The following is a 230,686-nucleotide window of genomic DNA, read 5'->3' as shown; positions in this document are numbered from 1 at the left end:
GAATGGTCCAGCCTGCTATGAACTGATTTGCCGGATCGCGACGGCCGGTGCTCGTTTCAGCGGTGCCGCGCAGAAACAGCGCGCCGGCAAGCTCCTGGACCGCATAGTTGTAGTAGTCGCGAACCTGCGTCTGGCGGTCCTCGAAGGCCCGTTCGCCAGCCGTACGCTGGCCGAGGAACAGAAACGCATACGCGTATCGCGCTGTCTTGAGCCACGAATCGAATTGCGCATCGGTCCAGGGCGTGCCGGCACGCGGCGTTTGTCCGAGCGCCATCTGGAGCGATAACTCGGCGAGGCAGGCAAGGCGCTGTTCGGTACTGAGTCCGCCGACGGTTGCCATCGTATCGATACACGCTTGCGGCGCGCTCTGGCACGAACTTTCGTCCAGGGCCGCAACCCGCAACGTGGCCTGCGTTGCCGCGCTCAACTGGCCGGTCGAGAGAATATCTCCGCGACGCATGGCAAAGTACTGCTGCGGGCCTAGCGAGTTCACGCGCACCATCGCGCAGCCGCATAGCAGCGCGGCAGCGAGGAGAGCCGACACCTTGGCCAACACACGGGCCAACGGCGGGCAACGCGACATGCGTGATGGGTAAGGGCGCGTCATGAAGGATCCAGGCCATTCGCGCGGTCGCGCTCAAGCGTGTGGCGAAATGGGGGACGGCGCAGCGCGGTGGCCGGCAGACCGATGTATACCAGCCTGATCTGGATTGCGTCCGCACGGTGATCCGCGGCCGACGCCTATGCGCTCTCCCGGGTTGACTCGCGCCGCCGGCATCAACAGACTCTAGTCACCATCGATCCACACGGGAGCGAACTTGGCCAACCCGGATCTTGTTGAAAGCGGGCCGAAGGGCGCGCATGTCGTCGCCGCGCAGGCGAGCCCGTGCGACGAGCTCGTGATCCGCACGCAGCCCATCTCAGTCGACTGTCCGTGCCGGCGCAAGCGTCTCGCGCTCGCGGCGACGATCCTGGGGTCGAGCATGGCGTTCATCGACGGCTCGGTCGTCAACGTCGCACTGCCGTCCATCCAGAGCGAACTCGGTGCGAGCGTCGCGGCGATGCAATGGGTCGTCAATGCATATTTGCTGTTTCTCGGCTCCCTCGTGCTGGTCGGCGGCTCGATGGGGGACAAGCTTGGCCGCCGCACGGTGTTCATCGCGGGCATCGCGCTGTTTACGCTGGCGTCGGCGGCTTGCGGCCTCGCGCCGAATGCGGCTGCGCTGATCGCCGCGCGCGCGGTTCAAGGCATCGGCGCGGCGCTGCTCGTCCCCAGCAGCCTCGCGATTATCGGCGCGGTGTTCGACGACGCAGCGCGTGGGCGGGCGATCGGCACCTGGGCGGGTGTCGGCGCGATCACATCGGCGGTGGGGCCCGTGGCGGGCGGCTGGCTCGTCGATGCCTTTTCCTGGCGCGCGATCTTCTTCCTGAACGTCCCGCTCGCCGCGCTAACGATCGCGCTCGCCGTTTCATCAGTGCCCAACAGCCACAGGTCCGAGGCGCCCGGGCCGCTCGACTGGCCCGGCGCGCTGGCCGCGGCCGGGGGACTCGCCAGTCTGACTTTCGGGTTGACCCAGGCGTCGGCGCGCGGCTTCCAGCATCCGTTCGTAATGGTCGCAATCGGCGCCGGCGTGCTCGTGCTCGCCGCATTCGTGATGATCGAAGCGCGCAGCGCCAACCCCATGATGCCGCTCGATGTGTTCCGTTCGCGCGACTTCACCGGCGCGAACCTCGTCACATTGCTGCTTTACTTCGGGCTCGGCGGCGCATTCTTCTTCCTGCCGTTCACGCTGATCCGCGCGCATGGATTTACCGCGACAGAAGCGGGCGCGGCGCTGTTGCCGGTGCCCGTCATCATCGGTTTGCTGTCACGCTTCACCGGTGGCCTGACGAGCCGCTTTGGCTCGCGCGCGCTGTTGACCGTCGGCCCGGGTGTCGCCGGGCTCGGGTTCACGCTATTGGCGTTGCCGTTCGTGCGCGGCGGTTACTGGAGCGGATTCTTCCCTGCGCTCGCGGTGCTTGGCCTCGGCATGACGATCACCGTCGCGCCGCTCACCACGACCGTGATGGGCTCGGTGTCGAGCGAGCGCACCGGTGTCGCGTCCGGCATCAACAATGCCGTTGCGCGCGTGGCGAGCCTGCTGGCGGTGGCGGTGCTCGGCATCGTGTTCGTATGGTCGCATCACGCAGCGCTGTCCGCGCGCCTCGACGCGTTGCACGTGCCGATGGACGCACGCCAAACGGGACAACTGCTCGAGCCGGACGGGCAAGGTGGGCTCGCCTCGGACGGCGCCGGCCCGCCGCACGCAACGCTGGTGGCGCGAGCGGAAGCGGGCGCGATGATCGACGCGCTGCGTGCCGTCGCCCTTGTGTGCGCCGCGTGCGCGTTCGCCGGAGCGGGTATTGCGGCGGCAGCCATACAGCCGCGTAAATGAGCTGCAAACGTTTGCACTCCGTCGAATTTTCGAAAATGACTTTGGTATGAATGGTCGGCGAATCGAGGTGGTTTTATAAATGCGCGGCGCAATTGTTAAATAAATATAAAGGCAACCGAATTCATGTTTTGTATTGTGGTGCCGCGTTAAATAAGCGACCCATTTCTTAGGCGCAAACGTTTTCGTTTTTGATGTGTCGCGCCCGGGTGACAAATTGAGCGTCGCGGGTAAATTAAATAATAAACACGGCGGGAATAATACGTATAATCCGCCGCGCGTCAGTTGATCTACAGTCCTTCCAGAATCACCCAATGGATCGCCTGCGCTTAACGCCGGTCACTGCCCGAATGGTGGTCATGGCCGCTTCTACAAATTGTCGAGCCTGTGCTCCCCCTTTTCGGGCGCATGAATAGATGGTGAATTCCATGCCAGCACCGCAATGGCGTCCGTTCCTGTCGTTTCTCACGCAAGAGCTGACGCAGAACCTGACGCCCAGGTTTTTGACCCAGCTTATGCGCGCCGCGGGCGGGCAATTCGCGCATCAATATGCGCTGGGCGAGGCGACCACCGTGGCTGCGATGCGGGACGCCATGAATCAGGTATGGGGCGAGCTGGACTGGGGCCTGGTCGAGATACGCGAGGCACAGGACTGGCTCGTGCTCACGCATTACCAGGCGCCGCTCAAGGCCGTATTCGGCGCGGAGAACGTGGCGTGGGCCGGGGCGTTCCTCGAAGGGGCCTACGAAGCATGGATGTATCAGATGGGTGCCGATGCGCAACTGCGCATGACCACGGCTGGCCCGGCGGATGCGTCGGGAACGATGGTTTTCCTGTTCGGTAAGTAGAGGTTGACAGGTCGACAGGTCAACGAAATAAACAAAACGTGCTGCGCGCATAACGCGCCTTGATGGACAGCACAACGAATACTACGGGGTCGGGGCATGAGCGGTGCATCGGACATTGCGAATCTTTTCGAGGTAGCGGACGCAAGCCCATCGCAGTACCAGGAAGTGGAAAGGGCGGAGCAGATGCACGGCCTGCGTGGGCGCTGGTCCACGATGAACGCGGCGGAGCAGGACCCCGTCGCGCCCGCGCCTGTCGCGTCGGCGCAGGGCGACGCCGCTGATCCGGCCGACGTCCCCGTTACGACTGATACGCCCGACACGTTCGATGCGCCCGACGCGTCACCCGACGCGATTTGTGCCACGCCTGTTGCCGCGTCCGAGCCTCCCCCGGATGAGCCGGCCGCACTCGTGGAGCCCGTCGTTCAACCCGCGCCCGAGCCTGTCGTCGCGGTGCAACCGGCTGCCGCGCTGAGCAGTGTGTTTGCGCGTCTCATGGAACGCAACGAGCCTCGCGGCGATGTTGCGCAGCGTGGCGCGCCATGATCTTCAAGCGGAAATCGATGCGGACGCAGCGACAAGCGGCCGGTGCGGGTCAAAGCGACGACGCAGGAGCGTGGGACGACGCATTGCTGCAAGCGGGTGCGTCGCTGCTCGCGTCGCGCTGGTCGCGTGTGCTCGTGATACTGGCGGCCGTGCTCTTGTTCACGTCCGCCATGACGGTCCATCTGGCGGTCTCGAAGCAGTGGTTGTTCGCAATCCTGTGCATGGGCGTCGCGATCGCGCTGAGCCGCATGCGCGGCCGCGTCCTCACCGTGTCGCTGGTGGCGTTGTCGGTATTCATGTCGCTGCGCTATCTGTACTGGCGCGTGACGCAGACCCTGTCCTTCACCAACTCGCTGGACCGGACCTTCGGCTATCTGCTGTTGTTCGCCGAAGGCTACGCGGTGCTCATGCTGTTGTGCAGCTACTTCCAGACGCTCTGGCCGCTGCATCGCCGCCCCGCGCCGCTGCCGGCCGATACGTCGGCGTGGCCCACGGTCGACGTCTACATCCCGACCTACAACGAGCCGCTCGAAGTGGTGCGGCAGTCGGTGCTGGCCGCGACGCTGCTCGACTGGCCGGCCGACAAGCTGCGCGTGTACCTGCTCGACGACGGCCGTCGCGACGAGTTCCGGGCGTTCTGCGAGCAGGCGGGCGTGGACTATCTGACGCGTCCCGACAATACGCACGCCAAGGCGGGCAATCTCAACGCGGCGCTGGCGAAGACCCACGGCGAGTACATCGCCGTGTTCGACTGCGATCACGTCACTACGCGCTCGTTTCTGCAGGTCTGCATGGGCTGGTTCCTGAAGGATCCGAAGATGGCCATGGTGCAGACGCCGCACGTGTTCTATTCGCCCGATCCGTTCGAGCGCAACCTCGAAACCTACCGCAAGGTGCCCAACGAGGGCGACCTGTTCTATGGCGTGCTGCAAAACGGCAACGATCTCTGGAATGCCGCGTTTTTCTGCGGTTCCTGCGCGGTGTTGCGGCGCTCCGCGCTCAATGAGGTGGGCGGCGTGGCGACCGAGAGCGTCACGGAGGACGCGCTGACCGCGCTCAAGATGAGCATGAAGGGATACAACACCGGCTATCTCGCCATTCCGCAGGCGGCGGGACTCGCGACCGAGAGCCTGGGGCGCCACATCGGTCAGCGCATTCGCTGGGCGCGCGGCATGGCGGAGATCTTCCGCCAGTTCAACCCGCTGTTGATTTCGGGGCTGACGCTGCCGCAACGGCTGTGCTACCTCAGCGCGATGATGCACTTCTTCTTCGGGCTGCCGCGCATCGTGTTCCTGATCACGCCGATGGCCTATCTGTTCTTCGGCGCGCACGTCTTTCATGCGTCGGCGCTGATGGTGCTCGCCTATGCCGTGCCGCATCTCGTGATTTCGAGCATCGGCGCTTCGCGCATTCAAGGGCGCTTCCGCCATTCGTTCTGGAGCGAGGTCTACGAAACGGTGCTGGCGTGGTACGTGATTCTGCCCGCGCTCCAGGCCGTGCTGTTTCCCGGCACTAGAGGCTTCAACGTGACGTCCAAGGGCGGAGTGATCCGGCAGTCCTTCCTCGATTGGGCGATGGCGCGGCCGTACATCGTCCTGTTGCTCATCAACCTCGCCGGCTTCGCGGTGGGGGTGGCCGGTCTGATCCGCAGTCCCGGCTGGCCCGAGGCAATGAGCATTTTGTTCAACCTGGTCTGGGTGATCTACAACGTCATGAACCTGAGCGCGGCGGCAGGCGTGGCGTCCGAGTCGAGACAGCTGCGCCTCATGCCGCGCGTGCAGATCGAGTTGCCGGCCGCGATTCGTCTGGCCAACGGGTGTCGCGTCGTCTGCCAGACCAGCGACTATTCGCACGGCGGCCTCGGACTCGTGCTGCCCGAGGACGCGCCGCTGCCGCAGCGTGGCGAACGCGTCGTGGTCTCGGTGTTCCGCGACGACTACGAGGGCAAGTTCCCCGCCGAGGTCCAGGTGTGCCGCGGCCGCACCGTGGGCGTGAGTTTCCCGGCCCTGACGATCGATCAGGAACGCGACCTGATGCGCGTGACGTTCTCGCGCGCCGACAGCTGGATTGCTTCCTGGGGCCGTTATCGTCGCGACCGGCCGTTGCGCAGCCTGGTCGAGGTGCTCGGTGTCGGCGTGCGCGGCCTGAAAGAGTTGTTCCGGCATTTGCTGATGGGTTCACGCGAGCGTCTCGCGCGCTCGACCGAGGCGCAGGCGGCCGAGTTGGGATCGAAGCAATCGTGAATCCCGTCCATCTGTTGCCTTTGCGCGCCCTGGCGTGCACGCGCCGGTCGGCGCCGCGGCTGGCTTCGGTGCTCGCCGTGCTCGCGTTAGGCGCCCACGTTGCGCTGGCCGCGAGTGCGGCCAGCGCGGCGGCCGCATTGGCGCCGTCGTTTGCATCGCAGGCCGTGGCGGCCGAAGCGCCTGCATCGGCGCAGCCGCAGACCGCCACCGACTCCGGCGATACCTATACCTACCGCATCCCGCTGCTTCGGCAAAACGCTGCGCAAGGGCTGACGCTGCTCGGCGAGGACGCCTATGGCGGCATGGACTTCGGTTTGCGCCGTGACGAGCGCGTGGTCGGCGCGCGGCTCGTGCTCGACTACCGTTATTCGCCTACGTTGCTCCCCGCGCTCTCGCATCTCAATGTGCTGCTCAACAGCGTGGTGGGAGCGACGATTGCGTTGCCGGAACCCGCGCCGCGCACGTCGACGCAGGTGAGCGTGGATTTGCCGGTGTCGCTGCTGACCGACTTCAATCACCTCAACCTCGAGTTGATTGCCTATAGCAAAGCCAGCGATAAAGGCAACGATCCGCTGAGTCCCGACCTGTGGCTGAAAGCCGGCCCGAATAGCGCGCTCGAACTGACCGTGGCGCCGGCGGCGGTCTCCAGCGACCTGTCGCAACTGCCCGCGCCGTTCGTCGACGCGCGCGACGTGCGCCGCGTGACTTTGCCCGTCGTGCTGCCGCGCGCGCCAGGCGCGCGTCGCCTCGAATCCGCGGGCATCGTGGCCTCGTGGCTGGGCGCGCAGGCGGGCTATCGCGGCTCGCACTTCGTCGCGAGTCTCGGCGCGCTGCCCGCACATGGCCATGCCGTCGTACTGGCGCTGCGCGACGAGTTGCCGGCCCTGGGCCTGGCCTCGCTCGCCGTCGACGCCCCGACGCTGGCGATCGTGCCCAACCCCAACGACCCCAACGGTCGGCTGCTGCTGGTCGCGGGCCGCGATGAGCCGCAACTGCGCACGGCGGCGCTGGCGCTGGTGCTGGGCGCGAAGACGCTGGCGGGGCCGCAGGTCCGCATCGACGCTCCGGTATCGGCCGCGCCGCGCAAGCCTTTTGACGCGCCGAACTGGTTGCCGGGCGACCGCCCGGTCGAACTGGGCGAACTGTTGCCGGCGGACCGGTTCACGATCCAGGGCTTCCGGCCCGGCGCGATCGACGTGGACCTGCGCCTGCCACCGGGGCTGTTCGGTTTCAACAACAGCGGCGCGGTGCTGAACTTGCGTTATCGCTATACGGCGCGCCCCGAGTCGACGCATTCGGCGCTGAATGTGCTGGCGGGCAACACGCCGATCGCGGCGTTGCCGCTGCCAGGAGATGCACCGGACGGCCATGCCGTGATCCGGATTCCGACGTATCTACTGCCGCCGTTGACGACGCTGCAATTCGACTATCGCTACGAGGCGGTCAAGACGAAGGACCACTGGCAGGACGTGCCCGGCGGCCCGCTGCTGAGCGCCATCGATCCAACCTCGACGATCGACATTTCGCAGTTGCCGCGTTACACGGCCATGCCCGATCTGGGCGCGTTCGCCAGCGCGGGCTTTCCGTTCACGCGCCTCGCCGATCTGTCCGAAACCGCCGTGATCCTGCCAACGCAACCGGCCGCGGACGACTACTCAGCCTATCTGACGCTGATGGGCAGCATGGGGCAGGCCACCGGTTATCCGGTGCTGGGCGTGACAGTGGGCGATCCGGCCCAGGTCGAATCGCTGCAGCAAAAGGACTTGCTCGTGCTCGCTTCGGGCGACAACCAGCCTTTGCTCAAGGCATGGCGCAGCGACTTGCCGCGCGGGTTCTTCGCTCCGGCTCCGCCGTCGGGCACCGGGCTCGCCGGTTGGTGGGACAAGCTGACCGGCGGCGAGGCGCAAGCCAGGCGTGAGGCGGACATCGCCGCGCTCTATCGTAGCGACGACCACGACGGCATGGTGGCCGGGTTCGAGTCGCCGCTCGCGCATGGCCGCAGTGTGGTGGTCGTATCGGGCAATACGCCGGGCGGCCTAAGCGCAGTTGCGGACGCGCTGCAAGCCCGCCGCTACCGCATCGACGACACGATCGGCGGCAGCCTCGTGGTCGTGAACGACGGCATCCTCACCACGCTGAACAAGGACCAGAGCTATTTCATCGGCTCCCTGCCGCTTCGGCTCGCCATCGAGTGGTTCTTCGCGAGTCACATCGTGCTGCTGCTCGCGGCGACGCTCGTCAGCGTCGTGCTTATCGGCTTGCTCGGCGGCGTGCTGCTGCATCGGCGCGCCCTGAGCCGCCTGAACCTGGACATCCCCCAGACATCGCAAAGTGAAGAAGGACGACGAGGTTCTCATGTTTAAAAGACGGCCTGCTATTTCCCGGGCACGCCTCGCGCGTTGCATGTCCGTACAGCCGGTATTGCGGGCGTTGCCCGCGCTGCTGCTCGGTTGTGCCTTCGTCTCGACGGCGCATGCCCAGGCCGCGGCGAGCGCCAATGCCGCCAACAACGCGCAGGCGCAGCCCGCTGCGGCTGCTGCGGCGTCGTCGACGACCGTGACCTGGTCGTTGCGGCAACTGGGTGCGCAATACGCGCTCAACCTGCGCGGCGTCGACGGCAGCAATACGCTGCCGGTCGGCGTGCGCGACGATCAGGTCGTGAGCGGCGCGCGCCTGAATCTGCGCTATGCCTATTCGCCGGCGCTGCTGCCCGATCTCTCGCACATCAACGTGCTGGTCAATGACCAGGTGGCGGCCTCGATCGCGGTGCCAAAGGAAGCGGCCGGCGCGAGCCTGCAGCGTACGATCGCGCTGCCGGCGTATCTGTTCACCTCGAACAGCAAGTTGCGCCTGCAACTGATCGGCCACTACACCACGCAGTGCGAGGACCCGCTGCATTCGAGCCTGTGGGCCAATATCAGCAACGAAAGCACGCTGAGCATCGATACGCAACCGCTGCCGCAGGCCAACGATCTGGCGCGCCTGCCCAAGCCGTTCTTCGACGGCCAGGACATCCGCCGGCTGAGCCTGCCGGTCGTGTTCCCGGGCAATCCCGATACGGCCGCGCTCGAGGCCGCAGGCGCGGTGTCGTCGTGGTTCGGCGCGCTGGCAAGCTTCCGCGGCGCGGACTTCCCGGTGTCGCTCTCCGCCGTGCCCGCTCAGGGCAACGCGGTCGTCATCGTGGAAGGCGCGCAGCAGGCCGCGCTCGCGGGTGCGCCGTTGCAAGGTCCGACGCTCGCCATCGTCAGCAACCCGAACGATCCGAACGGCAAGCTGCTGCTCGTCATGGGCCGCGACGGCAAGGAACTCAAGCAGGCGGCCGACGCGCTGGTCACGGGCAGCCAGACGCTGGCGGGCCCGAGCGCGCTGATCACGCATTTCGCCGATCTCGCACCGCGCAAGCCCTACGACGCGCCGCGCTGGCTGCGCACCGACCGCCCCGTGTCGTTCGGTGAGCTGATCGACACCAAACAGTTGAGTGTGTCGGGCTACAGCCCGGACCTCATCCGCATCAATACGCGCGTGCCGCCCGACCTGTTCGGCTGGCATGCGCAGAACGTGCCGATCGACCTGCATTACCGCTACACGCCGCAGCCTTACATGGTCAATTCGTCGCTGCTGTTCAGCGTCAGCGATCAGTTCATGAAGTCGATTCCGCTGCTGCCGCTCGAGCGCCTCGAAGGCGGCGACAAGCTTCGCGCCGAAGTGCTGCCCGACAGCAGCCTGCCGCGTCAGGCGAAACTGGAAGTGCCGCTGGAGTCGCTCCTGCAGCCGAACACGCAGCTGCAGTTCCGCTACATGTACGACTACATCAAGCAGGGCGAGTGCCGCGACATCATCATCGACAACGTGCGCGGCGCGATCGATCCCGAATCGACGATCGATCTGTCGAGGTATCCGCACTACATCGCGATGCCGAACCTGGCCGCGTTCGCCCAGGCGGGCTTCCCGTTCACGCGCATGGCTGACCTGTCAGACACGGACGTCGTGCTCGGCGCCAATGCTGGGCCGCAGGAGTACAGCACGTATCTGGCCGTGATGGGCCGCATGGGCGACTCGACCGGCTATCCGGCGCGCGGCGTCACGGTGCTGCGCGGCCAGCGCATCGACGCCATGCCCGCGGCGAAGGATCTGCTCGTGATCGCCTCGGGCGCCGACCAGGCCTGGCTCAAGGACTGGGCGGGCTACATGCCCGCGGCGTACGACCACGGCGCGCAGTTCTCGCTCTCGGATCTGCCGGGCCGCGTGCGCGGCTGGTTCCACGCCAATCCGCGTCTGGACGCCGCTCCCGGTCGCCTCTCGCTCGCCTGGACGGGGCCGGGCGTGAGCGCCGTGCTCGCGGGCTTCGAGTCGCCGAAGGAAAAGGGCCGCAGCGTGGTCATGCTGGTGAGCAATCAATCCGACGGCCTGAAGGATGCGGTCGCGGCGTTGCTGGGCGTGCCGAACTACGACAAGCAGCCCATCCAGGGCAGCCTCGTATCGATCCGCGGCAACGAAGTCGATGCGCTCGTGGGCGAGCACACGTACTACGTTGGGCATCTGGGCCTGTGGCGCGGCCTCGACTGGTGGCTGGCTTCGTTCGGCTTGTCGCTGGCCTCGCTGCTGAAGGCGCTCGGCGTCGTCGTGCTCGCGCTGCTGGCGGCAGGCGGGTTCGTGGCCTTGCGGCGCCGTCAGGCGCGGCGCGATGCCGAAGCCGAGGCACGGCTGCGCGCAAAGCAGCACGCACAATAATAATCAGGAAGCCTTCATGTTAGTCAGCCGCAGCCAGGCCTGTGTTCTGGGTTTGTTGCTTACCTCAGTCAGCCACCCCGCATGGGCGCAGGACGCCAGTTCCAGAATGCTGCTCGAGCAGGGCCGCTACTGGCAGGCGCATGACAAGCCCGATCTGGCCGCGCAGTCCTGGTCGAAGCTGCTGTTGACCGATCCGAAACAGCCCGAAGGCCTCTATGGCATGGGTTCGATCGCCGTGAGCAAGAAGCAGTTTGCGGTCGCCAACGACTATCTGACGAGGTTGCGCGCCGCGGCGCCCGACAGCCGGTACGTGCCGCTGCTCGAGCAGGACCTGCGTCTCGCCGTGGAGCCCAACAAGTCGACGTTCGCCAAGGCGCGCCAGATGGCGCAGGACGCCGTCAACCAGAACGATCCGAAAGCGCTGGCGGCCGCGATCGCGCAATACGACAAGGCATTGGGCGGCAAGGCTCCGCAGGGCAATGTGGCGCGCGAGTACTACACCTTCCTCGGCTATACGGACGGCGGCGTGGACCCGGCCATTCAGGGCTTGACGCGCCTGAACGCCGAGACGCCCGATCCGTATACCCAGTTGGCGCTGGCCCAGCATCAGGTGCGAGACGAACGCTATCGTGCCGCGGGCGTCGCCTTGCTGGAAAAGCTGGCCGCGCGCCCGGACATTGGCGGCGCGGCGACGGAAGCCTGGCGCTCCGTGCTGACCTGGGTCACGCCCACGCCGAAGAACAAGTCGTGGTTCGAGGACTACCTGAAGCTGCATCCCGATGACGATGAAATCCGCCATCAGATGCTCTCGCCGCGCGCGGCAGGCGCGCCTGCCGCACCGGTCATGGACCCGCGTCTGACGCGCGGCTTCGCGGCATTCAAGGCGGGCGACATCACGACCGCCGAACAGTCCTTCACCGATGTGCTGCGCGACAAACCCAACGACACCGACGCGCTCGGCGGCCTGGGTCTGGTGCGCATGCAACAGGGCGATCTGGCGCAGGCGCAGACGCTGCTCGCGCGCGCCGTCGCGCGTCCGGGCGCCGGAGCGAACTGGAACAAGGCGCTCGCTTCGGCACGCTACTGGCTGCTCGTGAATCAGGCCGAAGGCGCGCAGAGCGTGGGCGACTACGCCGCCGCGCGCAGCAAGCTCGACCAGGCGCTGCGCATGGACCCGGCCGAGCCGGGCGGGCGCAATGCGTCGGCCCGGCTGTATGCGGCGCAGGGCGATCTGACCCGCGCCGAAAAGGTCTACCGCGAAGTGCTGGCGGCGCACCCGAACAACCGCGAGGCGGTGAGCGGGCTCGTCGATATCCTCGCTGCAACGGGGCGCGCCGACGAGGCCCAGAAGTGGGTCGACGGCATGTCGCCCGAGCAGCAGGCCGGCATCGGCGGCCTCGATCGTTTGCGCGCCGCCGTGGCCGCTGGCCGCGCCGATGCCGCCGAGCAGCGCGGTGATCTGGACGCCGCGCGACGTATTCTCGAAGACGCGCAGCGCCGCGATTCCGCCAATCCGTGGATCCGTCTCGAACTGGCGCGCTACGAACTGCGGCAGGGCCATGCCGACGAGGCGAGGGAACTCGTCGACGGCCTGCTCGCTTCGAACCCCGACAATCCCGACGCCCTCTACGCGAGTGCGCTGCTCGCCATGCAGATGGGCGACTGGACGCGCGCGCAGGACACGATGGCGCGCATTCCCACCGCCGCGCGTACGCCGAACATGGTCGCGACGGCGCAGCAGATCGATTTCCAGGCGGTGGCGGCGCAAGCCTCGCAACTGGCCCGCGACGGCAATCTGGACGATGCGCGCAACATGCTGGCGCGGCTCGAAGCGTCGGCGGGCAAGGACCCGGCGCGGGTGAGCGCGCTGGCGCAGGCCTATGTCGACGCGGGCAATCTGCCGCGCGCCATGGCCTTGATGCACGGGCTGACGCCGGGCGGCCTGAAGGGCAGCGGTCCCGATGTGCAACTGGCCTACGCGGGCCTCCTGCTCAAGACCGGCCAGAACGTTCAGGCCCAGGACGTGATGCGCGGTTTGCAGGGCGAGACGCTGACCGCGGACCAGCGCCGGCAACTGGACGATCTGAATTACCTCTACGCCGTGCGTCTGGCCGAGCAGCAACGTCAGCAAGGCGATCTTGCGCAGGCCTACGACACGCTCGCGCCGGTTCTCGCGAAGCGGCCCAACGACAGCCTGGCCAACGCCGCGCTCGCGCGCATGTATGCGGCCGACGGCCAGTACGCCAAGGCGCTGTCGCTCTACCGGAAGGCGCTCGCGAACGACCCCGATAATCCCGGTCTGGAGCTGGGCGTGGCGATGACGGCAGTGCAGGCCGGCAACGGCGACGTGGCGGACGCGGCCCTGAAACAGGCCATCGCGAAGGCGCCGAACGATCCGGACGTGCTGGCGGGCGCTGCACGCATCTACGCCATAGAGGGCAAGACCCGCGAGGCGCAGTCGCTGCTCGTTACTGCCATCGCCGCCAAGGAAAAGCGGCTCGGCGTGCAGGCGCAAGGCGTCCATGTCGCGGGCAATCCGTTCGTGCACGACGACGATCGCCGCCGCATTGCCGCTCGCGACATGCGCCAGCCGGCTGCGACTGCGTTTGCGGCGCAGGGCACGGCGGGCGCTGCGTCCGATGGCGTGCTCGCGAACGACGCGGGAACGGCTTCGGGCGTCGCGTCTGCCACGACGTCGAAGGGGGCGCGTGCATCCGCGCTGCCTTCCGTGGCCGGCACGCCGCTCGGCGAGCAGGCGCCGCAGGACGCGGTGGCTACGAGCGCGCCTCAGGAGGGCGCCATCTCGCTCGACGACATGCGCAACGAACTCGACGATATCCGCTCGGAGCGCTCGCCGGAAATCCGCGGCGGGCTGTTCGTCTCCTCGAACAACAGCGCAGCCGGGACGTCGCAACTGACGGATGTGCAGCAGCCGCTCGAAGCCTTGCTGCCGGTCGGCAACGGCAAGCTGTCGCTGCGCGTGACGCCGGTGGAACTCGAGGGCGGCACGCTCGGCACCGATGTCTACAGCAGCAGCCAGTTTGGCGGCGGCCCGAAAGCAGCGGAGGACCAGAAAAGCGGCAAGGTCGCCGCGCCCGGTGCGCAGAGCGCCCATGGCGTGGGTCTCGGCGTGGGCTACGAGACGCGCAAGTGGGCATTCGACATCGGCACGACGCCTCTGGGTTTCCAGTACACCAACGTGGTCGGCGGCGTGTCGTACAGGAGCGCCATCGATGCGAAGGCGGGCAGCTGGTTCAATGCGGGCGTATCGCGCCGCGCCGTGACCGACAGCATCACGTCGTTCGCCGGTTCGACCGATGCGCGCTCGGGCCTGCGCTGGGGCGGCGTGACCGCGACGGGGCTGCACGGCGCGATCGGCCTCGACAACCAGGACTTCGGCTTCTACGGCTACGGGGCCGTGAAGTACCTGGACGGCTTTAGCGTCCAGTCCAACGAGGGCGCCGAGGTCGGCGCGGGCGCATACTGGTACCTGCTGCGCAGCGCCAACAACATGCTGACCATCGGCATGAACCTGAGCGGCGAGTTCTACCGCCACGACCAGAACAACTTCACCTACGGCAACGGCGGCTATTTCAGTCCGCAGCGCTTCTATGCATTCACCGTGCCCATCACGTGGGCGCAGCGCTCGGATCGCTGGACCTACAAGCTGCAGGGTTCGGCAGGTCTGCAGTACTACCACGAGGCCGGCGCGCCGTACTTCCCGACTGACAGCACGCTGCAGGCGGCCGCCGCCTCTGCGGCGACGTCGACGACAGGCGACGGCGCGGTCCATCCCGCGCAGTCGAAGACCGGCGTCGGCTACAACCTGCTGGCCGCAGCCGAATACCGCTTCAGCAATCACCTCACGGGCGGCGCGTCGGTGGGCGCCAACAACGCGTCCAGCTACCGCCAGTGGGTGGCTGGGCTGTATCTGCGCTTTAGCTTCGCACCGCAGACGAAGTCGCTGGATATGCCGGTCATGCCTTACCAGTCGCATTACAACGATCAGTAGCCGGGTCGATCGGAGATCGACCGTTTTTCAGGAGTCTTAAGTTCATGCTTGCTTCCGTACTTGCAGGTCTCAGCATTCTCATGATTGGCGACAGCCATCTGAGCGAGCCGGGTTATCTCATCGACACGTTGCAGGACCAACTGATCGCCGCCGGCGCGCAGGTGCACACCTACGGCGTGTGCGGCAGCGTGCCGGGCGACTGGCTGAAGTCGGTGCCGGGCACTTGCGGCGGCGCCACGCGCAACGGCAAGGCGCCGCTCGTCGTCGATCACAACGCGAAAACGCAGCCGATCGATCAACTGGTTGCGGCGAACAAGGCCAACCTCGTCATCATCGTCGAAGGCGACACCATCGGCGGCTACGGCAAGGACGATTTCCCCAAGAGCTGGGTGTGGCAGCAGGTCACCGCGCTCACGCAAGACCTGGCCGCCAGCAAGACGGCGTGCGTCTGGGTCGGGCCGGCGTGGGGTTCGGAAGGCGGCAAGTACCAGAAGAGCTTTGCGCGCGTGAAGCAGCTCTCGTCGTTCCTCGCCACCAACGTCGCACCGTGCCAGTACATCGACTCGCTCACGTTTTCGAAGCCGGGCGAATGGGCCACGGTCGACGGCCAGCATTTGACGACGACCGGCTACAAGTACTGGGGCGCCGACATCATGAAGGCGCTCGTCAAGCTGCCGGTCGTCCAGCAAAAGTAAGGCGCCGCCGCCGCTTCGTCACATCGAGAGTCTGAGAAAAACAATGAAAAAAGTCCTTTCCCAGCCGTTGCGCTTCGTTGTTCGCGGCCTTGCGCTATCCGGCTTCGCGCTGGCCGCGCAGCTGCTCGCGCCATTCGCCATTGAACCGGCCATGGCCGCCGATATCCCGCTGTATCCGTCCGGTCCCGCGGAGGATTCGTCGTTCGTGCGTTTCGTCGATGGCGGATCGCATCCCGTGGACGTGAGCTCGGCAGGTTCGAAAGCACGCCTGACACTCGATGCCGAGAACCCGGCCAGCCGCTTCTTTCCGATCGCCGCGGGCAAGCCCGTGGCCGGCACGCTGACGGCCGGCGGCGCGCATCAGGACGTCAGCGCGACCGTGAAGCCCGGCGAGTTCGTCAGCATCGTCGCGCTCGACGGCGCGCAGAAGGGCGCGCGTTCGCAGGTCGTGACGGTCCGCGAAAAGCCGGACGACTTCAACGCGCTGAAAGCCTCGGTGGGCTTTTACAACCTCGATGCGCACTGCGCGACGCCCACGCTGAAGGTGCCGGGCCACGACATCGTGCTGCTCGACGGCGTGGCCGCGGGGCAGAGCAAGCGCCGCCAGGTCAACCCGGTCGCGCTGTCGGTGCAACTCGCCTGCGGCGGCCAACCCGTGGGCCAGCCGCTGAATCTGGGCACGCTCGTGGCGGGACAGCGTTATACGGTGTTCCTCGTGCCGGCTGGTGCGCAGTCGCGCATCTTCTTCGCGAACGACGCGGTGAGCCGCTGATCGCATGGTTTTCGCGTCCCTCGAATTCCTGACGCTGTTTCTGCCGGCCTTCCTGGCGATCTATGTCGTGTCGCCGGCCCGCTGGCGCAACGGCGTGCTGCTCTTTTGCAGCTGGTTCTTCTATGCCTGGTGGAGCCCGGTCTTTCTGCTGCTGTTCATCGCGCTGACGTTCTGCGGCTGGTTCGGCGGCGTGGTCATCGACCGGGCGCCGAGCCCGCGTGCGCGCGGCGGCTGGCTCGCGGTCTTCATCGCCGTGAACGTCGCGATCCTCTGCTGGTACAAGTACGCCAACATCGTGGTCGATAGCCTCGACAACGTGCTGGCGGCAGGCCATGCGGGGCCGATTCCGTGGCAGCACGTCGTGTTGCCCATCGGGCTGTCCTTCATCGTGCTGCAATCGATCTCCTACTTGATCGATGTGCAGCGCGGCACAGTCCCGGCCGACCGCAGCGTGATCCGCTATGGGGCCTATCAGGGAATGTTCGTACACCTGATCGCCGGGCCGATCATCCGCTATGCATGGGTCAAGCGCGAGCTGGCGTCGCGCACGGTCGACTGGGACGCTTTCGCGGCCGGCGCGCGGCGGCTCATGGTGGGCATGAGCATGAAGGTGCTGGTGGCCGACACGCTGTCGCCCATCGTCGATGAGGTGTTCGCCATGCATGCCCCCACGCTGGCGGACGCGTGGCTCGGTTGCGGCTTCTACACGCTGCAGCTGTTCTTCGATTTCGCGGGCTATAGCGCCATGGCCATCGGGTTGGGGCAGATGCTGGGCTTTCGCTTCCCCGAGAACTTCGACCATCCGTACCTGGCCAGCAGCATTCAGGACTTCTGGCGTCGCTGGCACCTGTCGCTGTCGAGCTGGATTCGCGACTACTTGTACATCCCGCTGGGCGGCAACCGCGACGGCGAGTGGCAAACCTGTCGCAACCTGTTGCTGACCATGGCCATCGCGGGCCTGTGGCACGGCGGCGATAGCTGGAACTTCCTGCTGTGGGGCATCGCTCACGGCGTGGCGCTCACGGTGGCGCGCCTCTGGCGGCGCATCGGCATGCCCGCTGTGCCGCTGTGGCTGTCTCACGTGCTGACGCTCGTTTTCGTGATGCTCGCGTGGACGCTGTTCCGCGCGGTCGGTTTTCATGCGGCGCTCGCCATGTACCGCGGCCAGTTCGGCCTGAACGGAATCGGCTTGAGCGACGCCACCATCGTACTGCTGCGGCCCGTGCATGTGTTGGCCGCCGCGCTCGGCATCGTCTGTGTGCTGCTGCCGATCTGGCAATCGCGCTGGGCGCGCCTCGCGGACACGGCGCCGGGCCGGCTGTCGCAGGCCGTGTGGCCGCTCGCTGGCTTTCTGCTCTCGTTCGGGTTGATCGTCGCGCGCGGCGCGGTGCCTTTCCTTTACTTCCAGTTCTGACGCCATGGAAGATCCCAAGCCGCTACCGCAACTACCCGCTACGCGCGCCGGCAAGGTCGTTGCCGTCATCCTGATGGGCTTCCTGTTCGCGGGCCTGTTCTTCAATCTCCGGTTCGCGTCGACGACGGCATCGCTGTTGCCTCACGCCGTCACGCGTGCGGGCATGCTGGACGGCACGGTGTCGAAGGAGCTCGCAAGCCGCATGGCCGACACGCCGATCGCTGCCGACGCCGCGCGCACGCAGCGCGCGCTGGGCTGGCTGACGCTGGGCGATCTGGGCCCGCGCGTGCGGCAGGGCTGTCCCGGGTGGCTGTTTCTGCGCGACGAACTGACCGTGTACCCCGACGGCGACCGCCATCTCGCGGCGCGCGCCGAAACGGTCGCCGCCGTGCAGCGCGAACTGGCGCGCCACGGCATTGCGTTGCTCGTCGCCGTGGTGCCCGACAAGTCGCGCATCGAACCGCAGCATCTATGCGGCCTGTATCGGCCGGCATCGCTGAATGCGCGTCTGGGCGCCTGGACAGCGCGTCTCGCAGCCGTTGGCGTGCCCGTGGTGGACCTGGGCCCGGCGCTGCGCGGCGTGCCGGGCGACGCGTTTTTCCGGACTGACACGCACTGGACCCAGGACGGCGCGGGCGCCGCGGCGCGCGCGGTGGCGCAGCACATTCGGGCGCTGGACGAGCCGCCGGGTTCGAGCGTGTCGAGCCAGCCCGGCTACCGCGTGGCCGACACGCCGCCGGCCCGGCGGCCAGGCGACCTGGTGCGGCTGGCCGGCCTCGATGCATTGCCGGTGTCCTGGCAGCCGCGAGCGGAGATCGTGACGGGCCGGGCTTACCTTCACGTGGCCCAGGCGGCTACGTCGGCCGACGACCTGTTCGGCGACGGCGATCTGCCGGGCATCGCGGTCATCGGCACCTCATATTCGACGACGTCCGATTTCGTGCCGCAACTGGCGCTGGCATCGGGCCAGGGCGTGGGGAATTTCGCGCGCGAAGGCGGCAAGTTCGGCGGCTCGGCGCGCGCGTATTTCGCGAGCGCCGCGTATGCCCAGACGCCTCCCAAACTGGTTGTGTGGGAACTGGACGAACGGGATCTACAGGCGCCGCTCGAAGCGGAAGACGACGTGATTGTGCCGAAAGCCGGTCCGGTTGGCACGATGGCTTCGCGTTGAGGCCTTCGGTCCGGGTAGTCGATCCAGCGCGCGTTCGACGATCAGGCCTTCAGCAGCTCGGTCGCGAAAGAATTCGCATGCGCTACGGCCTCTTGCGCGTTCGGAAACACGCCGAGCTGCTCCCAGCGCTCCTCGACCGCGTAGGTGCCTTTTATCGCGAGCGCCCTCTGCACGCGTAATTGCGCTGCGTAAGCGCCGTCCTCCAGGGGGCGAGCCGTCGCGATGATCCTGTGCGGAGGGCTGGATCGTTCCGGCTGAACCAACTGGGCAGCACCGCCGGGTATGCCGACATCCTTCAACTCGTTCCGGGTTTTGCAGTCCGGGCAGTAGAAACACCACCCGTCGTCCTCATGACTGGATCTGACCTGACCGCGAGCCAGTACGGCACGACATTCAACGTTTTCGCAGATGAACGGCATCGCAGTCTCCGGAGTTGTCTGAAAGCAGCCTAGCACGTCCTCCGTCGGTCAACCATTGGCGATGTTGCCGGGCCGGCGTCAAGGAAAACCCTCAAGCGCGGGCCCGGCGGCGGAACGGTTCTTTCGCTGCGCCTACGCGACCTTGCGAGGCAGATCCACCTGTCCCGAGGCGCCCGCGCTCAGCTCGGCGCGATCCGACTCGGGCACTTCGCCCGCGCGCCGATGGATGTCGTGCGTGACAAAGCCTTGCTCGCGGCTCGGTATCGCGAACCAGTCCGGATGCGCAAACGACGCGCGAATGTCTTCGACGCCGCTCGACCAGTGCTCTTGCATGGTGTCGGCGCTGAATTCGTAGTCCTTGTAATGCCCTTCGTAAGGCTTGTTCTTGTAGATCAAATGGACTACGTTGATCGACGAACCATCGGCGACCTTCTCGGCGAGCCGGAACAGGGGATCGTTGCGGCGCGCCTCGGCGGGCACGTGCTCGAGGAGTTCCTTGATAAAGCGCGCGTGCTTTTGCCGATCGGCAAGCATGTTGGTGATGGCGCGCGTGCGGCTCGAATATTGAATGTCCTTGGCTCGTTCGGCCACGTCCAGGAAATCGGCGGGTACGTTGCCGCTCGCGCTCCATAGATCGACCTGAAAAACGAGCGTGTCCTTGTGGTCCGCGTCACGCAGCACCTCCGTGAGCGGCGTGTTCGACACGAGGCCGCCGTCCCAGTAATACTCGCCGTCGATTTCCACGGCCGGAAAGCCCGGCGGCAGCGCGCCCGATGCCATGAAGTGCTCCGGCTCGAGCCGCATTTTGGCGTTGTCGAAATAGACGAGATTGCCGCTGCGCACGTTCACGGCGCCCACCGAAACGCGGATCGGGCCGTCGTTGATACGGTCGAAATCGGCGAAGCGTTGCAGTGTCGACTTCAGCGCGGCGGTGTCGTAGTAGCTCACCGCACTCGGCGTCGCCTTCTGCCAGCCTGCGACGGGCAGCGGACGGCGCGGCGCAAAAAAGCCAGGCTGGCCTTCGGTGAGCGCGCGACCGGCGGCCCACATGCTGGCCCAACGGCGCGAAAAATCCTGGTGGCTGAACATCGGCATGGCGAGCGCGCCGAGGTTGCCGAACCAGTCGAGCGGATGGCAAATCGACTCCCAGAAACCACGCAGCGCTTCGACGCGCTGCGCAGGCTCGTTGCCCGCAATGATCGCCGTGTTGAGCGCGCCGATCGACACGCCCGCAATGCGATGCGGTTCGACGCCGCTCTGCGCGAGCCCTTCGAACACGCCGGCCTGATAGGACCCGAGCGCGCCGCCGCCCTGCAAAACAAGGGCGATTTCGTCGTAGCGCGGCAGCTCAAACGGCTTGCGCTCCGTGCGGGCGGTGAGATTGCTGCTGCGCATACGTTCTCCCTTTGTTCGTTGGTGGCTTAGTGCATCGACCAGCCGTGCGTGACGAGCACCGATTGCCCCGTCAGCGCTTGCGACCCGAAGCCCGCGAGGAACGCGACCGTGTTGGCCACGTCGTCGAGGGAGGTGAACTCTCCGTCCACGGTGTCCTTGAGCATTACGTTCTTGACGACGTCGGCTTCCGCGATACCGAGCGCCCTGGCCTGCTCGGGAATCTGCTTGTCGACGAGCGGCGTACGCACGAAACCCGGGCACACGACGTTGGCGCGCACGCCGCGCGGACCGCCTTCCTTCGCCACGACGCGGGCGAGGCCGAGCAAACCGTGCTTCGCCGTGACATAAGCCGCCTTGAGCTTCGACGCCTCGTGCGAATGCACCGATCCCATGTAGACGATCGAGCCGCCCTTGCCGCTGCCGTACATATGCTTGAGCGCGGCCTTGGTGGTGAGGAACGCGCCGTCGAGATGGATTGCGAGCATCTTCTTCCAGTCGGCAAACGGAAACTCCTCCACCGGGCTGATGATCTGGATGCCCGCGTTCGACACCAGCACGTCGATGCCGCCGAAGGCTTTCGCCGCTTCGTCGATCCCTGCATTCACCGCTTCCTCGTTGGTGACATCCATCGCCACGGCGAGGGCCTTGCCGCCCGCGGCCACGATGCTGTCCGCCACCTTTGCGGCGTTCGCAAGATTGAGGTCGGCGATCACGACCGCCGCACCCTGGCTCGCGAACGTACGCGCACAATGTTCGCCAATGCCGCTCGCGGCGCCCGTGATGACTGCAACCTTATCTTTCAAAGACATACGTATTCCTTACTAAAAAGCGATAGATAAACAGATCAAGCGAGTTCGGCTTCGGGTTCGCCCAGGGCGGCGTCGTGGCTCGATGTCGTGGCGAGATAGTCGAAGGCGACTTCGCCGATATCGAGCGTGAGGTCCGCGATGACGTGACGGGCACCCACGACGCGACGCACCGGCAGATCGGCGACGGGCGCGAGCGCGTGCGGATGCAGTTCGATCGCGGCCGGGCCGCTCCATGCGCCGCGCACTGTCACGTCGCGCAGATAGAAGCGCACCAGCTCGCAGATGCGCGCCGTGCCGTCCACATGCGGAATGATCTTGAGAAGATAGTTGGGCGTATCGGCGAGCTTGCGGCGCTCGTCTTCGCTGTTGAGCACGTGATGCTTGTAGCCCATCGTGCCGGTCGCGATGCGCTGCGTACCGTAATCGAGCGTGCCGAGCAGCGTGTCGTTGCCGTCGACGGCGAGCACGGGGCGCGCGAGCTTCTTCGGGAAGCCCCAGATTTCACGGCCGCCGGCAATCGGGCCTTCGTCGTCGAGATACATCGAATGCGTGTAATTCGCGAGGCGGCCTTGCGGGTCGCGTACGGAGATTACCTGTCCGCTTTCGGTGTAGTCGCCAAATCCCGACGAGTCGGGCATGCGGATGAATTCGTAATGCACGAGATTGTTTTCCGGCTTCAGCGGCTCCGGCACGATGGCGCGCAGCGCATCGGGATCGGTCTCGTACGTGATGATGAAATATTCGCGATTGACGAAGCGAAACGGCGGTCGCGGATACGCGGGGTTGTGCATGGGCATCGCGAATGCATCGCGGCGGATTCTTGCCAGATCCATACTGTTCTCCAGGCTAGGCTTCGTGAAAACGTCGCGACAGATATTAGAGGGAAAACATGACACGATCGGATTTATGGCGATAAAACACTGTTTCAGTTTCGTTAAATAAAAAGGAAATTGAAAGTTTATTGGCCATCCCAGCGTCATTTTTGTGTGATGGGTTCAGCCTCGCATATGCCGATTTTGGCAGCCTAATCATGGCATTACGTCCATTGCACAGAAAACATCTGATGATTGTTGCTCAAAACGGGAAATAGATTAATGCGTGGATTGGGAGCGCAGGCGAGCCGCTTTGCGCAGTGAGGGAATGCTTCGCCTCGGTAAAGACGTGGTTCGTTGTGATTGCAACGGAGTACGAAGGATATAGGCTGCCTTGAGAAAGCCGGCGCGATACCTGATCGTCGCACGTCGAACACCATGTTATGTGACATTCTCCTGTGGTCCGCTGGCGTAACATGCCTCGCTTCCAGCGGGGAAGCGGGCGGGGCAGGCTGTGACCGGCTAGAATGGATTGGCACGACTAAGCACACGACGTGCTTCCTGCTTCGTTAGCCAGCGAGCATACCGGCGAGATGCGATGAGCATATTCAGGTTTCAATCGGCGACGGAATCGGCATTCCTCAAACGTTCGCATGCGCCCAGCGCGGTTCGCGCATGGCTGGTCGATATGCTGTGCTGGCCCGCCCGCTTCGCGGATCCGCAGGTCGAACGAGAATTTACCGAGGAGTACGGCCGGCGCTTTGCCGACTTTCGCCGTGCGGCGCTGGTGCTCGGAACCCTGATCTGGGTGTGCTTCGGCTTTTGGGAAATCAGTCTCGCGCAGACGAGTACGGCGTTCCGGCCGTACTTCCCGGAGGTTTTCGCGTTCCGTTGCGCCGGTGCGATTGGCGCGACCGTCGGCATCGTTCTGGCCTTCAGGCTCGAATTTCATCGGGACAAGGTTGCACACTGGATCCTGCTGTCGGGCCTGGCGTTCATGTGCTTTTGCCTGTTGATGCAAACGGTCCTTGCCCCGCGCCCGTTCAATTTCACCCATTTTTTTGTCGGTTTTTATTTAATTCTCTTTTATCTGTTTGGCTTTCTTCGCTTGCGGGCCAAGGCGACACTCATGCTCAGCGCGTGCGTGATTGCCGTGATCGTGATGGCACAGCTGCTCACTCAGGCGGTCGAGCCGGACAACTTCGCCGCGGGCATGTTCTATCTGTTGAACGTCGCCGTGCTGGGGCACAGCGTCAACGTGAATGCCGAGCGGCATGTGCGCGACCGGTATGTTGCTGTCCAGGCGCTAGCCCAGAGCAACGATGCGCTGCAAAGCGCCAACGCAGAGCTTGCGCAAAAGCACCATGACCTCGAGCGCGCACGGCGCGACCAGCAGACCAAGTCGGAAGCCCTGATCGCCTTGCGCGAGCAGCAGCGCGAAGCCGCAGAGCAGGCGAGCCGGGCGAAGTCGCGCTTTCTGGCCGCGGCCGCGCACGACCTGCGCCAGCCCATGCATGCGCTGAACCTGTTTCTTGCGGCTGCAGACGAAGCGCTGGAGGCGCGCGACATCGAAGCGTCGGGCAAGCTGATCGGCGAGGCGCGCAAGGCGTCGGTATTGACGGCGCGTCTTTTCAACGCGGTGCTCGATCTGTCGAAGCTCGAGTCGGGTCACGTCGACCCGACCTATACGAGCGTCGACCTGAGCCGCGTGACCGAGGATGCGGTCGAGCAGCTCGCGTCGTTCGCTGCAAGCCGCGGCGTCGTGCTGCGCTATGCCAGAGCGCTGCAAAAGCCCGCATGGGTACGCACCGACGCCGACTGGATTCCCCGCGTGCTGAGCAACCTCATTGCGAACGGCATCAAATATTCGGATCCCTCGAAAGCGGGTCGCTCCACGGTGCTCGTCGGTTTGGTACGTATGCCTAATTATGTGCGGATCGACGTGCTCGATAACGGCATAGGCATCGCGTCGGAACATTGGGACGCGATTTTCCAGCCGTTCGTCCAGCTCGGCAACCCGGAGCGGGACCGCGAGAAAGGGCTCGGGCTCGGTTTGTCGATCGTGAATGCGGTGGTGTCCCTGCTCGAGGGGCATCGTCTCGAACTCAAGTCGATCGAGGGGCACGGGTCGCGCTTCTCGGTGCGCATACCGGTAGCGGATCAATTTGCACACGAGGATGCCGCGATATCGTCCGCCGATGCGGCCTTGTCGCCGTCACCGTCGTCGCTGCGCGGTCTCTACGTGTTGCTGGTCGAGGACGACAGCCTCGTGCGCGCCTCGATGGAGGCGTTGTTTGCACGCTGGGGAGTGCTGTCCGATTCGGTTCGGTCCGCTGCCGAACTCGGCGAACTGTTGCAGACGATCGAGCGCGTGCCGGACCTGGTGATCAGCGACTACCGGCTGCCGGAGAATGCGACCGCACACGACGTCATCCGTCTGCTGGGCGAGCACGTTGCGCGGCCCGTGCCGTGCCTCGTGGTGACGGGGGAAGCCATGGCAAGCACGCAGGGCGTGTTGCCCGAGCGCTGCGTCCTCAGCAAGCCACTGGCTCCCGACCTGCTGATCGCGCGCATGCTCGAATTGACGGAGGCGTCGGGCCGGGCGACCTAGACCGCCGGGGCGTGCGCGACGGTGGGAATCTCGATGCCGCGGCGTGCCATTTCGACGATCAGGAAAGTTCGCCGCGATACGTTGAAGCGGCTCAGCAGATCGCTGATGTACTCCTTCGCGGTGTTCTCCGAGATGTTCATTTTTCGCGCGATGGCCTTGTTCGACATGCCCTGCAGCAGAAAACCCAGGGTTTGCGCGAGGCGCGGCGGCAAGTTCAGCGAGTCGATCGGAATGGCCTTGCTCGGCCCCGGCGACTGCGGGGTATGGCCGCCCTTGCCGAGTACGCTGTTGGGCAGGTAGACCCGTCCGTTCAGGATCGTCTGCAGGGCTTCCCGGAACACCGCACCGCCTTCCTCGCTGGCCTTCGAGATGAAGCCGCCGGCGCCATTCTTGATGCAGTCCAGCACGGTTTCGCGGTCGTCCTGCGCGGACAGCATGACCACATGCGCCGCGCGCTCGTTCTCCTGCAGCCAGCGCAACAAATCAAGCCCGGTGTGATTGTTCCCGATCTGGTAGTCGAGAAAGACCAGGTCGTAAGCCTTGTTCTGCAGCCGTTCGACAGCGGCGTCGTACGAGCCGGCCTCGTCGATGTCGAGCGTCGGTTCCGAAGTCAGGATCAGGCTCTTCATCGCAATACGCGTCAAGCCCTCGTCTTCGACGAGTAGTACGTGCCGGAAATACAGGTTGTCCATCGAGCGCCTCTCTAGTGGGGATCACTGTACCCGTATTCCTTCAGGTTGCGATCCCCCCAAAGCGGGGGACGCTTGTAGGGCCGCCTTCTGGAGGCGTTTTTCCCCCGGCATGGCCGGTTTTGCCGGAACCCCGGTACGCGCACGATGGAGTCGCTGCAGTTCGGACGATGAGGGACACCATCATGCATACGCCGCATCCCGACTTCAAAAGCCTGCTGAACATTTTCCGCTTCGCGTCGGATGACGAAACGCGCGCACGCCCTTGCAAGCCGGAGCCCGAACCGGCAACGCAGCCGGACGCGACGATCCTGGCCGAGCTGCTTCGGGCAAGGGCGCTCATGGTCCGCATCGAGTCGAGCGGCGTGACTTTCCCGGACCAGATCTACGACGTCTTCGTGCAGGCCTTGGCCGCCTATGACCAGAAGTGCTGGACGGAGCAGATCGACCGGACCTTCTGCATTACGTTGAGCCTGCTGGAGTCCGTCGCACGCCACCGGCGTGGCTCAAAAGCGGCCCGCGCCGTGTGCACCGATGCGACCCTGGTTAATCACGAGAATCCGGGCCCGACAGCCATCATCAGCGAGCGCCGGAACATGCTCGATGGTAAATGGTGAGCGATCGCCGACGAGGAGACCGTGCGATGCAAGACAACTCCATTCGGTGCGACGCGCTCGACGAGCAGCGCCTGCAAACCCGGCTTGCGCAGGAACGCGAAAGCCAGGCCGGGGGCAAGCGGGCCGGGCGCGAGAAAACGATTCAGATAAAGACAGAGACAGAAAGGCGTCCTCAGAGTCCCTACAGTGTCCACACTCTCGACACCGCAATTGCTCACCTCGAAAGCGCGATCAGCGCGGACAAGGCGATGGCGATATTCAGTGCGAGCTATTGGCACTCCCGCGTGATCGAGCTCCGTTCGACACCTGGGATCCTGCACATTCAGGAGCGTCGGCTGCAGTGTTTGCTGGATCGGTTTACGGCCAGAGCCGTGGGGCAAGAAATAGACTGAGTCATGCCTGAATCCGGGGGAACAGAGGAGATCTAACAAGTTCGGGAAGCGTGAGAGACCACCAAACGATCAGCGATAAAGACGCTGTTGATATGCACTATCCGCCGCGCGCTACTGCCACCGGACACGGCAACGGCGGCTTTCTCTTCGAGAGCGCAACGGGATGGCCGCTAAAGCAGGCCCATTGCCGATGCCTTGAGTGTCGCCGCCGCGCGGGTCGAGCATTCGAACTTGCGAAACACGCTCTCGACATGCGTGCGCACTGTGCTCGGACTCAGCGCCAGTTCTCGCGCGGCTTCCTTGTTGCTCGCACCGCGCGAGATGGCACGCAACACGTCGATTTCGCGCGGCGTTAGCGGCGCGCGCTGCGGCGTGTGGCTCGCGGGGCGCCTGACGGCGACCGCGCCTTCGGCCAGTAGCGCATCGACCGCTTCGCCGCTCAGCCGGCCGCTCGTGACCTCGTCGCGCAATTGTTGCGCGGCTGCGTCGTCGGAAAGCCTGGCTCGCCACGGACGCGCCGAGCGCAACGCGACCCACGCCACCGACGCAGCCAGCACGCGTGCCTCGAGCGTCATGGCCTCGCCGCGCGCGCCGCGAAAATAACCCGAGCCGTCCAGCCGCTCGTACGCATACGATGCTAGGTCGGCCGCATCACCGAGCGCGCCGGCCTGCCTGCCTGCGCGCGACGTCCAGTAAGGCACGAGGCGCACTTTCTCCCAGGCGCTTGCGGGCAAACGCGCGCTCAGATTCCAGATGCCGTTGGGCACCGCCGCCCGCCCGATCCCATGAATCAATCCTGCGCGATAGACGCGTTCGTGCGCGGCTTTGTCTGTCGTGAGACGTTCGCAACACCGGGCGGCCGTCGCCGCGACCGCGCGCGAGAAGCCGGTCATCCAGGGCAGCTTGAGGTCGATGACGTCGGCGATCAACTCCGCCGACGTTGCCTGCTGCATAGGCGATGTCGTTAGCGCAGCGTCGAGATCGGCGGGTGACGTACGTTCCAGTTCCGCGAGCCAAATGGGCGCACCGCGCTGCGCGGTTTCTACGAGCCGCAGCGGATAGCGCGTGTCGGCGCGTTGCGCGATGAGACCAAGCGCCTGCTCGACGCCATACGTGCGACTGAGAATCTCCAGGTCTCCGGCAAGCGCGACGATGAACACGGGCATCGGCACAGCTTCGCGTGCAAGATGCGCGGGGAGACCGCCGCCGTCCCACATTTCGAAGATATGACGCAACGCCGTTTCGGTTGCGAGGGGGAGGCCCAGCATGCGCGCCACCTCGCCCGCCACTTCGCAGTGGGCCTGCGCGAGCGGCGTGAGCACCGCGGCGGCACCGCCACGCGACTCAAGTGGCGCGAGCCAGTCTGTGCTGCCGTCAAGCATCGAGACGCGGCTTTGGATGTCGTCGCCGAAAACGTCGGCGAAGCCCGCCGCGTTTGCCGTGCATCCCGACCAGCGCAACAGCGAGGTCTCCCGCACGGTATCGATCGTCGACGCGTCGAGCCGGGCGGCTCGCGCGAGGCGCGCCGCGAGCCATGCGGTGCGCGGCGAATGATCGGTGGGCTGGCCCATGCTCAGATCGCCGATGAAGGCGAGGGCTTTCACGGCATCGAACACGCGCAGCGGAAAAAGGCGAGCTTTGTCGTCGGTCATCGGCATGGAGGCAGGGCGCACGTCAGGCGTTCGATCACTATACGTCACAACGCCGTTCGATCCCGCGAGGGTCGGTCATTCGACCGATGCCCCACAGGCGACGCGAGTGCGATCCTTTGCACCATTGTCACGAACTGTTCAGGAGCTGCAATGGCTGATCGACACGCAGATATCACGCTCACTCGCGAAGAGAGCTGGCTCAAGCAGTATTACTTTGTGCGGACCGCGTTTTCCGCTGCCTGGGTGGCACTGGCTTTCTCGCTCGGGCAGCATTCGCCAGCCAGAATCGCTGCACTGCTTGTCGTCTATCCGGCATGGGATGCCCTGGCCAACTACCTCGACATGTTGCGCAGCGGAGGGGCGGATGAAAACCGTACACAAGTCGTCAACGTCGGCATTAGCATCATGACGACGGTCGCCGTGATCGTGGCGTTGAAGCTGGGCGCGCATGGGGTGCTGGGCGTGTTTGGCGTGTGGGCCATCCTGTCCGGGTTGCTTCAGCTCGGTACCGCCGTGCGTCGCTGGAAGCGCTTCGGTGCGCAATGGGCGATGATACTGAGCGGTGCTCAATCGGCATTGGCAGGGGTGTTCTTCATCGTGCAGGGCGGCATGCCTCTGGCCTCGGCGATCGAGAAAGTGGCGGGCTATGCAGCGGTCGGCGCCGTCTACTTTCTGATCTCTGCCTTGTGGCTTTCGGCTGGCCAACTGCGAAGCAAGATGGCGAGAACGTCTTGATGTCCCGGCGCAGTTGACGTGTCGCCTGACTAGATCATCGGCGCGTTCGCCTGCAGACAGGCACACAATCGCTGCACAACCGGGGCAACCAGTGTCTGCGTAAGGCCGGGGAGCGACCGGCTCGCAAGGGATTTCGAGGCGCCACTGCGCAGCTCCGCTTCGATCAGGAAGTCCGGCCGGTGCTACAGCGTGCAAATGGCGATTGCGGGCGCGCCGAGCCGACGCCGGACGCGGTTGAAGCAAGCAACGCGGCTAGAGATCCAGCGTCACGCCGCCCGCTGCCGGATGCCCGACACAGATCAGCGCGTACCCCGGCTCGGCGTCGAACTCCGGCGGTTGCTCGTATTCCACGCTGCCATCGAGGACGCGCGTGGCGCAGGTCCCGCACATGCCGGAGCGGCAGCTGGACACCGCGTCGGCGCCGCAGCGCTCGGCGGTATCGAGCAGCGAACCATGCGGCGGCTGCCATTGCACCGTTTTCGCCGTGCGGGCGAATGTCACCGGTCGGGCTGTCGTTGCGTCGCTCGCAACGGGAGCGTGGTCCGGCACACGCTTCAGGCTGGATGGCCCGAACGACTCGAAGCGGATCCGCTCGTCCGCGATATTCAGCGCGCGCAGGCCGTCGTATAGATCGCGCATGAACGCTTCGGGGCCACACAGATAGAAGTCGTAGTCGTCGAACGGCAGGAAGCGACGCAATGCATCGAGGTTCACTCGGCCCGCGAGCCGGTCGTCATCGGGCGAATCGTGCTGCGCGGCGCTGTCGTACAGATGCACCGAGACGTTCGGATGCGCGCGTCCGATCTCTCGCAGCGCAGTTGCGAACGGCCTTTCGTGCTCGCCGCGCGTTCCGTGGAACACGTGGATACGCCTTTGCGGCGCGAGCGTGAGTGCCGCGTCGAGCATCGCCAGCATCGGCGTGATGCCAATGCCCGCCGCCGCCAGCACGATCGCGCGCGGGCTGCCTGCATCGAGCTTGAACGAGCCGCGCGGCGCCAGGGCGTCGATCAGCGAGCCGATGCGTGCGTGATCATGCAGCCAGCGCGACACCGCGCCGTCGCGCTTCACGCTGATCCGGTAGCGCGCCGGACGTGCGGCGTCGTGTGCTGCGCAGAGCGTATAGGTGCGCATGAGCGGCTTGTCCGATCCAGGCATCGTGATGCGCAGCGGAAGGTACTGCCCGGCTTCGAACGGCGCGAGTGGCTCGCTGTCCACCGGTTCGAAATGGAACGAGCGAATCGTCGGGGATTCGTCGCGCCACTCGGCCACACGCAGCGTGCGCCAAGGGCGCGTGTCGGTTTTCTTCGGGGCCTCCGCTGGCGAGGCTTCCGTCGAAGCCTGCGCGAACTGCGGCGCATAGTCGACCGCCGACCATCGCAACGGCAAGGCTTCCCGCACGCGGCGCACTTCTGCCACATGCAAGCGCATCAGCCGCTGTGCCAGCGCGAATTGCGCGATTTCGGGGCCGTCCCAGATCACCTCGGCGCGTACGGCCAGATACAACAGATCCCCGCGCGCAAAGTCGACGAACAGCAACCCCGCGCGCGGATCGCGCAGCAGGTTGCCGATCGTGTTGAAAAACTTGTTGCCGCTGAAGTCGGGCGCGGTCAGCGTGCGCGCGTCGTCGATCCGCACGAAGCCCGGCATGCCGCCGCGATGCGACACGTCGGCGCCGCCCGCCGCTCCCGCTGCCTCGTCGAGATTGGCGGTGGCGATGAAAAATACGTCGGCGCGCGCGATCAGCGCACGGTCTTCCTCCGAGAGCGCCTGCGCACGTTCGACTGTGGCGTGCGCCGGCGCATTGCCGACGAATGCCGGCTCACGTCCATTGATGTACTTCGCGCAATTGCCGAAACTTTGTTCGACGGCGAGCGTCACTACGCGGCCATCGACCGCTTCGATCACGCCATTTACGCGGTTGCGCCGCCGCGTATGTGGCTGGATGCCGAGCCCGCCGATACGCGCGCCCGGCACCCAGCTTCCTTCGAGCGGATCGCCCGGCAGCGCGCCGCCGTCGATGCGCAGCGTGCGGTTGTCCGGCGTCGACACGAAGCCCGCCGTGTTCGCACGCAGCGTCGCCCACGGCTGACCGGTTGCATCGACCCCGCCGAACACCATGAACGGCAGCATCGCGAAGAACGCGCGATGTTGGTCCGGCATGTAATCGCGGGTGCCGCGCGAGCCGTTTTCGAGTGCGACGTCGGCCACGCCCGCGCGCAATTGGGCCTCGCGCTCGCCGTCGTGAAACGGCCCGGCGGCGCGGTGCGGATTCAGTTCGGGCAGAGCATTCATGGCGGCCTCGGGTTGGCGGTGCACAGGTACCGTTCAGGCGGCGAGCAGACCCGCTTTCGTCGATGGCATCGGCACAAAGCCGGGCAACGCGGCCACGCGTTCGAGCCATGCGCGCAGATGCGCATACGGCTCCAGCGACACGCCGCCTTCTGGGGCATGCGCGATGTAGGTATGCGCGGCAATATCGGCGATCGTCACGTGATCGCCCGCGGCGAACGGCTTGTGCGCGAGTTCGGCATCGAGCAGCGGCAGCAGCGTCTGCGCGATTTGCTGGGCACGCCCCAGGTCGAGATCGCGCTTGAATACGTGGACGAGGCGCGCGGCGCACGGCCCGAACGCGATCGGACCGGCTGCGAGCGACAACCAGCGTTGCACGGCGGCCGCGCCGAGCGGGTCGTCCGGCAGCCACGACGGATCGCCGTAGCGCTTCGCCAGATAGACGAGAATCGCGTTCGAATCGAACAGCACCGTCTCCCCATCGACGATGGTCGGCACCTGGCCGAAGGGATTGAGCTTCAGATACGCGGGCTGGCGGTGTTCGCCCGCGGCGAGATCCACCGGCACGATCTCGAACGGCAGGTCCAGCATGGACAGGAACAGCCGGACGCGGTGTCCGTGGCCGGATAGCAGCATGGTGTACAAGCGGATCGGCGTGGCGGGACGCATGGCGGGCATCGCATTCTCCATAACGAAAGCGCCTCGGGATGAAGCGTCAGTGTGCGTTCAGATTAGGCAATGACGGCGCGCGCGAGAAGACTGCTAAGCTTGCATTCATTTTCTATCGAAAGTGGACAATCGCCCATGACCGATGTACGCGACGTGAATCTGAACCGGCTGGCGGTGTTCGTCGCCGTGGTCGAAGCGGGCTCGCTGACCGCCGCGGCTGAGCGGCTGGGCATCGCCAAGACGATGGTCAGCGCGCATATGCAGCGCCTCGAACGCGAAATTGGCGCGAGCCTGATCACGCGCACCACGCGGCAGCTCTCCGTGACCGATGCGGGCCGTGCGTTTTACGACGCCAGCTGCCGCATCCTGCAGATGACGGAAGAGGCGCTGGCGGCCGTCTCGGACGAGGCCACGCCCGCACGCGGCGCGCTGCGGGTGAGCGCGCCTGTCGACTACGGCGCGCAGATCGTCGCGCCCGCGCTCGTCGATCTGCGAGCTGTCTATCCGGAACTCGACATCGAACTGGTTTGCGCCGATCACTACGTCGACCTGATCGGCGAGGGGATCGACCTCGCGGTGCGGCTCGGCAATCTGCCCGACTCGAACTACCGCACAGTGAAACTCGGCAGCTACGTGCGCTGGCTGGTCGCGAGCCCGGCGTTCGTTGCGCGGCACGGCATGCCGAGGTCGCTGAATGCATTGGCGTGCCTGCCGCATATCGCGATGAGCGTGCTGCGGCATCCTTCGACGCTCGAGTTGACGCGCGATGCCGGGCGTCTCGCGACGGGCCGGGTGAGGCACGACAAAGCCGTGCGCCGCGTGCGCTGCGTGAATGCGCTGATCGTAAACACGGCGACGTCCGCGCGCGCGGCGGTCCTCGCGGGTGGCGGCTTTGCCGCGCTGACCGATTTCTCGACCCGCGCGGATCTCGCGTCCGGCGCGCTCGTGCGCTTGCTGCCCGAATGGTCCGGCGCGCCGTTGAGCGTGCAGGCCGTGTTCGCACCGACGAGCTACCCGTCGGGCAAGGTGCGGGCGGTCATCGAGGCGCTCAAGGCAAGGATCGCGAATAGTGCCGCGTAAGTGTGCCTGTGCACGCTTGCGTGCATGACGTTGGACATGCGCCGCGCGATCAGTCTGGAGGCAAAAAACCATCCTCGACGAAAAACCGCCGGCGAGCTTCTTCGTCCGATGGCGTCTCCGGTCCGAGCCCCGGAAGATCGGGCGCGCGATCGGGCTCCATGGCGAAACAAGGCAGGATGCGGGCGCGGCGCTCGTCGGCGGTCGCGCCGCGTTCGTACAGCAACTGGGTGAGCCAGTCCAGTACGCGGTGCAGGGCGCCGTAATAGCGGTCGTGCTCGAAGGCATACGCGTGCGCGGCGGCTTCCCAGTCGTCGTTTGCGAGCAGACGGTCGAGCAGCACCCTGACGTCGCGCAGCGTCAGCGAAAGCCCGCATCCCCATGACGGGTCGCTGGCCGCCGCCGCGTCGCCGATCAGCACCACGCTGCCGATGCAGGGATGTTCGACCCAGAGGTCGGCGCCGGGATACGCCGCGAGCGGGCCAACGACGCTCGCGCGTTCGAACCAGTCGCGCGGCACGCCCGTGTCGACGCAGGCGTCGAGGAACTCGCGGATATGCCCGCTGCCGCTGATGGGGTGTGCGCGCTGCCCGACCCAAGAGACGAAGTACGACCTGAACCGCTGCTGCCCGATCGGAAAAATCAATGCGGCCTGTCCCAACGCCGGGCACTGGAAGTGGTGGACCGAATCCTCCGGCGTATCGAGCCCTTCGTAGAGCACCCCCGCCACGACCAGCCGCCCGGGATCCTGGTTGAGCGTGAAGCCGGCTATCCTGCGCACCGTCGACCTGCGTCCGTCGGCGCCCACCACGAGCCGAGCCTTCACCCGATGGGTGCCGCCATCCGTGCGGATCTCGACTACCGGCGGTTTGCCAGGCGCATCGCCCCCATCGACGCGCACGACCTCAGCGCCGCGCAGCACGATGGCTCCCGATGACTCGGCCGCGTCGAGCAGCGTGCGCTGCATCGACGGATGATAGAAGTCCAGACACGGGGTGTGCCCGGGAGTGGTATCCGCGAGGTTGCGGGATTCGGCTGGCACCAGTCCGCTGTATCGCCGCCAGAACGGGACCATGTGCGCGCCGTCGTCACAGAGCAGCCGATCGATGCCGAGCGCGCGGGCTTCGACGACACCCCAGGGCATCATGCCCTCGCCCCGCACGCGGTCCCTGAACGCCGTCTCGCGTTCGACGATGAGCGTGCGCACGCCGGCGCCTGCGAGTGCACGGCCAAGCGTTGCGCCGCCAAGACCACCGCCCGCGATCACGATGTCGTAGCTGCCCTGAGTCATATGAAAACCTCCGTGCCATGTCGGCGAGGCGAGGCGAACCCGGACGTCAGCAAACCGACGGCGCATGAGGCGCGTGAGCGTGCGAGTCGCAAGGCGTGCGGATAGCGCTATTATGCGACGCGCATAGGATGCGAGGCATCTGGATGACGAGGCCGAGCGTCGGCAGGTTGCCTCAATTCACGCCGGTGGCATAGCGGCGGCAATGTTCGAGATAGCCGGCTTCGTGGCTGCTCGCCAGTTGCACGATGCTTGTCCAGAGCCACAGGGGCGCATCGATCGTCTTCGAGCGAGCGCGCCGGAGTTCGGTGAGCCAGCTGCGCCGTGTCGGCGGGTCCATCTGGCGTGCGTGCGCGCTGCCTACCACCGCCGCGAGATAGAACGCGACCTTACGCGCCTCGCTTTCTTCGAGTTCGTCGATTTCGAGCTTGAGATCCTGCGGCAGCAATTCGCGAATCACCACGGCGCGATCGAGCAGGCGGGACGCCCGCATGCGCTCGCCGAGAAAGGGCGAGAGATGGCGCGCGCCTTCCACCACTCGCTCGGCGTTGTCGCGCGGCATCGATGCGTCTTCGTAACGCGGTGCAGCGGCTTTCACGCCCTCCTTGATGTCCATGAGGCACAGATCGTCGCCATCGATCACCCCGCCGTCGACATCGAGCAGGACTGCATAGCGAAGTCTGCCTAGCGAGCTGCAGCCCTTGACCCAATACGCCGCGTCGATCACCTCGACCTTGCCGGCATCGTTGCGGCCGCGCAGGCCCGTGGGCAGACTCGCGATGGCTTCGTCGCGAAAGAGCGTGTCGATTGCCTTGCGCTCGTTGGGCGTGAGCGGCCAAAAACGCTTGCCAAGCGGAATCGTGGGTTCGAGATCCTCAATGCGCTCTTCGGCCAGATGCTGCCATGAACGTCGTACGGCCGCTTTCATCGCAAGATGCACGGGTTCGGGGCGCCCGGACTTCTGGACCTTTGCGCCCTTTGGCCCGAACGCAGATTCGTAGCCCGCTGCGAGGGCTTCCATCATGTGCACGATGGTGAGACCGGAAAGCGAAGAGCCGCGTGCCGCGGTCGCAAGCGAGAGGCCGAGGCGGATGAGGTCGTGCGCTGGGTTGCCGATCACGGTCTGATCGAGGTCGCGGATATGGACTTCGACCTCGCCTTCCTGATTCGCGACGGGGCCGAGATTGCCGGTATGGCAATCGCCGCAGATCCAGATCGCCGGGCCGCGCGGCAGCGAGCCGCCGTTCGTCTCGACGATCCATTCATAGAATTGGGCCGTATTGCCGCGCACGTAAGCATGAGGCGAGCGCGCCATTTTCAGGCGGCGCTGCGCAGTCAGGATGGCCGCCCGCTCGCGGGGCTTGGGCAGCGTCTTCGAGGGCCCTGCGCCTTTCGAAACTTTCGGCTTTGTCCCTTTCGGCGGTTTGCGGCTTTTTTTCTCGCTGGACATATTCGTTATCCCCCATTTTGCATGCGCTGAATTGCGTCGCCGCCGGTGTCAGCGTTCGGGGGGCGAGAGCAAGCCGTGTGCCGCCTGCGTCGTGCCAGTGTCGTGCCGGCCGAAAGATCGATGTGCTGTTTGCCGTCACGAACGCGGCGGGACACGAAACCACGTCACCGCCACCACCAGCAGGAATCCCGCATAGGCTGTCGCGAACACCCAGCCGGGCAAGTCGTAATACAGCAAGGCGCCGACCCAGCGCTGGATGAAGCCCTGCGGCCCGGCGTGCCCGGTACGCAGCCAGTCCTCGAGCACGGTGAGCGGACACGGGATGTCGAGGACCGCAAGAAGGGCGACGACGCCTATCGCAAGCAGATGCGTGAGCCGGAACGCGCGGTTGCGCACCCAGGCGCGCCCGAGCCAGGCGCCCGCCCAGATAGCGAGCAATCCGCCGACGATGAAGAGCACGACCAGCGCGTGTAGTACGAGAACGGTATTGGCCAGCCAGTTCATGACGATGCTCGCAGTTGCCCTCGCACTGCGTTCTGGCTTCGATGATACGGCTTCAAAGGTCGATGGCTCGGGGGAGGGTTCCCGCGCTTGGCGTCGACGCGGCTGCCGTAAAAGGCGAGTCGAAAGCCGCGTTTTCGATCTCAGGCATCACGAGGTCGTTGTCACGCCTGTTCTGTTCGGTCCAGATCTGACTATCGGGAAACCAGAACGCGTTTGCGCGTGGCGGCACGACGAGCGTCACTCGCAGCGACGGATTGAAGATCTTCGACCACGCGGAGAGATACGAGGGCGTCTTGATCAAATGGCCGCAGTTTGCGAGTAGCAGGCTCGCGACGAGTGCTTCGCGTCCGATTGCGAGTCCGGGATGTCCGCTGAAGTGCACGGGCTTGTCGCCGCTCGCGAGCAGCGTGGCAGGCGCGACGTTGACGGGCACGGCGAAGCCCCACTTCCGGAAGAAGTCGAGGAAGGGCTGCTCGTCGCTGGAGACGAAGATGTTCGTGAGTCGGTGATCGTCCGCGAGGGTTGACTCGACCTGGCGGCAAAACGCACTCCACTCGATCGTGTGAGCCTCGAACTTTTTATCCGTGCCGCGAAAATGGACGCCCAGCGTCGACGCGCCGATATCGAGCCGCTCGCAGATGCGCGCGACTTCCGCGCGGATCGATTCGCCTGGCCGGTAGTTCGACAGGAATAGCGTACTCGCCCGCTCAAGCCGTAGGCCGGCTTCGTAACGGCGAAAGCCCAGATCGCCGAGATCGCGCACGATCGACGTTCGCAAACCAGCCGTTACGGCGTCTGGCAGGGCAGAACTTCTGAGGCTTTCGAAGTACTCGGCAAGCCAGTCGATTTTGCCTTCCGGGTCGCCATAGATGCCGCCGCGCGCCGAGATAACGGGCGTCAGATGCTTCTCGTCGCAGTACAGGAGGATGCACAGGACGATCTGCATGACGGAAAAAAAGCCCGAATTGGCGCGGATCTCTACGACGAAGTAGCCGCGGTTGAGGCGCTGCTTCGCATGCAGTGACAGGCGGCCTGGCGTATTGAGCGCGTTCTTGAAGTCTTCGCTGCGCCGTACCTGTCTTGCGAACTCGATGAAGTTTCTGAACATGCCATGTCCCTTCGACCCGGCGAACGGAGAATACCTTTCGGGCAGAGCGCCGCCGCTTCCTGTTCGCAGGCGAGCGGGGCGCTCGTGGTAGATTCCGTCGACGGATTCGTAATTGACTGCGTTAGCAACGATTGGGGATCAGACGTATGTTTTTGACGATTGCGTGCTCGTCGCGCGCGCTTGGGTTGGCTTGTCATTCGGCATCCTAAGCGTTGAAGCATTCTAGGATGTCATGTTTACGCCTTGATTAACCTGAGGATTAAATGACATCCCCAATGCCAGTCACTCACTCGCGCGACTAGCGAAACGGCCTGAGTTGCGAATCCGGCACGTCGATGCGCAGGTTTTCCATCAGCACCGTTTCGATCGGCTCGTGTGACTCGCCCTCGCTCACGACCTTGATGGGCAAACCATGGCTCAAGTCGAACCATAACTCATAACGGAACACGTCGCTCACGAAGTGTTCGGGCCGGACCGTCACGATCACATGCGCCGCCTCGTGCGTGCCGATCGTCTCGGCGCCGACGACCTGCGTGTCCCCATGTTCCTGCAGCGCACGGACATTGACTAGCAGTGCGCCGAGATCGGACTCGTCGACGCGATGACCCTGGGGGCTCTGAATCATGTGATTGTCGGGAGCCAGCGTGAGCTGCGGAAACGTGTCGATACCGAACGGCCAGAGCTTGACCTTGCCCGATTCCGGATTGAAGGTGAGCGTCGCGCCGCCGTGCGGCCGGATGAAGTCCATCCGAACGAAGCCGGGCTTTCGGTAGCCATAGAGGACCTCGACCGTTTCCGCTCCCGCCGATGTCGATTTCAATGTGACCTCGTAATTTGCGAGCGCATCGAAGCGCGCCTGTGCGACGGCCACGAAATCCCGGTCTGTGAGCGTCATTGGCCCCTCCTATACTCGAAGGTGGAAGATGGGTCATTCTGGAGCACGGCTTCGCACCGCGCAATGCACAGTAGCCGTATCGCAAACAAGGAGGAAGCGAGCGATGGCGGAATTCCGTCTGACCACCTTGTGGTGCATCGAGGCGCCGGTGCAGCCGGTATGGGACGCGATCCACGATGCGACGAACTGGCCGAGGTGGTGGAAGAACGTCGAAGCGGTACGCGAGTTGCGTGCCGGCGAGACCGACGGGCTGGGCGCGGTGCATCGTTATACGTGGAAAGGCGTGCTGCCATATCGCGTGATCATCGACGTGCGCGTCACGCGCGTCGCGCCGCTCGTCGCCCTCGAGGGCGAGGCCAGCGGCGCGCTGGAGGGCGTGGGGCGCTGGCATTTCGCGGCCGACGGCGGCCGCACGGTGGTGCGCTACGATTGGCAGGTCAGGACGGCCAGTGCGTGGATGAGCGCGCTCGCATTCGCGCCCCTCGCGCGGTTGATATTCCGCTGGAATCACGATTCGATCATGCGCGAAGGCGGCCTGGCGCTTGCGCGCCTGCTCGAAGCACGGTTGATCGACCCAAGCGGGAAACCACGATAAGTGCAACAATCGAATTCGTCAGTGCGCTTGCACACGCTTTCTGCAAGATTTCTGCGAGACGGAGGTGTTATGAACATTGCCCACCGCTTACTTGCTGTGCATGGGAGGCAACATGACTGAGATCGACAAGGAGCCGGTCGTCGCAGTGCTGAACAAGATCCTCGAATCCGAGCTGGCGGGCGTTGTGCGGTACACGCACTACTCGTTCCTGGTGTTCGGCTTCAACCGCATTCCGATCGTCTCCTGGCTGCGGCAGCAGGCGGACGAGTCGCTCCTGCATGCGCAGCAGGCTGGCGAATGGATCACGACGCTCGGGGCATATCCGTCGCTCGCCATCGGTCCGCTGCTCGATTCCCATACCTTCGATATCGGGGCCATCCTGCGCGAATCGCTCGAGGCCGAACAGATCGCGCTCGGCCTCTACCGCGAACTGCTTGCGCGCGTGGAAAACCGCTCGGTTGCGCTCGAGGAGTACGCGCGCCAGATGATTCAGGTCGAGGAACTGCACGCGGGCGAGGTCGACAAGATGCTGCGCCGTCCCGGCACGACCGCGACGTCGCCGCAGCAGGACATGGGGCCCGCCTGACAGGCGCTGCGTTAGGCTCGACATGATGCTGACGCTCGCCAACGTATCGAAGCACTATGACGGCACCACGCCGCGCAACGTGCTGCGCGCCGTGAACCTCGAATTGCGCTCGGGTGAATGCGTCGCGATCATGGGCGAATCGGGCGCCGGAAAATCGACACTGCTCAATCTCGCGGCCGGTCTCGACCGGCCGGACGCGGGACAGATCGTCTTCGACGGAAACGACCTCGGCACCCTCGATGACGACGCGGCCACCCTGCAGCGTCGCCGGAAGATGGGCTTCGTGTTCCAGGCTTTCCATGTGCTGCCGAACCTCTCGGCGGCGCAGAACATCGCGCTGCCGCTGCTCCTGAACGGCATGCGGGCGAAAGATGTGCCGGTGCGCGTGTCGTCGGTGTTGCACGCAGTCGGGCTCGGCGGCCGCGAGCGCGCGCTGCCGCGTGAATTGTCGGGCGGCGAGTTGCAGCGGGTGGCGATCGCGCGCGCGCTCGTGCATCAGCCGCGTCTCGTGCTGGCCGACGAGCCCACCGGCAATCTCGATCACGACACGGCGATGCGCATCCTCGCGCTGCTGCGCGAACTGGCGCAAAAGAACGGCGCGGGCGTGCTGCTCGCGACGCATTCGGTCGCCGTGGCGGCTGCCGCCGACCGCGTGCTGCGGCTCACCCCCGCCGGGCTCGAGCCGTACTCGCCCGGCGCAGGCGGCGCGTAGGCGATGCGCTGGTTCGGTGCCGTGGGTTCATCGCGCGACGCTGCCGCATCGCATTGCCGAGGCGATCGCATGCCTGCTGGCGGCGTCGGCGCGGCGCTCATCGCCGGTGAAATGCGCGCGCATCCGCTGCGCACGCTGATCGGCATTCTCGCGATTGCCGCGGGCGTCGCGATGGGCTACGCCGTGCAGTTGATCAATCGTGCGGCGCTCAATGAGCTGTCGGCCACCGTCAACTCGTTGATGGGCAACGCCGATATCGAATTGCGCGGCCCGCGCGCGGGCTTCGACGAAGCGCTGTATCCGCGCATTGCGCGCTTGCCCGAGGTCGCCGCGGCCAGCCCGGTGGTGGAGGTCGATGCGCGCGTGGCGGGCCGCGACGAGTCGCTGAAACTTCTCGGCGTCGATGTGTTTCGCGCAGGGTATGTCACGCCGAATCTCGTCGGACGCGTGGATCTGGCCGATCGTACGCATGGCACGCATGGTACGAACGGTACGAAGGCCGCCACGCTCGATCTGCTCGACCCCGACACCGTTTTTCTATCGCCAGCCGCGCTGAGCTGGCTCGCGCTCAAGCCCGGCGATTCGCTCACGGTGCAGGTCGGTCTCGGTTCGGTCGCGCTACGTGTCGCGGGCGTGCTGCCCGCATCGGGGGATGCGGTGCGCGTCGGCGTGATGGACATCGGCGCCGCGCAATGGCGCTTGCAGCGCCTCGGCACGCTCGAGCGCATCGACATCAAGCTCAAGCCGGGCGTCGATGCCGAAGTGTTCGCGCATTCGCTCGCGCCGCACTTGCCCGCTGGTGTCGCCGCCTTGACACCGGGTGACAACGCCCAGCGCACCTCGATGCTCTCGCGTGCGTATCGCGCGAATCTCAACGTGCTCGCGCTCGTGGCGCTGTTCACCGGGGCATTCCTCGTCTTCACGATGCAGGCCCTGGCCGTACTGCGGCGTCGTGCGCAGTTTGCGCTGTTGCGCGCGATCGGCGTGACACAGCGTGGCGTGCTGTGGCTCGTCGTCTCGGAGAGCGCCATTCTCGGCGTGCTCGGCGCGGCGGCGGGTCTGGCCATCGGCTTCGCGCTCGCGGCGGCCGTGCTCCGCTATGCGGGCGGCGATCTGGGCGGCGGCTATTTCGAAGGGGTGCAGCCGCGCGTGCATTTCGACGCGCTGCCCGCGGCGATCTTCTTTGCGTTGGGAATGGCCGCGTCGGTGCTCGGCAGTCTCGCGCCGGCACTCGAAGCCGCGAGGGCGCGGCCCGCGCGGGCGCTGAAGGCGGGTGACGAGGAAGCGCCGGCCGCCCGGCTGCGTACCAAACGCACGGTCTCGGCGGCGCTGCTCGCGATCGCCGCCGGGCTCTTAACCACGCTATTGCCGCCCGTGGCGGGCTTGCCGGTGTTCGGCTATCTGTCTATCGCGCTATTGCTGCTGGGCGGCGTGCTGGCGATGCCGGCGCTCGCGCGCGCCGTGTTCGCCGTGCTGCCGCGCTCGAATCATGTCTTGCCACAGCTCGTGCTGGCACAGCTCGCCAATGCCCCCGGCCGCGCGACGATTGGGCTCGCGGGCATCGTCACGAGCTTCAGCCTGATGACGGCGATGGCGATCATGGTGTCGAGCTTTCGCGTCGCCGTCGACGACTGGCTGCAGTTGCTGCTGCCCGCGCCGCTCTATCTGCGCGCTTCGCCGGGTGGCGACAGCGCATTCCTTTCACCGGGCGATCAGGCAGTCATCGCAGCTACGCCCGGCATTGCGCGCGCCGAGTTTCTGCGCGCGACGCAAATCTCGCTCGCCGCTCGCCTGCCGCCCGTGAGCCTGCTCGCGCGGCCCATCGATGCGCGTAACCCCGCCGCGCGCCTGCCGCTGACGACGGCGCCTCGCGTACCGCAAGCCGGCGAGCCGCCGCCGGTGTGGATCAGCGAGGCGGCCGCCGATCTGTATGGGATGCACACGGGCCAGCGCATCACGCTGCCGCTGGCGGGACAGCGTTTGCCGTTCACGGTGGACGGCATCTGGCGCGACTATGCACGCCAGTTCGGCGCCATCGTGATCGACGCGAACGACTATCGCCGGCTGACTCGCGATACGCGCGTAACCGATGCCGCCTTGTGGCTCGACCCGGGCGTGGCGCCGTCGCAGGCGATCGCACGCTTGCGCGAGAGCGTACACGGCGGGCAGCGCCTCGAGTTCGCGCAGCCCGGCGAGATCCGCGCGGCGAGCCTGCGGATCTTCGACCGCAGCTTCGCCGTGACGTATCTGCTGGAAGCGGTGGCGGTGATCATCGGTCTGTTCGGCGTCGGCGCCAGCTTCGGGTCGCAAGCGCTCGCCCGCACGCGCGAGTTCGGCATGCTGCGGCATATCGGCGTGACGCGTCGCCAGATCGCGCTCATGCTCGCGATGGAGGGTGCGCTCGTTGCCCTGCTCGGCGTGCTTGCCGGCTTGACGCTGGGCCTGAGTCTCGCGATGGTGCTCGTGCATGTCGTCAACCCGCAGTCGTTTCACTGGACGATGAGTGTGCATATGCCGTGGGGGCTGCTGGCCGCGCTGGCTTCGGCGGTCGTCGTGGCCGCCGCGCTCACGGCGCTCGTGAGTTCGCGCGCCGCGATGTCGGTGAATGCGGTGCGCGCCGTGCGCGACGACTGGTGACGCGATGAGACGGCGCACGTTCCTCTTGTCGCCGCTAGCCGCGCTGTTGCCAGGCGCTGCGTGGGCGCGCATGCCGGACTATCCGGCGGTGATGAGCGGACAGCCGCTCGTGTTCCCGCGCGACTATGGCGCGCATTCGAGCTATCGCACCGAATGGTGGTACGTGACCGGCTGGCTGCAAACGGACGCCAACGCGGCTGCCGACGCATCGCTGGGCTTCGAAGCGACGTTCTTCCGCACGCGCCCCGCGCTCGACGACGCGAATCCGAGCCGCTTCGCACCGACTCAACTGCTGTTTGCCAATGTGGCACTCAGCGATCCGCATGCGGGCAGCCTGCAGCACGACCAGCGCATTGCACGCCGCGGCTTCGGTCTCGCCGATGCGAGCGAGACGGACACGGCGGTACATATCGAAGACTGGTCGCTCGAGCGCAACGCGGACGGCCGCTACCGCCTGAGCGTCGTCACGCCCGGCTTTGCGTTCGCCTTCACGTTGGCGCCGACGCAGCCGATGCTCGTCAACGGCGCAGGCGGGTATAGCCGCAAAGGTCCGCTGCCGGACGAAGCGAGCTACTACTACAGCGTACCGTGGCTGCAAGTCGACGGTGTGCTCAAACGCGGTGATGATTCGGACAGGAACGCCGCGCACGTGCGAGGGCAGGCGTGGCTCGATCACGAATGGTCGTCGGCGCCGCTCGCCCAGGATGCGGTCGGCTGGGACTGGATCGGCATCAACTTCGATGACGGCGGCGCGCTGATGGCCTTGCAGATTCGCGACAAGGCCGGCCGCAAGTTCTGGGCAGGCGGCACGCTGCGCGCCGCCGATGGCAGCACACATACGCTGGCACCCGACAGCATTCGCTTCACGCCGCTGCGCCAGTGGCGTTCGCCGCATACCGGCGCACAGTATCCGGTGGCGATGCGTGTCGACGCGCAGAATATGCATCTGACGCTGGTGCCGCTCATGGACGACCAGGAGTTCGACAGCCGCGCGACCACCGGCGCGGTGTACTGGGAGGGCGCGGTGACGGCGTTTCCCGCGGACGCGGCGAGCACAGGCACCGCAAACACCGCCGCGAAACCCGCAGGAAAACCGCTAGGACGCGGCTATCTCGAACTCACCGGCTATGTTCAGCGGCTCCAGCTTTAGCGCGATCAACAGCGATCAACCCAGCTCGAACGACGTCACCCCGAACACGCGATCGATCGCAATTGCGGGCGCGGTTTTCGTGTACATGCGGGCGGTTTCGAACACGCTCGTCATACCGTGCCGCTCTGCCAGCGCGACGGCCGCAGGGTTCGTTTCCGGCACGTCGAGCACGATGACTTCGCCGTGCATGCTCGCCGCCAGCGCGCGAAAGAGGCCCGTGGCAACGTCCGCATCGTTGGCGAAGAGCGGGCCGATCTTGCAGCCCGCCTCGCAGCGGCGCACGACGCCGTATCCGGCGACACGGCCCGCGTCGACGGTAGCGAGCGCAACGGCATCCGGCTGCGCGATCCAGGCGCGGAGGAAACGCTCGCGCGCCGCGGGAAAACAGGTGCGATCGTAGGCAAGCAAATGCTCCATCGGCACGTCCGCGGCTGGCGCCACGCACGCGCACCCGATGCCGCTCACGTGCCCCTGATAGCGAATGTTGCGGTACGCGAGCCGGAACCCGGACTTCCCGTAGTTCGCCTGTTGGGCGACGACGCCATCGAGACCGATGTTACGGTCTCCCAGGTAACGCATGCCGTGCTGCCAGACCCGCGAGCCAAAGCCCTTGCCGCGAAATCCGGGTTTCACGATGTAGAGACCGATGAAGCCAAGGCTGTCGTCGTAGGCGACGGCGCAGAGGCACGCGACCGGCTCGCCGCGCCAGACGCCGACGAAGAAACCGTCCGGGTCCGCTTCCCTGAAACAGCGGGGGTCGTGCCACCCGGGGTTCCAGCCCTCTGCAGCCGCCCATTGGACCGACAGGGCCACCTCGTCGGCCGACATGGTGCGTACGATGAAGTCGCCGGTTTGATCCATGACGTTCATCCAATGCGCAACGTCGTGTCGATGCGCGTGCCGCGCTTGATGAAGAGCGTGACAGGCGTCTTTTCGCAAATTTCGGCAAGGCGCGCGCGCTGCGCTTCTTCAAGCGGTCCGCCGACTGCGACGCCGCGCCGGATGTACTGAGTCCCGTCGTGATCCGCATGCAGGCTGACCTCGACGGCGATCGCGGCGGCTGGCCAGGTCTTGCGCTGCATGTACATGCGCAGCGTGGCGGCCGTGCACGCGGCAAGCCCCGACAGCACGAACGCGAATGGCGCGGGGCTGCGATCCTCGCCGCCTTCGTGCGGGCCTTCGTCGCCCGTCAGAGGGTGGCGGCCAGCTTCGATGGCGACGACGTAGTTGGGCGCGTCGGCGGCGAGGCTGGCAGTAGCGGTAGCGAGCGGCATGGACGACTCCTCAAAGTGGCGCGATCGTGCGCGCAAGATCATTGGCGAAGCGGCGGCGCGTAGCTTACTCGATCGGCTTCCATGGCCAGCCCGTCCTCGCCGCAGGTGACTGTGACGTTCCGCCGTTCTCGTCGTCACGATCGTTCTCCCGTGTCGAGGCGTGGACCGTGTCGTCGAGTTCGAGTCCGAACCAGCTGACCTTCTGCCTGACATAGGCGGCGTACGATGCCCAACCTTGCGGATCGTCCGGGAAGAGTTCGCGCTGCACCGTCGAGGCCAGCCCGATGCGATTGAGTTCGGTCTCGAGAAGCGCCCTGGGCCAGCTCGCGTAGGCGCTTGCGGCCCGTTCAAGAAACTCTCTCGCACCCATACGAGGCGACATGTGCTGCAGAAAGGGCAACGCCTGCAAGGAAGGCTCGCGCGACGCAAGATGCGCAACGGGCGAAAAGGGTTGAGTCGCGCCGACGTTGCGCATCGCTTCGAGAACATCTCCAAGGTGCAGCAACAGTTCGCGTCGGTCGAATCGGTCGTCCACGATACGTTCCAGGTCATATTCCCCGGCGGCCGCGTGCCGGGGAAAGGGTTATGAGGGTAACACCGGTGCGTTTGTGCAAGCCATCGGCTTGGCCGCACGGAAAGTTTACCGGCTCATCGTGCACAGAACGTTTCGAGTTGTACAGGGAGCAGCGAGCCTGTCCCTCAAAGAGGTCGGGCTCCCGGCCGATGAATCTCGACTGTGCCCCCGGGCAGGTCAGTGCTTGTGCACCTTTTCGAGTCCATCAGCGGGTTGCACCGCGTGCTGACCGTCTTTTTCGCTTTCGACCTCGTAATATGGGTCGTCCTTCGACGCGGCGACAGTGTGGCCTTCCAGTTCCGTATCCCTGATGATCCGGCGGACGACCGTGCCTGTCGTCATGCCTTCGGCGGTGTTCCACGTGACGCGATCGCCTGTTTTCAGTCGATGGGACATGATTGTGCGCTCCGGTAGTTGAACCCCCTCCGGAGCCGCATTCGCCGTTCCTGCGGCGGGGTCCGGGCGAGCTATCGCGACGGATGAAAAAAAACGCCAACCCATATGGGTTGGCGTTTTGCCTTGGGGCTGACGAGTATCAGAACTGATTCATCGTGTTGTCTTTACCCGCCGCTTTCAGCGCTGCTTCGCCGCTGAAATACTCCTTGTGGTCGTCGCCGATATCCGAGCCGGACATGTTCTGATGCTTGACGCAGGCGATGCCCTGACGGATTTCCTTGCGCTGCACGCCAGCCACATAACCGAGCATGCCCTGGTCGCCGAAGTACTCGCGGGCCAGGTTGTCGGTCGACAGTGCAGCGGTGTGGTACGTCGGCAGCGTGATCAGGTGATGGAAGATACCGGCGTCGCGCGACGCGTCGGCCTGGAAGGTGCGGATTTTTTCGTCGGCGGCCTTCGCCAGTTCGGTCTCGTCGTACTCCACGCTCATCAGTTGGGCGCGGTCGTAGGCCGACACATCCTTGCCTTCGGCCTTCATCGCGTCGTACGCCTGCTGGCGGAAATTCAGCGTCCAGTTGAACGACGGGCTGTTGTTGTACACGAGCTTGGCGTTCGGGATGACCTTGCGAATCTCGTTGACCATGCCGGCGATCTGGGCGATATGCGGCTTTTCGGTTTCGATCCACAGCAGGTCGGCACCGTTTTGCAGCGAGGTGATGCAATCGAGGACGCAGCGTGCTTCGCCCGTACCCGCGCGGAACTGGAACAGGTTGCTCGGCAAGCGCTTCGGACGCAGCAGCTTGCCGTCGCGCTTGATGACGACGTCACCGTTGCCCAGTGCGTCGGCCGAAATTTCGTCGCAATCGAGGAAGGAATTGTATTGGTCGCCCAGGTCGCCCGGCGTGCTGGTCACGGCGATCTGCTTGGTCAGGCCGGCGCCCAGCGAGTCGGTACGGCACACGATGACGCCGTCGTCTACGCCCAGTTCCAGGAAGGCGTAGCGGATGGCGCGGACCTTGGCCAGGAAGTCCTCGTGCGGCACGGTGACCTTGCCGTCCTGGTGGCCGCACTGCTTCTCGTCGGACACCTGGTTTTCGATCTGGATGCAGCATGCGCCGGCTTCGATGAACTGCTTGGCCAGCAGGTAGGTGGCTTCCGCGTTGCCGAAACCCGCGTCGATGTCGGCGATGATCGGCACGACGTGAGTGACGTGGTTGTCGATCTTCTCCTGGATGGCGGCCTTGGCAGCACCTTCCGCGGCGTCCAGCTGGCGGAACAGGCCGCCCAGTTCACGGGCGTCGGCCTGGCGCAGGAAGGTGTACAGCTCGCGGATCAGCGCGCTGACGGAGGTCTTCTCGTGCATCGACTGGTCCGGCAGCGGGCCGAATTCTGAGCGCAGCGCGGCCACCATCCAGCCCGACAGGTAAAGGTAGCGGCGCTCGGTGCTGTTGAAATGCTTCTTAATGGAGATCATCTTCTGCTGGCCAATGAAGCCGTGCCAGCAGCCCAGCGACTGCGTGTACTTCGACGGATCGGCATCGTAAGCGGCCATGTCGGCGCGCATGATCTTCGCCGTGTACTTCGCGATGTCGAGGCCCGTCTTGAACTTGTTCTGGGCCCGCATGCGCGCGGCAGATTCGGGATTGATGGCATTCCAGGCACTGCCCTGTTTCTCCTTCAAACCAGCCACTGCCTTGATGTCGTCTTGATATTGAGCCATGTGTATCTCCTGAGTCTCCGAAGAGCAAAGCGCGATTGAATGAATGCTTCAGCGTGCCGCTGCGTAGGTCGAAGCGAACTGCATGACTCAATTGTAGGGGGTTCCTGATGCGTCGCAGCAAAGTCTTATATAAGACATATGAGTTATTTACTCGTTATTTATCAACGAGCTAGCGAACAATTTTTGCGCTGTAGAACATGTTTTCATAAAGCGGAATGGCGCCGGCGTCGAGAGTTCAAGCTGCATTTCACGATGTGAAGTGCGCTTTCGGTTGCCGGGGAGGCGAGGGCGGATGGCGCGAGCAACGATGGGTGGGAGGGCTTTGTCGACGTCCGTTCTGACGAACAGACATCTCAACGCGCGTCAATGCTTCAGATAGCGATGCGCCAAGGCTTCGTACAGTGGCGGCGCAAACAGCTTCGAGACCTGGCTCGACACGAGCGCGGTGGCCATCAAGGAAATCACGAGCGCGTGGCCGTCGATCATTTCGATGACGATGACGAATGCCGTGATAGGGCTCTGTGTGACGGCGGCTAGATAGCCGACCATGCCGAGCGCGATCAGCATGGGCAACTGCATCTGCCCGAACACCATGTGCAGTGCATTGCCGATGCCGGCGCCGATCGCCAGCGAAGGCGCAAAGAGGCCGCCCGGCGTACCCGGCAGATATGAGCCCACCATCGAGGCCATTTTCAGCACGGGATAGGCGACGCCGAGCTGCGAATGGCCCTCGAGCATGCCGCGCGCCTCCGCATAGCCACTGCCGAACAGGTGGCCGCCGCTCGCCACGCCAATCACGGCGATGAACAAACCGCACAGCGCGCCGAACGCGACGGGCCGCTCTTTTCGAAGAGCGAACAAGCGGGCGGGCATCCATCGTTCGGTGTTGAGCAGCAGCCAGCAGAACACGCCGCCCGCGAGGCCGGTGATCACGCCGACGAGAATGACTGCGACCGCGAGCAGATCGGGAAAATGGCCGCCGATGGCGATGGTGCCGAAATACACATAATTGCCTTGCAGCGCGAGTGAGACGACGCCCGCAAAGATGATGGCTGTGATGATCACGCCGCTGGTTTTCGCCTCGAAGCTGCGCGTGAGCTCCTCGATGGCGAAGACCACGCCCGCGAGCGGCGCATTGAACGCGGCGGAAAGGCCCGCGGCGGCGCCCGCGAGCGCGAGCTTGTATTCGAGGCCGACGCCGTACATGCTGCGCAGCCGCGCCGGGTAGAAGCGCCGCAGGCTGTACATCAGCGCGGCGCCCACGTGGATGGTCGGCCCTTCGCGGCCAATCGTGAATCCGCCGAGGATCGCGAGGAACGACAGGGCGATCTTGCCGATCAGGATGCGCAGCGTGAGCAGGCGCGGGCCGAACTCGCGCACGTCGTGCAGCGTTGCGATGACCTGCGGGATGCCGCTGCCCTCGGAACCCGGAAACCAGCGGCGCGTGGCCCAGACGCTGAACGCGGCGATCGCCGGCGTGATGACAAGCGGCAGCCACCAGTTATGCGCGGTCATCTGCACAAAGACGTCGAAGCCGAAGTCGACGAGCCGCGCGTACATGACCGCGACGAGGCCCGTCGCGATGGCGCCGACCCAGAACACGCCGAAATAGCGCCAGCGCCGATGGCTTCGCACAATCGTGCGCCGATCAATGATGTTCAAAAATCGCATGGGTGGCCGCAGAGAATGGCATTTAAGGCACATTGTGACATAAATAGCCCTTTCCACCGCGCCAGTCCAGCAGACCGGCTCCGGGATGGGCTAGCTGGCGGCCTCGTCGAACACCCAGCCGAACGCGCCATAGACCGCCTTGTGCTCGGCCGCGAGTTCGAGCAGGAACATTTCGCCTTTGGGCGTGAGATGGACCTGCACCTGGCGACGGTCGGCGGGATCGGGTTTGCGCGTCACGAGTCCGGCCGACTCGCAGCGCGAGACGAGCGCCGCGGTGCCGTTCGGCGCCGCCTGCAACCGCTCCGCGAGTTCGCCGACGGTCGCCCAGCGGCGGTCGGGAAAGCCGCATACGTGCAGCAACAACTGGTACTGGAGCGTCGTGATGCCCGCGGCGTTGGCGATCTCTTCGGAAGCCCGCAGAAACTTGCGCAGGTCGTACCGGAACGCCGACATCGCTTCGAGTTCGCGCTTGCCTGGCGGGGCGCTCCTGGTTGATTTGCCTGAGTTCATATGCTGTTCCTGATGCGTTGCCGGTCGTGCAGGATGCCGCGCCGGGCAAGCGGGTTGCGGCGGGCAGGGGATGGCGGGGCGGACCGGCTGTCGGGAGGTTACCACGCACTGGCGCGCGTGCGCTCGATCAGCGCGAGCACCTCCGGCGGCCCCGTGACCTACATCGTCTTCATGGCCGCTGCTTCCGGTCCGCTCAGATAGTGGTCGCGGAATCGTTCGTCTACCCGCTCCCACATCAGCGCCGAAAATAACAGCGCTGCCTTGAGCGGCCGATGGTTGATGACGACCGCATCCGTTTCGCCATTCTGGTTCAGATGCGCGACGACCACGGTTTCGATCGGTTCTCCCTGGATCTGCGATCGGTAGGACTCCATGTAGAGGCTATCGCCGATTTTTCCCTTGTAACTGTGATGCTGGAATTCATAGAGAGAAACGGCATGCCTGATAACGGCGAGGATATCTGCGCGGCCGTCTATCGGACGCTTCAGGACGGTCGCTTCCAGCGTTGCATTTTCTGCCAGTCTCGCCAGCCAGAGCGGCGGCGCGTTTTCGGGCGCCAATACAGGCGCAGTGTCGTTGAATTTCATGTCGGACGTTCCTTGGGTTTCAGGCAGGCGCCGGGAGTCGCGCCCCAGCGCCGTACAAAACGGCTCGCGCGTTATTGCTGGCGCAGCGGCCGCAAGCCCGCTCGCACCTCTTGCGCAAACAGTTGCGGCTGTTCCCACGCCGCAAAGTGGCCGCCCTTGTCGGGCCGGTTGTAGTAGATGAGATCGTGATAGGCGCGCTCGGTCCAACTGCGCGGCGCCTGATAATTCTCGCGTGGGAACACGCTTACTGCCGCCGGCACCGATACGTCGGCGGCCGCGGTAAAGTTGAAATGCGACTCCCAATAGAAGCGCGCGGCAGAGATTCCCGTGTTCGTAAGCCAATAGAGCGTGATGTCGTCGAGTACGTCGTCGCGCGTCATCGCGCCCGCCGATTCTCCGTTGACGTCGCGCCCGTACACGGCCGAGGTGAGCGCCGCAGCCGGCTGGATATAGCCGTCGCCGTGATCGAGGAGCCAGCTGGCCAGCGCGATCGGCGAATCCGAGAGCCCATAGAGCGTTTGCGGGCGCGTGCCCTGTTCGAGTGCGTAGGCGCGTCGCGATTTGGCTGCGCTCGCGAGCTGCTCGTAGGCGTGCTTTTCGTCGTCGCCGAGATTGTCTGGCGGCGGCGAGCCGGCTTGCAGCGCCTTGACGATTTCGGGCGGAACCGTCGCCGGAAAATTCACATGAATGCCGAGCAGTTCCGGGGGCGCCTGCTTGGCCATCACGTTGGCGACGATGCCGCCAAGGTCGCCGCCTTGCGCCGCGAACTTCTCGTAGCCAAGGCGCTTCATCAGCACGACCCACGCACGTGCAGTCCGCTCGGGACCCCAGCCCACCCCGGTCGGCCTGGCCGAGAAGCCATAGCCCGGCAGCGATGGAATCACCAGGTGAAACGCGTCGGAAGCGCTCGCGCCGTAAGCAGTGGGATTGGTCAGCGGGTCGATGATCTTGAACTGTTCGATGATCGAGCCCGGCCAGCCGTGCGTGACGATGAGCGGCATGGCGTTCTCATGCTTCGAGCGCACATGAATGAAGTGGATATCGAGTCCGTCGATCTCGGTCATGTAGTTCGGCAGCGAGTTCAGTTTCGCTTCGCAGCGGCGCCAGTCATAGTCGGTCGACCAGTGGCGTGCGACCTCCTGCATCATGGCGAGCGGCACACCCTGCGAATCGTCGTTCACGGTCTCCTTGTCGGGCCAGCGCGTGGCCTTGATGCGGCGTCGCAGATCGACGAGCTGCGCTTCGGGCACATGCACGCGCAGCGGGCGAATCGCGGTCTTGTCGCCGTTCGGCGCGGTCTCGACTTGCGCGATGTCTTGCAGGGTTTGCGAGAACGCCAGCTGGCTCAGCGAGGCTGCCGCCACGGCGGCCGCGGTCGCGCCCATGAAGCGGCGGCGCGACGGCGACGGGATGAGAAAATCGTCAGACATAGGTACTCCGTTTTTCTGGTATTGAAGGCAGAGCTCACGTGGATGCTTCGCAATACCAGGCGTAGTCATGCTGGCGCGCGTGGGCGCTGCAGTTGCGCATCGCTCGCCAACGGGATTCGAGCCGGATGTCCCGGCACGCAAATGTGCGTCGCATCAAGCCGATGCCGCGCCGCTCGCAAACGCCGCGGCATGGCGCGTCACGAATTCGCGCATGCCGATCGGCGCCTGACCCGTGAGCCTGCGCAGGTCGTCGGTCATGCGGTCGTAGCGGCCTTGCGCGTGCAGTTCGGCCATGACCGCGAGATGCTTGACGACGTGCGCGGAAAGCCCGAGATCGCCCAGCTTCGCAGCCCATGCCTCGACGGGCACCTCGCGGTAGCGAATCGTGCGGCCCAGCACCTCGGAGAAGAGGCGCGCATAGTGCTCCATATCGCCGGATTCGAGACCCGTGAGGTGATAAACCTGGCCGATATGCGGCGCCGGATTGTCGAGGATCTCCGCAACGGCACGCGCCACGTCGAGCGACGAAATCGGCGAGGTCCGTCCTTTGCCGAGCGGCAGCACGAGTTCGTCGTGCTTGCGCACGCCTTCTGCTGCAAGAAGCAGGAAGAAGCTCTCCAGAAACACCGTGGGCCGCACTGTGACGACGGGCAGGCCCGACCAGGCGAGCGCCTGCTCGGCGAGCCAGTGCTGCTTCTGCTGCACGCTGTCGGTGGTTTCGGTGATGCTCATCTGCGAGACGGTCATCTGCGACATGTTCACGAACGCTTCGACGCCGTGGTGGCGTGCAACGGCCGCGGTGTTGATCGTCGCTTCGAGGTAAGCGGGCGACACTGACATGCCGAAGTAGAGGCGCGAGACGCCTTCCATGGCCCGGTGCATCGAATCGAGATCGGTCAGATCGCCGAGCACGACCTGTGCGCCGAGACGGCGCAGTTCGTCGGCGCGTGCATCCTCGCGGCGCACCAGCGCGCGCACGCGATGGCCCTTCGCAAGCAGGTTTTCGGTGATGCTGCGGCCGACGGCGCCGATCGCGCCTGCCGCGCCCGCGACGAGAATCGGACGGTCATGCTGGGTTTGAGTGGTCATTTCGCTTACCTGTTTCGTCATACTAAAGAGTGTATATACACATTTAAGGAGTGGCAGCAGCCGGAGCGGATGCAGTCCGCGCTCAGGCAACGATCGTACGTGGCTCCTCGCCTTCGTTTGCGTTCGCCGCAGCGGCGTGCTGCAAACGTTCGTGAACGTTCGCAGTCGGCGTGCGGTCGATCTGCAGGCTGAGCAGTTCAGGCCGGTTGTAGTGGCCGGCTGCGTCCATCAGCATCTTGCGACGGTCGATCAGCGAGAAGTCGAGGTCGGCGATGACTTCGCCTTCGCCCTCACGCAGCGGTTCGCCGATCAGCGAGCCGTCCGGCGCGACGATCGTGGTGAAGCAGCCGCCCGAGATCGGCCCGATCGCGCAGCCCGTGTCCTTCATGATCTGCGCCTGCTGGTCGGCGTCGAGCCACGCGGTCGCGTTCACGACGAAGGCGCCGGATTCGAGCGCGTGCTGGCGGATATTGATCTCCATGCGTTGCGCGAAGCCTTCGCCGAACGCCGAGCCCGGATACATGGCCGAATGGATCTGTTCGCCGTCCGCAATCATTGCATAGCGCGCGAGCGGGTTGTTGTGCTCGAAGCAGGCGAGCTGGCCAATGCGACCCACCTTGCTGTCCACGGCGCGCAGGCCCGAGCCGTCGCCCTGGCCCCAGATCATGCGCTCGAAATGCGTGGGGGTGATCTTGCGGCGGCGCTGGATCAGCGTGCCGTCGGCGTCGAAGAGCAGTTGCGTGTTGTAGATGGTGCCGCCGTCGCGCTCGTTCACGCCAATGGAGACCACCATGGCCGCCTGGCGTGCGGCCTCGCCGATCGCATCCGTGGCGGCCGAGGGCACCGTCACGGACTGTTCGAGCAGGCGCAGATGCTCGGTGCCCGCGAGCAACTGCATGGGCGTTTGCACCGCGGAAAAATACGGGTAATACGGCACGACGGTTTCCGGGAATGTGGCGAACTGCACGCCCTTGCGGCCGAGTTCGAGAATCTTCTGCACGACCTTGGCAACCGTGGCCTCGCGGCTGTAGAGCACGGGGCTGATCTGGACGGCGGCGGCTTTGACGACTTTCATTGCAGGCTCCTGGTGGTGTTGCATATGCAACATTGACGATGAAAAGAGATTAGACGGTGGCAGACGGCAGATCCGCCGCGATGTTCATGAGCGCGCTCGCGCCTTCCAGGCCGAGCACGCTGGCCGCGCGCTGTTGCGCGGTGGACCACGCCGGCCCGGCGGTGTGAAGCAGCGCGCGGCCCGCTTGCGTGACCGAGAGCGCACGGCTGCGGCCGTCGCTACCAGGCTCGCCATCGGCGACCCAACCGTGTGCGATGAGCGGCTGCAGGTTGCGCGTGAGCGTCGTGCGGTCGTGATGGTTCTTGCGCCCGAGCGCTGCGCGGCTCAAGGGGCCGTACTCCGCGACGAGCACCAGCAACGAAAGCTGGGATGAACTGATGCCGAGCGGGCGCAGCGCCTCGTCGTAAAGAGCGGTGAGCACGCGTGCGATCTGCCGGGTGCGGGTCAGCAGGCAGTGGCGGACGATCTGCGCGCTCACGCTGGCCGATGCTTCAGTGCTGTGCGGAACGGTTTCGATGCAGGACATGCTTCGCGACTCCAGGGTTCGTGCGGGGCGGTTTGCCCGGTTGACGTATTGAAGCGTGCCGATGTATCCCGCACGTGTCGGGCGGCCCGGCTTTGTGTATGTGCATGTTTCCACGCGGCGGCCAGATACATCGCGATACAAAACCGCTGCGGGGTCGACAGGAACGGCGCGCAGCGATTTTTGCGGACTTTGTATCGTCGTGTATCCATCGCGCCATGGGACAAGGAGGATTGCAAAAACCGGGGTTCACGGAAACGAGCGGGATACGTTGTGGGTTTCAAATACGTCCATGCCAGTCGGCGGTGTCGCAAAGCAGAGTTCGAGGCGACTGGATGCACGTGCCACGCAACCGTGGTCTGACCCAATTCTTTGCTTGCAGGTGGATCTCATGAAACTCATCAAGTCGCTGGTCGTTGCCGCTCTCGTCGTCGTTCCGGTTGTTTCCTTCGCTCAATCCAGCGAGCCGCTCACGCGTGCGCAAGTTCGCGCGGAACTCGTCCAGCTCGAGAAGGCGGGCTACAACCCCACTGCCGACTATGCGAACTATCCCCAGGAAATTCAGGCGGCCGAGGCACGCGTGAGCGCGCAGAACGGCGCGGTGGCTTCGGGATTTGGCGGAGTGGTGGACGCCTCGTCGGCGGCAGGCCCCGGCGCGGCTACGGTGTCGTCCCGGCAGGACACTCCCGGACTGGGTCCGATCTACGCGCATTAACGATGTTTGTCGTGTGCGCGGCCCTAAGGGCCGTCGCAATTGAGAGGCTCTTCGCTTGCGAAGAGCCTTTCGCCGTCACTCGTCAGCGTGCCGCATCGATGCCGCGTCGAGCGCTGCTGCGAGCGTGGTGCGCGCTTTTTCGCGGCGTCGGCGCGCGAGACGCATCGCGCCCACGCCGCGCTCGGCCTCGCCTTCCAGCAGCGCGTGAATGTCGGGCAATGTCCAGATGCTGCCGCGGCTACCCCACGTGCCGTCCGCAATCTCGGTCGGGAAGACCCACACGCGCGGCGCCACGTCTTCGAGCGGACGGTTCTCGGCGCGCGCCACGGCTTCGGTCACGGCTCTGACGAGCGCCTTGCGGGATGTATCGGTGTACTGACCTTCCGGCGCCGAAGGAACGATGCGGTAGCGCGGCAGCGCCGAGCGTTCTCCGCCGACATAGACCGCGGCCGGCCGATGCAGATGGAGCACGGTTACGCTCTGGGCAATCCGGTTGCCGGGATCGTAGCCTTCCGCGTGGATCAGGATGTTGGTGAGTTCCTTGATGAGGCCGGCTTCTGCTTCGGGTGTCAGGGCATCTTCGGGCCACAAAGCGTCGATCATGGGCATGGCGCTACTCCTTCAATCAAGTGTTGGGATGGGGCAATCATGCGGCTTTACGGGTTAGCGAGGAAGTGGCAAGATCGCCATTATTGAAGGCATATCGGACACGCCAATGATCACAATCCGCATCTGGGTTTACGACGGGATTCTGGCCTCCGGCGTAGCCGGCCCCATCGACGTTTTCAACGCCGCCAATCAGCTTGGGGCGCGCTTGGGCCATGATGCGCGGCGTTTCGCGTGGCGTGTCGAATCCCTCGACGGGCAACCGGTGAGGGCGGCGTCGGGCCAGAGCATCGCGGTAGACGGCAAGATCGACGGACGCAAAGGCGCGCACGCCATCCTGCTCACGGCGCCGTTTTTCTCCGACATGGACGCCTTCATCGGCCGCCGCGAGCAGATCGAAAAACTCTCGAGGGCGCTGCGCTGCCAGCACAAGGCCGGCGCCGTGCTGGCGGCCTACTGCACAGGCAACTATCTGCTTGCCGAAGCGGGGCTGCTGGACGGACGGGTCGCCACCACGCACTGGGCGAAGGCGGCTGATTTCGCGCGACGTTATCCGGCCGTCGAACTGCGGGCGCGCGAGGTCCTGACCGGGCAGGACCGCATAATTTCCAGCGGCGCGGTCACGTCATATCTCAATCTCGCGATACGGCTCGTGGAAATGCTTGCCGACGAAAAGCTCGCCGCCGTGACGGCAAGATCCTTGCTGATCGATGTCAATCGTATCGATCAGGCATCCTATGCGACGCTGGTCGACGAGCACGGGCACACAGATCCCCTCATCGCCCGGGCGCAGCAGCGCATGGAGGCGACGATTACTGAAGGGTTCCGGTTAAGTGAGCTTGCCACGTGGCTCGCCGTGAGCGAACGGACGCTGAACCGCCGCTTCAAGCAGGCCACGGGCCTCGCGCCACTCGAATATCTGCAGAATCTTCGCATCGAAGTGGCGAAACAGTTGCTGGAATCCCGGCCTATCGCACTCGAAAACCTCAGCGACCGCGTCGGTTACGCAGATCCTGGTTCGTTTCGCGTGCTGTTCAAGCGCAAAACGGGTCTCTCGCCGCGCGAGTATCAGTTGCGTTTCTCGCGCCCGTCCCGCTAAAGGCGCCGGCGCATCTCATTGGATAGGTCAGAGCTGATCGACATCGAAGGTCGTCTGTCGACGCGCGTCACCACGACTCCGGTTCGGCGACCACGCATCGGTTTTTGCCTCGCCGTTTCGCTTCGTAGAGTGCGCGGTCGGCGAGTCGAAACGTTTCGGGTACACCGATCAGCTCCGAGATGCTCGAGACCCCGATACTGACCGTGACCCTGTGTCCGGATATTCGCGCCGCCGCCACGGTGCCGCAGATCTCACGTGCGAGGGTGTCTGCGCTTTGCTGGTTGCCCGAAAAGATCACGCCGAATTCCTCGCCGCCAAGGCGGCCGCAAAAGTTCGGGCTGGCGCTTTCTTCGATGGCTCGCGCCACGGCGGCCAGGACATCGTCGCCGGCGTCGTGCCCCGCGGTGTCGTTGATCTGCTTGAAATCGTCGACATCGATGAGCAATAGCCAGAATTCCTCACTGGACCGGCGGTCCTGACATTCATTGACCTCCAGCATGAAGCTACGGCGATTTGCAATCCCGGTGAGCGTGTCCCTGAATGCGAGTCGTGCCAGTTCGCGCTGCACCAGAAATGTCTTTTTCCGCTCCTGTCTGAAGAGAAGATTGAGCAGGAGGCCGAGCGCAAGGGCGGCGAGTGCAAAAAGCAATATCCAGTTGCGATCCGGTGAGGACATCAGCGCGCCCACCTCGCCGTGGGAGATGATCACCCAGACAGTCAGTGCGCTTGCGAGATAGTTGAAATACCCCGAGATCACCGGGGCCATGCCCACGTTGATCGCCACGCCGATGGGAAGCACCCAGAACGCGGGACTGCCGGTGCCGGGCAAATTGGAGTGAAACGCCAGGGCCACGAACGCCGCGCATGCAAACCGGCCCAGCGCATCCGTTCGCAGTCCCCGTGAGGCGTATGTCATACCCATCGCCAGGAGGATGCCGCTGGCGGCTACCAGCGTGCCTGTCACATCGAAGTGCGCACGAGGATTCGCGAATGCCCGGGACATGAGCCACGACACGAGCCCGAAGAACTGGACCGCCACAGCGAGATGGCGCGAGTTCTGCGCCGCACTCTCGAGGAATAGACGCAGTTCTGAGGCGTCCCGAAAACTGCGTCGTTTCTCGAGAAATCGGCTTCTTCCCGTGTACGGCATGCCAGCGACCACCACCATTCAGGAACATTTGGATTCGCCCCCGGTATAACGACACGGCCGGAATTTCCTTTAGCTGGCGTGACCCCCTCTCGAGCAAACCGCGGAGCGGCAATTGCTCGGAGCCGCCGATGGAAGCCTAGCCAAAGCGGGCATCAAGCCATTGCCTTGCCCAGTTCTCCGCATAGGCGATCGCATCCTCGCGCGCGTCGAATCCGGCGAGATCGCCGCTGGAATGGACTTCGCACTCGCTCCCATCGATACGGCTGGTGCTGATGCGCGCGTGCGCCATGAATTCCCCGTCCGCCCGGCGTGGCGTTGGGTCGATGCGAAAACGGTCTGGATCGGTACGCATAGTTCTCTCCCTGAATCCCAGCGAGGGGTCCGCAAGCCGCCCGAGACTTCGGCCGGCAGCATTCGTGGTCTGCGATGGAGGGGAGCGGCGCGATCCCTGAGACGTGGTAGCAGGAGGAGCGGCGGGATCGGTCGCAGTCGACGGATGTTTTCATACTACGCCCCCGCCTTCATTTGTACAGCGATAGTTTCGACTGGCGTCCTCGCGCGCTCCGGAACCGTGTGCGCTTCGAGCGCAGGTCATTGCGTTGCGGATCGTGGGTCGGCAACGTCGATCTTCAACGCGGCTGCGTCAGGTGCTGGCAAGCCCCTGCCGGCGTCAGCGGCAAATTTGCGCGAAGCCTATACTGGGCTGGTCGCGGTGCCAGCCTTGCCATTCGTTGCGGCCGATTGCGGCGAATCCGGAGGGGCATCATGAACGACCCATCGGCCGAGGAACTCGAGCTTCTGACCGCAGACCTTCACCTTGTGGAAGCTCGACGGAGGCTGGCGGCGCTCACGGTGCGCGTCCAGCGACAGCGGGATTGCGGCACCCCCAGCGTGGCGGGAGAAGAACTGCTTTGCGTCATGCTCGACATCATGCAGACCATGACGCTGCATCGCGAACTGCTCAGACGCGAGGTCGCGCAACAGCGCAGGCTCTCATCCGAAAGGCGCGGACGGTAGCCGGCAGGCTAAGCGGTCAATCCTGCGTCAGTGCCGGCAGGCATGCGGGCATGCGTCATGAATCGGCGATGTGCCCAGACCGGGCAGGAAGCATGTCGAGGCGAAGCAGCGCGTAGAATGACCGGCCGCATTTCGATGCAGGCATGTCCGAAAGCTGTGCTTTTCGGAGCGCTGCGCTTCGGCTAATTCGCTGCAGCGGGAAAAATCCAAACGGTTACATTTGATCCCCAATTCGCGTACACGGTTGATATAGCGCGCAACGGTCGAGTGCGCGTTAGCAAACCTGATCTAGTGGCGCGCGCCCGGCATCCCAACCTGTGGGATGTCTCCCTGCAGAGATGCCGATGTTTCATTGCGGGCGCAATCATTGTTGACAGAAATAGAGGGAAACCCGCGATTCGTTCACGAGATGGTCTTTTCGCTCTTTTTCGAATGTCGGTGATCGATCGAGAATCGACGTTAAATAACAAAATAATTTTTAAAGAAGAATAAGCCACTCAAATCGGAAAAAATGTTGCACAACGAAATAAGTTACTGGATTTTTCGCTTGCGGCTTAAACAAAAGCGACTATCATCAGGTCAATCGATTTCCGAGCCGAATCTCCCAACATTAGCGGAGACTTTCTCGGTATGAGGGAAGGAGATGGCTGACACATCAATTCCGGTCGATCTGCTTCACTGGATTCTGGCAACACTTTCCATCGTTGCGCTGCTTGTCTTTCTCGTGCCGCTTCGCTGGCGCGCGCCTGAGGCTGGCCCGGGTGCAATGTTCGTGGCGGGTTTGATTGCCTTTTTCGCCTTCCGCACTCCACTTGGGACATTGACTGTCGCAAGTGCGAAGGGCGTATGGGACGCCATATTCATCCTGTATGTCATGTGGCCGGCATTGCTGCTCTATCAGATCACCAAACAGGCTGGCGGATACGACGCCCTCCGGCATGGAATTTCCCGCTTTAGCCGGAATGAGTTGTTCGTCATTCTCGGGCTCGGTTGGGTATTTTCATCGTTTCTGCAGGGCATCGCGGGCTTCGGCGCGCCGATTGCCGTGGTTGCGCCGCTATTGCTCGCCATTGGCGTCAGGCCGGTTTATGCCGCCGCCATTTCGATCATTGCTCACGCATGGGCGCGGTTCTTCGGCACGCTTGGCGTCGGCTGGCTGGCGACCTTGCAGGTGGCGGATGTGCAGGACGTGACGCGAGCCGCGTTCGAATCCTCGCTACTCCTGCTGATTCCCACCTACTTTGGCGGCCTGCTGATCGTCTGGCTGTACGGACGCTGGCCCGCAGTGCGTCACGCATGGCCGCTCGTCCTGATTCTGGGCACCATCCTCGGCTTCGGCCAGCTGATATTTGCGTTCCTGAGTCCGGAACTCTCCACCTTTCTCGCAGCAGCCATTGCGATGATCGCGCTGTACCCGCTCTCTCGCTGGCGCCGTTTCAGCGACCCGGTTCCGCAAGCCGATGTGCCGGAGCGGCCGGCAATGGACGAAACGGCGGTCCGTACCGAGTCGGAGGCGAGCGAGCCGGTGATGAGCATCGGCATGGCTTTTCTGCCGTATGTCGTGCTCACGGTCGTCACGCTGGGTATTTTGCTGATCGATCCGCTGAATAGCGCCTTGCGGCAATTCCGTATCGGCCTGCCGTTTCCCGAGGTGACCACAGGGTTCGGCGTGATGAATGCGGCGGTCACGCGTTATGCGCCGTTCGCACCGTTCACCCATCCTGGAACGATGCTGCTGATATCGGCCATCATCGTGTGGATCGTATATCGCGCGAATGGCTACTACGGGGCCTGGCAGTCGCGTCATGGCAAGGAGAACCTCGGGCGCTCGCTCATCGTGGATGGCGTGCCCGCGTCGCTGCCGGTCATTGCGTTCCTCGTGACGAGCCGGGTTCTCGATCACAGCGGACAGACCATGGTGCTCGCGCACGGTATTGCCGACGCGTCGCCCCCGCTCGTCTACGCGGGCATTGCCAGTGTGATTGGCGCGCTTGGCGCGTTCATGACGTCGAGCAGCACCGCATCGAATGTCCTGTTCGGCGGCTTGCAGAGCGACGTGGCGCATTTGCATTCGCTGCCCGTGGAGGCGATCGTGGCGGCGCAGGCCGCCGGCAGCGCCTACGGGAATGCGATCGGCCCCGCGAATATCGTGCTGGGAACCAGCATCACCGGTATCAAGGGGCAGGAAGGCGCGGTCATGAAACTCGCCATCCCGTGGACGATCATCGTGGCCATTCTCACCGGGATAGGCACGATTGTTCTCGTCATGCTCGCGTGAGGTCATCGGCATGGACAAGCTCGTTGCAGAAACGGTGGCGCTGATCCTGATGTTCCTGGCCTTTCCGCTCACCAGCAGGGGCGCGACCACCGGTAACACGCTGCTGCTGAGCCTCGGCCTGCTATGCGTGATTGCCGGCGGAGCGCTGCCGATCATCACGCGGTTCATGGATCACTCCAAAGACAAGGTCAGGGACGCGGGCGTCGAGTTCGACGATCGGGCCTCCTGATCGACTCGTCGCTTTCGCGCGTTGGAGCGTGTCGCTTTGCCGGATCAACATCACGGGAGCGCATTCATCATGAGTCATCCAAACGGCCCTCGCACCGGTCGGCCGCCCACCCGCGCACCGCAAGGGATGGTGTCGACTCCTCACTATCTCGCGAGCCAGGCGGGCGTCGCCATGCTTCAACGCGGCGGAACGGCAGTCGATGCCGCGATTGCCGCGAACGCCGTGCTGTGCGTCGCCTACCCGCACATGGCGGGATTGGGCGGCGACGGATTCTGGCTGATCGCCGACGGCAAGAGCGAGCAGGTCTACGCCATCAATGCGAGCGGACCCGCTGCGCAGCAAGCCACGCTGGCCCGCTATCGGGGCAGCGCCGGCGCCGACGAAATCGCGGCGCGCGGGCCACAGGCCGTGCTCACCGTGCCGGGCGCGATTGACGGCTGGCGTCTTGCCCACGAGCGCTTTGGGCGGTTGACATGGGCGGACCTGTTCGGGCCGGCGATCGGCTACGCTCGCGACGGCGTGCCGGTGAGCCGCTCGCTCGCGGACTGGACGGCGCAGGACGTGCCGATCCTCACGAAATATCCCGAAACCGCGGCGATCTTCATGCCGGGCGGCCGCGTGCCGGCCGACGGCGAACGGCTCGTGCAGGGTGCGCTTGCACGCTCGCTGCAGCATCTCGCCGATCACGGCGCGCGGGCGGGATTTTACGAAGGCGATCTCGCTGCGCGCATTTGCGGCGCGATCGGTCAGGCGGGCTCACCGCTGCAGGCAGACGACTTCGCCGCGTACCACGCGCAATGGGTGACGCCGATCAGCACGACGTACCGGGGCAACACGGTGTACGAACTGCCGCCGAACACGCAAGGCTTCACGCCGCTGCAAATCCTGAACCTGATCGAGGGCTACGACGTCACCGCGTGGGGCGACGGCACGGCAGACTACTATCACTACCTCGCCGAAGCGGTGAAGATCGCGTTTGCCGACCGCGAAGAGTGGCTTACCGACCCGAGCTTCGTCGCGATACCGGTGGACGAGCTCATCTCCAAGGCGTACTGCGACGAGCGCCGCAAACTGCTGGACCCCGAACGTGCGCTCGACATCGCAACGGTGCCCGCGGGCATTGCCTATCAGCATCCGCACGAGCGCCGCGCGCCGGACGGCGACACCTGCTACTTCTGCGCCTCGGACAAGGACGGGATGGTCGTCTCGCTGATCCAGTCGATTTATCACGACTTCGGCAGCGCGGTGATGGGTGGCGACACCGGCATCATCATGCAGAATCGCGGCGCGTTCTTCTCGCTGGACGAGCATCATCCGAACAGCCTGCAGCCGGGCAAGCGAACGTTCCATACGTTGATCCCGGCGCTGATGTCGCGCGACGGCAAGCCTTGCCTCGCATTCGGTTCGATGGGCGGCGAAGGGCAGCCGCAGACGCAGGCGGCGCTCGTCACGAGGATCGTGGACTTCGGCTACGACGTGCAGCAGGCCATCGAGGCGCCGCGCTGGCTGATGGGCCGTACCTGGGGCACCAAAACGCGCAACATGTCGCTCGAAGGACGCATTTCCGACGAAGTCGTGCGCGAACTGAAACGCCGGGGTCAGCCGGTGCAGATGGTCACGCACTGGAACGACAACATGGGACATGCCCACGCGATCCGGATCGATCACGAACAGGGCTTCTATGAAGGCGGCGCCGATCCGCGCGGGGATGGCGCGGCGCTGGGCTACTAGCTTTCGCGGCTGCTGACGGCGGACTAGCGCACTGGTGAAGTCGCACGAAGGTCGAACACATGAATCCGATGATCGTTACCTCGCTCATCCTCGTCGTAACGATGGTGCTGTTCATCTGGAACAAGCTGCCGGCGGCGGTGGTCGCCGTCATGTCGCTGCTCGCCCTCTACCTCACCGGCGTGCTGACGATGCACGAGGCGTTGGGCGGATTCGGCGATCCGCTCATCGTCTTCATCGCCGCGCTGCTCGGCGTCGGGATCGGCCTCGAGACGACCGGCGTGGGCACATGGGCGGGCCAGTGGCTCATTCGTCATGCCGGCCAGAGCCAGAAGCGGCTCATCGCTTCGCTGCTGATCCTGTCCGCCATCTCGACGGCGCTGATCGGCATGAACGGCGCCGTTGTCGCGATGTTGCCGATCGCGGTCATCGTCTGCGTGCGCACGCGGCTCGAGCCTTCCCAACTGATGATGCCGGTGTCGATTGCGTGCCTGACCGGCGCCAAGCTCACACTGCTAGGCAGTCCTGTGAATGTCATCGCCGCGAGCGCGGCCGATGCGGCAGGCGGCGCGCCGATTCGCTTCTTCGAATGGTCGATTGTCGGCCTGCCGCTTTTCGCGGGCAGCCTCGTCATCATTCTGGTGCTGGGGCCGCTCTTGCTGCCCAAACGCAGTTCGGGGTCGCTGCCTGCCGATTTCAGCCAGCATGCGCATACGCTTGTCGAGCAGTACCGCATGGCCGACGACGTGTGCCGCCTGCGCGTGCGCGCCGGCTCGCCGTTCATCGGCAAGACGGTGGGCGACGTCGATCTGTCGCAATACCCGGGCCTCAGCGTCCTCGGGCTCACGGACGAAGAGGATGCGGAACTGGGCGGGCAAGCCGCCCTCGAGGGGCAGCACCTTCTGGTGCGGGGCGACGCGCAGGTTGTCGCCCGGCTGGCAAACGACCTGCACCTCGCCATTCGCGAGCCGTACGCGGAATCGCAGGCAGTGACCAATGCGCTGTTCAACCGTACGTCAGGCCTTGCGGAAGTGGTGATCCCGCAGCGCTCCGCGTTGATCGGTCAAACCGTGTTTGCGGGCATGGCGACGCACGAAGGCGACCTGATGGTTCTCGCCGTCCAGCGGGGTGGCGAAGACGTACCTGGACCGTCCACGAATCTGCTTGCCGGCGACCATCTGCTGTTTCGTGGCACATGGGAGGCGCTGGACAAGCACTTCTCCGACCCGCAGATCCTCATGGTCGATGCGCCGCAGGCCGTGCGGCGCCAGACCGTCGCGCTCAGTCGCGGCGCTCGCGAGGCGCTCATCATCCTCGCCGTGCTGGTCGTGCTGCTGGCGACCAATGTCGTGCCGGCCGCCGTGGCCACGCTGATCTGCGTGACGGCGATGGTGCTGACACGCGTGATCAAGCTCAGCCAGCTGTATTCCATCGACTGGAACACCTGCGTGCTAGTCGGCGCGCTGATCCCGCTCGCCACTGCGATGTCGAAGACCGGGCTCGCGTATCTGCTTGGCGACTACGTGATCCAGATCGTCGGCTCGGGCGGTCCACGCGCCGTGATGGCGGGGCTCTTCGTCGTCGCGGCGGTGCTGACCCAGGTCATCTCCAACAACTCTTCCGCGCTCGTGACCGTGCCGATTGCGGTTGCCACAGCGCGGGAACTCGGGGTGTCCGCGACGCCGTTCCTGATCGCGGTCGCGCTGGGCGCGGGCGCAGCCCACCTCACGCCAATGAGCACGCCGGTGAACATCGTCACGTACGGGCCGGGCGCCTACGCGTTCGGCGACTACTGGAAGATCGGTGCGCTGATCGTGCTGTGGTCGATGGCGGTTGTCGTGTTCATCGCGCCGTTGTACTGGCGCTTCTAGTCAGGCCTGGCTTGCGCGCTATTCGGCGTCCGCCTTCATTTCGCGCAGATGCTTGTAGACCGTCGCGCGCCCCATGCCCAGCACCTTCGCCACATAGTTGGCGGAACTCTTGCCCTTGAACGCGCCTTCGGCGTGCAGCGCCTCGACAAGTTCGCGCCGGTGTTCGCGCGTGAGCGAGTTGAGCGCGATCTGCCGCTCGCGCAGCCAGCCGTGCAGAAACGTGTTGATGCGCTCCTGCCAGTCATCCCTGAATAGCTCCTCGGGCTGCGCGATCACGCCTGCGCCGCGCAAGAAGAGGTTGAGCGTGGCCTGCATGTCGTCGAACGCGGCGATGTTGAAGTTGATGCACATGACACCCGCCGCGTGCCCTTCGTCGTCGAACAGCGCCGTGCTCACGCAACGCATGCGCCGGCCGTCCCAGTTCACCTTCTCGTAGGGCCCGAGCAGCTTGTTGCGCGTGGTTTCCTCGACGTCTTCGAGCGCGGAGTCGTCGCCGACCTCGCGCTTCGAGAGATTGTTCGAGAGATACGCCACGGTCTGGTCCGAGAGGTCGTGAATCACGACCTCCGCGAACGGAAAGAACAGCGTGGTGATGCTGTCCGCCACGTGCGCGTAGCGCGCGAGCAGCAGGTCGCGCGCGGTCTTCGGGCTGGCGGTCTTCTTCACGCGGGTTTTCTCGTCTTCTCGTTTCGGCATCGGACTGGGACCGGGTTGCGGCAGAAAGGACATCGATGATACTGCGATCAGTTGGCGCCGCGCAGCAGCGGGCATCAACGTGCGCTTTGCAGATGCGTATACAGCGCGTTCGCGACGGCGATGTCTTCGAGGCCAAGGCCGATCGAGCGGAAGAACGCGTGGCGCGCGTACGCCGGTCGCGGGCAGGTGTCGTTGACGAGTTCCGCGAGATCGCCCGCGATCGCATCGGGCGACCAGCCGTGCTCGCGCGCGGCCAGCACCATTTCGCCCGCGCTTTGCGGCGTGGTGTGGCGATAGTCGCAGTACACGTCGAGCGAGGGCAGCGCGGCCGGATCGATTTCATGCGCGAGTGCGACGTTCGTGCTGATCGAGGTGATGAGCGCGGGTTTCGTGAGCGTGTCCAGCGCGAGCACGGGCTTGCCCGACGAGGTGCACAGCATCACCACGTCGGCGTCGTGCACGCAGGCTTCGGGCGTCTGCGCCACGCTTGTGCGCGCATCCAGCTCACGCAGTTCGGCCTGGCGTTGTGCGTCGCCGGCGAGCTTCGGCGAAAACACGCGAATGCTCTCCCACGCGCGAAGCGGCGCAACGTGACGAAGATGCGCCAGCGCGACCGCGCCCGAGCCGATCACGGCCAGGCGCTTAGCCTCGCGCGGCGCGAGCTGTTCGACGGCGAGCGCCGTAGTGCCCGCCGTGCGCTCGGTGGTGAGCAGCGCCGAGTCGCACCACATGAGCGGCTGGCCGGTTTTCATCGACATGAGCGCGGTCCAGGCGGTGATGACGGGCGGCTGGCCTTCGGCGCCCACGATGTACGGCGAGAGCTTCGCGCCGAATACGCCTGCTTCGGCGAGCACGCCGAGATAGGTGATGAAGTCGCCGGCCTGCTTCGGGAACAGCGTCAGGGTTTGCGGCGGCTGCACGGCGTCGCCGCGGCCGAGCGAGGCGAACAGGCGCGCGAGTTCGCCTCGCACGTCGAGGCTGGGCAGCGCGGCGCGCACCTGGGCGGCGTCGACGACGAGCGGCGCGGCAAAGGCTTGGGACATCTCGTTCATGTAGGGGCTCCGGAGTCGCAGTGTAGACATTTTTGTCCATTCTAGACTTTATTTTTATTTTTCGTCTATATTCCTCCTGCGGCCGCGGCCATCGTGAAAGGGCGCCGCACGAAGCGCAGCACACTTGAACAGACACTTATTACGAATTGGGTGACGACGATGAACAGGAAAATGATTCGCTTTGCGGCTGCGGCCAGCCTTGCGTGCCTGGCGGGCATGACGGCGGGCGCGGCGCACGCGCAGGACCCGAAAACGCTGCGCTTCGGCGTGGAAGCCGCCTATCCGCCGTTCGAGAGCAAGACGCCAGCGGGCGATCTGCAAGGCTTCGACATTGATATCGGCAACGCGGTGTGCCAGAAACTGCAGATGAAGTGCGTGTGGGTGGAGAACAGCTTCGACGGCCTGATCGCCGCGCTCGAGGCGCGCAAGTTCGACGTCATCAATTCGGCCATGAACATCACCGAGAAGCGGCGTCAGCAGATCGCCTTCACGCCCGCCATCTACGTGATGCCGATCCAGATGGTCGCGAAGCGCGGTTCGGGCCTGCAGCCCACGCCCGCGAGCCTGAAGGGCAAGTCGGTTGGCGTGCTGCAAGGCTCGACGCAGGAAGACTATGTGCGCAAGCATTGGGGCACGCAGGGCGTGAACGTCGTCACCTACGAGAACCAGGACCAGATTTTCGCGGACCTCGCGGCCGGGCGCCTGGACGGCGCGGTGCAGGAAGTGCAGACCGCCACGGACGGCTTCCTCTCGAAACCGCAGGGCAAGGGCTTCGAATTTGCGGGCGCGCCGCTCAAGGACCCTGCTACGCTCGGCGAAGGCACGGGCTTCGGCATGCGCAAGGACGATGCGGCGCTCAAGGCGAAGGTGGTCGCCGCGATCGATTCGCTGCGCCAGGACGGTACGCTCACGAAGCTGTCGATGAAGTATTTCGGCCGCGATATTGTCGCGAAGTGATGTCGATGACTTCGGACTCCAGAGCAGATTCATGAGTCAGAGCGCGATCGTTCTCGGGGCGGGCATCGTGGGCGTGAGCGTCGCGCTGCATCTGCAGGCGCGCGGCGTGCAGGTCACGCTCGTCGACCGGCGCGGGCCCGGCGAGGAAACGAGCCATGGCAACGCGGGGTTGATCGAGTCGTCGTCGGTGGTGCCTTATGGCTTTCCGCGCGACTGGCGCACGCTGCTGCGGCTCGTGCGCAACGACTCGACCGTGCTGCGCTACGACGTGCGCTCCTTGCCCGCCTACGCGCGCTGGCTCGCGTCGTTCTGGCGCGAGTCGCCGCCGGCGCGCCTCGCGCACGCTGCGCGCGACATGCTGCCGCTCATCGAGCGCAGCGTGGCCGAGCACGACGCGCTGATTGAGCGTGCGGGCTTGCGCGACATCGTGCGGCCCATCGGCTGGCTCGAAGCGTGGCGCTCGCCCGCCGGCTTCGCGCGCGAAATGCGCACGGCACAGGCTGTGGCCGACGCACACGGCCTGCATGTGCAGATGTTCGACGCGCCGGGCCTGCGCGCGCTGGAGCCTTCACTCAACGCGGGCTATGCGGGCGCGATTCACTGGATCGATCCCGCGAGCGTGGCGGATCCCGGCGCACTGACGAAGGGTTATGCGCAACTGTTCCTGCGTGAAGGCGGTGCATTTGCACAGGGCGATGCGCGCACGCTGATGCCCGAAGGCAAGGGCTGGCGAGTGCAGACCGACGAAGGACCGGTGAGCGCCGAGCTTGCGGTCGTGGCGCTCGGCCCATGGTCGGATCTCGTGACGCAGCCACTCGGCTACCGCGTGCCGCTCATGGTCAAGCGCGGCTATCACATGCACTACGCAAGCGAGGCGCGCGCTCCGCTCGTGCGTCCGGTGGTGGATATCGAAGGCGGATATGTGGTCGCGCCGATGCGTCGCGGCCTGCGTCTGACTACGGGCGTAGAGCTTGCCACGCGCGAGCGTCCGCCCAACTATGCGCAGCTTGACGCGGCCGAGCGCGAGGCGCGTCCCGTGTTCGGCCTCGGCACGCGGCTGGACGAAATGCCCTGGATGGGCTTGCGCCCGTGCACGCCCGACATGCGCCCGCTGCTCGGACCTGCGCCGCGCCATGCGGGGCTCTGGTTCGCGTTCGGTCACAATCATCACGGACTCACGCTAGGGCCAGTCACGGCGCGCCTCGTTGCCGAGCAGATCGTCGGCGAAACGCCGTTCATCGATCCCACGCCGTATCTGCCCGCGCGATTTGGCTGAGGCTCGTGCGTCGGAAGAACGCGGCGACCGCGCGTCGCCGCGCTCGAACCGAAGGCTGCCGACGTCTTCGGGTCCTGGCTCGACCTTCGCGTTATGTGCGTCTGCGCACCACGGAGTTTTCCCAATATATGGAAAATCCGCTTGCGTTCCATCGCGGAACTTCTAGACTGACAACTTGCGATTCGAGCCGCGCCCCCCTAACTAGCCGCACTGCACGGAGTGCTCATGCGACTGACCATCCTGATCAATGGTTCTGACCCGGCAGTCAATCACGAATTCGCCCTTGTGTGGATCGATCTCGACCAGAAACGCTGGTCGCGCGAGTCACATGAAGGGGTCAACCTGCCTTCGTGGGGCGACGTACGCGCTGGCGGCGACGAGACGGTTTTATGCGCTCCGCAAACCGATGCGCCTCTTTGCATCATGCGCGGCCTGAGCCTGGACGAACGGCAGGAAGTTCACTCCGGGCATGGTGATGTGCGCTGGTCGGACAACGGCGCAAGCAAAGAAACTGCATGGCAGTGGCGGTTGCAGGCTGTTGACCGTAAATCGGTGCGCGCCGCGAATTCGCTGTTTGCCTGCTAGTCGTTCATAAGACGGCTGTGTGAGCCGTCGCCGATGCCGTGCGCCATTACTCCTTCAATGTCGCGAGTAGCCGGTCGATTTCGTCGAACTGGCTTTTCGACAATTGATGGCTTTGCATGATTTCCTGCAGGCGCTTTCGCCAATAAGCCGGCGGCAAACGCGACTCGTTCAGGTCCTCTGCAGACAATCGCTGAATCACGGATTTGATGTGCAGGATATCGCTATGAGCGACTTGCGACGACCAGGCGCTCAACTTTCTCGGTTGGCCGCCGCCGTCCAAACCCCTTTGTGACACTGTTCCCATCTTTTTTTGCCGTCGGAATATGGCGTCGCGCATACATGCCCCGAGCGCACCACCGGCCCTGCGGCCTCCTGTTGTCATTTACCTGGGAAGGCACGCCCCGAATCAGGCGTCCTGAATGCCGAATGGATATTTTGTTCGGCCAGGCCGAACGTCGTTCGGCGCGTTATTTATGGTAGTTTCCAGCTTGATGACTGTCAATATTGGCAGCGCTAAGCTGGCTGAAATGCCAGGCCGCCCGCGAGCGGATAAAAAACGAAATACAAATGACACAAACAGACCAAACCCTGGGGGAGCGCAACGCGCTTCGCAGCGTCAGCCGCGCGCTCGACGTCCTGGAGACGCTGGGAGGCAGCGATAACGAGGGGCTCACCGTCGCCGAGATTGCGACGGCGATCGGCGTGTCGAAGAGCACGGCGTTCGAGTTATTGCAGACCTTGCTCGCCCGTCATTACGTGACGGATGTACGCCTCGGCGGCTCACGTCGCTATCGGCTCGGCTTTGCGCTCGTGCATCTCGGCGACCGGGCGGCGGCGGACGTCGGCATATCCCAGCTCGCGATGCCGGTTCTGCGCGAGCTCACCGACACCACCGGTCTGACGTCCCGGCTTGCGGTGCTAGACGACAACGGCTACGCCATCGCAATCAACCGCGTCGAGGCGCCCGGCATCGTGCGGATTGCGTCCGCCCTCGGACAACGCGAGCTCCCGCATTGCTCGGCGCTCGGCAAATCCCTGCTCGCGTTATTGCCGCCGGCGCGCGTCGTCAAGCTGCTGGCGCATACCGGCATGCCGCGCCGCACCGAATACACCCGCCTGACACCCGCGGAGCTGATGAAGGATCTGATCCTCGTCGCCGAGCGCGGCTACGCATTCGACGACGAAGAAGACAACCTGGGCGTGGTTTGCGTCGGCGCGGCAATTACGAACCGCGACGGCGAAGGCGTGGCTGCGATCAGCGTGACGACGCTCAAGAACGGGCTGGATGACGACGACCTGCACGCGCTGGGGCGCACGCTGCGCAACCATGCAGAGCGCATCAGCCGGATGCTCGGCGCGCGGATTGGCGCGTAGCGCGGCGAGCTGGCGCGCATCTTCCTGGCGGATCACCGGTGCCCCCGCGACGGGGCGAGGACCTCATGCTGACCACCTTTTTCGATCTGTTCGATCTGCACGACGCGAACAGCTATCTGCCCGATCTGCTCAAAGGGGCGCTCACGAGCATCGAGCTGACCTTCAGCATCCTGGCGCTCAGCCTGCCGTTCGGCCTGCTGCTCGCCATCGCCAGAATCAGCCGCGCGCGGCTTCCTAGAGCCATTGCCTCGGTGTATATCGAGGTCATTCGCGGCACGCCCGCGCTGCTGCAACTGTTCTACATCTACTTCGTGCTGCCTTCGTTCGGGATACGCTTCGCTCCGTTCACTGCAGGTGTCATCGGGCTGTCGATCAATTATTCAGCGTATCTCGCCGAGGTGTATCGCGCGGGCATCGAAGCCGTGCCGAAGAGCCAGACGCAAGCCGCGAAGGCGCTTGGCATGTCCGGCCGCCAGACGATGCACCTGATCGTGCTTCCCCAGGCGATCCGTATCGTCGTGCCGCCGCTCGGCAACTATGCGATTTCGCTCTTCAAGGACACCTCGCTCGTGTCGATCGTGACGGTCAAGGAGCTGATGTTCACCGGCCAGATCATCTCGTCGACGAACTTCCAGTACGTCACGATCTTCACGCTGGTCGGCGCGCTTTATCTGGCGTTTTCCTGGCCGAGCGCCCTGGTCGTGCACTGGCTAGAACGCAAGATGGGCACCACGCGGCCCGCGAACGCCGCAGTGCGGGCGCGATGACCGGCGCGCTCGCGCGACAGGCTGCAAGGCGAATGACGGGATCGATTCGACACATATGGATAACTAACTGATTCGGGGCGTTTCATGCGCAAGACTACGCTGGCATTTGCATCGATATTGATGGGTGTTGCAACGTTGCTGTCCAATGCCCATGTGGCTGATAGCGGCGCAATCAGCGATGTGCGCTTCGATGGCGGAGACGGCTCGTACGCGCGCGCAATCAGGAACGGCGTCACGCTCGTGATCGCCGCCGATCCGCCGTCGACCTACCGGGATGAAAAAACGCACACGCTCGACGGCGCGGATGTGCGCATCTTCCGCGAAATCACGAAGCGGCTCAAGATCACGAAGGTCACGTGGGACATCGTGCCGTTCGATGCGATGATTCCGGCACTCCTCGCCGGCCGTGCCGACGTGATCGTCGACAACCTGCACGAGAACGAGCAGCGGCTGCGCGTGGTGGCATTTACGAGCCCCGCATACTGGTACGGATCGGGCATCGCGGTGCAGCGTGGCAATCCGTCGAAGATTCATGGATGGGACGACTTTGCCGGGCATACCGTCGGCACGGTGCGCGGGAGCATCAATCAGCAGTTGCTCGAAGGGCGCAAGGACCTCAAGGACCTCAAGCTCTATACGAGCAACGAGGCGGAGTTCTCCGATCTGATCGCGGGGCGAATCGACGTTGCAATGGAAGACGACATCAAGATCGGGCAGTTCCTGAAACAGCATCCCACTGCCGCAATGCAAATGGTGGCGGACTACAGGCCGCTGCCGCAGGAGTACGGATACGCGCGCTACGCGTTGCGCAAGGGCGACGTCGATCTGAACAACGCGGTGTCGCGAACGCTCGACGAACTTCGCGCCGACGGAACGCTGGGATCGATCATCAGGCAGTTCGGCTATACCGACCGCAATCTCTGGTATTTCCCGGTGAAGAACTGATTTCGTCGCGTGCCAGCTGCCTGTCTGTTTCAGGCAGCAAATGCGCGGTCGCAGATCTCGACGCGGTTACGGCCGAGATGCTTGGCGTGATAGAGCGCCGTGTCGGCATCGCGCGCCAGTTGCTGGATCGTCGCTTCGGCAGCGGCGAGGCAGGCCACGCCGATGCTGCATGTGTATCGAATCACGGGCGCGGTGAAGCCGGGCTCAGCGATTCGCGTGCGGACCACTTCGGCCAGTTCGTGAGCCTGTTGCAGGGAGAGTGCGGGCAGCAACACGGCGAACTCTTCGCCTCCCCATCGCGCGAGACAGGCTGACGCCGGTATTGCCGCACTGGCGCGTTCCGCGAAGTCGATCAGGACGTTGTCTCCCATATCGTGCCCATGCTCGTCGTTGACCCGCTTGAAGTGGTCGAGGTCGATCAGGAGCATGGAGAGCACGGCCCCGTTGCGCTTGGCCAGTTCACGTTCCTCTTCGAATGCGAGCGCGAGCGCGCGGCGGTTCAGCAAACCCGTCAGCGGATCGCGGTATGACTGCCGCTCGAGCTGGATGCGTAAGCGCTCCATGGCAATCAGCAGAAGACCCACTGTTACGAGCAGGGAAAACGCTGCGCCCGCGGTGAGATAGAGCGTCTGCATCCATTGCGGATGGAAGAGATCGGGCAGGCCCCTCGTCGCAAGCGCGACGGAGATGCAGCGTGTGCCCGCAACTGCGCATTCGGCAAGAAGCAGTGCGCCAACGGCAAGCGCCGTGCGGCTGGGTCGACCCAGCCGCAGCATCACCACGCCGTGCGTGCCGTAGAGCACCGCGAGCACCCCGGTGATCACGATCGTGCGGCCCGCAACCGATGGATGGACCAGCCACTGCCAGATCATGCCGGCCGCCGCAATAAAGACGAGCAGCGAGACGAAGCGCCAGCTCGGGCGGCACCCATAGAGGAGCTGCGTGCCGACGAGTCCGAGTCCCGCGCCAAAAACGATTCCGCAGTTCGCGACCAGGATCGAAAGCCAGTCCGGCACGCTGCCACGAAACGCGAGGAGGAGTACCGATACGCTGACCACCAGCGCACCCGATGCCCAATGACGGACGCCGCGTATGTTCTGAGGAAAGCTTCGGGCCAGCGAGAATAACGCGATTGCCATGAGTCCCGGCATGACCGAAGACATCAGTATGACTGTGCGCAGATCGAAGAGCGGCATGCAGGTTCGGCGAGAGTAGGCACTGCGCCTATATAACATATCGATGTCGTCGAGCGCGATGCCGGAGTTGAGGCGTGATCGATAACACACTTAAGCGTTGAATGAATTCGCGGGCAACGCCCGCCATGTGCTTGCCGGAAATCCATCGGCTTCCATTGTTACGCTCTTCAGAATTTCCGTATCTTGCCGTTACCGCATTGATGACATGCCGTGTTGCGCGTTGTTGAAGTTGCCGATTCCGGGAACGGGTGCGTAGATGGCGTTGTACCAGCACACATTCTCTTTGACAGCATGAGAAACCCTGGAATGGACGCAGAAAGCGAGTACGGCGAGCCGCTCAGCAACCTGCCTATGCCGGTCATCCGTTACGACGCGCAGGGCCAACGGCGCTACATGAATAGCGCGGCCGTGGCAATGATGAGGGCCGCGTCCGAAAGCGCCTGCGCGACGTATGCAGAAGCCTGCATGTTTTCACCCCAGGCACTGCAGCAGTACCTCGATACCATTCGCGACGTCGCGATCACTGGCGTTGCGCGCGAGCGGGAACTCACGTTCGACGGCCTGCCGCAGACACATGGCGAACATTACCTCGTGCAGTTCGTAAGCCATCCGACGCCAGACGCGGCTCCTGCAGTGCTTGCGATTTATTTCAACGTCACGGCGCGCAAACGTGCAGAGGCAAAGCTCCGTGAACGCGAGTCGTTTCTCGAATCGTTGCTCGATACCATGCCCATTCCCGTCTTTTCGAAAGACAGGGAAGGGCGGTACCTTCATCTCAACCGGGCGTTCGAAGAATTTCTAGGCGTCCCCAAGGAGCGATTCATCGGCAAGACCGTCTTTGAGACGAGTCCTTCCGAGCTGGCGCAAACCTATTTCGCCATGGATGAAGAGCTGTTCGCGAAGGGCGGCATCCAGCGCTATGAATTCAGGGTCCAGAACGCAATGAAAGCCGTGCGCGACGTGGAATTCAGCAAGGCGGTTTTCCATGACGATGAAGGCCGCCAGGCCGGCTTGATCGGCGCGATTCTCGACATCACCGAACGTAAGCGGGCGGAGTCTGAGCAGCAGGCCCAATACGAGAGGATCCTTCAACTCAACGGACGCCTCGAAGACAAGGCGCGTCAACTGTCCGACGCGCGCGCACAGTTGATGACGGTGCTCCATACCATCCCCGATATGGTATGGCTAAAGGACACCGCTGGGATCTTCCTGCTTTGCAATTACAGCTTCGAGCAATTTGTCGGCAAGCCGAAAGCTGAAATTCTCGGCAGAACCGACTACGACATTTTCGATGCCGAGCTGGCGGACTACTTCCGGGAACGCGACAAGGCGGCAATCGATGCACTGCATGTTTGCGTGAACGACGATTGGGTGGTCGCTCCGTCGACCCGTGATCGGACATTGCTCGAAACTCGACGCCTGCCGGTGTTCGATGCAGGGCGGACGGTGGCGGGCGTCCTCGGCGTGGCACGCGACATGAGTGAACGACGCCGTTTCGAAGAAAAATTGGCCCGCCGGGAACGCGAATTTCGAACCCTCGTTGAAAACTCGCCCGATACGGTCGCCCGTTACGGACGGGATTGCCGACGCCTCTATGTCAATCCCACTTTCGCCGCGCTCGCCAATGGAGGGGCGCAAGCGCTGCTCGGCAGGACGCCGGCCGAATATCCAGGCGGGCCAGGTTCCGTCCTCTATGAGCAGCAGCTCAGGGAAGTATTCGCGACGGCAAGCGACCGGGAATTCGAATTGGTCTGGGGGCCTGACGAGAACAAGCAACTGTGCCAGTTGATCCGGTTGACAGCGGAGCTGGGCGCGGACGGCAAGGTGGAAACGGTCCTTGCCGTAGGCCGGGATATCTCGGAACTGCATGCTTCCCGAGGAAAGATCCATCGGATGGCGTATTTCGATGCGTTGACCGGGCTGCCGAATCGCGTCCTGTTCAACGAGCAATTGCGTGTGGCAACCTCGAACAGCACGCACGGCGACTATACGGCCGTCATGATGATCGATATGGACCGCTTCAAGGGTGTCAACGACACGATGGGTCATGCGGTCGGTGATGAGTTGCTGCGTGAGGCCGCGCACCGGCTGGTTGCCTGCGTGCGTGTCGGGGACACGGTTGCCCGCTTTGGTGGTGACGAGTTCGCCGTTCTGCTGCCCGGGATTGCCGATCGCGGCATCCTCGAGGAGATCTCCGCGAGGATCATCCGGCGGCTCGACGAGCCTTTCCTGCTCGACGCAAGAGAAGTGTTCATATCGTGCAGCGTCGGGATCGCGCTGCATCCGCTCGACAGCACCGACGCGAAAGACTTGTTGAGATACGCGGACTCCGCGATGTACCTTGCGAAGCGCTCAGGGCGCCGCGGCTTTCGCTTTTACACGAAGGACCTGACCGTCGAGGCCACAGCACGTCTTTCGCTCGAGTCGGAGTTGCGGCGCGCAGTCGATTTGGGCGAGTTCGAGTTGTATTACCAGCCTCAGGTTACGCTTCGCGGCGCGGAAGTCATCGGTTCGGAGGCCTTGTTGAGATGGAATCGCCCCGGAGAAGGCTTCATTCGCCCGGATCAGTTCGTGCCGCTCGCGGAGGAAACCGGCCTTATCGTCGATCTCGGGCGGTGGGTGCTTCGCGAGGCTTGCCGCGCGGCCGTCGAATGGAATACCGGGCGTGCCGCGCGCCACAGGGTGTCGATCAATCTTTCCGCGCGACAGTTTCAGTCGCGCGACCTCGCACTGACGGTCAAGGAAGTCCTCGATAAAACCGGCTGTCGACCGGAGTGGCTGGAGTTCGAGATTACGGAAAGCTTGCTGCTGGAAGAGGACGACTCGGTCCTGGGCGCGCTTCTCGAATTTGAAAGCATGGGTCTATCGATTGCGATCGACGATTTCGGCACCGGCTATTCCGCACTCAGCTATTTGACCCGGTTCCCCATCGATACGCTAAAGATCGATCGCACGTTCGTGCAGCGAGTCACGACTGACCGGCGTCATGCCGAACTCGTGAAGGCGATCCTTTCCATCGCACGTTGCCTCGGGCAGCGGGTCGTTGCAGAAGGCGTCGAAACCATGGAGCAGGCCGCGTTTCTCGATGCGCATGGTTGCGAGATTGCGCAGGGTTTCCTCTACAGCGTGCCGCTGCCAAAGCGTGCCATTGCATCGCTTCCCCGTTTTCTCGATCCGAGCGCTGCGTGCGACGTCAATCCGTAAGGGCGTGCCCGGCCCGACGAAATAAATTCCTTCCCGCTGTAACCAGGATACGCAACCGAGCGAATTAAGAGCCAGTCCTGCCGTCCTGGAGACCGATCATGTCCGTTCGGCTCGTTGCTATTGCGTTCTGTTTTCTCGTCGCGCCCGTCGTGGCGTCAGCCAGGCCGGTCGTGGTCGAGCTGTTCACCTCGGAAGGGTGCTCCTCGTGTCCCCCAGCGGATGCCTACCTGTCTGAGCTATCGCGTGAGCGTAGGGAGGTGCTTCCCCTCGCGTTTCATGTGACGTACTGGGACGGCCTGGGCTGGCGCGACCCTTACTCGCTGGAAGCCGCCACGCAGCGCCAGGCCGAGTACAGCGCCCGTTTTGGTGAGAGCGCCTACACGCCCGAAATGGTGATCGACGGCCAGAAGGGACTGGTGGGTTCGAATCGACGTGCAGCCGAGGCGGCAATCGCGATCGCGCAGAAAGCGGACGAGGCAGGGGTGGAGGTGAGTGGTGTGCGCCACGGCGAGACGTTATCAGTCATAGTGGGGCGCGGCACCGGCCATGGTCGGATCTTGCTGGTTGGCTATGACACCGGACACGTTACTGAGGTCGGGCGAGGCGAAAACACGGGACGTACGCTCAGGGAGTCCAATGTCGTTCGCTCTATACAGGCTGTCGGCGAATGGACCGGCGCTCCGTTGAAGCTGGAGCCTGCGCCGCCGGCCGGTGAACAGGCGGCAATACTGATCCAGGCGACGGATGGTGCAATCATCGGCGCGGCTCGAGTTATTAACCGCGCGCCTTGAGCTGCCACGGATGGCGTTGTCAGGTTCCTCCGTTGTCCTTAATAAGGTGTGCTTCAAGGAGTGCGCAGTGCAGTGGCAGTTCCCCTAACGAAGTCGTGTCTACCAGGCAAGGAGTTCGTCATGTCATTTGTCACGTACGCTTCATCGTTTCCTTTGCGGGCCATCGCGTTCGCTGCGGCGCTGGGATTCGCTTCAGGCAGCTTTGCGCAAACCGCTTCCGAGGTCGATCCGCCCGGGGCTGTTTACGTCATGTCGAATCAGCCTTCCGGAAACTCGGTACTCGTCTATGCTCGAGCCGCAAACGGAACACTGACCTACGCGGCCACCTATCAAACCGGTGGAAAAGGAGCGGGCACGGGCGCCGATCCGCTAGGCTCGCAGGGCGCGCTGACGTTGGACTCGGGCTTTCTGCTTGCCGTGAATGCCGGCAGTAATGACGTTTCGCTCTTCGCAATCGACGGTAGCAAACTGACGTTGCTCGACAGAAAGCCGTCGGGCGGTCAGATGCCCGTCAGCGTGACGGTCAAGGGGCCTATCGCGTATGTGCTCAATGCCGCCGGCACGCCGAACATTAGCGGCTACTTTGTCGATGCATTCGGCAAGCGCCTCGTTGCTTTACCCGGCTCACAGCGGCCACTTGCCGGCGGAACCTCCGCCCAGCCGGCGCAAGTGAAGTTCGCACCGGAAGGCAATGAATTGCTGGTGACCGAAAAGGGCACGCAGCTCATTGACACGTATTCCGTCGGCTTTACCGGCTACGCCTCGACACCGACCCCCCATGCCTCAAACGGCGTCACGCCGTTCGGCTTTTCCATCACGACACGCGGTTATGCAATCGTCTCGGAAGCCGGGTCCGGTTCGGTTTCCTCATACGAAGTCGAAGACGGCAAACATCTTGAATCGATTAGCGCCGCGGTCCCGCTGGGCCAGTCCGCTCCTTGCTGGCTCGTCACAACCGGCGACGGACGTTTTGCCTATACCGCCAATGCCGGTAGCGGCACGATCAGCAGTCTGCGCATTGCCGCGGACGGGAAGATAAGCCTGCTCAATCCAGCTGCGGGCACGCTCAGCGCGCCGCTCGACATGGCGCTCAGCAGTCGCAGCAAATTCCTCTATGTGCGGGAGGGCAACGGCGCCGTAACCGGGTTTCGCGTGAGGCCCGACGGCACGCTCGAACCGATCGGCTCAGTGACCGGCGTACCGCCTGGAGCACAGGGCATCGCAGCGCGCTAGGCGTGCGGGAGTCACGTCTGATCAAAGAGACGTTGTAGAGGAGGTTTTCGAAATCCTCGCATTCGCTTGATTCTCTATGCAACTGGTTGCATTATCGACTTCGCCGTCATACAACCAGTTGCATGAACATGACCAATCGCTATCCCCATCTTCTGCGCCCGCTCGATTTGGGCTTTACGACCTTGAAGAACCGCGTGCTGATGGGCTCCATGCACGTCGGTCTGGAGGAAGCGCCGAACGGCTTCGAACGTATGGCCGCGTTCTATGCGGAGCGCGCGCGTGGCGAGGTTGGGTTGATCGTGACCGGCGGCATAGCGCCGAACGAACGCGCGCGCCCCATGCATGGCGGCGCGATGTTGACCACAGAGGAGGAAGCCGAGCGGCACCGTACGATAACGCGCGCCGTCCACGCGGAAGGCGGCAAGATCGCCATGCAGATCCTGCATTTCGGCCGCTATTCGTATCAGCCGATGCTGGTCGCGCCCAGTGCGCTGCAAGCCCCCATCAATCCGTTCACCCCTCACGAGCTGAGTGACGACGAGGTTGAAGAAACCATCGACGATTTCGTCCGCTGCGCAGCCCTCGCACAACATGCCGGCTATGACGGCGTGGAAATCATGGGCTCCGAGGGCTATCTCATCAACGAGTTCATCGCGATGCGTACCAATCATCGCACTGATCGTTGGGGCGGCAGTTACGAGAACCGCATACGTTTCGCGGTCGAGATAGTGCGCCGCGTGCGAGAGCGCGTCGGCCGCGATTTCATCATCATCTACCGGCTTTCGATGCTCGATCTGGTCGAGGGCGGCTCGACGCTCGAGGAAGTCATCGAGCTCGCACAGGCTGTCGAGCAGGCGGGCGCCACCATCATCAATACAGGCATCGGCTGGCACGAGGCGCGGATTCCCACCATCGCCACCAAGGTGCCGCGCGGCGCCTGGGCTTGGGTCACGCAGCAACTGATGGGGAAGGTCTCGGTGCCGCTCGTCGCCACCAATCGCATCAACACGCCCGAGCTCGCCGAACAGCTGCTCGCCGACGGCGCGTGCGACATGGTCTCGATGGCCCGTCCGTTTCTCGCCGATGCCGAATTCGTGCGCAAGGCTCGCGAGGGCCGTGCCGACGAGATCAATACCTGCATCGGCTGCAATCAGGCTTGTCTCGACCATACGTTCGCTGGCAAGGTCACGTCCTGCCTCGTGAATCCGCGCGCCTGTCACGAGACGGAACTCGTCATCCAGCCTGCCGCGCAGCCAAAGCGCGTGGCGATCGTGGGCGCGGGTCCGGCCGGTCTCGCCTGCGCGGTGACGGCGGCCAGCCGCGGGCATGCCGTTACGCTCTTCGAGGCCGGCACTGAGATCGGCGGCCAGTTCAACATCGCCAAAAAGGTACCGGGCAAGGAAGAGTTCAATGAAACGCTGCGCTACTTCGGCCGCCAGATCGAATTGACGGGTGTCGAGCTTCGCCTGCGCACGCGCGCGAGCGCCGAAGCGCTGATACAGGAGGGCTTCGATGAGGTGGTCGTGGCGACCGGCGTACTGCCGCGCGAGCTGCGCATCGAAGGCGCCAGCCATCCCAAGGTACTGGGCTATCTGGACGTGCTGCGCGACGGCAAGGCGGTGGGATCTCACGTGGCCATCGTGGGGGCCGGCGGAATCGGCTTCGACGTGGCCGAATACCTCGTGCACGAAGGCGAATCCGCGAGTCTCGATCCGCAAAAATTCTTCGCCGAATGGGGCGTCGATACGAACTATGCCGAACGCGGCGGATTGCGTCGGGCAGTGGTGGGTCCGGCGGCTCGCAGTGTGCATCTGCTGCAGCGCAGACGCTCGAAGATTGGCGAAAACCTCGGCAAGACGACGGGGTGGATTCACCGAACGGCCTTGAAGGCTCGCGGTGTCGGCATGACCTCCTCGGTGCAATACCAGCGCGTCGACGACGATGGGCTGCACGTGAGCATCGACGGTGTGCCGCAAACCCTCGCCGTCGACAACGTCGTGGTTTGCGCCGGGCAGGAGCCGCTGCGCGAACTGGCCGACCAGGTGCTGGCCGCCGGCCGCAAGGTGCACGTGATCGGCGGTGCCGCCGAGGCCGCCGAACTCGACGCCAAGCGAGCCATCCACGAGGGCACCACGCTCGCAGCCTCGTTATGAGCGTGCTGCGTTTCCCCCCGACCTGAGAACGGAGCAGATATGACCGACGCCATACTCAACCTGCCTCCCGCTGTCGCGCGGTCCCTCGCGATCTGGCATGAGCTCGTGGACAGCAAGGATCTCAGCCGGCTGGAGTCCATTGTGCATCCCGAGGCCGTATTTCGTTCGCCGATGGCGTTCAAGCCCTATGGTCCCGCGCCCGCCTTGCTGATGGCGCTGCGTACGGTGATCACCATTTTCGGGAACTTTACCTACCATCGGCAGTTCGTCAGTGCCGACGGCCTGAACGTCGTGCTCGAGTTCAGCGCGACCGTGCAGGACAAGCAGCTCAAAGGCATCGACATGATCCGCTTCGATGAGACGGGTCTCATCGTCCAATTCGAAGTGATGATCCGGCCATTCAACGCATTGCAGGTATTGGGTGCAGAGATGGGCGCGCGTCTGGCCGATGTTCTTCCCGCGTATAAAACCGGGTCGTAAACGCCTGGACTCCCGATTGCGGGACGCGGCACGAATGTCTGGAAGCATTGACACGGCCACCTCTATCAGAATCGTCGTTTCGTCGAGCACCCCATGAACGATCAGTACTTTCGCGTCAGTACCGAAGCAGGTATCGCGCATCTTCAATTGAACCGTCCCGACCGGCTCAATGTGATGGACCTCGCGTTTTATACGGGCCTGCGCGAAATCGTGCAGGCGCTCGATTCGACTGGCGAGGTCCGCGTGCTCGTCATCAGTTCGACGGGCAAGCACTTTTCGGCCGGCATGGATTTCGAGGTCTTCGCCAACATCGCGAACGACTTCGACACCCGCAGCCCGCGCAAACGCCTCGGTTTTCAGCGCGCCCTGACAGGTCTCATGGACTGCTTCGACGTGCTCGACAAGGCACGCTTCCCCGTCATCTGCGCGGTGCAGGGCGGGTGCATCGGGGGCGGGCTCGATCTCGCCGTTGCCTGCGACATTCGCGTGTGCACGGCGGACGCATTCTTCTGCCTGCAGGAAACGCAGATCGGCATGGTGGCCGATCTGGGCGTGCTGCAACGCCTGCCCAAGCTCATTGCGGCGGGTGTGGCGCGCCAGATGGCGTACACCAGCGAACGTTTGAGTGCCGAACGGGCGCTCGCCGTGGGGCTCGTCAATGCCGTGCTGCCCGACGCCGATGCGCTCAAGCACCATGCGATGGAATTGGCGCGCAGCATCGCATCGAAATCGCCGTTGGCCGTGGCAGGGAGCAAGACGGCGATGAACTTCGCCCGCGACCACGCAACCGCGGAGTCGCTGCAACACATGGCGCTGCTTCAGAGCGCCATATTCGATACCTCGGACCTGTCCGAAGCCATTGCAGGCTGGCAGGCCAGGCGTGATCCACGCTTCGAAGCCTTGCCGCCGTTGCCTGACTTTCAGAGCCAGGCTGAGCGCCCGGCGAGCGCTGATTTACACACGTCTGCCCATACAGATGGGATTCAGGAAAAATGCGGGATGTCCTGGTCAATCGAATCCACCGTGGGCGATCTGCTGGAAAGCGATGCGGCCAAAGCCGTCGTCGAGAGGCACCTCCCAGGCATTTCCTCGCATCCGCAGATCGGCATGGCGCGCGGCATGTCGCTGACGACGGCGGCGAAGTTCACGAATGGCCTCATCTCGCAGGACGCGCTCGAGAAGATCGACGCGGACCTCAAAGCGCTGGACTGACGCGCGCCCCGCGGAGCGTGGCGCAACAAGGTCGTCGCAAGACGCGTGCAACTTCGTCCGTCACGTAGAACTCGCGCGGGTTGGGTTCGAACCGCGATACGACGATCGCAGTGCCCGAAACGGGTGCGCCGCGACGCATATTAGTGCGCGTTGTTACCAGTGCAGGGCAAGGAAACGCCTTCCACGCCACGAAGCTGTGCCTGGCTTCATTGGCACGCTTCTCGCTTTAAGGAGTGGGCAAGGAGCCGGCGCAGCATCCGGTTCAAGACAATCTGGAAATGGACAGCTAGGGTTCCGGCCTGCTTCTCGCAGGTGCTGGTCCGAGAGCTGGCGACCTCAGGCGAGGTTACACGGCGGGATAAAAGCCCGGGAGAGAACGCGATGTTTGCGCTGCTCCCTGCCGTTGTTAACCGTCCCTTTCGAGGTCTACCTCATGCGCAAGCTCGTTCGCTGTCTTGGCATCGCCGCCGTCTCCCTCGCCACCTTCGCTTCAAGTGCCGCGTTCGCCGCGGGCCGCAGCGACTTCAAGGTTTGCTGGACCATCTATGCGGGCTGGATGCCGTGGGGCCAGGCAAAAACCCAGGGCATCATCTCCAAGTGGGCCACGAAGTACGGCATCAAGATCGATGTCGTCCAGCTGAACGACTACGTCGAATCCATCAATCAGTACACGGCTGGCAAGTTCGACGGCTGCGCGATGACCAACATGGATGCGCTCACCATCCCGGCTTCGGGCGGCGTCGATTCGACTGCCCTGATCGTGAGCGATTACTCGAACGGCAACGACGGCGTGCTCATGAAGGGCAAGGGCAAGCAGATCGCCGACCTGAAAGGCCAGCAGGTCAATCTCGTGCAGTTCTCGGTCTCTCACTACCTGCTCGCGCGCGCTTTGGAAAGCGCCCATATGAGCGAGCGCGATCTCAAGGTTGTCAACACGTCCGACGCCGATATCTCAGGCGCATTCGCGACCCCGACTGTTCACAACGCGGTGACGTGGAACCCCATGCTCGCCGATCTGAAAGCGCAGCCGAACGTCACCGAAGTCTTCGATTCGAGCAAGATTCCCGGCGAAATCATGGACATGATGGTCGTCAACACGAAGACGCTGCAAGAGAATCCGGCGCTCGGCAAGGCACTGACGGGCGCATGGTTCGAGATGGTCGCGCTGATGCACAGCAATTCGGCGGCGAGCACCAGCGCGCTGACGTCGATGGCCAAGGCCTCCGGTACCGACCTTGCGAACTTCAAGGGGCAGCTGTCGACCACCGCGCTTTTCTACACGCCTCAGGCTGCAGTCGCTTTCGTCACGAGCCCGGACATGCCGAAGATCATGTCGCGCGTCGCGAAGTTCTCCTTTGACCACGGTCTGCTCGGCCAGGATGCAAAAAGTGCGGATTCCGTGGGTATGGCGTTCGACAAGAGCGTGATCGTCGGCGACAAGAACAACGTCAAGCTGCGTTTCGACCCGAGCTACGTCGAGATGGCGGCCGCGGGCAAGCTCTGAAACTGATTTCGAGGCAACAACCAGGCGGTCACCATGCGACTCATCAATCGACATCCGAGCCGGATCGGCAGCATGATGCTGCTCCTGCTGCCGTTCGTCGTGCTCTTTGCCGTGTATTTCACGGGATCTGCGCAGCGGCTCAAGCTCAATCCCGATGACAAGCTGCTTCCGAGCGCGGCGCAAATGAGCGATGCCGTGAAGACGGTCGCATTCACCGAAGACAAGCGCACGGGTGAATATCTGTTGTGGGACGACACCCTGTCGAGCTTGCGGCGACTGGGTATCGGTCTCGTCGTGAGTGCGGTGATCGCACTGGTGGCCGCCATCGCGACCGGCTCGTTTCCGCTCGTCAGTGCAACGCTTTCGCCATTCATCACCGTCGTTTCGATGGTGCCTCCGCTGGCGGTACTGCCGATCCTTTTCATCGTCTTCGGGCTCGATGAGCTATCGAAGGTCGTGCTCATTGTTTTCGGCATCACACCCATGATCATTCGGGACCTGCATGCCCGTGCCCGCGATATCCCCGACGAGCTGTGGGTCAAGGCCCAGACGTTGGGGGCCACGAGCTGGACGGTGATTCTGCGGCTGGTTTTGCCCCGACTTCTGCCGCGCCTGCTGGTGGCGATGCGTCTGTCGCTCGGCGCTGCATGGCTCTTTCTCATCGCCGCTGAAGCGATCGCATCGACGGACGGTCTGGGCTACCGCATCTTCCTCGTGCGCCGCTACCTCTCCATGGATCTGATTCTTCCGTACGTCGCCTGGATCACGCTGCTCGCGTGGCTCACCGATGAGCTGCTTCGCCGCATCACGCAGTGGTCGTTCCCGTGGTACGGCGGAGGTGGGCGATGATCGAAGTCCGCAATGTCTGGAAAGAGTACGGCGACCAGGTGGTTCTGGAGCGGTTGAATCTGACGATCCAGGAGGGCGAGTTCTGTTCCATGGTCGGCGCTTCCGGCTGCGGAAAGTCGACGTTTCTGCGATTGCTGCTGGGTCAGGAGCAGGTGACGCGCGGCGAGATCCTGCTGGACGGTCAACCGCTGCCCGGCGAACCGGATGCCCATCGTGGCGTGGTTTTCCAACGCTACTCGGTGTTCGAGCACCTTAGCGTATTGCGCAATGTGATGCTGGGACTGGAACTTCCGAAAGCGAAGCTCACGGGCAGACTCTTCGGAGCGCAGCGGCGCGCCGCGCGAGACGAGGCTGCGGCCATGCTCGAGCGGGTGGGACTCGGTGCGGCCTTGAACAAGTATCCGCAGCAACTCTCCGGCGGTATGCAACAACGCCTCGCCATTGCGCAGGCCTTGATGATGAAGCCGCGCGTCCTGCTGCTCGACGAGCCGTTTGGCGCACTCGACCCCGGTATCCGCAAGGACATGCACGCGCTGCTCGCGGACCTGTGGCGCGAAGCGAAGTTGACCATTTTCATGGTTACGCATGACCTCAAAGAGGGCTTCACGTTGGGAAGCCGTGTGCTGGTTTTCGACAAGGTACGCGTGGACCCTCAGGCGCCGGGCGCCTACGGAGCCCGTATCACCTACAACATTCCACTCGACCGCAGCCGCGAATCGGTGTCCGCGGTGCATCTGGCGCGCGCGGCGGTTCAAGGCGCGTACAACTTCGAAGTGGTCTCATGAAGGGAACTCGAACATGAAGTTATTGCTTGAAGAAACCATACCGGGCGGCGGCCATACCTCGCTCATCGTGAAGCGCGGACAATCGTTGCGCCTGACCGACCTGCACGGCGGCGCCAATGTCAGCGTCATGATGGTCAATGCATCGGAGAAGAGCGAGCGGCTGAACCTCCCGGATTCGCTGAAGTGCCAACACACTGCAAAGCTCACGACGGGTCACTGCCTGTACTCCGATATGGGGCGTGTTCTCGCTGCCATCGTCGACGACACGTGCGGGTGGCACGACAGCATCGGCGGCGTTTCGAACGCCGTGGAGGTCACGGCGCGGTATGGGGCTGGCCGCTATCAGGAACTGCGCAACGCGTTTTACCGGAATGGCACGGACAACTTGCTCGTCGAGATGGGCAAGTGGGGCCTCGAGATCTCAGACCTGCTGATGACGCTCAATCTTTTCAGCCGCGTCGATGTCAATAGCATTGGAGAACTGAATTTTGTGAGCAACAACTCGAAGGCCGGCGACTACGTTGAACTGTGTGCGCCAATGAACACGCTTGTCGTGCTCACCGCGATTCAGCACCCGCTCGACCCGCACCCTGAATATGCGCCCAAGGCGGTGAAACTCGAACTGAGCGAGGCGCAGCCCGGCGTGGCCGAAGTGTGCCGTACCGCATGTGAGGAAAACGTGCGCGGCTTTATCAACACAGAGCGATTCTTTCTTTGAGCGGAGGCCACTTCATGATGAGCACCCTTGTCGTCAGCGACAAAGAGCCCGAGAGCGCGGTGTACCGCGAGACAGTGGCGGCGGGTGAGCCCTGGCTTCACGAAGTGAAGGCGGGCCAGACCTTGCGCATCGTCGATCTGGAGGGCAACCAGGCGGTCGATACGCTGTTCTACAGTCTCGCCGACCCGCGCGAGCGCTTCGACCCGCAACGCACCTTGCGTCGGCAGAAGAGGCTCTACCTGACAGCTGGCTCCGTGTTGTACTCGAATCTCGGGAATCCCATGCTGAGCGTCGTTGCGGATACCTGTGGACGCCACGATACGCTCGGGGGCGCCTGCGCACAGGAGAGCAATACCGTGCGCTATGCGCTGGGAAAGCGCTATATGCACAGCTGCCGCGACAACTTCCTGCGCGCTTGCGCCCACGACGGCCGCCTCTCGAAGCAGGACATTGGCGCGAACGTCAACTTCTTCATGAACGTGCCAGTGACGGCGGAAGGGGCGCTCAGCTTCGAAGACGGCATTTCCGCACCGGGGAAGTACGTCGAACTGCGTGCCGAGATGGACGTCATTGTGCTGATTTCCAACTGCCCTCAGTTGAACAATCCGTGCAACGCCTATAACCCGACGCCAGCGGAACTGCTGATATGGGACTGAAGCGTGTGCGCAACTGGATCTCGTTCGTCATGCTCGTGCGCGCGGGACGTCATTTCACGCTCACCAGCGAAGCGCTGACTCAGGCAGGTCGCTGACCGCGAATACGGCCGTGGACGACCGCGGCTCGCATCTCCCACGGCGGGACGGCCCGCCTCTGAATCAAGTTTCCTTCCATGTTCGAGAAAGTTCTTATCGCCAATCGTGGCGCTATCGCGTGCCGGATTCTCAGAACGCTGCGCGAACTCGATGTCACCGGAGTCTCCGTTTTTGCGGAGGCGGATAGAGCGAGCCGTCATGTGAGCGAGGCGCCCATCGCGCACTGTCTGGGCGATGGGCCCGCGGCAATGACCTATCTCGACACGAAAAAAATCCTGGAGATCGCTCGCCGCGAGGGCGTGCAGGCGATTCATCCGGGGTATGGATTCCTCTCCGAGAACGCCGCCTTTGGCGAGGCTTGCGAAGCGGCAGGGATTGCGTTCATCGGGCCCACGCCGGCTCAGTTGCGTGCCTTTGGCCTGAAGCACACGGCGCGTGAAATCGCCGAGAGGGAAGGCGTGCCGATGCTCCGGGGCACCGGCCTGCTCGCTGACCTGACGGCGGGGCTGGAAGCGGCGGAAGTCATCGGTTATCCGGTGATGTTGAAGAGCACGGCCGGCGGCGGCGGTATCGGCATGCGTGTGTGCTGGAACGCGGCCGAACTCAGTGCGCATTTCGATGCCGTGAAGCGACTCGGCGAAAACAATTTCAGCGACTCAGGCGTTTTCCTCGAAAAGTACATCGAGCGGGCGCGACATCTCGAAGTGCAGGTCTTCGGGGACGGCAACGGCGACGCCATCGCACTCGGCGTGCGCGATTGCTCCGTGCAGCGGCGCAACCAGAAAGTGCTCGAGGAAACGCCCGCGCCGTGCTTGCCGGACGGGATTTCCGACGCGCTCTGTGCGGCTGCCGTGAAGCTGGCGAAGGCGGTGGACTATCGCTCCGCCGGCACCGTCGAGTTCGTATACGACAGCGCTGCCGAGCAGTTCTACTTCCTCGAAGTCAACACGCGTCTGCAGGTGGAGCACGGTGTAACCGAACAGGTGTGGGGTGTCGACCTCGTGCGCTGGATGATCGAGTTGGCGGCGGGCACGCTCGAGCCGTTGCAGGAACTCGCGGCGAACCTGACGCCGCGCGGCCATGCGATTCAGGCGCGGCTCTATGCGGAAGACCCTGGCCGTGACTTCAAGCCGAGCCCCGGCCTGTTGACCGACGTTGCGTTCCCGCAAGCCGATGGTCGCGCGCTACGCGTCGACACGTGGATCGAAGCCGGCTGCGAAGTGCCGCCGTACTTCGACCCGATGCTCGCCAAAGTGATCGCCTGGTCGCCGACTCGCGACGAGGCGCGCAGCGCGCTCAAGGACGCGCTCGAAAACACGCGCATTTACGGCGTGGAGACGAACCGCGACTATCTGCGTCAGATTCTGGACGACAAGCCGTTTGCATCGGGCGAGCCATGGACCCGGTGCCTCGAGGGACTTAAGTATCAGGCCAGTACGGTCGAAGTCGTCAGCGGCGGTACGCAGACGACGGTACAGGATTTCCCCGGCCGACTGGGATACTGGGCGGTCGGCATTCCGCCTTCCGGGCCGATGGATGACCGCGCCATGCGGCTGGGCAACCGCCTGCTTGGCAACGCCCCAGATGCCGCCGCGCTCGAAATCACGATGAGCGGCCCGACGCTGCGTTTCAATACCGACGCGGTCGTCGCCATCACGGGGGCAGAAATTCCCGTGTTGCTCGACGATGTCGAGCAGCCGTTGAATACGAGCCTCTTTGTCCCGGCAGGCTCGACGTTGTCGCTCGGCACCATTCGCGGCGCCGGCGCACGCTCGTATCTGTGCATACGCGGCGGTTTGGACGTCGGCGTGTATCTCGGCAGCCGAAGCACCTTCACGCTCGGTCAGTTCGGCGGTCATGGCGGGCGCGCACTCCGCGCGGGCGACGTGCTTCACCTCTATGCGCTCGCGAACCCACAGGCTGGCAAGACGCTGAATGCGGTGCCGAAGCTCGAAGACGTGCGGAACATCCGCGTGATCTATGGTCCGCATGGCGCGCCCGAATACTTCAGCTCCCGCTACATCGAACGCTTCCTCGACACCGACTGGGAAGTTCACTTCAACTCGAGCCGTACCGGTGTGCGCCTGATCGGGCCGAAGCCGGAATGGGCGCGCGAAGACGGCGGCGAGGCCGGGCTGCACCCGTCGAACATTCACGATAATCCGTATGCGGTCGGCGCCGTCGATTTCACCGGCGACATGCCGGTGATTCTCGGCCCCGATGGGCCGAGTCTCGGCGGCTTCGTCTGTCCCGTGACCATCGTCGAGGCCGACCTCTGGCACATCGGGCAATTGAAGGCGGGCGACAAGATCCGCTTTGTTCCGGTGGAAGTGGAAGAGGCGCGTGAAGCCGCGCGCCAACGCGCCCGCGAACTGGAAAGTCTGGAGGTCGAGTCGAACGCGCCGACCCGCAGACGGTCGTCACTGACCTCACCCATCGTGCTCGACACGGGTTCGGGCGGCGAGCGGCTCGTTGCGCGCGTGTCCGGCGACACGCATCTGCTGCTCGAAATTGGACCTGCCGAGCTGGACCTCGTCTCGCGTTTTCGTGGGCACGCGCTCATGCAGTCTCTCGAGGCCATGGCGCTTGCCGGCGTTATCGATCTGACACCGGGTATCCGCTCTCTCCAGATTCACTATCGACCGGAGCAACTGGCGCTCGCGCATCTGCTGGATGTCGTACGCGAGGCGTGGGAGCAGGTCTTGCTGAAGAGGGATCTGCGTGTGCCGTCGCGAGTCGTGCACATTCCGCTTTCGTGGGACGACCCGGCGTGCCAGCTCGCGATTGAAAAATACATGACCACGGTACGCAAAGACGCGCCGTGGTGCCCGAGCAACCTGGAGTTCATTCGCCGGATCAACGACCTCGAATCCATCGATGCCGTAAAAGAGATCGTCTTCGACGCAAGCTATCTCGTGATGGGCCTCGGTGACGTCTACCTGGGTGCGCCCGTTGCGACACCGCTCGACCCACGTCACCGCCTCGTGACGACCAAATACAACCCCGCCCGTACGTGGACCGCGGAGAACTCGGTCGGCATCGGCGGCGCGTATCTGTGCGTGTACGGCATGGAAGGGCCCGGCGGCTATCAATTCGTCGGCCGCACGCTGCAGATGTGGAATCGCTACCGCAAGGTCGCGGATTTCGCCGGTCAGCACTATTTGCTGCGTTTTTTTGATCAGATTCGCTTCTACGAAGTGTCAGCCGACGAACTGCTTCGCATCCGCGCCGATTTTCCGCTTGGGCGTTATCCGTTGAAGATCGAAGAGTCGGAGCTGTCGCTGCCGGATTATCAAGCGTTTCTCGAGAGCGAAGCGCTCAGCATCGGCAAGTTCCGTTCGCGACAGCAGGCTGCATTCCAGGCCGAGCGCGAGCGTTGGCGCGAAGCGGGCGCCCCGCAAGAGGCAATCGAGGCACCGGACGCGGAGGACGCACAACTGGCTGCTCTGAAGGACGGCCAGGTCGCCGTGGACTGTGAGATCGCGGGCAGCCTCTGGCAGGTGAAGGTGAAGACGGGAGACGTCGTTGCGGCCGGCGACGTATTGCTCATCGTCGAGTCGATGAAGATGGAGATCTCGGTGTTTGCCTCATGTGCGGGGACAGTCGGCGAGATTTACGTGGCTCCTGGCTCGCCCGTACGCGCAGGGCAGCGAGTCGCAGTCATTGAACGCCACTAAGTACAAGGACAGAAAACCATGCCGACATTCGATCTGCGACTTTCCACGCTCCGTAGTGCGTATCGTGACGGGCGCCTCACGCCGCGCAAGCTCGTGGCGGAACTGCTCGGAAAAGCGAACGCGCTGAACCCCGAGTTCAATCTCTTCATTCATATTCTGACCGAGAGCGAAGTCGCGCCGTATCTCGACTGGCTCGAGCAGCAGGACTTCGCGCGTCTGCCGTTGTACGGTGTGCCCTTCGCAATCAAGGACAATATTGACCTTGCAGGAGTCCAAACGACCGCCGCGTGCCCCGATTTTGCGTACACCCCGGCGGAGTCCGCGACGCTCGTCAGCCAACTGATTTCGCTTGGCGCCATCCCGATCGGGAAGACCAATCTCGACCAGTTCGCTACGGGTCTGAATGGCACACGTTCGCCATACGGCAAATGCCGAAACAGTGTGCATCCTGACTACCCGTCGGGCGGTTCCAGTGCGGGTTCATCGCTTGCCGTCGCATTGGGCGTGGCGAGTTTCGCGCTTGGTACGGACACGGCGGGATCTGGCCGCGTGCCTGCCGCCCTGAACAATCTCATCGGACTGAAGCCGACGAGGGGCATCCTGTCGACGGCGGGTGTCGTCCCGGCGTGCCGCACGCTCGATTGCGTGACGTACTTCACGGCCACGGCTGGCGAGGCCAGTGAGCTGCTCTCATTGACCGCGCAAACCGATGCTCGCGATGCATACAGTCGCAAAAATCCGCAGTGGAATTCGGCAAGCGCGTTCGGCAAGCCCAAGTCGTTCCGGTTCGGGGTTCCGGGGCGCCTTGAATTCGCGGGATGCGATGAGAGCCCGGAACTGTTCGCAAGGGCGCGTACGCGTCTGGAAGCAGCAGGCGGCGAGGCAGTGGAGATTGATTTCGAGCCGTTTGTCGAGGCCGCAAAGCTCCTTTACCAGGGCCCGTGGGTTGCCGAGCGCTACAGCGTGGTCGGCGAGTTGATGTCGGCGACGCCAGACGCTGTGCTTCCCGTCATTCGGGATGTGCTGGCCAGGGCGCCGGGTGCGACCGCGGTCGAACTGTTTCGCGCGCAGTATCGCCTGCAGGCGTTGAAGGCACCCTGCGATGCGGTGGTCAATTCGTTGGACTTCGTGCTGACGCCGACTTATCCGCGCCCTGTGACGCTGGCTGAACTGGAAGAGGACCCGATTGGGCCGAACTCATTGCTCGGCTACTACACGAACTTCATGAATCTGCTGGATTACGCGGCTGTCGCCACGCCAACAGCTTTCATGAAGAACGGACTCCCGTGGGGTGTAACAGTCTTCGGGCGCGCGTTCACCGACCAGTATCTGCTGGGTGTTGCCGATGTGTTGCAGACGGCGAGTGGCATCGAAAGTGTCGGCGGAAGCCGCCCGGAGCCTTCCGCGCGGCGAGTCACGGCCAACGACCGGATTCGCATCGCGGTGTGCGGTGCTCACATGCAGGGGCTGCCGCTGAACAAGGACCTCGTTGCGCGAGGCGCGCGACGGATGCAGGTAACGCATACGGCGGCCCATTATCGTCTGGCCGCGCTGCCCGCTTCTACGGATGGCACGAGGCGCCCGGGATTGTGGCGAGTTGCCGGGAACGGCTCGAAGGTTGCGCTCGAAGTCTGGGAAATGCCGAGCGTCGAACTGGGCTCGTTCATTGCAACCGTACCGTCTCCGCTGGTGCTGGGGAAAGTCGAATTGTCGGACGGCTCGTGGGTGACCGGCTTCTTGTGCGAACCCTATGGCGTGCAGTCGGGAACCGATATATCTGAATATGGAGGCTGGCGAGCGTGGCTCGCCAGCGAGCGCCGGCCCGACTGACCGTGCGAGTTGGAACGGAATACCTGGGACGACGAAATCTCTCGTCTTCCGGTACGCTCGCAAACCGGACGATTGCAGCGATGCTCGCCGGCTTGGCATGCGTTGCAATCGTCATTGCCGTTCCATGGGGCATGGTTGCCTTCGAACGGTGGCGACGCGATCTACCGACAGCTCGCAGGGTCACCGGCGACTTGATTGATCGACGCCGGGTCTGAGGGCAGAGGGCGCCGCTATTTGAACTTGACGAGATCCTTGAAGATCAGCTGAGCCCAGCTATTCCCCCTGGCCTGGACAAGCGAGCCGCCATCCTTGAGCGGTCCTAACGCAATCGGCGCGAAACCGAGCTGTTCGGCCAAAGCTGCGACCGGTGTCACCGCATTTTCGTCATCGCTCGACAGAAATACGACGCGGCTGCCGCCATTCACGCTCGGGTCGGCGGCCAGAGCGGCAGCGGGCAGATGGTTAAAGCCCTTTACGAACCTGGCACCGGCAAACGCTTTGGCGACAACTGCGGACGACGGCAGACCTCCCAGGTCTGCGACGGGAACGCCGAAAGCATTTGTCGCGTCGATGATCGTCTTGCCCTGCCAGGTGGTGAGTTGCTTCGCGACTTCGCGATGTTCCCAAAACGGAACTGCCAGGAAGATCGTGTCGGACGCGATTGCGTCCTTCAGCGTCCTGGGGAGCACCGTGGGGCCGATCGCTCGTGCCTGCTGCATTAACGCATCGGGAGGGCGCCGGCTGGCGACGGTCACGTCGATGCTCTTTCTTGCAAACGCTCGGGCGAGCGCCTGCCCTACGGCGCCGAAGCCAATAATCGAATAGCTCATGCGAACTCTCCATTCAGGGGGGCGTTTTGATCAACCACGGACCCAGCCCCTTTGCACGCTTTTCTGCGCGGTTTCAGATGGCCGACAAGCCACCGTCGACAGACAACTCGACCCCATTCACGAAGCTCGAATCGTCTGAAGCAAGAAACAGAGCCACCGTCGCAATTTCATCTGGACGCCCCATCTTTCCCCGCGGGATCACGGATTCGAACATCCGCTTCGCCTCCTCGTCGAGAATCTGGTCCTGCATCGGTGTGGCGATCGGCCCCGGGCTCAGTACGTTCACCCGGATATTCCTGCCCTTCAGCTCGTTGAGCCAAGTGCGTGCGAATGAACGCAACGCCGCCTTGCTCGCCGCATACACACCGTAACCGGGAAAACCTTTTACCGAGGCAACTGACCCGGTCATGAAGATCGATCCGCCATCGTTGAATAGCGGCAACGCTTTCTGAACCGTAAACAGCGTGCCGCGCGCATTGAGGTCGAAGATCGCGTCGTAGTGCTTCTCGGTAATCTCGCCCAATGGGACGGCTTCGCCCCAGCCTGCGCTCGCGTACAGGATGTCGATCTTGCCCTTTTCCCGCTTGACTGTATCGAACAAGCGGTCGAGGTCGTCGAGGTTGGCCGCGTCGCCGCGTACGCCGGTCACGTTGCGGCCAATCAGCTTGACGGCTTCGTCCAGCGTCTCCTGCCTCCGGCCCGTGATGAAAACATAGGCGCCTTCGTCAACGAATCGCCTCGCGCTCGCCAGCGCCATGCCGCTCGATCCACCGGTGATGACTGCAACCTTACCGTCTAGCTTTGCCATGACTTCTCCTTTCGAGGTGTCGGACAGCGTCTCTGTTCCTGTTTGCACAAAAACGCGGTATCTTGTGGATCACTGATCCAGATCCTGATTCCCAAGATACGGATCACTGATCCACTTGTCAAGAAAACTATGCGGGCCGACGCCAGAAAAAATTACGACCATCTACTAACAGTCGCGCGCGACGTCGTCAGCGAGCATGGCGCCGAAGCGTCCATGCGCGATATCGCCCGCCGGGCCGACGTCGGGTTGGCAACGCTGTTTCGTCATTTCCCCACTCGTGAAGCAATTTTCGAAGCGTTGCTGCGCGAGAATCTGGACGCACTGACGCAGAAGGCAGTGGAACTCGAAACGTCGAATCCCCCTGACGATGCGCTCGTGTCGTGGTTTCGCGAAGGGGTGGCATTCGTTCAGAGCTATAGCGGCGTCGTTGCCTTGATGGCGAGTGCTCACGCGACCCCGGACTCTGCGCTTTACGCTTCATGCGCAGCGGTGCACTCTGCGGGCGAGCGACTATTGCTCCGCGCTCAGGCCGAGGGAACAGCGCGCGTCGATATGAACGGGGACGACCTGTTCGCCCTGATGTCGGCGCTCGGCTGGCTCGGCGACCAACCCTCATTCGCGCCACGGGCCGATCATCTCTTTCACGTAATCGCGAGCGCCATCCTGACTGTCGGGAAGAGCAACGATGTCAAGAAGGCAAGGCGTTGAAGCAGATCGGTGATCGGATGCCTCGGGCCGGGAAGTCGCACATTTGCGGTTAATAACGTAACCACGACCACTTCGCGCCTGAATGGGCCGGCGGAAAAGTTGCCAATAAAGGCAGTGATTGCCCGGCTAGTGCGCCGTGTGCCCGTGACGGTTACGGTCAGTCGAAGTCATGCAGCAGGAGCGCCGGGATGCGTTGGGGCCGGCGTCCTCGGCTTGATCGTTGTCGCAGGGTCCGCGATTGCACTCAGGTCGAATGCGGGCGTGTCATATCGCGCCCCGTCGCGCGGCCCAGCATCCATTTTCTCCATGCGGAACATAAAAATGTTCGACATCGAAGGCGCGTTAAGAACAACGACGCGATCTATCAAGTGGGCAATGAAGCGAAGTCGTCGCGGAAAAAACGTATCCCATTGAACGTTTGGAATCAGGAAGAAGTCGATTTTCGATACTGGAAGATCGAGCTTTTCGATTGCTTTTAGCACTTTCGTGGCGTTGCAAAGCCGGTAATAGGCGGGGTAATTATTTGCCTGTGGAGCGATTGACCGACGGTAGAGATACTTTATGCCGAGTGTCTGCATAATCCGCACAATGACGGTGAACGGGTGCCGCGCGTTAGGTGACATTGACCAATACACGCCGCCAGGTTTGAGCACCTCGATCGTTTTGGCGAGAAACGAAGTCTCGTCGACGACATGTTCAACAACGTTATAGGAATAGGCGAGATCGTACGTATTCGACGGCACGGGGATCTCCTCCATCGCACAGGTCCACCGCTTCCTGATCAGCGGATGGGGTTGAACAGCGGGGAACGGGTCGACGCCATCAACTTCCCCAAGGACATGCTCGATCCTGCTGATGGTCGGATTGGTGCCGTGACCGCATCCGATGTCGAGAACGTGGCAGGATATTCCCGGCTCCGCGGCGAGACGGGTGGCATAGTATTCCTGAAAAAATGATCGATTAGCGTCATAGTGTTCGAATTTTCGATTGCAATCAACGTAGTGATATGAAATCGTAATGTCGCTCATTTCGACCTCTGAATTGGCTTGATGGGATTTAAATCACGATCTCAACAATAGGACACATGCGCGGAACCGTCAGCGATATTTATTTATTTTCGAGTGCGTTTTGGAAATGTAAAAAACGGCGATGTCAACGTTCGGAAACCGTGGATGGAAAACAGATTAGCTGGTTTGCGAAGGTCTATATTTCGCTGGTAACCCAACGTTCAGATGTCCGTGCAACGGTGAAATCGTTGACCGTTGGCGGCGCCCACGACCGAGCGCGTCTCGCGGTAGGCGAACTCAATACGGACCTGCATGCAACGTCGTCGCGACACCGTTGCGACTGCCAGCCGATTGAGCGCATGATGGGTGAACGCGGCTTGTGGTGTGCTCGTACTGCAGGTAAAGCAACGCCTGGCGCGGCGGTGATACCCGGAGCAGTGATGAAACGCACGGCGACGGCACAAGGAGCTGGCGATGAAATTCTATGCGCGTGAGTATGAAGGTCGGCTGGAAGTGTTTAGCTTCGACGGTGTTTATAGAATTCGCATCGCTCAGTTGTGCGGCGCGGCAAAAACAGCGTTCGCCGATACCGTCCAGTTGTGGATAGGTGACGGCGTACCAGCAGACGAAGCCGTTGCCCGAGAGGCCGAGTCGTTGGCTCGATTAATTAACGAATACTAGAAAATGACAAGTCGCGGTGGCAGCGGCACCGGCTTGAGTTTATGCACACCTAATCCATTGCTTACCACTCCGATGGCAAACGATGTTCAGAGGTCTCCGCGCACCTCACCGGTTCCCAGCGCGCTTCGCTGCCGGTTGACCTCCGCCCACAGCTCGTCGCTGTCGTCGTTGCGCAGCAGGACCACCCAGTCCAGTTGATTGCCCGCCACGCCGAAGTAATCCAGGAGTTCGCCGCGAACGGCATCGACGAACCGCGCGTATTCCGGAGTTGCCCGGGCCTGCGCGTGCAGGGCGTCGTAGGCCGCATCGTCCGCGCCGCCGCCGTGCTCGTCGATGTAACGCGAGATCCACTGGTCCCGTTCGCGGTCGTAGTCGGCCTCGGCGCGCATCGCCTGCACAGCCGTGTAGAAATCCAGTTGGGCAAACGCGGCGATCGCCGCCGTTGTTGCCTCGTCGAATGTCGTTGTCATCCCATATCTCTTGTTGACGGTGGCACATCATCTCACGGGCCGCACCCGGGCATCTTTGGGCGCCCCATCTGTGGTCGGCAAAGAAAGCTCACCTGGCGAGAGGTGCAATGCGGTCAACGTCCAGATCCGAAAGTCCAGATGCTTGTCGTTACCACCGACAACGACCTGAGTGCCCGTACTTGAAATAATCGGAAACACGTAGATTTTTCCCAGCCCGCGATCGCTAAAGTCAATACTTGCCCTTAGTCCGAACGGCGTCACGCGCACTAGTGCCGCGTCAGTCATATCGAGGCCCGGCTCCGCGGGCCGAACGTCGTGCCTTTGTCACACGCCTTCGACAAGAACGGCGCGATAGCGCGCGCCCTTGAACCGGTGCTGCGCGACTTCCTGATACGCCGGGCTGTCGTACCACGCACGTGCGGCCGCAGTCGACGGAAACTCCACTATCACGACGCCCTCTGGCGCTTCGCCCTCCAGAACCTGTTGAGGTCCGTAGGCGGCGAGAACCTTGACCGGATGACCTTTGAAGGTCTCGCCCACCTTGCTCTGGTAGATGTCGAGCTCACTCTGATCCTGCGTGCTTTCCTTCGTAAAGACAATATAAGTCGCCATCGCGTTGCTCCTCAGGTTGTGTGAAGGTCCGCACGATCATGCCATGAAACTGCATTGGGCCTCGGTACGCAGGGGCGGTGCGGATGTCGCCCCGTCATTGGGCAAGAGAACCCTCCCGATCCTCGCAAACAGAGGTTCGCGAGGCGATCCTGCAGGCGGCGTTCCCCACCCGACTGAAGGCATCGCCATGGCTGGTTAAACGTACAGTCTCGCAAGCCCCGGGGGGAAAGGTTAGACTCATCAGTCCGATGTCTACGCGGAGCAAACCATGGTCACGAGGACGGTCCGCCGTGCGTTGTCTGGCTTGACTTCCGCGTTCACGCCAATGCCAAGAGCAGGGCAACGGGCCGCGCGCACCTTGAAATCCGCGCAGCAACATGCCGATGAAGCCTGGAAACGTACGATGCAAGGAGGCGGTATCGTCTCGCATCGGAAAATTACAAAGCCGTGAGTTGCGGAACATAGAGGCCGTTCGAGGCGATGACCGTCGCCGCGACGCCCGGGAGGAATGGAGCCACGTCCATCTATCTCGGGTCGCTTCTTTTGGGGCGGCTGAGCACAACGACTGGATTGGCCATGTCGACAATAGCTGATGGCGGGAGGCGATCAGCTTCCTGCGCGCGCCCGACCAATAGATGACATCCCGCTCCGTCCCGCCCAAGGGTGAACGCTTCTACGTCCTCGATGCGAAGAACAGGCCTGTCGAGGTGTTCGACCGCAGCGAGTGGTCGCGCTGGATGGCGGAGAACGAATTGGTCTTTCGCCGTACATTGCTCGAAGAGTCCGGCGTGACGGTCACGACGCGCTTTCGCGGCGTGGCCGACGCGGGGGCTGCGGAACCCGCGCTCTTCGTGACGCGAGTCGCCGGAATGGAAGTGCACCATGACAACGAGAGCTATGGCGCTAGCACGCTCGAAGCGGCGCTCACGCGGCACGAACGCATCGTTCGGAAAATCCTGAAGAGTCTGACCGGTCGGTGACCGGTGCACCCATTCACGGCTGTCTGCCGCGAACGATCACAGGCTGGCGAGGCGTCCGTTCGCGGTTCAATCCCGCGTCAACCGGAAGTCGGGCCCCATCTCAACTTCTGCCAGCAGACTCCACCTTCGAACACCGCCGCCGGCGGCAGCCACATACAGCACCTGGCATCGGGGGATATCAGTCCGCTTTCGAAACCCTTTCGATCATCGGAAAGCTTCGGGATTCCGGCATTCGGCTGGCATTTGCGGCAAGGCGTGGGCCCCTTGGGAAATCCGTTCGCGGGTCGCGTGAACATGTTGTGGCATGATTTCAAGCTCTGCATTTGCCGTTTCGTTCGTATTCCGCTGAAACAGGGTGGATCGATGATCGATGACGTCAACCCCGGTTTCCGTCGCAGCCGCTCGCACTGGCATTCGCGCAGTGCGTCTCGCCGCCATGCAGCCTGCGAGACGCTCACGCGTGCTGCATGGGTCTCTCTCCTGATCGCCTTGTCCGGCTGCACGGTCGGCCCGGATTACCGTACGCCCGCGCCGCCCGCTACCGGCACGTACACGTCCACGCCGCTACCCGACCAAACGGCCACTGCGCCGGGCGCATCGGGTGTTCCGCAACAGTTCGTGGCCGGCCTGGACATTCCCGCCCAGTGGTGGACGCTCTATCATTGCGAGCCGCTCGACGCGCTGATCCGCGAGGCACTCGCCAACAGCCCCAACGTTGCCGCGGCGCAAGCGGCGCTCAGGCAGGCCGGAGAAAATCTTCGTGCGCAAATGGGCACTACGCTCTATCCGTCCGTCGATGCGAAGGCCAATGCGACGCGCGAGAAGTTCAACGGCGTCACGTTCGGGGAGCCGCAGCTAACGGAACTGCTGAACCTCTACAACGCATCGGTGAATGTGTCGTACAACCTCGATGTGTTCGGCGGCGGAAGGCGCGAGCTCGAGTCGTTGCGCTCGCAGGTCGATTACCAGGGTTTTCAGTTGCAAGCGGCGTATCTCGCGTTGTCCGCGAATATCGTGACGGCGGCCATCAAGGAAGCCTCGCTGCGGGAGCAGATCGAAGCGACGGCGCGAATCGCCGACGACGAAGACGCGCAACTCGGCATCATGCGCCAGCAGCTCGAACTGGGTGGCGTGAGCCGCCCAGCGGTACTTACGCAAGAAACGCTGGTGGCGCAGACGCGCGCGACATTGCCGCCGTTGCATCAGTCGCTCGACCAGACGCGTCACCAGCTCGCAGTCCTTGCGGGCAAGCCGCCGAGCGATGCGGATGTGCCCGAGTTCAGGATGTCGATGTTCACGCTGCCGCAAGCGTTGCCCGTCAGCGTGCCGTCTTCGCTCGTGCGGCAGCGTCCCGACATTCTCGCCGCCGATGCCACGCTGCATCAGGCGAGCGCCCAGGTCGGCGTGGCGACGGCGAACCTGTATCCGCAGCTCACGCTCTCCGCGAGTTACGGCCCGCAGGCGCTGACGCCAGCGGGCCTTCTTAAGTACGCCGACATGATCTGGAGCATCGGCGCAGGCATCACGCAGCCGATCTTTCACGGCGGCCAGTTGAGCGCGCAAAAGCGCGCGGCAGAAGCGGCATTCGACGAGGCCAACGCGCAATACCGTCAAACGGTGCTGCTCGCATTCCAGAACGTGGCCGATACGTTGCGCGCGCTCGAGCACGATGCAACCGGCCTGAGCGCGCAGACGCAAGCATGGCGTGCAGCCAGCGATTCGCTCGACCTGACGCGCGGCCAGTTTCGCATCGGCGGCGTCAGCTATCTGGCGCTGCTCGATGCACAGCGTCAATACCAGCAGACCGTCGTGAATCTCGCGCAGGCGCAGGCCGCGCGCTATGCGGACACGGCGGCGCTGTTTCAGGCGCTCGGCGGCGGCTGGTGGAACGACACGGCGACGAGCCAGGCAGCCCAGCCGACCCCGCCCATGCCGAAATGAATCCTTTCGCAGTGACCGTCCCTGCCAGGACATGACGATGACGACGAAAAAGCCGATGGCAAAGCGGATGATCATCATGCTGATCTGCGTGGGCATACTGCTCGGCGCGCTGGTCGGCTTCAATCTGTTCAGGGCGCACATGATCAAGAAGTTCATGGCAAGCAACGCTGCGCCGCCCGCCACCGTCACGGCCGCTATCGCGAGCTATCAAACATGGCAGCCGCAGCTTGCCGCTGTGGGCAGCCTGCGCGCGGTGCGCGGCGTGGACGTGACGACGGAAGTGGCCGGGCTCGTGCGCGAGATCGCGTTCAACTCGGGCCAGGAGGTGAAGACAGGCCAGGTGCTAGTGCGCCTGAACGACGATTCGGACCGCGCGCAACTCGCGTCGCTGCAGGCAGCGGCGGACCTTGCGCAAACGGTCTACAAGCGCGACAAGGCGCAGTTCGATATTCAGGCGATTGCCAGGGCGCAGCTCGATGCCGACGCCGCCGACCTCAAGAGCAAACGAGCCCAGGTCGATCAACAGGCCGCCCTCGTCGTAAAGAAGACGATTCGCGCGCCGTTCGCGGGACGCGTCGGCATCACGACGGTCAATCCCGGCCAGTACCTCAATCCGGGCGACGCCATCGTCACGCTGCAAGCCATCGACCCGATCTACGCCGACTTCTTTCTGCCGCAGCAGCAACTCGGCCAATTGCAGGTGGGCCAGACCATCGTCGTCGATACGGATGCGTTCGGCAACCGCACGTTCGACGGCAAGATTCGCTCGATCAATCCGCGCGTGGACAGCAGCACGCGCAACGTCCAGATCGAGGCGACAGTCGACAATCGCGAGCGCAAGCTGCTGCCTGGCATGTATGCGAACGTGAAGATTGATGCGGGCGGCGCGCAGCGCTATCTGACCTTGCCGCAAACGGCGATTACCTATAACCCGTATGGCGCGACCGTGTTCATCGTGAAGCCCGGCGAACATAAGAATGCACAAGGCAAGATGGTGCCCGTCGCGCAACAGGTGTTTGTCACCCCGGGGCCGACGCGCGGCGACCAGGTCGCGATTCTCAAGGGCATCAGCGAAGGCACGCAGGTCGTGACGAGCGGGCAGCTGAAACTGAAAAACGGCACGCCCCTCGTGATCGACAACCGCGTGCTGCCTTCGAATAGCCCGAACCCGACGCCTCAGGAACAATAGAAGAGCGCGCGATGAAATTCACCGACATCTTCATTGAACGGCCTGTCCTCGCATCGGTGGTGAGTCTGCTGATACTCGTGCTCGGCTTGCGCTCGCTTGCGGCGCTGAAGGTCAGCGAGTATCCGCAAACCGAAAACGGCGTGGTGACGATCACCACCGCGTACTATGGCGCGAGCGCCGACACGATGGCCGGCTTCATCACGCAACCGCTCGAAGCCGCGATCGCACAGGCACAGGGTATCGACTACATGTCGTCGACGAGCACCACGGGTGTCTCGACGATCACCGCGACGCTGCGGCTCAATTACGATTCCAACCGCGCGCTCACGGAGATCAACACGCAGATCGCATCGGTGCGCAACCAGTTGCCGCCGCAGGCGCAACAGCCCGTGCTGACCGTGCAAGTGGGTCAAACCACCGACGCGATGTACATGGGCTTTTACAGCGACGTGCTGCCGAGCAACAACGTCACGGATTATCTGCTGCGTGTCGTGAAGCCGAAGCTCGATTCGGTCCAGGGCGTGCAGACGGCGGAAGTGCTCGGCGGCCGTCAGTTCGCGCTGCGCGCATGGCTCGACTCGAGCAGGCTCGCCGCGCACAACGTGACCGCCGCCGACGTCTTCACGGCGCTCGGCAACAACAACTATCTGGCGACGCTTGGCACGACTAAAGGCCAGATGATAAGCGTCGATCTGAATGCGGGCACAGACCTGCATTCCGTCGAGGACTTCAAGAAACTCGTCGTCACGCAGAAGAACGGCGCGATCGTGCGCCTCGAAGATGTCGCGAACGTCGTGCTCGGCGCGGACAATTACGACTTCAACGTCGCGTTCAGCGGCAAACGGTCGGTGTTCATCGGCATCAAGGTGGCGCCCGATGCGAACGTGCTCGACGTCGCGAAGCGCGTGAAAGCGATTTTCCCGGAACTGCAGCGGCAGTTCCCGACGGGCATGACGGGCGACATCGTCTACGATGCGACCGACTTCATCAACACGGCGATCGCAGAAGTGGTGAAGACGCTCGTCGAGGCGCTGTTGATCGTGACGGTCGTGATCTTCCTTTTCCTTGGCAGCTTGCGCGCGGTGATCGTGCCCGTGATCGCGATGCCGCTCTCGCTGATCGGCACGTTCTTCGTGATGCAGGTGCTCGGCTATTCAATCAATCTGCTGACACTGCTTGCGCTCGTGCTCGCCATCGGCCTCGTGGTCGACGATGCGATCATCGTGGTCGAGAACGTCGACCGGCACATGAAGGAGGAGGGCAGGCGGCCTTTCGAAGCCGCACTGATCGCGGCGCGCGAACTCGGCGGCCCGATTCTCGCGATGACAGTCGTGCTGATCGCCGTGTACGTGCCGATCGGATTTCAGGGCGGATTGACTGGGGCGCTTTTCACTGAGTTTGCGTTCACGCTCGCGGGCGCCGTCACCGTGTCGGGCGTGATCGCGCTGACGCTTTCGCCGATGATGTGCTCGCGCTTTTTCCGCATGGACCAGCAGTCGGGCCGCTTCCCGCGCTTCGTCGACCGGCAGTTCGAACGTGTGCATCACGGCTACCGGCGCCTGTTGCATGCGATGCTCGACACGTGGCCCGTGTTCGTCGCGATGGGGGCGCTGCTCCTGTGCGGCACCGTCTATCTCTTCATGACGTCGCAATCGGAGCTTGCACCTCAGGAGGACCAGGGCATCGTCCTGTCCCAGGTCCTGGGGCCGCCGAACGCGACGATCCAGCAGATGCAGACCTACGCGGATCAGGTCTTCGAGATCTCGCAGCAGTTGCCCGAATACGCGCAGATGTTCCAGCTTACGGGCGTGCCGACGTTGAATCAGGGTATCGGCGGCGTGCTCTTCAAGACGTGGGACAAGCGCAAGAAGGGCGCGACGCAATTACAGCAGGAATTGCAGCAGAAGTGGAACGGCATCGCGGGCGCGCGTGTCGCCGCATTTCAGTTTCCGCCCCTGCCGGGCGCGCAAGGACTGCCCGTGCAATTCGTCATCAGCACGACGGAGCCGTTCGAGAACCTCAACGAAGTGTCGCAAGCCGTGCTGCAAAAGGCGCGCGCAAGCGGCATGTTCTTCTTCGTCGACAGCGATCTGAAGATCGACAAGCCGGAAAGCGTGTTGCTCGTGGACCGCGACAAAGTCGCTTCTCTCGGCCTCACGCAAAGCGATGTCGGGCAGACGCTGGGCGCGGCGCTCGGCGGGAACTTCGTCAACTACTTTTCGATTGCCGGCCGCTCGTACAAGGTGATTCCGCAGGTACTGCAAACGGACCGGCTGAACCCCTCGCAAGTGCTCGATTATTACTTGCGCACGCCCGATGGCAGTGTGATTCCCGCATCGACGGTCACGCATCTGAAACGCAACGTCGTCCCCGAGTCGATCAATCACTTCCAGCAGCTGAATTCGGCCACGATTTCCGGCGTGCTCGCGCCGGGCATCTCGCAGAGCGAAGTGCTCGACTTCCTGCGCAATGCCACCATCGACGTCGCGCCGGCGGGATACACGGCCGATTATTCCGGTTTGTCGCGACAATTCGTGCAGGAGTCCGGCGGCTTCGTGACCACGCTGCTGCTGGCGACGATCATCGTGTTTCTCGCGCTCGCCGCTCAGTTCGAGAGCTTTCGCGATCCGGTCGTGATTCTCGTGTCGGTGCCGATGGCGCTGTTCGGCGCGCTGATCTTCATCAACGTGGGACTCACGACGCTCAACATTTACACGCAAGTGGGACTCGTCACGCTGATGGGCCTCGTCAGCAAGCACGGCATTCTGATCGTGCAGTTCGCTAATGAACTGCAACGCGCGGGGCGCGGCAAGCGCGAAGCGCTCGAAGAAGCGGCGGGCGTGCGCTTGCGGCCGATCCTGATGACGACGGCCGCGATGGTGCTGGGCGTCGTGCCGCTCGTGATCGCATCGGGTGCGGGCGCGGCCGGCCGCAACGCGATGGGACTCGTGATCTTCACGGGGATGTCGATCGGCACGCTGTTCACGCTGTTCGTCGTGCCTGCGATGTATATGTTCCTTGCCGCGGACCACCATCGGGACAGGAAGCATCCGGAGCAGGCCTGAGCAACCGAAGAGACTTCAGGACTTCCTGGATGTCTTCGCCACGAACGGTGTGGGGATGTGCTCAACCTTCTCGCTGCCACACTTAGGGCAAGGCGGATGAGCGGATTCATGTTCAGCAAGATGCTCGGCATGCTCGAACATCTCACCGCACTTCTCGCATCTGTACTGGTAAGTCGGCATGGTATTCCTCTAACGAGAATCCGGGCGATAACCCATTCTAGTGCAGGAAATGGGGGTGCTCTTCGGTGTCAGACCGAGCCGCCGGCTAGTGCTTGCGATGCATCCAGCTCATATGGTGCGTGTCGAGCCACTGGTTCAGGCTCTCTTGCGGGTGCTCGCGCCTGTAGCGACGGGACAGGGCCATGGCGACGACAACGAGAACCACGAGGCCAACCCAAAAACTGATCATCGGCTGAGTCATGGCAGCCTCCTTCGGAATGCAATCATGTCTGAATTCTAGTGCCGAGGCGGCGGACTTCGCCCCGAAAGTTTGTCGTGGCGATCATTTCGGGCCGGCGCGCAGCGCGGGATCGCGTGCACGTGGCCGGTGGTATGTCTGTTCCCATTGCCTAAAATGAAGTGTTGCGGGGGAGGGCAGCAGGGCCGTACCCCACGCGGCCCTCTCGAACGTCGCCTTGTAACGAGGACCCGTGAGAGTCAGCTATGTAGTGCTTGCACAATTCACTGCCGACCGCGTAACCACAGCACGCTCGCTGCGCTGCGCGGGCGACGCTGGCGATGTTTTCTTCGAGGAGGTCAAATGAACACCAAGGACAAAGGCAACGTGCGCGCCTTCGTGCAGACGGCCGAACAGATCGGCGGATGGGTGTGGGTTATCTCGCTCGTCGACTTCGATGCGCGCGAAGTGCGGCGCTCGCTCGTGGCCGAAGAACCCTTCTCCACCGAGCGCGCGGCGAAAGACGCGGGCAACGCTCGTCTTGAAGCGCTCGCACACGATCAGTAGCCGCGCAGGCAGTGTTCCCATGGGCGGTTGAATGCGCCGGAGTGCCAAGGAGCGGCGATTGGCACGCCTACGCCAATCGCAAATCCCACAACACATCCAGTACGTGTTGCGTGGAACGCTCAACGTAGCCCGCACGATATGCGATACCGAGCCGTCGCGACAACGCCGGGCGCAGCGCACGCATGACGATGCGTTTATCGGGTAATGGCGTAGTGGCCTCGTGGGGCAACAGCGTTGCGCCGTAACCTGCCGCGACCAGACTCTTGATCGCGTCGTTGTAGTTGAGTTGAATGCGCGGCACAGGATGCTGCCCACCGGTTGCGAACCACTCCGCGGTCAGACGCGACAGCCGCGTGGTCGCATCATTGAGAATGAGAGATTGGGCGGCGAGCCATTCAGGGGTAATGCGGGCGGGACACTGCCAATGCGCCGGCAAAAAGGCCATCACGGGGTCGCGGCGCCAGGGCTTTAACACGAGCCCGGCCACCGGGGGCTGAGGCAGCGCGACCAGCCCGACATCCAGCTTTCCATCCAGCAGCCGGGACAGGGTTTCTTGCGAAGTCAGCACTGCGATCTGGATGTCGATGGCGGGATGGTGCTTGCGCAGAACCTCGAGCGCTTGCGGCAGCAGGTGCGCGATCACGCCCGTGGACGCGCCGAGACGCGCGCGCCCTTCGAGTCCCTCTACCTGGCGTTGAATATCGTCCAACGCCTGCTCCGCGTCGGCCAGCAGTCGGCGCGCGCGCTCCACCAGCACCTCGCCGATAGACGTGGGCGCCACCTGTCCGCGCTTGCGTGACAGGAGGGGCGCCCCAATGCGGTCTTCGAGTTCGGCGATGTGCAGGCTGACCGTTGGCGGCGCCAGGTGCAATGCACGCGCCGCATCGGCAAACGAACCACGGTCGGCAACGGCGACCAGAGTGCGCAGGCGGTCCAGGCTGATCTCTCGCATGACGGCGTCCAGATTCAGAAAAACTGAATGTTTTCGTTATGAAATTCAACTTTCTCTATTCTAGCCAACCGCGCAACATAGGGGCTCGTTTTCACCTGTTACAACCCACAGTCAGCGGAGTCATCCACGTATGAGCTCTCCCATAGTCTTCATCGACGGCGACCAAGGCACCACCGGGCTGCAGATCCACGACCGGCTGCGCAACCGGACCGACATCAGACTGTTCACACTTGCCGCTGCGGAGCGCAAAGATCCGCGGCGTCGCGCAGAAGCCATCAACGCCTGCGACATCGCCATTCTGTGTTTGCCGGATGCCGCCGCGCGCGAGGCAGTGGCCGCCATTGCCAATCCTGCCGTCCGGGTTATCGACGCGAGCTCCGCTCACCGCATACAGCCGGACTGGACTTACGGTTTTCCGGAAATGACGCCGGGGCAGGTTGAGCAAATTGCGAACGCATCCCGGGTCACCAATCCCGGTTGCTATCCGACCGGTGCAGTTGGCCTGCTGCGTCCGTTGGTGCAGGCCGGGCTCATACCAGGCAATTACCCTATCAGCATTCATGCGGTATCCGGCTACTCCGGACGCGGGCGTGCCGGCGTGGAGGAACATGAGGGGCCGGGAGCCGCCAATGCGCCTTCATACCAGGTCTATGGCCTTGAGCTCGCGCACAAGCACACACCGGAGATCCAGCAGCACGCCTCGCTTGCGCAGCGTCCGATTTTCGTCCCTGCGTACGGAGCGTTCCGCCAGGGCGTCGTGCTGACGGTGCCGCTCGCGTTGCGGCTGCTGGCGCCCGGCGTGGATGGCACCACGGTGCACGCGTGCCTCGCACGCCACTATGCCGAGGCAACGCACGTCCGAGTCTTGCCGCTGCACGAATCGAGCGCGTTAAAACACCTGGATCCGCAAGTGCTGAACGGTACGAACGACATGCACTTAAGCGTATTTCATGACCCGGAGCACGGGCACGTCCTGCTGTCCGCGGTTTTCGATAATCTCGGCAAAGGCGCATCCGGCGCTGCGGTTCAGAACCTGAACCTCATGCTCACGCGGCAATAGTGGCAACCCCGGATACCGGCCGTTCGCGATGGAAGTCGCTCTGGCAGTCAGCCACCGCTCTTCCATTCCATTTTCTGCACGCTGATGCCGGGCTGATTGGCTAGCGCTTCTCGTTCGGGCAAGAACTGGAAGCCATGTCGGCGATAGAGACCTACCGCGCCGGTGTTGTCTGGCGAGACTCTCAACACGACTCTTTGCTGTCCGCGTGCGATCGCGCGCGCCTGGATTGCGCTGACCAGGCGACCCGCAATTCCCAAGCGTCGGCACGTCGAGTCAACCCACATAGCAATCAGGTTGTATTCGCGCGAGCGGCTTATCGCGTCGCCGATAAGACCGACTGCCTGCCCTTGGACTATGGCTAGCAGATATTGCGGCTGCGTCTGACCTGAAGCACATTCGCGCCATTGCTGCTCGCTATATGCGGCGGCGGTGGCGTAACTCAGGCCGTACGCCCTTGGACTGTCGAGCAGCGCGGCAAGGAAGACCGTCTTCAAGGTTTGCCAGTCTTCTTCCGCGGTCGGGCGAATTAGAACAGGGCTCGCCTCTGGGCGATGGCGAGCTTTAATGATTGCTTTCATTAAGCTTTCTGCGTGATGCGCTAAATCGGACGAAATGACGTGGCGGACAGAAAGGGGAATCGAGGGGAAACGGCTTGTGTCGATCGCGCCTGCCGCTGGTTAACGACGGCTATCGCCAAACCTGAATGTCCATGGCCGGGTCTTGCCAGAGAGCCGCGGATTCGATCCAGCGAACGCGCCGGAGCCATTTCATGCAGTGCTGACCCGCAACCTCTGTCCGGCCTGTGCGCCATGGCTGGCAAGGGACGCAGCCTGGCACCGCCGCATCGCTTCGCCTGCAGAACGGGCGCGTAGTGAAACAGTTACAAATTTAAGTATTGACGACGATCCACCCGGCAGGTAGGCTCCTGCACGAAGTTCAAGAAGTTCGATTGCTGTTCATCAATTGCTCGCTCCTCGGCGGTATTCGTTGTCCTTTCCCTCCTTGAAGCTTCACGCGCTCTGCGATAGGGCAATTTTTACATTCTTTTCCTCAAGGATTCTTCATGGAAACCGGCACCGTTAAGTGGTTCAACGACAGCAAGGGCTTCGGCTTCATCACCCCGGACAAGGGCGGCGACGACCTGTTCGCTCACTTCTCCGAAATCAGGAGCGAAGGCTTCAAGACGCTGGCTGAAAATCAGAAGGTGAGCTTCGAAACGAAGCAAGGCCCGAAGGGGCTGCAAGCGGCTAACATCAAGCCGCTGTAATTGTTGAAGGGCCCGGTTATCCCGTGATGGATGCCGGGCTGCAGCGACACCCTCGCGGAGCGTAGTCTCCCTCAGTTGGCGCGATCACTCCTGATTGGCATCTGTGTTGAGCAGCTTGCCAGGCGCCATACGCCTCGTTGCACCTCATTCTCCCCTCAGGCTTCAACGCCATTTTTGGCTCTTCGAGTGCGTCATTGATCGGCTCGAATGGCTTTGAATCGGCGCACCCGTGCACTTTTCGCACGGCAGCTGCGCACTCAAATATCATTAAAATTAAAATGCAACACAAACAAGTTCAACAATACAACGGCTATGCCGTCGAATCCTCGGCGCATCGTTTGCCCGACGGAAGCTTTTCATCGAACCTGCTGCTCGAACGCATCGATAGCGCGCGCGACGAGGGCCGCTACTGGTTCTATTCGCTCGAGTACTTCAAGAGTGAAGAACAGGCGCTCCAGCACTCGACCGTGTGGGCGCGCAACTGGATCGACATGCGCGGTTAAAGACGACGCCACGTTTCGCAACACCCAACGCATCTACGGCGCCTGGGTAGGTGCAATGACCCGTGCCCGAACATCACGCAGGATCCCGAACTGCGCATCGCCGGCACTCACGGCTGACAACGTCCGCACCTTCTGGCCCCGCCGAAAGTGACGGGCAAATGGCAACCTTCGGTTACAATACAGGACTAGTTCGCTTCGTACAGCATCAAAAGACGCGAGTTGATTAGTCGCGAACTTTCCTTTGATTGATAGTCCAGTGAAGCCGGCGATACCGTGCGCGCTGGACTGCACGCCCCGACTCGCATCGGCATTGCGAGCCGCCGCGTCTGGCAGATTCCCTTGCGTACCTGATTCGCCGTCAGACAAGACGGTGTCCATGACTTCCTGAACGCAAGGGCTACCCACCAATCTTCATGCTTCCCACTACCGCGCGAGCACGCGTCGATCAACGCTCGCGACTTCTTCCTCACGGCGGCGTGCGAGCCCACGTGCCGCTAATCGATCAGGAACCTTGAATGGCCAAAGAAGAACTGCTGGAACTCGACGGTATCGTTGATGAAGTGCTGCCAGACAGCCGCTACCGCGTCACGCTCGACAACGGCGTGGTGGTGGGTGCGTACGCGTCCGGTCGTATTCGCAAAAACCACATTCGCATCCTTGCTGGCGATCGCGTAACGCTGGAACTTTCGGTGTACGACCTGACGAAAGGACGAATCAATTTTCGCCATAAGGATGAGCGCAGCAGTGCCACAGCGCCAAGACCCGCATTTCGCCGTCGTTGATGGCGCGACACGCGAGCGCCGGCTGGCATAGATCCTTGTCTGTACCACGACGCTGCGTGCCTATCTTTATCACCCATTCGCCATTGCTGCCGGATCTCAACCAGGAAAAAAAATGACTACCGTAATTCTGAAACCCGACGAGCCCGTGGACGTTGCATTACGCCGTTTTCGTCGCGCGATCGAGCGTACCGGGTTGATTCAGGAGCTTCGTGCCCGTACAGCCTATGAAAAACCTGCCACGGAACGCAAGCGCAAAAAGGCTGCTGCTGTGGCACGCGTGCGCAAGATGGTCAAGCGGTCCTTGCCGCCGAAAAAGCGCTACTGACCTGGTGCCAGGAATACAAGCGACCTATAGCACTGCCGTCGCTTCGATCTCGATCTTGAAGCCGAAGTGAAGCGGCCCCGTCGGCACGATTGTGCGTGCCGGCCGCGCCTCGCCCGCCCAATCCGCGTAGATCTGATTGAAGCTCGGCCAATGCTCGATATCGTCGAGATAGACGCGAACCTGTACCAGTTGCGCGATGCTGCTGCCTGCGCCTTCCAGCGCAACCGCGAGATTCGCCAGTACCTGCTTTGCCTGGACTTCGAACGACGCGTCCGTCAGCTTTCGACCCTGCAGGTCGATCGGCAACTGACCGGACACGAATACCAGTCCGTTGGCGATCGCAACGTGACTGTAGTGCCCCCCCGGGGGACGCAGGTTCACAGGGTTTTCCGTGCGCGGCAGTCGCGTGCCAGATTCATTACCAGCCATGAAAGCGGCTCCATACGGTTGTCTCGCCATCTGCCGATAGCGCGTGATACTCCGGGAACTGCGTACCCGTCGCGCAGGCATGATTGGGCAGGATACGCAGCTTCATTCCGATCGGAAAGCGTGTCGCCAGACTCGTTGTTTGCTGAGCCTCATGAGCGGGCGACAGAATGCCGTGCTCCTGGTTTGCGCCGCTCAAAACGCAGCCGGTCAACGGCGTGCCATCGAGGCCGCAGGGCAGCCCATATCCGAAGTCTTCCATCTGCCGCGAAGTCCCGCGGTCGCGGCTCATCGCCATCCAGCCTGCGTCCACAATCACCCAGTCTCTTTCCGGCTGATGGCCGATGACCGTCGTGAGCACGCTCAAAGCGATGTCATCGGTCGAGCATACGCCGATGTTGCGCATCACGAGATCGAAGAAGACGTAAACACCCGCGCGCACCTCGGTGACGCCATCGAGTTTCCCGGCGGACAACGCGGTGGGTGTCGAACCGACGCTCACCGCGTCGCAAGGCAGGCCCGCGTCGCGCAGCCGTTGCGCTGCGCGAACACAGCCCGAGCGTTCCTGCTCGGCGAGTGCAGCCAGGGCGTCAGGCGTGTGAAGCTCGTAGCTGGATCCCGCGTGCGTCATCACCCCGCCGAGCTTGACGCCGCTGTCGTGCAGGATGCGCCCGACTTCCAGCAACGCATCCTGCTCCGGTGCGATCCCGGAGCGATGCCCATCTGTATCGACCTCGATCCACACTTCGAAGGCGTGCGGCTGTCCGGCGCAAAACTTCGCGACCTCTACCGCTGCGCGCGTGTTATCCACCACCAGCTTGAGATCGCAGCCCCGTTGTCTGAGCGCCATCGCTCTTGGCAGTTTCGATGGCGCGATACTGACCGCATAGAGAATATCGGTCACGCCAGCCGCAAAGAACGCTTCGGCTTCTTTCAGCGTCGATACCGTGATGCCGTTCGCGCCGGCCGCCAGTTGCGCCCGCACGACGTCCAGACATTTGGTCGTTTTCACGTGCGGGCGAAACCTCACGCCGAGCGCGTTCATGCGCGACTGCATGCGCGCAATATTCCTGTTCATCCGCGGGATATCGACGAGGGCCGCAGGGGTATCGAGTTCATCGAGTTTCATGATTTCAGGCGTGCGAGTTGTTGTGCGCCGAAACGTCAAACCGGCTGCACCAGGGCACAAGTGCTTCCAGTGTCGGCGCCTCGATTTCAGGAGGCGGCGCACCTTCCACCAAGGGCAAGGCAACCCTGTTGTGCCAATAAGTCCGCAAGCCGACCGAGGCGGTGCCGAACATGTCGTAGCTCGATCCGGCGACGAAGCAGGCTTCCGAAGGTGCCAGGCCGAGCACGTCGAGCGCCAGGCGATAGGGCGTCGGGTCGGGTTTGTAGGCTCCCGCTTCTTCGGCGGTGATCACTGCATCCCATTTGACGGGAATGAGTCCTGCCGCCTGACGGCCAAGTCGTATCGAGCAGTTGGTTACGATGGCGATCTTGCAATGCGGTTGAAGCTGTTGCAACGCCTCGACAGCACCGCTCCACGGGGTCAGCTGTAGCCAGTCTGCCTCGAGCGCGAGTGCGGCGGATTCGGGCAAGCCCACGTGCGCCGCGGCCTCCTTTACCAGCTGTTCGTAGGCGAGATAGCGCCCGCACCCGTAGGTTAGACGCAAATACTCGGCGCGCCACGCGCGCCCCGCCTGTTCCGAGCCTGCGCAACGGTTCCAGAGCGTCCACGAGTCGAGCAGCGCAGTCAGGAGATCGAAGAGGACCGCTTTCGGATAGCCGGTCGGTACAGATGGATTGCTCATGAGCGAGGCCTCCATGCGGTTCGTTCATGGCATCAAGTATAGAGTTCGATCGGGCGCCGCGAATTCAGTCGCACGGAATCAATCATTCAGAAAGATTGAATCTCTTTTCGAGGTGTCGCAGGGCTTCTCCACGGCGGCTGTGGCCGAAACTGCGCCTGCAGATACTGCATGAATTGCCGGGTCCGGGCGGGCAGCCCGGCGCGATTGTTGGTGAGCGCGATCACATCGGCGTCGTGCGCCTTCCATGCAGGGAGCAGTCGCACGAGGCTTCCCTTCGCGATATCGCCGGCAACGTCCCATTCCGAGCGCAGAATGACGCCGCGGCCCTCACACGCCCATTGGCGTATCACTTCACCATCGTTGCAGTTCAACTTCGACGACACGCGGATGCTGCGCGTCGTGCGGCCCTTGCGGAACCGCCAGAGCGATGCATCTTCGTTGTTCTCTCGCAGCACGATACATGGCAGTTGCGCCAGATCGTCAGGGGTTTCCGGCTTTGGAAAGCGCTTGAGAAACGCGGGGGATGCACACACGAAGCGTGCATTCGGCGCAATCGCATAGCCGATCAGGTTCGACGCAGGCAGCTCGCCGATGTGAACCACGATGTCATAGCGGTCGGCCGATTCAGTCAATGGTTGATCGGTGAGCGTCAACTCGATGTCGACGTCGGGGTTGCCTTGCTGGAAGCCGGACACGACGGAAGCGAGATAGCGCCGCCCGAAACCTAGTGGCGCGCGAACCCTCACGGTGCCGACGAGCCCGCCGCGGCGCGCGCGCAAATCCTCGAACAGCGTGTCGAACTGCGTCACAAGGCGCGCGCCGCGTTGACACAGCAGCATTCCCTCTTCCGTAAATCGCAAGCGGCGAGCGGTGCGGTCGACGAGGCGGATATCGAGTTTTCTCTCGATCTGCTGCAACCGCTGCGTGACCGCTGGCGGCGAAAGCCCAAGCTTTCTCGCTGCCGCAACGAGGCTGCCGGCTTCCTGGATGGTCAGCAGGAAGCGAATGTCATTGGAATCGCTCATGTCGGTCTCGTCGCAGTTGCGGCTGCAATTGTTGTCTGCTAGACCCCGCAGCGGGAGGGACGCAGCGCTTGTCTCGCGGCGCAATAACGCCCGGTAAGTGCGCTGGATCGTGTTTGGTGAAAGCGGGTTCTCTCACGAAACCGGCTTCCGGCGGCGAACCACGGGCGAAGGCCATGCAGACATCGCAATATCAGCCATGCGCTTTAGTGTTTCCCTGCGTGCGCCATCACAGGCTTGGGCCGACATGCCTTGCACCACGGCGCCATAAAAGCGTGCGAGCGCGTCGGTGTCGGTATCCGGGGCAAGCTCGCTCTCGGCAACGGCACGGTCAAAGCGTGCCTTGAGGGTCTGCAGCCCAAGCTCCCGCCGCGCGGATACCAGCTGGGCGACAGACTCGCTCTTTTCGGCATGTTGGAGAACCGCAGTCGAAACCATGCAGCCGCGCGGCCTTTCGGGGTCGGTAAAGCGTGCCGCAGCGTCGTGCAGATAGAACGCTATCGCATCGCGCGCCGGCAACTTTGCGCCTAGCGCTTCCAGGCCCGCCTTGTTTTCACGTTCGCTGATATGGTCGAGCGCCTGTCTGTAAAGGTCCTCCTTCGAGCCGTACGTTGCGTAGAGGGACGGCGGCGGGATGCCCATGGCCTCGGTCAGATCGGCGATCGAGGTGCCCTCGTATCCGCGCTCCCAGAACAGCCGCGCAGCGACATCGAGTCCCACGTCGCGGTCCAGCAACCTGGGCCTGCCGCGTTTCCGGGCGGGTTCGCTCATTTTTATATCGATTCCTATAAAATTCGTTGACAAGGAACTTTTAGCCTTAATATTATAGCGATCACTACTAATTCAGTCATGAAAGGAGTGGTCGATGTCTGCAAAACTTTCAAACAAGGTGGCCCTGATTACTGGAGGCTCGCGTGGCATCGGCCGGGCGGTAGCGCTGGCCTTCGCTAAAGAAGAGGCTGCGCTCATCGGCGTGCACTACGGCGCCAATCAGGATGCGGCCAACGCGACTGTCCGCGAAATCGAAGCGCTCGGATCGAAAGCCGTCGCCATCGAAGCGGACCTGAGTCGCGGGAAGGAAGCAACGGACAGCCTCTGGGACCAGTTCAAGGCAGCTGCGATCGCCGCCACGGGCGAACCGCGGCTGGACATTCTCGTGAACAATGCTGGCGTGGCACCGGCCATCCCGCTGTCCCAGACGAGTGAGTCCGTATTCGACGAGATCTTGACGATCAACTTCAAGGCACCCTTCTTCCTGATTCAGGCTGTTGGCGATCACATCCGCGACAATGGACGAATTATCAACGTTTCGACGGGCTTTACGCGTGTCGCGGCTCCAACGCATCCCGCCTACGCCGCATCGAAAGGTGCCGTTGAAACGCTGACGCTGGCGCTTGCCCCTGAGTTCGGTCCTCGCGGCATCACGGTGAATGCGGTCATGCCGGGTGTGACGGAAACCGACATGAATGCGGCGTGGATCAACGTACCGGAAGCACGTGCCGGCGCAGAGGCCATGTCGGTGTTTTCACGAGTGGGCCAGCCTGTCGATGTGGCTGACGTCGTCACCTTCCTCGCATCGAATGAGGCACGCTGGACGACGGGGCAGGTGATCGACGCGACGGGCGGTGCCCGGCTATAGGCATTCCGTCTCGCCGAGAGTGCTGTCGCCGTGACCGACTTCGAGGTAGCGGCGGCGATAGTGCTCACCTTCGAACGCGACCAACAAACGCCCCGCGCCGCGTTTCTGCTATGCGTAGCGCTTTGCTTCCTCCAGCAATTCAGGTGTCCCGATCACTGCATTGAGGCCGTCGAAATCGAGCATCCTTGTGCGCCAGTCGGCGGTCGATCCCGACGCGCGCAGCGTGGCGTAATACTCTTGCAGCGTGTGCGCCACCGCGCGCGCCGTGCCGCCCGGGAAGATCACGATGCCAAAGCCGAGTTCGGCGAGCGCCGACACGCTTTGCACCGGCGTCTTGCCGCCTTCGACCATGTTCGCGAGCAGCGGCACGCGGCCCGCGAAGCGCGCGCTGGCCGTTGCCATTTGCTCCTGCGTGCGTAGCGCTTCGATGAAAAGCGCGTCCGCACCGGCTTCGAGGTAGTGCTCCGCGCGCTCGAGCGCCGCTTCGAGTCCTTCCACGGCCACGGCGTCCGTGCGGGCGAGGATCAGCGTGCGCGGGTCGCGGCGTGCGTCTACCGCGGCGCGCACCTTGCCAGCCATTTCCTGCACGCTCACCACGCTTTTGCCGTCCAGATGCCCGCAGCGCTTCGGGAAGGTCTGGTCTTCGAGCTGGATCATCGCGGCGCCGGCGCGCTCGAAGCCTCGCACCGCGCGCTTCACGTTGAGCGCGTTGCCAAAGCCGGTGTCGGCGTCGACGATCACAGGCAGTGCGACACGATCCGCAATGCGCGCGAGCGTGTCTTCCACCTCGGGGTACGTGGTGAGGCCTACGTCCGAGCGGCCAAGCCGCGTATAAGCGATCGAGGCGCCCGAGAGATAAAGCGCTTCGAAGCCCGCTTGCGCGGCGATCAACGCGGAAAGCGCGTCATAAACGCCGGGCGCGAGCAACACCCCTTCGCCAAGCCGCGCGTTGAGTGAGGGCGATGTCGTCATGATCTGGATTCCTGTTCATTAAATATTGTGCGATGTGCGATTACGGTTTGCGCCGCGATATGACCGCCCGCGACCGCCGAGAGCAGGCCGTTGCCGGAGAGGTAACGTTGCCCGCGCATCCACGTCTTCGGCGGTTTTCAGCGCGCCGGCGGCCTCAGCTTCGCAGAAGTCTGGAAAGGCACGCGCGAGCGCGAGCGTCTGGGCGCCGAACACGTTCCACGCCACGCCGCGCGGTTGGGCAAGCACGTGAACGGCCGCTTCGGAATAGCCGTGCGTCTCGACATGGCGCAGGCCGGTCGTGCCCGGCAGCCCGCGTTTGACGATAGGCGCGCTCATGTGGCGAGCCGGCCCGCGAAGGCCTCGCAAGGGGTGATGTCCGTCACGGTGCGCAGATCGGCTAGCGCCGCATCGTGCGCCGTTGGCGTCGACGCCGCGCAGCCGTCGGCTAGCACGAGCACGCGATACTCGCGCATGTGCGCGTCGCGCGCTGTGCTGGCCACGCCGCCGTTGGTGACGATGCCGCACACCGCCACGGTGTCGATGCCCGCGCGGCGCAGCAGCCAGTCGAGCTGCGTGTTGAAGAACGCCGAGTAGGCGACTTTCCACACGCTTGCGTCGACGTATTGGGCCAGTTCCGGCACGGTGGCATGACCGGCGGTGCCGGCCACGAAATCGCCGCGCGCAAGGAATGGGCGCAGTTGGCGCAGGTGCGGCGAGATCATGGGCTCGCCGTTGGCGTCAGGCCACAGCGTGAACTGGCTCGCCGCCACATAGCCGCCCGCCGCCTTGAGCTGGCGGGCGAGAGGTGCTACGCGTGCAGGCAGCGCGCGGGCCTCGGGCGCCACCGCGCCGGCGCTATCGTAGGCGCCGCCCGCGCCAATGAAGTCATGCTGCAGATCGACGATCACGAGCGCTGTGCGCCGCGCGTCGATGCGGATGTCGTGTGCTGTCATGGCGTGTCCTTCAGATCGCTTCGCGTGTGATGAGGAGGTTGCCGAGCGCATCCACCCGGGCGCTAAAGCCCGGCTCCAGCCAGATGGTGGTGTCCGACTGCTCGAGAATGGCGGGCCCGCTCACGGCCGCGTCCGCGGGCAGTGCGAGACGCTCGTAGCGCGTGGCTTCCCACCACTGGCCCGCGTGATAAACCTGCTGCGTGCCGAGCGGCGCGGGCATGTCTTCTGCCTGCGGTGCGAGCAAGGCGAGGTCGAACTTCGGCCGCACGCCGATCCGCGCATAACGCAGGTTCAGAATGCGCACGGGAATGCCGTCGAGTGCGCGCCCGAACGCTTCGCGATAGATCGTCTCGAACGCGCGCGCGATGCCCGCGCGATCGAGCGTGTCGCGCGTCACCGGCACGCGCACGGTGTGGCTCTGCCCCACGTACAGCATGTCGAGTTCGATGCTCTCGCGCACCGCCTCGAAGCGCGCGCCGGCCGAGTCGAGGCGCTGCTGGCACGCCTGCGCCATGGCCTCGACGCGTGCGTTCAGATCGTCGACATCCAGCGCGGCGAGCGGCTGGTTGAGCGTCTGGACGCCGTCGTGGCGCATGTCGGCGATCACGCAGCCGAGCGCCGAGGTCACGCCCGGGTAGCGCGGCACGATGCCCGTGGTGGTGCCCACCTCGCGCATCATCGCGCACACATGCAGCGCGCCGCCGCCGCCGAAGGGCATGTAGGCGAACTGGCGCGGGTCGTGCCCGCGCTCGATCGAAACCAGGCGAATGGCGCCCGCCATACGCGCATTGGCGACGGTAAGAATCGCTTCGGCGGCGGCGTGTACGTCGAGACCGAGCGGCGCGGCAACGTGCGTGCGGATCGCTTCGGCTGCGCGTTCGCTGTCGAGCTTCGCGAGCAGGCCGCCGCCAAGCGGGCGGTCGGCGGCAATGCGCCCGAGCAGCACGTTGGCATCCGTCACGGTGGGGCGGGTGTTGCCGCGGCCGTAGCAGGCTGGGCCGGGAATGCTGCCCGCCGACTCGGGGCCCACCTGGAGCAGGCCGCCCGCGTCTACGGAGGCGATCGAGCCGCCGCCCGCACCGATGGTCTCGATCTGGATCATCGGCGAGCGCACCACCATGCCGAATTCGATCGAAGTCTGCGCGGAGAGCGACGCTTCGCCGCCCGCCACGAGCGAGACGTCGAATGACGTGCCGCCCATGTCGCCTGTCACGACATTGGGAAAGCCCGCCGCGCGGGCGATGGCCGCACAGGCGATCACGCCGGCCGCCGGCCCGGAAAGGGCGGTGCGCACGGGCACATCGCTCGCCGTCTGGCGCGACATGATCCCGCCATTGCTTTGCACCACCAGCAATTCGCCGCCGAAGCCTTGCGCCTTGAGGTCGCGCTCCAGCCGCCCGAGGTAGCCGCCTACGACCGGTTGCAGCGCGGCGTTGAGCGTGGCCGTCGAGCAGCGCTCGAATTCGCGGATTTCAGGCAGGACTTCGGTCGCCGCCGTGACGTTGCCGTTCGGCCAGAGTGTGCGCACGGCCGCCACGGCGCGCTGTTCGTTGACGGCGTTCGCGTAGGCGTTCACGAAGAACACGCAAACGGCTTCGCAGTCCGCATCGAGGAGTGCCTGCGCGGCGGCCTTCACCTGTTCGAGGTCGACTTCGGTGTGGACGGTGCCGTCGGCGAGCACGCGCTCGTTCACCTCGAGTCGCAGGTTGCGCGGCACGACGGGTTCGAAGTCCCCGCGCAGGCCCCAGGTGGCAGGCCGGTCGCGCCGGCGCATTTCGAGCACGTCGCGAAAGCCGGCGGTCGTGATGATGCCGGTGCGCGCCACCTTGCGCTCGAGCAGCGCGTTCGTGCCCACGGTGGTGCCGTGCACGATGGTCGCGATGGCGCGCGCGTTGCCGTCGCCCACGTGCTCGATGCCGTTCATGAAACCGCGCGCCTCTTCGCCCCGCGTGGAGGGCACCTTGACGATGCGCGCCGCGCCGGCGGCTTCGTCGAGGACGAACAGATCGGTGAAAGTGCCCCCGACGTCGACGCCGACGACGAGCGGCGCTGCCGCGTTGATTGCTGCGTTCATGCCTTTCGCTCCTTGCTGCCTTGTGTTCCGGTTATGCCGCTCGTGTCGCTTTCGTCGTTCGCCGGCCGTGTCACGTAACCCATTGCCCGGTCATGGCGGCGCGCCGCCGCGCTGCGCTGCGCCGGATTGCCATAGCCCCCGCCGCCCGGCGTTTCGAGGCGTACGCGCTCGCCGCGCACGAGGCTGATTCCCAGCATCTTTGAAGCCATGGGCGGGCTGTGCCATTCCCCCTCGTGCTGATAGCGAAACACGTTGGGCACCGAGGCCTCGCCGCCCGCGATGCCCTGCGGCGCCGAACGGCCGCGCTCGCCGAACACGAAAGCCTGTGCGCTCTCTTCGAGCAACTCGATCTCGTAGATGGCGCCGAGGCCGCCACGGTGCTCGCCGTCGCCCGCTGAGTCGGGGCGCAGCGCCCACTGCGTGAAGCGCACGGGGTACGCGGCTTCGAGAATCTCCACGGGCGGAATCGTCGCCGTCGAGATCGGGGCGTTGCCGTGCGAGAGGCCGTCGCCGTCGGCGTGTCCGCCGTGGCCGCCGCCGAAGAAGCTGAACATGACCCAGCGCTGACCCTTGCGTTCCCCGTCGCTGCGGTAGCCCGCGATCGACAGCGCGTTGATGGTCCCGTACGCCTGGGCCATGGCGCGCTCGGGCGCGGCCTTGGCCATTGCGCAGAAGATCACGTCGATCATGCGCAGAATGGTTTCGGTGTAGCCGCCCACCGGGCGCGGGCGCTGTGCCGAGATCAGCAGGTCGTCGGAGAGTGCGAAGTCGACGGCGTCGAGCACGCCTGCATTCGCTGGCACGTCGGGGAACAGGTGCTTGAGCGCCACGTAGCACGCCGCAATCGCCGTGGCGCGCGAGATGTTGACCGGCCCGAGGCAAGCGGGCGAGGTGCCCGCGAAGTCGAGCGTGAGCGTGTCGCCGGCCACGCGCATGGTGAGCGCGATGGTGAGCGGCTCGTCGCGCACGCCGTCGTTGTCGAGCGTGTCCTGGTAGGTGTATTCACCGTCGGGCAACGCGGCAATATGCGCGCGCATGAGCTTCAGGGCGCGCTCGCGCAGCAGGCGGAGCGCGTCTTGCACCGGGGCGTCGCCATATTCGTCGAGCAGATCGGCAAGGCGTTTCGCGCCGAGTTCGAGCGCGGCGAGCTGGCCGTTCAGGTCGCCCCACAAGCTATCGGGCAGGCGCGTGTTGGCCTTGAGAATCGCGAGCACGTCGGGCTCGAGCATGCCGCCGCGCACGATGCGCACGGGGGGAATCTGTACGGCTTCCTGCCAGCATTCGGTGGCGGCCGGGTTGTAGTTGCCCGGCACCGCGCCGCCAACATCGTGCCAGTGCGCGGCCGAAGCGAGGTAGCAGTACAGCTTGCCGCCGCGAAACACAGGGCGCACGAGTTTGAAGTCGTTTGCGTGCGTGCCGCCTTCGTACGGATCGTTGAAGAGCCAGACGTCGCCCTCGCGCATGCCGCCGCGTTCGGCGGCCGCGCGCGCGGCCGCCTGCACGGCGAAGGCCATCGCGCCCACGAACACGGGCAGGCCCGACTTGCCCTGCACGAGCGTCGCGCCGCTCGCGGCGTCATAGATGCCGTGGCAGGCGTCGTGAGCCTCGGCGATGATCGGATTGAAGGCGCTGCGGTACAGGGTCGCGTCCATTTCGTCGGCGATCTGTTCCAGCCGGCCTTTGAGGACCGCAAGGGTGACGGGATCTAGCATGGTGAAGCTCCGTTGGATTTCGGATAGCGCTGCTTGAGCAGATTCAGCAGGCCGCCGGCGTCGACCATGTCGAGGAGGAACCCCGGCACGCTTTCGCAGGCAAGGCGGCTGCCGTCGGCGCGTTCGATGTAGCCTTCGCGCGGTGCCAGCGCGAGGGATTCGCCCTCGGCAATGCACGGCGCGTCGGCGCAGGTGAGCAGCAACAGCCCCACGTTGAAGGCGTTGCGGAAAAAGAGACCGCTGAACGACGGCGCGATGACCGCGCGGATGCCGAGTTGCACGAGGGCGGCAGGGGCTTGCTCGCGCGAGGAGCCGATGCCGAAGCCGGGTCCCGCCACGAGCACGTCGCCTGGCTGCACGTTGGCGGCAAACTCGGGGCGCACGCGTTGCAGGCAGTGGCGCGCGATCTCGTCGATGCCGAATTTCATGTAGGCGCCGGGCGCGAGCGCGTCGGTGTCGATGTCGGCGCCCACGCACCAGGCGCGATGACACGTGTCGAGCGCCGCGGCGGTGAAAGAAGTTTGGATTGCGAAATTCATTGGCTGGCAAGCATCTCGCGCGCGTCGGCGATACGACCTGTGAGCGCGGCCGCGGCGACGGAGTAGGGGGACCCCAGGTAGACCTGGGCCGTTTCGGCGCCCATGCGCCCCTTGAAATTGCGCGCCGTGCTCGAGAGCACGATAGCGCCTTCGGGAATCGAACCGCCGTAGCCGGCGCACGCGCCGCACGAATTGGCGAGCACCTGGGCGCCCGCTTCGCGCAGCGCGTCCATCACGCCTTCGCGCGCCGCCTGCGCTTCGTCGCGGGCCGAAGCGGGCGCGACCACGAAGCGCAGCCCGTCGGCCACGCGGCGGCCCTTGAGCACGCGGGCAGCGGCGCGCAGGTCTTCGAGCTTCGCGCCCGTGCAGGCACCCAGGTACGCAACGTCCACGGCCACGCCGTCGAACGCGTGCACGGGTTGCGTGTTCGCGGGGCTATGCGGCGCGGCGATCTGCGGGACGAGCGTGCTCGCGTCGAAGCAGTGGACTTCTGCGGCGGCGCCTGGGTCGCCTTGCCAGCGCACTACGTCGATCTCATCTGTCACGCCAACCGAGCGCAGGTAGTCGATCGTCACTGCGTCGGGGGCGACGAGGCCGACCTGCGCGCCCAGCTCGGCGCTCATGTTCGAGAGCGTCATGCGCTCCTGCATCGAGAGCGCGCGCACCGCCTCGCCGCAGAACTCGATCGCCTGGTAGCGCCCGCCATTCATGCCGAAGCGGCCGATCATGTGCAGCATCATGTCCTTGGCGGTGACGCCATCGGCTAGCCGGCCTTCCCAGCACATCCGGATCGTTTCGGGCACCTTCACCCAGATCTCGCCCGACACCGCCACGCCCAGCATCTCTGTGCTGCCGATGCCGAACATGTAGGCGCCGAACGCGCCGCCGGTGGGCGAGTGCGAGTCGCCGCCCACGCAGAACATGCCGGGGCGCAGATGGCCGTGCTCGGGCAGCACGACGTGGCAGATGCCCACGGAGTCATAGACGTTGGGCAGCGCTTGCTGCGCGGCCCAGTCTCGCGCAACGCGCACGATGCGGCGCGATTCGTCGTCCTGCGCGGGGACGTAGTGGTCGAGCACGAGCACGACTCTCGATTTGTCCCACAGCGTTGCGCCGAGCGTGTCGAGCATGGGCTGGAGGCGGCGTGGCCCGCTCGAATCATGGAACATCGCCAGGTCGACGCGGCAGGTGACAATTTCTCCTACAGCCACCGTGTCACGGCCGCACGCCGCGGCCAGCAGTCTTTGAGTCAGCGTTTGCATGTCGAAAATTGTTTACGTTCCGGAAGAGACCGGGAAAATGCAGCATGAAACCATGAGCGTGACTCCGGAAGGTTCACGAGGTTTGGACGGTCAAATCTTCGCTAACCGAAACTTTGGCGTCGACGTCGCCGACGCGGGAAAGCTGCAACTGGTACTGGTAGCGATCCGGCCGGTAGAGGCCTTGCAGCAGTTGAACCGGACGCTCCTGGCTATCGCGCACGAGGCGCGTGACGCAGAGCAATGCGGAACCCACCGCCACGTCGAGATGGCGGGCGATCACGGCATCGGCCAGACGGGCCCGGATGGTTTGCGTGCTGGCGCCCAGTTCGACGCCCGCTTCCTCTAGCAAGACCAGCAGGGGCTTGCGTTCGAGCGCCTTTCGGCTGATCGGGGCGAGACCGGCCGGCACGTGCGTGGTGATGTGCGAGATCGGCCCGGCTTGAGCGCTACGCACGCGAATGCTTTTATGAACGAGTGAGCCCGCTTCGAGTGAAAGCGCTTTGGCGACCGCATCGGTTGCATGCACAACGGAACTGTCGATTACATTCACGCGCGTGCGTAGACCCATCGTGACGATGTTGCCAAGCAGGCCGTTCAAGTGGGCGGTTTCGCGAGAATCCTCCGGTGTCTTGCCATCCCCTGCGTGGCGGGCCTGACGCAGCGGCCAGGTTCCCAGGCCGGGCCGGCGCATGATCAGCCCATCGGCTACCAGCATTTCGAGCGACTTGCGAATGGTGATGCGGCCCACGCCGAATTGATCGGCGAGATGATGTTCTCCGGGTACGCCGTCGCGGTCGAACCGTCCCTCCTGCAATTGCTCACGCAGGATGAGATAGATCTGGTGATACTTGGGCAGGGGAAGAGACATATCCATGAACGGCATTCTCGAAGTGTCGTATTGTTCCGTCAACGGAACAAACCACGTCGTGAATTGTTCTATCGGGAAAACACTTAAACGGTGTTGAGTGGATGCGTTAAGAAACTGTCCTTGGTGCGGCGTTGACGCTGCACCAGGACTCTCTTGCCTCACTTATCGGACACGGAAAGTTGGTGCATGCGAGAGGCAAGCACGGCGAACCAGCCGGCTACGATCAGCGGGACAGCGAAGCAGGCAAAGGTAATCCACAGCGGCAGCTTCGCGGCGAGCAGCGCGCCACCGACCATCGGGCCAATGATCGCACCGCCGCGGCCAATGCCCACGGCCCAGCCAATGCCCGAACTGCGCACGCGGGCGGGATAAAGCTGCGCCGAGAGCGAGTAAAAGGCGCTGAAGCCCCCTTGAAGGGTGAAGCCGAGTCCGAACGCGGTGATGAGGACAAAAGCGAGCGACAGCTGTTGCGCGAAGATCATCATCAAGACCGCGCACACCATGAAAAAGAGGGCGATCAGCTTGCCAATCGAGCGGCGCACGGCGAGCCAGCCGATGGCGAGGTCGCCGACCACGCCGCCCAGATTGAAGATGCTGCCCGACCATAGTGCGTTGGCTTGCGTCAGGCCCGCTACCACCGCGATCTTCGGGATCCAGCTCGTCACGAAGTAGAGGACACCGAAGCTCAGGAAGGTGGAAATCCAGAGCGCGATCGTCGCCTGACGCAATTCCGGCGCGAGCAGGTCGCGCGGCTTTGGCAAATTGCCTGCCATGGCGCGCGGCGGCAGCACCGGGAGTTCAGACCATCCCATGCGCCGGCGCAGGCTATTGCTGAGCGCCAGCGCTCCGGCCGGCTGGCGCGATTCGAGGAACGCCACGGATTCCGGCAGCAGCACCCAGATGCAGGGCAGCAGCACGGCACTGATTGCGCCCGCGCCGATGAGGGTCGCCTTCCAGCCAAACGCCGGGATCGTGTAGATTGCGACCACCCCCGTGGCGACGGCCCCGATCGGGTAGCCGGCCTGAAAAATGCCTACGGCAAGCGAGCGGCGTCCGGCCGGAGCATACTCGCTGACCAGCGCGGCGACGCTGGCGAGCAGCGTTCCAAGTCCGATCCCGGTTAGCGCACGCAGCGCGGAAAACACGACGATGCTGTTGGCGAAGCCGCTGCCTACCGCGCCGATCGTCATCAGGACCAACGCCAGCAGGACGATTGGCCGCCTTCCCAGGGTATCAGCGAAGGGGGCGACTACGACGCAGCCGACCAGCATGCCGGCCAACCCCGCGCTGAACACGACGCCGAGTGTCGCAAACCCGACGTGCCAGTCGGCCGCCATCGCCGGCGCGATATAGGACATGATGAGCAGGTCCATGCCGTCCAGCGCGTTGATGACCGTGCAGATCGCCACAACGAGGATCTGGAGCGGGGTCCAGCGGGACGTGTGCAATTGCTCCCCTTGCTGCAGGCCGGGATGCGCGTCGTTGGTGGAGATCGTTGCGCTCATGAGCTTCCTCCGATAATTTCTTTCCCTGAAATCGCGTATCGTCGCGATGGAAAGAAGTGAAAGCAGTTTTATTTAATGTCCACGCAAGTGCGTGGGGGATGCCAGTCAGGCGAACCTGCGCCGCGACAAAAGACGATCCGCCTGACTGGATTAATTGCTTCGTACTGCGTAGAAAGAAGGTGTGTGTTTAATGCTTGCTCACGATTTTCAGCCTCGGTCCAGGCGGAAAGCGTGGGAAAGGAGAGAGGCTTGTCCTGTGAAAATCATTCTCGATGTGCCATATTGCTTCGTCAATGGAACAAAGAATGTATTGAAATGTTCTATAGGGAAAACAACTAGACTGGAATGCCCGCGCGACGCCGTGGCGATGCAAGATCGAGTCGCGTCAGATATCAAAGGACTACTTAGTTAGTCCGGGAATGAAAGAGCGCGGAAGCGTTGGGGCAGGCAGCTATTCGCTCACTGAAATTTTGGCGTCGATGTCGCCAACGCGTGAAAGCTGCATCTGGTATTGATAGCGGTCCGGCCGATACAGGCCTTGCAACAACTGTACGGGGCGTTCGTTCACGTCGCGCACGAGACGGGTGACGGCGAGCAGCGCCGAGCCGACCGCCACGTCCAGGTGCCGTGCGACGTTTGCGTCGGCAAGCCGTGCGCTGACGGTTTGCGTGGCGGCGCCCAGTTTGACGCCGGCCTCTTCGAGTATCACGAGCAGCGGCTTGCGTTCGAGTTCCTTGCGGCTGATCGGCGCGAGGCCGTGCGGCACGTGGGTCGTAATATGGGAAATCGGGCCCGCCGGGGCGCTGCGCACGCGAATGGACTTGTGTACGGGTACCCCCACTTCCAGGCCGAGCGCTTCGGCAATCGCTTCGTTAGCATTGACAACGGTACTGTCGATCACCCGCACACGAGTGCGCAAACCCATGGTGAGGATATTGCCGAGCAAGCCGCTGAGATGCGCTTTTTCGCGCGAAGTATTGGGCGTCTTGCCGCCGCCGGTGGGCCGGCCTTCATGGAGCGGCCAGGTGCCTAGCCCCGGGCGGCGCACAATGAGGCGATCCGCGACGAGCATTTGCATCGCCTTGCGTATCGTGACGCGGCCCACGCCGAACTGTTCGGCCAACTGGTGCTCACCGGGCACGCCGTCGCGATCGAACTGCCCCTCCTGCAACTGTTCACGCAGGACGAGGTAGATCTGGTGATACTTCGGCAGGGGCAGAGACATATCCATGGCGTAGATTCTCGAAGTGTCATATTGTCCCGTCAATGGAACAAAATGCGCATGGACATATTCTGTGGCGAAAACCCCTAAAGGTCCCTGCCGTAATCCAAAAATGCCACCGGCAGCCGCTTGCGCGCTGCACGATGGCCTTGTACATGCAGAAGGCACGCATGACGTCGCAGGCGCAAGTCATGCGGTACCGCTTGTGGGAGAGGCGAGTGCCTAGAAGCGGTGACGCAGACCGACGTAGTAGCTCATCTGGTTGTCGTTGCCGTTGAGCTTCACGCCATTTCCACCGGTCCAGTTCGTTGTCGTGGTGCCGAACAGGCCCGACCAGCCGCCGTCCACGCGGTCATAAGCCGTGGCGAAATAAATATCGGTGCGCTTGGAAAAGAAGTAGTCGACCACGCCGTAAAGCGTTTGCCGCTTGCCACTGAAGTTGCTCGCTGTCGTGTTGTTGTACATGTACGCTCCGATCAGCTGCCACGCTGGCGCGGGCGTGTAGCTCGCGCCGAGTGTGAAGAACTGGTCGCGCCGCGCCTGCGAGAAGACCGAGCCCATAGCGGCCACGGTTGTGGGCGTGGCGGCCGTGCTCATGTTCGTGATCGAGGCGTAGTCGGTGCCGCCGTTGGTCACATCGAATCCAGCATCGCGCTGGCTCCGCAGATAGTCCACGTGCAGTTTCAGCGCACCGAGCGAGACCTTCGCGCCGAGCGACCAGGTTTTTGCCGAGCGGCTTTGCGAATCGTGCGTTTGCTGAAGTTGCCCGGTGAAGACGTTGTCGCCACGCGTGTACGAGAGGCCGCCTGAAGCCGACGAGCGCGCGGAGTTGTGCCCCGCGACGCCACCAAACGCATACTGCAGATTCACGCCTAGCGGGCCGAACTTCTTCGTCCAGGTGAGCGCGTTGTCGTAACGCTGACCGGTGAGGAACACGAGCCACGAGTTGGTGGGCGGCGCGCCGATAAAAATCGGATCGACATTGGAGATGGCCACCACCGCGCCGGTGTACTGGCGACCCATATCGATCTCACCCCACGCGCCCTGCAAACCCACGAATGCCTGGCGGCCGAATAGCTGTCCCTGCTGATCGAAGGTTCCCTTGTTTGAATTGAAACCGTTTTCGAGCACGAAGTGCGTTTTCACGCCGCCACCGAGATCTTCGAAACCCTGCAAACCAAAGCGGCTCGCGGAGAGAAAGCCTTCGCCGGCCTGGTTCATCGAAACGACACTGCGGCCCGATGGGGCGGCGTGATTTTGGACGACGATGGCAGATTCGATGACGCCATAGAGCGTCACGCTCGACTGGGCCATTGCGGGAGCGGCACAGGTAGCCAAAAGCACGGTGACACCTGCCACGACTGGCGTGTTGCCTGAGATTCGATTCATGTTCTTTTACGCCTGGGTGGGAAAATGCGTGAATAAACGCCGTCGCCGCCATTTGCGTTGCGCGCGGGCGCGCAGCCGCGACGCGTGCCGGAACACGCATCGACGGTGACTAATACATATCAGCGGAAATCGGGCAGCGAATGGCGCGCAGACCGCGCGCGAATCATTCGCGTTGAACGCGAGCGATTAAATGAGAACGGAGCAAAGACATGAGAAACACCGTGAAAGTCATTACGGTTGCGACTCTATGAGGGCCGATATGTAGCGTCAATGGAACAAACGCGCTGGGGAATGTTCTATCGGGCAAATCCCTGGAATTTGTCCATGCGTGGTTTTGCGGGTAATCGGACGGCTTCGATGAGTTATCCGAAAAAAATGAATGCTTTCGAACGGCTAAAGCATCGGGATCTATCGAGCTGACGTCGGCAGGTAATGGCCGACTTCTGCCCGATGTGGTGGCGTGCGGGCTGACTCGCAGTGAAAACTTGACTGCTGAAACTGACAGGCCGAGAGAGGTCGCGCAGGATCTTCCCGGATTGCGTCACGCAAGGAATAACGGCCAGTTCCACTCTGTCTGGTAAAGCTTCGACGTGTTCACTGGGTCGTCTCTGCCCGGTTCCAGCGCTTTCAGTGGTGTTCCGGTTCTCCATGACCGGTTATCGTTGGTAGTACGAACAGGCGTTCATCCCATACGACCGGCTGCGCTTCGGATACGACGATTCGCGTGGCGTCCGGATGGGCGGGATTTACCAGCGCGTTTGACTCGGCCCGTGCGACTACCGAAGGCACGATCAGGACCGCGGAGCGGCATTCCTCCAGCCAGCGGTTGCCGAATTCACGCGCGATTTCAGTGGATGGCCCGTCCCATCCGGCAGGCAGTGTGCCGGGGGAGTGCCTTTCGACGGCAAGATCATCAGGAACCTGCGCCTCGACCCAGACGTGTGTCTTCGGGACTTTGCCGATCCGTGCGTGCACAAGTACCTCGAGCATGGCTCCCGCGAACGTGAGCGCGCCGTAGATCACTGGACGGCCGGGGCTGTTGAAGCGACCGCCAACGAGCATGGCGCCCGTGCCGCTCCACAGCGGATGCCGCCTGTCGGCAATGCGGAAAATCCTCATCAGGCCGGTAGCCCGTAGAAGAGCTTCCAGAGGAGTTCTTCCACGCGCCGCGCACCCAGCTCGGTCAGGGCAACCTCAAGGGGCACGCGCCCCTCCAGCAGCGGGTGGGGCGTGGCAAGAAAGGTGCGTGCGTCCGCCGGATCGTCCCAGACGTAGGCCGCGCTCGCATAGACCCGCGCGAGGCGCTCTGTCTTCTCCGATTCATCAGGTGTCAGCCTGTCGCGACGGCGCTTGTAGGTTGCCTCGGGGACAATGCGTGCCTGCAGCGCGCGCCTCGCCTCCGCGGTCAGGGCGACCTGTTCGACGCCGTTACGCAAGGCGGATTTGGGCAGGCCTTCTGCGACCTGCGCCTCGAGTTCGGCGATCGAATGGGGTACCGGACTGAGTCCCATGACTGCAGCGATCTTCTCGGGGGAAACGAGTTGCATGCGTGCTCCCGTCGTAAATCAAATGAGCCTCCATTATAGCTCATTTGAGCTTGTCGCAACGGAGGGCGATTATCCGGTTTCCATCGCAGCAAGCTCAAGCCCGCTGCCGCCCCACACAACGACATGCGCTGACGACCGCTGCGTACCGGGGAGAGCTGTCGGCGCCCTGACTGCAGGCTCGCTGGTTGCGCGGGGCGCACATGGGCAGGCACGAGCGGACTCATACGAAGCATGAAAGAACGAGCAACAGTGGTGTGCTGGCAGCGAGGACGGATTCTCCTCGTTGAACGGGGACGGTCGAGATGGTCGCTGCCGGGCGGCACGATCCGGCGTGCAGAGTCGCCGGCGGACGCTGCTGCGCGTGAACTCAACGAAGAAACGACGCTCGAGGGCTGCGAGCTCACATATCTGTTCCAGTTCGGCGGGCTCAACAAGCGGCACCACGTCTTTTTCTCCGTGCTGGGCGACGACGCGAGGCCGGCGCCGAGCAACGAGATTCTCAGGTGCCGATGGTTTCGTCCCCGGAAGGTATCCACGCTGATTACCAGCGTGCCGACACGGGAAATCGTTAGTCTCCTGTTCGGTCACGCAGCGGAGCAAGCCATGCTCGTCCGCGCGTAACGCGTTGTGCCGCAGCGCGGCCTCGTCTCCCCCAGCCCCGTCCAGCTGCGAATCCAGACGTCAATCAGGCGCACCGCCGGCAACTATCGGGCGGGCCGATGAATGAGATCGCAAATTGCGAGTTTTTCTATTTGCCGCTCATTTATACGATATTCATTGTCGGCACAGAGTTTGTGCAGCTGCACCGCAAGCGCATCTGGAGGAGCGATGGAACATCAGCCCCGCACGCAGAATGAGAAGCTCGAGGTCAAGACCACGACATGCTACATGTGCGCGTGCCGCTGTGGCATACGCGTGCATCTTCGCGACGGCGAGGTTCGTTATATCGATGGCAACCCCGACCATCCGCTTAATCAGGGTGTGATCTGCGCAAAAGGCTCGTCGGGCATCATGAAGCAGTATTCGCCGGCGCGCCTCACGCAGCCTCTGCTGCGCAAGCCGGACGCCTTGCGCGGCACCGCTCAGTTCGAGCCCATCTCCTGGGAAGCCGCGTTCGACATGCTGGAAAAGCGCCTCGCGCATTTGCGCGCGACCGACCCGAGGCAATTCGCACTCTTCACGGGCCGCGACCAGATGCAGGCGCTCACAGGCTTGTTCGCCAAACAGTTCGGCACCCCAAACTATGCGGCGCACGGCGGCTTCTGCTCGGCGAACATGGCGGCCGGCATGATCTATACGATGGGCGGCTCGTTCTGGGAGTTCGGTGGACCGGACCTCGACCGCGCGAGGCTGTTTTTCATGATCGGCACGGCGGAGGACCATCATTCGAATCCGCTGAAGATTGCGATTTCGAAGTTCAAGCGCGCGGGCGGCCGCTTCGTCGCCATCAATCCGATCCGCACGGGCTACGCGGCAATCGCCGATGAATGGGTGCCGATCCGTCCCGGCACGGATGGCGCGCTGTTCATGGCGCTCATGCGTGAGCTGATCGAACGGAATGCGTACGACCGCGAGTTCGTCGAGCGCTATACGAATGCCGGCGAACTGCTCGATATGCGCGCCGACAGCGATACGTACGGCCTGTTCGTGCAGGACCCGGCAGTTGAACCGCGCAATCCGCTCTTTCCGCAGAACCATCTGTGGTGGGACGCCGCGAGCCAGCGCGAAGTGCCGCATCACGCGCCGGGCGTGCGCCCCGCGCTTGAAGGGCGCTATACGCTCGCAGACGGCACGCCCGTCGCGCCGTCGTTCGAGTTGCTGCGTGAGCAGGTTGCCGACTGCACGCCGGAGTGGGCGGCGCAGATCACCGGCATTTCCGCAGCCACGATCCGCCGGCTGGCCCAGGAAATGGCCGATGTCGCGCGCGATCAGAAGGTCACGCTGCCGATTCAGTGGACCGACGCCTGGGGCGAGACGCACGAATCCGTGACGGGCGCGCCCATTGCCTTTCACGCCATGCGCGGGCTCGCCGCTCATTCGAACGGCTTTCAGTCGATACGCGGGCTCGCCGTGCTGATGTCGTTGCTCGGCACCATCGACCGGCCCGGCGGTTTCCGGCACAAGTCGCCGTATCCGCGCGCCGTGCCGCCCTCGGCGAAGCCGCCCAACAGCCCCGACGACGTGAAGCCGAACACGCCGCTCGCGAACGGTCCGCTGGGCTGGCCCGCCGCGCCCGAAGATCTGTTTATCGACGCCAAGGGCGAGCCCGTGCGCATCGACAAGGCGTTTTCGTGGGAGTACCCGCTCGCCGTGCATGGTTTGATGCATAGCGTCATTACGAACGCGTGGCGGGGCGACCCGTATCGCATCGATACGCTGTTGATCTTCATGGCCAACATGGCGTGGAATTCGTCGATGAACACGATGGAAGTCCGCAAGATGCTCGCGGACAAGCACGAGAACGGCGAGTACAAGATTCCGTTCATCGTGGTGTGCGATGCGTTCCAGTCGGAGATGACGGCCTTCGCCGACCTGATTCTGCCCGACACGACCTACCTCGAACGCCACGACGCGATGTCGATGCTCGACCGGCCCATTTCCGAGTTCGACGGTCCGGTGGACTCCGTGCGCGTGCCCGTCGTCCCGCCGACGGGCGAATGCAAGCCGTTCCAGGAAGTACTGGTCGAGCTGGCAAGCCGCCTGAAGCTGCCCGCGTTCACGACGCCCGAAGGCACGCGCAAATACCGCGACTATCCGGACTTCATCATCAATCACCAGACGGCGCCGGGCTCGGGCGTGGGCTTCCTGATCGGCTGGCGCGGCAAGGAGGGCGACAAGGCGCTGGTCGGCGAACCGAACCCGCGGCAGTGGGAAGAGTACGCGAAGCACAACTGCGTCTACCACTACACGCTGCCCGAGTCGCTGCAATACATGCGCAACTGCAACGGGCCGTACCTGGACTTCGCCGTCGAAAAGGGTTTTCGCAAGTTCAACGAGCCGATCGTCATCGCACTCTACTCGGACGTGATGCAGAAGTTCCGGCTCGCCGCGCAGGGCAAGACCAAGGGCCGGCAGCCGCCCGAGCATTTGCGCGCGCGCATCGAACAGTACTTCGACCCGCTGCCGTTCTGGCATCAGCCGCTCGAACACGATACGACCGATCACGCGCAGTATCCGCTCGCGGCCGTCACGCAGCGTCCCATGGCGATGTACCACTCGTGGGACTCGCAGAACGCCTGGCTGCGGCAGATTCATGGCGAGAACTATCTATACATGAATCCGCGCACCGCGGCGGCACAGGGCATCGAGGACGGCGGCTGGATATACGTGGAATCCCAATGGGGCAAAGTGCGGTGCCTCGCGCGCTACAGCGAAGCGGTCGAGCCGGGCACGGTCTGGACGTGGAACGCCATCGGCAAGTCGGCGGGCGCGTGGAATCTCGGACCCGACGCCAACGAGTCACAGCGCGGCTTCCTGCTGAACCACCTGATCGCCGACGAGATTCCCGTCAAGCGCGCCGATCACACGCGCACCTCGAACTCCGATCCGATCACGGGGCAAGCCGCGTGGTACGACGTGCGCGTGCGCATCTACCCGGCGGAGGCTCACGCCGACCACACTCTGCCGCAGTTCGCCGCCATGCCCGCGCTGCCCGGCTCCGTCGGCGCAGGGGCGGGGGCAGGGGGCATCATCCATCGCGTCGTGCAGACGTATTTCGCCGGGCGCGGCGAGTTTGCCGCGCGTCTTGTGAAAGCCGCGCAACGCAAGTGAAACGGGGAGCATGCTATGACACAGATGGCGCTCGTGATCGATCTGAACGTCTGCGTGGGCTGCCACGCGTGCGTGACGAGCTGCAAGGAATGGAACACGTCGGGCGAGGCGGGCAGTCTCGCCGACTTTCGCCCGTATGACGCCGATCCATCGGGCACGTTCTTCAACCGGGTGCAGACGTTCGAAGCCGGCGAGTTTCCGCTTGCCGACACCATTCATTTCCCCAAGTCCTGCCTGCACTGCGAGGACCCGCCGTGCGTGCCGGTCTGTCCGACCGGGGCAAGCTACAAGCGCAAGGAAGACGGCCTCGTGCTGGTCGACTACGACCGCTGCATCGGCTGCAAGTACTGCGCGTGGGCCTGCCCCTATGGCGCGCGCGAAATCGACGAAGCGCGCAAGGAAATGACCAAGTGCACGCTGTGCTCCGACCGCATCTACAACGAGGCGCTGCCGGAGCGCGACCGCAAGCCCGCGTGCGTGCTGGCGTGCCCGACCTCGGCACGCCTCTTTGGCGACATTCACGATCCGGAGTCGGTCGTGTCGAAGGCGATTCGCGAACGGGGCGCCTATCAGCTGATGCCCGAGTGGGGAACCCGGCCGTCGAATCACTATTTGCCGCGTCAACCGGTGACGTCCTGTGGCAGCGGCTCCTGTTCCTGCAAGACATCGGGCGCGGGTGAGGCCGATACGCTGGAAGCGCAGGCCGAACACGGCGCGCTCAATCTCGCGTCGATCGCTACGCGCGTATGAGCACGCCTGCGCGCTTGAATAGCGCGCCCCGAATCGAAGAGTGGAGAACGGTATGAATCCGGCATTTTCAGTGGTGTTTCTCACCACGCTGAGCGGCGCGGGCCAAGGCTTGCTGATCGCCCTCGTCGGCGTGGAGCTGGCGCAACGGCTCGGCTTCGGCGACGTGGCGGCGGTTCCGGCGATGTTCTATGTCGTCGGTGCAGCGCTTTCGTGCGCGCTGGGCGCATTGGGGCTCGTTGCGTCGTTCTTCCATCTCGGCCATCCCGAGCGGGCATGGCGGGCCATTGCGATGTGGCGCACCTCGTGGCTGTCGCGCGAATGCCTGTGTCTTCCCGCGTTTCTGGCCTGCACGTTCGCTTATGGCCTCGCGCACCTTCTAGGGGCGTCGTATTCCCTGGCAATCGGGGGCGTGGCTGTCGTCGCGAGCCTGCTGCTGTTCGTGTGCACCGCGATGATCTACGCGTGCCTGCGCTTTCTGCAGGAATGGGCGACGCCGCTTACGCTGGTCAATTTCGTATTGCTCGGCTGCGCCTCCGGCTTCACGCTCGCAACCGCGTGCGCCGCGAGATTCGCACCGGCCATGGCGGTGGCGCTCGCCGTCTGCGCATGCGTGTTGACGCTGGCGGGTTGCGCGTCGCGCACGGCCTCGCTGGTCCGCAACGCGCGCTTGCGCCCGAAATCGACTGTGCAAAGCGCGACCGGCATTCGCGCGGAACGCGTCGAGCAGAAGTCGCGGGGATTTACGGCGGGCGCTTTCAATCTGCGCGAGTTCTTTCACGGCAAGACACCCCGCGCGCTCAGACGCATCAAGTGGACGTTCCTGATCGCGGCGTTCCTCGCTCCTTTCTGCCTCGTGGCGATTGGAGGCGGCATTCGATCCGTTGGGCTATCGTTCGCGGTGTTTTGCGTGGCGGCCGTGATCCAGTACGCGGGCCTGGTGGCGGAGCGCTGGTTTTTCTTTGCTGAAGCGCGGCATCCGCAGAATCTCTACTATCAGCGTTCGTAATTCGCGCGCTCCACGTCCCTTTACTCGCGGAACGTCTTCGCGGTTTCGGTTGCGGCATGCCTCAGATCGGGTACGAAGGCGAGCAGGTCGTCGAGCGCGACGCGCCCGACCGGCGCCTGGACGGCGATTGCCGCGCACGCACGGTTGCGGTCCAGCATCACGGGCACGGCGATCGCAATCAAGCCCTGTAAATGCTCCTGATTATTGATCGCGAGCTGTCGGCGACGTGTCACCGCCAGCTCCTTGCGCAGCGCTTCGCGGTCGGTGATCGTTTGCTCCGAATGAGCGCGCAGCGGCAGCGTATCAATCATGCGGTCGCGCCGCTCCTTGGGCAAAAAGCTCAGCAGCAGCTTGCCGCTTGCCGAGCAGTGCAGCGGCACGTGCGAGCCCGGCTGAAGATGCATACGCAGCGGCCATTCGGTCTCCACACGGTCGACATAGACCACGTCGTTGCCGGCGAGCATGGTGAGATTGCAGGTCTCGCCGATCTTTTCGACGAGCTGCTCGAGCAGCAGGTGCCGCGCCGCCGCCGGCCCGGCATGCATCAGCACGTTCACCGCCATCATTCTCACGCGCGCCGAACACTCGTAGAGCTTGTCGTTGGCGCCGCGTGTGACGAGCCACGCGTCGGTGAGCTGGGCCAGGATGCGGTGCACCGTCTGCTTGGGCAAGCCGAGCGCATCCACGAGATCCGTCATCGCCAAAGGATGGCCCGCCTGGGCTAGCGTTTCCAGCACGCGGAACGCGCGCACGGCCGCCGCATTCGATTGGTTCGAGGTGGACACGCTTGTCTCCTGCGTCGGTTGCCTTGTGCGGTCGACGCTAGCTTTCCCGTTATTGTGCATCGTCCGGTGCGATTTTCGGGACTGGTGAAAGTCCCGAAAATCGCGTATTCCGCGGCTCCATAGCCGTGTGTCTGTGATTGCGCGGGAATCGGGACTCGCATTCACGCGCCGATGAATAGATTGGCAGTACAGCCAATTATTTGATCGGAGCGCGCCGATGAATGTGAGAGAGACCGTCGCCAACGCCGCCGGTGCGGGCAAACCCGAAGCGTCCGCGCCGCAGATCGCCGCGCTCGTGGCGCGTGCCCGTGCGGCGCAGCAAGCATTCGAGTTCGCCGGGCAGGCAAGCCTGGATACCGCTGCGGCGGCGGCCGCGTGGGCGATCATGGAGCCCGGCCGAAACCGCGAGCTAGCCGAGCGGGCGGTGCGCGATACCGGGCTCGGGAACGCCGACGACAAGTTCCGCAAGAACTACCGCAAGACGCTCGGGTTGCTGCGCGATCTGCATGGGAAAAAGACCTGCGGCGTGATTGCGCGTGACGAGGCCACGGGCATCGTCGAAATCGCGCGCGCGGTCGGGGTGGTCGCGGCGATCACGCCCTCCACCAATCCGGCCGCGACGCCCGCCAACAAGATCATCAACGCGCTCAAATGCGGCAATGCGGTGATCGTCGCGCCTTCGCCGAAGGGCTACGGCGCGTGCGAGGCGCTCATCGGCTTCATCCATGCGCAGTTCGCCAAGGCGGGGCTGGATCCGGCGCTCGTGCAGATGCTGCCCGCACCGGTGGACAAGACCGCCACCGCCGCGCTGATGCGCGAAGCCGACCTCGTGGTCGCAACGGGCTCGCAGGCCAACGTGCGCATGGCCTACGCCAGCGGCACGCCGGCCTTCGGCGTGGGAGCCGGCAACGTGGCTTCGATCGTCACACGCACGGCGAACCTTCGCGATGCGGCGCACAAAATCGCCGCGTCGAAGACCTTCGACAACGCGACGAGCTGTTCGTCCGAGAACAGCGTCGTGATCGACGAGGCGGTCTACGACGCGATGCTGCATGAACTCGCCGCATGTGGCGGCGTGCTGCTCGACGCCCAACAGAAGGCGCAATTGCAGGCGGCGATGTGGACCGACGGCAAGCTCTCGTCGCGTTGCACCGCAAAATCCGCGGCGCAGATCGCGCGCGCCGCGGGCCTCGACGAGGTGGCCGACGCGGCAGCGCGCGCAAGCGCGTTCCTGATGGTCGAGGAGAGCGGCTTCGGCGCGACTCATCCGTTTTCCGGCGAAAAGCTCGCGCCCGTGCTCACGGTCTACCGCGCGCGCGATTTCGGCGCCGCGGCGGATATCGTGCGCAGCCTCTACGCGTATATGGGAGCGGGTCACTCGGTCGGCCTGCATACCGACGATCCCGATGAAGCGGTGACGCTGGGTTCGACGCTGCCGGTGGCGCGCGTGATCGTCAACCAGGCGCATTGCTTCGCGACGGGCGGCAACTTCGACAACGGCCTGCCCTTCTCGCTCTCGATGGGTTGCGGGACCTGGGGGCGCAACAACTTTTCGGACAATCTCGGCTTTCGCCAGTACCTGAACATCACGCGCGTGGCGTACCCGATCACGGAGCGCGTTCCCGAACTCGACACCTTGCTCGGCGACTATTTCCGGAGGTTCGGCCAATGAGCGCGCCCGCCACGATCCGCGCGCTGATCGAAGCACGCGCCGCACAGTATCCGGACAAGCCCTTCCTGCTGGCTGCGCCCGACGAAGGCGCCACGGAAGACGCGGGGTCAGCCGCTGAGAGCGCCCCGGCAGGCGCGACGCTGACCTTCGGCGAACTGCTCGAGCGTTGCCGCGCGCTCGAGAGCCGCTTTCGCGACGCCGGCCTCAAGCCGGGCGACGTCGTTTCCGTGCTGATGGGCAACGGCATCCAGACTGCCACGCTGCTGCTCGGCGCGATGTACAGCGGACTGATCGCGCATCCGCTCAACCTGCTTTGTCAGGCGTCGCAGCTCGCCTATATCGTCGAGCATTCGGATACGCGGATGATCTTCGCGAGCGCGCAGACCAGCGGTGCCCTCGCAGCGGCGCTCGCCGCGCTGCGCGAGCAGGGCATGCCGCGCAATATCGCTCTCGTGCGCACGGAGCCGGATGCCGTCGCGTTGCCGGTGCTCCCCGCTCTCGAAACCGCGGCCGCCGATGCGGCGAGCGCCGTGCCCGCGGCCAGCCTCGCGGGCCTCCCGGTCGTGGAATCACCGCCCGTGGAAGCCCAGTCCGGGCCCGATGGTGACGACATCGCTCTCCTGATGTACACCTCGGGCACGACCGGCGCGCCCAAGGGCGTGCTGCTCAGCCACGCAAGCCTCCATGCGAACGCGCGCAACATCAGCCTCGAGCACCGGCTGGCCGACGACGACCGCGTGCTGGCATCGCTGCCGCTCTATCACATCAACGGGCTCGTCGTGACCTTGCTCGCGCCGCTGTGGCACGCGGGCTCGGTCGTGCTGACGCCGCGCTTCTCCGGGCGCACGTTCTGGCGCGACGCCGCCAGCTACGGCTGCACGTGGGTCAACGTGGTGCCGACCATCGTCGCCTATCTCCTCAACGGCGACGATCCGCGCGGGCTCGACCTGTCCGCACTCAAGTTCTGCCGCAGCGCGTCTGCCGCGCTGCCCGCCGACCATCATCGCGCATTCGAGGCGCGCTTCGGCATCGGCGTCATTGAAACGATGGGGATGACCGAGACCGCCGCGCCCGTCTTTAGCAATCCGTACGATGCAGCGCGGCGCCGCATTGGCAGCATCGGCCTGCCATCGGGCGGCGAAGCGCGCGTGATCGATCGTGACGGCCGTGAATGCGGACCGAACGAGTGCGGCGAAATCGTATTGCGCGGCGCCCAGCTCATGCGCGGCTACTACAAGCGCGGCGAGGACACGGCGAAAGCGTTCACCGCCGACGGCTGGCTGCGCACCGGCGACCTCGGCTATCGCGACGACGAGGGCTACTTCTATATCAACGGCCGCTCGAAGGAACTGATCATCAAGGGCGGCGAGAACATCGCGCCGCGTGAGATCGATGAGGCGCTGCTGCGCCATCCGGGCGTGCTCGACGCGGCGGCCGTCGGCGTGCCCGATCCCGCCTATGGGCAGGAGATCGTCGCGTTCGTGGTGGCGCGCGAGGCTCACTGGCAAGGCGCGCCCGACCCGGACGCCCTGCGCGAGCACTGCCTGCGCGAACTGGGCCGCTACAAAACGCCGAAAGAGATCCGCTTCGTAAGCGAACTGCCGCGCGGCCCCTCGGGCAAGGTCCAACGGCTGAAGCTAGTGACGCCCTCGGGCTGATACACGACTGCGCCTCGCGCGCCCACGCGCGCATCCGACCCGGCGACACAAAAGAGAGACTCAGGAGACGACGACATGAAGCAGCACGCGCAGCGCGTCAAGACGCGCCATATCATTCTCGCGGTCATGTGTCTGATGTACTTTATTTCGTACATCGACCGCGTGAACATCGCAGTCGCGGGGCCGTTGATCCGCCACGAAATGGGCCTGAGCGCGGTGCAGCTCGGCCTGGTATTTTCCGCATTCGCCTATCCCTATGCCGTCATGCAGATCATCGGCGGCTGGCTTTCGGACAAGTTCGGTCCGAAGATCGTGCTCACCGTGCTTTCGTTGATCTGGGGCGCGGCGACGCTCGCCACGGGCTTTGCCGGCAGCGTCGCGATGCTGGTGGGGCTGCGCTTCGCGCTCGGCGTGGGCGAGGGCGGGGCGTTCCCCACGGCCACACGCGCTTTCACGTACTGGATGCCGGTGGGCGAACGCGGCTTCGCGCAGGGCATCACGCACAGCTTCGCGCGCCTGGGCGGCGCGGTCACGCCGCCGCTCGTGCTCGCGGTGGTCGTGACAGGCGGCTGGCGCGACGCGTTCATCCTGCTCGGCATCGCGAGCCTCATGTGGACGGTGCTCTATCTCTTCGTGTTCACGAACTCGCCGGAACAGAACCGCCGCGTCACGCCCGAAGAGACCGCCGAGATCGGCTACTGCAAGGGCGACTGCGATCGCGCGAAGCGCGCGGCGACACCGTGGCGCAAGCTCGTGCGGCGCATGTGGCTCGTCACGTTCGTCGACTTCTGCTATGGCTGGCTGTTGTGGGTCTATCTCACGTGGCTGCCGTCGTATCTGAAGGAGTCGCGCGGCTTCGACCTCAAGCAGCTCGCGCTCTTCACCGCGCTGCCCCTGCTCGCCGGCGTGGTGGGCGACACGCTCGGCGGCGTGGTCTCCGACCGGATCTACAAGTGGACCGGCCGGCTGCGCTTTGCGCGCTGCGCAGTGCTCGTGACCGGTATGGGCGGCTCGCTCATTTTTCTGCTGCCGATGGTGTCTGTCGCGAACCCGATAGTCGCGGTGCTCTACCTCTCCGCTTCGTTCTTCTTCCTGGAGATCACGAATCCGGTGCTGTGGACGCTGCCGCTCGATATCGCCGGCAAGTACGCGGGTACGGCGGGCGGCATGATGAACACGGGCTTCGGCATTGCGGGGATGGTGTCGCCGGTCGTGTTCGGCTACCTGATCCAGCACACCGGCAGCTACAACGTGCCGTTCATGATCTCGGCCGGATTGCTGGCGCTGGGCATCGTCGCGGCGCTCTTCATCGATACCTCACGCACAGTCGAGGCCGACGAGGAACGCGAGCGGCGCATGGGTCCGGGAGAGGCGGGGGCCTTCGCGTTCCTCGACAGCATGCCGACGGTGCAGCTCGAACGGCACACGCTGCGGCGCCCGCTGCGCTGGTGGCGCTGAGCCTCGCAGGGCGCGAGGCGTGAGGCATTGCATTTGCGGCGGCCCTGAAGGCTTCCGGGAGCTTCCGGTGCCTTGCGGGAGCCGCCGCCCACGTACGCCTTATGCGCCGCCGTCGAGCTTGCGCAGGCGCCAGATGAGGCTCGACGTGTCGAAGCGGCTGCCGCCCAGGCGCTGCACGTCGCCGTAGAACTGGTCGACGAGCGCCGTGACCGGCAGCGCCGCGCCGTTGCGCTTCGCTTCGTCGAGGCAGAAGCCGAGGTCCTTGCGCATCCAGTCCACGGCAAAGCCGAAGTCGAACTTGTTGGCCATCATGGTCTGGCCGCGGTTTTCCATCTGCCAGCTCGCGGCGGCGCCCTTGCCGATCACGTCGAGCACGAGCGCCATGTCGAGCCCGGCGCGCTCGCCGAAGTTGATCGCCTCGGACAGCCCCTGCACGAGGCCCGCGATACAGATCTGGTTGACCATCTTGGCGAGCTGGCCGGCGCCCGCCGCGCCCACCAGCGTCACGGCCGCCCCGTAGTGGGCGAGCGTGGGCTTCGCGCGCTCGAAGGCTGCGGCTTCGCCGCCGCACATGATCGTGAGCTTGCCGTTCTGGGCGCCCGCCTGGCCGCCCGACACGGGCGCGTCGATGAAATGCAGGCCATGTTCGGCGGCTTTCTCAGAAAGCTCGCGCGCCACGTTGGCGGAGGCGGTCGTGTGGTCGGCAAACACGGCGTCGCGCGCCATGCCGGCGAAGGCGCCGTCCGCGCCGAGCGTGATGCTGCGCAGGTCGTCGTCGTTGCCGACGCAGGCGAGCACCAGATCGGCGCCCTGGGCCGCTTCGCGCGGCGTGGCGGCCGCCCGGCCGCCGTATTCGGCGACCCATTGCGCGGCCTTTGCGGCGGTGCGGTTGTAGACCGTGACGTCGAGCCCGGCCTTGGCGAGATGACCGGCCATGGGATGGCCCATCACGCCGAGGCCCAGGAACGCGACACGGCGCACTGGATTGGGGGCGGACGAGGATGCGGATTGGCTCACAGTGGCTCCTTGGGGTGGGGTTTGAGGCTGGGGCGCTTTCATTATCTCAGCTATCGGCGCGGCGCCTGGGCGGCGTCGGCACGAGGCAGCGCCGGCCTGGACTCAACCTGGACTCAAGGATATGGCCCCTCTTCACCGCACCCCGCTGATGGCAAGATGCCGCGTGTGATGGCGACGGCCCACCCAGGCGGCCGAGAGCGCGCTCACGAGACCCGCGAACATCGTGTAGAGGCAGATGAGCCACGGATCGCCGCCGTTGCGTTGCAAGAGCCAGGTCGCGATGATCGGGCTGATGCCGCTCGCGAAAATGCCGGAGAACTGATAGACGAAGGAGATGCCGGAGTAGCGCACGTTGGCGTCGAACAGCTCCGCGAAGAGCGCCGCCTCGGGCCCGTACACGGAAGCGTATACGACGCCTAGCGGAATGATCACGGCGATCCACACGAACACCGGCGAGCCGCCGCTGTGCTTCATGAGCCAGAAGCCGAAGAACGACGACAAGCCCGTGAAGAGCGAGCCCCAGAAGTAGATGCGGGTTCTGCCGATGCGGTCTGAAAGTCGCCCGAAAAACGGAATCGTGAAGATCATCGTGAAAGCGGCGGCCATCACGGCGAGCAGGGCGTCGGTGCGCGAGAGCTTGAGCGTCTGCGTGAGATAGGCGATCGTGAAAACGGCGAAGACGTTGAAGAACACACCATCGATGAAGCGTGCGCCCATGCCGGCGAGCACGTTGCCGGGATAGCGGCTGAGCACCTCGGCGATCGGCACGCGGACTTCGGCGCCCTGTTGCTTCACGCGTTCGAACTCCGGTGTTTCCAGCACACGCAGGCGGATATACATGCCGATCGCCACGAGCGCGAAGGAAAGGAAGAACGCCACGCGCCAGCCCCACGCGAGAAACTGCGCATTGCTGAGCACGGACGAAAGCAGGGCGACCACGCCCGACGCGAGGCAGAGCCCGATCGCGAGACCGATCTGCGGAATGCTCGCATAGAGGCCGCGCTTGCCTTCGGGCGCGTATTCGAACGACATCAGCACGGCGCCGCCCCATTCGCCGCCAAGGCCCAAGCCCTGTGCAACACGCAGGACGAGCAGCAGCGCGGGCGCCCACAGGCCAATCTGCGCATAGGTCGGCACGGTGCCGATCAACACGGTGGCGACGCCCATGATCGAGAGCGTCATGATCAGCATGCTTTTGCGGCCAAGCCGGTCGCCGAAGTGACCGAACACGATGCCGCCGAGCGGACGGCTCAGGAAGCCCACCGCGAAGGTGCCGTAGGCGAGCATCGTCGAGATGAGCGGATCGCCGCTCGGAAAATAAAGCTTGTTGAAGACGATGCCGGCGACTACGCCGTAGAGGAAGAAGTCGTACCACTCGATGGTCGCGCCGATCAGGCTCGCGACGACCACGCGCCTCATCTGCCGGGCGTCGGTGCGGGGCAATGCGTTCATGGCTGTCTCCTTTTTGGGGCGCACCTGGTGCGGTGCGGTTCCTTGAAAATCCGGATTTTTTCGTCAGGTATCCTTTATTCACTGCGTGTCGTTTCGGTGCTGCGTGGACTACTCGCTTGAGCCACTCCGTGTGGTGCCGTCAGGGGTGGGCCTCGGCATGCTCCCGTTGCGGCTCGGTGAGGCTCGCGTGGTCCTCGAGAATCATGTCGGCGGCTTTCTCCGCGATCATGATCACGGGGGCGTTGGTGTTGCCGGAAACAAGCTCGGGCATGATCGACGCATCGACGACGCGCAGCGCGGCGAGGCCATGCACGCGCAGGCGTTCGTCGACGACCGCGGTCGCGTCGCGGCCCATCTTGCAGGTGCCCGCGGGGTGATAGATGGACTGGCTGAACTGGCGCGCCGCATCCAGCAGTTCGGCATCGCTCTGATAGCGCTCGCCGGGCACGAACTCGGACACGATATGCGGCGCAAGCGCCGGCGCGGCGGCAATGCGGCGCGCCACGCGAATGCCGCCGATCACGACGGGATGGTCGCGCGGATCGGACAGATAGTTGGCGCGAATGGCCGGATACTGGAGCGGGTCGGAGCCGCGAATTTCCACGCTGCCGCGGCTATGGGGCCGCAACTGGCAGACGGACGCCGTGAACGCCGAGAAGGGATGCGCGCCCTGGCCGGGCTTGTCTGCGCTCAGTGGCTGCATGTGGAACTGAATGTCGGGGCGCTCGACCGCGGGGTTGGATCGCGTGAAGATCGCCACCTGGCTGGCCGCCAGCGTGAGCGGCCCGGTGCGCCAGAGCGCGTATTGCAAGCCGATCCACGCCTTGCGCAACGGATGGTTGACCTCGTCGTTGAGCGTGCGTTCGCGCGTGCGGAACACGAGCCGCACCTGAAGATGGTCCTGCAGGTTCTGGCCGACGCCCGGCAAGTCGTGCAGCACGGCAACGCCGGCGTTGCGCAACACGTGCGCCGGCCCAACTCCGGAGTGCTGAAGAATTTGCGGCGAGCCGATCGCGCCCGAAGCGAGAATGACCTCGACGCGCGCCCGCGCAGTCTTCTTCGCACCGTCCTGCAGATACTCCACGCCGACCGCGCGGCGCCCTTCGAACAGGATTCGGCACGCCTGCGCCCGCGTTTCCACGATCAGATTGCTGCGTTTGCGAGCGGGTTTGAGAAAGCCCTTCGCGGTGCTCCAGCGAAAGCCGTTATAGGCCGTCTGCTGAAAGTAGCCGACTCCTTCCTGGACCTCGCCGTTGTAGTCCTCATTGAGCGGGATGCCGATTTCCTGCGCGGCGGCGATAAAGTGATCGGCAATGGGCCGGCGCAAGCGCAGGTCGGAGACCTTCAGCGGTCCGCCTACACCGTGCCAGGCGTTCGCGCCGCGCTCCTGGTCCTCGGACTTCCTGAAATATGGGAGAACTTCGACGTAACTCCAGCCGCGATTGCCGAGCGCCGCCCAGCGATCGTAGTCCTCACGCTGCCCGCGCACGTAGAGCAGGCCGTTTAGCGAGCTGGATCCGCCGAGCACCTTGCCACGCGGCCAGTCGATCTGCCGGCCGGCCACGCCTTCGTCCGGCTCTGTGCGGTAGCACCAGTCGAGCGTGGGGTTGTGCATGGTCTTGAAGTACCCGACCGGGACATGAATCCACGGATTGTTGTCCTCGCCACCCGCTTCGAGCAGCAGCACGGCGTTGCGCGCGTCGGCACTGAGCCGGTGGGCGAGCACGCAACCGGCCGATCCGGCGCCGACGATCAGGTAGTCGACCTCGTGATCCATGAATCCCGTCTCCTCGAATTCCTGGAGCGGCATGACGCGCCGCGTTTTCGGATCAATGTCGGGGAAGGGGATGCCGACCGCAAGCGGCGATCGTGCGCATGGGTCGAAAGTGGAACGGAAACTGCCGAAACGGAATCAGAAGTCCACGGCGCAGCGCGCCCGTTTTGCCGCCGAAGCGGCGACGCGCCGGCGCCCGCTCAGGCGAGCGAGAGCCCCTGGAGCAGCGGCGCGAGTCTAGTCGCCGTCTGCTTCATGCGGCCCACCGACTCCAGCAGTTCCTCGAGGCTCGCGCGCGCGGTCGGGGCATGCACGGCGAGCGCGGCGAGCACGCGTTTGCTGGCGGGGTCGCGCACCGGCACCGCGATCGCCACCATGCCGCGCACGAACTCTTCGTTATCGATGCCGATGCCGCGCACCGCGAGCTGTTCAAGCTCGGCGGCGAGCGCCTTGGGGGCGGTCAGAGTGCGGTGCGTCATCTTTGTCAACACGAGGCGTTCGAGCAGCGCGTTGCGCTCAAGTACGGTCATCTGCGAGAGAAAGAGCTTGCCGCTCGCGGTGCAGTGCAGCGGAACGTGCATGCCCGGACGCATCTCCATGCGTAGCGGTTCCGTCGTCTCGACGCGCTCGATATAGAGCACGCGGTCGCCGTCGAGCGCGGTGAGATTGCAGGTTTCGCCAAGCGCTTCCACGAGGGTGCGCAGCAGCACGCGGCACGAGCGCGTGAAGGTGTTGTTGGCGAGCGTGGCGAGCGCGAGTTGCGCCGCGTGCGGGCCCAGCGCGATGCTGCGGTCGTGGCCGCGCGAGTCGGGCATGTGGATCACGTAGCCGCGCGCTTCCAGCGAATCGATGAGCCGCAGCAGCGTTGCCTTGGGAATATGCAGCCGGGCGGACAACTGCGAAAGCGTGTAGGGCTGGCCGGCGGACGCCAGTTGCTCCAGCACGACGAGCGCGCGCAGCACCCGAGCGTCGTCTCCAGACGATTCTTCGCGCAGCGCGAGGGCGTTGCCTTGCGCCCTGTTTTGCGTCGGGGTTTGCGTCGTCTCTCGCGCTGTCTCGCGCATCGGCTTCCTCCTGAAGGGGCAGTGGAAATGAAACGAATTGTTCGAGTATCCGGGCTGTTTTCAGTATGAGCGCAAAGTTCGCGGAGCTACGTAGCGGATTACCCCGATATGTCATGCAAATGTTTTGCGCGCTGTACCGGGCCGCTGTACCAGGCGATACCGCTCCACTGGCTCTACCTGCGCCAGTCTGGTCTGCCTAGAATTTTTCCCAACAGAGCGCCAAAGAACGACGACAGCTTTGCAAGGAGACAGGCATGACGAACAGGCAGTCGGCAGGAACCGCTCTCGCGGCGGAGCGTGCAAGCGTCTTCACGAAGCCGGTGGAGCATTGATCATGGGATACAGCACAGTCGATTCCGCCGCCGCCGGCTTTGCCGCGAGCGATTGCGGCTCCACGAAGTACGACCCCAGGTACGATCCGCTCGTCTCGCCGGGGCCTGGAATCGGGAAGGATTACGCGCCGACCTACTGGGTCGCGACGGCGGGCAGCCCGCCGCCCGACGACGGCCCCGTCACAAAAGATCTCGACGTGGATGTCGCGATCATCGGCGCGGGCTACACCGGGCTCGCCACGGCGCTCTGCCTTGCGCGCGAGCATGGCATCAAGGCCGTGGTGCTGGAGGCGAACCGCACGAGCTGGGGCTGCAGCAGCCGCAATGGCGGACAGGGGCAGAACGCCTCGGGCCGCCTCTCGCGCTCGCAATGGATCGAGCGTTGGGGCAAGGAGGTCGCCCTGAAAATGCACGACGAGATCCAGCAGGGCTTCGATCACTTCAAGGAACTCGTTGCCGAGATCGATTGCGATCCGCAGCCGGGCGGTCACTTCCTGATCGCCCACCGGCCGCGCATCATGGCGAAGCTCGCCGCCGAGGCGAAGGTCTGGAAGGACGTATTCGGCTACCCGTCTGAGCTGTTGAGCGCGCAGACGTTTCGCCGCGAATTCGTCGACGACCACGAGGCGGCCGGCGCGCTGCACGAGCCCGAAGGGATCGGCATCCACGCGCTGAAGCTCGCGTTCGGTTATCTGCGCCTCGCCCGTGCTGCTGGCGCGAAGGTCCACACGAGCAGCCCGGTGATGGGATGGGAGACCATCAACGGTGCGCATCACTTGCGCACGCCGGGCGGCGTGGTGCGGGCGCGCGCGGTTGGCATTGCGACCGGCGCGTACACAGCGCAGACGCTGCATCCCACGCTGCGCAGCAAGGTCATGCCGATTCTCTCTAATTCGATGGTCACCCGGCCGCTTACCGAAGCGGAGATCGCCGCTTGCGGCTTTCGCACGACTCAGGTGCTCACGGATACGCGCACGTTGCGCATTTACTATCGGTTCCTGCCCGATGGGCGGTTGCAGATTGGCAGCCGCAGCGCGATTACCGGTGAGGATGCGCCTAATCCGCGGCATCTCGATCTGCTCAAGGAGGGTATGGCGCGCAAGTTTCCGGCGCTGCGCGGCGTGCAGATCGATTATTCGTGGTGGGGGTGGGTGGATGTGAGCCACGACATGATGCCTCGGGTTTGTCAGCCCGATCCGCGGCAATCGGTGTTTTATGCACTTGGCTATGGGGGTAACGGCGTGTCTTATTCGCAGCAGGCGGGGAGGCGGCTTGCTGAGCGTATCGCGGGTAAGGGTGGACAGCTTACGTTGCCGATTTTTACTACGCCGTTGCCTGGGCATCCGTTTGCGCCCTTCCGGCGGATCGGGCAGAGGATGCTTTATTTGCAGTATTTCAGGCGGGATGAGAAGACTTGAGGTTTGGGTTTTGGGCTTTGGGTTTTCTTGTTTTCGCGTCGGTATGCATGCGTTGCCCCTGTGCGGGGCGGCACCTACTTTCTTTGCGGCGGCAAAGAAAGTAGGCAAAGAAAGCCGCTCAAACCGCCAGCGCCTGCCACAGTTCACATCTCGACGTACATGGTGAATGGCTCCGGAGCGTCTGTCACCTCTCGCCCCCAAACGGAGTGACAAGGCGCTCATCCTTCCGGCGGCGCTACGCGCGCCGAAGGGCATAACCAAACACCAACGAGGCACGAGTTTTCGCGAATGCACATTCATGCCCCCCGGTTTCCCTTGCAGACCCAACCGCAGCGCGCGAAGCGAGCAGCGGGATGAATGAGCGCCTTGTCACTGACATTGAAGGTGCGAGGCGACAGACGCTCCGGAGCCATTCACCATTTATGGCGAGATGTGAACTGTGGCAGGCACTAGCGGTTTGAGCGGCTTTCTTTGCCTACTTTCTTTGCCGCCGCAAAGAAAGTAGGTGCCGCCCCGCACAGGGGCAACGCATGCAGACCGACGCGAACACAAGAAAACCCACAAAACCCAAAACAAACAAAAAAAACGCCACCCAAAAAGGCGCCCCGAAAACCGAATCCGATATCTGTGGAGGTGACATGCAACCCCCGAAGGAAAACCAGGAACTGAAGTGTGGCCTCAAGCAGCGCCACATGACAATGATCGCCCTCGGCGGCGTAATCGGCGCCGGCCTCTTTGTCGGCAGCGGCGTCGTAATCCAGCAAACCGGCCCAGCCGCCGTGCTCTCATTCCTCATCACCGGCGGCCTCGTCGTGCTAGTCATGCGCATGCTCGGCGAAATGGCGTGCGCGATGCCCGCAGTCGGTTCGTTCTACGAATATGCACGTCTCGCCTTCGCCACCTGGCGCGGACCAGGCAAGCTGGCCGGCTTCCTCACCGGCTGGATGTACTGGTACTTCTGGGTGATCGTCGTCGCCGTCGAGGCAGTGGCAGGCGCCAAGCTCGTCCAGTTCTGGCTACCCGACGCGCCCGCCTGGCTCATCAGCCTCGTATTGCTCGTGCTCCTGAGCGCAACGAACCTGATTTCGGTCGGCAGCTACGGCGAATTCGAATTCTGGTTCTCCTCGATCAAGGTAGCGGCGATCATCGTTTTCCTCTTTCTCGGCGGCCTCTATGTCCTTGGATTGTGGCCATCGTCGTTGCATACGACCGCCGTATTGCCGACGCTGCTAGGTCACGGCGGCCTCATGCCGAAGGGCATCGGGCCGGTGTTGAGCGGCGCGGTCGCGGCAACGGGCTTTTACTTCGGCGCGGAAATCGTCACGATCGCGGCAGCCGAGGCGCGCGAGCCCGCCAAGGCCGTCGCGAATGCCACGAACTCCGTCATCACGCGCGTGCTCGTGTTCTACGTCGGTTCCGTGCTGCTCGTGGTCGCGCTCGTGCCGTGGAATTCGCCGGCCATGTCGACACCCTATGTGAGCGCGCTCCAGGTGATGGGCTTGCCTGCCGCCGCCAACATCATGAACGCGATCGTGCTGACCGCCGTGCTTTCGGCGCTCAACTCGGGGCTGTATGCGGCCTCGCGCATGCTGTTCGCGCTGACCCGCCACGGCGACGCACCCGCGGCGCTCGCAAAGGTCAACCGCCGCGGCGTACCGGTGCGCGCGATCCTGCTCGGCACCGTGTTCGGCTATGTGTCAGTCGTGATGTCGTGCGTGTCGCCGGACGCGGTGTTCGCGTTCCTCGTCAACTCGTATGGCACGGTCGCGATCTTCGTCTATCTGCTGATCGCGCTGTCGCAACTGCGCCTGCGCAAGCGCCTCGATCCGGCGGCCGTTGGCGAGCTGCGCGTGAAGATGTGGTGCTTCCCCTACCTCACGTGGGTGGCGATTGCCGGCATGGTGGGCATTCTCGTCGCGATGGCGTTCATCCCCGAGCAGCGCAAGCCGCTCTGGCTCGGCGTGGCGAGCCTCGCCGTGCTGCTCCTCACCTATGCATGGCTGCAGCGCCGCGCGCGCATCCGGGAGCGTGCCCGCGACTACGCGCCGTCCTTCGCGACGTGGCCGCCCGCCGCAACTGAATCGGGCGCGGGCCGCTACGGCAAATGAAGCAGTCTGCATGCAGTCATGAACGCGACAAGGAGAACGCCATGACCACGGAACGCGCGATGGAGGGCCCGCACCGCCTGGTGTCGGTGCGCGAACGCTTCGGCTTCGATTCGAATCTCATGGTGCCGGCCTTCGGAGGCGAGCGCGACGCCCACGTGCCGGACGTCGATGAGGCCTATCGCTTCAACCCCGAAGTCACGCTCGCGATACTCGCCGGCTTTACGCGCAACCGGCGCGTGATGGTGCAGGGGCTCCACGGCACGGGCAAGTCCACGCATATCGAACAGGTCGCCGCGCGCCTGAACTGGCCCTGCGTGCGCGTGAATCTCGACGGCCATATCAGCCGGCTCGATCTCGTCGGCAAGGACGCCATCGTGGTGCGCGACGGCCGCCAGGTCACGGAGTTCCAGGAGGGCATCGTGCCGTGGGCGCTGCAGCGTCCGGTCGCGCTGATCTTCGACGAATACGATGCGGGCCGCCCCGACGTGATGTTCGTGATCCAGCGCATCCTCGAGCGCGACGGCAGCTTCACGCTGCTCGACCAGAATAGCGTGATCCGCCCGCACGCCTACTTCCGCCTCTTCGCGACCACCAATACGATCGGCCTCGGCAATCTCAACGGCCTGTATCACGGCACGCAAATGCTGAACCACGCGCAAATGGACCGCTGGAACGTGGTCGCCACGCTCAACTACCTGCCGCGCGAGGAGGAGGCCGGCATCGTGCTCGCCCGCGTGCCGGAGATGACCGACGACGCGGGCCGGCAACTCGTCGATTCGATGATCAGCATGGCGGCGATGACGCGCAAAGGTTTCGCGACCGGCGATCTTTCCACGCTGATGTCGCCGCGCACCGTGATCGACTGGGCCGAGAACTGCCAGATTTTCCGCGATCCCGCGCTGGCGTTCCGGCTCACGTTCCTGAACAAATGCGACGAGGCGGAGCGGCCGATCGTCGCCGAGTATTACCAGCGCTGCTTTGGCGTAGAGCTGGACCCAGCGTCTAGCGCGGAGGGCGGCGAACCGCGGGAGCCGCGCGCGTGAGCGCCACGCCGACGCCCGAGGCCGTGCGCACCGCGCTGCGGCGCGAGTCGCTATGCGCGGCCGCCGTGCGCGCGCTCACCGGCGACGCCGCGCTGCATTATCGCGGCGGCCGGCTTTGCCGCCAGTCACGGCCCCTGCCGCTGCATGCGCCGCATCTGCGCTGCAACGTCTACGAGGACGAATTCGCCTCGCTGCGTGGCGCCGCCGACGCCGCCGCGCAGCGGCTTCTCCATTCCGACGCGGCGTTGCAGCGGCTGCTGGCTCCCGAGGCGCCGCTCGAGCGCCTGCTGTTCGAGCTGTTCGAGCAGGTGCGCTGCGAGGCGCAATTGCCGCCCGGCATGCCGGGACTCGCGCACAACCTGCGGCATCGCTTCGAATCGTGGTCGCGCGCGTATTGCCGGGCGGGCTTGACCGAAGGCCATCTCGGCATCCTGCTCTATACGGTGGCGCAGATCGTCTGGTCGCGCGTGAGCGGCTGGCCCGTGCTCGACGAAACCGAGGATCTGATCGAAGCGACGCGCGCCGGCATCGTGCCGGAGATCGGCGGCCAGCTTGCCGGGCTGCGCGCGACTCGCGCAGATCAACGCGCCTATGCGGCGCATGCCCGCGAGGTGGCGCGCCGCGTCGCGACGATGCTCGACGATGCGCGCGCGGCACATGCAGGGGACGACGCGGAGGAAGCGCGCGCAGCCGACGACGCATTGACGTCGTTCTCGCTGTGGGTCGACTTCGACGAAACGAGCGTCGAGCTTCCCGCGCTCGCGCCGACCGGCGTGAGCCGCGTGCTGGCCGAGGCGGCGAACGGCTATCGCGCATACACGACGCAGTACGACCGCGAGATCCGGCCCGCCACGCGGGTGCGCGAAGCGCTGCTGCGCGAGTATCGGGAGCGGCTCGACGAGCGTATTGCCGCGTGCGGCATCAACGTCGCGCGCCTGGCGCGCGCGCTGCAGAGGGCGATTGCGGTGCCGCAGCGCGATGGCTGGATCTTCGGCGAAGAGGACGGCCGCATCGACGGCAGACGCCTCGCGCAGGTCGTCAGTTCGCCCGCCGAGCGGCGCGTGTTCAGGCGCGAGCGATTCGAGCCGCGCAGCGATTGCGTGGTGGGCTTCCTGATCGATTGCTCGGGGTCGATGAAGGCGCATATCGAACCCGTCGCGATGATGGTCGACCTGCTCGCGCGCGCATGCGAGCGGGCGGGAATTGCGACCGAGGTGCTCGGCTTCACGACGCTCGCCTGGAACGGCGGCCGTGCGCGCGCGGACTGGCTCGCGGGCGGGCGGTCATCGCATCCGGGGCGCCTGAACGAGACCTGCCACATGGTGTTCAAGTCCGCCGACGAGAGCTGGCGGCGCGCTCGCCCGGCCATCGCCGCGCTGCTCAAGGCGGACCTCTTTCGCGAGGGCGTGGACGGGGAGGCCGTCGAATGGGCGTGCGCGCGGCTCGCGAGCCGCGCCGAGGCGCGGCGCATTGTCGTTGCGATCTCGGACGGCAGCCCCATGGACACGGCCACGGCGCAGACGAACGACGCCTTCTATCTCGACAATCACCTGAAGGAGGTGGTCGCACGCCACGAAGCAATGCGCGACGTCGACGTGATTGGGCTGGGCGTCGGACTGGACCTCAGTCCGTACTACCGGCATTGCGTTGCGCTCGACTCCGCTGAGCCTCTGGACATGAAGCGGCTGATCGCTCTCGCGCAATGGATCGGTGCGCCGCGTTAGCGGGATGGAGGCGCCCTGTGCACAGGTGTCGATTCCTGCGCGGGCCATCCGCAGCCGACATCAAACCAACAGTTCCTTCATCGCACATAGCACGAGCGAAGCGCCGATGATCATCAGCACGCCGAACGCCAGCCTGCGCATCGCGATGGAAGACAGCGGCGGCGGGTAGTGGCGCGCCGCGAGCGTCATCAGCATCACGACCGGCGCGGCGAGTGCGGCCTCGATGCAGATCGAAGCGGGAAGCTCGCCCTCCCAGGCGCTGAACATCACGCGCACAAGCGACGTGACCGTAAAGAGCAGGATCAACGCGCAACGAATCTCGATCAGCTTGAGCGGCTGGCGATAGAACTGGAAGATGAGCGGCGGCCCGGACACGCCGAACATGCCGCTCAGGAGGCCGCCGAATACGCCGCTCACGAAAAAGCTGCGGTTCCCCGAGCGTTGTGCGAGCGGAACGGGACGCAGCGCGGCGCTCAAACCGCCATACAGCACGACGGCGCCGAGCAGCAATTGCAGCATGCCGGAGGCCGAGGCACTCAGGTAGTCGAGCACCATCACGCCCACCACGACCGAAGGCAGCACACCGAGCGTCGCTGCGCCCACGGCCCGCCAGTCGATATGGTGGAGCTTGCCGGGCAGCGCCGCCGCGCTGTTCGCGAGCGTAACGAGGCTCAACAGGGTGGCGATGCTTGCGAGCGGCGCGAGGCTGAAGCCGCTCGTGGCGCCCATCACGATCATGCTGAGGCCGAAGCCTGTGATCGTCTGAAAATAACTGGCTGCGCCGATCACGGCGATGAGCACCAGGACCTTCTCATGCGTCATGCTGCGTGGGGTTCCTTCGAGTGAGTGACGTCGCGTTGGCGGGCCGTCTGCGCCTGGACCGCCGTGGTAGCGATCACGTAATAGATATCCTCGGGGCAACAGCCGCGCGAAAGATCGTTGGCGGGCCGGTTCAGGCCCTGCATCAGCGGGCCGATGGCCTTCGCGCCGCCAAGACGCTCGGCGAGCTTGTAGCCGATATTGCCCGCATCGAGATTCGGAAAGACGAGCACGTTCGCGTGGCCGCCGCACTGCGAATGCTCGATCTTGCGCTCGGCGATCTCCGCCACGAGCGCCGCGTCGAGCTGCACGTCGCCGTCCACGCAGAGGGCGGGGCGCTGCTCGTGCACGCGCCGTGTCGCCTCGATTACTTTGTCCACGCTCGCATGGTGGGCGCTGCCGCTCGTCGAGAACGACAGCATCGCGACGCGCGGCTCTTCCATCAGCAGGCTGCGCGCGCTGTCGGCGGCGGCCATGGCGATCTCGGCGAGCTGCGCGGCGTCGGGGTCCACTACGAGCGCGCAGTCGGAGAAGATCAGGCCGCCTTTGTAGCGATGAAACGGCTCGCACAGCATCATCAGGAAGAAGCTCGACACAAGCTTGAACGACGGCTCGACACCGATCAGCTGGATGGCCGTACGCACCACGTCGGCGCTCGTGTGAACGGCGCCTGCCACCGAACCGTCCGCGTAGCCGAGACGCACCATCAGGTTGGCAAAGACGAGCGGCTTTGCGGCGTCCTCCCACGCGAGCGCGGGCGTCATGCCCTTGGCACTGCGCAGCGCGACCAGTTCGTCGGCGAAGGCCGTGCGCCATGGGCTTTTTTGCGGATCGATCAGCGTGATCTCGCCGAGATCGACCGACTCGCGCGCGGCGGCCGCGCGGATCGCGCCCGGGTCGCCGAGGAGCATGATGCGCGCGATGCCCTCCTGGTGCGCCCTCGCCGCGGCGGTGAGCACGCGTGGGTCATCGGCTTCGCACAGCACGATGCGCATGGGCGCGAGGCGGGCGCTTTCGACGATACGGTTCAGGGCTTTCATGGTGTCATGGGCTCATGGACGCATAAACGGACGGACGCACGCCAGCAGCTGGCGTCTCCAGACGAAAACCGGCCACAAGCGGGTGCCCCGCCTGCGGCCGGCGATCGGAGGCAGCCCGCGCGCACCTGCCTGCAACGTACGGCGCGCGCGGGCTGCGTCTGGCCCTTCAGACGAAGTCCTTGTACTTGTCGAGCAGGCGCACGGGCTTAGAAAGCGCGTCGCGGCGGAACGGATCGCCGAGTTCGCGCGTGCACATGATCTCGACGATGGTCGTCTTGCCCTGGTTCATCTGCAGATCGATCGCGCGCTTGAGCGCCGGGCCCACGTCCTCGAGCTTGTCCACCACGATGCCTTCCGCGCCCATCGCCTTCGCGATGCCGGCGAAGCTCGGGCTGTCCAGTTCGCCCGCCACGAAGCGGCGATCGTAGAAGTCCACCTGGTTCTTCTTCTCGGCGCCCCATTGGCGGTTGTGGAACACAACGGCCGTCACCGGAATGTTGTGGCGCACGCAGGTGAGCGTTTCCATGAGGCTCATGCCCCAGGCGCCGTCGCCCGCATACGAGATCGCGGGGCGGTGGGGCGCGGCCACCTTCGCGCCGATGATGGTCGGGAACGCATAGCCGCAGTTGCCCCAGCTCATCGCGGCGAACAGGCTGCGCGGCTTGTTGAAGCGCAGATAGCTGTTCGCGACGGAGTTGATGTTGCCGATGTCGGTCGACACCATGACGTCCTCGGGCATCGCCTTCTCGAGCTCGCGCAGCACCTGGCGCGGATGCAGATACTCGCCGCCGGTGGGCGTGCGCTCGTGCTTCTGCTCTTCGATCATGTCGAGGCTGTAGGCGTCGCGCTCGTGCGTCCACGAGTCGAGTTCCTTTTCCCACGCGGCCTTTTCGGTGGCGATCTGGTCGGCGCGCTCTCCGCGCGAAGCGTCGCTCGCGAGGGTCCGGTTCGCAAGGCGCTCGGTCAGCGCCTGCGCCGAAGCCTTCGCGTCGCCGCAAATGCCCACCGAAATCTTCTTCACGAGGCCGAGCATCTTGTGATCGGCGTCGATCTGGATGATCTTCGCGTCTTTTGGCCAGTAGTCCATACCATGTTGCGGCAGCGTGCCGAACGGTCCGAGGCGCGAGCCCAGCGCAATCACGACGTCCGCGCGCGAGATCAGCTTCATCGCGGCCTTCGATCCCTGGTAGCCAAGCGGGCCGCACCAGAGCGGATGATTCGCCGGGAACGAGTCGTTGTGGAGGTAGCTGTTCACAACGGGCGCGCCGAGACGTTCGGCGAGCGCCTTGCACTCCTCGATCGCATCGCCCATCACGACGCCGCCGCCGGAGATGATGACGGGGAACTTCGCGGCCGCGATCAGATCCGCCGCTTCGTTCAGGCTTTCGTCGCCGCCGGGGCCGCGGTCGAGCCGGCGCGGCTGCGGAATCTCGGCCTTGATCTTGCCGTAGAAGTAATCGCGCGGGATGTTCAGCTGGGTCGGGCCCATTTCGGACATGGCGCGGTCGAAGCAGCGCGCGGTGTACTCGGCCATGCGCGCGGGGTTCGTCACGTGGCCCTGGTACTTCGTGAACTCCTGGAACATCGGCAACTGATTCGCTTCCTGGAAGCCGCCGAGACCGATGCCCATCGTGCCTGCCTCCGGCGTCACGATCACGACCGGGCTGTGGGCCCAGTAAGCCGCCGCGATGGCTGTCACGCAGTTGCTGATGCCGGGACCGTTCTGGCCGATCACGACGCCGTGGCGGCCCGATACGCGCGAGTAGCCGTCGGCCATGTGCGCCGCGCCCTGCTCGTGAACGACGGGAATGAGGCGAATGCCGGCGGGCGCGAAGATGTCCATCGCATCCATGAACGCGGAGCCCATGATGCCGAACATGTCGGTCACGCCGTTGGCCGCGAGGGTTTCGACAAAGGCTTCGGACGGGGTCATTTCCTGCGGGCCGCTGGCCGTCTGGGTCGGGGTCTTTTCGCTCATCAACTGTCTCCGGTTATCGTTGGACGGAATGCCGTTGTTTGAATGCTATTCGGCGCCCGATGAGGGTCAAGGGATTCCGTCCTTGAGGGGTGAATCTGAAATGGAATGGAACGTTTCGTTTCAAAACACCAGGCAACCGATGCGCTGGTGCGCCGCTGCACGCGGGTCAGGCGGGCTGCTTCGGGCGCTCCTTGCGGAACGCGCGCTTCACGGCAATCAGGCCGTCGCGGAATTCGAATAGATCGCAGCCTTCGGCCTCAATGCGCCAGCCTTCGGCATGCGTGCCGCTGAACACCCATTCGGACACGCCGCGATCGCCCGCGACGTAGTGGCGGCCGTTGCCCCAATGCGCGTCGGGGAACGTGCGAAAGACCGCTTCGAAAGCGGCGCGCACCGCCTCACGCCCGACGAAGCGCGTGCCATGCACTTCGGGACCGCCGGCCGCGTCGAACACGCAGTCTTCGGTCATGAACCCCATCAGCGCGTCGGCGTCATGACGGTTGAAGGCGTCGGAAAAGGCGGCGAGCGTGTCGGCCGTGACGGCGGGTTGGGCGCTGAGCGTGTCTGCCATACGTGTCTCCAGTGGAAAAGCTGGTGCCGGCCGGTGCGCGAGGACTCGCGCGCGGCACGGTATAGCGACACGTTAGGGTTTGCGAGGCGAGGGCGGTAGCACCAGTGTGGAGCTTTCGCCTGGGCCAGCGCCCGCGCAGGTTGCGCGAAGACTCAGGCGGGCCGCTGCTTGCGCACGACCTCGGCGAGCGCGCGCACGCCGGGTTCGATTTTCTCGAGCTTGATGGCGGAGAATCCCATGCGAAACCACGGGCTGTGTTCGGCCTCGTCGGCGAAGAAGACGCCGCCGGGCTCGATCAGAATGCCTGCCTCGCGCGCATCGTCGGCAAGGCGCGCGGAGTCCAGCCACGCCGGCCCCTGGACCCAGCACGACGCGCCGCCGCCGATCGGCACGTAACGCACTTCGGGCAGATGGGTATCGAGCGCCGCCATCAACGCGCGGGCGCGCTCCTTGTAGGCATGCGCGAGCCGGCGCAGGAGCGCGTCGTGGTGTCCGAGCGCGAGGAACGTCGCGAACGCGCGCTGGATATAGGCCACCGGGTGGCGGACCATCAGCCGGCGCAGCGAGCGCAACTCGCGCACGAGTTCCTGCGGGCCGACCACGTAACCGAGACGCAGACCGGGGGCGAACGTCTTCGAAAGGCTGCCGACGTAGATCACGCGATCGGCCGTGTCGAGACTCTTCAAGGCGGGATGTGGCGTGCCGGAAAACGTGTTTTCGCTCTCGTAGTCGTCTTCGATGATGACGAAGTCGTGCTGCTGGGCCAGTTCGAGCAGCGCCTGGCGGCGCGCGATGGGCATGGTGGCCGTGGTCGGGCATTGGTGGCTCGGCGTGACGAACACGTAATCGCAGCGGGCGAGCGAGTCGCGCAGGCGCACCGGGTCCATCCCTTCGCCGTCGATCGGCAATTCGAGCAGTTGCGCATTGCGATTCACAAAAATATTGCGTGCATCGGGATATCCCGGATTCTCGAAGCCGACCGTCGTGTTCTTGCCGCAGAGCAGGTCGGCGACGAGATAGAGCGCCTGCTGGCAGCCGTTCGTGATGATGATCTCCTCGGGCATGGCGAACACGCCGCGCCGTGGCAGCACACGCGTGCGGATCTGCTGGATCAGCGACTCGTCATCGCGTTCGATCAGGTCGGGCGCCCAGTTGCGGATCTCCATGATCGAGAGCGCTTTCAGGCAGCACTCGCGCCAGTCGTTGGTCGGAAAGAGCGATTGATCGAACTGCCCGTAGATAAAGGGATATGCGTAGTTCTGCCAATTGGCGGGTTTGACGATGTTGCGCTGGGCGGAGGGCGGCCGCACGATGCGCGAATTCCATGCGGGCGGGGCGGGCGACTGAGCGCCATGGGGCTTGACGACGTCGGGCTGCTGGACCCGTTGTTGCACGCGCTTTTGCACCGTTACGCCGTGCAGGCCCTCCAGCATGTCGGTATTGACGAAGTGGCCGCTGCGTTCGCGCGACACGAGATAGCCTTCCTCCACAAGCATCTGGTAGGCGAGCACCACAGTATTGCGCGCTACGCCGAGCTGCTCGGCCAGCTCGCGGCTCGAAGGCAAGGCGGAGTCCGGCGGCAGTTGCCCGTCGAGAATGGAGGCCACCAGCATCTCGCGGATCTGGTGCTGCAGACTTGTCTTCGACTCCGGTGACCGTCGGAATTGCTGTGCCCAAAGGGCGGACGGGGTACGGGTCGGCATGCTGGCTCCTGTGATTGATGGCGGCGGCGAGAGGACGTTTGAGCAACCGTATTGCAGCAAAATCGGCCAGTCAATCGACACACGATATTCAACACTGGCCGTCCAGGTCGATTAGGTAAATTTCGGAGCGACTGTTTGCGACGACACGGTCAGCACGGCGCGTTCGGAAAGGGACTCGACGTGCGCGCGCTCGCCAGGCCCTTGCTGCGCTGCAGCGCGCCCGCCTGGCGGACCTTGCGGGGGCGCGCTGGGAGTTCGAATAATCGGAAGAAATCGGCCGTACGGTGCTTGCGGCGTTTCGGGAAAGCGGCAGACAACGGTCGTCCGCGACTGGCCCCATCGGAACTTCCCGCCTGGTACTACCCGCCGCTTTATTGATTGAGAATGCTTGACTCAACGGGCGAGTTCGCGAGAGCGAAATAGAAGAGGCGAAATTCGCCCTGGTAGCCGCTGACTATACTTGACTTGAGACGGAACCCGAACCGGACGCGGAGCTTCGCGTTGGCGTGCGCATAGTTTTTCAACTTGAGGAGACGGCGGTGAGAGCCCTACCCAGACTAAAGACGATGAAGCATCACGCGGATTCGCCAATCGAGCCGGTCATCAAGATCCGCCGCGGCCACGGGAGATTGAGTTCGTGGTCGTTGACCACTGCTGTGCTCGTGATATGCGTCTTGCTCTGGCAGGCAGTATCGATGGCGGGCATCTTCCCGGCGTTCGCGTTGCCGTCGCCCGTGGCGGTATGGCAGGCGTTCGTCGAAATCGTTCGCAACGGATACGGCGGCCAGTCGCTCGTCAGCGACATCCTGATTAGTTGCTTTCGCATCGTTATTGGCTTTGTCGGCGCGATTGCGATCGGCGTACCCATCGGGCTGCTGATGTCACGCAACAAGATCGTGTTCGACATCATCGATCCGCTGCTGCAGTTCGTCCGGCCGGTTCCGCCGCTTGCCTATATTCCGCTGCTGGTGGTGTGGTTCGGCATCGGCGAATTGCCCAAAGCCATTCTGATTCTGGTCGGCACCATTCCTGTGATCATCATCGGCACGATGTCGGGCGTGAAAAGCACGCCGCCGCTGCGTATCGAGGTTGCCCGCACGCTCGGCGCGACCAACGCGCAAATCTTCCGCAAGGTCGTGTTGCCCTCGGCCATGCCGGAGATCGTCACCGCAATGCGTGTGGGTATCGGCGTGGCGTGGACGTGTCTGGTCGCTGCGGAACTGATCGCGGCGAGCAGCGGCCTCGGCTGGCTCGTGCAGTTCGCCGGACAGGCCTTGCAGGTTGCCATCGTGATCGTCGGCATCGTGATCATCGGGTTGATCGGGTATGGAATGGAGCTGGCGATTCGCAAGATCGAAAATATCGTCGTACCGTGGCGCGGACATAACTGATCGGGTGACTGGAGGAGACAAAAAATGAAAATGATGCAATGGGTCTATGGCATGAGCGCGGCTGTGCTGGCGAGCAGTTGTCTGGTTCCGGGCGTGGTGCATTCGCAGAGCAAGCCCGAGGTGATCATCGGCTACGAGGACAACGGCGCCGACCCGTACATGGTGTCGATGGCCGAGCATCTGTTCGAAAAACAGATGAACGCCGATGTCCAGTACAAGCTCTTCAGTTCGGGTCCGGCGGCGATGAGTGCATTGGCATCGAACAGTCTCACGTTCATGTGCGGGCTGGGGGTGCCGCCGCTCGTCACCGCTATCGCACAGGGCTTGCCGATGACCATCGTGTACAACCAGGAGCGCTATACGAATGCGGCCGGCATCGTGGTCAAGCCGGATAGCGGCATCCGCGACGTCGCGGGGCTGCAAGGCAAGAAGATCGCGATCGTCGCCGGCTCGCAGGCATCGTTCGAGCTGGCGACCTTCCTGGCTGCTGCGCATGTGCCGTATGCGTCCGTCACGCAGATCAACATGGCGCCACCGCAGATGCGCACCTCGTGGGTGACCGGTGCGATCGACGCGGCGATCGTCTGGGATCCGGTATTCAGCGCCCTGCGTACGTCTGGCGGCAAGGCGATCAAGACGGACGGCGATCTGCCGCGCGAAGCCTCGAGCTACAACGTCTGTATCGCCAACGCCGAGTGGGCGAAGGCGCATCCGGACCTGGTCCGTGGATTCGTCGCGGCGCTCGACCAGGGTTACCAGGTGACGATGAAGGATCGCGACAAGGCGCTCGCCGAGATGGCGAAGGCAACGGGCGTGACGGTGCCGGTGGCGACGAGCGAACTCGCCGGTTATGAGCTGTTTTCCGGCGCCGACCAGACCACGCCGAAAGTCATGGGGCTCGACGCAGGCGTTAAAACCTCCGCCACATACCTGACTCTGGTGAATACGGCCAAGGTGCTCAACTCGATTGGCCGCATTCCGAGTGTGCCGGCGAGTTTCGACAACAACGTCGCGCCGCAGTACTCGAAACATCTGGCGCATTGATCCATTGACTGTCTGACTGTCGAGCAGGAGACGAACTTGAACATCGTCATCGATTCACTGTACAAGACGTTCGGCGCCACATCGGCACTGGAAAACATCAATCTGCAGTTCCGGGGCGGCGAATTCATCACCGTGCTCGGCGCTTCGGGCTGTGGAAAGACGACCTTGCTGCATCTGCTCGCTGGTCTGACTTCGCCCACCAGGGGCAACATCTATATCGATGGCGAGATCAAGGATCAGCCCGGGGCCGATCGTGTCGTCGTGTTCCAGCAGGCCGGCTTGTTTCCGTGGCTCAGCGTGGAAGAAAACATCGAGTTCGGGCCGTCTCTGCATGGAGTGCCCAAGGCGCAACGGCACAAGGAGTCGGCGGATATTCTGCGCATCATCGGTCTGGAGTCCTTCGCGCGGCACAAGCCCTATGAGCTGTCGGGCGGCATGCAGCAGCGCGTGGCGATCGCGCGGGCGCTCGTGATGAAGCCGAAGGTGCTCCTGATGGACGAGCCCTTCGGCGCACTGGACGCGCAGACGCGCAGTTCCATGCAGACGTTTTTGACCGCGCTGTGGGAGCAGCTGCACTGCACGGTGGTCTTCATCACCCATGACATCGACGAAGCGATCTTTCTCGGTACGCGCCTCGTCGTGCTTTCGGCGCGGCCGGGGCGGGTGGCACTCGACGTACCCATCGAACTGGACCGGCCGCGTACGCCCCAGGTCGCTTTCGAATCGCACTTCCTGGATCTAAAGAAGCGCGCGATGGGAATTCTCGCGCACTGATCGCGGGCTCGACGGCGAGCGGCCGTCGACGCCATAGCCGAAGGCGTTTACGCCCGAGCCAAAGAACCGGTAGCGAGCCGCTCGCGCCAGGCAATGCGGCCGACAACAATCGAAAGCGTCGCCGCGACAAGTGGCGCTACCCCGTGTCCGTATTCGCCGTGCACTGCGACAGTTGCCAGCGCAGCCAACATCACGGTGCAGCCGAGCGCCGAGCCCAACAGCCGCGTCCCTGCTCGCGCGAGCAGAATGGCAGTCGTGAGTTCCAGCGTACCGGTCACGAAATGGAACCAGTGCGGATAGCCCCACTTCAGGTATTCCTCAAAGATGGATCGCGGGGCGACGATGTTGCTGAGCGATCCGACGACGAAAAAAGCGGCAAGAACCAAAGGTAATACCTGGCGCCAGGAAATCTTGGACATTCGTTCTACCTTCTCTGATGAGGGCGCAGCGGAGGACTAAAGTGCCGCCTGTGCGACGAGGCGGCCGGACTCCGTTGTTCATGACATAGTGGACTTGTGGGCCGCCGCAAAGACATCGCGAGGAGACGTCGTGCCTGCGATGTGCTCCGTACCCGCGACGCCGAGATCCATCCAGCCCGCGTTGACGGCATCGAACATCGCTTCGGCGGGTCCGGTCTGTCCGTTCGGGATACCGAACTGTTCGAACGCTGCTGGCCACCCGGCCCGCGGAATGGGAACAGCCTTGACGTCGCGCTGCAAGACTTCGCCCAACTGGGTCGCGACTTCATCCGCGCTGACCATCGAGCCAAGTTCGACGACGCGCTGCCCGGACCACGACGGCCCGGTCAGCAGCGCCGCCACCTCGGCGCCGATATCGTCGGTCGCGACCATGGTCGACTTCCGGCTAGTCGGGTTGTAGTAGACGGGTAGCGTGCCGCCCTGGGCGACGTGCAGGCCGTAAAGGAAGTTTTCGAAAAAACCGCCGGCTCGCACATAGGCGATCGGCAACGTCAGGTTGCGCAGTCCTTGCTCCAGCAGCGACAGGGCCGTAATCATTCCCAGCCCGCTGATTCTGTTCGCACCCATCGACGAGAGCACGACCACCCGCGGCGGTGTCGCCCTGGTCATCGCCTCGACATAGTTCGCGATCACGCTCTTTGCTTCCCTGAAATCAGGCGAGGGGGCCCAGACAGTCGGCAGCATGACAAATGCACCGTCGACTCCATCGAGCGCTTTCGCTACCGTGGCCGCATCATTCCAGTCGCCGTCGACCAGTTCTACGCCTCGATCCGCCCAACTCGTCGCATTCTCGCGATTGCGGACCAGCGCCCGTACTTTCCGGCCTTGCGCCAACAAATGTTGGGCCGTTGCGCCGCCTACGCGTCCCGTAATTCCCATTACCAAAAGCATGTAGTTCTCCTGAAATTAAAATTTCCCTTAAACGCCAGCACTTCTGCGGCTACGGCTGGACGCGGTATTAGCGGAGTCTTCCGCTTCCACCTGCGGCTCGGCCTCGCGCCTGCCAGATGTCCGCCGGTATCTGCCGCGGAAGGCGAGCGGGAACAGGGTTCGATACCGGGCTACCTGAGGTGCAGTCTTTGTTCGAGGGCAGGTCTATCATAGAGACCGATGCCTCGCGCCGGAAGGAGGCAGTTTTTTGTTACCAGAAGAGTTAAGGGGAACCCGAATGAGCACGGCCCAGAATGCGATCGAGAGATTCCGCAGATATCAACATGAATTGGGCGACGCCCAACCCGCACACTGCGCGATTCGTGACGTGCTCGACCGCATCGGCGACAAATGGAGCATGCTTATGATCATGGAGCTCGCGACGCGATCGCAGCGGTTCAGTGAGCTTCACCGGGCGATTCCAGACATTTCCAAGCGCATGCTTACCCAGACATTGCGCGATCTGGAGCGCGACGGACTCATCACCCGCCATGTTTTTCCCACCAGCCCGCCAAGCGTCGAATATCGTCTGGCCCCACTAGGCCAATCGCTGTTGGAGCCGATGGCGGCCCTCATCGATTGGGCCGATCGTCGTTATCCCGACATCCACGCCGCGCGCGCGCGCTTTGACGGCGCCTCCGGCGATGCCCCGCGCTAGATGCTCAACCCATGGGGGACTGTTCGGGTACGAAGAGCGAACAACTAGTCCATACCCTGTTTCAACGCCCCGCTAATCCACCGCTCTTCGGAAGCCATGAGGTGTGCGCGCATCGCTGTTTGGGCTGCGATGGGGTCGCCGGCCTGTAACGCCCTGAGCACAGCCTCATGTTCCTGCACGGCTGCCGTCCAGGTTTGGGGGCTTTCCGCATGACCTCGCATGGCGGCAGCGATCGGATCGTGGCGGCTGTCGAATAACTCTCCCATATAGCGGCTGAGCACCGAATTGCCCGCGGCCTCTGCGATCAACATGTGGAATTGCCGGTCCGCCTCCACTGGCGATTTGCCCGCTGCCGCGAGTCGACGCATCCGCTCGACTGTGCGACGTAGCCGATCCAGCATGGCTGCGGTCATGTGCGCCGTGGCAAGCACGACCACACTGCCTTCGATGGTCGCTCGTGCCTGCATCAACTCTGATGGGCTGTCGCCCAGCGCTCCCACTGTGCCTGCGGCGTCCTCACTCGCCTCGCAGACATAGACGCCCGATCCCATTCGAATTTCGACCTGGCCACCGATCTCGAGGGCGATCAATGCCTCGCGTAGCGACGGTCTCGACACGCCCAGCTTCAGCGCTAGTTCACGTTCGGGCGGCAAACGCTCTCCTGGCGGAAATTCACCCTGACGGATCAACGCGAGGATTTGAGTGGCGACGGATTGGTAAAGCCGCTTTGGTTCTGTCGATTTCATCGTGTGGGTGAAAGGGGCGCCGCGGAGGATCTCACAGCCTGCGTCAAAGTCTAGCACGAGGGCTCTCGACCATTGATCCGCAAGGGATTGCCGCGCCTATAGGGGTTATTACTATTGGTAAGATATGTGTGCATAAACCACTATTGGCTTGACCAAAACGCGGAATTTGGCTTTAATTCAACGCAATTGGACTGACCGCAAGGCCCGGTTGGTCCTGCATGGAGACAGAATGACAGTGCCCACAAGCCTGGCTGTTGCCGATCGAGACGCAGGACGGGAGATCCTGCGCCTCGAAGGCGTCGTGAAGCGATTTCCCGGCGTAGTGGCCCTCGACGGCATTCGTCTGGACCTTCGGGAGGGAGAGGTCCATGCGGTCTGCGGCGAGAACGGCGCTGGCAAATCGACGCTGATGAAAATCATCAGCGGCCAGTACCAGCCTGACGAAGGCACCATGAGCTTTCGCGGCGCATCCGTCCGGTTCGGTTCGACGTCCGAGGCGCAAGCCGCAGGCATCGCGATCATTCATCAGGAACTGAACCTCGTCCCGCATTTGAGCGTGGCGGAGAATCTCTATCTCGCACGCGAGCCGAAGCGTGGACCGTTCGTCGATACCCGCAAGCTCAATGCGGATGCACTGCGCTGCCTGCAACGAATCGGCCTGGACGTGCCTCCCACGACGTTGGTGGGCACGCTGTCGATCGCACAGCAGCAGATGGTGGAAATCGCAAAGGCGCTTTCGTTCGATTCGCAGGTGTTGATCATGGACGAACCGACGTCCTCCTTGACTGAATCGGAAACCGCACAGCTATTTCGAATCATTGAGGAGCTCCGGGCGGCTGGCGTGGCGATCCTTTACATCTCGCATCGCCTCGACGAGATGGCACAGATCGTCAATCGCGTGACGATCCTGCGCGATGGCCGGCATATTTCGACTGACGATTTCGCAGCGTTGACTGTGAATGACATTGTCGCGCGCATGGTGGGGCGGTCTCTCGATGAGGCCTACCCTGCGCGGCAATCCGCGCCCACGGAAGATGTGCTGCTCAGCGCGCGGGGTCTGCGCCGCAACGGCGTATTCGGTCCTGTGTCCTTCGAGTTGCGTCGAGGCGAAATCCTCGGTTTCGCAGGTCTCATGGGAGCGGGTCGCACGGAAGTCGCCAGGGCGATCTTTGGCGCGGACAGCTTGGATGAAGGGACGCTTCAGTTGCACGGCAATCGCGTGACGATTCGCTCGCCGCGCGAAGCGATTCGTCACGGCATTGCTTACCTTTCGGAAGACCGCAAACAGGAGGGCCTCGCTCTCGGGATGTCGGTCGCCGCGAATATTACGCTTTCGAACGTTGGCGGAATTTCGTCGCGCACAGGTTTCTTGCGCTTCGATGAAGAAGTCGCGATCGCGCGTCGCTATGTTCATGATCTGGCCATTCGCACGCCGTCGGTTGCGCAGATCGTTCGCAACCTGTCAGGCGGCAATCAGCAGAAGGTCGTGATCGGCAAATGGCTGTACCGGGGATCGAAGATTTTATTCTTCGATGAGCCCACGCGCGGCATTGATGTAGGCGCGAAATTCGCGATTTACGGGCTGATGGATCGACTCGCCGCCGACGGTGTGGGTGTTGTATTGATCAGTTCGGAGTTGCCCGAGTTACTTGGAATGACCGATCGGATCGCCGTCTTTCATGAGGGCCGGATAACGGCCATGCTCGAAACAAAACAGACCAGTCAGGAGGAGATCATGCATTTTGCTTCGGGGCGTCGACATGCTTGAAATGACATCGGATCGTAGCCAGCCCGCGGATCGCTCGGCTCGGCAGCGGCGCCGCGACCTCATTCAGAAATTCGCGGCTCTGGGTAGCCTCGTTGCACTTGTGATTGCATTCTCGGTCACCAGTTCGGCATTTTTTTCTGTCGGCAACCTGATGACCGTTAGCCTGCAGGTGACGTCGATCGCCTACCTGGGCGTCGCCGCAACCTGCGTCATCATCACCGGCGGTATCGACCTGTCAGTTGGGTCAGTGCTTGCGCTCGCGGGTGTTTCGGCCGCGTTGCTCGCGAAGGCCGGTATGGCGGTGCCCCTCGCCATGCTTTGCGGTGTGCTGGTAGGTGCGCTTTGCGGATTCGTCAACGGGATCTGTGTGACGCGAATGGGGTTGCCGCCATTCATCGCGACGCTCGGCATGATGCTGGTCGCTCGAGGTCTCGCTCTGCAAATTACCGGAGCCCGCCCGGTTTCGGACCTTGGCAACGCGTTTGGTGTACTCGGCAACGGGGCGTTGTTCCGTGTTTCCCGTATCGGCGCGGATGGATTTCCGGATACGACGTTTCCAGGCATTCCCTATCCGGTCGTCATCATGATCGTGTTCTTCATCGCAGGCGCGATCCTCCTGTCGAAGACTTCGCTCGGTCGGCATATCTACGCGGTCGGCTCCAACCGGGAAGCGGCTCGTCTCTCCGGTGTCGACGTTCGAGGCGTGACGATGTTCACCTATGTGCTTTCCGGCGCGTTGGCTGGCGTCACAGGTTGTGTGCTGATGTCGCGCCTCGTGACCGGTCAGCCCAACGAAGGCGTCATGTACGAACTCGACGCGATCGCCAGTGCCGTGATTGGTGGAACGTCGCTGATGGGCGGCGTGGGCACGATTTCGGGCACCGCCATCGGCGCGTTCGTCATTGGCGTGCTGCGCAACGGCCTGAATATGAACGGGGTGTCGAGTTTCATCCAGCAGATCATCATCGGCGTCGTGATTCTGGGCACCGTCTGGATTGATCAATTGCGAAGCAGGAAGCGTTAATCACACGTAGTTCAACCACGAAAAAAGAGGAGCGAGACATGCAAAGGCTTTCGATTTTTGCGGCATCGGCGTTGTTGTGCGCAGTGTTCAGCACGGGCGCCTATGCGGCAGGTGGCGAGATCGCTGTAATCGTCAAGACGGTCAATTCGAACTACTGGCAAAACGTGCAGAAAGGCGCGAATGCCGCACTCGGCGACGCGAAGGGATACACGATGACATTCCAGGGCCCGGCCGCGGAATCCGATATTGCGGATGAAGTGAACATGGTCGAGAACGCAGTCAACCGTCACGTCACGGGTATTGTGCTAGCACCGTCCGATCCCGATGCGCTTGTGCCGGCTATCAAGAAAGCGTGGGAGGCGCACATTCCCGTCGTGGTGATCGACTCTGCGCTGTCCGATGCCGGCAAGCAGTACTACCAGTCGTTCTTGTCGACAGACAACGAGAAGGCCGGTGAGCTTTGCGCGCAGGCGCTGATCGACCGCGTGGGTCAGACGGGGAAAATTGCACTCATGTCCTACGTGCCGGGTGCTGGATCGGAAATCGGGCGTGTCGGCGGCTTCAAGAAATATCTCGCGGCGCATTCCAAACTGCAGATCGTCGGTCCGTACTACTCGCAGTCCCAGATGGCGACGGCACTGAACCAGACCACCGATGTACTCTCCGCGAATCCCGATCTGAAGGGGATTTTCGGTGCAAACGAGCCGACTGCAGTTGGGGTGGGGCGCGCGCTAAAACAGACCGGAAAGGCGGGCAAAGTGGTGGCAATCGGCTTTGACGGCAACCAGGATCTGCAAAACTTCGTGCGCGACGGGACGATCCAGGGGATCGCCGTACAAGGCTCGTATCAGATGGGCTACAAGGGAATTCAGGCGGTCGTCAACGTCATCGAACACAAGAGCGTCGCCAAGGATATCGATACGGGCGTCGTGATGGTCGACAAGCAAAACCTCGATTCGCCCACGGCGAAGAACGTCCTCTACTGACGTTGCCGATGTTGTCGATGGCCTGCGTCGACGCCGGTGCGTGATCGGCGCAGGACCTGTCGCGATTTTCCTGACGATTCACACTTACTCGATTGCTTCCCTCGATGATCAACGCTCGCGAAACACGTATCTTGCCGCGCAGTGGACTCGAACTGACCGCTCTAGGTCTCGGGTGTTCCCAACTCGGTGGCCTGTATCGTCCGATCTCGTGGGCCGAGTCAGAGGCGCTTGTCGATGCTGCGTGGTCCGCTGGACTGCGCTATTTCGATACGGCGCCGTATTACGGCTACACGCTTTCCGAGCGGCGCGTGGGGCAAGCGCTCGCCAGCCGCGCGAGAGAAGCATTTTCGCTGAGTTCGAAGGTGGGCCGTTTGATGCACCCGGATGCGGGTGTGAGGCCCGGAGACGACGGCTGGGCCGAGCCGTTACCTTTTCGGCCGCTCTTCGACTACACCTACGGCGGAGTCATGCGTTCGTACGAGGACAGTCTGCAGCGGCTCGGAACGTCTCGCATCGACATTCTTTATGTGCATGACATCGGTGCGATGACTCATGGCGATCGCCACCCATACTACTGGGCTCAGCTCACGGACGGTGGTGGTTTTCGCGCCCTGACGCAGTTGCGCGAGAGCGGTGCGGTGCGCGCAGTCGGCCTCGGTGTGAACGAGTGGGAAGTCGTCGTCGATGCCATGAATGAACTTCCTCTCGACGTCGTCCTTCTTGCCGGGCGATACACGCTGCTTGAACAGACCGCGCTCGACCCGCTGCTCGAGGCCTGCCTGCGCACGGAAACGGCGGTTGTCGTGGGTGGTGTCTTCAATTCCGGTGTACTCGCCGGTAACGGCAAGTTCAACTATGGCGATGCGCCTGTCGAAGTCGTCGAACGGGTGCAACGCCTAACTGATCTGTGCGGGCGCTTCAACGTCCCACTGCCGGCGGCGGCTCTGCAGTTCCCGTTTGCTCACCCGGCTGTAGTGTCGTGCGTCATCGGCGCGCGCAGCGTTGCGCAGTTGCAGCAAAACATTGCATGGCTCGAGCAACCCATACCCGCACAGTACTGGCGGGCGTTGATCGATGACGGGTTGATTGCCGCCGATGCACCTGTTCCAAAAGAGCAAGCATGACGCTGCGTATCGATGCTCCGATTGCGCGCGTTTTTTGGGCGCCGAGGCGGTCACCGAGGTTTTCGGCGGCGCCGCATGTGGGTTTTAGCGCGTAGGCGTACTCGTTCGCCGCGCATGATCTGATCAAGAGGACATCCCTATGCTTAGCGTGATTTGCGAATCACCGGGAGTGCTGCGCGCGCAGCATTCGGACGCACCCGTTCGAGCAGCCGGCGAAGTATTGCTGCGCGTGTCTCGCGTTGGAATCTGCGGTACCGACCTGCACATCTTCACGGGCAATCAGCCTTATCTGCAGTACCCGCGCGTGATGGGACATGAATTTTCCGGCGTGGTAGTCGAGGCTGAGCCCGACTCGGGATTTGCTTGCGGCGACGGCGTCTATGTCATGCCGTATCTGTCGTGTGGGCATTGTGTTGCGTGTCGACAAGGTAAAACCAACTGTTGCGTCGACATCAAGGTCTTGGGTGTGCATCGAGATGGCGCACTTACCGAGTACCTAAGCGTACCCGCGCAGTTCGTTCATAAAGCCGAAGGCGTCACCCTCGATCAGGCCGCGATGCTCGAATTCCTGGCGATTGGCGCGCACGCGGTGCGACGGGCGGAGGTATCGGCCAATCAGCGCGTGCTGGTAGTTGGGGCCGGTCCGATTGGCATGGCAGCGATGATCTTTGCGAAACTGCGCGGCGCCAATGTGACCTGCCTCGACACGCGTTCTGATCGTCTGGAATTTTGCAAATCTCAATTGAATGTAGACGCCGCCATCAGTGTCGGCCCCACTGACGCCGAACAACTCGCATCGCTAACGGACAATGAATTCTTCGATGTCGTCTTTGACGCGACGGGCAATATCGATGCAATGAACCGCGGATTCGGATTTGTGGCTCACGGCGGCAAATACACGCTGATCTCGATTGTGCCGGGGCAGGTGACGTTCTCGGATCCGGAGTTTCACAAGCGCGAGACCACCTTGCTCGCCAGCCGGAACGCAACCGCCGCCGACTTCGAGGCCGTGCTGGAAGCAATGCGTGCGGGGCGCATTCCGGATCAAGCCCTGAACACGCACCGAATGCGGCTTGCCGATGTTCCGGAGGCGTTTCCGCGCTTGCTTGAGACCGGGCAGACTGTGGTGAAAGCGTTGGTCGAGTGCTGAGGGAATGCTCTGCAATGTCCGGGACAGGCCGCATGAGTGAACCCATACTTCAGTTTGGCACGAGCCGATTTCTCCTCGCGCATGTTGCGCTATTTGTGTCACAAGCGCTGGAACGCGGCGATGCGATTGGCGGTATCAGCGTCGTGCAGACCACTGGCAATCCAGTCAGTCACGCGCGTGTCGCTGCGCTGTCGCGGCCTGGAGGTTATCCCGTCCGGATCCGAGGGATGGAACATGGCGCGGCGGTGGACAAAGTCGTCGTCTGCGACGGCATTCGCTCCGCGTGGATTGCCGACCGCGACTGGACGATGGTTCGCCGCGCGGCGATCGAAGACGTGCGCGTCATCGTGTCGAACACCGGCGACACAGGCTACCGCCTCGACGAGCGAGATTCGCCCGATCTGCTTTCGAGTGGCGAAGCCGTGCCTCGCAGCTACCCCGCGAAGCTTCTCAGCTTGCTTCATTCGCGTTGGCAAGAACGCCCCAGCGACGGCCTGTCGATTTTCCCGTGCGAATTACTGGAAAACAACGGGGATACCCTGCGCGAGATCGTGCTCGCCATGGCAACGCAATGGTCATTGCCCGAGCCCTTCATGGACTACGTACGGGAGAGATGTGTTTGGGTGAACTCACTCGTTGACCGGATCGTATCCGAGCCGATCGATCCGGTGGGCGCGGTGGCCGAGCCATATGCATTGTGGGCTATCGAACGACGTACGGGAATGGAATTACCGTGCACGCACGAGAACATTGTTCTGACGGACGACTTGCGCGGCCACGAAAGGTTGAAGCTGTTTTTTCTCAATCTTGGCCACAGTTGGCTCGCGGAGCAGTGGCTTATCGAACAGCGACAGCTGTCCGAAACGGTGCTCGATGCAATGAAAGATCCGCGTACGCGTGCTGAAATCGAAACCGTATGGCGAGAGGAAGTCATGCCTGTCTTCGAGGCGACGGGCATGGGTGCCCAAGCCGAGGACTACCTGACCAGCGTGCGCGAGCGGTTCTGCAATCCGTATCTCGATCACCGAATTGCGGACATCGCGCAAAACCACGTAGCGAAGATGAAAAGGCGCATATTGCCGCTGATCGATCTCGCGAACTCCTTGTCGATGCGAAACGCTCAGCCGCGCTTGCGCGGCTTGCTGACCAGGCATGGGCTCATCTGATGAACGGAGACCGGCATCAATCATGACAGATCGGAGAGTTGTACGACTGCACGAAGACGACGATGTGGCGGTGGCGCTGCGTCCACTGGGAGCGGGAGAGCACGTTGACCTGGGGGGACATCGTGTGCGTGTGCTGGCGGACATTCCCGCGGGTCACAAGATTGCGACTCGAGATGTTGGCAGCGGTAAGCGTATTCGCAAATACCACCAGACTATTGGCGTTTCGCTGCGCGATATCGCAGCAGGTGAACACGTTCACGTGCATAACGTCGGCATGCCTGAACAACAGGAGCCGCGGCAGCCGCAGGCTGGGAACGCCAGCCGCATTTTCGATGCCGATCGCCGCGATACGTTCATGGGCTTCGTGCGGCCTGACGGTCGGGTCGGCACCCGCAATTTCATTGGTGTGATTGCCAGCGTCAATTGTTCGGCGAGTGTGTGCCATGCGATCGCCGATGCGTTCAAGGGCGACGCGATCGCATCGCTGGGAAATGTCGATGGTGTCGTTCCTGTTACGCATCAGAGCGGGTGCGGCATGTCGTCCACTGGCGAAGGCATTGCACTCTTGCGCCGTACGCTCATGGGCTATGTGCGAAATCCGAACTTCGCGGGTGTACTCCTCGTCGGTCTCGGGTGCGAGGTCAATCAAGTCAAGGCCATGACCGAATTGCTTGAGCCACTTGACCCATGCCCGATGAGAACGCTCGTCATACAAGAGGAAGGCGGGGCGCGCGAGACGGTCAGCCATGGTGTTGCGATCGTCAAGGAATTGCTCAATGTAGCGAACCGGGCCACCCGAACTCTGGTGTCCGCTTCCAGACTCAAACTCGGACTCCAGTGCGGCGGCTCAGATGGGTACTCCGGGATCACGGCGAACCCGGCCCTGGGAGTGGCCGTTGACCTGCTTGTGCGCAATGGCGGAACCGCGATTCTCTCCGAGACGCCGGAAATTTACGGGGCCGAACATCTGCTGACGGCGCGGGCCGCATCAAGCGATGTAGCCGCACGCCTGCTCGAAAAACTGCGTTGGTGGGAGCGCTATGCGGCGGCAGGAGGCGGCGAACTGAACAACAATCCGTCGCCGGGAAACAAGGCGGGAGGCATCACGACCATTCTCGAGAAGTCGCTTGGAGCGGTATCGAAAGGTGGAAGCTCGTCGCTTGCCGCGGTGTATGACTATGCCGAGTCTGTGGGCGAGTCAGGCCTTGTGTTCATGGATACGCCAGGCTACGACCCGGTCTCCGCTACGGGTCAAATCGCGGGCGGCGCGAACCTGATCTGCTTCACGACGGGGCGAGGTTCCGTATTCGGCTCGAAGCCGGTTCCGACGGTCAAGGTAGCCACGTCGACGGGGCTCTTCGAGCGAATGCCCGCCGATATGGACTTTAACAGCGGCTCCATCGTCGACGGCACGCTGAGTGTCGAAGAAACCGGGGAACAACTGTTCCGGTTGATCCTTGAGGTCGCGTCGGGGCAGCGAACTTGCAGCGAACTGAACGGTATGGGTGACCGCGAGTTCGTACCGTGGTCGCTGGGCGCCACAATGTAGGAGGCAAACATGAATAGTCATACCCGCTCGCGCCACTGTCTTGCACTGGATTTGAAAGACGATTCCGAACTCATTGCCCGCTACGAGGATTTCCATCGCGAGGTTTGGCCCGATGTCGTTCGTCACATACGTGATCATGGCGTCGTAGACATGGAAATCTATCGGCTTGGAACCCGACTGTTCATGATCATTGAAACGGACGATGCCGTCTACGATGCCGACCGAATGGCTGAAGCGGCGCTGAGCAATGCTGCGATTCAGCGGTGGGAAACATTGATGTGGACGTTTCAGGCTCCCACTCCGTGGACACCAGCTGGGGAAAAATGGGTGTTGATGAATCGGATATTCGATTTAAAGCAGCAATAGGAGCTTCTTGTTTCGAGATCGCCCCAGGCAGGTTTCGAGGTAAGAATAATTCCGCTCCCGCCATTCTCTATCGCTAATCAGACGAGATCTACCGGCGCGTGATCATCGCAGTGGTCACCATGCGGGTGATGAACACGGCCGTTGACCGGATAGTCGACACGGTCGCCGTGCGGTACGGGTTCATGGCGAGCGGCAGTTCAGCCGCGTGGTGATCGAACGACCGGGCTCGCGGATCCGGCTCCCCTTCTGGGCCTTTTCACTGCGGACGGCAAGATTGCAGACGTGGAACGCTGGCTTGCCGAAGAGCAGTGTCGCTCCGACGACCACGGCCATCATCATGACCGTGTGCTGCTGTCGCTGATGGGCCCTTCGATGCTGCGGATCAAGGGGATCGTGAACGTGCAGGGCGAGGACAGGCCGGTCCTCATCCATGGCGTGCAGCACGTGTTCCATCCGCCGGTGCGGCTCGACGCGTGGCCGGGCGAGGACCGGCGCTCGCGGGTCGTTTTCATCACGCGCGCCGTAGAACGCGAAACGAGTACGCCGCTGCCCGTGATGTCGACGACGAACGCGTCTTCTTCCTGCTACCGACTACCGTTTGCACGCGTAAGGTGCACGCGAATCCGTGCAAGCACCTCTGCCGCATCAAACGGCTTGAGCACGTCGTCGACTCCGCAAATCTCCAGTGCGTTGAGACGCTCGTCGAGATCACCGGCGACCACGACCGAATGAATTCCATTTCATTTTCACTCTATGGCTTTTCACAAGTGTGTAATAACAGTGACGAGACTGGAAAAATCTCCGTTATCTGTATTGCATGAATTCACCCGGGGACGTGCAGGAAATCCTTGGTTTTCCATAAGGAAATCCTGACTTGCATTTAATTCGTTTGGATATGAAAGGATTGTGAAACGAACCGCATTCCACGGTAACTTTAACGGAAAGGCTCGGCTGCCCCATTGGTAGCGATTGATGGCCGCGGCGCAAGCGCTGCGGTCTGAGGGCGAAGTCGCAATAGGCTCCAGGCTCAGAAATTGTTAAATTCTGCAATGCCAGATATCACAAAGGCTTTTTTGTAGACAAAGGAAAATAACTATGAGAGAGTTCGCGTGCGCGCTTATCTTTCTTTCCATTACACGATTTAATAAAGAGAGATGTCGTATTCGATGCGAATAGCCTTGGCGGCCTTCGTCTCACATAGTGCTCAAAATGCTGCGAGAAAGGAAAAACGGTGCGCGTAGCCTCGCGCAAGGCTATTTGTCATTCCACGAGCCGAGGGAACGTTGCAACAGGCTACTGAGGGGGCGGAAAGGATGAATTTCCCAGTCGGAACCGAGACGGGCATTGGCTCGGCGAAAAATATGCTTCAGTCTGCCCGGCAATTGGCTCTCCGCCGCGCGACCGCCTTTCCTCTGCGCCCCCCCTTCGGACCTTCATAGCCCAGACATTCGTCGCACGTCTCAGCGGCCACCGAAAAACTGGCTGAATGGCCGACATGCATATTTTACTTAGTCGTGCGAATCGTATCGCAGGCGTGGGTTCGCTCGCGCTCAGGATTCGTCATTGACTGAGGGCGGAAGCAACTTGCCGCAGCTCCAGCGCTAAAGCAACGCGCGTCGTAGCCAGACTTTCCTGACCGATATACATAGTCATCCTCAATAAGACGGATGAGCGCACACGCTTGCGATTATGAATTTTGCATTGTCACGTTGCTTATTGAGGAAACGAGATGAACAAGGTATATCGGACGGTCTGGAACAAGGCGCTAGGTGCGTTTGTGGCCGCATCGGAATTATGTATGGCGCAGGGTAAAGGCAGAAAAGGGACGGCGGTGATCTCTTGTGTGCAACATCGGCACAAGCACGGAAGTCAAAGTATCGGTGCTTGCGGGTTACAGAGTGTCTCCAAAAAGCATCTAGCTGTTTTGCTGGCCTGTATTTTTGTGACAGATGCCTGGGCACAGTCGGTTGCTGGTGGGAGCGCGACCGGATTCGGTTCAGTTGCTGTTGGGAATACGTCCTCCGCTGGCGCGCAGGCCACGGTCGCCGTTGGCTCCAACGCCACTGCTGGGGGCACCGCTGGCAACGGTATTGCCATTGGCTCGAACGCGAAAGCCGTCGCATCGGGAGCAGGGGGCTCGCCGATTGCAATTGGCGCGAACGCCAACGCGAGCGGGACCTCGGGTACTGCACTTCCGGGCGGCGGTTCGACCTTCGAGGCGACTGCGGTGGGCAACGGGGCGACCGCCACGGGGCAGGGCAGTACAGGGTTAGGTGTTGCAACGGCTGCCACGGGCACGTGGGCCACGGCGGTGGGCACCGTCGCCAACGCATCAGGGGCGCAGGCCACGGCCGTCGGCACATTGGCGCAGGCCACCGGCGTCAATTCGGTGGCATTCGGTGTGGGCGGCGCCACTGTCGCCACTGCGGTGCAGGCCTCGGGTGCAAACTCGATCGCGATCGGGGGGGACGCCACCGCAGGCGCCGTCGCTTCGGGCTTTAATGCGATTGCCGTCGGCGCGGAATCCAAGGCGGTGGGAGGAGGCACGATCGCCTTTGGCGCCGGCGCGAAGAGTAGTCTCGTCAATGATGTGGCCATGGGTACTCAAGCAACCGCGTCCGGCGGATCCGCTACGGCCATAGGTGCGGTGGCCACCGCCAGCGGGCAGTGGGCAACTGCCTTTGGCGTCGGCGCCACGGCGGGCGCTGCCAACGCCGTCGCCCTGGGTCCAAAGGCGACGGCCTCCCTGGGCAGCGCAGTCGCCGTTGGCGTTAACGCGAACGCGCTTGCCGCCTCGACAGTCGCCATCGGCGACACCAATACCGTTGCCGCCGCGGCCGGCGCGGGTTCGTTCGCCGGTGGACAGAATTCGCAGGTGCTTGGCGGTACCGGGGCGGTGGCGATCGGTCAGGCGCAGACCGCCAGCGGTAACGGGGCGGTCGCGATCGGCGACCCCAATACCGCGGCGGGCAACGGTGCGGTGGCAGTGGGCGCGAACAACGCGGCCACGGGCAACGGTGCGGTGGCGCAGGGCAATAGCAACATTGCTAGCGGTCAGGGCGCAGTGGCGCTGGGTAACACCTCCCAGGCGAACAGCGCTGGCGCGATCGCGCTGGGCGATACCGCGGTCGTGCAGGCCGGGGCATCAAGGGGACTGGCGCTCGGTTCGGGCGCTACGGCAAGCAATGCCAATAGCGTGGCCCTGGGTGCCAGCAGCACGACTGCGGCGCCGCATGCGGGCACGACGTCCCTTTACGGCGGGACGGCGGCGGGCATCGCCAGTGCAGCCAATGGCGTCGTCTCCGTGGGTGCCGCAGGACAGGAGCGGCAACTGCAGAATGTGGCCGCGGGTGTGATCTCGGCGACCAGCACGGATGCGATCAACGGCTCGCAACTGAATTCGGTCGTCACCGGAGTGAACACCCTTGGTGCCTCGGTGGCGGCGACGCTGGGGGGCGGCGCCACCTACAGTTCAGCCACAGGCAACGTGAGCGGTTTCAGTCAACCGATCAGCAGTGTCAGCGGCACCGGTGCGGTGGGCGCCACCACGGCGCAGACCACGGTGTCCGGTGCACTATCTGCACTCAACACGAACGTCGACAACGCTGCCAATATCGCAGTGAAATACGACGCTGCAGGCAGTAACACGATTACGCTCGGGGCGACCGGCGGCGCAGGCGCACCGGCGGGCGGTGTCACCATCACCAACCTTGCCGCGGGTGTCAATCCAACCGACGCTGTGAATGTGAGTCAATTGACCAGTTCGAGCTCAGCGGCCGCAAACAGGTGGATCACAGGCAACCCGACGGCATACACGGCACCGACGGCTACCGGTAGTAACAGTACAGCCGTCGGTTCGGGCGCCGTTGCCAACGGTGCCGGCGATGTCGCGCTCGGTAACGGCACCGTCAGCCATGGCGCAGACGCGACCACTACCTACACGACGGCCAATGCGGTCGTGAACGGCCAGACTTTCACAGTGGACCAGGCGCCGACCCATGGTGCGGTGGCGGTCGGTCAGCGCCAGATTACCCAACTGGCCGACGGCGAGGTGAGCGCCACTAGCACCGATGCGGTGAACGGCAGCCAGTTGTACAACGTGGGCCATACGCTGAGCGGCCAGGTGACCAGTCTGGGCAGCAGCGTGGCCTCCAGCCTGGGAGGTGGCAGCACCTACAACGCTACGACGGGTGCGTTGACCACCAGCCTGAGCTACGGCGGCAATACCTATACCTCTGTGCAGAACCTGGTCAACGCCTTGACCGGCGGCGGTACGACGCCGGGCATCAAGTACTTCCACGCTAACTCGAGCGCGCCGGACAGCCGGGCGCTGGGCACCGACAGTGTCGCGATCGGACCGGGTGCGACGGCAAGCAACGCGAACGATGTTGCGCTGGGCGCAGGAAGTACAACCGCAGCACCGCATGCGGGTACCACTGCGCTTTACGGCGGCACAGCGGCCGGCATCGCGAGCGCAGCCATTGGCGTGGTGTCGGTCGGCTCTGCCGGGCAGGAACGGCAACTGCAGAATGTCGCGGCAGGCGTGATTTCGGCTACGAGCACCGATGCCGTCAACGGCTCGCAGCTGAATACTGTCGTCACCGGCGTCAATAACCTGGGCACGTCTACAGCGAGCACACTGGGCGGGGGCGCCAGCTATAGCTCAGCTACCGGCAATCTCACCGGCTTTAGCCAACCGGTCAACAGCGTCAGCAGTACCGGGGCCGTGACCGGACCCACGGCGCAGACGACGGTTGCCGGTGCTTTGAACGCGCTGAATACAAATATCGATAACACGGCGAATATCGCGGTCAAGTACGACGCGGCGGGTGGCACGAAGATCACCCTCGGTGCGACAGGCGGCGTGGGAGCCGGATCTCCGGTGACGATCACCAACATGGCGCCCGCTGCATTGACCGCGACGAGCACGGATGCCGTGAATGGGTCGCAGTTGTTCGCCACGAACCAGAGTGTGACGTCTATCGTCAACGGCCAGACTGGTCCGTTTGTATCGAACAACAGCGTGTCTGCGGTGCAACCGGTATCGAGCGGAGCCAATGCGAGCGCCGGTGGTTTCGGCGCGAGCGCGACGGGTGCATCCTCCACGGTGCTGGGCAACCAGTCTACTGACAACGGCAATGCCAATGCGACGGTATTGGGCCAGGGTGCAAGCATTGTCGCGGGCACGACCGGCAGCAATGTTGCGCTGGGCCAGGGCAGCACCGTGACAACGGGCGCTGTGCCGACCACGGGGGCGACCATTGGTGGCACGGCCTATACATTCGCCGGCGCTGCGCCGGCCGGTGTCGTGAGCGTGGGCGCGTCAGGCGCCGAACGGCAGATCGCGAATGTGGCGGCAGGGCAGCTGAGCGCCACGAGCACGAACGCGGTGAACGGTTCGCAGCTGTTTGCCACCGACCAGCAGGTCACGGCCAATAGCACAGCGATTTCCAACATCAACGATGGCGGCGGGATCAAATATTTTCACACCAATTCGGTGCTGGCGGACAGCGTTTCCACCGGTAGCAACGCGATTGCAGTGGGGCCGGTTGCCAATGCTTTCGGTAACGATTCGATCGCTCAGGGTCTGAATGCAGTGGCCGGCGTGAACGGCGCACCTACGACGGCCAACGATATTGCCGTGGGCAACGGGGCTCAAGCCACGGGTGGCGATTCGATCGCCCAGGGTACCGGCGCAACCGCGAATACGGCCGGCGCCGTAGCGATCGGTCAGACGGCAACCGCGACTGGCGGCAAGGCGGTGTCCATCGGCGTGGGCAATACGGCCAGCGGTAACGGCGCGGTTGCCATCGGCGATCCGAACTCGGCGATCGGCACCGGTGCGATAACCATGGGCGCGAACAATACGTCCAACGGCCAGGGCGCGGTGGCGCTCGGCAATGCCACTGCAGCGAGCGGCGAGGGCGCCGTCGCGCTGGGCAATGGATCGGCGGCGAACAATGCCGGTTCGGTCGCGTTCGGTGACGCCGCAACGGTGTCTGCCGCGGCGACACAAGGCGTTGCGATCGGCTCCGGCGCCACGGTCACCAATGCCGGCGCGGTGGCACTGGGTGCGGGAAGCACGACAGCTGCCGCGGTGGGGACGCCAGGCGCGACGATCAATGGGACTGCGTACACGTTTGCCGGCACCGCGCCGGCGAGCACGGTCAGCGTCGGCAAAGTGGGCGCCGAACGCACCGTGACGAATGTTGCAGCGGGCCAGTTGAATTCGGTCAGTACCGACGCGGTGAACGGATCGCAGTTGTACGCGACCGATCAGGCGGTCGACGCGCTGTCCACGACGGTAACCGCTAACAAGACGCACTACTACAGCGTCAACGACGGCGGCACGCAAGGCGGCAACTATGCCGACGACGGCGCCACCGGCGCCAACGCCCTGGCTGCAGGTGTCGGCGCGCTCGCTTCCGGGGTAAGCAGCGCGGCACTGGGCAACGGCGCCCAGGCGCTGGCGAACAATGCAACCGCATTCGGGCCGCAAGCGATGGCTTCGGTCGTCGGCGGCGTGGCGATCGGATCGGGATCGGTTTCGGATCGCACGGTTCTGCCCGGGGTCGGCTCTATCGCCAACGGCTCCCATGCTATTCCGTTCAACACCTCCGACGAGACCTTGCTGGGTGCGGTATCTGTCGGCAGTAGCACCGCCTACCGTCAGCTGACCAATGTCGCCGACGGCACGCAGGCGCAAGACGCAGTCACCGTCAGGCAACTCGCGGGCGCATTGTCATCGTTCTCGGTAACGGGCACGAACTATTTTCACGCGAATTCGACGGCGGCCGATTCGCTGGCGGTGGGCGCGCAGTCGATCGCTGTCGGACCGACGACCGTCGTCAACGCAGACAACGGTGTCGGTGTCGGCAACGGGGCAGTGGTCGATGCGACGGCGCCCGGCGGCGTCGCGATCGGCCAGCAAACGCATTCGGCCGCGGCCGACGCCATGGCGCTCGGCAGCGGCGCGCTCGCGAGCGGTGCGCAGTCGATCGCGCAAGGTGCCAACGCGAATGCCGCTAACCAGGGCGGCGTGGCTGTGGGCTCCGGCGCGCAGAGTAGCGCCATGGACGCCGTAGCCCTTGGCGCAGGGGCGAGCTCGACGTTCGCCAATAGCGTGGCGCTGGGCAGCGCCTCCACCACCGCCGCGGCGGTGGTGACGACAGGCGTCACGATCAACGGCACAGCCTACACGTACGCGGGGACTGCCCCGACGAGCACGGTGAGCGTGGGCAGCCCGGGTAACGAGCGCACGGTGACCAACGTGGCGGCAGGCCGGGTCAGTGCGACGAGTACGGACGCGGTGAACGGCTCGCAGCTGTATGCAACCGATCAGGCCGTCAGCAGTCTGTCCACGACGGTAACCGCCAACAAGACGCACTACTACAGCGTCAACGACGGTGGCTCCCAGAGTGCCAACTACGCCGACGATGGCGCCTCCGGCACCAACGCGCTTGCGGCGGGCGTGGCCGCCACCGCGGCCGGCGCCAACAGCACGGCCCTGGGTCAGGGCGCGGTGGCCAATAACGCGAATGCCGTTGCGCTGGGCAGCGGTTCGACCACGGCTGCAGCAGCGGTAACGACTGGCGTTACGATCAACGGTACGGCCTATACGTACGCGGGGACTGCCCCGACGAGCACGGTGAGCGTGGGCAGTGCAGGTAACGAGCGCACGGTGACCAACGTTGCGGCAGGCCGGGTGAGCGCGACGAGTACGGACGCGGTGAACGGTTCGCAGCTGTACGCGACGGATCAGGCGGTCGACAACCTCGCCGGTGTAGTCGCGGCCAGCAAGACGCACTACTACAGCGTCAACGACGGCGGTACGCAAGGCGGCAACTACAACAACGACGGCGCCAGCGGCGTCAATGCGTTGGCAGCAGGCGCAGGGGCGACGGCCGCCGGGGTGAGCAGCTTCGCCGGCGGCAACGGCGCTGCCGCGCAGGCGGACAACGCGCTTGCATTGGGCGCGCTGTCGAGCGCATCGGTGGCGGGCGGCGTCGCGATCGGCTCGGGGTCCGTGTCCAATCGCGCGGTCCTGTCCGGTATCGGTTCAATTGCGAATGGCACCCATGCGATTCCCTTCAACACGTCTGATCAAACCTTGCTCGGCGCGGTGTCTTTCGGCAGCGCGGCCGGCAATACCTATCGCCAGTTGACCAACGTCGCGGACGGCACGCAGGCCCAGGACGCGGTCACGATCAGGCAGCTTGCGGGCGCGCTATCGTCGTTCGCCGTTTCGGGACAGATGTACTTTCACGCGAATTCGACAGCGGCGGACTCGCTGGCGGTCGGTACGCAGTCGATTGCTGTCGGGCCCACGACCGTCGTGAACGGCGACAACGGCGTGGGTGTGGGCAATGGCGCAATCGTCGACTCGACGGCGCCGGGTGGCGTTGCGATCGGGCAGGCCGCGAACTCCGCGCAGGCGGATGCGATTGCAGTGGGCAGCGGTTCGGTTGCGAGTGGCGTGCAGTCGATCGCCCAGGGCGCGAATGCCGCCGCGGCCAACGCCGGGTCCATTGCAATCGGTTCAGGCGCGCACAGCAGTGCAATCGACGCGCTCGCCCTGGGCGCCGGTGCGAGCGCGCCGTTCGCAAACAGCGTCGCGCTCGGAGCGGGATCGGTAACGACGGTCGGCGCGTTGAGCAATTACATTGCGTACGGATTGAGTAGTCCGCAGTCGTCGGCGGGTGAAGTCAACGTCGGCAACCGGCAGGTCACCGGCCTCGCCGCCGGCAAGGCCGGGACTGACGCGGTGAACGTAATGCAGCTCGATGCAGTGGCAAGCCGGTTGACGACGCTCATCAACCAGCAGACCACCACCAACAATAACGGTGGCAGCTTCTCGTCGTCGCCCGGCACACCGACACCGCCGGCGCCGTCGGGGGTGAACTCGTCGGCGGGTGGACAGGGCGCCGTGGCGTCTGGCACTAACAGTTCGGCGGTGGGCAACGGCTCGACTGCGTCGGGCACCAGTTCGACTGCGGTTGGAGCCGGCGCGACGTCGACGGGCGCGGGATCGACGGCGCTCGGCGCCGATAGCAACGACGGGGGCCGCGCGAATGTCGTGGCAGTCGGTTCCGCTGCGTCGAACCGGCAGGTCATCAATGTCGCAGCCGGTACGGCGGCTACCGACGCGGTCAACGTCCAGCAGTTGAACGCTGCGCTTTCTCAGGCGAACGCGTACACCGATACCCGCATGAATGAACTGCAGAGCGGCATCAACGCGACCGCGCGCAATGCCTATTCGGGCGTCGCGGCGGCGACCGCGCTGACCATGATTCCGGAAGTAGACAAGGACAAGACGCTGTCGCTCGGCATCGGCACGGCGGGCTTCCGGGGCTATCAGGCGGTGGCGATCGGCGGTACGGCGCGCCTGACGGAGAACCTGAAGATGAAAGCCGGCGTGGGCATGAGTCCGGGAGGCACGACCGTCGGTGTTGGCGCAGCCATGCAATGGTAAGTCGCGAGGGCGGGGCCGCAGCTGCCGCGAGTCTCGCAATGTTTGCCCCACAGTCTATGGAGTTCCTGGATGAATCGACTCTTTTTTGCAGGCCTTTTCAGTACTACGGTGCTTGTCATGAGCGGATGCACGGCAGCGAGTGGTCCAACTTTCAACGCCTATTCGGTCGATGCAAGCGACGGCGTCAGAACATACCGGGCCGAGTGTCACGGACTGTTCGAAAGCGCGTCGACCTGCGCGGACGTTGCGCAACGCATCTGCGGCGACAAGGCGGTGCAGCCGATCGACAGAATCGACCGGGCTCGCGCCGCCGACGACAAGCGGAGCGACCCGCGCGTTCTGCTCTTCACATGCAGCCAGGAGGCCAGCAGTAATACGTCGACCGAAACGGGTGCGGTCGAGCAGGAGGCGACCATGCTCGAGAATTTCGCGGTGGGAAGTGATGCGCTGTTCCCGTTCGGCAAGTCGGCAGCTGACACCATGTCGCCATCTGCGAAAGCCGAACTCGATGCGATCGCCCAACGCATCCCACAGCATGAGCAGGTGAACACAATCACGGTTGTGGGCCATGCCGACAGGCTTGGTCCCGAATCGCTCAACGGCGCGTTGTCGCTCGCGCGGGCCAACACCGTGCGCGACTATCTCGTTGCACACGGACTGGACGGCAGCATCATTCACGCGAAGGGCGTGGGCTCGAGCCAGCCGAGAACGCACTGCGTGGATGACGACGCGCGCGCGCTGATTGCGTGTCTGCAACAGGATCGGTATGTGTCGATCACCGTTCAAGGGCGTAGGTGATGCAGCCGCCACTGCATATCAGTCGCGTCTCTATGGCGTTTTTTGATATTCCGCGATGAACCAAAAAAAAGCGCTCGCACAGGCGAGCGCAATTTCTTTGGAGACCGAAGGGTGATCGCAGCCGTCTCGGCCGTCGGTATCGCTGCAGCGCTGGTCTGGACTCGGAGCAAGCTGCCTCAACTGATCAAGCTCTGGCAGATGGCTGGTCGCTGCCGCGCATCGCGCGCTGAAGGAGGCCCGCCATGGATGGTGCGGGCTGTTCTTTTGCAAATGATTTAACATAATATTAATTATCAATCTTTTAGGGTCGAATGGAAATTACCATATAGCGGTGTCCTGGATGCTGGAGGCGGTCAGATCGCCTGCAATGTTCGTTGCCGCCTAATTCGGCCCGGCCTCACGGTAACCCCTATCCATGCAGGCTGTGTCGGGCAGCCAGGAGGCGACGATGGAGCATCTGGTCAGGGTACACACCGAGAACGACCGGCAAACGCTGGAATGGCTGCGCCGGCATATCGGTGACGCAGCCATCGCCGCCGCCATCCATCGCTGCGAAGGCTCGGGCAAACCGTATCTTTCTGCCGTCTGCAGGCAGCTGGGTGTCAGGGTTCCAGGATTTCCCCTGCCGCGGCGGGAAAGCCCGAGCGGGTCAAGCTCGATGCGGTACGGTGGAATTGGCGGCGGCTCGCGTCGAATTGAGAAGTAGATCACAGCCGCCAGTGAGTAGACGTCGGTCCACGGCCCGTTCGTCCCGGACAGTTCGTCGGTGTATTGCTCGGCCGCCGCATAGCCCTCTCTGACGCGCGCGCACATCCCTTTTGGCGTCGGCGATCGCACGGCGCGCATATCCGAAGCCCAGTAACAGCGGACGGTCGCTGTCGTTCAGCAACATCACCGTGTCGGGTGAGATGTCACCGTGATAGACCCAGCGCTATGTAGTACAGCGAGCGCGTCGATAAGCGGTGTCATCAGCGCTCGCAACCAGCCTTCGTCGGGCGCGGACGGCATCCGGCCCAACGCGTCCCTCAGGGTGACCCCCGTGTAATACGGCATCACCCTATATGCGGCGCTGTTCTCTTCCCACGCACGGTCGACCCGGACGCGCGACGAATGTTCGAATTGTGAGAGCTGTTTGGCTTCGGCGATAAAGCCTTTGAGGCCCGCGCGAAAGGCGTCCCGATCTGGCACCGACCTGGCTTCGACCCCGGTTTCGCCGACACCGGACGTTGATAGACCAGCGCGAGTCTGCTTAGCGGCGCCGTCACTCAGTGGCGACCTGAATTCGACTCACCGGTACGCTACTCACTATGTCCGCGCGGCATTCTTCGTGATGAGGTGCGCGAGGTTGCCAGCCGCCGCCGCCGCGTAGCGCTTGATGCACTCCCGCGCGTCAATAACCTCCGCCGCATCGCGGTGGTGCCCGATTCCACCGAACGGATTGAGCCGGGTTTCCTTTGCCCAGTTCGCTAGCGCCGGATAGGCCGTCCTGGCCCGCTCGTTCGCAAGCGTCGCGAGGAAAGCGCAGAGGTAGTCCCTGTCCGCATCCCAGTAAGCGATGGGCGGGCAGAGTCGGTTCTTCTCCTCGTCGCTTTCCACCAGGGCCTCGATAGCGCCCAGCATGGCGAACTGGTAGCACGCGAATGCCCAAAGGAATGGCTGCACGGTAACGTGCCTGGCCTCGAATATCGGACGCACGGGACGGCGCATGAGTCCCCTTGACGCGCAATGTATATGCACCGTCGCGTCGTTCGTAGGCACACGGCCCTCATCGAGGACAATTTCGTCGCGCTCGATCCGGACCACATGGCCGAGACGAACGACATCCTCGATCTGACGCAGCAAGTTCAACTCGGCCTCGCTGATTACCGCTCCACGGAACATGGTGGGCGCGACGCCAGGATCGACGCGGAGGAAGAAGCCTTTCGCTTCCAGCCGGGCGAAGAGATCTTCGACGGAAGTGGCCTCTGCCATTGCCTCAAGCTGGATCGCCGTGCCGCGATACGACTCGGGGAGCAGCGCCAGCGGCTGCTGAAACCGGCGGTTCAACCACCGGGCCTCCCGTGGCTTGATCCAGCGGATGGACGGCGCGGGCACGTCCTGTTCGAGCAGCCATACGCAGGTGTCGAGGGCGGTCTTGCCCGCGCCGATGACGACAAAACGCTCGGGCCGCTCCGGGATGCGCGTGACATCGCCAGCGGGCACGCAGCGAACGCCGTCGGCCACTTCGAAGGGAGGCGCACTCGTTGCGGGCACTGTTCCTTCAAGATACGTGGTGTCTACGACCTTGCGTCTCACGCTTACCTTCCAGGACGCCTGTGTGTACCGGGACACGAAACGGCCGTCCCCAAGATACTCGCTGCAAGGGAAGTAGCGGACGCGGCCGCTCGGTAGAAAGCGCCGGCGCATGACGTGAGCAAAATAAGCACGGACTTCGTCAGCTCCCGCTAGTTCATAGTAGCCGGCATTTGTTCCGGTCAGATCGCGCACGTCCTGCCCAAGCGGCATGGAGCTCACGCCATAGAATGCTGACGGCTGGTGCAGACGCACGAACGGATAGGCGTCGATCCAGTGTCCGCCGGGTGCGTGGCGGCGATCGACAATAGTTAGTGTTGCATTCGAAAGTGCAAGCAAGGCGTCGGCAAATGCCATTCCGGCGGCTCCCGCACCGACCACGAGATAGTCTGTTTCGAGCGTTTCGTCTGACATTTTTTGCACCCTCTTCGCCGCATGGCCATGTCCCGCTGATGCGCACAGATGCCGGTCTGCGTAGCAGCTCTTGCGACGAGACACACGAGGGCATGTCACAAGACTTCCTGGGACGTCATGAACGCGCACTGGTTCCTATCTTAGGTTTTTTCCCACAAAACCGCTGACGTGCCACGGCAACCTATACTTAGAGAACTATCTAAGCGGAGATCAGGAGGAGTCTGGCATGTGTTAACTACTCCGTGCGATATCGCGCGCCGACGTCGCAAGGCCATTGCTGCTTTGGTATGAGGGGATTATCGTGGGTCGTAAATATATTGATTGCCGGGAATTTCCAAGCGAGATGAACTGTTCGGTCGCGCTTTCTGCGGATTCCGAAAGCGAATTACTGGAGGCAGCAGTGCAGCACGCGGTCACGGTCCACAAGCATGCCGACTCGGCGGAGTTGCGTTCACAACTCAAAGGCCTCTTTCACGACGGCACACCACCGGCAGAGTCACCTCCTCACGCGTAACGCTTTCGCGAGCGAGGATATCGGGCACCTTCAATTTTGATCGCGGCCGCGCCGGCTTCAATTTCCATGAAATCGCTCGGGGAGTGCGTTATCGACAGCGCGACCTTATTTACCGTGGCCGCGCGTGCGCAGGTACTCACGAGAATCCTCCTTCGACAAGCGGAATTGACGGCCAGCCTGAGGTGTCGCAGACCCTGCAACGCCAGCTACGCCGCGGACCGCGTCTCGAACACTTCCTTCACGACTGGCATTGCCGAAAAGGCGCAGGGCCAGCCAGCGTAGAACGCCAGATGCGTGACGACTTCAGCGGCCTGTTCCTGCGTCGGGCCATGGTCCATCGCACGGTTAAAGTGGTGAGGAACCTGCGCGACCTGACCCGCCGCGATCAATGCGCTGACGGTCGCGAGGCTGCGGTCTCGCGGCACCAGGTCCGGTCGCAGCCACAGGTCACGAAAGAGCAGGTCTGTGGTGTACTGGACCATGCCCGGGAACGCCGCGCCAAAGAGGCCGGAAACGTGTTCGGCGCGTAGCGTCTCGGCTGACTCATCGAGCGGCAGGAGCGCTGCTGAGGCCGCGGGCAGCCGGTCGGCGCCGATTCCTCGTTGCGCAAAGACATCCTTGACAATGACGATTGCCGAAAAAGCATTCGACCATCCGGCGTAAAACGCCAGATGGGTAATCAATTCCGAAATTTCGCCCGGCGTCACGCCGTTGTCGAGGGCGCGGTTGGCATAGTGCTGAATGCCGATGGTCTGATTTTGCGCAATCAGCGCTGACAGCGTAACGATGCCGCGATCCCTGCCGGATAGCTGCGGGCGGCGCCAAAGATCACCGACGATCGACGCCCGCGTGTACTTCACCAGCGCAGGCGAAACGGCGCCGATATCGTCGTCTGTGACGGCGGACGGGGAGTGATTAAAGTCGGACATGAACACGTCTCCAGAGCAATTCAGGATGATTTAAAGGACCGCGAACTGTTTACGCGCGATGGCCGAACTGCAGCGCGATTGCGGCGACACGCTCCCCCAGGCGTTCATCATCCCGGGACCTACGAGATGGTTCTGCAGTACCCGCACCGGGCGCTGGTGGCGCCCCGGGTTCGCGCGACCGTCGAGTATCTGCTCGAAGCCTTTGAGCAGGACAGTTCGCTACATGTACCGCTAGCCGAACTCCGCACGTTCGCGGCCTGAGAACTTCCGAACTGAAAGAACTGCCGCGGGACACGCCTGAGCTTTGAAAACGTGTTCGGGCGACAACAGGGGGCTTCCGCCGCCCTCGCCTGTTACGCGCGTTCCGATCTGTCGCGACGCCTCGCAGGCTTTACGAGTTTAAGTTTACCCGGAAAATTGACACTGAATGCGGCGCTTGTGATAAGTTTTCTTATCACAATATCCTCTTTTATATAGAAACTTTGACATATGGAAATCCGCCTGCTGCGCCGATATAGGCTACTGTCTCCGATCGATCATCATGCTAGAAAATCTACGCAACGCTAACCAATAGAACGAGTAACTGGCACGGAATGACTGAATCGTGCGGCAGGCGCGTCAGGCATGCGATACCCGCCACGCCCTCACTCAACAGATCGACGGCAAAACGTCGGTTAGCACACTCAGAACCTGTGCCGCAGTCCCACATGCACGAGCATCTGGCTAGCCGTACTCGACTGCCCCGCACTGCCGAGTATCAACGCCCCGCTCATTCCGCCCATGTCATCAGCCACGCCGCTCACGTGCTGCCACACACCCTGAACATACACGTCCGTACGCTTCGATAGCAGGTAGTCGCCCATCACCCCAACCTCGTTCCAGTTCGGGCGGACGGTACCGTTGCTCGCGGCGTAGTCGCCATGTGTAAAGGTGTACATGGCCATAACGGAGAACTGCGGAGTGAACTGGTATGTCCCGTTGATTTCGTAGTTACTGAACCTCAAACTGGTGCCGTTCAGTGTTGCGCGGACGAGGTTGTTCCTTACCGGCTGGCCAATATCCGTGTACGTATAAACGAAGGCGACTGCCGCAGGGCCGAAAGCGTACTTGACTCCCGCGCCAGCTATCTTCTGGGAATCCGCGACGAACGGCGCGGTATCGGGCGTGACGGCGCCGTTCGGGCTGGTGCCAAGTCCGTTGACGTTCGAATATGCGCCGGCGATAACCAGCGGACCGTGCGTGTACTGAACCCCCATGCTGTATTCACGGTCTTGCGCGAAACCCGTTGCGTTGCTGAACGCGTATGTCGCCCCGACACTTAAACCCAGATAGTTCGCACTGGTGTACTTGATCGCGTTGTTGATGCGAAACGAGCCGTCCGTATTGTCGTTGTCGAACGGATGCGAGAAGGCGTAGCCACCCCATGACGAGTTCGCCGTCATTGGCGCTACATAGTCATTGATCATGTCGAGTTGGCGACCCAGCGTCAGCGTCCCTAGCGTGCCTGAAGCCAATCCGAAATACGCTTGACGACCGAACTCCCGTCCGCCCTGCGAGAGCGTGCCGTTATTGATGTTAAAGCCGTTCTCCAGCCGGAATATAGTCGTGAGGCCACCTCCCAGGTCTTCGACTCCCTTTAGACCCCAGCGACTTCCCTGTGCGCTTCCGCTGACCATTTGCCAGCCAGCGTGGCCACCCGCATTGCTCGTGTAGCTCGGGCCGTCGTCGACGACCCCATAGAGCGTAACGCTAGACTGTGCGCGCGCGATGCCAGTCAATGCAAGCATTGCGGTTGTGATTGCAGTTGCAGCGAATTGGATATTGTCTCTCATGACGTCGTCTGCCGATAAGGTTGATAAACGAGACGGCTTGCGATGCGTTGCCAACTTTGATTTTCTATCTCGTAGTACTAACGAATATGTAGGAGCGCTCGATGTGAACGCTGACAGCTCTAACAAGGGTTTTGACTATTCCGTGCCGAAACGCGTCAGGATTTCCTATCCGTTCCGGGACAGCTCTGCGCGCACCTTAAGCTTCTTTTCAGCGAACGCACGGTCCGTCTCATGGATGGCGCTCACCGTTTGACCGAAGCAATCGGCCGCGGACAGCAGATCTAGTCGGTTTACCTCGTCAAGTTGTCTGCGAATGCGTTCGTCGATCACGGTACTGCCATGCATTGCCCCCAGCACCGCTCCGATCATCACGCCAATCGAATCGGTGTCGCGTCCTGAATTGATGCCGTCCTCGATTGCCTGATGGAAGTCGCCGCAGTTCGTCAGGATGAAGCCGAGCGCCAGCGGTAATTCCTCGATCGAAAGACGCCGCGAGGGCCGGTAGGCGTCCGACGCAATGCCGGCCTTTCTCGCGGAATGCTCAACATCGTCACCAATCGGCGAGAAGCGTCCAATGATTCGGTGAAATTCCGTTACCACCGCCTCGTAGTCTTTGCCACGCAGTCGTACAGCGGCATCTGCGATCGCATCGATCGCTGCGCGTGTACCGTCCTTTGCGACGTCGAGCGCTGCCTCGACAACCGCTTCGATTGCGACGCCAGGCACGAACGCCGTGGCTATCGCACTAGCGAGCACACCGGCTGCTTCCAGGCCATAGCTCTCCTGATGTCCGCTGCAAAATGCGATCGCTTCGTCATAGGCGCCCTTGGGATCGCCCGCATTGATCGCACCGATCGGCGCGATGTACATCGCCGCACCGCAGTTGACCATGTTCCCGATTCCTCCTTGACGCGGATCGCAGGAAGCGAGTTGATGCCGCAGATAGATCCATTTTTCCGGATAGAACAGCCGCTCGATCAGCACCGTCTCGCGCTGCAGTTCGGGTATCCATCGCGGAACCCAGGCGATCTGGCGCACCATCGCATCAGCCATATCCCACGCGTCGAGGTGCCGACCGACCTCGTTGTACACACTCATCAGCGAAAGCACCATGAAGGTGTCGTCGGTGACAATGCCGCCTCCTCGTATGCGTCCCTTGCGGCCGGCTTCGTCATCTTTCGCACGATGCCACTCGGTATTGATCGAAGTAACTCGGCCGAAGCGCTCACGGATTTGCAATGCCGTCAGTTTCTCGACCGTGGCACCGAGCGCGTCGCCGTACGCGACCCCGTACACGAGTCCACAGATACGGTCCTGCAGTGACTGGTGGGCTATTCTCATACGTTTTCCTTATCCTTGTTTTCGTCGCTGCCCTGTCGGGCCCATTGGGTTTTGGACGCGCCCGTTGCTCTCGACTTACGTTTTCCCACCATATGGCCGTGAAAACCGTAGTACATGATGTACAGGTAGCACGTCACGGTTAGCACCATGTACACCAACTGAAAGTCATACACTCGCTTCAAATGTGCGAAGAGCTGGGGCATCACGGCTCCGCCCACAATTCCCATAATTAGCAATGCCGATCCGGTTTCGGTAAACCGACCCAGGCCTTTGATCGCGAGCGGAAATATTGCCGGCCACATCATCGCGTGCGCGAAGCCCAATGCGGCGATGAACGCAATCGACGTATAGCCGTCGGAGACATATGCGCAAGCACTGAGCAGCACGCCAATCAGTGCGGAAACGACCAGATAGCGCTGCTGCGATATGAAGCGCGGCACGAGAACGAGCCCAACCAGGTAGCCAACCAGCATCGCGGACATCGTGTAAGAGGTGAAGTGTTTGGTCGCATCGAGCGGCAAATTCAGGCTCTGTCCGTAGAGGCCAATCGCGTCACCGGCTAGCACTTCTGCGCCTATGTATGTAAATATGCAAAGCACTCCCAACCAAAGGTGAGGAAATGAAAAGATGCTGCGCGCGGAATGACCATTGCGCTCAGCGACATTGACTTCCGATGGCTTGATATCGGGGAGGGACGAAAATGCAATGAAAACCGCGAGTACCGCGAGGATGGCCGCGAGTGAGAGATACGGTCCGTGCAGTCTGGCCGCAAATGCGTTGAGCAGAGCGTCGGCATGTGCTGCTGTCGGCGCCGTTTTGACCCGGTTGACGAATTCTCCCACGCTACCCATAACCAATACGCCGAACACGTAGGGCGCAAGGATACCTGCGGTCTTGTTGCAGATTCCCATCGTCGCCACACGCCGCGCCGCACTGTCGATCGGTCCCAGAATGCTGACGTACGGGTTGTAGGCGGTCTGCATCAGGGATAAGCCCGTTCCGATCACCAGCAGGCTTGCAAGTACGCCGGGGTAGCTGTGCGCGCCAACGAACCAGCTGAACGACAGCGCACCGATCGACATGACGCCCAGGCCCGCCGCCATCCCTCTTTTCATCCCGATTCGCTTCAGCGCAGCCGCATACGGCAATGCGAACACGAAATATGGGACATAGAAGACAACGGTGATCAGGAGCGCCTGAACGTCATCGAGCCTGAAGGCTAATTTGACGAAGACTGTCAAAGGCCCATTTAGCCAGCTAAAGGCTCCGGTCACGAAATACAGCATGCCGATGGTCATCATGGGCCGGAGGTATGTTCTCTCTGGCGGCTGCACGACTGGTCGAGCGGTCAACATGGTTCCTGTCTCCTCCAATAAGTTTTGGCTTTGTCATTGCTATGGGAACGTTCCCATCTTGCGGAAAAAATATATCGGTAAGGCGGTGGTTCAGCGGCTCTCCCCCGAAGCCGCGGAGTCCCGCATTGATGCTCGAGATAGATCGGCAATCGATCCACGTTCAATTAACGTGCATGGCAGATAAATCCGCGTGCCGTTGGGTGTGTCGACACCGCGTTTGAGTAGTTGCGCAACGGCCTCGGCGCCGATCTGACGAGCGGGCTTTTCGACGGTTGTGAGGCCTGGCCAGGCGAATACACCCGCTTGAATGCCGTCGAAGCCAAGAATTGAAACATCTCGTGGACAGTGCAAACCCGCCTCTCGAACCGCGCCCATCGCGCCGAGAGCCATGAGGTCGTTGGCGGCAAACACTGATAAATGGCCGCCCTCATGTCTCTCCAGCAGACGTCGCATCGCGAGTGCACCGCCTTCTGTCGTGTAGTCGGCGTCTTCTACCGGCAGCGTAACGGGATCGATGTCATGCTTGACGCAGTGTTCGTGTACCGCGCGCAAGAAACGCGCACGGGCAAGGCGCGTGCGTTGTCCCAGAATGAGGGCAGGCCGAAAATGGCCCCTGGTGCGCAGGTAATCCAAGCCGAGACTCACACCTTGTGCAATGTCCGAGCCGACGGAAGCACTGTCGGGAAACCGCTCGGCACTCGATCCAATCATGATGCATGGCAATCCAAACCGCTCGAAATCGCCGAGTTCGTCTGCGACTGGATTGATGATCGCGCCATCAACACGCGCCTGCATCATGGTGCTCAAATGCATCTTTTCTTTTTCCGCGCTCCAGTTGGACGAAAAAATCAGAATGGAAACGCCCGCATCCGCAGCCCGGTCCTGCGCACCTCGCGCAACCTCGCCCCAAAATGGGTTCGCGATGTCCGGCAAGACCAGTCCCAGCATGCCGCTTCGACCCGAACGCATGCTGACCGCCAACTCATTGCGCGTATAGCCCAGCGCTTTCGCAGCAAGCAGTACCTGCTCTTTCGCCGAATCGGAAATGTTAGGCGCGTCCGACAGTACCCGTGCCGCCGTACTCTTGGAAACGCCTGCACGCTTCGCTACGTCGATGACGGTCGGCCTGCGTCCGTTGAGGGCCTCCATGGCTGGTCTCCTGCTCACCTTTTTCTGTTGATTTGGGAACGATACCACAGATATTTTGATGATCAAGCTGCAATAGGGAAAACCTGTATCCATCTGTTGATCTCGCGCGCCGCGATGCTTGATGCGTTGTGAAATCACTGCATCGGCGTGACACCGTCGTCGACGCAGGCGCCGCAAGCCGAGGCAATCCATCGGAACGCGGGCTCGACCGCCGTTGAGCGCGCGGGCAGCTTCGATTTCATGAGCCACAGAGGCGGCATTGCGATCCCCGGCACCTGTGGTAATCGACGCACGCGCCGTTGCGCCAGCGCTTCACTCGCGAACAGCTGCGAGACCATGGCAATGCCGGCCTCCCGCTCCGCAGCCGCCACGAGCAGATGCGGATCGGCACTCGTCATTACGCGCCGGGTTTGCAGACCGCTGCGCCGCAGTTCGGGCAACCAGGGTGCCCATTCCTGCGACTGTTCGTGCACGAGCAGCGGTGCGCGCGCCAGCACCTCGGGAAACGGCGCGTGATAGAGCCGGCTCGCAGTCCCGGGTCCGCATATTGCCACTTTTTCTTGTTCCATCAGCAGCAGGCATTCGACATCCGGCGACTTGATCGGCTTGGCCGATACCACGAGATCGATGTCGACCCGGTCGATCTCGGTTACCTCCATATCGGTCACCAGCCAGATCTCGACGTTCGGCATCGCGGCGGTCAGTTCGCCCATGCGCGGAATCAGCCAGCCCGAAGCAAACTCCGGCGGGCAATAGAGCAGCACCGAATCGGGGTTGCCATAAGGCTCGATCCTCTCGCGGCCGTCGCTCAGCAGCGCGAGCGCGTCGGCCACTGTCTGCGCAAACAGCTTGCCGGCCGCGGTCAACACGACGCCCCGGCCCACACGCAAAAAGAGGGATTGCCCGGTCCATTCCTCGAGTTGAAGGATCTGATGGCTAATCGCCGACTGGGTCAGCGACAGCTCCTGAGCCGCACGTGTGAACGAGCCCAGTCGGGCCGCCGAATCGAAGGCCAGCAATGCCTGGAGAGGTGGGAGTCTGCGCATCGAGGTATGAACGAAATCGATAGTTCCAGAAAAATCCTTCGCTTTTATATCAATTGTGTCCAGCGAATCATAGCCTCACGCATTCGGCCTGAACCAGATGACAAGTCGTATGAATCCAGTTACTGGCACCTTACATACCGAGATCATGACCTCCGCCTTTCAAAAAGATCCCTTCGCCACTGACTCCGCGCAAGCAGGCAATAGTTCGCCGCAGCAGCAAGACCCCGCTTCGCCGACCTACGCCGGAACGCTGTCATTCTTGCGCCGCCCATACAGCCGTGATCTCACCGGCGTCGACGTTGCCATTTCCGGCGTGCCGCTCGACCTTGCAACGACCTACCGTCCCGGCGCGCGCCTTGGCCCCGCCGCCGTGCGGGCGGCCTCGGTGCAACTGGCGGAGTTGGGCATTTATCCATGGGGCCTCGCGCCGATCGACGCACTGAACGTGATCGACTATGGCGACTGCTGGTTCGATGCGCACCGCCCGTGGACGATCCGCGAAGCCATTGCGGCCCACGCCCGCACTGTCCTCGCCTCAGGGGCCAAGATGCTGACGCTGGGCGGCGACCACTACATCACGTACCCTCTGCTGATCGCACACGTCGAGCGTTACGGCCGCCCCCTCGGGCTGATTCATTTCGACGCGCATTGCGACACATAGCCCGACGAGCACGCGGATTCCCTCAATCACGGCACGATGTTCTACAAGGCTATCCGCGAAGGCCTGATCGATCCGGCGCGATCGGTTCAAGTCGGCATCCGGACCTGGAACAGCGACTTCATGGGTGTGCGCGTACTCGATGCCCCCTGGGTGCATCGTTACGGCACTGCAGCTGCGGTCGACCAGATTTTCGCGGTGGTAGGCGCTGACCCCGTGTATCTGACCTTCGATATCGACTGTCTCGATCCTGCCTTCGCCCCTGGCACCGGCACGCCGGTCGCGGGTGGACTCTCCTCGGCGCAGGCACTGGAGATCGTGCGCGAGCTGGACGGGATCCAGCTTGTCGGCGCCGACGTCGTGGAAGTGGCGCCGTCCTACGATCAGAGCGATATCACCGCGCTCGCGGCCGCGCATCTCGCGGCAGACATTCTGTTCCTTATGCGCAAGCAACACCGCCCCTGAGCGCGCTAACTCACTAGAACAACCATAGACCCTATCGGAGACATCATGCCAGCAACGAATTTACGAATCGCGCTCGCCTTGCTCACCTGCTGTGCATTCGCGACGACAGCGCTCGCAGACGAGAACACACTAAACGTCTATAACTGGGACGATTTTATCGCTAAGGATACCGTACCGAACTTCGAAAAAGAGACAGGGATTCACGTGCGCTACGACGTGTTCGATAGCGACGATACGTTGCAGGCGAAGCTGCTTACCGGTTCGTCTGGCTACGACATCGTCGTGCCCTCGTCGAGCTACCTTGGCGCGCAAGCGGCGGCGGGGATCTACATGAAGCTCGACAAGTCCAGGCTGCCGAACCTCGCCAACCTGGATCCACAACTGCTTAAGCTGACCGACGCGGCTGACCCGGGGCATCAATACGGCGTACCCTGGGCATGGGGCACGACCGGTCTCGCGTACAACGTCAACCAGGTTCGCAAGGTACTCGGGCCCTCCGTGGCGCTCGACAACTGGGACCTCCTGTTCAAGCCGGAATACCTGAGCAAGTTGAAGAGCTGCGGCGTCTCGCTGCTCGACTCGCCGACCGACATGTTTTCCATCGCCCTGCACTATCTCGGCAAGGATCCGAACAGTCACAATCCGGCTGACTATCAGGCCGCCTATGAATTGTTGAAGAGCATCCGCCCCTATGTGACGCAATTCGCCCTCTATTCGTGGATCAACGACCTCGCCGGCGGGGACATCTGTTTCGGGGTGAGTTGGTCGGGCGACGTCAAGATGGCTGCGAGCCGCGTGCGCGAGGCGCACAAAGACATCGTGCTGGCGTACTTCATACCGAAGAGCGGTGCGCCGGTCTCATTCCAGATGATGGCGGTCCCAAAGGACGCGCCTCATCCGGAGGCCGCGCTCAAGTGGATCAACTACATCGAGCGACCCGAAGTTCACGCAGCGATTACCAACACGATTTTCTACCCCAACGCCGACAGCGCCGCTTCGAAGTTCGTCAAACCCGAGCTGCTCGGCGACCCGATGGTCTATCCGAAACCCGAGGTCCTTGCAACGCTGTTCATGCAACAGCCGCTGCCCGCTGCAATCAAGCGTCTGGAAACGCGTCTTTGGTCGCAGTTGAAGGACGGCCGCTAAGGTCGCGTCTGTCACACGGCGGCAGCACGCCGCCATAACAGCGCCCCCGCCCACACCATCGCGAACTGATTAATGGCTCGCTGTATCGTCGGCGAGCCTTAGCGGACGGCTGCACCACTTCACCCCCGACGCCAACCGATCCGGGCCCGGATAGGGACTCGCTTTGCCCTTTCAAGGGCCACACAGTAAGGAGACTTCCCATGCGATGGAAACTGATCTGCCTGATCGTGAGCGGCACTGTCCCGTGTCTCGCGATAGCCGATCCGATCTCCGCGCGGATCGAGGGACTGCAGCAAGAACTCAAGGCACTGCAGGCCGAAGTGGAGTCGCTGAAAGCCGAACTCGCCGCTAAACCGCCTGCTGTCAGCGCGCCACAAATCGTCGATGCGTCGAAGCCCGGCTACGGAAACGCGCCTGCAAGGCTGACCAACGATGACCTCGCCGACATGAAGCAGCAGCTCGCGAGCCAGCAGTTGAAAGTCGACTCGCTCTCCGATGCCGCCACCTCGGGGCCGCTCGCCGGACTCTCGGTTACCGGATATATCGATCCCGCGTACGTCTACAACCGGGCCGCCAGGACCTCATCGTTCCTCTTCGCGAATCACGAGTCATCCTATACGTACTTCAACAGCACGATCGGCGACGTCTACCTCAACATCAAGAAGACGTTCGGTGTCGGCCCCATGGCGCCATCGGCCGAATTCTCGCTGATGCCCAATCGTGGCAATGGCATCTCACTGCTTGCAAACGAGCATGGCAACATTGGCAACAACATTCTCAACACGGCATTCGTCACCGTGCCGCTGTCGGGCACGACGACCTTCCTTGCCGGATTGATGAGCGCGTTCGGCGGATATGAATATCAGCTGTCCACGCAAACGCTGACTCTGACCCATAACCTGCTCTATGACTTCTCGGACCCGGCCGCCTACGTCGGCGTCGGCCTCAATTACACGCCCGAAGCCAGCAACTGGTCCTGGAAGTTCATGCTCGGCAATGAACAGGCCCGGACCTACGGCGCCGTCACGCAGACCGGACAGAATGCGCTTGGCGACCCTGTCACGACGAGCAACCGTGTGCCGAGCTTCGCCGCGCGAGCCGACTATACGTGGTCCACGGCACTCGACACCGGTGGCTCGTTCACCATCGGGCGGCAGACGTTGCCGAGCGCCCACGATCCGGTGACAGGCCGCACCGTTTATGGAGCGGGCGGCCAGGCATCGAGTTCGGGCGGATACTTCATATTCGGCGAGGTCGACGCCACTTACACGCTTGCCGATGCGCAGTTCAATGCCGAAGCCGACTATGGCCAGCAGCAACGCGCCGCGTTCAATGGCGGCAATGCACAGTGGTACGGCTTCTCATTGCTGGCACACCGCAAGTTCTCGATGCCGGTCGTTGGCCGCATGGGCGCCACCGCGCGCTACGACCTCCTTGTCAATAGCCAGAACGGTGGTGGCGGTGGGGGCATATTCCTGAACGGCAACGGCATGGACCCTTACAACGGCTTCGGCATCGGCGCGGATTGCCTGGCGAACTCCAAGGCAAACGGCGGTCTCGGATTCGAATGCAAGGGGACGGTTCGTCAGGACATTGCCCTGAACCTGCTCTTCTATCCGACGCAGCAGATTACGGTGAAGGTCGAGTATCGCCACGATTGGGCAAACAACCAGGTTTTCCTCCGCAATGATGGATCGTACGCCAAGGCGAATGACTTGTTCGCCATGCAGTTCATTTACGCCTTCTGATCGGCATCGAAGCGAGCGCCGGCATGCGGCGCCCCACCCGCTCACGCACCGACGCGCTCGAGGTACATACCGACGAGTTCGAGGAGCCGTTCCCTGGTGAAACTCGGGTCGTGGCCGCCGTGGACGACCTTGACAGGCAAACGCGAGAGACGCTGCATGGTCTTCACGTAATCCGGCACCGACGAGTGATGAAGGTCGTCGATCAACGGACCGTCATAGATCGCATCCCCTGAGAATAGCGTTTGCGTACGAGCTTCCCAAAGGCCGATGCTGCCCGGTGAATGTCCCGGCAGATGCAGCACCTCGAAATGCCTGTCGCCCGTATCGATGATGTCGCCGTCGACGAGCTCGCGTGTCACATTAGCCGGCTTGATGTGCCATTTCGCGAGTTCATATCCCGCGTGCGGCAACGCGTCCACCACGGAGCCCTCGTAAGCAAAATCGGCAAATGCACTCTTGAAGTACTCGGGATTGAAGCGGTCGTCCGCGAGCGTATATGACCATTGCGGATTACGCAGCCCCGGCGCCTCGAGCCGATGGACCATGCATTCGTCGAACTCGTGAAGATTCCCCACGTGATCGAGATGCGCGTGCGTCGCGATCGCTGCCGTGCGTTTGCCAAACAGGTGCTTGCCGGCCTCCTTGAGGCTCGAAAAACCCATCCCCGAGTCGATAATCAGATCGCGATCACGGCCACGGACGTACCAGATGTTGCACCGGAACAAGGGGATCACATGCGGTTCCCAGAACAGATAGACGTTGTCGTCCAACTGCTTGCACTCGAACCATTTGGCGGCGATTTTGAGCATCACGGTCGATCAAATTGTTCTGGATTACATAATTCTCGCACGGGGCAACGAGCAGCACAATATGGATGCTGCGATGGTTTTACTGGCTGGATGAGGAGCACGTGTCGTGCTTTACATTGACCGACCTCTTGCGCTTACCGAGACAGAAGCGGATACGGTATTCAGCGGCGCGCCGACCAGCCATCTTGATCCCTGCCGCGCGCCGCGCCAGTGGCCTACATAAAAAGCTGGATCGACGGCAATGCGGCATCGCAGTTCAGCAGATTGACCCGTTTCTGGCGCACCCTCAGCGTGCCGTCGCGCAGCACCAGGGTGTGCTCAGCCGTGCAGGCATACACTTGCTGTTCGTCGCCGCGCGTCTCCACGTAGATATAGCGGGTGCGCGTGAGATACGTACCGCTGTCGTGGTCCTGCGGCAGCACTTCCGGACACTGCAGCACGTGCAGGCAGCGGCTTTCCGGCTGCAGGGAGAAAGCGCGCGGGCTGCGCATGCGCTCGATGCGCAGTTGAAGCAGCAGGCGGTCTTCGTACATCAGCGACGCGTGGTCGATGCCGTCCTGCTGGCCCGGCACGAGCGGAATCCAATAGTGACCGTCGTCCGCGAAGAGCGCGAGCCAATCGTCGAAGCGTTTGTCGTCGATCAGCCGTGCTTCTTCATAGACGAAGGCGATCAGGTCATCCCGTGTGGGCGGCGTCGCGACTTGGGGCTGGCTCATTTCGTTGTGTCTCCTGACTGGATTTCCGGTGTCATGTATCGGGCCCATGCGCGGAACTGGTTGCGCATGGAGATTTCGCTCGTACCGTTGGCGGTGGTGACCTCCTGCCCGATCTCGGCGGCGTCGAAGTTGCGGTGCAGGCTCACCCACTCGTTGCCGCCTGCACGCAACCCTTCCTGCATCGCACGGTAGGCGTGAAGGTCATCGTGGCCGACCACGGACATCGGAGAGTTGATCAGCCGCGTGTACATGAGCGTGCGACGCAGCAGGGCTTCCGGGGCGCCCTTGGGGCGGAACGTCCACGATTCGACGATCGTCTTGCCGGGCGCCACCGGCCGCACTAAGCGAATCGCCTGGATGGCGCCCTTGATGGTCAGGCTCGGATAGAAGATGGTGTTGTGCCGCACCGTCGCGAGGATCTCTGCCGCGCGAGCGGCCCCATAGGCCTCGGTCATGCGCGCCTCGTACTCGGGCATGCCGACATAGCCGGCGTGCAACGACACGGCACCGACTCCTGTGTAACTGTGCCCGTTGGCGAACACCCTCACACCCATCTCGTCGGAGAACGCATAGCCCGATGTGAACGGCACCAGCTGTTCGATCGCCATCGGCAGGGGCTCGTCTTGCGGCTTGCCGGCCCACAGCTGTCTTGCCGTGCCGGCAGACGACTCGTGCGCCACCATGGGGTGCATGGTGTCGTTCAGGTTCTCGATGAACATCTTCCAGTTGCAGTCGTGGGTGTAGCGCAGTACGCCCCCCGCGACTTCAAGCTCGCCCTCCGGCGCGCGATCGGCCATGTTGTCGATGGATGTCAGCGCCTCGCCAAAGTACGCGTGGAAGTCCGGACCGTGGTCAGCGAGGCGTGCAAACACGAAGCCGCGATAGCTCGCCACGTGCCGCAACGCCCCCATGCCCTGGCCAGCGGGACAGGCATCCAGGCTGGTGCCTTCGTAGCCGTGCCGCAGCGGTATCGACAGCAGCGCGCCATCCGTCTTGTACGTCCATGCGTGATACGGGCAACGGAAGAAGCGCCCGACGTTCCCGCTGGCCTGCGAGACTAGCCGGGCGCCCTTGTGCGCGCACCGGTTGCGCAGGACTTTCACCGTGCCATCGGGCTGCCGCACCATGACGACGGGCTGCCCGGCGATGTCCGCCGTGATGAAATCGCCGGCCTGCGGCACCTGGCTGTCGTGACCGACGTACACCCACGCTCGTGACCAGAGCCGCTCCATTTCCAGCGCGAAGACCTCCTCATCGAGATAGACATCCCGATGGACCTGCTCGTCCTGCACCAGCCGGCGCAGGGCCTCCGGATTGTCCCGGTATTTACCCATGATGTTCCCGCTCCCTTTCATGCATCGAGCACCAGCCGCCCGCAGCCGGCGCGCGACACGCAGATTTGCATCACATTGCCTGCCTGCCGTTCCGACTCGGTAAGGCAATAGTCGCGGTGATCGAGAGCCCCTTCCAGCACCGTCGTCCGGCACAGCCCGCATTCACCGCGCTTGCAGTCGTAAAGCGGGTCGAGGCCCGCGCACAGCATGGCGTCAAGAATCGATTCCCCGGCCGCCACCGTGAGCGTGCGACCCGACTGACGCAGTTCGACTTCAAAGCCCGTGTCGGACGCCATGGCCGCCGGCGCGGCAAACCGCTCGAAGTGAATGTCCTCGCGAGCCCAACCGCGCGCACACGCCTGAGCCAGCACCGCGTCGATCATCCCCGCCGGGCCGCAGACGTAGAGGGGCTGGCCGGGACGCAGGCCTTGCAGCAGTGCCACGATATCCAGCGCCGGCAGTACGCCCTTGTCGGCGTACAGCGAAAGGTGCGCGCCGGCGATGCCGCGCAGTTCCTGCGCAAATGCCAGTTGGCGGGTGTCGCGGGCGCTGTAGTGCACGCGGTAGCGCCGCCCGGCGGCCGTCAGCGCGGCCGCCATCGAAACAATGGGCGTGACCCCGATGCCACCGGCAATCAGCACGACGTCTTCAGCATCCGCATCGAGCATAAAGGCGTTGCGCGGCGCGCTGGTCAGCAGCCGGCTGCCAGGCTTCAGCATTGTGTGCATCCAGCGAGAGCCGCCCAGGCCATTGTCTTCGCGCCGCACGGCGATACGATAGACCTCAGGCGCCAGCGTGGCGCCCACCGTGGCGTTGATCAGCGAGTAGTGGCGCCACTCCGCGGTCCCGCCTGGCGCGACCCGCACGCGCAGATGGGCGCCCGCGGTGTACCCCGGCAGCGCCCTGCCCGCCGGATCCCGCAGTCGGAACTCGGTGATGGTGGCGGTCAGCGGAATCACTTCGTCAACCAGCAATTCGATCGTTGCGTCGGGGCCGGTCATGTCGATGCTCCTTTCGCGTCCGCCGTCATCAGCGTCGCCCACGCGCGGAACTGGTTGCGCATCAGCAGCTCGTTGGTGCCGCTCACTTCCTGTTCGGGCTCCAGCTGTTCGCCATCGCGGTACTCGCGATGCAGGCTGATCCATGGATTGCCCTGGGCGGCCAGCGATCGCTGGACGCCCTCGAAAATATGGATGTCGTCATGCGCCACCACCGACATCGGCGAGAACGTTAGCCGGTTGTAGGTCAGCGTGCGCTCCAGCAGCGCTTGCGGCGCCCCTTTGGGTGCCAGCGCCCAAACCTCGACCAGGGTACGGTCCACGCCGAGCGGCTTGACCACACGCAGCGTCTGCGGCGTACCCTTGAGCGCGAGTGACGGAAACAGGACCACGTTCTGCGGCGCGAAGCCGAGAACTTCGGCTGTTCGCTGCGCACCATGGGCCGCCTCCAGCGCCTGCCGGTAAGTCGCAGGCACTTCGTATTCCGAATGGATGCTGGCGCGGATGCCCAGCACGCTGTGCCCGTTCGGGTAGATACGCGCGCCAGTCCTCGTGAAGAAGTCATAGCCCGAGCCGAATGGCAGCAGTTGCTGCAGGGCCATCGACTCGGGCGCGTCGGCCGGCTGCGCGCCGTGCACGGCCCTGGCCGTCGCCGAGACCGACTCGTGCGTGGAAACCGGATGCACGGAATCGTTGACGTTCTCGAGGTACATCTTCCAGTTGCACCGCATCACGCTGCGCAGACAGCCGCCGGCAATTTGCAGTTGGCCCGCGGGCGAGCGGTCGGCGAGGCTGTCAAGCACCGTCAGCACGGGACCGAGATAATCCGCAAACTCCGGGCCGTCCGCCGACAGACAAGTGAAGACGAAGCCGCGATACACCGCCATGCGTGGCGCCACCAGGCCGGCTCCGGACTCGCAGGCGGCCATGCGGGTGTGTTCATAGCCAGACTTCAGCGGCACGGCCAGCAAGGCGCCATCGGTCTTGTAGGCCCAAGCATGATACGGACAACGAAAGACTCTGCCGGTGTTGCCTTGTACCTGGCAAACCAGCCGCGCACCCTTGTGGGCACAGCGGTTCATCAGCACACGCAGGCTGTGGTCCGGCTGGCGTACCAGGATCAGAGGCTGGCCGGCGATCTCCGTGGTGTAGTAGTCGCCCGGCTCGGGCACCTGGCTTTCGTGGCCGACGTAATTCCAGCTGCGCTGAAACAAGCGTTCCTGCTCGAGGCGGAACAGCTCCTCGCTGAGGTAGACGTCGCGGTGCACGCGGTCTTCCTGCACCAGCGCGTGGATGGCGCCGGCATCGTCCCGGTAGCGGGTCATGTCAAGTCTCCTTCCTCGTTGCTCTCCAGCGCTGGGCGGGCGACAAAACGGCAAGTGGCATCTGGATGCACGGCGGCGCACTGGGTTTCCTGCACCCGCACCGGCTGCCCCAGCACAATCGCGGCGACCGTGCGGAACAGGCCTGCGATCGGCGCGCAGACCGGCCGGGTGGCAGGCCCGTGGCCGGCGGCAAAGGGACTGTTGAAAACATTGAGGACCAGGCCGTCGCCGCTACGCTCGAAGTCCCACCGCCCCCAGCCGAGGGCGGGCGAGGTTTCGCAGATCAGATCGAGCAGCGCATCGCCGCCGCTCGCCCCGCGGCCAGGCAGGCCGTCGAGATAGGCGAGGATGCTGTGCTTGCCGTGCGAGGCCGTCGAGTCGGCGAAGGCGCACAGCACTCGCGCGCGCGTGGTGTCATCGAGCAGTTCCAGCATGCCCATGAGGACATCGGGGCGCATCAGCAGGTAGCGGCGGTCATCGTCGCGGACTTCTCCGCGCACCAGATCGAAGACGAGCCGCTGGGCGATCGGCGTGGCCACGGGGGAAGTCTGGATTGTCATGGCGTTTCCTTCCCCCGGGCCGGCTCGGGGCGGCTGCGCGCCTCACGGGGCAGCGTTTCCGGCGTGAACATCAGCGCGATCACCGTGATGCCCCCCAGCACGATCAGATAGAGCGCCACAGGCGTGGCCGAGTGGTACTTCGCCAGCAGGGCCGTGGCGACCATTGGCGCGACCCCGCCGCCGATGACGGACGACACTTCGCGGCCAACGCCCATGCCCGAGTAGCGCACTTCGGTGCGGAACAGTTCCGCCATGTAGCTCGGCTGGACCCCGACCATGGCGGCCAGCGCCACCGAGTCGGCCAGCACGTAGGCCAGCAGCACGAGGGACGGCTGGCGGGTGTCGACCAGCCAGAAGAACGGGAACGCCACCAGCATCACGCCGACCGCGCCTGCCATATAGACGGTGCGTCGGCCGATCCGGTCGGACAGATGGCCGTACGCCAATGCCGTGCCCATGACCAGCACCATCGAGATCGTCAGCCCTTCCAGCATGACGTGGTTAGGAATGCCAAGACGCGCGCCATAGGCGAGCGAGAATGCGAAGAAGATATAGGACGCGCCGCCTTCCGCCATGCGCAGCCCCACCACCATCAGCACTTCCTTCGGCTGCTGCCGCAGCACTTCGATCACTGGCAGGCGCACAGCGTGGCCGCTGCGCCTGGCCGCCACGAACTCCGCGCTTTCGGGGATCCGGCTGCGGATGTAGTAGCCCGCCAGGACCAGCACGATGCTGGCGAGGAACGGGATGCGCCAGCCCCAGCTCATGAAGTCTTCGGCAGGCAGCTTCTGCGCAGCCCAGAAGGCGACTGCCGACAGCACGAAGCCGACGGTCGCCCCGCTCGGGCTCCAGGCTGACAGGAAGCCTCGCCGCGTCGGCGGCGCATTCTCACTGATCAGCAGGATGCTGCCGCTCCATTCGCCGCCAGCAGCCAGCCCTTGTAAGAGGCGCAGCAACACCAGCAGCACGGGCGCCCAGCTGCCGATCTGCTGATACGTCGGCAGGAGGCCCATCAGGGCGGTGGCAAGCCCCATCACGACCAGCGTCAGCACCAGAACCAGCTTGCGGCCGTAGCGGTCGCCCACGTGACCGCAGATCACGCCGCCGAGCGGGCGCGCGACGAACCCCACCGCGAAGCCGCCGAAGGCCGCCAGCGTGCCCACCAGCGGGTCCGTGCCGATCGGGAAGAACAGCTTGCCGAAGATCAGCGCCGCGGCCGTGCCATCAGAAAGAAGTCATACCACTCGAGTGCCTGCCCAACGATCGATGTCACGACGGTCTTGCGCAGTATCGCCCGCCGCGCATCGGCAGCCACCGGCACACCGGCCGTGGCTGATCCTTGTTCCACATTCATGTTGTCTCCTTGATTCTCGTTCTCTACCTGTTGTGGTGTGTGCGCCGGGTCGTTACGGGGTGGCGTCTTGCCTCCACGCGCGCACGGTGTCATCGGTGTCCGGCGAGAGGATGCCCATCGGAAACGGCCAGTCCGAGCCGAACAGCACATTGGTGCGGCCGAACACCTCCTGTGCCAGCCGCAGCCCGGCGCTCTGGTGCGCAATGCAGTCGGCGAAGAAGCGCCTCGCGGCCTGCAAGGGCGGCTCGATCTGTGCCGGCACTCCCGGACGCCCGGTGTCGAGGCCGCGCTGCAAGCGCCCGCATACCGCCGGGAATGCGCCGCCAGCGTGCGCGAGGCAGAAGCGGATGCGCGGATACTGCCTCGGGACATCCGCCATCACCAGTTGCGACGCCGCCACCGCGGTCTCGTAAGGATTGCCAATCAAGTTATCCAGGTAATGCCGTGTGAGTCTGCCGTCGCAACAGTGCGCCGGATGCAGGAAGACGAAGGCGCCCTGCGCGTTCAGCCTCTCCCACAGCGGCCGATGCGCCTGATCGCCGTAATCGACGGCGTCAACACCTCCTGCCGCCAGCGCGTAACCCGCATGAGCCGCATGAGCCGCATGAGCCGCGTGAGCCGACTCGCCGTAGCACGCGGCCAAGGCCTGCGCTACCGCCGGATGCTCCATCGGCAGGTGAAGCAAGGCGCCCAGCCGGGCGCTGTGACGAGTGGCGATCTCGAGCAGCCCGTCGTTGAGATAACAGGCCCAGGCGTGGGCGGCGACAGCGTCCAGGTGCTGCCGGTAGAGCGGCGGCGGCACCGAAACCAGCGCACGCTGCACGCCGTTGGCCTCCATCCAGGCAAGCAGCCGTTCGGGGCAGTACAGGTCCATGGCCATGAGCGGCTGACCGTCGATCACCAGCACACGGTCGGCAGGCCGCCTGACGACACCGTCCAATGGCGGCAATGCAGCCGTGGTGGCCGGCACAAGGTGGGCATGGACATCCAATGCGATTGAGGACATGGGTTTTCCTGCGTCTGCCGTCAAACTGTTTGCGAGGTCACCGCGGCTCCAGGTTGGCATTCATCTCCCCTCCCCAGAATTCGGGCGACCACGTCGGTCCCCAGATGTACGGCAGGACCGTCCAGTCCCGGCTGACCCATTGGTCGCTGATCTTGTCCATGTCGGCGTAGTACTCCACCCAGCTCCCCCACGGATCCCGCACGTAACAGGTTCGACGCCAGCGCATGCCGTCCCGGGCCGAAGCTGTCCCGGTAACCCGCCTCGCGCATGCGCCAGGCACCGAGGCCGATGTCGTCGATCCCACCCACCTGGAAGCTGGCATGCTGGAAACCGCGATGCGTACTGGCGATCAGCCCGAAGCAGTGGTGGTCGATCACGCCCTCGCCCGCCGCGAGGAAGCTTACCTTCCCGACCGCCCTGTCGGCCACACGCAGCCCGAGTGTCTCGCACAGGAAGCGCTCCGCGCTTGCCAGCTCGGGGGTGAAGATCAGCACATGACCTAACTTGAGCGGCGCTCGCCCGCCTTCCAGCGCCTGCCACGCCGCGACGTCCGCCGGGCGGCGCACGACAGCATCGGCGGCCGGCTCCGCCAGCGACGCCGGAAGATGCGCGCTGAGGTGAATCCAGGTGCCCCACGGGTCCCGGAACCACAAGCCATCGCGATGGCCCCCGGGCGGAGCCTGCTCGAGGACGTCGAGTCTGGCCTGTGTCAGCTTCTCGATGAAGGCCGCGCGCTGCAGCGGATCAAAGTAGAAAGAGACGTGATGCAGCCGCTTGCCCGCGCCGGCCGACAAGACCAGTTCGTCGTTGCTGCGGCCCGGCGAGCGCATGCACAGCACGCCAGGCTGCAGCGTCGAGGCTTCGAGCCCGAAGGTTTCGTAGAAGGCCCGGGCAGCGCCCAGGTCCGGTACTTCCAGGCCAAAGCCGTTCAGGCCAAGCACGCTGGGTCCATGGATCATTGCGAACTCCCTTGCGGCACATGTGCGCCGACGATGGATGCGTAGAGGTCTTCGGCACATTGCGGCGCGATCGGCACGATGGCGGCGACATGGTCGTCGGGCCGCACCAGCACCAGCGTGCCGTCCGCCACACCGAGACGCTCGCGCAGCTGGTTGCCGACATCGAGCAGCGCGCGCTCGCGCAGGCCGGAGTCGAGGGGAGCGTCCCAGCGCGACACCACGAAGTGACGCAATGCGGGGGACGTGTTGTGCGGAATCTGCGGCTGGCGGCGCACGTCGGAAAAGTACAGCGCGAGGAAATTGCCGTCGACGAGGTCGTGGACCCGGACTGGCCGGCCGGCGGGACCATGCAGCAGGAAATCGGGTATGCGCTCGCCCACCTGGAGCGGCGGCGGCTCGGCTTCCGTGCGGATCATCGACCAGTCGCCGCTGCCGTTGATATCCAGCCGCACGCCCAGCAGGGTGCGCGTATAGGCGTTGCCCCAGTCCTGCAGCGCCGCGGAGGGTTTTGCCTCGTCCTGCATGGCCATGTGGTGGCGCGCGGCCTCCGCCATCTCGCCTGCGCCTTCCGACGCGACCGGGCGCTGTTCGCGCTCGTAGCCGTCCAGCAGGCTGCTGTCGGCCCAGCCGCGCAGCACCCACGCGAGACGCCATGGCAGGCTGATGGCATCCAGCACACCGGTATTGAGGCCGAGCGCCCACATCGGCGTAATCAGATGCGCGGCGTCGCCCATCAGGAACACGCGGTCGCGCCGCCACTGGCGCGCAATACGGTGGTGCACGCGGTAGGTCACCCGGCCGAGCAACTCGACCTTGTCGACCTTGCCGATGAAGCGCAGCACCTTGCTGCGCAGCGCCTCGTCGGTGGGTTCGTCCGCATCCTTGGCGAGCGGATACAGGAAGCGCCAGCAGTGCGGCTGCCGCACCAGGATCATCCACTCCTGCGCATCCGAGAAGTACGCGAGATAGGGATAGTCGCGCGGATTGGCCACATCGAGGTCGACCTTCAGATCCACCAGCATGTAGCGCACATCGAGCGACGTGCCGACTACCGGAACACCGCATTGCGCGCGCACCGTGCTGCGGCCGCCGTCGCACGCCAGCAGGTAGCTGCCCTCGAAGCGCTGCGGGCCATCGGGCGTGTCGAAGATGGCTTGCACACCGCTGGCACCGGAGTCAAAGGACACCAGGCGGTGCTGCATAAGCACGCGGCCTTGCGGCACACGCTCCACCGCGTCGCGCAGGATCGGCTCGAGATGGTGCTGCGGCAGGTTGACGACGAACGGGTAGCGCGTCTCGTCGCGCAGCACGGCCGTGCGCACGGACGACTGCGAGAGATTGCTCTCCCGTTCGATCTCGCCAATCTCTTCGACTCGAAGCGCACGCTCGAGCACGGCATCGGCGACGCCATAACGGCGAAATGCCTCCAGCGTGCGCGTCAGCAGCGTGCCGGCCTTGGTGTCGAGCGACAGGCTGCCGTCTTCCTCGAACAGCAGAAAGGGAATGCCGTAGTGCGCAAGGCCGAGCGCCGTGGTCAGCCCGATGGGCCCCGCGCCGACGATCAGTACAGGCTGCATGGTTGTTGTTCTCCGGTGGATGTCATTGCTCGCGCTCCGCGGGTTCGCTGGCGTGCCAGGCATAGTCCCGGCTGAGCACCGACGCGGTCATGGTGGCGGCATCGGACAGCAGGAACATCAGCGGCCCCGTGACGTCTTCGGGCTGGCCGACGCCGAGTGTGGCCGCCCAGTGCCCGTCGTCGCCTCCGGCGTTGGCTTGCCGGTACTGGGGCGTGTCGATGACGCCCGGGGCGATCAGGTTGACGCGCACCCGGTGCCGGGCCACCTCCTTCGCGGCGCTCTTGATGAAGGCCACCAGTGCGGCCTTGCTGGCGGCATAGGCGGCGGACTCGGCCCAGCCGCTATGCGCCAGCCCCGACGAGAACGCCAGCACGCTGCCGCGCCGGCGGCGGATCATGCCGGGCATCGCCGCCTGGTAGCACCACACCACGCCATCGAGGTTGATGCCGAGCGTGCGCTGCCAGTCGGCCGGCGTTGTCTCATGCACAGCCCGGCGCGGCTGCACCGCCGCGCCGCAAACGAGACCGTCAATACGGCCATGTTCGTTCTCGATGGACTGCATGGCGGCCATCACGGCATCGCGGTCGCTGACGTCGAGGCGGACAAACTGCAGGCGCGGCTCGGCGGCCAGCAACGCCGCCGCGGCGTGCTCGTCCACGTCGCAGACGATCACCGTTGCCCCCGCCCCGGCACAGGCACGCGCGAGCGCGGCACCGATGCCGTTGGCGCCGCCCGTGATGACGATCACGTCGCCGCTCGCATCGAAACTGGCTTTCATGGGCGCCTCCGCATGTCCGTAACACTCGATCGCCCATACAGGTCGGTCTCGACCACGCGGTTGACCAGTTCGCCCAGGCCCGTGCCGCGCACGGTCACGACGTCGCCCGCTTGCAGGAACACCTGCGGCTCGCGCGCGTTGCCCACGCCCGCCGGCGTACCGGTCAGAACGAGGTCGCCCGCGCGCAGCGTCATACCGAACGACAGTTCGGCGATCAGTTCGGGAATGGCGAAAGCCATCTGCGACACCGAGGCGTCCTGCAGCAGCTCGCCGTTCACGAGGCATTGCAACCGCACTTCGCGCGGGTCGATCTCGTCGGCCGTCACCAGGAAGGGCCCCAACGGCATGGTGCTGTCGATGCTCTTGCCCTTCAGCCACTGGCCGCCGTGACGGCGTTGCAGGTCGCGCTGAGAAATGTCGTTTGCGAGGCAATAGCCCCAGACGTGCCGCATGGCGTCTCTCGCGGCGATGCTGCGGCCGTCGGCGCCGATCACCAGCGCCAGTTCGGCCTCGTAATCCCATTTGGCCGAGATACGCGGATCGAAGGCGATGTCGTCGCGCGGCCCGATCAGGGTGTGCGGGCTCTTGGTGAAGAACGTCGGCGCTTCCGGGCGGGGCACCTCCTGCTCTTCACGCTTGCCCTCGCCTTCCAGAAAGTGGTCCCAGTAATTCCAGCCGACGCAAAGCACGTCGCGCTGCAAGCGCTGCAGCGGCGGCAGCAGGCGCAGGCCATCGAGTGCGATGCACTCCAGCGTGCCGTCGCACAACGCGCTGACGATGCTGCACAGCGCGTCCTGGCCACCGGCGATCACATCGCGCATGTCGCCCATGGACAGCGGCAGCAGGGCCACCTGCTCGCCTTCGACCACCCCGATGCGCGCCTGGCCGTCGTATATGAAACTTGCAAATCGCATGATTCGGACTCCGATACGTGGCTCAGGCGTGCGGCAGAACCGCGATCGCGCTGATCTCGATCAGGTATTCCGGCGAGACCAGCTTGCTGACCTCGACCATGGTCGAAGCCGGCAGCGGCGCCCGGAAAAACTCGCGGCGCACGTCGTGGATGCGGTCGAAATGCTCGATGTTGCGCACGTACACGTCGACGCGGCAGATGTCGTCGAGCGTGCCGCCGGCGGCTTTCATGGCGGCGCTCAGGTTCTCGCAGACCTGGCGGGTCTGGGCGACGACATCGCCGATGCCGGCGATCGAGCCGTCGGGCCGGCGCGCCGTCATGCCGGAGATGAAGACCAGCTTGCCGCCGGTCTCGATGGTGGTGGCCTGCGAGAAGTGGCCGTTGGGCTTGCGCAGTTCGCCGGTGAGAATTTGCGTTTTCATGCTGTCAGGTCCGTATCGTTTACAAGGTTGGCAATAGAAGGAGGCAGCGCGGCCGGGAGCGCGCGCGCCAGGGCCGCGAGTTCGATTAGCACCGGCCGCTCGACGCGGCAGGCGCCGCCGGCTTCGGCACGCCTCGCCCAGCCGATCTCGCCTGGGGTGTACAGGCGTTCAGTACCGGGCGCGCGCCGCGACGTGCGCACCGCGGCCGCGGCGTCGCTAACGGTGCGCGCGAACGCGGCGGTTTCGCGGAAATGCGCGACATCGATCGCGAGGAAGAAGTGCGCGCAGTTGTAGGGAATGGCGCTGTCGCCATAGAGGGGCTGCACCGCCGCGCCGGTGGCGCCGCCGGACAGACCGCCGCACAGCAGGTCGACCATGAAGGCGAGGCCGAAGCCCTTGGGGCCGGCGGCCGGGAGCAGCATGCCGGCGAGAGCGGCGGCCGCGTCCGTGGTGGGCAGGCCTTGCGCGTCGGTGGCCCAGCCAGCCGGAATCTCGCGGCCGGCGGCGGCGGCCAGCCGGATCTTGCCCATCGCGCTGGCGCTCATCGCCATATCGAGTTCGACCGGAATGCCGTCGTCACCGGGCACCGCGATAGCCAGCGGGTTGTTGCCGACGACGCTCTGGGCGCCGCCCGGCGCGGGCATCAGCGGACGCGTATTGGACATCGCGATACCGACGCAGCCATCGCTTGCCAGGGCCCGCGCATACCGCCCCGCCGCGCCGAAGTGAAAAGCGTTGCGGACTGCCACGGCGCCGATGCCGTGCTCAGCGGCCCGCTCCCTCGCGATCGCGACCGCCTGCCGCGCGGACAGCTGGCCCAGCATGTTTGCGGCGTCGAGCACCACGCAGGCACCGTGGTCATGAGCCACGGCGGCCTGCGATGCCGCCGTCACGGATCCGCTGCGCAGGCGCTGTGCATACATGTGGACCAGCATGACGCCGTGCGAGGGGACGCCCTCCATGTCGGCATCGACCAGCGACTCGGCGACATACGCGGCATCGGCAGCAGCGACGCCGAGCCGCTCGAAGATCGCACCGACGGCCGCACACAGGTCCTGCGGATCGGCCTCGCAATGGCTCGAGGGCGCGGGGATGCCGGGCATGGCGGCACTTTCGCGGTCAGTGGGCATCGCGCTCATCCGTGTACCAGCTCGGCTGCTGCGGATAGTGCGGACCGTCGTAGATCTCCACCACGATGGTGTCTTCGTGCGCAAGCGTCGGGCCGTGGACGTGCCCCTTCGGATTCCAGTAGAAGCTGCCCGGCATCAACACCACATTCGTGGCGGTGTATTCGTAGCGACCCTGCAGGCAGAACATAAACTGGTTCGAAGCATGCGAGTGAGGCACGGGAATCGACACGCCCTTCTCGAACCGGATCAGTGCGATGGAGGCGCCGGTCGCGTCGTCGCGCCACAGCATCTTTTCGTGGAGGCCCGGCAGGGATTTGGGGCGCCACGGCATGTCCTCACTATTTAGGAGTACTTCTTCTAGCGGCGGAATCCCTGCAACGGACGAGAAAGGACTCGGGTTCACGAGTTGTCTCCGGTTTGTTTCTGTTGGTTTGGACGATGTGCGGTTAAGAGGCCTCAGAGCGCCAGAGAGGCGGCCAGGCTCCCCCCGCCACAGACAAAGAGGTTTTGCCCCGTGATCCAGCCGTTTGCGGGATCGGCAAAGAAGAGCACCGCGCGTGCTACGTCGTCGGGGCGGCCGAGGCGCTGCAGCGGCAGTGAAGCGGCCAGGGCGCGCGCGCGCTCGCCGTGCTCCGGGATGTCGCGAGTCAGCATGCCGGTGACGATGGGCCCAGGCGACACCGTATTGACCGTGATGCCGGACGGCCCGGATTCCAGCGCCCAGGTGCGGGTCATCGCGGCCAGCGCGGCCTTGCTCGCGCCATAGGCGGTGCGTCCGGCGAGGCCCACGATCGCGCGCGACGCCACATTCACGATGCGGCCGAAGCGCTGTGCCTTCATGTGCGGCAGGCAGGCCTGCGCCAGCTTCATGGCGCAGCGCACGTGCAGCGTCATCATCAGGTCGAACTCGGCATCGTCCACGTCCTCCAGCAGGGTGTTGCGCACCACGCCGGCGTTGTTGACGAGGATGTCAGCCCGCTCCGCCCGAGCGAGCGTCGCCAGCGTACGGACGCCATCGGGCGTCGACAGGTCCACGACGCAGGAGATGAGACACGGATGCGCGCTTGCCGACGGCTCGAGCCCCGCGGCAATCACGCGCGCGCCCTGCGCGAGCAGCGCCTCGCTGACGGCCAGTCCGATGCCGGCGTTACCTCCGGTCACGACGGCCGTGCGGCCCGCGAAACGCCGGGTTTCAAGCTGGAGCTGGCTCATACCGGACCTCCTTGTTCCGGCAATGACAGCGCGCGAACGCGCAGCACACCGGCGGGCGCCCATCCGTTACGGCTCAGGCTGACCCTCGCGCGGGTGCCCGGAGCCAGCATGTCGTCCGCGAGTGCGAAGAGCGTGACACCGGAATCCGTGCGAACGGCCGCCACATGCAAAGGCAGAGAACTCACGATGGCTGGCTTCAGTGTGTGGTGCAGCCGCGTCACCGACAGCACCACGGCCGCGCCGCTGTCCGCCACGTAGTCGATGTGTCCATGCAGGCAACGCGGGCAATAGCGTTGCGGCGGATAGAACTGGTGGCCGCATTGCGCGCAGCATGGCAGTGCGAGGCCGCCCGACGGCGTGGACTCCACCATGCTGTGCCAGGCAAGCGAGCGGCATTGCGCAAAAGAAGCATCGTGGCTCATGGCGTGGCCCCTTCGATGATCGCCGCGCCGGTCGCGAGGCAGCGGTCGTACACGGCCATGCCGTAGCCGCTGGCGAGCCCGATGCGGGCAGCGCGCACCTGATTGGCGCCGGCCTGCGCAGTGACCTGCCGCAGGACTTCCACCAGCCCGAGATAGCCGCCGGCCGCACCGGCCTGCCCGCAGCCGAGTTGGCCGCCACTTGTGTTGTGTGGAAAGTCGCCGCGGAAACTCAGATCGTGAGACTGAACAAAATCCGCAGCGGCGCCGGGCGGGCAGAAGCCGAGCCCTTCCAGTTGCAGGAACACCACCGCGGGGTAATCGTCGTAGGTGGCCAGCACATCGATGTCCCTGCAGCCTACGCCGGCCTCGCGGTACAAGCGGCTGCACTCCTCGGCCCAGCCGCCTCGCAAGATGGTTTCATCGTCGGCATAGGCGTTGTGGCGCTCGACCACCGAGCGAATACGGGCGTACGGCAGGCCGAGACGGAGGGCCTGCCGGCGCGCCATCACCAGGAAGCCCTCCGCGCCCGCGCACGGCATCACGACATCCAGCTTGTGGAGCGGCTCGGCGATTGGCCGGGCGTCGAGGTACTCATCGAGTGAGACAGGTTCGCGCAACAGCGCATGTGCGACGGCGCTGGCATTGGCGCGCTGCGAGACGCAAAGGCGGCCGAAGTCCGCTCGCGTGGCGCCGGTGGCGTCCATGTAGCGCTGGGTCAGGTGCGCGAACGGCATGTTGGGACCCGCCGCTCCGTAGGGATACACCGCATCGATGGCCGCCCACGAGAAGCGACTGGCCAGCCCGGCAAAGCCACCGCGCGGGTTGGTGTCGGCGCCGATGCAGGCCACGACCTGCGCATCGCCAGCTTCGACCGCCCGCGCCGCACGACGCAGCGCGATCACGCCGCTGGCGCCCCCGAAAGGCACGGATTCCAGCCAACGCAACGAGAGTCCCAGCGCGCGCGACAGGCTGGCCACCGGGTCGGGTGCGAGCGTGAAGCTGGAGACAGCGAGGCCGTCGATACTGTCTTTCGACAAGCCGGCGCCTGCGAGCAGCTCACGCAGGCATTGCGCGACATACCAGTCCGCTGGCTCGGTGCTGTAGCGCGCGTAGCCGGTCGTGACTGGCACTGCCAGCACGGCATCAGCGTCTTCGGGTTGAATTGCCATGGGAGTCTCCGGCGGCCGCTCAGACGTTATCCGCCGGTTGCGCGGCGGGGCGTTTCTTCAGGGCGCGCAGGTCGAATGCCGCGCCCTCGCCGGCCAGGCGGCCCATGATTTCGCGCAGCACCCCGCGCTGCAGCTTCTGGGAAGCAGTCAGCGGAAGCGCGGACACGAAAGCGATGTAGCCCGGGAGCTTGTAGTAAGTGAGCCGCTGCGCCGCGGCCTCGAATATTTGCAGCGCCACTTCGTGCGAGGGTGCATGGCCAGCGGCAAGCTCGACGCACGCCATGACTTCCTCGCCGCGCGTCTCGTCGTCGACGGGTCCCACGCCGACGTTACGCACGATGGGCAACTGGTTGAGCACGGCCTCGACTTCGAGCGAGGCGATGTTCTCGCCGCTGCGCCGGATGATGCTCTTCTTGCGATCGACGAAATGCAGGGCGCCGTCGCCACCCGCGCGCACGACGTCCCCGGTGTGGAAGTAGCCGCCGGCCCATGCGGCTTCGGTCAACTCTGGCTGGTTCGCGTAACCGGAGAAGAAGCCCGCCCGCGGGTCCGGACCGGCGGCGCGTACCCACAGTTCGCCGGCGGCGCCGGGCGGCAGATCATTGCCCGCGTCGTCGACGATGCGGTATTCCATGTGGCCCGCCGGCCGACCGAAGCAACGGCTGCCGGCCTGGCGCGGCTCGACGTTGGCCGCGACCGCCGCTCCCGCGCCGACTTCGGTCATCGACCAGGACTCCACCAGCGGAAAGCCGAAGCGCGCCTCGAACGCCGCCTGGTGTTTGGGATGCACGCCGGCACCAAAGCCGAACTTCACGGCGTGCGCACGCTCGCCGGGATGGGGCGGGAATTGCAGCAGGATTGCCGGCATCACACCGAGGTAATGCACGATGGTGGCGCCGCTCTCGGCGACGGTCTGCGCCCAGGTGCCCGGGTGGAAACGGTCCAGCTGAACGATGCAACCGCCGCTCAGGATCATCGCCATCGACGAGCAGGCCAGCGCGTTCATATGCACCAGCGGCAACGGGGTGATCAGGCGTTCGGCGCCGGGCGCGATCGCGCACAGTCCGCCGAGCGCCAGGTACCACCGGCCGAAAGCCAGCATGTAGGCGTTCGACAGCATGCAGCCCTTCGGCAAACCCGTGCTCCCCGACGTATAGACCAGCGCGCACTCGTCGTCGCCGGCTGCGAACGTGCCGAGCGGCACCGGCGCCTGGGGCACGCCGCCGTCAAGGCACCAAACAGGCGGCAGCGCCACGTCAGTGCCGGTCCGTGCCAGGGTCAAGGCTGGCTCCAGCGCCGCCCTCCGACCGTCTAGCGTAATCACCATCACGGCCGCGCTATCGTGCAGCACATGCGCGATCTCCGCCGCGCTGTGCTCTGCGTTGAGCGGCACGATCGACACGCCGATGCCGTTGAGCGCCAGCCAGCACAGGAAGAACTCGGCGCGGTTGTCGAGCATCACGGCGACGCGATGGCCGCACATCAAGCCAGCCTCGCGGAAAATTGCCTCCAGCACCTTCACGCGAATAGCGGCCTCGCCGTACTGCCAGTCCACCGGCTGGCCCCCATACCCCGCCGTTGCCTGCGCGGGAATATGGAGAAAAGGACGCGCCGGATAGCGGTCCGACGTTGCGTCGAACGCCGCCCGAACCGAGCTGCCGGCGCTTGCGGCACTATCGCCCAGTTGCGTCCGAATCCCGCATGAGGAATCAAAAGCCATGTTGTCTCGCCCATTTCGTTGTCTTTCTTGATGTCGGCCGGTTCATCTACCCGGCTCGACCATGAGCAAATGCTATTCATCAAGTATCTTGATGTCAAGCAATCAATTGCGAAGTTATTTGGAGCCAAGTAAAATTGGCTCATGACTACCCTTGACTATGTGGACCAATTTCTCGCCGAATGGCGGACGGCGCGCCCGGACCTCGATCTGCAACACGCCGACATGCTGATCCGGGTGATCCGCCTGGGCGGAGTGCTGGAGCGCGAGCTGAGCAAGCTTTCCCAGGCGCACGGCATTACCTCTGGCCAGTTCCAGGTGCTGGCGGCGCTGCGTCGGCGCTACCCCAGGACGGCATCCCCGTCGGATCTGAGCCGCATCGCCATCCTCACCACGGGCACGATGACAGTGCTGCTGGACCGCCTCGAAGACAAGGGGCTGGTGCGCCGTCTGCCCGATCCGAATGACCGTCGGCGGCTGGAGGTGGAACTGACGGAAGAAGGCCTGGCGTGCATCGATCGTGCACTGGACGAACGGGTCGCCAGGCTGAATGCGCTGACGGCGATGATGAATCCCGAAGAATGCGTCGCTGCAGGCCACGCACTGCGTCATTTGTTGAACGCGATCGACGCTTCGATCGACAGCGGCGAATGACTCTATGGTTGAGTCGAATATTCATTTGCACTACGACATATATCTTTGATCTGCGATTACTCACCACTCGCCAGGAAGGGTACGCCGGGAAGCCTGCCCGCGAACGATGCGTCCTCGACGCGACGGTAGGCTCTATCGCCGTGGCATACTCATTACGCGCGGCAACGGCAGTATGCTCAGCATAACGGTCACAGCGGGTCACGACGCACCGCCGATCCTTGCTGCGTTAGCTCGTGGAGGCGTACACAACGATGCCCCGACACAACCCGGCACTGCATCGCAGCCAGAAAACCCCCATGACCAGGGCGAAGCGGCGCTTCCTGATCGTCGGCGTAATCATTCTGTTGGCTGCGTTTGGCTGGGTGGTGGGGATCGTGGTCGCACCCGCGTTCCAGCGCACCATCGTCATGACCAGCGGCGCGGACAACGGCATCTATCGCGGCTTTGCGGATCGCTATGCGCCCATCCTGAGGCGCGCCGGCATCAAACTCGATATCCGCAGTTCTTCCGGAGCGGTGGAGAATTATGAGCGGTTGAGCGACCCGAACAGCGCCTACGAAGTCGGTTTCATCCAGTCGGGTACCACGAGTCCAAAGGAGACCGACGGTATCCAGACGATCGCTGCCGTGTCGTACGAACCGATCTGGGTGTTCTATCGCGGCGACGCGACGGTCGACCGACTGTCGCAACTACGCGGCAAGAAGATTTCGACCGGCGTGCCCGGCAGTGGCCTGCTCAACGTTGCGCAGGTATTGCTCGGCTACAGCGGCATCACGAGCCAGAATTCCACCCTGTTGCAAATGGATGCACCGGCAGCTTACCAGGGGCTCGAAAGCGGCCAGATCGACGCGGCTTTCTTCATCGGCAGGCCCGACGCCCAGATGCAGAAGACCCTGCTGAACAGCAATCTCAAACTGATGAATTTCGCGCAGGCAGACGCGCTGGTTCAGAAGTTCCCATCGCTTTCGAAGATCGTCTTGCCGCGCGCATCGACTAGTGTCGCCGACGACCTGCCGCGCACCGATGTCACGCTGCTCGCTGCAACGGCACTGCTGGTCTCGAAAGACACGCTGCATCCGGCACTCGTCTACCTGCTGCTCGACGCGGCTCACTCCGTTCACGGTGGCGAAGATTACTTCACGCCGCTCGGCACGTTCCCTAACCTGAAGACGGAAGAATTCCCGATCTCCGACGAAAGCGTCCGCTACTTCAAATCCGGCCAGCCGTTCCTGTACCGCTATTTGCCGTTCTGGCTCGCGAGCGTGATCGAACGACGGCTGTTGATCCTCGTGCCGTTCGCGGCGCTCCTGATTGGCTTGCTTCAGGCGTTGCCGCGGCTGCTCGAAGCGCGGATGAAAAAACGGCTCGTGGTCTGGTACCGCGAAATCAAGGCACTCGAAGACGAAGTCTGGAGCAGCAGCGAGCCGCCCCCCTCGAAGATCGCGCAATGGAGTGAAGAAATCGAAAGCATCGACGCGAACGCGAGCCGGATACGCATTCCGTACCGCTATTTTCAGGATGTCTACGCGCTCAAGCAGGCGATCGGTGTCGTGCGGGACCGGATAACACAGGTTGCGCAGCGAACGAAGGGTTAGCGTGGCGCTTGCCCATCTCCTTTGCGTACCTGTGGCGGGGTATAGCCGTCTGGGGCAAACCACCCGAACGGCATTCACCGCTGTTCGCGCCCCTAAAGAGAACGCACGACTTTCGTTAAATCACCGAATTAAAAGGTATTTATCCACCAATCCCCTTTTCCGCGTCCCGCACAACGCAGGCATAATTCGGAAGGAGCAGCGCAATTAAAAGGGTCGTTTTCGTATTCCTGACTATCGAGGGACTACGCAAGGCGAGACGTTAGAGCGCCTCCAGTCCCACGATAGATTATCTGGCGTCGCCACGGCGGCGCCGGGCAGGAACGATTCATGAAACCGGCAAGGAATTCGCGGTGGTCACGCTTTGGCCAATACGTTGCGGTGGGTGTCTGCGCGGCCGCGCTGGCGGCCACGGCTGGCTTTTTATACTGGCGTCATGAAGCGAGTCTTGCGCGGTCCCAGCCGGCCGCGCTTACGGGTGTCGCCAGCGAAATGCGGCATGACGCATCGCCATGGACGAAGCGCGAAAAGGATGCCTCCGAATTGCTGCGCGATATTCGCGACCGCGATGTCACCGCGATCGGCGTGAGCCGCGAAGCGATTCTCGTCTCGACGACCCAGGGCGAAAAGTATTATGTGGCCGATCATAATGGCGCGTTCGCGAACGCTCTGCTGCTCGGCGACCTGAGGCCGGGCGCGACGCCGCCCTGGCAGCTCGTCTGGTTGCCGCGCGCCGATGTGCGCGTCGGCGCCGAGCGTTGGACTGAAGCCTTCGACCGCGTGCGCGACGCGCTCAGTCTGCTGTTCCCCGTGCTGATGCTAGGCGGCCTGCTGTGGTTCATGCGCCGCGAAATGGGCGGCGGCGCGCAATTGCTCGGCGAATCACCCACTTTACGCTTCGACGACGTGATCGGCGCAGGCGAAGCGAAAGCCGCGCTCGCCGACGTGCGCGCGTGGCTCACCGAGCCCGCCCAGTTCACGGGCATGGGCGTGCGCGCGCCGTGCGGCGTGCTCATGACGGGCGGGCCCGGCGTCGGCAAGACGCGCCTCGCGCAGGCGCTTGCAGGCGAATGCGGCGCGAACTTCATCGCCATCACGGGCAGCTATTTCAGCGCGAAGTATTACGGCGTGGGCATTCAGAAGGTCAAGCGCCTGTTCGAACTCGCGCGCAAGAACGCGCCCACGGTCATTTTCATCGACGAGGCGGACGGTCTCGGCAAGCGCACCGATACGGGCGGCGGCCCGGTCGAGGCGGAAAGCAACCGCATCATCAACCAGCTGCTCGCGGAGATGGATGGGTTCGAGTCGAACGAAGGCGTGATCATCGTCGCCGCGACCAATCACCCGGACAATCTCGACGAAGCGCTGCGCCGCCCCGGCCGTTTCGACCGCACGGTGCAGGTGCGTCTGCCCGATCTGGAAGATCGCGCAGATATTCTGCGCTTTTACGCCGGCAATCTGAAAACGAAAGCCAACGACCTCGATTTCAACCAGCTCGCGCGCCTGACCACGGGTCTTTCGCCGGCCACGCTCTCGATGATCGTGAATCAGGCGGGTCTCGTGGCGCGCAAGGCCGGCAAGCAGGAAGTGGCCGCAGTGCATTTTCTCGAGGCCATCAAGATTGCTCGCATTGGCGACGTCAACGGCGCAGAGCGCGCGCTTTCGGACGACGAACGCACGCGCATTGCGATCCATGAAGCCGGTCATGGCCTCGTCGCCGCCCTCCTCGGTACGGGCGTGCTCGAAGAAGTGACGATTCTGCCGCGCGGCGGCGCGTTGGGCGTGGCGCTGATCACGAAAATGCAGGACAAGTACCTGTATCGCGAAACGGAAATGCGCAACGAGATCCAGGTGCTGCTGGGCGGACGCAACGCGGAACTGCTCATGTTCAGCGAAGCATCGAGCGGCGCGGCGCAGGATTTGCAGGAAGCCTCGCGCATCAGCCTCGACATGGTGTCGAAGCACGGCTTCAACGCGGATGGCAATCTGTTCAGCCTCGCGGCGCTGCCGCAGCAGGTCGCGGGCTTGCAACTGAAGACCGCGATCGAGCACGCGAACGTGCTGCTGCACGAACTCAACGATGCGTGCTTCGCGTTGCTACGTGCGAACGAGCCGGTCCTGCGAGCGATCGCCGACCAGTTGCTCGAGTCGGAGACGGTGCCTGGCGAGACGGTCTATCGTCTGATTCGCGAGCATGCAGCGGCCGTGGCGAGCACGCAGGCAGTGACCGAAGCGGCCGTCGCGTGAGCCGCTTGCACCGCCCTCATCGTTCGCGTCCTCCAGTCCTTTCGAGGGCCGCCATCGCCCTTACGATCACGAGCAGCACGGAAAGACTCACGCCGCTCGAAGCGCGCAGTTCCGTCAGCAACTGACCATAACGCTCGAGCGCACCCTCGTGCTGCGCGCACCATGCGTCCACGAGCGTTTGTGCATCCGCGGCTTCGGAGCCTTGTGTAAGCACGCTCGTGGTAAGCGCGCGTTTGAGGTGCGCCACCTCGGCGAGCGCCGCCGCGCGCGCCATGGTGTCCCAATGCGTGGGCGTGGGCAGCGTCGCCGCACGCTCGCCAATCCAGCTGTAATTGAGCCGCGTGCCCAAGGCAAAGTATGCCGCCGCAACGCGCTCCAGCGGGCGGTCGCACGCGGCCGCCACATCGGCGATGTCGAGCAGTGCTACCGAAATATCTCCGCTCGCCACGCGCAGCGCGAGCGCGTTTTCGACGCCCGCCTTCACGAGTTCGCCCTGGCGAGCCGAAAGCGCTTCGAGATCCGCTTCGGGCAACAGCGTCGGCAATTGCGGCGCGAGGCGCTGGGCGGCGTCTCGGCAGCGAGCCAGCAGCGTGCTCACGCCGTCGTTATCCACCGCACCCGCCTGCAGATGCCGCAGGAACCATAGCGCCGCGCGTTCGAGCAGCCGCGCGATGTCGACGAACATGCGCGCCTGCACGTCGTCGGGCACGCGGTTATCGAGCGCGTCGATGGCGCGCCAGATGTCATTGAGGCCGAATACGTCGCGCGCCATGATGCACGCGCGCACGATTTCGCCTGGCTGCGCGTCGGTTTCCTCCATCAAACGGTGCACAAATGCGCAGCCCACGCGGTTCACGAGCGCGTTCGTCAAATGCGTCGCCAGAATTTCACGCCGCAGCGGATGCCGATGCATGGGTTCGCTAAAGCGCTGCTGCAGCGGCTGCGGGAAGTAGTCGATCAACAAGTCCGCGACGAGCGAGTCTTCCGGCACGGACGAGTCGAGCAACGCGTCGTAGAGCCACATCTTGCTGTAAGCGAGCAGCACGGCGCGCTCTGGCGACGTGAGCCCGAGTTTCGCGCCTTGACGTTCGGCGATTTCGTCGTCCGTCGGCAGGAATTCGATATGGCGGTTCAGACGTCCTGCGCGTTCGAGCCAGCGCATCAGGCGCGATTCGGCATCGAGCAGTTCCACGGCGTAGCGGCCCGCGATCGAAAGCGCCTGTGTCTGGTAATAGTTGTCGCTCAGCACCAGCAGTCCGACTTCGTCAGTCATCTCCGCGAGCAAGGTGTTGCGCTGTTTCGTCGTCATCTCGCCGTCGGCCACTACGAGTCCGAGCAGGATCTTGATGTTCACTTCGTGATCCGAACAATCCACGCCGGCTGAGTTGTCGATCGCGTCCGTGTTGATGTGGCCGCCGTGCTGCGCGAATTCGATGCGCCCCAGCTGCGTGACGCCGAGATTGCCGCCCTCGCCCACGACCTTGCAGCGCAGCTCCGAGCCGTTCACGCGCACGGCGTCGTTGGCGCGGTCGCCGACCTGCGCATTGGTCTCGCGCGCGGCTTTCACATAGGTGCCAATGCCGCCGTTATAGAGCAGATCGACGTTCGCCAGCAGGATCGCGCGAATCAACTCGGTTGGCGAAAGCGCCGCCGCCTCGATGCCGAGTGCCGTACGCACCGCGGCGGAAAGCGGGATCGTCTTCATAGTGCGCGCGAATACGCCGCCGCCCGCGGAAATCGTTGCCGGGTCGTAGTCGGCCCAGCTCGAGCGTTCGAGTCCGAAGAGCCGCGTGCGCTCCGCGAGGCTCACGGCCGGATCGGGATTGGGGTCGAGGAAAATATGGCGGTGATCGAAGGCTGCGACGAGCTTGATATGCGGCGAGAGCAGCATGCCGTTGCCGAATACGTCGCCGGACATGTCGCCAATGCCGACCACGGTGAAATCCATGGCCTGTGTATCCACGCCCATTTCGCGGAAATGCCGCTTGACCGACTCCCACGCGCCGCGTGCCGTGATCGCCATCTTCTTGTGGTCGTAGCCCACGGAACCGCCCGAAGCGAAGGCATCGTCGAGCCAGAAACCGTATTCGGCAGATATCGCGTTCGCATAGTCGGAGAACGTGGCGGTGCCCTTGTCGGCGGCCACGACGAGGTACGGGTCGTCGGGGTCGTGGCGCACGACATCGGGCGGAGGCACGATCGCGTTGTTCACGAGATTGTCGGTGAGATCGAGCAGGCCGCGCAGGAAGGTCTGATAGCACGCCACGCCCTCGCGCATCCATGCTTCGCGGTCGCTCGCCGGCGGCGGATTCTTCACGACAAAGCCGCCCTTCGACCCCACCGGCACGATCACGACGTTCTTCACCATCTGGGCTTTCATGAGGCCCAGTACTTCAGTGCGGAAGTCTTCGCGGCGATCCGACCAGCGCAGGCCTCCGCGCGCGACGCGCCCGCCGCGCAAGTGCACGCCCTCTACGCGCGGCGAATAAACCCAGATCTCGAACATGGGCTTGGGTTCGGGCAGGCCAGGCACTTTCGACGGATCGAACTTGAATGAGAGCGAGGGCCGCTCTGCGCCATTGGCTTCGCGGCGGAAATAGTTCGTGCGCACCGTCGCATTGATCACGCCGAGGAACTGCCGCAGGATACGGTCTTCGTCGAGATTGGGCACCTGATCTAGCGCGCTCTCAATGGCCTTGAGCATGAGCGCCGTTCGCTCTTCGCGTGCCTGTGAATCGCGCGGATCGAACCGGAGTACGAACAGTTCGACGAACTGCCGGGCAATCGCGGGGTTGCCGGTAAGCGCACGCTCGATATAGGCGTCGCTGAATGTCGAGCCCACCTGGCGAAGATACTTTGCATAGGCGCGCAGGATCGTGACTTCGCGCGCGCTCAGATAGGCGCGCAGCACGAGCCGGTTGAAATCGTCGTTTTCGATGCGTGCGTTCCAGACGCTTTCGAATGCGTCTTCGAACAGGCCCTTCACACGCTCGATGTCGAATTCGGCGTCGTCCGCGAGTTCGAGGCCGAAATCGTGGACCCACGCAGGCGCACAAGAAGGCGCCTCGATCACATAGGGCCGCTCTTCATCCACACGCACGCCGAGGTGTTCCAGCATCGGCAGGCTGCGCGAGAGCGCAATCGCTTCGCCCGCGCAATAAACCTTGAAGCGAAACGTACGCGGGCCCGCCTCGATAGGCCGGTACAGATTCATCGCGATGCGCTGCGTTCCCTGCACGCGCTCGATCAGCTCGATGTCGCGTACCGCCGTGCGGGCCGGATAATCGTCGCGATAGCCCGGCGGGAACGAATCGGCGTAGCGATGCAACAGACTCGTGCCCTGCTCTTCGCCGAATGCGTCGAGCAGCGCATCGGCCAGATCGTCCTGCCAGCGGCGCGTGACCTGCACGAGCCGCGCTTCGAGTTCGTGCGTGTCGACTTCGGGCATAGAGCCGGGTTCGGCGTGCACGACGAAATGAATCCGCGCGATCGCCGACTCCGAAAGCAGCGGCGTGAACTCCACGGAAACGCCGTTGAAGGCGTCCACGAGCAGGTTCGCAATCCGCCGCCGCAGATCGGTGTTGTACTTGTCGCGCGAAACGTATACGAGACATGAAACGAAGCGGTTGAAGCGATCGCGCCGCACGAATAGCCGCGTGCGCTGGTGTTCCTGCAAGCGCAGCACACCGAGCGCGATATCGAAAAGTTCGTCCTCGCTCGCCTGCAGCAGCTCATCGCGCGGATAGGTTTCCAGCACCGTCACCAGCGATTTGCCGAGATGGCCTTTCGGCAGGAAGCCCGCGCGCTGCACGATATTCGCGCATTTGCGCCGCACGATCGGGATTTCGGCGGTGGAGACCATATAGGCGGTCGAGGTGTAGAGGCCCACGAAGCGGCGCTCGCCGCACACCTTGCCGTCCGCGCCGACGAGCTTCACCCCAACGTAATCCAGATAGCCTGGCCGGTGAACGGTGGCGCGCGAGTTCGCTTTCGTCAGGAAAATGGGCCACGCGCCGCTGATGATGTCGACGGCCGCGGGCGGCAACGGCGTGATGTCGGGCGTGCCGGGCGCGCGCAGCGATTCGCGCAGAATGCCGAGACCCGAGCCTTCCACGCCGCGCAGGGCGTAGCCGCCGTCATGCGCAACCAGCGCGTAATCGCGCTGGCCGAGGAAGGTGAAATGGTCGGCCACCATCCATTCGAGAAACGCGCGTGCTTCGATGTCCTCTGCGCTCGTTTCGCGCGCTTTCATCGTCTTGATGGTGGTGCGCGCGGCCTCGAGCAGGTTCGGCCAATCTTCTACCGACGCCCGCACGTCGCCGAGCACCTTGGCGATGTCGCTGCGCAATTCGTCGAGCTTTGCTGCGTCGCCACAGCGGTCCACCTCGAAGTGGATGAACGAGGCGAGTTGCGATTGCCCGTCGCCGGCGCTGGCGCCGCCCTCGTCCACACGCTCGATCGTGCCGTCCTTGCCGCGCCAGATCCGGAACACCGGGTGCAGGGCGGAATGCAGCGCGAGCCCCAGACGGTTGACGGCCATGGAAACCGAATCGACGAGAAATGGCATGTCGTCGTTCACGATTTCGATGACCGTATGGTCCGAATGCCAACCGTGCTGTTCGAGGATCGGGTTGTAGACCTGCATGCGCTCGCTGCCCGGCACGAAGCGCTGCGCGGTTCGCCAGTGCGCCATGGCGGCGCCGTAGAGGTCGGCGATGCTGCGGCTACGCAGATCTTCCGCGTCGGCGAAATCGTAGTAGTGCCGCAGGAAAGGCTCGACGATCTGGAACGTCGGCTCGGGCAAGCGCGCCCGCGCAAATTCCATGACGTCGGAGAGCAGATGGGCGACGAATTCTTCGTTCCTCGCTAGCATGACGAACTCCTTGGCGGATAGTCATCGACTGCATCGGCGGTTCAGTCATTATGCACCGGCAAGGTGATCGAACGATGAATGCGTGCGCACGCGCTGCCTCAGGGCGAGGCGCCGCGCTGCACTGCGGATGGTGGCGCAGAACTTGCTGACTGCGAACGCCCGCTCCAGCGCGCTTATGGCGCCGCTTTCGATGCGGGTTGGAATTGGGCGAGCAGCCAGGTACGCAGCTTCTGGCTCGTCTCCCACCGGACGCTGGCCTGCGGAAGGACAATGTAATAACCGAGCGACAGGGGCAACGAGAAATCGAACAGGCGTCGCAGCCTTCCGGCCGCGATATCGCGCTCGACGAGATGTTCGCTCGTGAGCGCAATGCCCTGCCCGGCAATCGCGGCATCGATGGCGAGCGACGACTGACTGAAGTGCGGTCCTTTCATCTCGCCCAATGCGCTTGTGCAGCCCATGGCGTTGAAAAACTCCGGCCACATATCATGAGAATCATGGAGCAACACATAGTTTTCGAGGTCGGCGACCGTACGCAACGGGTAATCGGGCTTAACTAGTTGCGGGCTGGCTACGGCGAACACCTGCAGCGGAAATAGCAGGTCGCTGACTAGACCTTTCGCGAACGGTGGCTTGCCGAGCCGAACGGCGATATCTACGCCATCGGACCTGAAGTTGCATAGCGCCGCATCAGCAATGATCCGGACGTCGATGTCCGGGTGTTGCTCGCCGAACTCTGCTAGCCTGGGTATCAGCCATTTCGAAGCGAATGACGGCGTCGTACTGATCGTGAGGGACGTGGAACGACGGTTCAGCGCCGCGGTCGCGTCGGCGACGATCGTGAGCGCCCGCTGAACGGCAGCGAAGTAAATCTGCCCCTCGGTCGTGAGAGCGAGACCGCGCGGCCCCCTTGCGAAAAGCGGCAAATTCAGGGCTTCCTCCAGCACCCGCACCTGTTGCGCGACAGCGCCCTGCGTGACGCCAAGCTCTTCGGACGCGAGGCGGAAATTGAGGTGCCGGGCGGATGCGTCGAACGCGCGGAGCGCATTCAACGGCGGGAGATGGCGTGGCTTCGATGAATGCTTCAACGGTATATTGGCTGGTGGAAAGCCTGTGATCAGCTCGCAATGTGTCAGTAATGAGCCAGTAGATATTTTATTGTCAGACTATAAGAAACATCATTCGACAATCCAATCATAACGCCATACAGTTTCTATACGAAATCGCATACGGCGCAGCTTTGTCGCGCGGCATCCAATTCAAGGAGAGAGCACCATGGCAGTAGAAAAAGTCGCACTCGTCACGGCGGCCGGCAAGGGTATGGGCGCGGCGATCGCGCGCGAACTGGCGGCCAGCGGCTATCGTCTGGCCTTGATGTCGCCCTCCGGCAGCGCGGCCGAGCTGGCGAAAGAGCTTGGCGGATTCGGTTTTACGGGCTCGGTAACCGAGCCGGACTGTATCGACCGGTTCGTTCGCGAAACGCTCGAAAAGTATGGCCGCATCGACGCTGTGGTGAACAACACGGGGCATCCGCCGAAGGGGGATCTGCTTTCCATTGCAGACGAACAGTGGCACCTCGGGCTCGATCTCATCCTGCTCAACGTCGCTCGCGTGCTGCGTCGCGTGACGCCTGCGTTTCTCGAGCAAGGCGGCGGCGCGGTGGTGAATATCTCGAGCTTTGCAGCCGATGCGCCTGAGCAGGCCATGCCCGTTTCCTCTGCGCTGCGCGCCGCGCTGAATTCGTTCACGCACCTCTATGCCGACCGCTACGCAAAGGACAATATTCGAATCAACTCCGTGCTGCCGGGATTCATCGACAGCTGGCCCGAAACGCCCGAGATCGTCGCCCGCATTCCGGTTGGACGCTTCGGGAAAACACAGGAGATCGCACAAACGGTCGCGTTCCTGTTGTCGGATGCCGCGGGGTACATCACGGGGCAAAACATCCGTGTCGACGGCGGCATCGTGCGTGCTCTGTAACGCGGCAGATATGGATCAGATCGTCGACGAGGTCTGGGCGTGCCTGCACGCGGGCGCAAACGCGCGCAAGGAGCGCGCGCCCTTCACGATGCTGCAGGTCGCGACGATCGCGCTAGACGGTGCGCCTGCCGTGCGGACGGTCGTGTTGCGCCGTGTCTCTCGCGAGCAGCGCTCAGTCATGTTTCATACCGACGTACGGTCAACGAAGGTGGCCGAATTGCGGCGCGACCCGCGCCTATCGCTCGTCGGCTGTGATCTCGACAGCGGGATCCAGATAAGGCTGCACGGCATTGCGAGAATCGTCGAGACGCCCTCGGAAACGAAGGCGGTCTGGGACGCGAGCAGACCTCGGACGTTGATTGTCTATCGCACGCCGCTTGCGCCCGCGACACCGGTTGCGTCTCCCGCCGAGGCGCATGCAACGACGCATGCCAAAGATCCCGACTCATCGGCGGGATTCGAAAACTTCTGTCTGATTGACGTGACCGTATCGAGAATTGACTACCTCGATCTGAATCCCGCAGGGCATAGGCGGGCCAGTCTGGTGTTTGAAGAAGGGGAATGGCGCGGGACCTGGCTGGCGCCTTGAATTGGCGAGCTGCTTTTTTTAATGCGCCCAAACGCCAGAACCCCGGTGCTCTTTCGGAGACACCGGGGTTCGGGACGTTACAGCATAAGGAGCCTGACGATTACCTACTTTCACACGGGCAATCCGCACTATCATCGGCGTGGAGCTGTTTCACGGTCCTGTTCGGGATGGGAAGGGGTGGGACCAGCTCGCTATGGTCATCAGGCATGACGGGTTGCTGCGTCGACTCGGGTCTTTCGGACCTGGCGCCACAGCCAATCGGGAAGAAGCGTAAAGAG

197 protein-coding genes, 1 rRNA gene, 5 pseudogenes and 1 riboswitch (1 of these 204 cut by a window edge) are annotated in these 230,686 nt (G+C 63.7%); of the genes and pseudogenes, 100 read left to right on the top strand and 103 right to left on the bottom strand.

Annotation, left to right across the window (positions count from 1 at the left end; all coding sequences use genetic code 11):
* Positions 1-607 carry the 5' end (the start) of a triacylglycerol lipase gene (locus M3I53_RS13440; protein WP_254316410.1) on the bottom strand. The gene continues 1,469 nt to the left of window position 1, outside the view, so the window shows 607 of its 2,076 coding nt (coding positions 1-607); its start codon is at positions 605-607; its stop codon lies off the left edge, out of view.
* Positions 608-818: 211 nt separating this feature from the next.
* On the opposite strand from M3I53_RS13440, the gene M3I53_RS13435 reads away from it, so the two are divergent.
* The 11 genes from M3I53_RS13435 to M3I53_RS13385 all read left to right on the top strand — a co-directional run bounded on the left by M3I53_RS13435 (position 819) and on the right by M3I53_RS13385 (position 18,861).
* Positions 819-2,435, top strand: a complete 1,617-nt coding sequence (locus M3I53_RS13435) for an MFS transporter (protein ID WP_254316409.1) — start codon at positions 819-821, stop codon at positions 2,433-2,435.
* Positions 2,436-2,860: 425 nt separating this feature from the next.
* Positions 2,861-3,280 (top strand): cellulose biosynthesis protein BcsD, encoded by a 420-nt coding sequence (gene bcsD, locus M3I53_RS13430; protein ID WP_254316408.1) that lies wholly within the window; start codon positions 2,861-2,863, stop codon positions 3,278-3,280.
* Between the two features lie 96 nt (positions 3,281-3,376).
* Positions 3,377-3,823: a BcsR/BcsP family cellulose biosynthesis protein gene (gene bcsR / locus M3I53_RS13425; RefSeq protein ID WP_254316407.1), complete on the top strand. Its 447-nt coding sequence runs from the start codon at positions 3,377-3,379 to the stop codon at positions 3,821-3,823.
* Positions 3,824-3,840: 17 nt separating this feature from the next.
* A complete protein-coding gene (bcsA, locus tag M3I53_RS13420) occupies positions 3,841-6,066 on the top strand; it encodes a UDP-forming cellulose synthase catalytic subunit (RefSeq protein ID WP_254316406.1) in 2,226 nt (741 codons plus the stop codon).
* Positions 6,063-8,429, top strand: coding sequence for a cellulose biosynthesis cyclic di-GMP-binding regulatory protein BcsB (bcsB, locus tag M3I53_RS13415; protein WP_254316405.1), 2,367 nt, complete (start codon positions 6,063-6,065; stop codon positions 8,427-8,429). The genes bcsA and bcsB (M3I53_RS13415) overlap by 4 nt, the downstream gene beginning before the upstream one ends.
* A 40-nt stretch (positions 8,430-8,469) precedes the next feature.
* Positions 8,470-10,797: a cellulose biosynthesis cyclic di-GMP-binding regulatory protein BcsB gene (bcsB, locus tag M3I53_RS13410; protein WP_254316404.1), complete on the top strand. Its 2,328-nt coding sequence runs from the start codon at positions 8,470-8,472 to the stop codon at positions 10,795-10,797.
* Positions 10,798-10,813: 16 nt separating this feature from the next.
* Positions 10,814-14,809 (top strand): cellulose biosynthesis protein BcsC, encoded by a 3,996-nt coding sequence (locus M3I53_RS13405; protein WP_254316403.1) that lies wholly within the window; start codon positions 10,814-10,816, stop codon positions 14,807-14,809.
* 44 nt (positions 14,810-14,853) lie between these two features.
* On the top strand, positions 14,854-15,504 hold the full coding sequence (locus M3I53_RS13400; protein WP_254316402.1) for an SGNH/GDSL hydrolase family protein: 651 nt from the start codon (positions 14,854-14,856) through the stop codon (positions 15,502-15,504).
* Positions 15,505-15,547: 43 nt separating this feature from the next.
* Positions 15,548-16,276, top strand: coding sequence for an alginate O-acetyltransferase AlgF (locus M3I53_RS13395; protein WP_254316401.1), 729 nt, complete (start codon positions 15,548-15,550; stop codon positions 16,274-16,276).
* Positions 16,277-16,280: 4 nt separating this feature from the next.
* The gene (locus M3I53_RS13390; protein ID WP_254316400.1) at positions 16,281-17,690 is read left to right on the top strand and encodes an MBOAT family protein; all 1,410 of its coding nucleotides are present in this window, start codon (positions 16,281-16,283) and stop codon (positions 17,688-17,690) included.
* A 4-nt stretch (positions 17,691-17,694) separates the two neighbouring features.
* Positions 17,695-18,861: a cell division protein FtsQ gene (locus M3I53_RS13385; RefSeq protein ID WP_254316399.1), complete on the top strand. Its 1,167-nt coding sequence runs from the start codon at positions 17,695-17,697 to the stop codon at positions 18,859-18,861.
* A gap of 41 nt (positions 18,862-18,902) precedes the next feature.
* On the opposite strand, the gene M3I53_RS13380 is transcribed toward M3I53_RS13385, so the two are convergent.
* From M3I53_RS13380 to M3I53_RS13365, 4 genes are all read right to left on the bottom strand, one after another.
* The gene (locus M3I53_RS13380) at positions 18,903-19,280 is read right to left on the bottom strand and encodes a hypothetical protein (RefSeq protein ID WP_254316398.1); all 378 of its coding nucleotides are present in this window, start codon (positions 19,278-19,280) and stop codon (positions 18,903-18,905) included.
* A gap of 132 nt (positions 19,281-19,412) precedes the next feature.
* On the bottom strand, positions 19,413-20,675 hold the full coding sequence (locus tag M3I53_RS13375) for a patatin-like phospholipase family protein (protein WP_254316397.1): 1,263 nt from the start codon (positions 20,673-20,675) through the stop codon (positions 19,413-19,415).
* A gap of 26 nt (positions 20,676-20,701) precedes the next feature.
* Entirely contained in the window at positions 20,702-21,484 is a 783-nt protein-coding gene (locus tag M3I53_RS13370) for a 3-hydroxybutyrate dehydrogenase (protein WP_254316396.1), read from the bottom strand.
* A 35-nt stretch (positions 21,485-21,519) separates the two neighbouring features.
* Complete coding sequence (locus tag M3I53_RS13365) at positions 21,520-22,317, bottom strand: acetoacetate decarboxylase (RefSeq protein WP_254316395.1); 798 nt, start codon at positions 22,315-22,317, stop codon at positions 21,520-21,522.
* A 577-nt stretch (positions 22,318-22,894) separates the two neighbouring features.
* On the opposite strand from M3I53_RS13365, the gene M3I53_RS13360 reads away from it, so the two are divergent.
* A complete protein-coding gene (locus tag M3I53_RS13360; RefSeq protein WP_254316394.1) occupies positions 22,895-24,907 on the top strand; it encodes a hybrid sensor histidine kinase/response regulator in 2,013 nt (670 codons plus the stop codon).
* Here M3I53_RS13360 and M3I53_RS13355 read toward each other — a convergent pair.
* Positions 24,904-25,599 carry a response regulator transcription factor gene (locus M3I53_RS13355; protein WP_254316393.1) on the bottom strand — a complete coding sequence of 232 codons (696 nt, stop codon included), beginning with the start codon at positions 25,597-25,599 and terminating at the stop codon, positions 24,904-24,906. The genes M3I53_RS13360 and M3I53_RS13355 overlap by 4 nt on opposite strands.
* A gap of 167 nt (positions 25,600-25,766) precedes the next feature.
* On the opposite strand from M3I53_RS13355, the gene M3I53_RS13350 reads away from it, so the two are divergent.
* Together M3I53_RS13350 and M3I53_RS13345 are read left to right on the top strand one after the other, a co-directional pair.
* Complete coding sequence (locus M3I53_RS13350) at positions 25,767-26,213, top strand: hypothetical protein (RefSeq protein ID WP_254316392.1); 447 nt, start codon at positions 25,767-25,769, stop codon at positions 26,211-26,213.
* A gap of 26 nt (positions 26,214-26,239) precedes the next feature.
* Complete coding sequence (locus M3I53_RS13345) at positions 26,240-26,605, top strand: hypothetical protein (RefSeq protein WP_254316391.1); 366 nt, start codon at positions 26,240-26,242, stop codon at positions 26,603-26,605.
* Between the two features lie 170 nt (positions 26,606-26,775).
* On the opposite strand, the gene M3I53_RS13340 is transcribed toward M3I53_RS13345, so the two are convergent.
* Positions 26,776-28,257 carry an HD domain-containing phosphohydrolase gene (locus M3I53_RS13340; RefSeq protein WP_254316390.1) on the bottom strand — a complete coding sequence of 494 codons (1,482 nt, stop codon included), beginning with the start codon at positions 28,255-28,257 and terminating at the stop codon, positions 26,776-26,778.
* A 150-nt stretch (positions 28,258-28,407) separates the two neighbouring features.
* Here M3I53_RS13340 and M3I53_RS13335 point away from each other — a divergent pair, with 150 nt between their 5' ends.
* A complete protein-coding gene (locus M3I53_RS13335) occupies positions 28,408-28,992 on the top strand; it encodes a DUF308 domain-containing protein (RefSeq protein WP_254316389.1) in 585 nt (194 codons plus the stop codon).
* A gap of 252 nt (positions 28,993-29,244) precedes the next feature.
* On the opposite strand, the gene M3I53_RS13330 is transcribed toward M3I53_RS13335, so the two are convergent.
* Both M3I53_RS13330 and M3I53_RS13325 read right to left on the bottom strand, forming a co-directional pair.
* Complete coding sequence (locus M3I53_RS13330) at positions 29,245-31,284, bottom strand: pyridoxamine 5'-phosphate oxidase family protein (protein ID WP_254316388.1); 2,040 nt, start codon at positions 31,282-31,284, stop codon at positions 29,245-29,247.
* Between the two features lie 33 nt (positions 31,285-31,317).
* A complete protein-coding gene (locus tag M3I53_RS13325) occupies positions 31,318-31,959 on the bottom strand; it encodes a glutathione S-transferase family protein (RefSeq protein WP_254316387.1) in 642 nt (213 codons plus the stop codon).
* A 126-nt stretch (positions 31,960-32,085) separates the two neighbouring features.
* On the opposite strand from M3I53_RS13325, the gene M3I53_RS13320 reads away from it, so the two are divergent.
* Complete coding sequence (locus tag M3I53_RS13320; protein ID WP_254316386.1) at positions 32,086-33,030, top strand: LysR family transcriptional regulator; 945 nt, start codon at positions 32,086-32,088, stop codon at positions 33,028-33,030.
* 49 nt (positions 33,031-33,079) lie between these two features.
* Here M3I53_RS13320 and M3I53_RS13315 read toward each other — a convergent pair whose 3' ends face one another.
* From M3I53_RS13315 to M3I53_RS13295, 5 genes are all read right to left on the bottom strand, one after another.
* Positions 33,080-34,318 (bottom strand): NAD(P)/FAD-dependent oxidoreductase, encoded by a 1,239-nt coding sequence (locus M3I53_RS13315; protein ID WP_254316385.1) that lies wholly within the window; start codon positions 34,316-34,318, stop codon positions 33,080-33,082.
* 172 nt (positions 34,319-34,490) lie between these two features.
* The gene (locus tag M3I53_RS13310) at positions 34,491-35,765 is read right to left on the bottom strand and encodes a DUF2252 domain-containing protein (RefSeq protein ID WP_254316384.1); all 1,275 of its coding nucleotides are present in this window, start codon (positions 35,763-35,765) and stop codon (positions 34,491-34,493) included.
* A 135-nt stretch (positions 35,766-35,900) separates the two neighbouring features.
* Complete coding sequence (locus M3I53_RS13305; RefSeq protein ID WP_254316383.1) at positions 35,901-36,269, bottom strand: DUF2784 domain-containing protein; 369 nt, start codon at positions 36,267-36,269, stop codon at positions 35,901-35,903.
* A gap of 52 nt (positions 36,270-36,321) precedes the next feature.
* On the bottom strand, positions 36,322-37,377 hold the full coding sequence (locus M3I53_RS13300) for a hypothetical protein (protein ID WP_254316382.1): 1,056 nt from the start codon (positions 37,375-37,377) through the stop codon (positions 36,322-36,324).
* 298 nt (positions 37,378-37,675) lie between these two features.
* Positions 37,676-38,272, bottom strand: coding sequence for a DUF1571 domain-containing protein (locus tag M3I53_RS13295; RefSeq protein ID WP_254316381.1), 597 nt, complete (start codon positions 38,270-38,272; stop codon positions 37,676-37,678).
* 103 nt (positions 38,273-38,375) lie between these two features.
* Between M3I53_RS13295 and M3I53_RS13290 the strand changes: the two genes are divergently transcribed.
* From M3I53_RS13290 to M3I53_RS13270, 5 genes are all read left to right on the top strand, one after another.
* Entirely contained in the window at positions 38,376-38,867 is a 492-nt protein-coding gene (locus M3I53_RS13290; protein ID WP_254316380.1) for an SRPBCC family protein, read from the top strand.
* Between the two features lie 112 nt (positions 38,868-38,979).
* The gene (locus M3I53_RS13285) at positions 38,980-39,453 is read left to right on the top strand and encodes a bacterioferritin (protein ID WP_254316379.1); all 474 of its coding nucleotides are present in this window, start codon (positions 38,980-38,982) and stop codon (positions 39,451-39,453) included.
* 25 nt (positions 39,454-39,478) lie between these two features.
* Positions 39,479-40,165 carry an ABC transporter ATP-binding protein gene (locus M3I53_RS13280; protein WP_254316433.1) on the top strand — a complete coding sequence of 229 codons (687 nt, stop codon included), beginning with the start codon at positions 39,479-39,481 and terminating at the stop codon, positions 40,163-40,165.
* Between the two features lie 69 nt (positions 40,166-40,234).
* A complete protein-coding gene (locus M3I53_RS13275; RefSeq protein WP_254316378.1) occupies positions 40,235-42,802 on the top strand; it encodes an FtsX-like permease family protein in 2,568 nt (855 codons plus the stop codon).
* Between the two features lie 4 nt (positions 42,803-42,806).
* Complete coding sequence (locus tag M3I53_RS13270) at positions 42,807-43,952, top strand: lipocalin-like domain-containing protein (RefSeq protein ID WP_254316377.1); 1,146 nt, start codon at positions 42,807-42,809, stop codon at positions 43,950-43,952.
* Between the two features lie 15 nt (positions 43,953-43,967).
* Here the strand turns inward: M3I53_RS13270 and M3I53_RS13265 are convergent, their stop codons facing one another.
* From M3I53_RS13265 to M3I53_RS13255, 3 genes are all read right to left on the bottom strand, one after another.
* Positions 43,968-44,813, bottom strand: coding sequence for a GNAT family N-acetyltransferase (locus M3I53_RS13265; RefSeq protein WP_254316376.1), 846 nt, complete (start codon positions 44,811-44,813; stop codon positions 43,968-43,970).
* Positions 44,814-44,818: 5 nt separating this feature from the next.
* A complete protein-coding gene (locus M3I53_RS13260) occupies positions 44,819-45,226 on the bottom strand; it encodes an OsmC family protein (RefSeq protein ID WP_254316375.1) in 408 nt (135 codons plus the stop codon).
* A gap of 64 nt (positions 45,227-45,290) precedes the next feature.
* Entirely contained in the window at positions 45,291-45,608 is a 318-nt protein-coding gene (locus M3I53_RS13255) for a hypothetical protein (protein ID WP_254316374.1), read from the bottom strand.
* Here M3I53_RS13255 and M3I53_RS13250 point away from each other — a divergent pair, their 5' ends adjacent.
* Entirely contained in the window at positions 45,609-45,815 is a 207-nt protein-coding gene (locus tag M3I53_RS13250; RefSeq protein WP_254316373.1) for a hypothetical protein, read from the top strand.
* 162 nt (positions 45,816-45,977) lie between these two features.
* Here the strand turns inward: M3I53_RS13250 and M3I53_RS13245 are convergent, their stop codons facing one another.
* From M3I53_RS13245 to M3I53_RS13205, 9 genes are all read right to left on the bottom strand, one after another.
* A complete protein-coding gene (locus tag M3I53_RS13245) occupies positions 45,978-46,196 on the bottom strand; it encodes a DUF2945 domain-containing protein (RefSeq protein ID WP_254316372.1) in 219 nt (72 codons plus the stop codon).
* 139 nt (positions 46,197-46,335) lie between these two features.
* Positions 46,336-47,916, bottom strand: a complete 1,581-nt coding sequence (locus M3I53_RS13240; RefSeq protein ID WP_254316371.1) for an isocitrate lyase — start codon at positions 47,914-47,916, stop codon at positions 46,336-46,338.
* Positions 47,917-48,279: 363 nt separating this feature from the next.
* Positions 48,280-49,587, bottom strand: coding sequence for a chloride channel protein (locus M3I53_RS13235; protein WP_254316370.1), 1,308 nt, complete (start codon positions 49,585-49,587; stop codon positions 48,280-48,282).
* Positions 49,588-49,677: 90 nt separating this feature from the next.
* Positions 49,678-50,097: a MarR family winged helix-turn-helix transcriptional regulator gene (locus M3I53_RS13230; protein ID WP_254316369.1), complete on the bottom strand. Its 420-nt coding sequence runs from the start codon at positions 50,095-50,097 to the stop codon at positions 49,678-49,680.
* A gap of 158 nt (positions 50,098-50,255) precedes the next feature.
* On the bottom strand, positions 50,256-50,684 hold the full coding sequence (locus M3I53_RS13225; protein ID WP_254316368.1) for a hypothetical protein: 429 nt from the start codon (positions 50,682-50,684) through the stop codon (positions 50,256-50,258).
* Positions 50,685-50,755: 71 nt separating this feature from the next.
* Positions 50,756-52,114 carry an epoxide hydrolase family protein gene (locus M3I53_RS13220; protein ID WP_254316367.1) on the bottom strand — a complete coding sequence of 453 codons (1,359 nt, stop codon included), beginning with the start codon at positions 52,112-52,114 and terminating at the stop codon, positions 50,756-50,758.
* Between the two features lie 153 nt (positions 52,115-52,267).
* Entirely contained in the window at positions 52,268-53,203 is a 936-nt protein-coding gene (locus M3I53_RS13215) for an NAD(P)H-binding protein (protein ID WP_254316366.1), read from the bottom strand.
* 82 nt (positions 53,204-53,285) lie between these two features.
* On the bottom strand, positions 53,286-54,278 hold the full coding sequence (locus tag M3I53_RS13210; RefSeq protein WP_254316365.1) for a carbon-nitrogen hydrolase family protein: 993 nt from the start codon (positions 54,276-54,278) through the stop codon (positions 53,286-53,288).
* A gap of 49 nt (positions 54,279-54,327) precedes the next feature.
* The gene (locus M3I53_RS13205; protein WP_254316364.1) at positions 54,328-54,804 is read right to left on the bottom strand and encodes a MarR family winged helix-turn-helix transcriptional regulator; all 477 of its coding nucleotides are present in this window, start codon (positions 54,802-54,804) and stop codon (positions 54,328-54,330) included.
* A gap of 388 nt (positions 54,805-55,192) precedes the next feature.
* Between M3I53_RS13205 and M3I53_RS13200 the strand changes: the two genes are divergently transcribed.
* The gene (locus M3I53_RS13200; protein ID WP_254316363.1) at positions 55,193-55,516 is read left to right on the top strand and encodes a DUF4148 domain-containing protein; all 324 of its coding nucleotides are present in this window, start codon (positions 55,193-55,195) and stop codon (positions 55,514-55,516) included.
* A 75-nt stretch (positions 55,517-55,591) separates the two neighbouring features.
* On the opposite strand, the gene M3I53_RS13195 is transcribed toward M3I53_RS13200, so the two are convergent.
* A complete protein-coding gene (locus M3I53_RS13195) occupies positions 55,592-56,125 on the bottom strand; it encodes a Tautomerase enzyme (protein ID WP_254316362.1) in 534 nt (177 codons plus the stop codon).
* Positions 56,126-56,231: 106 nt separating this feature from the next.
* On the opposite strand from M3I53_RS13195, the gene M3I53_RS13190 reads away from it, so the two are divergent.
* Positions 56,232-57,221, top strand: a complete 990-nt coding sequence (locus M3I53_RS13190) for a GlxA family transcriptional regulator (RefSeq protein WP_254316361.1) — start codon at positions 56,232-56,234, stop codon at positions 57,219-57,221.
* Positions 57,222-57,288: 67 nt separating this feature from the next.
* On the opposite strand, the gene M3I53_RS13185 is transcribed toward M3I53_RS13190, so the two are convergent.
* Together M3I53_RS13185 and M3I53_RS13180 are read right to left on the bottom strand one after the other, a co-directional pair.
* Positions 57,289-58,389 (bottom strand): GGDEF domain-containing protein, encoded by a 1,101-nt coding sequence (locus tag M3I53_RS13185; RefSeq protein ID WP_254316360.1) that lies wholly within the window; start codon positions 58,387-58,389, stop codon positions 57,289-57,291.
* A gap of 118 nt (positions 58,390-58,507) precedes the next feature.
* Positions 58,508-58,723, bottom strand: a complete 216-nt coding sequence (locus M3I53_RS13180) for a hypothetical protein (RefSeq protein ID WP_254316359.1) — start codon at positions 58,721-58,723, stop codon at positions 58,508-58,510.
* 413 nt (positions 58,724-59,136) lie between these two features.
* On the opposite strand from M3I53_RS13180, the gene M3I53_RS13175 reads away from it, so the two are divergent.
* From M3I53_RS13175 to M3I53_RS13155, 5 genes are all read left to right on the top strand, one after another.
* Positions 59,137-59,388: a hypothetical protein gene (locus M3I53_RS13175; RefSeq protein ID WP_254316358.1), complete on the top strand. Its 252-nt coding sequence runs from the start codon at positions 59,137-59,139 to the stop codon at positions 59,386-59,388.
* A gap of 643 nt (positions 59,389-60,031) precedes the next feature.
* A complete protein-coding gene (locus M3I53_RS13170; protein ID WP_254316357.1) occupies positions 60,032-61,666 on the top strand; it encodes an L-lactate permease in 1,635 nt (544 codons plus the stop codon).
* A 10-nt stretch (positions 61,667-61,676) separates the two neighbouring features.
* Positions 61,677-61,895, top strand: a complete 219-nt coding sequence (locus tag M3I53_RS13165; protein WP_069262417.1) for an EmrB/QacA subfamily drug resistance transporter — start codon at positions 61,677-61,679, stop codon at positions 61,893-61,895.
* 69 nt (positions 61,896-61,964) lie between these two features.
* Positions 61,965-63,626 carry a gamma-glutamyltransferase gene (gene ggt, locus M3I53_RS13160; protein ID WP_254316356.1) on the top strand — a complete coding sequence of 554 codons (1,662 nt, stop codon included), beginning with the start codon at positions 61,965-61,967 and terminating at the stop codon, positions 63,624-63,626.
* A 59-nt stretch (positions 63,627-63,685) separates the two neighbouring features.
* Entirely contained in the window at positions 63,686-65,494 is a 1,809-nt protein-coding gene (locus M3I53_RS13155; protein ID WP_254316355.1) for an SLC13 family permease, read from the top strand.
* A gap of 18 nt (positions 65,495-65,512) precedes the next feature.
* Here the strand turns inward: M3I53_RS13155 and M3I53_RS13150 are convergent, their stop codons facing one another.
* Both M3I53_RS13150 and M3I53_RS13145 read right to left on the bottom strand, forming a co-directional pair.
* Positions 65,513-66,160 (bottom strand): transcriptional regulator, encoded by a 648-nt coding sequence (locus tag M3I53_RS13150; protein ID WP_254316354.1) that lies wholly within the window; start codon positions 66,158-66,160, stop codon positions 65,513-65,515.
* Positions 66,161-66,264: 104 nt separating this feature from the next.
* Positions 66,265-67,233 carry an ornithine cyclodeaminase family protein gene (locus M3I53_RS13145; RefSeq protein ID WP_254316432.1) on the bottom strand — a complete coding sequence of 323 codons (969 nt, stop codon included), beginning with the start codon at positions 67,231-67,233 and terminating at the stop codon, positions 66,265-66,267.
* 168 nt (positions 67,234-67,401) lie between these two features.
* Between M3I53_RS13145 and M3I53_RS13140 the strand changes: the two genes are divergently transcribed.
* The 3 genes from M3I53_RS13140 to M3I53_RS13130 all read left to right on the top strand — a co-directional run bounded on the left by M3I53_RS13140 (position 67,402) and on the right by M3I53_RS13130 (position 70,060).
* Positions 67,402-68,199: an ABC transporter substrate-binding protein gene (locus M3I53_RS13140; RefSeq protein ID WP_254316353.1), complete on the top strand. Its 798-nt coding sequence runs from the start codon at positions 67,402-67,404 to the stop codon at positions 68,197-68,199.
* A gap of 31 nt (positions 68,200-68,230) precedes the next feature.
* Complete coding sequence (locus M3I53_RS13135; protein ID WP_254316352.1) at positions 68,231-69,475, top strand: FAD-binding oxidoreductase; 1,245 nt, start codon at positions 68,231-68,233, stop codon at positions 69,473-69,475.
* A gap of 225 nt (positions 69,476-69,700) precedes the next feature.
* The gene (locus M3I53_RS13130) at positions 69,701-70,060 is read left to right on the top strand and encodes a DUF3564 family protein (protein ID WP_254316351.1); all 360 of its coding nucleotides are present in this window, start codon (positions 69,701-69,703) and stop codon (positions 70,058-70,060) included.
* 46 nt (positions 70,061-70,106) lie between these two features.
* On the opposite strand, the gene M3I53_RS13125 is transcribed toward M3I53_RS13130, so the two are convergent.
* Positions 70,107-70,397, bottom strand: coding sequence for a hypothetical protein (locus M3I53_RS13125; RefSeq protein ID WP_254316350.1), 291 nt, complete (start codon positions 70,395-70,397; stop codon positions 70,107-70,109).
* Positions 70,398-70,627: 230 nt separating this feature from the next.
* Between M3I53_RS13125 and M3I53_RS13120 the strand changes: the two genes are divergently transcribed.
* The 3 genes from M3I53_RS13120 (at position 70,628) to M3I53_RS13110 (ending at position 73,146) form a co-directional block, all read left to right on the top strand.
* Positions 70,628-71,434: an IclR family transcriptional regulator gene (locus M3I53_RS13120; RefSeq protein WP_254316349.1), complete on the top strand. Its 807-nt coding sequence runs from the start codon at positions 70,628-70,630 to the stop codon at positions 71,432-71,434.
* 65 nt (positions 71,435-71,499) lie between these two features.
* Entirely contained in the window at positions 71,500-72,201 is a 702-nt protein-coding gene (gene ehuD, locus M3I53_RS13115; protein WP_254316348.1) for an ectoine/hydroxyectoine ABC transporter permease subunit EhuD, read from the top strand.
* A gap of 84 nt (positions 72,202-72,285) precedes the next feature.
* Entirely contained in the window at positions 72,286-73,146 is an 861-nt protein-coding gene (locus M3I53_RS13110) for an ABC transporter substrate-binding protein (RefSeq protein WP_254316347.1), read from the top strand.
* Positions 73,147-73,175: 29 nt separating this feature from the next.
* Here the strand turns inward: M3I53_RS13110 and M3I53_RS13105 are convergent, their stop codons facing one another.
* Positions 73,176-74,285: a diguanylate cyclase gene (locus tag M3I53_RS13105; RefSeq protein ID WP_254316346.1), complete on the bottom strand. Its 1,110-nt coding sequence runs from the start codon at positions 74,283-74,285 to the stop codon at positions 73,176-73,178.
* Between the two features lie 363 nt (positions 74,286-74,648).
* Here M3I53_RS13105 and M3I53_RS13100 point away from each other — a divergent pair, with 363 nt between their 5' ends.
* The 13 genes from M3I53_RS13100 (at position 74,649) to atzF (ending at position 93,530) form a co-directional block, all read left to right on the top strand.
* Positions 74,649-77,546: an EAL domain-containing protein gene (locus tag M3I53_RS13100; RefSeq protein ID WP_254316345.1), complete on the top strand. Its 2,898-nt coding sequence runs from the start codon at positions 74,649-74,651 to the stop codon at positions 77,544-77,546.
* A 98-nt stretch (positions 77,547-77,644) separates the two neighbouring features.
* Entirely contained in the window at positions 77,645-78,337 is a 693-nt protein-coding gene (locus M3I53_RS13095) for a thioredoxin family protein (protein WP_254316344.1), read from the top strand.
* 120 nt (positions 78,338-78,457) lie between these two features.
* Complete coding sequence (locus M3I53_RS13090) at positions 78,458-79,570, top strand: beta-propeller fold lactonase family protein (protein WP_254316343.1); 1,113 nt, start codon at positions 78,458-78,460, stop codon at positions 79,568-79,570.
* A gap of 128 nt (positions 79,571-79,698) precedes the next feature.
* Positions 79,699-81,723 (top strand): NADPH-dependent 2,4-dienoyl-CoA reductase, encoded by a 2,025-nt coding sequence (locus tag M3I53_RS13085; protein ID WP_254316431.1) that lies wholly within the window; start codon positions 79,699-79,701, stop codon positions 81,721-81,723.
* A gap of 39 nt (positions 81,724-81,762) precedes the next feature.
* The gene (locus tag M3I53_RS13080; protein WP_254316342.1) at positions 81,763-82,203 is read left to right on the top strand and encodes a nuclear transport factor 2 family protein; all 441 of its coding nucleotides are present in this window, start codon (positions 81,763-81,765) and stop codon (positions 82,201-82,203) included.
* 93 nt (positions 82,204-82,296) lie between these two features.
* Positions 82,297-83,415: an enoyl-CoA hydratase-related protein gene (locus tag M3I53_RS13075; RefSeq protein WP_254316341.1), complete on the top strand. Its 1,119-nt coding sequence runs from the start codon at positions 82,297-82,299 to the stop codon at positions 83,413-83,415.
* A 275-nt stretch (positions 83,416-83,690) separates the two neighbouring features.
* A riboswitch (guanidine-I (ykkC/yxkD leader) is annotated at positions 83,691-83,790 on the top strand.
* Positions 83,791-83,848: 58 nt separating this feature from the next.
* Positions 83,849-84,919, top strand: a complete 1,071-nt coding sequence (locus tag M3I53_RS13070) for a putative urea ABC transporter substrate-binding protein (protein WP_254316339.1) — start codon at positions 83,849-83,851, stop codon at positions 84,917-84,919.
* 33 nt (positions 84,920-84,952) lie between these two features.
* A complete protein-coding gene (locus tag M3I53_RS13065; protein WP_254316338.1) occupies positions 84,953-85,768 on the top strand; it encodes an ABC transporter permease in 816 nt (271 codons plus the stop codon).
* On the top strand, positions 85,765-86,553 hold the full coding sequence (locus tag M3I53_RS13060) for an ABC transporter ATP-binding protein (RefSeq protein WP_254316337.1): 789 nt from the start codon (positions 85,765-85,767) through the stop codon (positions 86,551-86,553). Before M3I53_RS13065 ends, M3I53_RS13060 begins: the two co-directional genes overlap by 4 nt.
* 13 nt (positions 86,554-86,566) lie before the next feature.
* The gene (locus M3I53_RS13055; protein ID WP_254316336.1) at positions 86,567-87,271 is read left to right on the top strand and encodes an urea amidolyase associated protein UAAP1; all 705 of its coding nucleotides are present in this window, start codon (positions 86,567-86,569) and stop codon (positions 87,269-87,271) included.
* 14 nt (positions 87,272-87,285) lie between these two features.
* Positions 87,286-87,927, top strand: coding sequence for an urea amidolyase associated protein UAAP2 (locus M3I53_RS13050; RefSeq protein ID WP_254316335.1), 642 nt, complete (start codon positions 87,286-87,288; stop codon positions 87,925-87,927).
* A gap of 173 nt (positions 87,928-88,100) precedes the next feature.
* Entirely contained in the window at positions 88,101-91,700 is a 3,600-nt protein-coding gene (gene uca / locus M3I53_RS13045; RefSeq protein WP_254316334.1) for an urea carboxylase, read from the top strand.
* A gap of 18 nt (positions 91,701-91,718) precedes the next feature.
* Positions 91,719-93,530 (top strand): allophanate hydrolase, encoded by a 1,812-nt coding sequence (gene atzF / locus M3I53_RS13040; RefSeq protein WP_254316333.1) that lies wholly within the window; start codon positions 91,719-91,721, stop codon positions 93,528-93,530.
* Positions 93,531-93,760: 230 nt separating this feature from the next.
* Here atzF and M3I53_RS13035 read toward each other — a convergent pair whose 3' ends face one another.
* Positions 93,761-94,360 (bottom strand): NADPH-dependent F420 reductase, encoded by a 600-nt coding sequence (locus M3I53_RS13035; RefSeq protein ID WP_254316332.1) that lies wholly within the window; start codon positions 94,358-94,360, stop codon positions 93,761-93,763.
* A 73-nt stretch (positions 94,361-94,433) separates the two neighbouring features.
* Positions 94,434-95,168 carry an SDR family NAD(P)-dependent oxidoreductase gene (locus tag M3I53_RS13030; RefSeq protein ID WP_254316331.1) on the bottom strand — a complete coding sequence of 245 codons (735 nt, stop codon included), beginning with the start codon at positions 95,166-95,168 and terminating at the stop codon, positions 94,434-94,436.
* Between the two features lie 129 nt (positions 95,169-95,297).
* On the opposite strand from M3I53_RS13030, the gene M3I53_RS13025 reads away from it, so the two are divergent.
* Positions 95,298-95,876: a TetR/AcrR family transcriptional regulator gene (locus M3I53_RS13025; protein WP_254316330.1), complete on the top strand. Its 579-nt coding sequence runs from the start codon at positions 95,298-95,300 to the stop codon at positions 95,874-95,876.
* A 167-nt stretch (positions 95,877-96,043) separates the two neighbouring features.
* Here M3I53_RS13025 and M3I53_RS13020 read toward each other — a convergent pair whose 3' ends face one another.
* Positions 96,044-96,904: a bifunctional 2-polyprenyl-6-hydroxyphenol methylase/3-demethylubiquinol 3-O-methyltransferase UbiG gene (locus tag M3I53_RS13020; protein WP_254316329.1), complete on the bottom strand. Its 861-nt coding sequence runs from the start codon at positions 96,902-96,904 to the stop codon at positions 96,044-96,046.
* Positions 96,905-96,960: 56 nt separating this feature from the next.
* On the opposite strand from M3I53_RS13020, the gene M3I53_RS13015 reads away from it, so the two are divergent.
* Complete coding sequence (locus tag M3I53_RS13015) at positions 96,961-97,377, top strand: hypothetical protein (protein ID WP_254316328.1); 417 nt, start codon at positions 96,961-96,963, stop codon at positions 97,375-97,377.
* Complete coding sequence (locus tag M3I53_RS13010) at positions 97,358-97,564, top strand: hypothetical protein (RefSeq protein WP_254316327.1); 207 nt, start codon at positions 97,358-97,360, stop codon at positions 97,562-97,564. Before M3I53_RS13015 ends, M3I53_RS13010 begins: the two co-directional genes overlap by 20 nt.
* A gap of 86 nt (positions 97,565-97,650) precedes the next feature.
* On the opposite strand, the gene M3I53_RS13005 is transcribed toward M3I53_RS13010, so the two are convergent.
* The gene (locus tag M3I53_RS13005; RefSeq protein WP_254316326.1) at positions 97,651-98,034 is read right to left on the bottom strand and encodes an ATP-dependent protease; all 384 of its coding nucleotides are present in this window, start codon (positions 98,032-98,034) and stop codon (positions 97,651-97,653) included.
* 324 nt (positions 98,035-98,358) lie between these two features.
* Positions 98,359-98,646 carry a DUF1330 domain-containing protein gene (locus M3I53_RS13000; protein ID WP_254316324.1) on the bottom strand — a complete coding sequence of 96 codons (288 nt, stop codon included), beginning with the start codon at positions 98,644-98,646 and terminating at the stop codon, positions 98,359-98,361.
* 635 nt (positions 98,647-99,281) lie between these two features.
* Between M3I53_RS13000 and M3I53_RS12995 the strand changes: the two genes are divergently transcribed.
* The 4 genes from M3I53_RS12995 to M3I53_RS12980 all read left to right on the top strand — a co-directional run bounded on the left by M3I53_RS12995 (position 99,282) and on the right by M3I53_RS12980 (position 105,821).
* Positions 99,282-99,626 (top strand): hypothetical protein, encoded by a 345-nt coding sequence (locus M3I53_RS12995; RefSeq protein WP_254316323.1) that lies wholly within the window; start codon positions 99,282-99,284, stop codon positions 99,624-99,626.
* A gap of 363 nt (positions 99,627-99,989) precedes the next feature.
* Entirely contained in the window at positions 99,990-101,567 is a 1,578-nt protein-coding gene (locus tag M3I53_RS12990; protein ID WP_254316322.1) for an efflux transporter outer membrane subunit, read from the top strand.
* 37 nt (positions 101,568-101,604) lie between these two features.
* Positions 101,605-102,756 (top strand): efflux RND transporter periplasmic adaptor subunit, encoded by a 1,152-nt coding sequence (locus M3I53_RS12985; protein ID WP_254316321.1) that lies wholly within the window; start codon positions 101,605-101,607, stop codon positions 102,754-102,756.
* Between the two features lie 11 nt (positions 102,757-102,767).
* Positions 102,768-105,821 carry an efflux RND transporter permease subunit gene (locus tag M3I53_RS12980; protein WP_254316320.1) on the top strand — a complete coding sequence of 1,018 codons (3,054 nt, stop codon included), beginning with the start codon at positions 102,768-102,770 and terminating at the stop codon, positions 105,819-105,821.
* Between the two features lie 15 nt (positions 105,822-105,836).
* Here the strand turns inward: M3I53_RS12980 and M3I53_RS12975 are convergent, their stop codons facing one another.
* Positions 105,837-106,001 carry a zinc ribbon domain-containing protein gene (locus M3I53_RS12975; protein ID WP_254316319.1) on the bottom strand — a complete coding sequence of 55 codons (165 nt, stop codon included), beginning with the start codon at positions 105,999-106,001 and terminating at the stop codon, positions 105,837-105,839.
* 85 nt (positions 106,002-106,086) lie between these two features.
* Positions 106,087-106,242, bottom strand: coding sequence for a hypothetical protein (locus M3I53_RS12970; protein ID WP_254316318.1), 156 nt, complete (start codon positions 106,240-106,242; stop codon positions 106,087-106,089).
* A gap of 339 nt (positions 106,243-106,581) precedes the next feature.
* Here M3I53_RS12970 and M3I53_RS12965 point away from each other — a divergent pair, with 339 nt between their 5' ends.
* Complete coding sequence (locus M3I53_RS12965) at positions 106,582-106,785, top strand: hypothetical protein (RefSeq protein WP_254316316.1); 204 nt, start codon at positions 106,582-106,584, stop codon at positions 106,783-106,785.
* Between the two features lie 67 nt (positions 106,786-106,852).
* On the opposite strand, the gene M3I53_RS12960 is transcribed toward M3I53_RS12965, so the two are convergent.
* Positions 106,853-107,737, bottom strand: coding sequence for a LysR family transcriptional regulator (locus tag M3I53_RS12960; protein ID WP_254316314.1), 885 nt, complete (start codon positions 107,735-107,737; stop codon positions 106,853-106,855).
* 130 nt (positions 107,738-107,867) lie between these two features.
* Between M3I53_RS12960 and argC the strand changes: the two genes are divergently transcribed.
* Complete coding sequence (gene argC / locus M3I53_RS12955) at positions 107,868-108,797, top strand: N-acetyl-gamma-glutamyl-phosphate reductase (protein ID WP_254316313.1); 930 nt, start codon at positions 107,868-107,870, stop codon at positions 108,795-108,797.
* A 47-nt stretch (positions 108,798-108,844) separates the two neighbouring features.
* On the opposite strand, the gene M3I53_RS12950 is transcribed toward argC, so the two are convergent.
* Positions 108,845-109,375, bottom strand: a complete 531-nt coding sequence (locus M3I53_RS12950) for a GNAT family N-acetyltransferase (protein WP_254316312.1) — start codon at positions 109,373-109,375, stop codon at positions 108,845-108,847.
* A 485-nt stretch (positions 109,376-109,860) separates the two neighbouring features.
* On the opposite strand from M3I53_RS12950, the gene M3I53_RS12945 reads away from it, so the two are divergent.
* The 4 genes from M3I53_RS12945 (at position 109,861) to rpsU (ending at position 111,674) form a co-directional block, all read left to right on the top strand.
* Entirely contained in the window at positions 109,861-110,064 is a 204-nt protein-coding gene (locus M3I53_RS12945; protein WP_027797648.1) for a cold-shock protein, read from the top strand.
* Between the two features lie 278 nt (positions 110,065-110,342).
* Entirely contained in the window at positions 110,343-110,567 is a 225-nt protein-coding gene (locus M3I53_RS12940; protein ID WP_254316311.1) for a hypothetical protein, read from the top strand.
* Between the two features lie 515 nt (positions 110,568-111,082).
* Complete coding sequence (gene infA / locus M3I53_RS12935) at positions 111,083-111,349, top strand: translation initiation factor IF-1 (RefSeq protein ID WP_254316310.1); 267 nt, start codon at positions 111,083-111,085, stop codon at positions 111,347-111,349.
* Positions 111,350-111,461: 112 nt separating this feature from the next.
* Complete coding sequence (gene rpsU, locus M3I53_RS12930; RefSeq protein ID WP_254316309.1) at positions 111,462-111,674, top strand: 30S ribosomal protein S21; 213 nt, start codon at positions 111,462-111,464, stop codon at positions 111,672-111,674.
* A 24-nt stretch (positions 111,675-111,698) separates the two neighbouring features.
* Here rpsU and M3I53_RS12925 read toward each other — a convergent pair whose 3' ends face one another.
* The 5 genes from M3I53_RS12925 to M3I53_RS12905 all read right to left on the bottom strand — a co-directional run bounded on the left by M3I53_RS12925 (position 111,699) and on the right by M3I53_RS12905 (position 115,704).
* Complete coding sequence (locus M3I53_RS12925; RefSeq protein ID WP_254316308.1) at positions 111,699-112,103, bottom strand: RidA family protein; 405 nt, start codon at positions 112,101-112,103, stop codon at positions 111,699-111,701.
* Complete coding sequence (locus M3I53_RS12920; RefSeq protein WP_254316430.1) at positions 112,093-113,229, bottom strand: DSD1 family PLP-dependent enzyme; 1,137 nt, start codon at positions 113,227-113,229, stop codon at positions 112,093-112,095. Before M3I53_RS12920 ends, M3I53_RS12925 begins: the two co-directional genes overlap by 11 nt.
* Positions 113,230-113,233: 4 nt before the next feature.
* Positions 113,234-113,926 carry an HAD-IA family hydrolase gene (locus tag M3I53_RS12915; RefSeq protein WP_375542516.1) on the bottom strand — a complete coding sequence of 231 codons (693 nt, stop codon included), beginning with the start codon at positions 113,924-113,926 and terminating at the stop codon, positions 113,234-113,236.
* Positions 113,927-113,997: 71 nt separating this feature from the next.
* Positions 113,998-114,936: a LysR family transcriptional regulator gene (locus tag M3I53_RS12910; RefSeq protein WP_254316307.1), complete on the bottom strand. Its 939-nt coding sequence runs from the start codon at positions 114,934-114,936 to the stop codon at positions 113,998-114,000.
* A 132-nt stretch (positions 114,937-115,068) separates the two neighbouring features.
* Complete coding sequence (locus tag M3I53_RS12905) at positions 115,069-115,704, bottom strand: TetR/AcrR family transcriptional regulator (RefSeq protein WP_254316306.1); 636 nt, start codon at positions 115,702-115,704, stop codon at positions 115,069-115,071.
* Between the two features lie 94 nt (positions 115,705-115,798).
* On the opposite strand from M3I53_RS12905, the gene M3I53_RS12900 reads away from it, so the two are divergent.
* Entirely contained in the window at positions 115,799-116,572 is a 774-nt protein-coding gene (locus M3I53_RS12900) for an SDR family oxidoreductase (protein WP_254316305.1), read from the top strand.
* A 108-nt stretch (positions 116,573-116,680) separates the two neighbouring features.
* On the opposite strand, the gene M3I53_RS12895 is transcribed toward M3I53_RS12900, so the two are convergent.
* The 13 genes and pseudogenes from M3I53_RS12895 to M3I53_RS12835 form a co-directional block, all read right to left on the bottom strand.
* The gene (locus M3I53_RS12895; protein ID WP_254316303.1) at positions 116,681-117,544 is read right to left on the bottom strand and encodes an oxaloacetate decarboxylase; all 864 of its coding nucleotides are present in this window, start codon (positions 117,542-117,544) and stop codon (positions 116,681-116,683) included.
* Positions 117,545-117,652: 108 nt separating this feature from the next.
* Positions 117,653-117,829: pseudogene (locus M3I53_RS12890) on the bottom strand (3-ketosteroid dehydrogenase); the annotation flags it as partial.
* Between the two features lie 47 nt (positions 117,830-117,876).
* Positions 117,877-118,497: a cysteine hydrolase family protein gene (locus M3I53_RS12885; RefSeq protein ID WP_254316302.1), complete on the bottom strand. Its 621-nt coding sequence runs from the start codon at positions 118,495-118,497 to the stop codon at positions 117,877-117,879.
* A 10-nt stretch (positions 118,498-118,507) separates the two neighbouring features.
* The gene (locus M3I53_RS12880) at positions 118,508-120,571 is read right to left on the bottom strand and encodes a hydantoinase/oxoprolinase family protein (RefSeq protein WP_254316301.1); all 2,064 of its coding nucleotides are present in this window, start codon (positions 120,569-120,571) and stop codon (positions 118,508-118,510) included.
* On the bottom strand, positions 120,568-122,283 hold the full coding sequence (locus tag M3I53_RS12875) for a hydantoinase B/oxoprolinase family protein (protein WP_254316300.1): 1,716 nt from the start codon (positions 122,281-122,283) through the stop codon (positions 120,568-120,570). Before M3I53_RS12875 ends, M3I53_RS12880 begins: the two co-directional genes overlap by 4 nt.
* The gene (locus M3I53_RS12870; RefSeq protein WP_254316299.1) at positions 122,277-122,822 is read right to left on the bottom strand and encodes a 3-isopropylmalate dehydratase; all 546 of its coding nucleotides are present in this window, start codon (positions 122,820-122,822) and stop codon (positions 122,277-122,279) included. Before M3I53_RS12870 ends, M3I53_RS12875 begins: the two co-directional genes overlap by 7 nt.
* The gene (locus tag M3I53_RS12865) at positions 122,819-124,084 is read right to left on the bottom strand and encodes a 3-isopropylmalate dehydratase large subunit (RefSeq protein ID WP_254316298.1); all 1,266 of its coding nucleotides are present in this window, start codon (positions 124,082-124,084) and stop codon (positions 122,819-122,821) included. Before M3I53_RS12865 ends, M3I53_RS12870 begins: the two co-directional genes overlap by 4 nt.
* A gap of 73 nt (positions 124,085-124,157) precedes the next feature.
* The gene (locus M3I53_RS12860) at positions 124,158-124,958 is read right to left on the bottom strand and encodes a GntR family transcriptional regulator (protein WP_254316428.1); all 801 of its coding nucleotides are present in this window, start codon (positions 124,956-124,958) and stop codon (positions 124,158-124,160) included.
* 152 nt (positions 124,959-125,110) lie between these two features.
* On the bottom strand, positions 125,111-126,457 hold the full coding sequence (locus tag M3I53_RS12855; RefSeq protein WP_254316297.1) for an MFS transporter: 1,347 nt from the start codon (positions 126,455-126,457) through the stop codon (positions 125,111-125,113).
* 451 nt (positions 126,458-126,908) lie between these two features.
* A complete protein-coding gene (locus M3I53_RS12850) occupies positions 126,909-127,688 on the bottom strand; it encodes a GntR family transcriptional regulator (RefSeq protein WP_254316296.1) in 780 nt (259 codons plus the stop codon).
* 213 nt (positions 127,689-127,901) lie between these two features.
* Positions 127,902-129,068 carry a porin gene (locus tag M3I53_RS12845; RefSeq protein WP_254316295.1) on the bottom strand — a complete coding sequence of 389 codons (1,167 nt, stop codon included), beginning with the start codon at positions 129,066-129,068 and terminating at the stop codon, positions 127,902-127,904.
* A 627-nt stretch (positions 129,069-129,695) separates the two neighbouring features.
* Complete coding sequence (locus tag M3I53_RS12840) at positions 129,696-130,187, bottom strand: RES family NAD+ phosphorylase (protein WP_254316294.1); 492 nt, start codon at positions 130,185-130,187, stop codon at positions 129,696-129,698.
* Entirely contained in the window at positions 130,187-130,615 is a 429-nt protein-coding gene (locus tag M3I53_RS12835; protein WP_254316293.1) for an antitoxin Xre/MbcA/ParS toxin-binding domain-containing protein, read from the bottom strand. The genes M3I53_RS12840 and M3I53_RS12835 overlap by 1 nt, the downstream gene beginning before the upstream one ends.
* Before the next feature lie 231 nt (positions 130,616-130,846).
* Here M3I53_RS12835 and M3I53_RS12830 point away from each other — a divergent pair, with 231 nt between their 5' ends.
* The 4 genes from M3I53_RS12830 (at position 130,847) to M3I53_RS12815 (ending at position 136,142) form a co-directional block, all read left to right on the top strand.
* On the top strand, positions 130,847-131,236 hold the full coding sequence (locus M3I53_RS12830; protein ID WP_254316292.1) for an NUDIX hydrolase: 390 nt from the start codon (positions 130,847-130,849) through the stop codon (positions 131,234-131,236).
* 207 nt (positions 131,237-131,443) lie between these two features.
* A complete protein-coding gene (locus M3I53_RS12825) occupies positions 131,444-134,386 on the top strand; it encodes a molybdopterin oxidoreductase family protein (RefSeq protein ID WP_254316291.1) in 2,943 nt (980 codons plus the stop codon).
* Between the two features lie 15 nt (positions 134,387-134,401).
* Positions 134,402-135,136 carry a 4Fe-4S dicluster domain-containing protein gene (locus tag M3I53_RS12820; RefSeq protein ID WP_254316290.1) on the top strand — a complete coding sequence of 245 codons (735 nt, stop codon included), beginning with the start codon at positions 134,402-134,404 and terminating at the stop codon, positions 135,134-135,136.
* Between the two features lie 52 nt (positions 135,137-135,188).
* Positions 135,189-136,142, top strand: coding sequence for a DmsC/YnfH family molybdoenzyme membrane anchor subunit (locus M3I53_RS12815; RefSeq protein ID WP_254316289.1), 954 nt, complete (start codon positions 135,189-135,191; stop codon positions 136,140-136,142).
* 20 nt (positions 136,143-136,162) lie between these two features.
* Here M3I53_RS12815 and M3I53_RS12810 read toward each other — a convergent pair whose 3' ends face one another.
* Positions 136,163-136,927 (bottom strand): IclR family transcriptional regulator, encoded by a 765-nt coding sequence (locus M3I53_RS12810; RefSeq protein ID WP_254316288.1) that lies wholly within the window; start codon positions 136,925-136,927, stop codon positions 136,163-136,165.
* Between the two features lie 217 nt (positions 136,928-137,144).
* Here M3I53_RS12810 and M3I53_RS12805 point away from each other — a divergent pair, with 217 nt between their 5' ends.
* From M3I53_RS12805 to M3I53_RS12795, 3 genes are all read left to right on the top strand, one after another.
* A complete protein-coding gene (locus M3I53_RS12805; protein WP_254316287.1) occupies positions 137,145-138,599 on the top strand; it encodes an aldehyde dehydrogenase family protein in 1,455 nt (484 codons plus the stop codon).
* Positions 138,596-140,257, top strand: coding sequence for an AMP-binding protein (locus tag M3I53_RS12800; RefSeq protein ID WP_254316286.1), 1,662 nt, complete (start codon positions 138,596-138,598; stop codon positions 140,255-140,257). The genes M3I53_RS12805 and M3I53_RS12800 overlap by 4 nt, the downstream gene beginning before the upstream one ends.
* 75 nt (positions 140,258-140,332) lie before the next feature.
* Positions 140,333-141,715, top strand: coding sequence for an MFS transporter (locus tag M3I53_RS12795; RefSeq protein WP_254316285.1), 1,383 nt, complete (start codon positions 140,333-140,335; stop codon positions 141,713-141,715).
* Between the two features lie 99 nt (positions 141,716-141,814).
* On the opposite strand, the gene M3I53_RS12790 is transcribed toward M3I53_RS12795, so the two are convergent.
* The 4 genes from M3I53_RS12790 to M3I53_RS12775 all read right to left on the bottom strand — a co-directional run bounded on the left by M3I53_RS12790 (position 141,815) and on the right by M3I53_RS12775 (position 147,022).
* Positions 141,815-142,732, bottom strand: coding sequence for an NAD(P)-dependent oxidoreductase (locus tag M3I53_RS12790; protein ID WP_375542515.1), 918 nt, complete (start codon positions 142,730-142,732; stop codon positions 141,815-141,817).
* Between the two features lie 132 nt (positions 142,733-142,864).
* A complete protein-coding gene (locus M3I53_RS12785; protein ID WP_254316282.1) occupies positions 142,865-144,184 on the bottom strand; it encodes an MFS transporter in 1,320 nt (439 codons plus the stop codon).
* Between the two features lie 139 nt (positions 144,185-144,323).
* Positions 144,324-145,961: a GMC family oxidoreductase gene (locus M3I53_RS12780; protein ID WP_254316281.1), complete on the bottom strand. Its 1,638-nt coding sequence runs from the start codon at positions 145,959-145,961 to the stop codon at positions 144,324-144,326.
* Positions 145,962-146,158: 197 nt separating this feature from the next.
* Positions 146,159-147,022 carry an IclR family transcriptional regulator gene (locus M3I53_RS12775; protein ID WP_254316280.1) on the bottom strand — a complete coding sequence of 288 codons (864 nt, stop codon included), beginning with the start codon at positions 147,020-147,022 and terminating at the stop codon, positions 146,159-146,161.
* Between the two features lie 334 nt (positions 147,023-147,356).
* Between M3I53_RS12775 and M3I53_RS12770 the strand changes: the two genes are divergently transcribed.
* From M3I53_RS12770 to M3I53_RS12755, 4 genes are all read left to right on the top strand, one after another.
* Entirely contained in the window at positions 147,357-148,772 is a 1,416-nt protein-coding gene (locus tag M3I53_RS12770) for an FAD-binding oxidoreductase (RefSeq protein WP_254316279.1), read from the top strand.
* Positions 148,773-149,410: 638 nt separating this feature from the next.
* Positions 149,411-150,880 carry an amino acid permease gene (locus M3I53_RS12765; protein ID WP_254316278.1) on the top strand — a complete coding sequence of 490 codons (1,470 nt, stop codon included), beginning with the start codon at positions 149,411-149,413 and terminating at the stop codon, positions 150,878-150,880.
* A gap of 41 nt (positions 150,881-150,921) precedes the next feature.
* Complete coding sequence (locus M3I53_RS12760) at positions 150,922-151,923, top strand: AAA family ATPase (RefSeq protein ID WP_375542514.1); 1,002 nt, start codon at positions 150,922-150,924, stop codon at positions 151,921-151,923.
* Positions 151,920-153,647, top strand: coding sequence for a cobalt chelatase (locus tag M3I53_RS12755; RefSeq protein WP_254316277.1), 1,728 nt, complete (start codon positions 151,920-151,922; stop codon positions 153,645-153,647). The genes M3I53_RS12760 and M3I53_RS12755 overlap by 4 nt, the downstream gene beginning before the upstream one ends.
* A gap of 60 nt (positions 153,648-153,707) precedes the next feature.
* On the opposite strand, the gene M3I53_RS12750 is transcribed toward M3I53_RS12755, so the two are convergent.
* The 5 genes from M3I53_RS12750 to M3I53_RS12730 all read right to left on the bottom strand — a co-directional run bounded on the left by M3I53_RS12750 (position 153,708) and on the right by M3I53_RS12730 (position 159,758).
* Complete coding sequence (locus tag M3I53_RS12750; protein WP_254316276.1) at positions 153,708-154,469, bottom strand: sulfite exporter TauE/SafE family protein; 762 nt, start codon at positions 154,467-154,469, stop codon at positions 153,708-153,710.
* Complete coding sequence (gene pta / locus M3I53_RS12745) at positions 154,466-155,506, bottom strand: phosphate acetyltransferase (RefSeq protein WP_254316275.1); 1,041 nt, start codon at positions 155,504-155,506, stop codon at positions 154,466-154,468. The genes M3I53_RS12750 and pta overlap by 4 nt, the downstream gene beginning before the upstream one ends.
* 166 nt (positions 155,507-155,672) lie before the next feature.
* Positions 155,673-157,484: a sulfoacetaldehyde acetyltransferase gene (gene xsc, locus M3I53_RS12740; RefSeq protein ID WP_254316274.1), complete on the bottom strand. Its 1,812-nt coding sequence runs from the start codon at positions 157,482-157,484 to the stop codon at positions 155,673-155,675.
* Between the two features lie 166 nt (positions 157,485-157,650).
* Positions 157,651-158,055 (bottom strand): nuclear transport factor 2 family protein, encoded by a 405-nt coding sequence (locus M3I53_RS12735; RefSeq protein ID WP_254316273.1) that lies wholly within the window; start codon positions 158,053-158,055, stop codon positions 157,651-157,653.
* Between the two features lie 152 nt (positions 158,056-158,207).
* Positions 158,208-159,758, bottom strand: coding sequence for a PLP-dependent aminotransferase family protein (locus M3I53_RS12730; RefSeq protein WP_254316272.1), 1,551 nt, complete (start codon positions 159,756-159,758; stop codon positions 158,208-158,210).
* A 539-nt stretch (positions 159,759-160,297) separates the two neighbouring features.
* Here M3I53_RS12730 and M3I53_RS12725 point away from each other — a divergent pair.
* From M3I53_RS12725 to M3I53_RS12715, 3 genes are read left to right on the top strand one after another with little or no spacing between them, the layout of a single operon-like run.
* On the top strand, positions 160,298-161,149 hold the full coding sequence (locus M3I53_RS12725) for an ABC transporter permease (RefSeq protein ID WP_254316271.1): 852 nt from the start codon (positions 160,298-160,300) through the stop codon (positions 161,147-161,149).
* Between the two features lie 24 nt (positions 161,150-161,173).
* Complete coding sequence (locus tag M3I53_RS12720; RefSeq protein WP_254316270.1) at positions 161,174-162,193, top strand: ABC transporter substrate-binding protein; 1,020 nt, start codon at positions 161,174-161,176, stop codon at positions 162,191-162,193.
* A 36-nt stretch (positions 162,194-162,229) separates the two neighbouring features.
* Positions 162,230-162,967, top strand: a complete 738-nt coding sequence (locus tag M3I53_RS12715; RefSeq protein ID WP_254316269.1) for an ABC transporter ATP-binding protein — start codon at positions 162,230-162,232, stop codon at positions 162,965-162,967.
* A 47-nt stretch (positions 162,968-163,014) separates the two neighbouring features.
* Here M3I53_RS12715 and M3I53_RS12710 read toward each other — a convergent pair whose 3' ends face one another.
* A complete protein-coding gene (locus tag M3I53_RS12710) occupies positions 163,015-163,386 on the bottom strand; it encodes a DoxX family protein (RefSeq protein ID WP_254316268.1) in 372 nt (123 codons plus the stop codon).
* 78 nt (positions 163,387-163,464) lie between these two features.
* Entirely contained in the window at positions 163,465-164,337 is an 873-nt protein-coding gene (locus M3I53_RS12705; RefSeq protein ID WP_254316267.1) for an NmrA family NAD(P)-binding protein, read from the bottom strand.
* A 277-nt stretch (positions 164,338-164,614) separates the two neighbouring features.
* On the opposite strand from M3I53_RS12705, the gene M3I53_RS12700 reads away from it, so the two are divergent.
* The gene (locus M3I53_RS12700; RefSeq protein WP_254316266.1) at positions 164,615-165,034 is read left to right on the top strand and encodes a helix-turn-helix domain-containing protein; all 420 of its coding nucleotides are present in this window, start codon (positions 164,615-164,617) and stop codon (positions 165,032-165,034) included.
* A gap of 44 nt (positions 165,035-165,078) precedes the next feature.
* On the opposite strand, the gene M3I53_RS12695 is transcribed toward M3I53_RS12700, so the two are convergent.
* Positions 165,079-165,780, bottom strand: a complete 702-nt coding sequence (locus M3I53_RS12695; RefSeq protein WP_254316426.1) for a FadR/GntR family transcriptional regulator — start codon at positions 165,778-165,780, stop codon at positions 165,079-165,081.
* A 229-nt stretch (positions 165,781-166,009) separates the two neighbouring features.
* Between M3I53_RS12695 and M3I53_RS12690 the strand changes: the two genes are divergently transcribed.
* The 8 genes from M3I53_RS12690 (at position 166,010) to M3I53_RS12655 (ending at position 174,913) form a co-directional block, all read left to right on the top strand.
* Positions 166,010-167,548, top strand: coding sequence for a sugar ABC transporter ATP-binding protein (locus tag M3I53_RS12690; RefSeq protein ID WP_254316265.1), 1,539 nt, complete (start codon positions 166,010-166,012; stop codon positions 167,546-167,548).
* On the top strand, positions 167,541-168,572 hold the full coding sequence (locus M3I53_RS12685) for an ABC transporter permease (RefSeq protein WP_254316264.1): 1,032 nt from the start codon (positions 167,541-167,543) through the stop codon (positions 168,570-168,572). The genes M3I53_RS12690 and M3I53_RS12685 overlap by 8 nt, the downstream gene beginning before the upstream one ends.
* 38 nt (positions 168,573-168,610) lie before the next feature.
* Positions 168,611-169,558: an ABC transporter substrate-binding protein gene (locus M3I53_RS12680; protein WP_254316263.1), complete on the top strand. Its 948-nt coding sequence runs from the start codon at positions 168,611-168,613 to the stop codon at positions 169,556-169,558.
* Positions 169,559-169,665: 107 nt separating this feature from the next.
* Complete coding sequence (locus M3I53_RS12675) at positions 169,666-170,682, top strand: aldo/keto reductase (RefSeq protein WP_254316425.1); 1,017 nt, start codon at positions 169,666-169,668, stop codon at positions 170,680-170,682.
* 139 nt (positions 170,683-170,821) lie between these two features.
* Positions 170,822-171,832 carry a zinc-binding alcohol dehydrogenase family protein gene (locus M3I53_RS12670; RefSeq protein ID WP_254316262.1) on the top strand — a complete coding sequence of 337 codons (1,011 nt, stop codon included), beginning with the start codon at positions 170,822-170,824 and terminating at the stop codon, positions 171,830-171,832.
* A gap of 32 nt (positions 171,833-171,864) precedes the next feature.
* Complete coding sequence (locus M3I53_RS12665) at positions 171,865-172,998, top strand: mannitol dehydrogenase family protein (protein WP_254316261.1); 1,134 nt, start codon at positions 171,865-171,867, stop codon at positions 172,996-172,998.
* Between the two features lie 22 nt (positions 172,999-173,020).
* Complete coding sequence (locus M3I53_RS12660) at positions 173,021-174,547, top strand: UxaA family hydrolase (protein WP_254316260.1); 1,527 nt, start codon at positions 173,021-173,023, stop codon at positions 174,545-174,547.
* 9 nt (positions 174,548-174,556) lie between these two features.
* Entirely contained in the window at positions 174,557-174,913 is a 357-nt protein-coding gene (locus M3I53_RS12655; protein WP_254316259.1) for an L-rhamnose mutarotase, read from the top strand.
* 180 nt (positions 174,914-175,093) lie between these two features.
* Here M3I53_RS12655 and M3I53_RS38620 read toward each other — a convergent pair whose 3' ends face one another.
* Positions 175,094-175,366, bottom strand: coding sequence for a hypothetical protein (locus tag M3I53_RS38620; RefSeq protein ID WP_375542520.1), 273 nt, complete (start codon positions 175,364-175,366; stop codon positions 175,094-175,096).
* Here M3I53_RS38620 and M3I53_RS38615 point away from each other — a divergent pair.
* The 5 genes and pseudogenes from M3I53_RS38615 (at position 175,274) to M3I53_RS12625 (ending at position 185,889) form a co-directional block, all read left to right on the top strand.
* On the top strand, positions 175,274-175,645 hold the full coding sequence (locus M3I53_RS38615; protein ID WP_375542519.1) for a GTP-binding protein: 372 nt from the start codon (positions 175,274-175,276) through the stop codon (positions 175,643-175,645). The two genes, M3I53_RS38620 and M3I53_RS38615, sit on opposite strands and share 93 nt — an antisense overlap.
* Positions 175,646-176,642: 997 nt before the next feature.
* Positions 176,643-176,738, top strand: a pseudogene (locus tag M3I53_RS38610) (ESPR domain-containing protein); the annotation flags it as partial.
* Positions 176,739-176,855: 117 nt separating this feature from the next.
* Positions 176,856-184,385 (top strand): beta strand repeat-containing protein, encoded by a 7,530-nt coding sequence (locus M3I53_RS12635; protein ID WP_375542518.1) that lies wholly within the window; start codon positions 176,856-176,858, stop codon positions 184,383-184,385.
* Positions 184,386-184,658: 273 nt separating this feature from the next.
* Positions 184,659-185,183: an OmpA family protein gene (locus tag M3I53_RS38450; protein ID WP_254316256.1), complete on the top strand. Its 525-nt coding sequence runs from the start codon at positions 184,659-184,661 to the stop codon at positions 185,181-185,183.
* Positions 185,184-185,631: 448 nt separating this feature from the next.
* On the top strand, positions 185,632-185,889 hold the full coding sequence (locus M3I53_RS12625) for a hypothetical protein (protein ID WP_254316255.1): 258 nt from the start codon (positions 185,632-185,634) through the stop codon (positions 185,887-185,889).
* 599 nt (positions 185,890-186,488) lie between these two features.
* On the opposite strand, the gene M3I53_RS12620 is transcribed toward M3I53_RS12625, so the two are convergent.
* Positions 186,489-187,889 (bottom strand): NAD(P)-binding protein, encoded by a 1,401-nt coding sequence (locus M3I53_RS12620; RefSeq protein WP_254316254.1) that lies wholly within the window; start codon positions 187,887-187,889, stop codon positions 186,489-186,491.
* Positions 187,890-188,190: 301 nt separating this feature from the next.
* Here M3I53_RS12620 and M3I53_RS12615 point away from each other — a divergent pair, with 301 nt between their 5' ends.
* Positions 188,191-188,403 carry a DUF1059 domain-containing protein gene (locus tag M3I53_RS12615; RefSeq protein WP_254316253.1) on the top strand — a complete coding sequence of 71 codons (213 nt, stop codon included), beginning with the start codon at positions 188,191-188,193 and terminating at the stop codon, positions 188,401-188,403.
* A 206-nt stretch (positions 188,404-188,609) separates the two neighbouring features.
* Here M3I53_RS12615 and M3I53_RS12610 read toward each other — a convergent pair whose 3' ends face one another.
* Complete coding sequence (locus M3I53_RS12610; protein ID WP_254316252.1) at positions 188,610-189,332, bottom strand: carboxymuconolactone decarboxylase family protein; 723 nt, start codon at positions 189,330-189,332, stop codon at positions 188,610-188,612.
* A gap of 105 nt (positions 189,333-189,437) precedes the next feature.
* Between M3I53_RS12610 and M3I53_RS12605 the strand changes: the two are divergent.
* A pseudogene (locus M3I53_RS12605) lies at positions 189,438-189,593 on the top strand (LysR family transcriptional regulator); the annotation flags it as partial.
* Positions 189,594-190,015: 422 nt separating this feature from the next.
* On the opposite strand, the gene M3I53_RS12600 reads toward M3I53_RS12605, so the two are convergent.
* From M3I53_RS12600 to M3I53_RS12580, 5 genes are all read right to left on the bottom strand, one after another.
* Positions 190,016-191,164 (bottom strand): porin, encoded by a 1,149-nt coding sequence (locus tag M3I53_RS12600; protein WP_375542513.1) that lies wholly within the window; start codon positions 191,162-191,164, stop codon positions 190,016-190,018.
* A gap of 165 nt (positions 191,165-191,329) precedes the next feature.
* Positions 191,330-192,505 (bottom strand): ADP-ribosylglycohydrolase family protein, encoded by a 1,176-nt coding sequence (locus M3I53_RS12595; protein ID WP_254316251.1) that lies wholly within the window; start codon positions 192,503-192,505, stop codon positions 191,330-191,332.
* A complete protein-coding gene (locus M3I53_RS12590; protein ID WP_254316250.1) occupies positions 192,502-193,806 on the bottom strand; it encodes a sugar MFS transporter in 1,305 nt (434 codons plus the stop codon). The genes M3I53_RS12595 and M3I53_RS12590 overlap by 4 nt, the downstream gene beginning before the upstream one ends.
* Positions 193,807-193,950: 144 nt before the next feature.
* Entirely contained in the window at positions 193,951-195,009 is a 1,059-nt protein-coding gene (locus tag M3I53_RS12585) for a LacI family DNA-binding transcriptional regulator (RefSeq protein ID WP_254316249.1), read from the bottom strand.
* 134 nt (positions 195,010-195,143) lie between these two features.
* The gene (locus M3I53_RS12580; protein WP_254316248.1) at positions 195,144-196,028 is read right to left on the bottom strand and encodes a LysR family transcriptional regulator; all 885 of its coding nucleotides are present in this window, start codon (positions 196,026-196,028) and stop codon (positions 195,144-195,146) included.
* 277 nt (positions 196,029-196,305) lie between these two features.
* On the opposite strand from M3I53_RS12580, the pseudogene speB reads away from it, so the two are divergent.
* The 3 genes and pseudogenes from speB to M3I53_RS12565 all read left to right on the top strand — a co-directional run bounded on the left by speB (position 196,306) and on the right by M3I53_RS12565 (position 200,072).
* Positions 196,306-197,178, top strand: a pseudogene (gene speB / locus M3I53_RS12575) (agmatinase).
* A 45-nt stretch (positions 197,179-197,223) separates the two neighbouring features.
* Positions 197,224-198,324: a polyamine ABC transporter substrate-binding protein gene (locus tag M3I53_RS12570; RefSeq protein WP_254316247.1), complete on the top strand. Its 1,101-nt coding sequence runs from the start codon at positions 197,224-197,226 to the stop codon at positions 198,322-198,324.
* A 200-nt stretch (positions 198,325-198,524) separates the two neighbouring features.
* Positions 198,525-200,072, top strand: a complete 1,548-nt coding sequence (locus M3I53_RS12565; protein WP_254316246.1) for a DUF3138 family protein — start codon at positions 198,525-198,527, stop codon at positions 200,070-200,072.
* 41 nt (positions 200,073-200,113) lie between these two features.
* Here M3I53_RS12565 and M3I53_RS12560 read toward each other — a convergent pair whose 3' ends face one another.
* The 19 genes and pseudogenes from M3I53_RS12560 to M3I53_RS12470 form a co-directional block, all read right to left on the bottom strand.
* Entirely contained in the window at positions 200,114-200,881 is a 768-nt protein-coding gene (locus M3I53_RS12560; protein WP_254316423.1) for an MBL fold metallo-hydrolase, read from the bottom strand.
* 215 nt (positions 200,882-201,096) lie between these two features.
* A complete protein-coding gene (locus M3I53_RS12555) occupies positions 201,097-201,597 on the bottom strand; it encodes an aromatic-ring-hydroxylating dioxygenase subunit beta (protein WP_254316245.1) in 501 nt (166 codons plus the stop codon).
* Complete coding sequence (locus tag M3I53_RS12550) at positions 201,594-202,931, bottom strand: aromatic ring-hydroxylating dioxygenase subunit alpha (RefSeq protein ID WP_254316244.1); 1,338 nt, start codon at positions 202,929-202,931, stop codon at positions 201,594-201,596. Before M3I53_RS12550 ends, M3I53_RS12555 begins: the two co-directional genes overlap by 4 nt.
* Before the next feature lie 17 nt (positions 202,932-202,948).
* Positions 202,949-203,932 carry a 2Fe-2S iron-sulfur cluster-binding protein gene (locus M3I53_RS12545; protein ID WP_254316243.1) on the bottom strand — a complete coding sequence of 328 codons (984 nt, stop codon included), beginning with the start codon at positions 203,930-203,932 and terminating at the stop codon, positions 202,949-202,951.
* Positions 203,929-205,254 (bottom strand): Rieske 2Fe-2S domain-containing protein, encoded by a 1,326-nt coding sequence (locus M3I53_RS12540; RefSeq protein WP_254316242.1) that lies wholly within the window; start codon positions 205,252-205,254, stop codon positions 203,929-203,931. Before M3I53_RS12540 ends, M3I53_RS12545 begins: the two co-directional genes overlap by 4 nt.
* Positions 205,251-205,814 (bottom strand): V4R domain-containing protein, encoded by a 564-nt coding sequence (locus tag M3I53_RS12535; RefSeq protein ID WP_254316241.1) that lies wholly within the window; start codon positions 205,812-205,814, stop codon positions 205,251-205,253. Before M3I53_RS12535 ends, M3I53_RS12540 begins: the two co-directional genes overlap by 4 nt.
* Positions 205,811-207,168, bottom strand: a pseudogene (locus M3I53_RS12530) (MFS transporter). Before M3I53_RS12530 ends, M3I53_RS12535 begins: the two are co-directional and overlap by 4 nt.
* A gap of 52 nt (positions 207,169-207,220) precedes the next feature.
* Positions 207,221-208,174 carry an amidohydrolase family protein gene (locus M3I53_RS12525; protein ID WP_254316240.1) on the bottom strand — a complete coding sequence of 318 codons (954 nt, stop codon included), beginning with the start codon at positions 208,172-208,174 and terminating at the stop codon, positions 207,221-207,223.
* A 20-nt stretch (positions 208,175-208,194) separates the two neighbouring features.
* Positions 208,195-209,133 (bottom strand): VOC family protein, encoded by a 939-nt coding sequence (locus M3I53_RS12520; protein ID WP_254316239.1) that lies wholly within the window; start codon positions 209,131-209,133, stop codon positions 208,195-208,197.
* Positions 209,130-210,710 (bottom strand): FAD-dependent monooxygenase, encoded by a 1,581-nt coding sequence (locus M3I53_RS12515; RefSeq protein WP_254316238.1) that lies wholly within the window; start codon positions 210,708-210,710, stop codon positions 209,130-209,132. Before M3I53_RS12515 ends, M3I53_RS12520 begins: the two co-directional genes overlap by 4 nt.
* A gap of 22 nt (positions 210,711-210,732) precedes the next feature.
* Positions 210,733-211,488, bottom strand: coding sequence for an SDR family NAD(P)-dependent oxidoreductase (locus M3I53_RS12510; protein WP_254316237.1), 756 nt, complete (start codon positions 211,486-211,488; stop codon positions 210,733-210,735).
* Entirely contained in the window at positions 211,485-212,357 is an 873-nt protein-coding gene (locus M3I53_RS12505) for a fumarylacetoacetate hydrolase family protein (RefSeq protein WP_254316236.1), read from the bottom strand. The genes M3I53_RS12510 and M3I53_RS12505 overlap by 4 nt, the downstream gene beginning before the upstream one ends.
* 67 nt (positions 212,358-212,424) lie before the next feature.
* Positions 212,425-212,823 carry a RidA family protein gene (locus tag M3I53_RS12500; RefSeq protein WP_254316235.1) on the bottom strand — a complete coding sequence of 133 codons (399 nt, stop codon included), beginning with the start codon at positions 212,821-212,823 and terminating at the stop codon, positions 212,425-212,427.
* Entirely contained in the window at positions 212,820-213,953 is a 1,134-nt protein-coding gene (locus M3I53_RS12495; protein ID WP_254316234.1) for an Ldh family oxidoreductase, read from the bottom strand. Before M3I53_RS12495 ends, M3I53_RS12500 begins: the two co-directional genes overlap by 4 nt.
* Entirely contained in the window at positions 213,943-214,356 is a 414-nt protein-coding gene (locus M3I53_RS12490; RefSeq protein ID WP_254316233.1) for a cupin domain-containing protein, read from the bottom strand. The genes M3I53_RS12495 and M3I53_RS12490 overlap by 11 nt, the downstream gene beginning before the upstream one ends.
* 53 nt (positions 214,357-214,409) lie before the next feature.
* A complete protein-coding gene (locus M3I53_RS12485; protein ID WP_254316232.1) occupies positions 214,410-215,165 on the bottom strand; it encodes an SDR family NAD(P)-dependent oxidoreductase in 756 nt (251 codons plus the stop codon).
* Positions 215,162-215,587: a Zn-ribbon domain-containing OB-fold protein gene (locus M3I53_RS12480; RefSeq protein WP_254316231.1), complete on the bottom strand. Its 426-nt coding sequence runs from the start codon at positions 215,585-215,587 to the stop codon at positions 215,162-215,164. Before M3I53_RS12480 ends, M3I53_RS12485 begins: the two co-directional genes overlap by 4 nt.
* A complete protein-coding gene (locus M3I53_RS12475; RefSeq protein WP_254316230.1) occupies positions 215,584-216,756 on the bottom strand; it encodes a thiolase family protein in 1,173 nt (390 codons plus the stop codon). Before M3I53_RS12475 ends, M3I53_RS12480 begins: the two co-directional genes overlap by 4 nt.
* Positions 216,757-216,775: 19 nt before the next feature.
* A complete protein-coding gene (locus M3I53_RS12470) occupies positions 216,776-218,476 on the bottom strand; it encodes an AMP-binding protein (protein WP_375542512.1) in 1,701 nt (566 codons plus the stop codon).
* A 141-nt stretch (positions 218,477-218,617) separates the two neighbouring features.
* Here M3I53_RS12470 and M3I53_RS12465 point away from each other — a divergent pair, with 141 nt between their 5' ends.
* From M3I53_RS12465 to M3I53_RS12455, 3 genes are all read left to right on the top strand, one after another.
* Positions 218,618-219,127 (top strand): MarR family winged helix-turn-helix transcriptional regulator, encoded by a 510-nt coding sequence (locus tag M3I53_RS12465; protein WP_254316229.1) that lies wholly within the window; start codon positions 218,618-218,620, stop codon positions 219,125-219,127.
* Between the two features lie 296 nt (positions 219,128-219,423).
* Positions 219,424-220,722, top strand: coding sequence for a TAXI family TRAP transporter solute-binding subunit (locus M3I53_RS12460; protein WP_254316228.1), 1,299 nt, complete (start codon positions 219,424-219,426; stop codon positions 220,720-220,722).
* 327 nt (positions 220,723-221,049) lie between these two features.
* A complete protein-coding gene (locus M3I53_RS12455; RefSeq protein ID WP_254316227.1) occupies positions 221,050-222,966 on the top strand; it encodes an AAA family ATPase in 1,917 nt (638 codons plus the stop codon).
* 16 nt (positions 222,967-222,982) lie between these two features.
* Here the strand turns inward: M3I53_RS12455 and M3I53_RS12450 are convergent, their stop codons facing one another.
* The gene (locus M3I53_RS12450; RefSeq protein WP_254316226.1) at positions 222,983-227,839 is read right to left on the bottom strand and encodes an NAD-glutamate dehydrogenase; all 4,857 of its coding nucleotides are present in this window, start codon (positions 227,837-227,839) and stop codon (positions 222,983-222,985) included.
* 173 nt (positions 227,840-228,012) lie between these two features.
* Positions 228,013-228,927: a transcriptional regulator GcvA gene (gcvA, locus tag M3I53_RS12445; RefSeq protein WP_254316225.1), complete on the bottom strand. Its 915-nt coding sequence runs from the start codon at positions 228,925-228,927 to the stop codon at positions 228,013-228,015.
* Positions 228,928-229,114: 187 nt separating this feature from the next.
* On the opposite strand from gcvA, the gene M3I53_RS12440 reads away from it, so the two are divergent.
* Positions 229,115-229,819 carry an SDR family oxidoreductase gene (locus M3I53_RS12440; protein WP_254316224.1) on the top strand — a complete coding sequence of 235 codons (705 nt, stop codon included), beginning with the start codon at positions 229,115-229,117 and terminating at the stop codon, positions 229,817-229,819.
* Between the two features lie 10 nt (positions 229,820-229,829).
* Positions 229,830-230,408, top strand: coding sequence for a pyridoxamine 5'-phosphate oxidase family protein (locus tag M3I53_RS12435; RefSeq protein ID WP_254316223.1), 579 nt, complete (start codon positions 229,830-229,832; stop codon positions 230,406-230,408).
* Between the two features lie 91 nt (positions 230,409-230,499).
* On the opposite strand, the gene rrf is transcribed toward M3I53_RS12435, so the two are convergent.
* Positions 230,500-230,613: ribosomal RNA gene (gene rrf, locus M3I53_RS12430) — 5S ribosomal RNA — on the bottom strand.
* Positions 230,614-230,686 lie beyond the last annotated feature (73 nt).

The organism is Paraburkholderia sp. CNPSo 3272 (genome assembly GCF_024206495.1).
Taxonomy (GTDB): Bacteria; Pseudomonadota; Gammaproteobacteria; order Burkholderiales; family Burkholderiaceae; genus Paraburkholderia.
The sequence above is the reverse complement of the archived record's forward strand: the minus strand, read 5'-3'. Positions and strand labels throughout refer to the sequence as shown.

Bases quoted from the DNA above. Each gene is read 5' to 3' on its own strand.
- bcsD (WP_254316408.1), top strand. From the start codon at position 2,861: ATGCCAGCACCGCAATGGCGTCCGTTCCTGTCGTTTCTCACGCAAGAG.
- bcsR (WP_254316407.1), top strand. From the start codon at position 3,377: ATGAGCGGTGCATCGGACATTGCGAATCTTTTCGAGGTAGCGGACGCA.
- bcsA (WP_254316406.1), top strand. From the start codon at position 3,841: ATGCGGACGCAGCGACAAGCGGCCGGTGCGGGTCAAAGCGACGACGCA.
- bcsB (WP_254316404.1), top strand. From the start codon at position 8,470: ATGTCCGTACAGCCGGTATTGCGGGCGTTGCCCGCGCTGCTGCTCGGT.
- M3I53_RS13405 (WP_254316403.1), top strand. From the start codon at position 10,814: ATGTTAGTCAGCCGCAGCCAGGCCTGTGTTCTGGGTTTGTTGCTTACC.
- M3I53_RS13400 (WP_254316402.1), top strand. From the start codon at position 14,854: ATGCTTGCTTCCGTACTTGCAGGTCTCAGCATTCTCATGATTGGCGAC.
- M3I53_RS13395 (WP_254316401.1), top strand. From the start codon at position 15,548: ATGAAAAAAGTCCTTTCCCAGCCGTTGCGCTTCGTTGTTCGCGGCCTT.
- M3I53_RS13390 (WP_254316400.1), top strand. From the start codon at position 16,281: ATGGTTTTCGCGTCCCTCGAATTCCTGACGCTGTTTCTGCCGGCCTTC.
- M3I53_RS13385 (WP_254316399.1), top strand. From the start codon at position 17,695: ATGGAAGATCCCAAGCCGCTACCGCAACTACCCGCTACGCGCGCCGGC.
- M3I53_RS13380 (WP_254316398.1), bottom strand. From the start codon at position 19,280: ATGCCGTTCATCTGCGAAAACGTTGAATGTCGTGCCGTACTGGCTCGC.
- M3I53_RS13375 (WP_254316397.1), bottom strand. From the start codon at position 20,675: ATGCGCAGCAGCAATCTCACCGCCCGCACGGAGCGCAAGCCGTTTGAG.
- M3I53_RS13370 (WP_254316396.1), bottom strand. From the start codon at position 21,484: ATGTCTTTGAAAGATAAGGTTGCAGTCATCACGGGCGCCGCGAGCGGC.
- M3I53_RS13365 (WP_254316395.1), bottom strand. From the start codon at position 22,317: ATGGATCTGGCAAGAATCCGCCGCGATGCATTCGCGATGCCCATGCAC.
- M3I53_RS13360 (WP_254316394.1), top strand. From the start codon at position 22,895: ATGAGCATATTCAGGTTTCAATCGGCGACGGAATCGGCATTCCTCAAA.
- M3I53_RS13355 (WP_254316393.1), bottom strand. From the start codon at position 25,599: ATGGACAACCTGTATTTCCGGCACGTACTACTCGTCGAAGACGAGGGC.
- M3I53_RS13350 (WP_254316392.1), top strand. From the start codon at position 25,767: ATGAGGGACACCATCATGCATACGCCGCATCCCGACTTCAAAAGCCTG.
- M3I53_RS13345 (WP_254316391.1), top strand. From the start codon at position 26,240: ATGCAAGACAACTCCATTCGGTGCGACGCGCTCGACGAGCAGCGCCTG.
- M3I53_RS13340 (WP_254316390.1), bottom strand. From the start codon at position 28,257: ATGACCGACGACAAAGCTCGCCTTTTTCCGCTGCGCGTGTTCGATGCC.
- M3I53_RS13335 (WP_254316389.1), top strand. From the start codon at position 28,408: ATGGCTGATCGACACGCAGATATCACGCTCACTCGCGAAGAGAGCTGG.
- M3I53_RS13330 (WP_254316388.1), bottom strand. From the start codon at position 31,284: ATGAATGCTCTGCCCGAACTGAATCCGCACCGCGCCGCCGGGCCGTTT.
- M3I53_RS13325 (WP_254316387.1), bottom strand. From the start codon at position 31,959: ATGCCCGCCATGCGTCCCGCCACGCCGATCCGCTTGTACACCATGCTG.
- M3I53_RS13320 (WP_254316386.1), top strand. From the start codon at position 32,086: ATGACCGATGTACGCGACGTGAATCTGAACCGGCTGGCGGTGTTCGTC.
- M3I53_RS13315 (WP_254316385.1), bottom strand. From the start codon at position 34,318: ATGACTCAGGGCAGCTACGACATCGTGATCGCGGGCGGTGGTCTTGGC.
- M3I53_RS13310 (WP_254316384.1), bottom strand. From the start codon at position 35,765: ATGTCCAGCGAGAAAAAAAGCCGCAAACCGCCGAAAGGGACAAAGCCG.
- M3I53_RS13305 (WP_254316383.1), bottom strand. From the start codon at position 36,269: ATGAACTGGCTGGCCAATACCGTTCTCGTACTACACGCGCTGGTCGTG.
- M3I53_RS13300 (WP_254316382.1), bottom strand. From the start codon at position 37,377: ATGTTCAGAAACTTCATCGAGTTCGCAAGACAGGTACGGCGCAGCGAA.
- M3I53_RS13295 (WP_254316381.1), bottom strand. From the start codon at position 38,272: ATGACGCTCACAGACCGGGATTTCGTGGCCGTCGCACAGGCGCGCTTC.
- M3I53_RS13290 (WP_254316380.1), top strand. From the start codon at position 38,376: ATGGCGGAATTCCGTCTGACCACCTTGTGGTGCATCGAGGCGCCGGTG.
- M3I53_RS13285 (WP_254316379.1), top strand. From the start codon at position 38,980: ATGACTGAGATCGACAAGGAGCCGGTCGTCGCAGTGCTGAACAAGATC.
- M3I53_RS13280 (WP_254316433.1), top strand. From the start codon at position 39,479: ATGCTGACGCTCGCCAACGTATCGAAGCACTATGACGGCACCACGCCG.
- M3I53_RS13275 (WP_254316378.1), top strand. From the start codon at position 40,235: ATGCCTGCTGGCGGCGTCGGCGCGGCGCTCATCGCCGGTGAAATGCGC.
- M3I53_RS13270 (WP_254316377.1), top strand. From the start codon at position 42,807: ATGAGACGGCGCACGTTCCTCTTGTCGCCGCTAGCCGCGCTGTTGCCA.
- M3I53_RS13265 (WP_254316376.1), bottom strand. From the start codon at position 44,813: ATGGATCAAACCGGCGACTTCATCGTACGCACCATGTCGGCCGACGAG.
- M3I53_RS13260 (WP_254316375.1), bottom strand. From the start codon at position 45,226: ATGCCGCTCGCTACCGCTACTGCCAGCCTCGCCGCCGACGCGCCCAAC.
- M3I53_RS13255 (WP_254316374.1), bottom strand. From the start codon at position 45,608: ATGTCGCCTCGTATGGGTGCGAGAGAGTTTCTTGAACGGGCCGCAAGC.
- M3I53_RS13245 (WP_254316372.1), bottom strand. From the start codon at position 46,196: ATGTCCCATCGACTGAAAACAGGCGATCGCGTCACGTGGAACACCGCC.
- M3I53_RS13240 (WP_254316371.1), bottom strand. From the start codon at position 47,916: ATGGCTCAATATCAAGACGACATCAAGGCAGTGGCTGGTTTGAAGGAG.
- M3I53_RS13235 (WP_254316370.1), bottom strand. From the start codon at position 49,587: ATGCGATTTTTGAACATCATTGATCGGCGCACGATTGTGCGAAGCCAT.
- M3I53_RS13230 (WP_254316369.1), bottom strand. From the start codon at position 50,097: ATGAACTCAGGCAAATCAACCAGGAGCGCCCCGCCAGGCAAGCGCGAA.
- M3I53_RS13225 (WP_254316368.1), bottom strand. From the start codon at position 50,684: ATGAAATTCAACGACACTGCGCCTGTATTGGCGCCCGAAAACGCGCCG.
- M3I53_RS13220 (WP_254316367.1), bottom strand. From the start codon at position 52,114: ATGTCTGACGATTTTCTCATCCCGTCGCCGTCGCGCCGCCGCTTCATG.
- M3I53_RS13215 (WP_254316366.1), bottom strand. From the start codon at position 53,203: ATGACCACTCAAACCCAGCATGACCGTCCGATTCTCGTCGCGGGCGCG.
- M3I53_RS13210 (WP_254316365.1), bottom strand. From the start codon at position 54,278: ATGAAAGTCGTCAAAGCCGCCGCCGTCCAGATCAGCCCCGTGCTCTAC.
- M3I53_RS13205 (WP_254316364.1), bottom strand. From the start codon at position 54,804: ATGTCCTGCATCGAAACCGTTCCGCACAGCACTGAAGCATCGGCCAGC.
- M3I53_RS13200 (WP_254316363.1), top strand. From the start codon at position 55,193: ATGAAACTCATCAAGTCGCTGGTCGTTGCCGCTCTCGTCGTCGTTCCG.
- M3I53_RS13195 (WP_254316362.1), bottom strand. From the start codon at position 56,125: ATGCCCATGATCGACGCTTTGTGGCCCGAAGATGCCCTGACACCCGAA.
- M3I53_RS13190 (WP_254316361.1), top strand. From the start codon at position 56,232: ATGATCACAATCCGCATCTGGGTTTACGACGGGATTCTGGCCTCCGGC.
- M3I53_RS13185 (WP_254316360.1), bottom strand. From the start codon at position 58,389: ATGGTGGTGGTCGCTGGCATGCCGTACACGGGAAGAAGCCGATTTCTC.
- M3I53_RS13180 (WP_254316359.1), bottom strand. From the start codon at position 58,723: ATGCGTACCGATCCAGACCGTTTTCGCATCGACCCAACGCCACGCCGG.
- M3I53_RS13175 (WP_254316358.1), top strand. From the start codon at position 59,137: ATGAACGACCCATCGGCCGAGGAACTCGAGCTTCTGACCGCAGACCTT.
- M3I53_RS13170 (WP_254316357.1), top strand. From the start codon at position 60,032: ATGGCTGACACATCAATTCCGGTCGATCTGCTTCACTGGATTCTGGCA.
- M3I53_RS13165 (WP_069262417.1), top strand. From the start codon at position 61,677: ATGGACAAGCTCGTTGCAGAAACGGTGGCGCTGATCCTGATGTTCCTG.
- ggt (WP_254316356.1), top strand. From the start codon at position 61,965: ATGAGTCATCCAAACGGCCCTCGCACCGGTCGGCCGCCCACCCGCGCA.
- M3I53_RS13155 (WP_254316355.1), top strand. From the start codon at position 63,686: ATGAATCCGATGATCGTTACCTCGCTCATCCTCGTCGTAACGATGGTG.
- M3I53_RS13145 (WP_254316432.1), bottom strand. From the start codon at position 67,233: ATGTCCCAAGCCTTTGCCGCGCCGCTCGTCGTCGACGCCGCCCAGGTG.
- M3I53_RS13140 (WP_254316353.1), top strand. From the start codon at position 67,402: ATGAACAGGAAAATGATTCGCTTTGCGGCTGCGGCCAGCCTTGCGTGC.
- M3I53_RS13135 (WP_254316352.1), top strand. From the start codon at position 68,231: ATGAGTCAGAGCGCGATCGTTCTCGGGGCGGGCATCGTGGGCGTGAGC.
- M3I53_RS13130 (WP_254316351.1), top strand. From the start codon at position 69,701: ATGCGACTGACCATCCTGATCAATGGTTCTGACCCGGCAGTCAATCAC.
- M3I53_RS13125 (WP_254316350.1), bottom strand. From the start codon at position 70,397: ATGCGCGACGCCATATTCCGACGGCAAAAAAAGATGGGAACAGTGTCA.
- M3I53_RS13120 (WP_254316349.1), top strand. From the start codon at position 70,628: ATGACACAAACAGACCAAACCCTGGGGGAGCGCAACGCGCTTCGCAGC.
- ehuD (WP_254316348.1), top strand. From the start codon at position 71,500: ATGCTGACCACCTTTTTCGATCTGTTCGATCTGCACGACGCGAACAGC.
- M3I53_RS13110 (WP_254316347.1), top strand. From the start codon at position 72,286: ATGCGCAAGACTACGCTGGCATTTGCATCGATATTGATGGGTGTTGCA.
- M3I53_RS13105 (WP_254316346.1), bottom strand. From the start codon at position 74,285: ATGGCAATCGCGTTATTCTCGCTGGCCCGAAGCTTTCCTCAGAACATA.
- M3I53_RS13100 (WP_254316345.1), top strand. From the start codon at position 74,649: ATGGACGCAGAAAGCGAGTACGGCGAGCCGCTCAGCAACCTGCCTATG.
- M3I53_RS13095 (WP_254316344.1), top strand. From the start codon at position 77,645: ATGTCCGTTCGGCTCGTTGCTATTGCGTTCTGTTTTCTCGTCGCGCCC.
- M3I53_RS13090 (WP_254316343.1), top strand. From the start codon at position 78,458: ATGTCATTTGTCACGTACGCTTCATCGTTTCCTTTGCGGGCCATCGCG.
- M3I53_RS13085 (WP_254316431.1), top strand. From the start codon at position 79,699: ATGACCAATCGCTATCCCCATCTTCTGCGCCCGCTCGATTTGGGCTTT.
- M3I53_RS13080 (WP_254316342.1), top strand. From the start codon at position 81,763: ATGACCGACGCCATACTCAACCTGCCTCCCGCTGTCGCGCGGTCCCTC.
- M3I53_RS13075 (WP_254316341.1), top strand. From the start codon at position 82,297: ATGAACGATCAGTACTTTCGCGTCAGTACCGAAGCAGGTATCGCGCAT.
- M3I53_RS13070 (WP_254316339.1), top strand. From the start codon at position 83,849: ATGCGCAAGCTCGTTCGCTGTCTTGGCATCGCCGCCGTCTCCCTCGCC.
- M3I53_RS13065 (WP_254316338.1), top strand. From the start codon at position 84,953: ATGCGACTCATCAATCGACATCCGAGCCGGATCGGCAGCATGATGCTG.
- M3I53_RS13060 (WP_254316337.1), top strand. From the start codon at position 85,765: ATGATCGAAGTCCGCAATGTCTGGAAAGAGTACGGCGACCAGGTGGTT.
- M3I53_RS13055 (WP_254316336.1), top strand. From the start codon at position 86,567: ATGAAGTTATTGCTTGAAGAAACCATACCGGGCGGCGGCCATACCTCG.
- M3I53_RS13050 (WP_254316335.1), top strand. From the start codon at position 87,286: ATGATGAGCACCCTTGTCGTCAGCGACAAAGAGCCCGAGAGCGCGGTG.
- uca (WP_254316334.1), top strand. From the start codon at position 88,101: ATGTTCGAGAAAGTTCTTATCGCCAATCGTGGCGCTATCGCGTGCCGG.
- atzF (WP_254316333.1), top strand. From the start codon at position 91,719: ATGCCGACATTCGATCTGCGACTTTCCACGCTCCGTAGTGCGTATCGT.
- M3I53_RS13035 (WP_254316332.1), bottom strand. From the start codon at position 94,360: ATGAGCTATTCGATTATTGGCTTCGGCGCCGTAGGGCAGGCGCTCGCC.
- M3I53_RS13030 (WP_254316331.1), bottom strand. From the start codon at position 95,168: ATGGCAAAGCTAGACGGTAAGGTTGCAGTCATCACCGGTGGATCGAGC.
- M3I53_RS13025 (WP_254316330.1), top strand. From the start codon at position 95,298: ATGCGGGCCGACGCCAGAAAAAATTACGACCATCTACTAACAGTCGCG.
- M3I53_RS13020 (WP_254316329.1), bottom strand. From the start codon at position 96,904: ATGAGCGACATTACGATTTCATATCACTACGTTGATTGCAATCGAAAA.
- M3I53_RS13015 (WP_254316328.1), top strand. From the start codon at position 96,961: ATGCGCGGAACCGTCAGCGATATTTATTTATTTTCGAGTGCGTTTTGG.
- M3I53_RS13010 (WP_254316327.1), top strand. From the start codon at position 97,358: ATGAAATTCTATGCGCGTGAGTATGAAGGTCGGCTGGAAGTGTTTAGC.
- M3I53_RS13005 (WP_254316326.1), bottom strand. From the start codon at position 98,034: ATGACAACGACATTCGACGAGGCAACAACGGCGGCGATCGCCGCGTTT.
- M3I53_RS13000 (WP_254316324.1), bottom strand. From the start codon at position 98,646: ATGGCGACTTATATTGTCTTTACGAAGGAAAGCACGCAGGATCAGAGT.
- M3I53_RS12995 (WP_254316323.1), top strand. From the start codon at position 99,282: ATGACATCCCGCTCCGTCCCGCCCAAGGGTGAACGCTTCTACGTCCTC.
- M3I53_RS12990 (WP_254316322.1), top strand. From the start codon at position 99,990: ATGATCGATGACGTCAACCCCGGTTTCCGTCGCAGCCGCTCGCACTGG.
- M3I53_RS12985 (WP_254316321.1), top strand. From the start codon at position 101,605: ATGACGACGAAAAAGCCGATGGCAAAGCGGATGATCATCATGCTGATC.
- M3I53_RS12980 (WP_254316320.1), top strand. From the start codon at position 102,768: ATGAAATTCACCGACATCTTCATTGAACGGCCTGTCCTCGCATCGGTG.
- M3I53_RS12975 (WP_254316319.1), bottom strand. From the start codon at position 106,001: ATGCCGACTTACCAGTACAGATGCGAGAAGTGCGGTGAGATGTTCGAG.
- M3I53_RS12970 (WP_254316318.1), bottom strand. From the start codon at position 106,242: ATGACTCAGCCGATGATCAGTTTTTGGGTTGGCCTCGTGGTTCTCGTT.
- M3I53_RS12965 (WP_254316316.1), top strand. From the start codon at position 106,582: ATGAACACCAAGGACAAAGGCAACGTGCGCGCCTTCGTGCAGACGGCC.
- M3I53_RS12960 (WP_254316314.1), bottom strand. From the start codon at position 107,737: ATGCGAGAGATCAGCCTGGACCGCCTGCGCACTCTGGTCGCCGTTGCC.
- argC (WP_254316313.1), top strand. From the start codon at position 107,868: ATGAGCTCTCCCATAGTCTTCATCGACGGCGACCAAGGCACCACCGGG.
- M3I53_RS12950 (WP_254316312.1), bottom strand. From the start codon at position 109,375: ATGAAAGCAATCATTAAAGCTCGCCATCGCCCAGAGGCGAGCCCTGTT.
- M3I53_RS12945 (WP_027797648.1), top strand. From the start codon at position 109,861: ATGGAAACCGGCACCGTTAAGTGGTTCAACGACAGCAAGGGCTTCGGC.
- M3I53_RS12940 (WP_254316311.1), top strand. From the start codon at position 110,343: ATGCAACACAAACAAGTTCAACAATACAACGGCTATGCCGTCGAATCC.
- infA (WP_254316310.1), top strand. From the start codon at position 111,083: ATGGCCAAAGAAGAACTGCTGGAACTCGACGGTATCGTTGATGAAGTG.
- rpsU (WP_254316309.1), top strand. From the start codon at position 111,462: ATGACTACCGTAATTCTGAAACCCGACGAGCCCGTGGACGTTGCATTA.
- M3I53_RS12925 (WP_254316308.1), bottom strand. From the start codon at position 112,103: ATGGCTGGTAATGAATCTGGCACGCGACTGCCGCGCACGGAAAACCCT.
- M3I53_RS12920 (WP_254316430.1), bottom strand. From the start codon at position 113,229: ATGAAACTCGATGAACTCGATACCCCTGCGGCCCTCGTCGATATCCCG.
- M3I53_RS12915 (WP_375542516.1), bottom strand. From the start codon at position 113,926: ATGGAGGCCTCGCTCATGAGCAATCCATCTGTACCGACCGGCTATCCG.
- M3I53_RS12910 (WP_254316307.1), bottom strand. From the start codon at position 114,936: ATGAGCGATTCCAATGACATTCGCTTCCTGCTGACCATCCAGGAAGCC.
- M3I53_RS12905 (WP_254316306.1), bottom strand. From the start codon at position 115,704: ATGAGCGAACCCGCCCGGAAACGCGGCAGGCCCAGGTTGCTGGACCGC.
- M3I53_RS12900 (WP_254316305.1), top strand. From the start codon at position 115,799: ATGTCTGCAAAACTTTCAAACAAGGTGGCCCTGATTACTGGAGGCTCG.
- M3I53_RS12895 (WP_254316303.1), bottom strand. From the start codon at position 117,544: ATGACGACATCGCCCTCACTCAACGCGCGGCTTGGCGAAGGGGTGTTG.
- M3I53_RS12885 (WP_254316302.1), bottom strand. From the start codon at position 118,497: ATGACAGCACACGACATCCGCATCGACGCGCGGCGCACAGCGCTCGTG.
- M3I53_RS12880 (WP_254316301.1), bottom strand. From the start codon at position 120,571: ATGAACGCAGCAATCAACGCGGCAGCGCCGCTCGTCGTCGGCGTCGAC.
- M3I53_RS12875 (WP_254316300.1), bottom strand. From the start codon at position 122,283: ATGCTAGATCCCGTCACCCTTGCGGTCCTCAAAGGCCGGCTGGAACAG.
- M3I53_RS12870 (WP_254316299.1), bottom strand. From the start codon at position 122,822: ATGAATTTCGCAATCCAAACTTCTTTCACCGCCGCGGCGCTCGACACG.
- M3I53_RS12865 (WP_254316298.1), bottom strand. From the start codon at position 124,084: ATGCAAACGCTGACTCAAAGACTGCTGGCCGCGGCGTGCGGCCGTGAC.
- M3I53_RS12860 (WP_254316428.1), bottom strand. From the start codon at position 124,958: ATGGATATGTCTCTTCCCCTGCCCAAGTATCACCAGATCTATCTCATC.
- M3I53_RS12855 (WP_254316297.1), bottom strand. From the start codon at position 126,457: ATGAGCGCAACGATCTCCACCAACGACGCGCATCCCGGCCTGCAGCAA.
- M3I53_RS12850 (WP_254316296.1), bottom strand. From the start codon at position 127,688: ATGGATATGTCTCTGCCCCTGCCGAAGTATCACCAGATCTACCTCGTC.
- M3I53_RS12845 (WP_254316295.1), bottom strand. From the start codon at position 129,068: ATGAATCGAATCTCAGGCAACACGCCAGTCGTGGCAGGTGTCACCGTG.
- M3I53_RS12840 (WP_254316294.1), bottom strand. From the start codon at position 130,187: ATGAGGATTTTCCGCATTGCCGACAGGCGGCATCCGCTGTGGAGCGGC.
- M3I53_RS12835 (WP_254316293.1), bottom strand. From the start codon at position 130,615: ATGCAACTCGTTTCCCCCGAGAAGATCGCTGCAGTCATGGGACTCAGT.
- M3I53_RS12830 (WP_254316292.1), top strand. From the start codon at position 130,847: ATGAAAGAACGAGCAACAGTGGTGTGCTGGCAGCGAGGACGGATTCTC.
- M3I53_RS12825 (WP_254316291.1), top strand. From the start codon at position 131,444: ATGGAACATCAGCCCCGCACGCAGAATGAGAAGCTCGAGGTCAAGACC.
- M3I53_RS12820 (WP_254316290.1), top strand. From the start codon at position 134,402: ATGACACAGATGGCGCTCGTGATCGATCTGAACGTCTGCGTGGGCTGC.
- M3I53_RS12815 (WP_254316289.1), top strand. From the start codon at position 135,189: ATGAATCCGGCATTTTCAGTGGTGTTTCTCACCACGCTGAGCGGCGCG.
- M3I53_RS12805 (WP_254316287.1), top strand. From the start codon at position 137,145: ATGAATGTGAGAGAGACCGTCGCCAACGCCGCCGGTGCGGGCAAACCC.
- M3I53_RS12800 (WP_254316286.1), top strand. From the start codon at position 138,596: ATGAGCGCGCCCGCCACGATCCGCGCGCTGATCGAAGCACGCGCCGCA.
- M3I53_RS12795 (WP_254316285.1), top strand. From the start codon at position 140,333: ATGAAGCAGCACGCGCAGCGCGTCAAGACGCGCCATATCATTCTCGCG.
- M3I53_RS12785 (WP_254316282.1), bottom strand. From the start codon at position 144,184: ATGAACGCATTGCCCCGCACCGACGCCCGGCAGATGAGGCGCGTGGTC.
- M3I53_RS12780 (WP_254316281.1), bottom strand. From the start codon at position 145,961: ATGGATCACGAGGTCGACTACCTGATCGTCGGCGCCGGATCGGCCGGT.
- M3I53_RS12775 (WP_254316280.1), bottom strand. From the start codon at position 147,022: ATGCGCGAGACAGCGCGAGAGACGACGCAAACCCCGACGCAAAACAGG.
- M3I53_RS12770 (WP_254316279.1), top strand. From the start codon at position 147,357: ATGGGATACAGCACAGTCGATTCCGCCGCCGCCGGCTTTGCCGCGAGC.
- M3I53_RS12765 (WP_254316278.1), top strand. From the start codon at position 149,411: ATGCAACCCCCGAAGGAAAACCAGGAACTGAAGTGTGGCCTCAAGCAG.
- M3I53_RS12760 (WP_375542514.1), top strand. From the start codon at position 150,922: ATGACCACGGAACGCGCGATGGAGGGCCCGCACCGCCTGGTGTCGGTG.
- M3I53_RS12750 (WP_254316276.1), bottom strand. From the start codon at position 154,469: ATGACGCATGAGAAGGTCCTGGTGCTCATCGCCGTGATCGGCGCAGCC.
- pta (WP_254316275.1), bottom strand. From the start codon at position 155,506: ATGAAAGCCCTGAACCGTATCGTCGAAAGCGCCCGCCTCGCGCCCATG.
- xsc (WP_254316274.1), bottom strand. From the start codon at position 157,484: ATGAGCGAAAAGACCCCGACCCAGACGGCCAGCGGCCCGCAGGAAATG.
- M3I53_RS12735 (WP_254316273.1), bottom strand. From the start codon at position 158,055: ATGGCAGACACGCTCAGCGCCCAACCCGCCGTCACGGCCGACACGCTC.
- M3I53_RS12730 (WP_254316272.1), bottom strand. From the start codon at position 159,758: ATGCCGACCCGTACCCCGTCCGCCCTTTGGGCACAGCAATTCCGACGG.
- M3I53_RS12720 (WP_254316270.1), top strand. From the start codon at position 161,174: ATGAAAATGATGCAATGGGTCTATGGCATGAGCGCGGCTGTGCTGGCG.
- M3I53_RS12710 (WP_254316268.1), bottom strand. From the start codon at position 163,386: ATGTCCAAGATTTCCTGGCGCCAGGTATTACCTTTGGTTCTTGCCGCT.
- M3I53_RS12705 (WP_254316267.1), bottom strand. From the start codon at position 164,337: ATGCTTTTGGTAATGGGAATTACGGGACGCGTAGGCGGCGCAACGGCC.
- M3I53_RS12700 (WP_254316266.1), top strand. From the start codon at position 164,615: ATGAGCACGGCCCAGAATGCGATCGAGAGATTCCGCAGATATCAACAT.
- M3I53_RS12695 (WP_254316426.1), bottom strand. From the start codon at position 165,780: ATGAAATCGACAGAACCAAAGCGGCTTTACCAATCCGTCGCCACTCAA.
- M3I53_RS12690 (WP_254316265.1), top strand. From the start codon at position 166,010: ATGACAGTGCCCACAAGCCTGGCTGTTGCCGATCGAGACGCAGGACGG.
- M3I53_RS12685 (WP_254316264.1), top strand. From the start codon at position 167,541: ATGCTTGAAATGACATCGGATCGTAGCCAGCCCGCGGATCGCTCGGCT.
- M3I53_RS12680 (WP_254316263.1), top strand. From the start codon at position 168,611: ATGCAAAGGCTTTCGATTTTTGCGGCATCGGCGTTGTTGTGCGCAGTG.
- M3I53_RS12670 (WP_254316262.1), top strand. From the start codon at position 170,822: ATGCTTAGCGTGATTTGCGAATCACCGGGAGTGCTGCGCGCGCAGCAT.
- M3I53_RS12665 (WP_254316261.1), top strand. From the start codon at position 171,865: ATGAGTGAACCCATACTTCAGTTTGGCACGAGCCGATTTCTCCTCGCG.
- M3I53_RS12660 (WP_254316260.1), top strand. From the start codon at position 173,021: ATGACAGATCGGAGAGTTGTACGACTGCACGAAGACGACGATGTGGCG.
- M3I53_RS12655 (WP_254316259.1), top strand. From the start codon at position 174,557: ATGAATAGTCATACCCGCTCGCGCCACTGTCTTGCACTGGATTTGAAA.
- M3I53_RS38615 (WP_375542519.1), top strand. From the start codon at position 175,274: ATGGGCCCTTCGATGCTGCGGATCAAGGGGATCGTGAACGTGCAGGGC.
- M3I53_RS38620 (WP_375542520.1), bottom strand. From the start codon at position 175,366: ATGGAACACGTGCTGCACGCCATGGATGAGGACCGGCCTGTCCTCGCC.
- M3I53_RS12625 (WP_254316255.1), top strand. From the start codon at position 185,632: ATGGAGCATCTGGTCAGGGTACACACCGAGAACGACCGGCAAACGCTG.
- M3I53_RS12620 (WP_254316254.1), bottom strand. From the start codon at position 187,889: ATGTCAGACGAAACGCTCGAAACAGACTATCTCGTGGTCGGTGCGGGA.
- M3I53_RS12610 (WP_254316252.1), bottom strand. From the start codon at position 189,332: ATGTCCGACTTTAATCACTCCCCGTCCGCCGTCACAGACGACGATATC.
- M3I53_RS12600 (WP_375542513.1), bottom strand. From the start codon at position 191,164: ATGAGAGACAATATCCAATTCGCTGCAACTGCAATCACAACCGCAATG.
- M3I53_RS12595 (WP_254316251.1), bottom strand. From the start codon at position 192,505: ATGAGAATAGCCCACCAGTCACTGCAGGACCGTATCTGTGGACTCGTG.
- M3I53_RS12590 (WP_254316250.1), bottom strand. From the start codon at position 193,806: ATGATGACCATCGGCATGCTGTATTTCGTGACCGGAGCCTTTAGCTGG.
- M3I53_RS12585 (WP_254316249.1), bottom strand. From the start codon at position 195,009: ATGGAGGCCCTCAACGGACGCAGGCCGACCGTCATCGACGTAGCGAAG.
- M3I53_RS12570 (WP_254316247.1), top strand. From the start codon at position 197,224: ATGCCAGCAACGAATTTACGAATCGCGCTCGCCTTGCTCACCTGCTGT.
- M3I53_RS12565 (WP_254316246.1), top strand. From the start codon at position 198,525: ATGCGATGGAAACTGATCTGCCTGATCGTGAGCGGCACTGTCCCGTGT.
- M3I53_RS12560 (WP_254316423.1), bottom strand. From the start codon at position 200,881: ATGCTCAAAATCGCCGCCAAATGGTTCGAGTGCAAGCAGTTGGACGAC.
- M3I53_RS12555 (WP_254316245.1), bottom strand. From the start codon at position 201,597: ATGAGCCAGCCCCAAGTCGCGACGCCGCCCACACGGGATGACCTGATC.
- M3I53_RS12550 (WP_254316244.1), bottom strand. From the start codon at position 202,931: ATGGGTAAATACCGGGACAATCCGGAGGCCCTGCGCCGGCTGGTGCAG.
- M3I53_RS12545 (WP_254316243.1), bottom strand. From the start codon at position 203,932: ATGACCGGCCCCGACGCAACGATCGAATTGCTGGTTGACGAAGTGATT.
- M3I53_RS12540 (WP_254316242.1), bottom strand. From the start codon at position 205,254: ATGACCCGCTACCGGGACGATGCCGGCGCCATCCACGCGCTGGTGCAG.
- M3I53_RS12535 (WP_254316241.1), bottom strand. From the start codon at position 205,814: ATGACAATCCAGACTTCCCCCGTGGCCACGCCGATCGCCCAGCGGCTC.
- M3I53_RS12525 (WP_254316240.1), bottom strand. From the start codon at position 208,174: ATGTCCTCAATCGCATTGGATGTCCATGCCCACCTTGTGCCGGCCACC.
- M3I53_RS12520 (WP_254316239.1), bottom strand. From the start codon at position 209,133: ATGATCCATGGACCCAGCGTGCTTGGCCTGAACGGCTTTGGCCTGGAA.
- M3I53_RS12515 (WP_254316238.1), bottom strand. From the start codon at position 210,710: ATGCAGCCTGTACTGATCGTCGGCGCGGGGCCCATCGGGCTGACCACG.
- M3I53_RS12510 (WP_254316237.1), bottom strand. From the start codon at position 211,488: ATGAAAGCCAGTTTCGATGCGAGCGGCGACGTGATCGTCATCACGGGC.
- M3I53_RS12500 (WP_254316235.1), bottom strand. From the start codon at position 212,823: ATGAAAACGCAAATTCTCACCGGCGAACTGCGCAAGCCCAACGGCCAC.
- M3I53_RS12495 (WP_254316234.1), bottom strand. From the start codon at position 213,953: ATGCCCACTGACCGCGAAAGTGCCGCCATGCCCGGCATCCCCGCGCCC.
- M3I53_RS12485 (WP_254316232.1), bottom strand. From the start codon at position 215,165: ATGAGCCAGCTCCAGCTTGAAACCCGGCGTTTCGCGGGCCGCACGGCC.
- M3I53_RS12480 (WP_254316231.1), bottom strand. From the start codon at position 215,587: ATGAGCCACGATGCTTCTTTTGCGCAATGCCGCTCGCTTGCCTGGCAC.
- M3I53_RS12475 (WP_254316230.1), bottom strand. From the start codon at position 216,756: ATGGCAATTCAACCCGAAGACGCTGATGCCGTGCTGGCAGTGCCAGTC.
- M3I53_RS12470 (WP_375542512.1), bottom strand. From the start codon at position 218,476: ATGGCTTTTGATTCCTCATGCGGGATTCGGACGCAACTGGGCGATAGT.
- M3I53_RS12465 (WP_254316229.1), top strand. From the start codon at position 218,618: ATGACTACCCTTGACTATGTGGACCAATTTCTCGCCGAATGGCGGACG.
- M3I53_RS12460 (WP_254316228.1), top strand. From the start codon at position 219,424: ATGACCAGGGCGAAGCGGCGCTTCCTGATCGTCGGCGTAATCATTCTG.
- M3I53_RS12455 (WP_254316227.1), top strand. From the start codon at position 221,050: ATGAAACCGGCAAGGAATTCGCGGTGGTCACGCTTTGGCCAATACGTT.
- M3I53_RS12450 (WP_254316226.1), bottom strand. From the start codon at position 227,839: ATGCTAGCGAGGAACGAAGAATTCGTCGCCCATCTGCTCTCCGACGTC.
- M3I53_RS12440 (WP_254316224.1), top strand. From the start codon at position 229,115: ATGGCAGTAGAAAAAGTCGCACTCGTCACGGCGGCCGGCAAGGGTATG.
- M3I53_RS12435 (WP_254316223.1), top strand. From the start codon at position 229,830: ATGGATCAGATCGTCGACGAGGTCTGGGCGTGCCTGCACGCGGGCGCA.